Genomic DNA, 230686 nt, shown 5'->3' on the forward strand with positions numbered 1-230686 from the left:
ATCCGATGGCGATCCGCTGCCTTCGGGCGCGCGCCTCATGGCAACTCGCCGGGATCAGCGAAGAGGCGTGGCGAAACATCCTGAGCCGGGTGACGCGGTCGTTCGAACTTGCCGGGATCGATGTTGCCAGACGCCATCGCCGCAGCGGGCTCATCCCTGAATGGCAGAGCTTTCTGAATGCGCTTCCGACCGAGGACGCGGTCAAGCGGCTGAGGCGCTTTGCGGGCTGGTGCTCGTCGCAGGCGATAAACCCGCAGGCAGTCAGCGCGGAGACCTTCTCGGCGTTCCTCGTCTATCTCGAAACCCAGAGCATCCAGCGCAATGTGCGTCAGCGCTGGCATGAGGCGCGGTGCTGCTGGAACAAGGTCGTGGCAATACCCGGGTCGGCTTTCCCGAAGATGGCCAACACCGCCCCGCCGCGCTGGGCGAGCCGCTCGCTTGCTGACTTTCCGCAAGCGCTCCAGGATGACATCGCGGGATGGCTCGACGCTCTTGCCAATCCCCAATTCGACGACGAGCGCGATGCGCTTCGACCGGCGACGCTTCGGAACTATGAGGGTGCGGTCCGCCGCACTCTCTCGCGGCTCATTGATGCGGGCTTCGCGCCGGAGGATTTTCCAGACCTCGAATCCCTGTTCACGCCCGACCGCATTCGCCGCGCGGTCGATCAGGTTCGGGAGGGCCGCAACGCGGAGGAGGCGCACCCGACGCTTCACGCCATGGCGCAGGCACTGCTGAGCGCGTTCCGTCATATCGAGGTCGCCCCCGATCATCCGCGCTTTGTCGCGCAGCAGGCGGCGCTCGCCATCCTTCGCAAGCTCGCGAACAAGGTCCGTAACCGGCAGTGCTCGATGGTGAAGAAGAACCGCACGCGGCTTGCCGCGCTCAGCACGCCCGCAGCAGGCAGGCGCTTCAGGACGCTCCATCTCGAGGTGGCGCGACGCTACGCCAAGATCGCAAACCCGACTGTGGGACAGGCGCTCGACATGCAAATGGCGGCGATGCACATGCTGCTGCTCCATGTCCCGCTGCGCATCGCGAACCTTTCGACCATGGACCTCGACCGGCACACAACACGGCCGGCGGGCGGCAAGCCCGGTCCCTGGCGCATCGCCTTCGAGCCCTCCGAGATGAAGAACGGCAGGCCCTACGATGCGCTCCTCAGCGAGGAGGCCACCGCCTTCCTCGTCGACTATCTCGCGCGCTTCCATCCGCTGATCGCGAAGGGCAGAGGTGCCACCGTGTTCCCGAGCAGCCGTACCGGCAAGCCCAAGAGCACAGTGAGCCTGTCGAAACAGTATTCCGGCTTTCTGGCCCGCGAACTCGGCCTTCAGGTGAATCCGCATCTTCTTCGCCATTACGCAGGCATGGCGTGGCTCGACGCCATGCCGGGCGAGTATCAGGGGCTTGCCAAGCTTCTCGGGCATGCCTCCACGCGAACGACGGAAGCCTTCTATACCGGCGCGGAAGCAAAGACCGCGCAGAGCCGCTGGCAGCATCTCCTGGAAGGGATGATCGAAGAGGACAAAGCGGCCATGACGAAGACGAGGAGGGCGGCGTGATGTCGGGTAATCTCCGAGTGGCCTTCTCCTCGCTGAAGGTGCACGACTGGCCGCAGCGCGATCGCACGCTGTGGCAGAATGCGCGGACGAAGGGCGGCTTTCTCGATGATGCAGGCCTTGCCGCCGACTGGCGTCCGGCCACCATCGTCACCGCCGAATATCATTACGGCACGTTCTTGTGGTGGCTGAGGGAACGCGGCTCGCTGGATGCGAACGCCACGCCCGAGGCGCGCGCGACCCCGGAGACCATTCGCGCCTTCATCGAGGCCTATTCGCAGGGCCACGCAACGTCATCCGTTGCGGGCGTGGTCCAGCTCGTCGCCGACATGGTGCGCGTCACCACGCCGACAGCCGATGTGCAGTGGATTTACGAAGCGTCGCGACGGTTGAAGCGCAAGGCGACACCCGTCAAGCCTTTGAGCCATCGCATGTGCCCGACCACCGATCTTGCCACCGTCGCCGAAGCGCTCATGGAGCGAGGGTCCCCCCTGCTGGAGGAGGATGATCTTGTCAAGGCAGCGCTTTTCTTCCGCGACGGGCTGATGATCCTGGCCGAGACCAGCCTGCCGCTCCGCCGGAAGAACTGCGCCGGACTTCGGCTCGGCCACACGCTGGTGCGCGATGAGGATCGCTATCGCATCGCGCTTGCGCCCGAAGCCATGAAGAATGGCCAGCCCTTCGAAGGCTGGTATCCGGCCTGGCTCACACCGCGGCTCGACTTCTATTGCGAAAAGGTTCGGCCGATCCTCCTCGGCAGCGTGGAAGACCAGGGCTGGCTGTGGCTCGGGCGGCGCGGCGAACCGCTTCAGGGCGCGACCATATCAAGCCGGCTGCGCGAGGTGTTTCGCCAGACGCTCGGCGTGCCGCTGTCGCTCCATGCCTTCCGCCACAGCGCGACAACCGACATCGCCATCCATGCGCCCGCCGAAGTCGGCATCGTCAAGTCGGTGCTGGGGCACGCCTCGCCGCTGTCGGCGCGTTTCTATGATCTGTCGTCCAACATGGAAGCATCCGCGCGCTATCAGAAGGTGATGGAGAGCATGATCCGGGAAGATACCCCGACCGATCTCGGCGTGCCTGCCTTGCGCGAGAGGCATCATGGCGACACGATCGTCATTGCCGATATGCCGAACGCTTGCGCGACGAAAGAAGAGATCGGGCTCTTGCGCGCCTTTCTCCAGTCCGAGATCAATGCCATCCTGAATGACGACGACGGGGAGTGATCGATGAGTGGCAGGGCCGCAATCTACGCACGCGTTTCGACGGTCCGGCAGGCCGAAGCTGACCTCTCCATCCCCGACCAGATTCATCGATGCGAGGCCTGGTGCAAACAGAAGGGCTATGAGGTCGTCGAGGTGTTCTGTGAACCCGGTGCATCGGCGCTCGACGATGACCGTCCCGTGTTTCAGGAGCTGATCTACAAGGCGAAGCGCTCGGATCATCCCTTCGACCTCGTCATCGTGCACTCGCTCTCCCGCTTCAGTCGGGATTCCATGCATTCGGAATTCTACTTCCGCGCGCTTCGCAAGGCAGGCGTCGATCTCGTCTCCATCACCCAGGATATGGGCCGAGGCGGCAATGCCGAGGTCGCGCGCAAGATGCTGAACATCTTCGACGAGTATCAGTCGGGGAGACCGCCAAGCATGTGCATCGCGCCATGCTGGAGAACGCACGCCAGGGCTTCTGGAACGGATCGAAGCCGCCCTTCGGCTACAGTGTGGTCGCGAAGGAGGTTCGAGGCACGCGCGAGAAGAAGGTTCTCGTCATCAACGAAGCCTAGGCGCACACCGTGCGCGAGATCTTCGGTCTTGCGCTCGGCGAACGCGGTCACCCCATGGGCGTGAAGGCCATCGCGACGCGGCTCAACGAGCGCGGCAACACGCGGCGCGGCCAGCGCTTCTCGACAGGCAGCATCTACGACATCCTGACCAATACAACCTATCGCGGCCAGTACTTCTTCAATCGCTTCGACAGCCGGGGCGGCAAGGCGCGCCCGCCGTCCGAATGGATCGAGCTTGCCGCGCCCGTCATCATCGAGGAGGCGACCTTCAACGCCGCGCAGGGGCTCCTGAAAAGCCGCAACCCGCGATACACGCCGCCCCGCGTGGTGAACGGTCCGACGCTTCTCGCTGGCGTCGCGCGCTGTGGCTATTGCGGCGCCGCCATGATCCTCAACACAGGCAAGAACGGGGCCTATCGCTATTCCTGCTGCTCACGGAAGACAAAGGAAGGGCCGCTCTCCTGCCGGGGTATCCGCATCCCCATGGACCGGCTCGACGACATGGTCATCGGTGAGGTTCTGGAGCAGGTGCTCGATCCGGCCCGACTTCGTCACCTCCTCGATACCTGGCTCAGAAGCGCGAGCGAACGCGCCGAGAAGGAAAAGAAAGACATCACGAAGCTCCGGCAGAAGCATGCCGATGCGAAGGCCGCCCTTACGCGCCTCCTGCAACTTGTCGAGACCGGCACGATGGAAGCCGAAGACCCGGCGCTGAAGGAGCGCCTTCTTGGCCTCAAGCTTCAGCGCGACGAATGCGCCGCCGAGATCGCCGACCTTCAGCACCGCATGACCACAGGCGAACCCGCCGTGACACCGGCGAAGATCAACCGCCTCGCAAAGCTCCTGAAGGAGAAGCTCACGAGCGGCTCGCCCGAGTTCCGCCAGGCCTATGCACGGCTTCTCATGCGCGAAGTGCTTGTAAAGGATAAGGAAATCCGCATCACCGGCTCAAAGGCGATCCTCGCCAGAGCCGCATCGGGTGAGCCTGGACAAACTCCGCCCGCAGTTCTCTCTTTTGTTCGGGAATGGCGCACCCGACAGGACTCGAACCTGTGACCCCTAGATTCGGAATCTAGTACTCTATCCAGCTGAGCTACGGGTGCGTATGCAAAGCCATATCGGTACGCAAACCGATATGCAAGCATCTGGGGCCAGAGCATAGCCGAAGCGCCGGGCCGTCGCAATAAGTCATCTTTCGTTTCGCCCAGGCGACGTATCACCTGCGGAGAGCGTTGACAGCCCGTGCGCCGCCCACACGCGCCTGTCGATGCCCGCCGATTGGGGTTGGCCCAGCGCCCCGAACCCGCCTATATTCCGCGCATGACAGCCGCCCCATCGCTCGCCGAATCGCCCGTTTCCGCCCCCGCCGAAGCCGCCGTGCCGCCAGGCAGCCGCGTCTACCTCATCGACGGCTCGGGCTACATCTTCCGCGCGTTCCACGCGCTGCCGCCGCTGACGCGCCCCTCGGACGGGCTGCCGGTCGGCGCGGTCCACGGCTTCTGCAACATGCTGTGGAAGCTTCTGCGCGAGACGAAGGGCGCCAACGCCCCGACCCATCTCGCCGTGATCTTCGACCACAGCCGCGTCACGTTCCGATCCGCGATTTCCGCCACCTACAAGGCGCAGCGCCCCGAGCCGCCCGCCGAACTCGTGCCGCAGTTCGCGCTGATCCGCGACGCCGTGCGCGCTTTCAACGTCGCCTGCATCGAACAGGAAGGCTTCGAGGCGGACGACATCATCGCGGCGTACACCTGTCAGGCGGCGGATGCGGGCGCAGATGTGGTGATCGTCTCGTCCGACAAGGATCTGATGCAACTCGTCCGCCCCGGCGTGACCATGCTCGACACCATGAAGAACAAGGTGATCGGCGAGGCGGAGGTGATCGAGAAGTTCGGCGTGCCGCCGTCGAAGGTCGTGGACGTGCAGTCGCTCGCGGGCGATTCGGTCGATAACGTGCCGGGCGTGCCGGGCATCGGCATCAAGACGGCGGCCGAACTCATCCGAGAATATGGCGACCTTGAAAACCTGCTCGCCAATGCGGCGCTCATCAAGCAGAAGATGCGGCGCGAGCGGCTGATCGAGTTTGCCGATCAGGCGCGGCTTTCGCGGCGGCTCGTGGAGCTTTCCTGCGACATGCCGGTCGAGAAGCCGCTCGATCTCACCGCCGTCGAAGAGCCGGACCCGCACGCGCTGCTCGAATTCCTGCGAACAATGGAGTTCAACTCGCTGACGAAGCGGATTTCCGAGGCGTTCGGCGTCGAACCCTCTACGGGCGAGATGACACGGCCTTCGCCTGTCGATGGCGTCGAGGCCGAAGCGCCGGAGAAGTCGTCCGGCGGCGACACGCCCGCCGACGAAGTGCGCCGCGTGGAGGCGTGGCTCAAGGCGATCCCCTTCGACCGCTCGCTCTATGTGCAGGTTACGGACCTGCAAGCGCTCGAAGACTGGATCGCGGCGGCGACCGAACAGGGCTTCGTCGCCTTCGACACAGAGACGACCGCGCTCGATGCCATGTCCGCGAAGCTCTGCGGCGTAGCGCTCGCGCTCGAACCGGGCCGCGCCTGCTATATTCCGCTCGCCCATCGCGCGGGCGACGGGCTCGACTTCACGGGCGCGGGCGAGATCGCGCAGCTTCCGATGGAGAGCGCCCTGCCACGCCTGAAGGCGCTGCTCGAAGACGACAGCGTGCTGAAAATCGGGCAAAACATCAAATATGACGCGCTCATCATGCGACGCCACGGCGACATCCGCGTCGCTCCATATGACGATACGATGCTGATGGCCTACGCCTGCGATCAGGGACGCGGCGGGCTTGCGGGCTTCGGCATGGACGAATTGTCGAAGCGCCATCTCGGCCACACGCCCATTGCGTTCACCGATGTTGCGGGCAAGGGCAAGGCGCAATCCACGTTCGATTGCATCGCGGTGGACAAGGCGACGGAATATGCCGCCGAGGACGCTGACGTGACGCTGCGCCTGTGGCATCTGTTCCGCGCGCGCATCGCCGCGGAAGGGATGGCCGCCGTTTACGCAACGCTCGAACGCCCCATGCCCGCCGTGCTCGGCCAGATGGAATTCAACGGCATCGAGGTGGATCGCACGGTGCTCTCGCGCCTGTCCGGCGACTTCGCGCAGAGCCTCGCGCGCCTTGAGGACGAGATCTACGAACTCGCGGGTCAGCGTTTCAACATCGGCTCGCCCCAGCAAATCGCGGACCTGCTCTTCGGCAAATTCGGCCTGCCGGGCGCGAAGAAGACGTCGACCGGCAAGTGGAGCACGGGAGCGAAGGTGCTCGAAGACCTTGTGTCGAGCGAAGACCTCACCGAAGATCAGCGCCGTCTGCCCGCGAAGCTCCTCGAATGGCGGCAACTGGCGAAGCTCAAGAGCACCTACACGGACTCGCTGCCGCAGCACATCGACGCCGACACAGGCCGCATCCACACCTGCTATTCGCTCGCGTCCACCTCGACGGGGCGGCTGTCGTCGACCGAGCCGAACCTCCAGAACATCCCGATCCGCACGCGCGAAGGCCGCATGATCCGCTCGGCCTTCATCGCTGCGCCGGGGAAGAAGCTCATCTCCGCCGACTACAGTCAGATCGAGCTTCGCGTGCTGGCGCATATGGCGGATATCCCCGCGCTGAAACACGCGTTCGCCGAAGGGCTCGACATCCACGCCATGACGGCGAGCGAGATGTTCGGCGTGCCCGTGAAGGACATGCCGGGCGAGGTGCGCCGCCGCGCGAAGGCCATCAACTTCGGCATCATCTACGGCATTTCCGCCTTCGGCCTTTCGCAGCAACTCGGCATCCCGCGTCAGGAGGCGGGCGACTATATCGCGAAGTATTTCGAGCGTTTCCCCGGTATCCGCGCCTATATGGACGCGATGCGCTCGAAAGTGCATGAAGACGGCCATGTGGAAACGCTGTTCGGCCGCAAAATCCACTTCCCCGAGATCAAGACGCCGAAGTGGAACATGCGGCAATTCTTCGAGCGCGCGGCCATCAACGCGCCGATCCAGGGCACGGCCGCCGACATCATCCGCCGCGCGATGGTTCGCGTACCCGCCGCGCTGGAGCAGGCCGGCGTCCGCGCGCGCATGCTGCTTCAGGTGCACGACGAACTGGTGTTCGAGGCGGACGATTCCGAGGTGGAGGCGACGATCAAGGCCGTGACGCGCGTCATGGAGCGCGCCGCAGAACCCGCCGTGGCGTTTTCAGTGCCGCTGAAGGTGGACGCGCGCGCCGCGCAGAACTGGGACGAAGCGCATTAGCCGAGGCGAAAGGCGGCGCTCCCCTCAGCCCTCCCCATCATAAGCAGCGAGCGCAACCGGCAACGCCTCGATCACGATGTTGCCAACGGCAGGAAGCCCGATCAACACCGCGCTGATGATCTCCTCGCGGCTCGCGCCAGCCGCCTTGGCGGACTGCACATGAAACGGGATGCCGGAGGTGAGCCGCGCGGCGGCGAGCACCGCGAGATAGGCCAATTCCTCGGTCTTCTTGTCGAGTGCGCTTGCGCCGTCGAGCCCGAGGACGGCTCCCATCCACGCTTTCGCGTGCTCGGGCGCTTCGTTCAGGAATGTCTGAAATGCATTGGAAATCGTCATGGCGTCCCTCCGTTTCAGGATGCCATAGCACTCTGTCGATGCGGGCTAAAGCCCTTCGCGCGGCGCGTCAGGCAGCCGGGAACGCCAGCCGGATGCGCTCGATTTGCGGGCCGATGGGCGAGGCCATCTCGTTCGCGGCCACGGCGCCGTCCGAGAAGATGCGTTCGAGGCGCATGATGCGATCGTGCAGGCGCTGGCTTTCCGCGATGAGGAAGCGGAACGTCTTGGGCAATGCGTCGAAGCCTTCGGGCAGGGTGGTGCTTTGCGGCGACAGCGTCACGCGGTGGCGGTGATTATGCGCCTCGGCGGCGGTAATTTCGCCCGCGGCAATGGCGCGGCGCACGAGAAGCCATGACGCAAGCTGCGTAAGACGCGTGGTAAGCCGGATGCTCTCGGAGGAATACGCGAAGCTCGCGGGCGGCGTCAGCGTCTTCGACTCTGCTCTGCCCTGCCCGTCGAGATATTCTGCCGTGCGCTCCACAAGGTCCATCCCCTCGCGATAGAGCTTGGCGAACTGCGGGGATGTCGTAAACCGATCCCCGAACGACAGCAGCGCAGCTTTTGGTAGTTCATTTACAACGCCGAAGCTTTTCATGGAGTCCCTACGCACCACTTCCGACCCTCTACGGAGCGGATCCCTCACCTTACGCCAGCATAGCCGCAACAGCCTTTCAAAAGGTGAACGCACGGCCAAGCTTGGGCGACCTAGCCCAAAAAAAAGAGCCGCATCATGGCGGCTCTAAAAAAGTTTGTGGAGGTGTTTCAGGGTCGACCCAGCTTTACATTGGAAGAAGAATAACGCCTGCGTCTTAAGTTGGAGTAAAGATTCGCATTTGGCATCGGAAAAGCCGGAGGAAAATCATGAAAACAATCCTAATTCGCGAACCCGGCGGCCCGGACGTGCTGTCGCTCGAAGACGTGCCCGCGCCAGAACCGAAGGCGGACGAGGTGCTGATCGAGGTGGCCGCAGCGGGCGTCAACCGCCCGGATGTGCTCCAGCGGCAGGGGCTTTATCCACCGCCGCCCGGCGCGTCCAACATCCCGGGCCTCGAAGTTTCGGGCAAGATTGCGGCGGTTGGCGCGAGCGTGACGCGCTGGAAGGCGGGCGACACGGTGGCCGCGCTGACGTCGGGCGGCGGCTACGCGGAATATGCAGTCGCGCAGGAAGGCTCATGTCTTCGCGTGCCGAAGGGGCTTTCCATGGCGGAAGGGGCGTGTCTGCCTGAGACGTTCATGACCGTCTGGCACAATGTATTCGAGCGTGGCGCGCTGAAAGCAGGCGAGTGCTTCCTCGTGCATGGCGGATCGAGCGGTATCGGATCGACGGCGATCCAACTCGCCACCCATTTCGGGGCGCGCGTCTTCGCCACCGCTGGCAGCGACGAGAAATGTGCCTATTGCGAGAGCCTCGGCGCGGAGGCCGCGATCAACTACCGGACGAAGAATTTCGCGGAAGAAATAAAGACGCTCACCTGCGGCAAGGGCGTGAACGTCATCCTCGACATGGTTGGCGGCTCGTACATCCAGGACGACATTCGCTGCGCGGCGGAGGACGGCCGGATCGTGCAGATCGCGTTTCTGAAGGGCGCGAAAGTCGAGGTGAACCTCATGCCGATCATGCTTAAGCGGCTCACGCTCACCGGCTCTACGCTTCGCCCGCGCTCGGCGGCGTTCAAGGCGCAACTCGCGCGCACGCTGGAAGAGAAGGTGTGGCCGCTGATCGAATCGGGCGCAGTGCGCGTGGTGATCGACAAGTCGTTCCCGCTTGCCGAGGCGGCGCAAGCGCACCGCCACATGGAAACGAACGCGCATATGGGCAAGATCGTGCTGACGGTGTAGCGGCGGCCCGCGAGACGCCTCCGTTCGGCCAAAAGCCTTGCACCGCGAGCGCGTTTCGCCTATGTTTTTGTCAGCTCAATAAATCAGACTCTGAAGAAGAGTGGGCCGGCCGGTCCGCTCTTTTTCTTTATCTGGCGCATCGATAGCGCCGCGAACCGGACTTCATGGAAGAAGAAAACAACACGGCACCGACAGAACAAGCGGCACCTTCCGCACCGACAGAGCGCTTCACGCGCGAATTCGGCGCGGCGGCGGACCTCGCCGCCCTTATCGAGCCGGTGCTGGAAGACATGGGTTTTCGCCTCGTGCGCGTGACGATGTCGAAGCGCGACGGCGCCACGATCCAGATCATGGCCGACAAGGCGGACGGCGCGATCAATGTCGACGACTGCGCGCAGATCTCGCGCCGGATTTCGCCGCTGCTGGACGCGCACGATCCCATCAAGGACCGCTATTATCTTGAAGTTTCGTCGCCCGGCATCGACCGTATTCTCGTGCGCCCGTCCGATTTCGAGGACTGGGCCGGCTTCGAGACGAAGGTGGAACTGAAGGAGCTGATCGACGGTCGCAAGCGTTTTCGTGGCATCCTCGAAGGCTATGAAAACGGCGAGATGCTGCTTCAGGTGCAGCTCGACGAAAAGGGCGAGCCGCAAACCATCGGCCTACCGGTGGACCTCATTCACGACGCGAAGCTTGTGCTGACGGACGAACTGATCCGCGCCTCGCTCGCAAAAGCGAAAGCCGCTGGCAAGAACTGGGCCGAAGGCGGCGAAATTGAAGACGAACAGATCGAAGACGCGGAGTTGAACGATGGCGCAATCCGGAATTAGTGCGAACCGGCTGGAACTGTTGCAGATCGCGGACGCGGTCGCGCGCGAGAAGTCGATCGACCGCACGCTCGTGCTTTCCGCCATGGAAGACGCGATCCAGAAGGCCGCGAAGTCGCGCTACGGCAGCGAAAACGAGATCCGCGCCGAGATCGATCCGCGCACCGGCGAGATCCGCCTGTCGCGCCTTCTCGAAGTGGTGGAGCGCGTTACGCTCGACGCGACCGAGATCAGCCTCAAGGATGCGATGAAGCGCAACCCGGAAGCCGAGGTGGGTGATTTCATCGCAGAGCCACTGCCGCCTCTCGACTTCGGCCGCGTGGCGGCGCAGAACGCCAAGCAGGTCATCGTGCAAAAGGTGCGCGAAGCCGAGCGCGAGCGTCAGTTCGAGGAATACAAGGATCGCATGAGCGAGATCGTCAGCGGCGTCGTGAAACGTGCGGAGTATGGCAACGTCATGATCGACCTTGGCCGCGCCGAGGCGATCATCCGACGTGACGAAACGCTGCCGCGCGAAAATTACAAGCTCGGCGACCGCGTGCGCGCCTATGTTTATGACGTCCGCCGCGAAAACCGCGGTCCGCAGATCTTCCTGTCCCGCACGCGCCCCGAATTCATGGCGAAGCTGTTCGCGCAGGAAGTGCCGGAAATCTACGACGGCATTGTCGAAATCAAGTCCGTGGCGCGTGATCCGGGCAGTCGCGCGAAGATCGCGGTCGTCTCGAAGGAAACGAGCGTCGATCCGGTTGGCGCCTGCGTCGGCATGCGCGGCAGTCGCGTGCAGGCCGTCGTGAACGAGCTTCAGGGCGAAAAGATCGATATCATTCAGTGGTCGGGCGATCCCGCGACGTTCATCGTGAATGCGCTTGCGCCTGCCGAAGTGGCGAAGGTCGTGCTCGACGAGGAGTCGGAGCGCATAGAAGTCGTGGTGCCGGACGAGCAGTTGAGCCTCGCCATCGGCCGTAAGGGCCAGAATGTTCGCCTCGCCTCGCAGCTTACGGGCTGGGACATCGACATCCTGACGGAAGCCGAGGAATCGGAGCGCCGTCAGAAGGAATTTGCCGAACGCACGGCCGCCTTCGTCAATGCGCTCGATGTGGACGAGATGATCGCTCAGTTGCTCGTGTCGGAAGGTTTTGCCTCGGTGGAGGAACTGGCCTTTGTCGACTCGCATGAGGTCGCGATCATCGAAGGCTTCGACGAAAACACCGCGCTGGAAATCCAGGAGCGCGCCCGCGAATTTCTTGAGCGTCAAGAGGCCGAACTTAACGAGAAGCGCCGCGCGCTCGGCGTGGCGGACGAATTGGCCGAGGTGCCGGGCGTCACGACCGCGATGCTTGTCGCGTTCGGCGAAAACAACATCAAGACGGTCGAAGATCTCGCCGACTGCGCGACAGACGAGCTTGCGGGCTGGACGGAGCGCGCTCACGGCCAGACGAAGCAGAATCCCGGCATCCTTCAGGGGTTCGATCTTTCGAAGTCGGACATCGAGCATCTTATCATCGCCGCCCGCGTGAAGGCGGGCTGGATCGAGGCGCCAGAAGAACCCGAGGAAGAGCCTGCCGAGGCCGATAGCCTTGAGGATGGCTCGGCCCTGGAAGCTCATGAGGACGAGCCCACCGAGGCGGACAGCCACGAGGGCGCTGAGGCCGAAGCGCACGACAGCGCGGAAGCCGAAGCGCACGAGGAAGGGGGCGAGCATGCCCAAAGCCAAGAAAAAGCGCTCTGATCCGGAACCGATACTGGACTTTGACGAGGAAAAGGCACATCTAACAGAGGGCGAACAAGCCGACACGCACAATATCCCGATCAGAACCTGCGTCATGGAGCGATCGAGAAAGGAAAAGCCTTTCCTTCTCCGTTTCGTCGTCTCTCCCGAAGAAGAGGTCGTCCCTGACATCAAGGGGAATCTTCCGGGGCGGGGTGTGTGGGTTACAGCCGGTCAGAAGACTGTCGCCGACGCAATCAAGCGGCGCGCTTTTCAGAGGGCCTTTCGCAAGCCGGTTACCGTAAGCGAAAGCCTTCCCTCAGACGTTGAACGGCTTTTTAAGCAATCTGTGCTAGAACGCTTGTCGATTTGTAATAAGGCCGGGCTTGTTGTCACGGGATTTCAGAAGGTCGAGGACGCACTGAAGCGACGTGAAATTGTGGTTCTTCTCCATGCCGACAACGCGGCAGCCGACGGGAAGGACAAGCTCGACAGGAAGTTCAAGGCCTTATATTCAGGCGCGAATCACATCGAGCCGGAAAATTGCTTCACATCAGCCGAAATTAGCTTGGCGACGGGAAGCACGAATGTAATACATGCGGGACTTAAAGAAGGCGGGGCGACAACCGCGTTCTTGCAAGCTCTCGATCGGTTCAGCGGGTATTGCGCAAGCGAGGCGAAGCCGCATTCGCTGCGTCAGGATAGAGAATGAGCGAAACGAAAGAAACGGACTCGAAACCGGCGGCTGGCCGCAAGACGATGTCGCTGAATGTGAAGCGGACGGTCGAACAGGGCCACATCCGTCAGAATTTCAGCCATGGCCGGTCGAAATCCGTTCTGGTCGAGACGAAGCGCAAGCGCCCCGGCACGGGGCCTGGGGTGGCGGATGAGCCGCAGCAAGCCCAGAAGCCCGCGCCGCAGAAGCCCGAGCATCGCGCCTTCCAGAAGCCAGGTCCCGAGCAGGGTGGCGACAAGCGGCCGCAGAAGGTTCTGCGCCAGCTCTCCGCCGGTGAGGTTGACGCACGTGCCCGTGCGCTGGTCGAGTCCCGCAAGCGCGAGGAAATCCTGAAGCGCGAGCGCGAGGTCGAAGACGCACGTCGCCGCGAAGAAGAGGCTCTGCGCGCGGTCGAAGACAAGAAGCGCGCCGCCGAAGAAGAAGCGGTCGCCAAGAAGCTTGAGGAAGAGAACGCTCAGCTTCGCGCCAAAGAAGCGGCTGAGCCGAAACCGGAAGCTCCGAAAGAACCCGCGAGACAGGAAGCTGCTCCTGCGGCTCCCGCTCCGCGCCCCACAAGTCGTTCGGCCGAGCCGCCGCGCCGTGTCGGTCCCGACACCGTGCGCGTTATAGCTCGTCCGCAGGACGACCGACGCCCGCCACGCGCTCCCGCTCCCGATGCTCGCACAGCCGATGCACGGCCGACCGATGCACGTGGACCTGCCCGTGATGGAACGCGTCCCGCCGGGGCACGCCCGGATGGCGCCAGGCCTCAGGGTGGTGCCGGCGCTCGCGCTGGCGCTCCTGGTGCAAGGCCCGGCTTTAACGGTCCTCGCGGTGCCGCCGCCACGCCCGCGTCTTCGATCCCGGAAGTGGCCGCACGTCCCGATAGAACCCGCGATGTCGACGTCGGCGCTCGGGCCCGTGGTGCCGATACCGAGGAAGACGACCGTCGCGTGAAGCGCGGTCTGCCCGGCAAGGTCGCCACTCCCGCTCCCGTCAAGAAGACCGTTACGGAGCGGACAGGCCGCCAACGCCTCACGCTTTCGAACGCGCTCGACGATCAGCAGCGCGAACGCAGCCTCGCCTCCCTCAAACGCCAGCGCGAACGTCAGAAGCTTCAGGCGTCCGGCGCGCGGCAGGAGCGTGTCAAGATTCAACGCACTGTCATTCTGCCCGAAGCGATCACCATTCAGGAACTCGCGAACCGCATGGCGGAACGCGCGGTCGACATCATCAAGTTCCTGATGAAGCAGGGCCAGATGCTGAAGATCAACGACGTGATCGACGCCGATACCGCCGAACTCGTCGCCGAAGAATTCGGCCATAGCGTGAAGCGCGTCTCGGAAGAGGACGTCGAGGAAGGCTTCATCGGCGAGACCGACGATCCCGATACGCTTCAGTTCCGTGCGCCTGTCGTCACCATCATGGGTCACGTCGACCACGGTAAGACGTCGCTGCTCGACGCCATCCGCCACGCGAACGTGGTTTCTGGCGAGGCAGGCGGCATCACGCAGCACATCGGCGCCTATCAGGTGACGACGCCCAGCGGCGCGCCCGTGACCTTCATCGACACCCCTGGCCACGCGGCCTTCACCGCGATGCGTGCCCGTGGCGCCAAGGTGACGGACATCGTCGTGCTGGTCGTCGCGGCCGACGACGGCGTCATGCCGCAGACGATCGAAGCCATCAATCACGCCAAGGCGGCGGGTGTGCCGATCATCGTCGCCATCAACAAGATCGACAAGCCGGACGCGGATCCCCTGCGTGTGCGCACCGACCTCCTTTCCCACGATATCGTCGTGGAAAGCATGGGCGGCGACGTGCTCGAAGTGGAAGTCTCGGCGAAGCAGAAGCTCAATCTCGACAGGCTTCTCCAGGCGATCGCCCTTCAGGCCGAGGTTCTCGAACTCACGGCCAACCCGGATCGTCCGGCGGAAGGCATCGTCATCGAGGCAAAGCTGGAACGCGGTCGCGGGCCGGTCGGCACCGTGCTCGTGCAGCGTGGTACGCTGAAGGTTGGGCAGATCGTCGTCGCCGGTCGTGCATGGGGCCGCGTTCGCGCGCTCATCGACGATAAGGGCGCGAACGTGGTTGCGGCAGGGCCATCGACCCCGGTCGAGGTGCTCGGTTTCGACAGCGCGCCGGATGCGGGCGATCAGCTCGCCGTGGTGGAAACCGAAGCGCGCGCTCGCGAATTGACCGAACACCGCCAGCGCAAGCTGCGTGACGTGCGCTCGGTGGGCGCGGGTGCCCGCAGTTCGCTCGAACAGATGATGAAGCAAGCCGCCAAGGGCGGAAAGAAAGACTTCCTGCTCATCATCAAAGGCGACGTGCAAGGCTCGGTAGAGGCGATCAATTCCGCTCTCGAAAAGCTCGGCACGGACGAGGTCGAGGCGCGCATCATCCACTGGGGCGTGGGCGGCATCACGTCCTCGGACGTGGCGTTGGCCGAAGCCTCGGGCGCTGTCATCATCGCCTTCAACGTCCGCGCGGACGCGCAGGCGAAGCAGCAGGCCGAGCGCGACGGCATCGAAATCCGCTACTACAACATCATCTACGACCTCGTGGACGATGTGAAAAAGGCGATGTCGGGCCTGCTTGCGCCGATCACGCGCGAAGAGTTCCTCGGCAATGCCGAAATCCTCGAGGTGTTCAACATCTCGAAGGTTGGCAAGGTCGCGGGTTGCCGTGTCACGGAAGGCAAGGTCGAGCGCGGAGCGAGCGTGCGTCTGGTGCGCGACCACGTGGTTATCCACGAGGGCAAGCTTTCCACGCTCAAGCGCTTCAAGGACGAAGTCAAGGAAGTGGTCGTCGGGCAGGAATGCGGCATGGCCTTCGAGGGCAATCAAGACCTCAAGGCCGGCGACACGATCGAGTGCTTCCGCACCCATATCGAAACGCGGAGCCTGTAATACCGGGGCGCGGCGCGCCTCGGCAGATTTCGCAAGCGGCGCGCCGAGTTAGCGCGACATCGTTCGACATTAAGAAAGCGGCGAATATCGCCGCTTTTTTGCATCTTGGGCCGCGCTTAACGAACACAAGCGCATTCCATTGTTCGCGCATTTATCGCGAAAGCCGTCGTTTGTTTTGGGCACGCTACGGATTTCGCTCTGCCTTGACTGTGCGTCACACGTCGTTACACCGTAGCCAGAAATTACGCAGCCGTCAGCCCTTCGCGCGCTGGCGCTCAAGATGACGACGCAGCGAGGCCGCCGCGTTGATATACGGCTCCTGATACGCCACGCTCCAGTATTTCAGTTCTTCGATGCGGATCGGCTCGTCGGTCACGGCGCAACGCACATACGCGCCGTGCTTCAGCACCTGAAACTCGCCGTCGAGATAGCGGATTTTTGCTTCCTGCCCGAAAGCGAAGGGGCGCTCCATGCGATTCATCTCTGTCGATCCTTAAAGCAGCGTGCCCTGCCCGTCCTTGTCCTTGGAAGTCGCGCGCCGGGGTACTTGCGCAGCTGAGCGTCGGCGCGACGCCGAAGTGTCGGCTTCCGCGTCGGCGGCGGCCCTGTGAGCCTGAACGTGACCATCCGCGAATTCGATGTCAAGAGCGGCGGCGGCAGACACCGATGCGGCGCGGCGTATCACCCGGCCGTCCGCGTCTCGCACGAGCGCGAAGCCGCGTTCGAGCACGCTCTTGTGGCTAAGGCTCTGGAGAAGCTGGCCCAACGCGGCGAGCCGCTGCCTGTGGCGGTGCGCGAGGTTCGTCACGGCCTGATCGGCGCGGGCCGCGAGCATGAGAAGCCGCTCTATCCCGCGTTGCGTCGGCGTGGCGAGAAGGCCCGCGTTGAGGCGCTCGGCGCGGACGGTCCAGCGCTCGCGCTTGCGGACGATCACATCACGGAAGGCCCGGGCGTTGAAGGTGGCGGCGCGGCCGAGACGCTCGCGGGCCTCGACGATGGGCCGCGCGACGAGGCGCGGCGAGAGGCGCACGGCGGAGCGTTCGAAACGTCCGCGCGAGCGCTCCGTGAAATAGATGAGCGCCTGCCCGAGCCGCGCACCAGCCGTGTCGAGGCGCTGGCGCGGCACCTGAAGAAGCGTATGTGGGCGCGGCAGCCCGCGTTCCGCGCCGCGAAACTCCGCGCGCAACTGTTCGAGGTTGCGGCGGACGCAGCGCCGCGCGCGCTCGATGCACTCGCCGAGGCGGATTATGAGGTCGGCGTGCTTCGGCACGGCCCATTCTGCGGCCTTGGTGGGGGTCGGCGCGCGGGCGTCGGCGACGAGGTCGATCAGCGTCCAGTCGGTCTCATGGCCGACGGCGGAAATCAGCGGGATGGCGCTTTCGGCGGCGGCGCGCACCACGGCTTCCTCGTTGAAGCCCCACAGGTCTTCGAGGCTGCCCCCGCCGCGCGCAACGATGAGCAGATCGGGCCTCGGCAGCGGCCCAAAACCGTCGAGCGCGTTGAAGCCACGGATCGCGGCGGAAACCTCCGCGCCGCAAGTTTCGCCCTGCACGCGTACCGGCCACACGATGACGCGCGTCGGGCAGCGCTCGGTGAAGCCGTGCAGCATGTCGCGGATGACCGCGCCCGTCGGCGACGTCACGATGCCGACGACTTCGGGCCAGAACGGCAGCGGCCGCTTGCGGCTCTCGTCGAACAGCCCCTCGGCGGCGAGCTTCTTCTTGCGCTCTTCGAGCAGCGCCATGAGCGCGCCCGCGCCCGCCGGTTCGAGTTGCTCGATGACGATCTGATAGCTCGACTTGCCGGGGAAGGTGGTGATGCGGCCCGTGACGATCACCTCAAGCCCTTCCTCGGGCTTGAATTTGAGGTGGCTGAACGTGCCGCGCCAGATAACCGCGTCGATGCGCGCCTTGTCGTCCTTGAGACAAAGATAGGCGTGGCCGGAGCTGTGCTGCCCGCGATAGCCGGAGATTTCACCGCGCAGACGCACGAGGCCGTAAGCGTCCTCCACCGTGCGCTTGATGGCGAAGGAAAGCTCGGAGACTGTGAATTCCGCGATGTTCGAAAGAAGCTCCGCCTGCATGCGGCTAACATGGACGCGCCCGGGCGGGATGTCCAGAGTCGGGGTGGCGTGAGCTGTGGGTGGCGATGCCGTAAATCGTATGCCGAATCGAACTCGATTTGACGCAGGCCGATCTGGCGGGATGCCGCACGTGGGAACGGCCACCCGCGACGCCGCGCGGACGCATGGCGATGCGGGCGCGTGCCCGCATCGTGCCGTCGCAGGTTCACACGGAAACAAAAGACGGCGCCGCGAGGCGCCGCTTCCGAAGTCCGGATGGGGTACGGACTATTTCAGGGGCTCGTAGATGCTGCCGCCGAAGACCTTGTAGTCGACGGAGAGCTTCACAGTGTCCGTCTCGGTCTCGATCTTGGTCTTGGACGCCGGGAAGTATGCATAAGCGGCATAATCAGCGGTTTCGTCGGCCTTGTCGAAACGAAGATATTCCACACCAATCGAGAAGCGATTATCGATGGCATACTTTACACCGCCACCGTAAACGAGACCGCCGGTGGTCGCATCGAAACCAGACGTACGATTCGCAGAGGGGGTTGTGACGGGGCTCCAGGAAGGCTTCGTATTGCAGCCGCCGTAACCGCCCGTTATCAAAGCGTCAGGGCAGCCGAACTTGTAAGATAGGCTCGTCCATCCGTAACCGACGGTGGCGTAAGGAAGTACCTTGCCAAAGGAATAGCCAAGAATAGCACGGACCGTGCCGAATTTGTCGATACTGGTCGTCTCATTGAGGTAGTTGCCGTCGCGCTCGGTCTTCTCGAGATTGGCAGCTGAAATGTCGGCAACGACACCGACGACGATCTTATCGAACTGATAATTGTAGCCGATCTGACCACCGACGAAGCCGCCTTCAAGATCCGGGCGCGGCGCGCCGCCGTTAGCATGGGATGGCGTCCCAGGAAAATCGATGGAGTCCCAAGCGTACCCGCCATGCGCGCCAACATAGAGGCCGGTCCAGATCGCGGGCGCTTCATAAACCGGCGCGTCCTTCAGGCTGCCCTTGTAGAGATCGGCCGCGAAAGCCGACGACGAGAGCGCAACGAAGCTCGCTACACCCAACAAAATCTTTTTCATAAATCCCCCAAAAAGCCGAGACGGCCACGCACAGGCGTGAGCTATTCAAACGAGTAACCTCGGGAGAATCCGCTGGTTACTAACCGTGGGTTGTGGCCATCAGCGGGAAGGCTTCTACGTAAAATTGCAATCCAATATACCTGCTTGAATTATAGGGGCTTAGGCCGTCATGATAGGCCGTGCCTATGATGCAAATGAGCCACAGCTTCATTCCAATATTGAAGGTCTTTTGCATTCCAGCCCGCCGCCCGCTCAAGCCGCCCCATCCTGTTGATTCAGATCAAGAACTTCGACGCGCCGTCTTGGGCCGTGCCTGCAACAGGACCCCGCGTCAGAATCGACTTCCCATTCAGCCCGACATGGGGTTTTGTAGCGGCATGTTTTTCCTCTCGTCCGTCCGCCGGGCGAGGCAAGCTTGGCGCGCGAGAGCGCCTAACATCCGCGAAGAGCCCGAAATGTCCGACAAGAAAAGCATCAAGAAAGTCGTCCTCGCCTATTCCGGCGGCCTCGACACGTCGATCATCCTGAAATGGCTGCAAGTCACCTATGGCTGCGAAGTCGTGACCTTCACCGCCGATCTCGGGCAGGGCGAAGAGCTTGAGCCCGCGCGCAGAAAGGCCGAATTGCTCGGCATCCAGCAGATCTATATCGAGGATCTGCGCGAGGAGTTCGTGCGCGATTACGTGTTCCCGATGTTCCGCGCGAACGCCGTCTATGAAGGAATTTACCTGCTCGGCACGTCCATCGCGCGGCCGCTCATCGCCAAGCGCCAGATCGAGATCGCACATGAGACGGGCGCGGACGCGGTCTGTCACGGCGCGACCGGCAAGGGCAACGATCAGGTGCGCTTCGAGCTGTCTTATTACGCGCTCGACCCGAACATCACCGTCGTTGCGCCGTGGCGCGAGTGGGATTTCAAGTCTCGCACGGCGCTGATCGACTTCGCGGAGAAGAACCAGATCCTCGTGACGAAGGACAAGCGCGGCGACGCACCGTTCTCGGTGGACGCGAACCTGTTGCACACTTCGTCCGAGGGCAAGCTGCTCGAAGACCCCGCCGTCGAAGCGCCGGACTACGTCTATCAGCGCACGGTGTCGCCCGAGGACGCGCCGAACACGCCGGAAATCATCGAAGTCGGCTTCGAAAAGGGCGACGCGGTGTCGATCAACGGCGAGCGGCTTTCGCCCGCGACGCTGCTTACGACGCTCAACGAATATGGCCGCAAGCATGGCATCGGCCGGCTCGACCTCGTCGAGAACCGCTACGTCGGTATGAAATCGCGCGGCGTGTACGAGACGCCCGGCGGCACGATCCTGCTTCAGGCGCATCGCGGCATCGAAAGCATCACGCTCGACAGGGGCGCGGCGCATCTGAAGGACGAGTTGATGCCGAAATATGCCGAGCTGATCTACAACGGCTTCTGGTTCTCACCCGAGCGCGAGATGCTGCAAGCGGCCATCGACAAGAGCCAGGAATTCGTCACCGGCGCCGTGCGGCTGAAGCTCTACAAGGGAAGTGCGCATGTGGTCGGTCGCGAAAGCCCGTTCTCGCTTTACAATCAGGAGCTTGTGACGTTCGAGGAAGGCGCGGTCGCCTACGACCAGCACGACGCGGCGGGCTTCATCAAGCTGAACGCACTGCGCCTGCGGCTCACCGGCGCGCGCCGGAACAAGGGCACGCTCTGAGTTTTTGCATAGCTTGTCATGTCCGCAGGATCGGATATGACAAGCTTGCACGCAGTTCCATCGGGCCTAGGTCGCGCGCGAATGCCGAATTCAAGCCCTCGCGGCTAGAGCAAGTCGCGAGAGGTTTTTTCGTGGCTCTCGCGAATCGCCCCGGAATTAAAGCCGCAGGCTGACGAAAGCGCTCGACTTTTCGTGAGGTTGCGCCTCTGGCGTGCAGCATGCCTTAAATGTGACATGCAGGCGTCGGGAACGCGCAGGCATCCCCCGCATTGACGTGCGAAAAGCCGGGATTGCGCTCGCGATAATGTGCGATTGCACGCAAAGTGTGCAGTGCAAAATGTGCTAGCCAATTAGGCGATGGCGTGTCACCCTCACGACACCCTACGCGCCTCCCGCGCGCGGCATAACGTCACCAGGAGGCGAGCATGAGCTCGACCGATACCAACTCCGCACATCACAAGGGTGACGCCAAGCCTAACGGCTCGGCTACCTTGATCCTCCAGAACAAGCAGATCGAACTGCCGGTCTATTCCGGCTCCGTCGGCCCCGACGTGGTCGACATATCCAAACTCTACGGGCAATCCGGCGCCTTCACCTACGACCCGGGCTTCACCTCGACAGCGTCGTGCAAATCCGACATCACCTTCATCGACGGCGACAAGGGCGTTCTTCTCTATCGCGGCTATCCGATCGATCAGCTCGCGGAGAACGGCAACTTCCTTGAGACGTGCCATCTTCTTCTGTATGGGGAATTGCCGAACAAGCAGGAATATCTGCAATTCCGCAATCGTGTGACCTACCACACGATGATCCACGAGCAGATGAACAAGTTCTTCTCCGGCTTCCGCCGCGACGCGCACCCGATGGCCGTCATGGTGGGCACCGTCGGCGCGCTCGCCGCGTTCTATCACGACTCCATCGACATCAACGATCCGGTGCAGCGCGACCTCGCGGCCATCCGCATGATCGCGAAGATGCCGACCATCGCGGCGACGGCGTTCAAATACTCCATCGGCCAGCCGTTCATCTACCCGAACAACCAACTCGATTACGCGTCGAACTTCCTCTACATGATGTTCGCGGTGCCGTGCGAAGAGTACAAGGTCAATCCCGTGCTCAGCCGCGCGATGGACCGTATCTTCGTGCTCCACGCGGACCATGAGCAAAACGCGTCCACCTCCACGGTGCGGCTCGCGGGCTCGTCCGGCGCAAACCCATTCGCATGTATCGCAGCCGGCATCGCCTGCCTGTGGGGGCCGGCGCATGGCGGCGCAAACGAGGCGGCGCTGAAGATGCTGATGGAGATCGGCACGGTCGACCGCATCCCCGAGTTCATCAAGCGCGCGAAGGACAAGAACGACAATTTCCGTCTGTCGGGCTTCGGCCACCGCGTCTACAAGAACTACGATCCGCGCGCTCGCGTGATGCAGAAGACCTGCAAGGAAGTGCTCGACATCGTCGGCGTCAAGAACGACCCGCTGCTTCAGGTGGCGCTTGAGCTTGAACGCATCGCGCTTGAAGACGAATACTTCGTCGAGAAGAAGCTCTATCCGAATATCGACTTCTACTCCGGCATCACGCTTAAGGCGCTCGGCTTCCCGACCTCAATGTTCACCGTGCTCTTCGCGGTAGCGCGCACGGTCGGCTGGATCGCGCAGTGGAAAGAAATGATCGCCGACCCGGAGCAGAAGATCGGTCGCCCGCGTCAGCTTTACATCGGCGAGCCGCAGCGCGATTACGTGCCGCTGGATCTTCGCCCGTAAAAACGGAAGGGTGCGTTTCGCCTGAGGCGCACCTTTTTCTCCGCCGACGACGTCCGCGTTTTGCCACGCGACCGGCGGACAACAAAACGGCCAGAACCGATTCACGGTTCCGGCCGAGTTTTTACCCGATAGGCACAAGCGGTGCGCATACTCGCGAAGGTGCTTCGCTCCAAGACGCTACAGCATCGCGCACAAAATCAAGCGCAGCGCGACGCTGTAAGTCTGGGTATCGATCAGATTTCTCTGTGTCGAATCGGGCTCGATTTGACGCAGACTGATCTAGACGTCGAAGTGCAGGAGCGCCCAAAGCCCCAAAAGGACCGCGCCCGCGCCGCCGCCATAGGCAAGCGTCGTGTTCAGCTGTTCCGGCGCAAGATGAAGATACTGGACAGCGCCGAATCCAGCGCCCGCCCCGAGCAACGCACCAACCAGCGTCAGCACAACGAATTTCACCCACCCACGGAAGAAGCCCTTCTTGACCGGCTCGCCGTCAACCTTCTTGCGGCGACCCATGGGGGGAAGCGCGTTCCGATTGGGATTGCCCGCCTTCTTCGGCGCGGCGGTTTTCTCGACGGGCGCGGCCGGAGCAACCGGAGTCTCAACCGCCACAACCTCGGCCTCGACGGCTGGAGTCTGTATTTCCGCCGCCTGTTCGTTGCTTTCCGCCTGCCAATGCGGCGGAAGCGGCGGCTTGCGACCGGGCTCGAATGCGGGAGCTGCGGGTGCTTCCGCGACGGGTTCCGCAAAGGTCACTTCCGGCGCGAACGTCGCCACCGATTCGACCTGAGCCACGGCGGGAGCAGGTGACTCCTCGGCCGGTTTCGGCGCGGCTCCGCTGGCCACGCGTTGTGCTTCTTCCTGCTGACGCACGAGATCTGGATCCATAACGTATTCCCCCGGAAATAATCCTGTTTAGCGTCGGCTCTCGGCCGTCACGCGCTCAAGGTATGCGCTCACCCGTGCAATAGCATAGCACAGGCTCCAAAAGACAAGTGCTGCGAAAGCGTAGCCTGTTAAGGTTGTCGTCGATGCCGACCATGCCGGATCGGCGGCGGCGAGTTGTATCATGCCGAGGAAGTCAAATAATCCAATGACTAGGACGAGCGTCGTGTCTTTCAAAAGGCCGATGAACGTGCCCGCAATACCCGGCAGCGCGCTACGAATTGCCTGTGGAAGAATAACGAGCGCGAGGATTTGTGAATAGCGCAAACCCAGCGCTCGCCCTGCTGTCACCTGATTTTCGGGAACGCTCTGCAATCCGCCGCGAATCACCTCCGCCATATAGGCGCTCGCGAACACGGCAATGGCGAACAGGGCGCGCGCCGGCTTGTTGACGCTCGCTCCTTCGGGGAGAAAGAGCGGCAGCATCACAGCCGCCATGAACAACACGGTAACGAGCGGCACGCCGCGCCAGAATTCGATGAAGCAGATCGCCAGCCATCGCGGCACGGGCCAGCTCGACCGCCGCATCAGCGCGAGCACGATGCCGAGCGGCAGCGACGCCGCGATCCCGGTGTAGGAGACGAGCAGCGTCAGCGTCAAACCGCCCCACACGTCGGTCGAGACGGGGGCCAGCAGGACGCCATCGCCCGCGACGAGCAGGAACGCGAGCGGCAACCCGAGCACCACAGCGGCGGCGAAACCGGCCAGTCCGAAGCGGCGGCGCGCGAGGAAAGCCGCGAGTAACAGCGCGGGCGGAAGCAGCATCGCGGCGGCGGCGCGCCAAAGCTCATCATCGGGATAACGGCCGAACACGAACTGCTTCAGCTTCGCGGCGACGAACGGCCAGCATGCGCCTTCGGTAGCTCGGCAGGCCGAGACATCGCCGCTCCACGCCGCGCCGAATACCAGGAACGACAGCGCGCCATAAGCCACGAAGGCCAGCGCCACGCCGAGCGTGAGCGTCACGGCGGCGTTGACCGCGCGCCCGAGCAGTCGGCGAAACGCTGGCGTAGTGGCGGAGAAAGGCAGCGCGTCCGAAGTCGTCATGCGCGCACCCTCGCGTTCTGCCAGTTGAGAAGCGCGGCCGTGGCGAGCGACAGCGTGAGATAGACACCCATGGTCAACGCCATGATCTCCACCGCCTGCCCCGTCTGCGCGAGCGTCGTTCCAGCGAAGATAGACACGAGGTCGGGATAGGCGATGGCGACGGCGAGCGAGGAATTCTTGGTGAGGTTCAGATATTGGCTCGTGAGCGGCGGCACAACGAGGCGCAGCGCTTGCGGAAGGACGACGAAGCGCATCGCCTGCAAGCCGGTCAGCCCGAGCGCGGCGGCGGCTTGTCCCTGTCCGCGCGCGACCGATTGTATGCCTGCGCGCACGATCTCGGCGATATAGGCGGCCGTGTAAATCGCGAGCGCGGCGACGAGCGCGACGAATTCGGGGATGAGACGCAGGCCACCCGAGACCGAAAGCCCGCGCGCTTCTGGCCAGACGATGTGCGTCATCGCGAGCGCCGAGACCAGCGCGACCGCCGCGCCCACGCCCGCGAAAATCCGCCACCGCGATTTCAAAGCCAGCGCCGCAGCCAGGAGTGCAAGCGCCGCGAGTACGAGCCAGCCGCCGCCTGCTGGATCGGGCAAGAACAGCCCGCGATTGTTGAGGATCACGCCGCCAAGCTCGAAGCTCTGGCGCGGCGGAGGCAACTGGCGCAACACCCCGAAGTAAAAGAAGAACAAGAGCAGCAGCAGCGGCAGATTACGGAACAGCTCCACATATCCCGCCGCGACCGCGCGAAGCAGCCTGTTCGGTGCGAGCCGCGCAACGCCCACGCTGAAGCCGATGACCGTCGCAAGCGCGATCCCGATGGCCGCAACCAGCAGCGTATTGAGCAGGCCGACCATGAACGCGCGGCCATAGGTGGACTTTTCGTCGAACGGGATCAGCGTTTGCAGCACGCTGAAGCCCGCTGGCTCCGACAGGAAGCCGAGGCCGAAATGCACGGGCAGCCGCCCGATGTTCGTCCACGCGGTGAAGACGAGCCATCCGGCAAGCGCCGCCACCGCGGCAAGGAGCGCGGCCTGTATCCAGAAGCGTGCCGCGCGTCCCGTTTCTTCCATATGGCCTCGGATGGTTAGCGCACCGGCGGCGCGAACAGGATGCCGCCGTTGTTCCAGAGCTTGTTCAAGCCGCGCTCGATCTTGAGCGGGCTTTGCTGGCCGAGATTGCGGTCGAAAATCTCGCCGTAATTGCCGACCGCGCGGATGGCCTTCAGCGCCCAGTCCTTGTCGAGACCGAGCGCCCTGCCGTAATCGCTCTCCGCGCCGAGCAGCCGCCGCACGCCGGGAGCGGCGTCAGTGCGGGAAAGCTTGTCCGCATTGGCCTTCGTCACCGCGAGTTCTTCCGCATTGATGAGCGCGAACAGCGTCCAGCGCACGAGACTTTCCCATTGCGGGTCGTTCTGGCGCACAGCGGGGGCGAGCGGCTCCTTCGAAATGAGGTCCGGCAGAATTACGTGCTCGTCGGGCTGCGCGAGTTTGACACGCTGCGCCGACAGGCTCGACGCATCGGTGGAATACACGTCGCAGCGCTCTGCCTCATAGGCTTTGAGCGCCTCGTCCGACTTTTCGAACGCCACAATTCTGTAGGGCATGGAGCGCGAGCGGAAGAAATCCGCGATGTTGAGTTCGGTCGTCGTGCCCGTGTTGGTGCAGACCTCCGCGCCGGAGAGTTCGAGCGCGCTTTGCACTTCGAGCTTCTTGCGCACCATCAGGCCCTGACCGTCGTGATAGATCACGCCGACAAAACTGATGCCGAGCGCCGTGTCGTTCTGCATCGTCCAGGTGGAGACGCGCGACAGCACGTCAATCTCGCCCGACTGAAGTGCCGTGAAGCGCTGCTTCGAGGACAGCGGCACGAAATTCACCTTCGATGGGTCGTCGAAAATGGCGGCGGCGACCGCGCGGCAGAAATCGACATCGAGGCCCGCCCAGTTGCCGCTCGCGTCCGCCGACGAGAAGCCCGCGAGCCCCTGCGTGACGCCGCAATTCAGCTTGCCCCGCGCCTTGACGTCGTCGAGCGTGCCCGCGCGCGCGCCTGCGCAGAAAAGCATGAGGGCAAGAGCGCAATATAGAGTTCCGTAGCGCTTCATCCTGTCTCCTGGTTCGAGCTCCCTGCGGGGTTTCGGTCAGGCTGATGTCCTTGACTTGGCAGCATTAAGGCAAAACACGGGCGGTGCGTAACTTGACGCTCCATCGGAATGGTGTGAACAAAGGACTTTGGCGACGCGAGGCGACATGACAGGCGAACACGGAAGCGACGAGGATATTTCCGTCGAGACGCAGGCGACGCAGCTTGGCCGCGACCCGCAGCGCTATTTCGGCTTCGTGAACATGCCCGTCTATCGCGGCTCGACCGTGCTCTATCCGAACGCCGAAAGCCTCGAATTGCACGACATTCCCTATACTTACGGGCGTCCGTCGAACCCGACAACCCGCGCGCTCGAAGAGGCGCTGGCGAAGCTCGAAGGCGGCGCCAGAACCTTCCTCGCGCCGTCCGGCCTGTCCGCCGTGTCGACGCTGCTGCTCGCCTTCGCGGAAGCCGGCGGGCATATCCTCATCACCGACAGCGTCTATTTCCCGACGCGGCGCTTCGCGGGCAAGGTGCTGAAGCGGCTCGGCGTGGATGTGGAGTATTACGATCCGCTGATCGGCGGCGGGATCGCGTCGCTGATCCGGCCAAACACGAAGCTCGTCTTCACCGAATCGCCCGGCTCGCAGACCTTCGAGGTGCAGGACATCCCCGCCATCTGCGCCGCCGCGCGCGGGCGGAATGTGCCTGTCGCAATCGACAATACATGGGCGACGCCGATTTTTTTCCGCGCCTTCGACCACGGCGTGAACATCTCGGTGCAGGCGGCGACGAAATACATTGTCGGCCACGCGGACGCACTGCTCGGCTCGATTACATGCGACGCAGCGACGGCTCCGGTGGTGGCCGCCACGCATGAGGCGCTCGGACTCTGCGTGAACGGCGAGGACGCATTCCTCGCGCTGCGCGGGCTTCGCACGCTCCCGGTGCGGCTGAAGCAGCATCAAGCCTCCGCGCTCGCGATGGCCGAATGGCTGGCGGCGCGCCCCGAAGTTGCCCGCGTCATCCATCCGGCGCTGCCCGACTGTCCCGGCCACGACCTCTGGAAGCGCGACTTCCTCGGATCGAGCGGGCTGTTCACCATCGTCTTGAAGCCGCAGCCGAAGGAAGCCGTGCGGCGCTTCCTCAATGCGCTTCGCCTTTTCGGCATGGGCTATTCGTGGGGCGGCTACGAAAGCCTCATCGTGCCGTTCGACTGCACGCACTCGCGCACGGCGACGAAATGGCAAGAAGGCGGCCCGGCGCTGCGCCTTCACATCGGCCTTGAAGACGTGAGCGACCTTAAGCGCGACCTCGAACGCGGCTTCGCGGCGCTGGCGGGCTGATCGCTCTACAGCCTTGTGCCGCAAAATCGGACGCGGTCGATTAACGCAAGCTGATCTAAGAGAACAACCGTGGAAAACGGCCGCCGTTTTTGTTTCACGCCGGTTTCACGACGAACGAATCGGATACGCTCATGCTCCAAGTCAAGATGGAGCATTGCGAGTGCGTCCCCTGTCCCTGCCGTTACAGCAACCCCGCGCGCAATCGGCTTTCCTCGGCGTGGAGCGCTCGGCGCGCGGGCTGAAATGGATCGAGCGCCTCGCGCCACAGGACGCCCACATCGCGGCGGCGATTGCGCAGCGCCATAACCTGCCCGAAATCGTTGGCCGCATCCTGGCCGCGCGCGGCGTCTCGCTCGACGAGGTGGCCGACGTGCTCAACCCGACGTTGCGCGCGCTCTGCCCCGACCCGTCCACCTTCACCGACATGGACAAGGCCGCCGACCGCATCGCGCGCGCCATCGAAACTGGCGAGCGCATCGCCATCTTCGGCGACTACGACGTGGACGGCGCATCGTCCTCAGCGCTGCTGAAGCGTTTCCTCGCGTGGCACGGCCTCGACGCCCGCATCTATATTCCCGACCGCATCACCGAGGGCTACGGCCCCAACGGCCCCGCCATCGCGCAGCTCATCGAAGACGGCGCGCAGCTCATCGTCACGGTGGACTGCGGCTCCACCAGCTTCGAGGCGCTGGACGTCGCGGCGAAGCGCGGTGTCGAGGTGGTTGTGGTGGACCATCATCAGGTGAACGAGGAACTCCCGGTCGCGCATGCCGTGGTGAACCCGAACCGGCAGGATTGCTTGTCGGGGCAGGGGCACCTCTGCGCGGCGGGCGTGACCTTCCTTCTATGTGTCGCGGCCCAGCGGCGGCTTCGCGCGAAAGGCGCCTACGCGAAATCGCCCGCGCCGGACCTGCTCGGCTGGCTCGACATCGTTGCGCTGGCGACTGTGTGCGACGTGGTGCCGCTTTCTGGCGTGAACCGCGCCTTCGTGGTGCAGGGGCTCAAAGTGCTCCGCAATCGCCGCAATCCGGGCCTCCGCGCGCTCGCCGACGCGGCGGGCGTGAACAAGCCGCCGTCACCCTATACGCTCGGCTTCGTGCTCGGGCCGCGCATCAACGCAGGCGGCCGCATCGGCGACGCGAGCCTTGGCGCGCGGCTGCTGGCCTCCGAGGACGATATCGAGACGCGCCGCATCGCCGAGACGCTCGACCGGCTCAACCGCGAGCGCCGCGAGATCGAGATAAAGACGGTCGAGGAGGCCGCCGCATGGGCCGACCGCACGCTGATGGAAGACCCGTCCGCGCCGATCATCATCGCTGGTTCGCCCAGCTGGCATAAGGGGCTTGTCGGGCTTGCCGCGAGCCGCCTCACCGAACGGTTTCAGCGACCCTGCCTCATCTTCTCGCAGGACGACGACGCGGGCGAGTCCACCGGCTCCGCGCGTTCGGTGTCGGGCGTCGACATCGGCGCAGCCGTACGCGGTGCCGTGGAAGCGGGCGTCGCGAAGAAGGGCGGCGGCCACACCATGGCGGCGGGCATCACAGTTGACACGGCGCGGCTGCACGAACTGGCGGCCTTTCTGCGCGCGGCGCTCGACCCCGCCTATCGCGTCGCAAGCGCTGCTCCCGAGTTAGCCATCGACGGCGTGCTGAAGCCCCGCGCGGCGACGCTCGATTTCTGCGCGCAGCTTGAGGCGGCTGGGCCATACGGGCAGGGCAATCCCGCCCCGCGTTTCAGCCTCGCCTCCGTTCGGCCGACCATGATCAAGGAGATATCGGGCGGCCATCTGCGTCTTGCGCTTCAGGACGTCGACGGTAGCCAGATCAGCGCTGTCGCCTTCCGCGCGGCGCAAACGGAGATCGGCGCGGCGCTCGCCGCCGGTCGTGACCTCGCCTGCCACGTGGCGGGCCGCATCGAGCGCGACGAGTGGGGCGGCAAGAGCCGCATCGAGTTCCACATCGAGGACGTCGCGCCCGCGAACGCCCGATAGCGCATACTCCGATTGCATACCGCCGCAATCTGAGCGGCGCTTTCCTCCCATCGCGAGAAACCGCTTTCTCGCCGCGAGCCGGCTATCCGCTTCTTGAGCGGGCTGCGCCGCTCGTCGCGAGGTGATTCGATAACCCAAGCTTCCAACACTGCCGCGTTCGCCCATGCGCGGACTAAAAATCGCTTCGCCGGTACAATTTCAGATTGCGTAAAAATGATTATCACAAATCTATGGTAGTATTTCTCATTACGCTATGTTGCCCCCGTTTGTAATTTTGTTGCGATACTGCAACATAGGCTCCGCCTTTTATTTATAACCGTTCCAACGTCTAAAGAACGAGCGAAAGCCTTCTTGCGTATATGATTGCTCCTTCGTAATAATCTGACTTGCGCGCGCAATATACAAGCGACAACGGGCCGCTTCTCAATCCGGTCCGCGCGTGCAGAAATGGGCAAGGAGGGGGCGTAATGTTTTTCTCTATTTTGGCCGGCTCTTCGAGTGGAGAGCCGGAGCGGGGGCGTTTGCGCCTTCCACTGCGAGCGATCTGGACCCTGCCGACAATAGGCTTTCTGATCGCAATGACGGCCGGGCAGGCGACCGCCGGACAAACCGCTGCAATCGGTTCTGACGTCTTCGTGTATGCGATGCAGGCTCAAGCGGGCGAAAAGCCGCTTCCGGCCGGACACCCCGACGTTTCGAGCATGGAGTCTGCAGGTGGCGCTCACGGCGCAAAAAGCGCTCACAGCGGGAAGAGCGCTCACAGCGCAAAAAGCCCGCACGGGGGCATGGGCGCGAGCCCGCACGCAGGTCTGCCTTCGTCGAAGGCGAGCCCCGCGAAAGCGCTTCTCAATCATGCGCTGTTTACGCCGGAAGCCGGCCTCGTCGGTGGCTCTCAACGGTCCAGCAGCAACGCCGATGCCGAGACCGAGCATCTGATCATGGTTGCGGAATCTGTCCCGGCCGCCAAGGCGCCAGCGCCTGGGGGCAAGGCGAAGGCCGCTGATGCCGCCGCCGACAGCAAGGCGAAGGTGGTCCGCCCCGCGCCCGACGATCCGGAAGGCCGGTATTATGTCGGCTCCGAGCCTTGCAAGGTCTGCCACGCCTATCTGTTCGACGAGTTCAAATTCACGGTGATGGGCCGCAACTTCGAGGCGGGCAAGGACACGCCCAAAGGCAAGATGGACTGCGAAACCTGTCACGGCCCGGCCTCCGGTCACGTGAACGGTGGCGGCGGTCGTCTCGGCGGCGGCATCCGGTCGTTCCGGAAATCCGATCCGCGCACCTCAGTTGCCGACACAAACGGCGTCTGCTTGCAGTGCCACGAGAAGAACGACCGCACCTACTGGAAGGGCAGCACGCACGAGACGCGCGACGTCGCCTGCACCGACTGCCACACCGTCATGCGCAAGACCTCGCCGCGCTTCCAACTGGCGAAGGGCACCGTGCAGGACACTTGCTTCCAGTGCCACAAGGATCGCCGCGCGCAGAGCCTCCGCACCGCACACATGCCGATGATCGAGGGCAAGATCAGCTGCTCAAGCTGTCACAACCCGCACGGCAGCGCGTCGGAAACGGCGATGCTCAAGGAAGCAACCGTCAACGACACCTGCTACCAGTGCCACGCCGACAAGCGCGGTCCGTTCTTGTTCGAGCATCCGCCGGTTCGTGAGAACTGCATGAACTGCCACGAACCGCATGGCTCGATGCACAACAGCCTGCTCGTGGTGTCTCGTCCGCGGCTCTGCCAGCGCTGCCATACGGCACCGCATGACGTCGCCAGCCTCGGACAGACCACCGTAACCAACAACAACCGCCGTATCGTCAGTCAGGCTTGTCAGAACTGCCACACCAACATCCACGGTTCGAACGCGCCATCCGGATCGAGATGGCACCGGTAATACAAAAAACGACTTAAAAACAAGAACCTGGCCGGTCTTTGGGCGGACCGGCCGGGAAAGGGCGGAGAGACGGATCAGGAGAGGCGCCTTGGGCGGCGCGGGAGGGGATTATGGAGTTTCATGGCAGAATAGTGCTGACGAGTCTTCTGTCTATTGCAGTGGCATCTATCGCGTTGCAGTCGGCGCGAGCTGGCGACAAACCGGCCCCGGCGCCGGTTGCGCCAGCCGCCGACGAAAAAATCGAACTGGATACTTGGGGTGATATCGAGTTTGGCGGACGGTATTTTCCGAAAAAGCCAAGCGAACTAGGAAGCAACAAGTGGTCGACCACGACCATTCAACGTCCTGAGGCCGAAAGCATCGCGAAGTACGAGGAATACGGCAACGTGCCTCAGGGCTTCTATTTCGAGAAGCTAACGGTCGGTGGCCAAACCAAGAGCGGTGAATACGCGGCCGAGCTTCGCGCGACGGACATCGGTAACAACAACCAGCGCTATATCTTCGACTGGTTCGTGACGGGCGAGCTTTCCGGCACCGTCACATGGGACCAGACCCCCCACCTCTTCAGCACGACGGCTCTAAACATCTGGAATGGTGTCGGTACCGACCATCTGACACCCAAAGCGCAGGTTGGGGCGTATACGACGACCACCCCTGCTTATCTTGCTTCCATTCAGAGCCTCATCGCGCAGGGGAATACTATCAGGATCGGAATAGAGCGCGACCGCTTCGAAGCGGATCAGCGTTGGACGCCGACCCCGCACTGGGAGATTCGCGGCAACTATTTCTATGATCATCGTTATGGAACTCAGATTGCGGGCACCAACTGGGGTGGCGGCGCTGGTCCTGTTATGGTTCAGATGCCGCGGCCAGTTGACGACACCACCCAGAACGCCAAAGTGTCGGGTGAGCGATCCGGCGAGTGGGCCTACGGCAAATACAACGTGAAGATCACGGGCGGGTTATCGACTTTCGATAACTCTTTCTCCTCCTATACGGTCGAGAATCCCTTCGTAGCCACGGGGACAACCTGCGCTAGCGCCTACACTGGAACTGCAAACGCCCCTTGCTCGCTCATCAGCCTGATGCCCAGCAACGAGGCTTATTCGGGTAACGTCACCTCCGCCATCGATCTGCCGTTCAAGTCTCGTTTCATGAATACCGTGCAGTACACGAGCATGAGGCAGAACGATCCGTTCCAGGACCCCACGGGTTCTACGGGAAACACGTACTATATCCCGGGTTCGACCACGATTCAGGTCGCCAACGCCGCGACCAGCCTTAACGGCGAAGTCAACACGCTGCTCGTCAACAACGTGCTGACCACGAGAATAACCGACGACCTGAAGTCCACATTCCGTTACCGTTATTACGACAACGACAACCAGACTCCGGTCCTCACGTGGAACTGGGTCACGGAAGACGGCGCAACTTCAACAGCAACTCGTAGAAACTTCGGTTACTCCTACACAAAGCAGAATGCGTCCGGTGATCTGACCTATCACGTGCTGAAGAATGCTTCGGTCGGCGGCAGCGCCGGTTGGGAGCGCATCGACAGAGAGAAACGCGAGGCGCTTCAAACGAACGAGTATATCGGCAAGGTCTACGGCGACGCGCGGTGGGACGACATCGGGCAGCTTCGCGCCAGCTATCAGTATTCGGAACGGCGCTACGACCGTTACGATCCGAAAGCGTGGTATGATTATCTTTACCCTGCCTACCCTCAGGTGGTCGGCGGAATTACCTACACGCAGGGTGGCGGCGGCGGTGGAACGAACTGGGGCGTACGCAAGCTCGATCTGGCCGACCGCGACCGCGAGAAGGCGATGGTGCTCTTCACGTTCGATAATATTCCCCATGTCCCGAACCTGTCTCTTACACCGAGCTTCGGGCTGCGCAACGATAATTATCTGACCGACCCGAACAGGCTGGTCACCATCGCCGGTACGGGCTCAGCTGCCGGAAACACCTACTCCACGTACGAGATGGGCCTTTTGAAGGACAACAGTTGGAACGGCGGCCTCGAAGCATCCTATTCGTTTGGGCCGGGCCTGACCGTGTCTGCCGCCTATGTGCGCGAAGAATTCGACAAGGACCTGGCGGGAAGCACCAGCACCACGACCTCAGGCACTGGGGCTACCGGCACAGCTAATGCTCTTGACTCGATCAATCGTTGGTCAAGTAACATGAAGGAGAACGTAAATACCTTCATTCTCGGCTCCAACTTCATTTTCAACGATCGGTTCGATATCAGCGCCAGCTACTCCATCGCGCTCGGCAACGAGAACTGGAGCACGGAGGCGTTGGGTGCCACCAGCGTGTGTAACCCCGTAGGCGGAGCGGGCAGCAACATCACGGGCGCCTGTCAGCCGATCGACCCAGTCAAAACGACGCTCCAGCGGATCGACTTGCAATCCCGCTTCAAGCTCGATTCGGAACTCGTCTCCCAGCTCGGCTTTGAGGGCGATGTTTACTGGAAGCTTAAGTACAGTTTGGACCGGTCGCGCGTTAAGAATTGGCAGAACGACCTCGTTACGCCGTATATGTACCTTGTCGACAACACGGCGCGCGATATCGCCATGGCGGCGTACAACCCGAACTATGATGTTCACGTCGTCGCTACGTCGCTGAACTTCAAATGGTAAGCGCTGCGCCTCGCCCGTATTTAGGCGGGGCGCAACCGTGTTTCACCTTCCGTGCGCCGGGCCATGACGTCCCCACAGCGGCCCGGCGCACGGGAACGGGATTTGCGGCGACTGGAGTGCAAAGGCGGTGTCCGGGCTTACCGGGCGCCGCCCCTGGTCTCATCTTCTCCCGCTCGCCAATCCCGCGCAAAAAATCGACGCTTGCTACCTTGGAATTATTATCGTTCGCCTTGACGCCGAGCTTAAGCACACTATAAAGTTTATCTCCGTCAGGTTGGTCTGATTAGCGAAATTTCTACTGAAACGAAGGCTTTAACATGCGCCTGTTGCAAGTGCTAACAGGTAACCCGAGTCCTTTTGTCGGGATGTTTATTCCCTCGCTTCAGAGGCGATACATCGCTGATGCAGGGCCGATCATCGTAGCCAGCGCGAATTTACGGCGGCTGCCAATAGCGAAGAACCGGAAAACGGCGAACGATAACCAACAAAAGGGAAAAGGAACGCTCCCATGGAAGATACCAGCAACAAGGCCGGAAATACGCGGCGTGAAGTCCTGAAGTTCGGCGCTTACGCGCTCGGCGCGCTCGGCGCAGTCGGGCTCGTGGCGGGCAGCGCGGAAGCGCAGGTAGCGAAGAAGGCGGCGCAGTCGGCCGTCGGTTATCAGGGATCGCCGAATGGCGACAAGCAGTGTGGGAAGTGCCAGCACTTCCAAGCCCCCTCAAGCTGTCGCGTCGTGGATGGCACCGTCAGCGCGAACGGCTACTGCAAGATCTTTTCCAAGAAAGGCTAGCGCGGGTAGGCGTCGCGCTCCGATGACTCGACGGGACCGATTGCCGCGCCCGAGGGCGCGTCGCTCTAGCGGCGCGTCCTTTTCGGCGTTCGGGCGGGGGCCTGCGCTGTATGGGGCCGTTGGGCTTTCCCGGGGTGATGAGCCCTCCGCGCCTCTCGACCAGCCTGCCGTGAGCGGCTTCAAACGATGAGGGATGCGGCTTGAACAGCTTGATCTCGTCCCCATTAACTGGTCTTTCACGGCCTTGACACCCGAAGCTGTCGGAGTACTGTCGCGCGCGATGATCTGGATAATCTTTGCTTTATTAACGGCCGGCGTAATTTTGGCGGTGACGCGTTCGCTCCGGCGTGCGCCCGCCAATGCCCATGCGGCCGCGTCCGAGGTGGAAGTCTACAAGGCGCAACTTGCCGAACTCGACCGTGAGGCCGAACGCGGCACCGTTGGCCAAGAGGAGACGCGCCAGACGAGGCTCGAACTTTCCCGGCGCTTGTTGCGTTCCAGCCGTCAGGGCAGCCCTCAATCGCGCGGGCAGGGCGCGGGTCGGACCGGCGCGATTGCCGCTTCCGCCACGGCCGCGCTCCTCGCACTCGGCACCATCGCGACCTATGTCGCCTATGGACAACCAGGCTTGCGGGATATGCCGCTCGAAGCGCGCCTCAACGTCGCGCCGGACATGCAGACCCTCGACGTCTTCATTGCGAAGGCGGAGCGCGACCTGCGCCAGAATCCGAAAGACGTCGCCGCGTGGATGCGCATCGCGCCAGTCTATTTCCGCAACGGGCTTTTCGATAAAGCGGCGGAATCCTATGCTCGCGCGATTGAATATGGCGGCATGGACGAGGAAAAGCTCCTCGGCCTTGGCGAAGCGCTGACCTTCGCCAATGATGGCAGTATCAACGATCGCGCACGGCTCGCTTTCGAGGCCGCAGCCAAACTCGATGCGACATCACTTCGTGTCCGCCTCTGGACCGGCCTGATCGCCGAGCAGGACGGTCGGAGGGGTGAGGCCGAGAAAATCTATAAGGCCATGCTCGCGGGCGACCTCCATCCCACGCTCAGGCAGCTCGTCAGCCAGCGCCTCGCCGCGCTTTCCGCGCCCGCTCAATCGAACGATGTCGCTCAGGCGAGTCCTGATGAGCAGAGCAAGATGATCCGCGGCATGGTGGACGGCCTCGCCGCCCGCCTGAAGGAGAACAAGTCCGACCTCGAAGGGTGGCTCAGGCTGATCCGCTCCTACGCGGTGCTGAAGGAAAACGACAAGGCGAAGGACGCCGCCGCGACGGCGCGCCAGGCGTTCGCATCCGACGCGAAGGCGCTTCGAGACATCGAAGCCGCCGTAAATGAGGCGGGGCTTGGCGTTAACGGCCAGGGAGGGCAACCGAAGACATGACGAGAAAGAAACGCCGCGCGGTTTTGATCGTGATGGGCCTCGCGCTGATCGGCGTGGCCTCGACGCTCGTTCTGAGCGCGCTCCAGACTCAGGTCACGTTCTTCATGAGTCCCGCTGAAGTGGCTAAGGCCGCGCCCGATCCTGCGACGCGTTTCCGCCTCGGTGGGCTCGTGGCGGCAGGAAGCTTCAAGCGCGAAGCCGACGCACTGAACGTCTTCACCGTCACCGACAACGCGGCTTCGTTGCCGGTCAATTACAAGGGCATCCTGCCTGACCTGTTCCGCGAGGGGCAAGGTGTGGTCGCCGAAGGTCGCATGGTGAACGGCGTGTTCGTTGCCGATACCGTGCTTGCCAAGCACGACGAGAATTACATGCCGCCGGAGGTTGCCTCCGCGCTGAAAAAGAATGGCCATTGGCAGGAGCAAAGCGGCAAGCAACCGGCTTCAACGCCTGGCACTTGACCTTGGGCGGTGGCCAACGGGCCGCATGGTGCTCAATGGCACCGCGTCGCGAACCGAATGCGGACAGGCGCGAGGCCGAAGCGCTGCCGACCAATTATGCGAAGCGGCGCCCATAAACCGCTCGTGCAGTGAATTTGCATTTACGATTGCAGGTGCCCCCCTTCAGCAAAATGCAAAATTCGAAACTGCACGGAATCACTTGGTTGCTCGTGATCTTGAGGCGCAATTTGCTTGAGAGCATGCGGCAAGGTGGACCAAAAATATGCGCCATAGCACGATGCGCATGGGAGAAAGAAGACCGTGATCGTTGAACTGGGCCACTTCGCCCTCATCCTCGCTCTCTTCGTCGCCGTGGTTCAATTCGCGGCGCCCCTTGCCGGTTTGCGTACGCGCGACACCCGCCTCATGGCCATGGGCGACGCCGCCGCTCCGATCGCCTTCCTGCTGATCGCGGGCGCCTTTGCTGCGCTGCTGTGGGCGCATATCACATCCGATTTCTCGGTCGCGAATGTTTGGGAAAACTCCCATTCCGCGAAGCCGCTTCTTTACAAGATATCGGGCGTTTGGGGGAATCACGAAGGGTCGATGCTGCTTTGGGTGCTGATCCTCGCGCTGTTCGGTGCGGCGGTCTGGCTGTTCGGGCAGAACCTGCCGCTCGACCTGCGTTCGGCCGTGCTCTCCATTCAGGGGCTGATCCTTTTCACCTTCACCCTGTTCATTATCGCGACGTCGAGTCCGTTCGTACGCATCCCGAATGCGCTGTTCGAAGGGCAGGGGCTTAACCCGATCCTGCAAGATCCAGCGCTCGCGATCCATCCGCCGCTGCTCTACGCGGGTTATGTCGGCTTCTCGATGGCGTTCTCCTTCGCCGTCGCGGCGCTGCTTCTCGGGCGCGTCGACAGCGCGTGGGCGCGCTGGGTGCGGCCGTGGACGCTCGCTGCGTGGATCTTCCTCACAATCGGAATCGCCATTGGCTCATGGTGGGCTTATTACACGCTCGGCTGGGGCGGCTGGTGGTTCTGGGACCCGGTCGAAAACGCCTCGCTCATGCCATGGCTGACCGGTACGGCGCTCCTGCATTCCGCCATCGTGATGGAGAAGCGCGACAGCCTCAAAGCCTGGACGATCCTGCTCGCGATCCTCACCTTCAGCTTCAGCCTGCTCGGCACTTTCCTCGTGCGCTCGGGCGTCCTGACCTCGGTGCACTCCTTCGCGTCGGACCCGTCGCGCGGCGTCTTCATCCTCGCAATCGTAAGCCTGTTCACGGCGGGCGGACTGTTGCTTTTCTCGTGGCGCTCGAATGCGCTCGCCGCGAGCACGGCCTTTTCGGTGGTGTCGCGCGAATCGAGCCTCGTGCTGAACAACCTGTTCCTTGCGGTGTCTTGCGGCGTCGTCTTCGTCGGCACGCTCTACCCGCTCGCACTTGAAGCCGCCACCGGCGACAAGATCTCGGTCGGCGCGCCGTTTTTCAATTCGACGGTGGTCTGGATCTTCCTGCCGCTGCTCCTGCTTCTTCCGTTCGGCATTTTCATCGCGTGGAAGCGCGGCGACCTAGGCGAAGCAGCGCGGCGACTTATCCCGGCTGCCGTGGCGGCCATTCTGGTCGGCATCGCTGCCATCGTGGCGGGCGCAGGCTTCAAGACCGGCCTTGCGCTGACGCTCGGCGCGTGGGTGTTCGCGGGCGCGGTGTGGGAAGTTCTCTGGCGCGCGCGCTTTGCTCAAGTGTCCTTTGGCGAGACGGCGCGCCGCATCCTGAACATGCGGCGCGGGCAATGGGGCGCGACGCTTGGCCATATCGGCCTCGCCGTCAGCGTGATCGGCATCGCGGGTACGACCGCATGGAACGCCGAGCATCTCGCCGTGATGAAGCCCGGCGACAGCCTTGACGTCGGCAGCTACAGCATCACCTTCAAGAAGGTTTATGACGAGCCGGGGCCGAATTACACCGCGCAGGCGGGCGACTTCGAGCTGAAAAGCGGCGACAGCGTGATCGGCACCATCACCTCGGCGAAGAAGAAATACGACGCGCCGCCGCAATCCACCACAGCGGCGGGCATCGCGGTGCGTCCGTTCGCGGATGTCTATGTCGTGCTCGGCAATGAAGCACCGGGCGGCGCCTTTTCGATCCGCGCCTATTACCATCCGTTCGTGCGGTGGATCTGGGGCGGCTCGGTCCTCATGTTCATCGGCGGACTCTTGTCGCTGCTGGATCGGCGGCTGCGCATCGGTGTCGGCCAGCGGGCCGCGAAGCCGCCGGTTTCGCAAACGCCCAAGGTCAGCCCTGCGCTGCCAGCGGAGTAAAAGCCATGAACGCAAAACGCCAGCGCCCCATCCTCGCGCTCCTCGCCCTGATGTTCGCCGCAGCGGCCACGCCCGCGCTCGCCGTCGACCCGCAGGAGCAATTGAAAGACGCGGCGCTTGAAAAGCGCGCCCGCGAAATTTCGGGCGGGCTCCGCTGCCTCGTTTGTCAGAATCAGTCCATCGACGATTCCGACGCGCCGCTTGCGAAGGATCTACGCATCATCGTCCGCCAGCAGCTCGAAAAAGGGCAGACGAACGGGGAAGTGCTGGATTACGTCGTGGCGCGGTACGGTAACTTCGTGCTGCTGAAGCCGCCGTTCACATTCAACACATTTTTACTCTGGGCCGCACCGGTGCTGCTCATCGGTGGCGGGCTCTTGCTCGCCGCGCGACTCGTCCGACGCAAGCCCGTCGAAACGGTACGCGCAAAGCCGCTCACGCCGGAAGAGCAGGCCGAGTTGCAGGCGCTTCTCGACGGTGAAAGGCGCTCCTGAGGTTGGCTTACGTCTGAGGCGAGCTTGGCGGCGCGTCGGCACGAACATGGGTGCGGGAGGGCATCCGCCCCCTCCGCGCTAGAACCGCCGATGCAATTCGTTCGCCATCGTTCTTTGCGCGATTGAAGTTGCCGCCCGCCGGTTTTGCACCCGAATCGTGTTCAAGCAAAAAAGGGCCGCGCGCAATCGAAAGCGCGCTCTAAAGTATGTGGCAAACGACGGATGACCGTTGGTCGCTACGCGGTTTCACAGGGGAGTCCGCATGTGCGGGAGGTTCACGCAGCTTTTCTCCTGTCCCGAAATCCTCGCCTTCTACCGCATCGTTGGCGACATCTGCCCTGATCTTGCGGCCTCATGGAACGTCGCGCCGACGAATCAGGCGGTCGTCATCGCGGGAAGCTGCGGCGGGCTTGCGCTGACGCGTATGGCGTTCGGCCTCATTCCGCCCTGGGCGAAAGGTCCGGCCATCGGCTCGAAACTGATTAACGCGCGGGCCGAGACGCTGAGCGAGAAGCCGGCGTTCCGCCAGGCCTTGCAGACCCGGCGTTGCGTCATTCCCGTTTCGGGCTTCTATGAGTGGGGTCGCATGGGGATGCGCACGCGCAAAAGCCGGGGCGCATCCAAAGAGCCGGAGCGAGCTGCCGTGGCATCGGGGCAAGCGCCGCAGCAGTCCGGGCGACAGCCATATTACATCGCAAGCGCGGGAGGTACGCATTTATCGCTCGCCGGCTTGTGGGAGCAGTGGAACGACCGCCTGACTTTCGCGATCATCACCGTGCCGGCCAATCCCTTGCTCGCGACAATACACGAGCGCATGCCCGCCATTCTTGCCGCCGAGGATGCCCGCGCATGGATCGAGACGGGAGACGCGTCCTTGCTCAAGCCCTATCCGCCCGATCAATTGTCTATGTGGCCCGTCTCGCGGCGGGTCAACGCACCTGGCAACAACGATCCGAGCCTTGTCGAAGCTATTGCCGAGCCGCCCCATGAGCCGCGAGACCCGGCGCGTAACGGCGGGGAGAACCGCGTGGCGACCCAATTCAGCTTTCCGTTTTAGGGGTGTGTGAAAAAAGCTAGGCGGCAACGCGCTTGCCGACGCGGCCTCGCGCGAGGAGTTCGTCGAACAGCACGCGATATTGCGCCATGATGGCTGCCTCCGCATAGGTCGTCATCGCTTCGTTCTTGCCGGCAGCCGCGAGACGCACAGCGAAGTCGCGGTCTCCAAGCACGCTGCGGAAGGCAGCGGCCATGGCGGCCGGGTCTTCGTTCGGAACGAGGAGGCCTGTCTCGCCGTGGCGGATAAGGTGCTCCGGCCCCGGCGAACGCACCGCCACCACCGGCAGCCGGTGCGACCAGCCCTCCAGCACCACATTGCCGAAGACCTCGAAACGAGAAGCGCACACGAACACGTCCGCCGCCGCGAGGAAGGGATGCACATTGTCCTGCCAACCGAGGAAGCGGATGCGGTCATTCAGCTGAAGCTGGGTCGCAACCGCGCGAACCTCCGCCTCGAAGCGGCCCGTCCCCACCATCCAGAGATAGGCGCTGGGCACATCAGCCAGCGCCCGGATCACGAGATCCGGCCCCTTTTCGTGCTCCATCCGCCCGGTCCAAACGATCAGCGGCGCGTCGTCGGGCGTGCCGTAATCGGAGCGGCGAACCTTCTTGACGCCGAGTTCAAGCTCGGGCACGAAATTCGGGATGTAGAAAATGCGGTCATCGCTCCAGCCGCCGCTGCGGAAATAATCGAGGCAGCCCGGCGTGTTGCCGATGAGATAGTCGCAGCGCGCGTAATCCTCCAGGGCGTAATAGCCGCCGAGCCGGGCCACATGAACCCACGGTCCGCGCGGCGTGCGCTTGGTGGCGCGTTCGAGATGCGTCAGTACGAGGTTCGCGCGCGCTTCTTTCAGGATGCGCGGATATTTGACCGGCGTCATCAGGTCGAGCGCGCCGCCGAAGGGCAGGCTGTGCAGCTTGACCCTGGTCTTGCGCATTTGCTCCTCGGTCCAGCCGGATCGCTTGACCACAAAGCCGTGCTGAACGCCGTCGTCTTCCATGGCCTTCGCCAGCCGCATGGTAAAGCGCTGGGCGCCTCCCTTGTGGCGGCTTCCGATCGCTTGCACCAGCCGCAGGGGTTCCGTTTCGCTGCGTTGCCAGAACTGCATCATTCCCCGCATGCGCGTTTAGGTTGCGTAGCGGGTAGGATCCGCTTGACAAGCGGCAAATGCAATTAAAAGTTGCAGTACTCTGGCGCATGTGCCTGTTGATTGTAAGGCTCGTGCAAGTCAGGCTTCGAGCGCGTGGCGGAACGCGAAGTGGCCGCGTCGCATCACCACAAAATTGTGCAGAGCTGAGACGGAAAGCGTGATTCGCGCCACAGTGTGTGATTTAACCACCATGAGACTGGTCAGCCCCGGCTGACGGTAAGACATAGCGTGTTTGGTACATGACAAAGAAAAAACTGCTTCTTCTGCCCGGCGACGGCATCGGCCCCGAAGTGATGGCCGAGGTCGAACGGGTTCTTGCGTGGCTCAACCAGAGCGGACGCGCGCAATTCGAATATGAGACAGATCTGGTCGGCGGCTGCGCGTATGACGCGCATGGCGAGGCCATTTCCGATGCCGCGATGGACAAGGCGCACGCGGCCGACGCCGTGATCCTAGGCGCGGTCGGCGGCCCGAAATGGGCGAACGTGCCCTACGCCAAGCGTCCCGAGGCCGGCCTGCTCCGCCTCCGCAAGGACATGAAGCTGTTCGCCAATCTCCGTCCCGCGATCTGCTATCCCGCGCTGACCGAGGCGTCGAGTCTCAAGCGCGAAGTGGTCGAGGGGCTCGACCTCATGATCGTGCGCGAACTTACCGGTGGCGTCTATTTCGGCGAGCCGAAGGAAATCGTCACGCTCGAAAGCGGCGAGCGTCGCGCGGTGGACTCGCAGCTCTATTACGAGCACGAAATCGACCGGATCGCGCGCGTGGCGTTCGAACTGGCGCGGGCGCGCGGCAAGCGGCTCGCCTCCGTCGAGAAGCACAATGTCATGCGCACGGGTGTCCTCTGGAAGTCCGTCGTGACGCGCGTCCATGAAGATTACAAGGACATCGAGCTGACGCACGTGCTCGCGGACAACTGCGCGATGCAGCTTGTGAAGTGGCCGAAGCAGTTCGACACGATCGTGACCGACAACCTGTTCGGCGACGTGCTATCCGACCTTGCGGCCATGTCTACGGGCTCGCTTGGCATGCTTCCATCCGCCTCGCTCGGCGCGAAGGACGCGAACGGCAGGCGCCCGGCGCTTTATGAGCCTGTGCATGGCTCCGCGCCCGACATCGCGGGCAAGGGCATCGCCAACCCCATCGCCACAATCGGAAGCCTTGGCATGGCGTTGCGCTACTCCTTCGACCTTGGCAAGGAAGCGGATCTCGTCGATGCGGCCATCGCCGGCGTGCTCGCGAAGGGGCTTCGCACCCCTGACATCATGCAGGACGGCATGACGAAGGTTGGCACGGTGGAAATGGGCGAGGCCATCGTCGGGGAGCTGAAGCGGCTTGCGGCGTAGCGCCAGTGTGCACGAAGAAAGCGCTTGAAAAGAAATCTTGAGCATTTCCGCGCTTCACGGAATCGCGGAGAAGCTCAAGAGCCGTCTTACACTGCGGAAGTTCGCGTCCTTCGGCGCGGACTGCTTCCATGGGCAGCGGGAAGGAGATGAGGTGATGGCGGATCACTTCAGTCTTATCGGTTTCAAGGCGGCTTCGGCCGAAGATCTTTCGGCGCTTGTCAGCAGCTTGCTTGAACAGGGCGGCGACAAGGAGCCGTGCCCCGTCGGCTACTACCACAGGCTGCGGCTGCCCGTGGGCCCCGAACTCTGGGTTCACATGCAGAAGTCCGCAGAGAATGACCCCGATCCGTATATCGCTGTAGGCATTACGCCGTTTTTCGAGGGTGAAGGCCGCACGCCAATTCGCGTGCGCGCGTTGCGGCAGCGACCGGACGACAATCTGTTCGAAGGCGCTTTCTATGTGGAACTCGGGCCGACCATCGCGCTGATCGACGTGGTTGATTTCGCCCGCTTTGCCGGGAAGCGCGTGCCGTTCATGGCCATCGCGCAGGTCGTCGCTTTCCCGCACGAACTGGCCGTCTACGAGAGCGAAGCCGCCTTCGATGCCACACAGGCCGACAAGGCCGTGAAATTCACGCCGCGATCCTTCCTTGCTAGCGGGCTTTTCACGGGCGGCGGCGACAGCGAACTCGTGTTCCTCGATCCGGAGGCGGAAGATTTCCGCGCACCCGCCCGCGCCTTCCTCACGGGCGAAGTGCAGAAGGCGGAGCTTCGCCAGAACCCTGTCACCGGGCAGGAATTCACCTGGGCGGTGATCGGGACCGCAGGCGGCACCTTCGACCTCGTCGCCGACGCTGCGATGCTGAGGCAGCCGCTCGAACCCGGCATGATCGTCGAGGGCGAATTCTGGCTATGCGGCCGCCTGATCGAGATCTTCGGCGCCGCTTGATTTGCCTGAGGAATTAGCAAACCACTTCTTTTGTGTATGTGCAGGTGTACACTACACAAAGGCAAAGTGATTCGCGCGGCGGGGGCTCATGCGGACCAATATCGATCTTGACGACACGCTCATCGACGAGGTGATGCGGATCGCGAACGTGAAAACGAAGAAGGAAGCCGTGCATCTCGCGATGCGGGAATTCCTGAAGGCGAAGAAGAAGAAAAATCTTTTCGAACTGGCCGGAAAGATCGATTTCGACGCCCATTTCGACCACACCAGCTTCCGGCACACGCGCTACGATGCTGATTGACACCAGCACGCTCGTCGCTCTTTTCCGTGACCGTACGGGCAGGGTGGCGCGCGCGCTCCAGACTGTGCTCGAAGGCCGGGACTATTACCTGACGCGCTTCACGCAGACGGAGCTTCTCGCTGGCGCGCGCGACGAGGTGGAGTGGCTAAAGCTCGCCGACTATCTCGCCGATCAGGACTATGTGGAGGCCGGCGCGGAAAGCTGGTCTGCGGCTGCGCGCCTCGCCTTCGATCTCAGGCGCGAGGGGCTGCCCGTACCGGGCGCGCCCACATGCTGCATCGCCGCGATCGCCATCGAAAACGGCATGACGCTTCTGCACAACGACGCCGATTTCGCCACCATCGCGAAAGTCAGCGCGTTGAAACATCTGCCGTTCGAAACGCTTGGAGCGGTGCGCGTGATTTGACGCACCGCCCACCTTCTTGCTTTTCAGATCGCCCACAACCTCTCCCTATCGAGGGGTTCTGAGCCTAGTTTTAGATGTTTAGTCCCGGCATTTGATGGATTGGATCGATTTTGAATCTTTCCGGCTCATTCGTCCAGCATTTACAGATGAACTCATAAGGCGTGAGGCCTTTGAGGGTCTTTAGTCGGCGAGCAAAGTTATAGGCGTTGATGAAGTCCGATAGATGGGTTTCGAGCTGCTCGTGACGGTCGTAGTGATAGCGTTTGACCGTCGCCTCCTTGATCGTCCGGTTCATTCGCTCGACCTGGCCGTTTGTCCAGGGATGCTTGACCTTGGTGAGGCGGTGCTCAATGCCGTTCTCGCTGCATCGCATGTCAAACATGTGCGTCATGTATCTGGCCGTTGGTCCATCGGCATAACGCGGCGGAAACGTGAACTGGATGCCGTTGTCGGTGAGCACCGTGTGAATCTTGTAGGGAACTGCCTCTATCAGGGCGACGAGGAAGGCTGAAGCGGACGTCCTGCCGGTCTTTTTGACGAGTTGCACGAAGGCGAATTTGCTCGTGCGGTCAATGGCGACGTAGAGATAGAGCTTGCCTTCGGCCGTCTGCACTTCGGCTATGTCGACATGAAAATAGCCGATCGGATAGGACTTGAACTTCTTCTTGGCGGGCTTGTCGCCTTCGACGTCCGGCAGCCGAGAAATACCGTGGCGTTGAAGACAGCGATGCAGCGACGAGCGAGTCAGATGCGGTATCGTCGCCTGTAGCGCATAGAGGCAATCGTCGAGCGGCAAGAGCGTATGCTTGCGGAAGGCGACGATTATCGCCTCTTCCTCGACCGACAGAACCGTGGATTTCGGCTCTTTCGGTCCAGTCGGCACATCGGCGACGGATGAGCGCTTCTTCCATTTCGAGACCGTCTTCGTGTTGATGCCGTAGCGCTTGGCCAGGGCCCTCAAGCTCTCTTGACTATGCTGTATCGCTCGACGGACCGCCTCAGTCGTTGTGGCGCTCCCATGAAGAATTTGTCCCATAGCGCATCCTTCCAGCCGAGGGAGAATAATGCACCATCAAAATCTGGGATTAAACATTTAGACAGGGACTGAAAACCTGGTCCGTTCTCAAATGCAAACTTGATTCGCTAAGCGGCCTGATCGGCGATGCGCGCCAGAGCCTCGTCCCGGCCGAGTACGGCGAGCACGTCGAACACCGGCGGCGACACTGTGCGGCCTGTGGCGGCGGCACGGAGTGGCTGCGCGATGTTGCCGAGTTTTGCGCCGGTTTCCTCGGCATAGGTGCGCGTGGCGGCCTCTATTGAAGCGGCGTCCCATGTTTCGAGCGCGGCGAAGCGCTCCTTCAGCGCGGCGAGATGTTTCCGCGCTTCGGGCGAGAGAACTTTCGCGGCCTTTTCGTCCGGTTGGATAGGCACGCGATCAGCCACAATGGTCACACCGGAAATTGTCGAATTCGACGCATTTAGATCACCGCGAGCCTCAATTGGCGGAAGCGTTGCGACAAGATATTCGGCCGATTGAACAAGTTCCTTAATGGTTTTCGCCCTCTCCTTAAGACCGGGCATAGCGGCTTCGAGTTGGCGCCAAGTACCTTCGTTGGCTCTTGCTTGAAAATAATCAGCATCTTCCAGAGTTGGCAAAACCTGCCGAATGTAGCGCACCAGCTCCGCATCGGGCGTGTTGCGGATATAGACGCCATTCAGGTTTTCGAGCTTGGCGAAGTCGAAGCGCGAGGGCGAGCGCCCGATGGCGTCGAGGTCGAACCAGTCGGCGGCCTGCGCGGTGGTGAAGATCTCCTCGTCGCCATGTCCCCAGCCGAGCCGCGCGAGGTAGTTGCGCATCGCGTCGGGCAGATAGCCCATCGCGCGGTACGCATCGACACCGAGCGCGCCGTGCCGCTTCGACAGCTTCGCGCCGTCCGGCCCGTGGATCAGCGGGATATGCGCGAAGGTCGGAACGTCCCAACCCATGGCGTTGTAGATTTGCTTCTGGCGCGCGGCGTTGGTGAGGTGGTCGTCGCCGCGAATGACGTGGGTGATGCCCATATCGTGGTCGTCCACCACCACGGCCAGCATGTAGGTCGGCGTGCCGTCCGAGCGCAGCAGCACCATGTCGTCGAGGTCTTTGTTGGCCCACCGCACGCGGCCTTGCACCTCATCCTCGACCACCGTCTCACCCTCACGAGGCGCTTTAAGCCGGATGACGAACGGCGCATCAGCGGCAGGCGGCGTCTTGCCGTCGCGATAAGGCGAACTGAAAACCCTGGGCTTCGCCGCAAGCGCAGCCTCGAGTCGGGCGATTTCCTCGGCGGAAGCGCTGGCCTTTTTCGCGTCGGAGAGGGCCTTGCGGGCCGCGTCGGCCTCCGCGCGATAGGCTTCAAGCTCCTCGGGCGTCGAATAGCAGCGATAGGCGTTGCCGCTTTCGAGAAGCCGATACGCGACTTCCTTGTGCCGCTCAGCGCGTGCGAACTGGAACACCGGCTCGCCCTCCCAGTCGAGGCCGAGCCACTGCAACCCGTCGAGGATCGCCGCGATGGCCGCATCCGTCGAGCGCGCGCGGTCCGTATCCTCGATGCGCAGCAGGAATCGCCCGCCCGTGTGCTTCGCGTAAAGCCAGTTGAACAGCGCGGTTCGCGCGCCGCCGATATGCAGGAAGCCGGTGGGGGATGGGGCAAAGCGTGTCACCACGCCCGATGCGGACGCCATGGGAAGACCTTCCATTTCGCGGATTAGAGCGCCGGACTTTAGATGCGACCCACGGATGGGTCAGCGGCTTTGTCGCATCTAAAGTCCATAAGCGCTCTAAGGCTGTAAAAGTTTTAGCGAGCGATGTAGCACGATGTGCGACCGATTGGTAGGGCGGGCGACTGCCAAGGCGTGGCGGCTGGGGGCTGTCAACTAGCTTTGCCACGACCATTCCTGTGGACATTTTCGCCGCGCGGCGCTGTAAGATGTGCCGGATCGGCGAAAATGGGTGGCGGGGCGTGAGCATTGTCGTACCGGCGGAACTGCGCGAGCCGCGCGGCGGGCGGTTTTCGCGCGCGATGGCGACGGCGGAGCGTGCGCTGGCAACCGAACTCGACGCCGAGCAGGGGCGTTGGTTCCTCTGGATTCCGGTGTTCTTCGGCGCGGGCGTCGGCGCCTATTTCGCGCTTCCCGCCGAGCCGGACCTGTCGCTGTCGGGCGGGTTGCTGCTGCTTGCGTTGAGCCTTCGCATTCTCGCGCGGACGCAGCTTTTCGCCTTCCTGCTGACGACGATCATCCTTTGCGCGAGCGCGGGCTTCTTCGCAGCGAAAGTACGCACGGCTGTCGTGGCGGCTCCGGTGCTCGAACGGCACGGCGCCTACAGCATCGAAGGCGTTGTCGAGCAGTTCGACCGGCAGACGGAGAAGCGCGCCCGCGCGATCATTCGCCTGTCGAGCCTCAAATATGATGACGCCGAGATGCGGGCGCGGCCGTTTCGCGTGCGCGTGAGCCTTCGCGGCGATGTCGACCTTCGGCCCGGCGAAGCGATCCGGTTCCGCGCCATCCTCGGGCCGCCGCCCGAGCCCGTCATGCCGGGCGGCTACGATTTCGCGCGCGCGAGCTATTATCAGGCGGTCGGCGGCTCAGGCTATTCGCTGACGAAGCCGGAGAGGATCGAGGGCCGCGCGCTGCCGTGGGACATGGTGCCTCGCACATGGCTTGCTGATTTGCGCGGGCGCATTGGCGAGCGCATCAAGGCCGCTCTGCCGGGCCAGACGGGCGAGATTGCCGCAGCGCTGACGGTCGGCCAGACGGCGGGCCTCGACGAGAAGTCGATGGACGACCTGCGCGCGTCGGGCCTCGCGCACATCATATCGATATCCGGGATGCATATGTCGCTCGTCGCGGGCGGCATGTTCTGGTTCGTGCGATGGGTGCTCGCGCTGTTTCCGTCGATCGCGCTGCGCTACTCCACGCGCGGACTTGCGGCGATGGCCGCGCTTTTCGTGGTGACGGTCTACCTCGCGTTGTCGGGCGCGGCAGTCGGGGCGGTGCGCGCCTATCTCATGATTGCGGTGGTGTTCCTCGCGATCCTGTTGAACCGCCCTGCTCTCTCGCTTCGTAACGTCGCGCTGGCGGGCCTCGTCATCCTCGTCGTGCTGCCGGACAGCCTCATCGACATCAGCTTCCAGATGTCGTTCGCCGCCACCGCCGCGCTGATCGCGGGTTATGAGCGGTTCGGGCGGTATCTGCATTTCGAGGCGCGCAGCATCCGCGAGCGGCTCGCGTGGCAGCCTGTCTACCTCCTCGGCGGCGTTCTGGTGACGACGGCAACGGCGGGCCTCGCGGTCGAGCCGTTCTCCGCCTACCACTTCCATACGCTGACGACTTATGCCGCGCTCGGCAATCTCGTCGGCGGCCCACCCGTCGATTTCATCGCCATGCCCGCGATGATCGTTGCGCTCATCGCCATGCCGTTTGGGCTGGAGGACGCGCCGCTTGCCGTGATGGGTGTCGGCGTCGATGCCATGATGGCGGTTGCGCATTGGGTCGGCGGGTTGCCCGGCTCGACCGTTCCCGTGGCGGCGTTCCCCTTCGCGGCGCTGCTCTTGATTGTATCGGGCGGCCTCTGGCTGGTGATCTGGCGGCGGTCGTGGCGCGTGCTGGGCCTCGGCTTGATCGGCGTCGGTGTGGCGATGACGTCCATCCATGCGCGGCCCGACATCCTCGTCGACCGGGACGCGAAGCTCGTCGCCTTGCGCGACCGCGAGGGCCGCCTGCAAGCGCCGAAGACGCGCCGCGCGTCATACGCGCTCCAGCAATGGCTCAGGGCCGATGGCGATACGCGGAAGCCCAAGGAAGCGGCCACCGGCGCGGGTTGGCAATGCGACCGTACGAGTTGCGTTTCGATGGTGAAGGGGCGGCTCGTCAGCCTGATCGCGCGGCCCGACGCCATCGAGGAAGACTGCCGCCGCGCCGCCATCCTCGTCATGCCGATGGACCTGGCGCGCCCCTGTCCGGCGCCGAAGCTCGTGCTCGACCGCGGCGCGTTGTGGGAACGGGGCGCGACCGCGATTTCGCTTGGCGACGGCGCGCTGGCGGTAACGACGGCATCGGAGGGGCGCGGGGACAGGCCGTGGTCGCCCACTCGGCGAAAGCGCGAAAAGATCCGCGCGGAGGTTGAAGGCGACGAAACCGCCGAAGACTGACCGCCATTCCCGCGTGCGTTTCGCAACCGATCTCGACCGATATGGAAAAATACCTGTCGAAAACTGCGATACTCTCACGTCCATTTCATCGGCCAAGCCTTTGCAAAGGCGCGGCTTGTATGATTGTGTTCGCAAATGACTGGTGCGAACGGCAAATTTACCGCCAATCAACTTTTGTTACAATTTGATGAAGATTGTTACCTGTATGCGCGCTATATGATTCGATGTGGGCATCAAGATTCGCAAGTTCGCGAAACGGGGGTCGACATGCATCGAACCGAACGAGAGTTCGCGTTGCGTGCCGCGTCGGATTGTAATCGTCCTGTTCGCGCCGGTAGGGTGGGCGCAAGTCTTTTAGCGTTAGGTTTTTGTCTCAGTCTCGCAGCGTGCGCGGAGGATTTGTCTTATCCGAGCGTCGCGGGCATATCGGACATCGGTACGGTGCTCTCCAGAGAAGAGCGTCAGAAAACGGTGGAAGATCTGCAAAAACAGCAGAACCACGCGGCTTCCGGGCGTACCGAGGTAGCCGATACAAAGTCGAAGAGCGACTAGAGCCGGTTTCCGATCGGATGCGCGTAATTCTGATCGGACAAACGGTCTCTGCCCGATTTTCAGGGACCGGCATCCGCGCGGCCTAAACGCTCTGAATGATGTCCTGATGGGGGACTGGAACGGGGAAGGACGCGAGTTCTTCCCCGTTCCTTATTGCTTCGCCAGCATCTCGTGTCGTCGTCGCCGCTGGCGCTCCTCGCGCCTCGGGTCAGCGTCCGACACCCGCGCCCAGTTTCGGCCCGTACACGCACCGCAATCACTCTCGCACCCTTATTGGCGCAAAGCTCCATGGACAGGGGCGGCGCTCCGGCTTTATAGGTAGTCAGGCGCCGGGCAAGCACCCCGCGCTTTGCTATTCAGGAACATCCAACCATGACCGAAGAATTCCACCGCATCAAACGACTGCCGCCTTACGTGTTCGAGCAAGTGAACAAGCTCAAGGCAGCAGCACGAGCGCGTGGGGAAGACATCATCGATCTGGGGATGGGCAATCCGGACCTGCCGACGCCCGACCACATCACCGAAAAGCTGATCGAGACGGTCGGCAAGCCGCGCACGAACCGCTATTCTGCGTCGCGAGGCATTCCGGGACTGCGGCGCGCGCAGGCAGGGTATTATGACCGCCGCTTCGGCGTGAAGCTGAACCCCGACACGCAGGTTGTCGCCACGCTCGGCTCGAAGGAAGGCTTCGCCAATATGGCGCAGGCCATCACCGCGCCGGGCGATCTGGTCCTCGTGCCAAGCCCGACCTATCCGATCCACGAATTCGGCTTCATCATCTCGGGCGGCACCATCCGCCACGTGCCGGCGAGCGTGGACGACACGTTCCTTAGCGCGGTCGACAAGGCCGTGAAGCACAGCGTGCCGAAGCCGCTCGCGCTCATCATATCCTATCCGTCCAACCCGACGGCGCTGATGGCGAGCCTCGACTTCTACAAGGAAGTCATCGACTACGCGAAGAAGCACGATCTCATCGTTCTGTCCGATGTCGCCTATGCCGAGATCTACTTCGACGACAACCCGCCGCCGTCCATCCTTCAGGTGCCGGGCGCGTTCGATGTCGCGGTGGAGTTCACCTCGCTGTCGAAGACCTATTCCATGCCCGGCTGGCGTATGGGCTTCTGCGTCGGCAACGAGCGGCTTTGCGCTGCGCTCGCGCGCGTGAAGTCGTATCTCGACTACGGCGCGTTCACGCCGATCCAGGTCGCCGCGACCGCCGCACTGAACGGCCCGCAAGATTGCGTCGAGGAGATGCGCCAGATTTACAAGCGCCGCCGCGATTGCCTCGTGGAGACATTCGAGCGCGCGGGTTGGCCGATCCCGGCTCCGGGCGGCACGATGTTCGCCTGGGCGCCGCTGCCTCCCGGCTGGGAGAAGGTCGGCTCCCTCGAATTCTCGAAGCTGCTGCTTGAAAAGGCTGGCGTCGCCGTCTCGCCTGGCCTCGGCTTCGGTGAATATGGCGAAGGCTTCGTCCGTATCGCGCTTGTCGAGAACGAGCACCGCATTCGGCAGGCGGCCCGCGCGGTCAAGAAGTTTCTATCGTCGGGCGAGCAGACGCTGCACAACGTCATCCCGTTCGCCGAGGCTGGCGCGCGCTAGCAGCCCGCCAAGTCATAAAAAACCCTCCGCGTCGGAGCGCCGATCCGCCCTGCGCGGAGCGGCTCCGGCGTGACGGATGCGGCCGGAAATTCCGGCCCGCGCGGCCCTCTTGTCATCGTCAAGGATGCCGGCTCCACCGCGACCGGCGACATCTCGCGCGGGTGACGAATGAGTTTGAATTTGCTCCCCTTTCAAAAGAACGAGAAAAGTCGCCACTGCTTCGGCCACTTCGAGAGGGATGATCCATGGACGCGCAGGACTTCCGCCGCTTCGGGCACCAGTTGATCGATTGGGTCGCGGATTACCGGGAGGGCCTCGCCAGCCGCCCCGTCATGAGCGAGGCGCAGCCGGGCGACATCCGCGCGAAGTTTCCCGCGCACCCGCCGCAGAAGGGCGGGCGGCTTGACGAAGCCGTGGCCGCGCTCGACCGCGACGTGCTCCCAGGCATCACGCATTGGAACCACCCGAGCTTCTTCGCCTACTTCCCCAGCAATACGAGCTACGCGTCGATCCTCGCGGATTTGGTAATCGCCGGACTCGGCGCACAAGGCATGAGCTGGCAGACGAGCCCCGCCGCGACCGAGGTGGAGGAAGTCGTCATGGACTGGCTTCGGCAGATGGTGGGTCTTGGCGAGGCATTTACGGGCGTCATCCACGACACGGCCAGTACCGCGACCCTCACCGCCCTTCTCAGCGCCCGCGAGCGCGCCTCGAACTTCAGCCAGAACGGCCGGGGACTTCAGTCCGGCGACGCGCCGCTTGTAGTGTATGCCTCCGACCAGAGCCACAGCAGCATCGAGAAGGCGGCGCTGCTCGCCGGTTTCGGCCGCGATCATCTGCGCCTCATCGAGACCGACGACGACCACGCGATCCGGCTCGATCTGCTGGAAGCGGCCATCGCCGAGGATGTGCGCCGCGGCTTGCGCCCCTGCGCCGTCATCGCCTGCATCGGCACCACGGGCACCACCGCCGTCGATCCGCTGGCGAAAATCGCCGACATCGCTGCGCGCTTCGGCCCGTGGCTCCACGTCGACGCCGCAATGGCGGGCACCGCGATGGTGCTGCCCGAATGCCGCGACCACTGGACGGGTATCGAACGCGCCGACTCGCTGGTCTTCAATCCGCACAAGTGGATGGGCGTCGGCTTCGACTTCAGCGCCTATTACGTGCGCGACCCGGAGCATCTGATCCGCGTCATGAGCACCAATCCGAGCTATCTCCAGACGAAGCAGGACGGCGCGGTGAAGAATTACCGCGACTGGCATATCCAGCTCGGCCGACGCTTCCGCGCGCTCAAGCTCTGGTTCCATCTCATGGATGTGGGTGTCGAGGGCGTGCAGGCGCTCGTGCGGCGCGACCTTGGCAATGCGCAATGGTTCAAGGACCGGGTCGACGCCGCTGCCGATTGGGAACGCCTCGCGCCGGTGCCGTTTCAGACCATCTGCGTCCGCCATGTCCCCGCCGCGCTCAAGGGCGACGAGGCCGCGCTGAAGGCGCACAATCTGGAATTGGCGCGAAGGGTGAATGAAGGCGGCGAGGCCTACATCACGCCCGCCCTCCTCAAGGGGAAGCAGATCCTGCGAGTGAGCATCGGCGCAACCGCGACCGAGCGCGCGGAGGTGCAAGCGCTGTGGGTGCTGCTGAACGAGGCGGCCGCTCCTTAATTAGCCGGTGAGGTCGCGTCCTTGGCAAGGCGTTGTCGCTCGGGCAATCTGCGAGCGTTCAAGGTTGCGGCACGCCGTGCGGCGCGATTCCGCATAGGCCGTGCGTTCAAGGTGGCGCGGCTCGCGCCCCGGCGTCGTCAACCCCCGCAGCCGGGTGGTGGATCAGTTCACGCCGAGTTTCACCGTCGCCTCGATCTGCGGCTTCATCTCGCGAACGATGGCGACGTTTTGCGCTGGCGGCTCCTTCGCGAGTTCCTCGCCAGCCTTATCGAGGTTTTCCTTGAGCTTCGCCTTCTGCTTCTCGTTCAGGAGCCCAAGCTTCTCAAGCTCCTTCATGGCGTTGTCCTTGTGCTTGTCGAGCGTATCGCGCGCCACGCCACGCGATGGCCCCACGGTCAGATGCAAGTAAGCCTGAGCGATGGCGCGGCCCGTGTCGGCCCAGTCGGCCACATCGGTGAAGCCGTGCTTACCGGCGATGGCCTTCGCTTCGGTCTTGAGCCTGGATTTTTTCACCGCCTTGACGACGGCGCCGATGGGATTTTTCGAGGCATCCTGATCCGCGCTCGCCTGAAGTCCCTCGGTGATCGCGATGGCGCGCATCTCGGTGAAGGAATCGAGGAAACGCGTCACGCTCTCGCGCGTGAGGCCTCCATCCTTCGCGGCCGCTGATCCGATGGTCGGACTGACAGTTGCCGCAAGCGTCATTAAAATGACAGCCATCAGTTTTCGCAGGTCGATTTTCCGAAAGTCGTTCACGCCCAGATCCATATTTCCGCCCCCGGCTTGCCGCTCTTGCCCGTGATCCCCCGAAATCTTGGTGAAATAACGGAGATGCCATCTTGGACGCCCACGATAACGCGAAGCTGACCCCGCCGAAGATGACGGCCGCCGAGGTGAGCGCCTTTCTCGTGCAGGTTTTCCCGCAGTTCGCTATCGGGCGCTCCTACAAGATCGAGGAAACCCGCCACGGCTTCGCGCGCATGCACATGGTCTACGGCGATCACCTGCTGCGGCCCGGCGGCACGATTTCGGGCCCCGCGATGTTCACGCTCGCCGATGTGGCGATGTATGCGGCCGTGCTCGCCACCATCGGCCCGGTCGCGCTCGCGGTCACGACGAGCCTCACGATCAACTTTCTCCGCAAGCCCGAGCCGCGCGACATGATCGGCGAGGCGCGCATGCTGAAGCTCGGCAAGCGACTCGCGGTCGGCGAGATCGGGCTCGTCTCGGAGGGCGAGAGCGAGCTTGCGGCGCACGCAACGGCCACCTATTCGGTGCCGCCGCATTGAGGTATCAAGATACCGCGTCGTGCGGTATTATGATACCATTCTCGTAACGCGTTGTTTTTGCGTAGTTATTATTCGCCATGCGCCGCTCGTGTGCCGTTGACATGGCCCGCTGCGTCAACTACTTATTGTCCCCAATCGGGCCATGCGGCCCCCTTTTTTATTGGAGCCCGGCCCGTCCGGACATTCTCTCATGGCAACCTTTTCCGCTAAACCATCCGACATCGAGAAGAAGTGGATTCTGATCGATGCCGAGGGCCTCGTGGTCGGCCGCCTCGCGACGATCATCGCGAACCGACTGCGCGGCAAGCACAAGCCCACCTTTACCCCGCACATGGATGACGGCGACAACATCATCGTCATCAACGCCGCGAAAGTCGTCTTCACCGGCAACAAGTTGCACGACAAGATCTACTATCGCCACACCAACCATCCCGGCGGCATCAAGGAACGGCGTCCGTTCGAGGTGCTCGGCAGCAAGTTCCCCGGTCGCGTGCTTGAAAAGGCCGTTGAGCGCATGGTTCCGCGCGGTCCGCTCGGTCGTCAGCAGATGACGAACCTTCGCATCTATCCGGGTGCGGAGCATCCGCACGCTGCGCAAAATCCTGAGACGCTCGATGTCCGGGCTCTGAACTCCAAGAACGTGGCGAGGGCCCGCTGATGTCTGAGACAAGCGCAAAGACCTTTTCCGGTCTCGACAAGGGCGCCGCAACCGCCGCTCCCGTCGCCGAGGATCGCTCGCGTCCGGTTCACGTCCAGAAGCTCGACGCTCACGGCCGCGCTTACGCGACCGGCAAGCGCAAGAACGCCGTCGCCCGCGTCTGGGTGAAGCCCGGCGTCGGCAAGATCGTGGTCAACGACAAGGATCATGAGGCGTATTTCGCGCGCCCCGTGCTCCAGATGATCCTGAAGCAGCCGCTCGTGACCGCCAACCGCCTCAGCCAGTACGACATCTACGCGACTGTCGCCGGCGGCGGCCTCTCCGGTCAGGCGGGCGCGGTTCGCCATGGCCTGTCGAAGGCGCTCACCTATTACGAGCCGGAGCTTCGCACGATCCTCAAGAAGGAAGGCTTCCTCACCCGCGACAGCCGCGTGGTGGAACGCAAGAAGTACGGCAAGGCCAAAGCCCGCCGCAGCTTCCAGTTCTCGAAGCGCTAATGGCGAGGGCGCTTCGGGCGCTCTCATCGATTTCCTGTCGATCAACCCGCCTTCCGGTGTTACACCGAAAGGCGGGTTTTTTATTGCGATGCCAGCGTCCCCTCATCGGGCAATGGAGGTGAGCGGGGTCCGCAAAGAGGCTTGATATGCCAAATACCACGGGCGAAAAAATTAAAATCGGCGTGATCGGAGCGAGCGGCTATACGGGGGCGGATCTCATCCGCCTTGCCGCCTGCCATCCGGGCATGGAAATCTCGGCGCTCGCGGCGAACACGCACGCGGGCAAGCCGCTGGCGGACGTTTTCCCGCATCTCGGTTTCGTCGACGCGCCGCCGCTCGTCAAGGCGGAGGAGGTCGACTGGTCGAGCCTAGATGCCGTGTTCTGCGGGCTTCCGCACGGCACCGCGCAGGACATCATCGCCACGCTGCCTGAAAGCGTGAAGGTTATCGACATGTCCGCCGACTTCCGGCTGAAGGACACGTCCACCTACGCGAAATGGTACGGCCGCGAGCACGCGGCGACGCATCTCCTCGAAGGCGCGGCCTACGGGCTGACGGAGCATAATCGCGAGGCGATCCGGGCCGCGCGGCTCGTCGCATGCCCCGGCTGCTATCCGACCGCAACACTGCTCGCCCTGCTTCCGCTCGTCGCCGCGAAGCTGGTCGACGCGTCCGACATCATCGTCGACGCGAAGTCGGGCGTGTCCGGCGCGGGGCGCTCGCTGAAGCAGAACATCCTGTTCTCGGAGGCGGGCGAAGGGCTTTCGCCCTACGCCATCGCGGGCCACCGTCACGCACCCGAAATCGAGCAGGAAATCTCGAAGGCTGCGGGCGCGAACGTGTTCGTCAATTTCACGCCGCATCTCGTGCCGATGAGCCGGGGCGAACTCGTCACGTGCTATGTGAGGCTCGCTGGCGGCCACACCGCCGCCGATCTCGCCGCCGCGTTGGCCGAGCGCTACACGGGCGAGCCTTTCGTCAAGCTCGCGCCCAAGGGCACACTGCCCTCCACGCAGTTCGTACGCGGATCGAATTTCTGCATGATCGGGGTCTATGCCGACCGCATTCCCGGCCGCGCGATCGTCGTCTCCGCCATCGACAACCTCGTAAAGGGGTCTGCCGGACAGGCGGTGCAGAATTTCAACCTCATGTTCGGCTTCGAGGAAACGGCGGGCATCGCCCAGCAACCGCTGTTCCCCTGACCCTTCGGGGGCCTTGCATTGGAAACACAGCAGGGCAAAAAATCCGATCTATACCGAAATGACATAAACTCGTGCCGGCCGGTGTGATAAGAGCCGCTATCTCACGAATCATAGACTTTCGTTCGGCATCAGAGGACAACCATGGTCCGAAACGTTCTCATCGCCGTCTTGGCCGTCGCGCTGGCGGGCGTCGCCTATCAATACCAGCAGGTTGCTGCGTCGGTCGACCAGCAGGCGAAGCTTGTGATCGAAACGCGGGACAAGGCCGAGAAGGAATTGCAAGCCTTGCGTGACAAGCTCGCGTCGGAAGAACGCGCGCGGCAGGTTGTCGAAAAGGACTCGAAGGCCGTATCCGCAAAGCTGGCTGAGGAACAGACGGCGCGCGATGCCGCAGAGCACGCAGTGAAAGCTGCGCAAACGAAGCAGGCTGAGCTTCAGACCGCGCTTGATGTCGCGCAGCAGGAGGCCCGCCAGGCTCACGAGTCGCTCGACCGGGTTCAGCGCGAGAAGGAAAACGCCGAGCTTACCGCCAAGCAGGCGCTTGAAATGCTCGCCCGCGAGAAGAAGCCGGGGCAAGGGCCGCGAGGCTGAGACGCCGCTCGCAAAATTGCTTCGCCAGAAATGGGGATCTGGTCGGGTTAGCAGCCTGACCGGCGCATTCGTCTCAAACTATAAAGAGAGTGCTTTTTGCTATCGGATGGCCGACCATCCGAATTTAACTAGTTTCAGCGGGCTCTCGCGGGGATCGCGCCTGCCCGCCCCCCCCAAGCTATGGCAAAGCCTCCACTTACTCGCCGCCTTAAAAGCGGATGCCGAAGGGCAACCTCGCACGGCGGCGGATTGGCTTGCGGCGGCGTGTTTCGGCCGCCTTTTGCGCGCGCGGCTTTTCGACTGACTTCTCCGCTATGGCTTTCGGTATCGCTGCCTCGCGCACGGCGGGTGCAGCCGCTGGAACGGGAGCGGGCGCTACCGTCACCGGCTTCTCGCTTGGCGGTGCCTTGCCGCTGACGGGAACCGGTGGGAGCGGCGGCCCGTAGACAACCGGCGTTTCCTTCGACGGCAACGCGCCACTGACTGGGACGGGCGTCGCCGCCTGTTTCGCAGCCAGCGCTTCCGCCCTCCGTTGCGCTTCTCTCGCGCGTGCCTCCGCACCCGTGAAATCGCACAGGGGGCTTCGCCGCTCCGTCATGTCGAGATGGAGGTGGTTACTGTGCGCATCGTTCGCCTCCGGCCCAAGCGTGGTGCCGAATATGCGGCATGCGCCCGCGTGGATGGCACGCAGGAAGGCGGCGCGCTCGTCGCCCGCGTCCCAATGATCTTCGAGCACGATCTTTTCGCCGCGCGCAGTGACGAATGAGCCGATGTCGAGCGCATTCGCATAAGCATGCTGGCTGATCCGCTGGGAAAAGCCTCCGTTGCGCGAGCGGCAGTCGTAGCCGGACATCGCACCGACGCGAACGACGGTTGCGTTCAGATGCTCCTTCGCCTTCGGCTGCACGACCTCTGCGAACCAGCGCCGCATCGCTTCACCCAGCTTGCACGTGATCGTCGGAGCGGGCGCGAAGGTGACCGCGGGTCCGATCTTCTCTTCGAGCGCCTTCAGGCGGATGGGTGCAGGCGTGCCGCACGCGCCCTCGCGTAACGGGTCGAGGCGCTCATGGACAACGCCCAGCGCGGGCAGGCGCCAGTCGCAATCGCGTCGCGCGGCTTCGATTTCGGCCTGCGTCCAGACGATCGGCGGGGGTGGCGGGCCGAAGACTTCGGCGGGTTTCGATGGCGCTTCGGGCGTGGACACGGCAAGCGACGGCGGTTGAGCGGGCGTGGCGAGCCCTTGCGCTTCCGGCGCGGCCGTTTTCGGCGCAACCGCCGCCGTGGCCTCGGGCAGCGCCGGCGGCTGCGGGGGCTTCTGAGGCTCCGGCTCCGCGCTCGAAGTCGCCTCAGGCGGGGCAGTCGGAAAGGCAGGGAGCGGCAGCGGATCGCGCGCCTCACGCGGGGCGGCTTTGCTTCCTGCGGCGGGTGGCGCGGTCGAAACGTCGCTTCGCCCGCCCTGCGGCTGCGATTTCCGGGCTTGCGTTTCCTCCGCACCGTCCTTCGCCGGGCTGCGCCCGCGCCTGTGCCGATAGCCGCGATGTCTTCGGCGCGCTTCCACCGCCAGCGACGGCGGGGCCTTCACGATCTGAAACACCCCCGCTGGCGCGGCCGACGCGGGCTGCAGCAGCAAGCAAAGCGCAGCGAACGCCGAAGCGCCCGCGAGAACAGTCGGTCTGTAGCACCGCGCCGAAAAAAACATGCCGGATCATCCGAAGCGGTTGAGGAATGACTTAAGCGACTTTCAGATTTGCGCGTCAATCGCGAACTGCCCGCCACCTATTCAGATGCGTTTCCTACGCTCCGCAACCTTTTCGTGCCCGGGAGCCTATCACGTTTCACTGAATCGCGTTTGGTAATCCGCCCAGCTTCGCCCAAGCACCTTATGCAAGCGCGCCCTCCGCTTCGACGCTTTCACCCTCGCGCGGAAGCGGCCGGACGCGGCTTTCGAGATGCTTCAGCGGCTCGGGGCATGGCCCGCCATACGCCCAGTCCAGAAGCTCCACGGTATGCACGATGGGGAACGGCCCCGCGAGCTGGCTGATGCAGCCCACATTGCCGCTCGCCACGACATCGGGTTTCACGCTCGCGATGGCCTGAAGCTTGCGCTCCCTGAGTTCCTTCGCGAGATCCGGCTGAAGCATGTTGTAGGTGCCCGCCGAGCCGCAGCAAATGTGCCCTTCCGGGATTTCAACGACGGTAAAGCCCGCGTTGCGCAGAAGTTGACGCGGTTCCTCGATCACGCGCTGGCCATGCTGCATCGAGCACGACGATTGATAGGCGACGCGTATGTCGCTCCAGCCGACGGGTGCGTCGATCTTCTGCAAGGCCGCAAACTCGGAAACATCCTTCGCCAAGCTCGAAACATAGCGCGCCTTGTCCGCATAGGCCGGATCGTCGGCGAACAGATGCGCGTAATCTTTCACGGTCGAACCGCAGCCCGATGCGTTGATGACGATGGCGTCGATGGGACCATTCTTGCGGGCGTCGTGCCACACGTCGATGTTGACCTTCGCGAGCGCCTTCGCCTCGGCCTCCTTGCCCATGTGCAGCGTGAGCGAGCCGCAACAGCCCTCGCCTTCCGAAAGCACCACGTCATAACCGATGTGGTTCAGGAAGCGCACGGTCGAATCGTTGATGCCCGGCTTCAGCACGCGCTGCACGCAGCCACGCAGCAGCAAGACGCGGCCACGGCGCGGCTTCTCCGTCTTCACCGTCTCCGCATGGGTATAGACGCCGCTCCTGACGCGGCTTCGTGGGGCAAGGCTCAGCATCGCGCCGATGGTCTTGAAGCGGGAACGCATCAGCAGCCGCCGGAAGGGAAGCGCGAGGAAAACACCGGCGAGCGCGGTGCGGAACCGCTTCGGATAGGGCAGCACCGTGCGGATGAGCTTGCGGATCGCCTCGTCTCCCGGCGCGCGGGTGGAAGATGTCTCGATGATCTGGCGCGCATAATCGGACAGGTGCCGATAGTCCACGCCGCTCGGGCAAGTCGTCATGCACGAATAGCACGAGAGGCAGCGATCGATATGCGGGCGTATCTGCTTCGGCGTGGCCTTGCCTTCGAGCATCGTCTTGATGAGATAGATGCGCCCGCGCGGGCTGTCGCGCTCGTCGCCGAGCATCAGATAAGTCGGGCATGTCGCGATGCAGAACCCGCAATGCACGCATTTGCGAAGGATGGCGTCGGCCTCCTTCATGCGGGGATCGCGAAGCTGCGCGAGGGTGAAGTTCGTTTCCATGCGCTCAAACTCCCGCGTACATCCGCCCGGGGTTAAGAATTCCCGCAGGATCGAACGACTTCTTCAGCGCACGCACGAGGTTCATCTTGGCGACAGGCTGCGGGTGGAAAACCTCGATGCCGGAGCGCACCGAGCGGGGCGCGCGCATGAGCATCGAATCCGCGTCGTATTCGGCCAGCACGCGGCGCACGTCGGTCACGCTCGCGTCGGCGGAGGGCGGCAGTTCGAGCCAAAGCAGCCCGCCCGACCATTCATAGGCAGCGCGGACGTCGAGGAACGCGGACAGCGCCCGGACGACAGGCGCGGCCTTGGACGGCGCGACGGAAATTCGCCAGAGCGGCCGGTCGAATTGCGCGGAGAGAAAAGCCAGCGAGCGGACATCCGCCCAAAGGTAACGCGAACGCTCGTGGTCGAGTTCGTAGGATTCGCCGAAGGGCGACAACAGACGCCGCAGCCGCTCCACACGGTGCGCGAGGCTCTGCGGGCTCCCCTCAAGCCTGAGCGCGGTGAGTGCGGTCTTCGCGGGTGCTATCTCGGGATCGGTGAGCCGCGCGACGAGCGCGCCGTGAAGGTGGATCGTGCCGGAAACCTCGTAAGGCGTGCCCATGGCCGCGCTCATCACGCCGACGGCGGCTTCGTCCGCGAGACCGACGAAAAACACGGTGCGCGTCTCCGGCGCCTTGGGCAGCACCTTGAAGGTCAATTCCGTGATAACCGCAAGCGTCCCCCATGAGCCGCAAAGGCCGCGCGTGAGGTCTACTCCGGTCACATTCTTCATGACGCGTCCGCCTGCGTTGATGGTCTCGCCCTCTCCGTTGATGGCGCGAAGCCCCAGCAGGTAATCGCGGGCCGCACCTTTGAGAATGCGGCGAGGCCCGGAAATGTTCATCGCCGCCACCGAGCCGAGGCTCGCGGCCATCGAGTCCTTGCCGTAGATGCGGGAAAGGTCGGTCGGCTCGAAAGCCAGTTCCTGATTTTTCCGCGCCAGCGTGGCTTCGAGTTCGTGAAGCGGCGTGCCAGCACGCGCCCGCACGACGAGTTCCGATGGTTCGTAGAACACTATGCCGCCCAGCCGCGCGGTTGAGACCAGGGCGGCGCAGTTTGCCGGACGCCCGGCCTCGCGCTTGGAGCGGAAGCCGCACACTTCGATCGGCGTGCTCGAAGCTCGCGCGGCCTTGACGAAATCGGCGAGTTCCGCCTCGGTTGTCGGCATGGTTACGTCAGGCATGTGCGCGGGCCTCGGCGGCGAAGCGCTCCTGAAGATCGAGCGGGAAGACCTTGCCGTAATTCAGGAGCCATTGGGGATCGAAAGCCGCCTTGACGCGCATCTGCTGGAGAAGTTCGGCTTCGGAATACTGATAGCGCATCAGTTCGCGCTTTTCGATGCCGACGCCATGCTCGCCAGTAAGGCACCCGCCCGCGTCAACGCAGAGCTTCAGAATGTCGGAACCGCATTGCTCGGCGATCACTTTTTCGTGTTCGTCATTCGCGTTGTACATGATCATCGGGTGGAGATTTCCGTCGCCGGCGTGGAAGATATTCGCGACCCTGAGGCCGTGTCCGTTGCCGATGGCTTCCACCTCCTTCAGTACCTCGGCGAGTTTGCCGAGCGGGATGACGCCGTCCATACACAAATAGTCTGCGACGCGCCCGACCGCTCCGAACGCGGCCTTGCGGCCTTTCCAGATGGCTGCGGATTGGGCGTCGCTCTGGCTGACACGCAGCGTCTTCGGATTGAACCGGCTTGCGATCTCGCCGACGCGGCCGATCTGGTCCTCGATCTCGGCGGGCGAGCCTTCGACCTCCACGATCAGCATGGCTTCCACGTCGAGCGGATAATCCGCTTTCGCGAACTCCTCGCAGACGCGGATCGCTGGCTTGTCCATGAATTCAAGCGCCACCGGAATGAGACCATCGGCGATGATGGCGGCGACGCAATTGCCTGCGGCTTCAGCGGAATCGAAGCCGATGAGCATGGGTCGCGCGCCTTCCGACTGCGGTAGAATGCGAACGGTTGCCTCGGTCACGATGCCGAACTGCCCTTCGGAGCCGGTTGCAAGGCCAAGGAAATCGTAGCCCTGGCCGTCCAGGAAATCGCCGCCGAGTTCGACCACCTCGCCGTCCATCAGGACCATTTTCAGCTTGAGAAGATTATTGGTGGTCACGCCGTATTTCAGACAGTGCGCACCACCGGAATTCATCGCGATGTTGCCGCCGATCGTGCATGCAAGCTGGCTCGACGGGTCCGGCGCATAGAAGAAGCGCGCATGCGCAACGGCGTTGGAAATGGCAAGGTTGGTGATACCTGCCTCCACGGTGGCCGTACGGTCGAGAAAGTTTACGTCGAGCACCCGATTCATGCGGGACAGGCCGATCACAATTGCGTCACCGGTCGGTATCGCGCCGCCGGAAAGCGACGTACCCGCGCCGCGGGCGACCAATTTGACGCAGTTCTCGCTGCAAAACCTTGCGATAGAAACAACCTCGCTCGTCGATCTTGGCAAGACGACCGCTAGCGGCGGCTGTCTGTAGGCGGTAAGGGCATCCGTTTCAAAGGCCCGAAGCCCGGCTTCGTCGCTTATGAGCGTGCCGCTACCGACAGCTGCGGACAGCCCCGATATGATCGCTTGCCTTCGGCTCAAGGTGCGCAGATCCTCTTTTGGCATGATGACGGACATGGAATAACCCTTTGCGGACAAACCCCGCACGTCAATGCGGGTACAACCTCACTACCATTCCCAACAATGCCGGATTATCTACGCAATTGAACATTATCTTTTGTTACACGGCATCGAAGGGCTTGACAGGAGCCCAAGCTGGCCAATTATAACGACGCTATGTGTGTAACAAATAGACCAGATTGTATACAAAGTGACAGAGGAGGGGTTTTGTGACTTCGATTGCAGACCTCGAGATTTTTGCTCGAGTTGTGACCGCCGGAAGCATGTCAGCCGCCGGCCGCGAACTCGACCTTTCCCCCGCTGTCGTAAGCAAGCGCATTAGCCATCTCGAAACGCGACTTGGTACGAGACTTTTCCATCGTACCACCCGGCAGCTTCAGTTGACCGAGACGGGACGCGGTTTTTACGAGCGGGTTGTTCAAATTCTCGCGACGGTACAGGAAGCGGAGGCGTTCGTCTCCTCTGGCCACCAGCGCGCGGGCGGCTCGCTCAAGATCACCGCACCGACCGGATTCAGCAGGCTGCATATTGCGCCGTATCTCGGCCAGTTTCTCAAGCAGTATCCCGACCTCAGCATCGAGATCATCGCGACGGACATGATGCTCGACATCGTGCGCGAAGGCATCGACGTCGCCATCCGGATTTCCGAACTGGACGACTCGAGCCTCGTGGCGAAAAAGCTTGCGCCGTGCCGCAGGTTGTTCGTGGCGACGCCTGAATATCTGAAAGAGCACGGCACCCCGAAGACGCTCGCCGATCTTGCGAAGCACAAGATCCTCGTCGAAAACAACGTGACGTGGCGCGTCCAAGGCCCCGAAGGCGACGTCTCGCTCAAACTTTCTGGAGAGATCAAGACGAATTCGAGCGAGATCGTGCATCAGGCGCTCGTGACAAATTGTGGCATCGCGCTTCGGGCAACGTGGCAAATCCGCGAGGAGTTGCTTTCGAAAAAGCTCGTCCATGTGCTTCCCCAGTACCGCGAAGCACCGGGCGTCGCCGTGTATGCCGTCTACCCGGACAAGCAGTATATCCCGACACGCCTTCGCGTTTTCGTGGATTTTCTCGCGTCCATCTATGGGCCGGCGCCATATTGGGACGAAGGACTGGAACTGAGCGGACGTGCTACAAAGAAGCCCAACTCCGTGAACGCTCAGGCCGTCGCCGACGCTTGACCTTGGCAAGGCCGTCCGAGACTTGCAGCACCGCGCCGCTCAGGTGGCGTGCGTGGTCTCGGGCCGCGCTTCCCCGCGCATGGCGTTGAATGCCATCGCCTAAATTAGGCCGATGACGGCCCATTCTTTTTTAATTACAGCGGTTCTTCAAGAGCTTCTCTCGTCGCGGACGCAGCGCCTGTCCGCTACAGCGTGGTGCTTAAAACGAAGCACGACGCCTATCTTCGTCAATCGGGCGATTAACCAGGCTGTGCTACCGGACCATTCAATCATTATGAGGTAGGTAGTTGTAGCGTTCTACGCCGCTTCCTTTTCATCCCGTGAAGCTGCTTGCCCAGCTGCCAAGCTCGACAAGTCGTTGCAACGCGAAGCTGGCTCGCGCCCACGCCAGTCCTCGGCCGCCCGTGCGTTGTGTGTTTGGTCGCGGCACATGGATTAGTGTTTTCAATGCTCCGCATCAATTCTCTGCCAGGTATTGTGCTGACCGCTAGAGATCAACCCGCTCGCCGATTCCATTCGTAAATATTTAGTTAATTAACATTGGGCACAAACGTCGCACCGTAGCTCGAACCTCCTGCAAACCCTTAAGGACGCAGCGGCAAACTCGCGCAAAAAACGCAAACGAACGCCGCTACTTCTCCTAATTTGTGTTCAATTATTACTTTTTTGCATACGTTTAAGACCAAAGTATAAACCGGCAATGATTCCCTTCCCGCGACGGCCGGATGCTATAAGAAAGGCGCACGAACGACCCCTCCTGACAAAAATTGGAGAACGCCATGATTTCGAGACGGGCATTCATCGGCGGCGCCGCCCTTTCCATAGCAGCGCCTGGGCTTCTTCGGGCGCAAGGTGTCCGCACGCTGAAGATCTCTCATCAGTTCCCAGGCGGCACGATCGATCAGGGCGATTTCCGCGATCGGCTTGTGCGGCGGTTCGCTGCCGAGGTGGAGAAGCGCACGAACGGCGCGCTGAAGTTCGAAATCTATCCCGGCTCGTCTCTCATGAAGACGTTCGCGCAGTTTTCTGCGCTGCGCAAAGGCGCGCTCGATTTTTCGCTCTATCCGTTGCCCTATGCCGGCAGCGAGGTGCAGGCGCTGAACCTCGGCCTGATGCCGCTTCTCGTCACGTCCTATGAGCAAGGCGCGAAGTGGAAGGATGCGCCGATCGGCCAGTCCCTCTCCAAGATCGCCGAATCCAAGGGCGTGAAGTTCATCACTTGGGTCTGGCAGGCGGGCGGCGCGGCGTCTCTCAAGAAGCCGATCCGCGTCCCGGATGACGTGAAGGGCCTGAAAATCCGTGGCGGCAGCCGCGAGTTCGACCTCATGCTGACCGCTGCGGGCGCGCAGGTTTCGACCATGCCGTCCAACGAAATCTATCTCGGCATGCAGACGGGCGCGCTCGACGCCGCTCTGACCTCTTCGACGAGCCTTATGTCCTTCCGGGTTGAAGAACTCTGCAATTCCATCACGACCGCCCGCACGGGCGCCATCTGGTTTATGTGCGAGCCGCTCCTGATGTCGAAGGACATCTTCGACTCGTTGCCTGCCGACCAGCAGAAGATCATCCTCGATGTCGGCCAAGAAATGGAATGGTTTGGCACGGTCGAGGCGAAGAAGGACGACGAAGCCATCGCGAAGCTTTATGCGGGCCTCAACAAGACGGTCGTCGACCTCAAGCCGGAAGAACTTGCGGCGTGGAGCAAGCTCGCCGAAGAGACGGCGTGGAAAGACTTCGCGTCCAAGTCCACCGAAGCCGCTGAACTCCTTGCCAGCGCGCGCGCGGTTTCCTGATGTCGGCTGGCGAACTGCATTCCGACGCCATCCTAGCGGATGACCGGAACCTGAATCATGCTGGCGAGAGCATCCTTCGGGGTGCTTTTCGCCGGTTCGTCGACCTTCTCTTCAATCTCGCGTCTATTTCTCTCATCGTCGCTTCGGGCGTTCTGACGGTTGGCGTCCTTCTATCACACTTCACCGGCCAGGGCATGGTCTGGCAGGATGAGATGGAGGTGTTTCTTGTTGCCGGGGCGGTGTTCCTGTCGGCGGCCGCCGTTCAGGCGCGTCGCGGTCATATCGGCATCGAGCTACTGGCCTCCTTCCTGCCACGCCGCGCGAAAGTGGCGCGGGACGTGTTCATCGACACCGTCTCGCTCATTTTCATCGCGTTCGTAGCGTGGAAGGCGGGCGAGCTTTTCCACGAAGCTTGGGCTGAAGGGCAGATCTCGCAGTCTTCGTGGGGTGCTCCGCTCTGGATTCCCTATCTCGTGATGACGGTCGGTTTTGCGGTGCTCGCGCTGCAACTCGCGCTGCAGGTAGGCGAGCGCTCGATCATCATGCTCGTGTTGGGTCTTGCCGCATTCGCCGCGCTGGTCCTGTGGCAGCGTCCCGTGATGCCTTTGCTTCAGGGCTATTCTCCCGCGACCATCGGCATTGCCTACTGCTCGGCGACGCTTCTTATCATGTTCTCGGGCATTCCCATCGCGTTCGCGCTGGGTGTGGTCGCGACGATCTTCATGTTTCTTTTCATGCCGCGAGCGTCGGTCGATACCATCGCGCAGAACGTCTATGAGGAACTTGCTAACGTAATCCTGCTCGCCATCCCGCTGTTCATTCTGAAGGGCGCTGCGATCGGCCGGTCCGATGCAGGCAAAGACCTCTACTCCGCTCTGCACGCGTGGCTGCACAAGGTCCCCGGCGGTCTCGGCGTGGCGAACACACTCGCTTGCGGCCTCTTCGCGGCCATGGCGGGTTCCTCGCCCGCAACCTGCTCGGCAATCGGGTCGGCGGGTATCCCGGAGATGCGCAAGCGCGGCTACTCGCCCGGTCTTGCGGCGGGTATCATCGCAGCGGGCGGAACCCTCGGCATCCTGCTTCCGCCTTCGGTCACCATGCTTCTCTATGCCGTGGCTGCGGAAGTTTCGCTCGGGAAGCTGTTCTTGGCGGGTATTGGTCCCGGCCTGCTTCTGATCGTGCTCTTCGCACTCTACGCGTCGTGGAAGTTCAGCCGGGAAAAGCGGCAGGCGCTGGCGGCGGTGGAGCGCGGGCAAGCGGCACAAAACGCTGCGATCCTGCACGTTGATCATTACACGCTGCGCCAGAAGATCACGATGGTTGCCTGGGTGATGCCGTTCGTCACCATCCTGGCGGGCGTCATGGTCGTGCTCTACGCGGGCTATGCGACACCATCGGAAACCGCAGGCGTCGGCGCCATCCTTGCGCTGCTCGTCATCGGTGTGATGTACGGCGTATGGCGGCCGAAGCGACTGATGCCGATTCTTACGGGCACCATGCGCGAAAGCTCGATGCTCCTGCTCATTATCGGGTTCTCGCTCCTGTTCTCCTATGTGATGAGCTATCTGCATATTTCGCAAAGCGCAGCGATGTGGTTGACGTCGCTCGGGCTGTCGAGATGGGAACTCCTGGCGTCGATCCTCGTCTTCGTGGTGGTGCTGGGCTTCTTCCTGCCGCCGGTGTCGATCATTCTGATGACGGCCCCGATCATCCTGCCGCCGCTCAGAGCCGCTGGCTTCGATCTGATCTGGTTCGGCGTCGTGATGACCATCGTCATGGAAATGGGTCTCATTCATCCGCCCGTTGGCCTAAACCTGTTCGTCATCAAGAACATCGCGCCCGATATTCCGCTCTCGACGGTCATGTGGGGCGCACTTCCCTTCGTATTCCTGATGTTCGTCGGCGTCGTCCTGATCTGTTTCTTCCCGCAGATCGCGATGTTCCTGCCGAGCTTCGTCAGCTAAAACCTCGCCGTCGCCTGGCACGCCATTGGTGTTCCACGCGACGGCGAATCGCCTTGAAGCTGTCGCCGCACAAATCTGAAAGAGACAACTCTCGCGTTGTTATACCTTCGGTCTTTTGCTCGGCTCCCGGCACATTAATGATGCACGTCCTGACGTCGCATCCGGCATGAGCACAAGCGGAGACACGTCGGTCTCCGCTTTATGCATGTACAGAGCCCCTTGCCCCTAGTCGTCGTAGACCGACACGCGCCGGTGCTACTTCAGCGGAACGTATGCCGCGGGCGACGAGACGAAGCGATAGTTGAAGCCAAGCTTCACGGTATCGGCCGTCACGTCGTTTTTGAATATTTTCCAGTTGTTGCCTTCATCCCAACGCCAGTTGTTGTCGTCGAGGCTGAAGTCGAAGTGAAGATACTCGACTTTCATGGTCCAATTCGGGTTGAACTGGTATTCCAAGCCGCCGCCAGCCGTCCAACCGGTGAGCGTGTTGTCAAAGCTCCGGTTGTAGTAGTCCGTCTCGCCGTCGATATCTGTGATGGCCGCACGCACCTTCAGGTCGGTGGCAAGCCACGCAAAGCCGCCTTTCAAATAGAGCAACGTGTTGCCCCAGGCGTAGCCAAGGCGGCCCGTCACATCGCCGTAGATGCCGCCTTGCGATTTGACGTTAACGACCGCTATGTGGTCAATCGCATCCAGAGCAGGACCGTCATAGGTCGCGGCGGCGAAAGTGCGCTCGTTGTCGCCCTGAAGGCCGCCGACATCCACTTCGATGCCGAGCACGAAATTGCCGCCGGTCTGCCAGTTGTAGCCGAACTGACCACCGCCAAAGGCACCGGTTGTGCCCAGGCCATTTCCGCCGAAAGTGCTGTAATCGTATGGAGCAGCCGCGACACCGGTCGGAAGCGGGTCGCGGTCCCAGTAGGTATTCCGCCGGGTTTCGAGATTCGTCCACGCCGCGCCGAGATGGCCACCGACATAGAACCCGGTCCATGCGGGCGCTGCCACAATGATGGGCGCGTCCTTGTAACCGCCATAACCGCCGCCGCCATAAATATCCGCAGCACTCGCAGAACCGATGATCGCAAACACACCGGCTGCCAACGCACTCGCTCGCACAACACGAACAGACATAACCCTCACTCCTATCCCGCCTAGATTGCATGACATGATAACGCTACACTCAATGAGTGTTTACACGGCCGCCCGCTAAACTCAAGATAGCGGATGCTGCGGCAACACGTTTTGCGGGTACTCGTGAACACCGGGATAGATTGAGATCCATTGAATTCAAAGACTTATGGGATAGCAGGCCCTCCTGCCTGTTGATTCCCTGCAACAGCTCCAATCTGATTTGCCATCGAAACGCTTCCTTAGCACAAAAAAAGACCGGCGTTTTGGGCCGGTCTTTCCATTTGCGTCTCGCCGAAGCTACTTCAGAGGAACAGCAGCCACGGCGTAGTCGCCGCCGAAGTTCCAGTTGAGACGAGCTGTGACGGTCCAGAAGTCGAGGCTGTCCCTGTTGCCATAGCGCCAGTATTGACCATCGTCGTTATAGACGTCCCAGGTGCGGTTGTTTGCGTTCTCGAAGTTGTAATACAGGCCGAGGACGCCGAAGCTCACATTCGAGCCGAGCATGTTGAGCAGGCCGAAGCTGCCCGGCTTGAAGTCGATGCCGCCACCGACGACCCAGCCCGCGAAGTTCTTGTCGTTGTCGCGGCGAGAAACGGTGTAGGTGTGATCCACCACATTATCGCCCCAGCCGCTCGTCCAGCCGGTGTCGTCATAGCCGAACTTGTTATCGTTGTTCAGGCCGATCCACGCGCCGCCGCCCGTTGCATAGAGCAGCACGTTCTGGAAGCCGAAGCCGAGCTTGCCGCGTGCCGACACGAGATAATCGACGTTATCCGAGAAATCGGCGTCAACTTCGAAGCCCACCACGAGCGGTGAACCCACGCGCTGCCAGTTGAAACCGGCCTGCACACCGCCGATGAACTGGGAGTCGTTGTTGTTGCGGTTGCCCCAGAAGTGGTCCACATCGGAGACCGGCACTTCAGTCCACTTGTGGTCGACTTTCTCCCACACGTTATGCCAAGGGCCTTCGCCATCGTCCCAGCGATTTTTGTTGTTGTTGTCGACGAAGGCGCCGCCGACGTTGCCGCCGAGATAGAAGCCCGTCCAGGTTTGCACCGGGATGACTTCGGGAACGTCCTTCAGACCGCCGCCACGATAGATTTCCGCCGCTTGCGCCGAAAGGGCCAGTGCGCTCGTGAGCATAAGGCCCAGGAGCGGAGCGCTCAATTTTCTCATTATGAATCCCCGTCTTGGTTCAGGTTTCAGCTCCGCGCGATGATGGCCCTTGAAGCCTCATGACACGCGCACTCCAAACAACGAGACAGATGCATCCAACTCACAGTCAGCGAATCTCATGCTGTGCCTCGTAGTTAGGGCTTATAATCCGATGTAACTCAAGATTGTATCGATGATTTTTATCCACTATTGCGGGTTTGCAACAATCTTGACGTGTGCGAAAGCAATGAATGGCTCAAATTACAACTTATATTATCTTTGGGTTGCTTGGCTGACTGCGCGGGAGAGGTTGGACGGGGCGCGTCTCGTCGCGCGCGCATTCGCGCCTCGTTCTTGCTTTCGGCGCGACATCGGCTATATCAGGCGCTGAGCGGGCTCACCCATAATCAGCGGCGATCTGGCGTTGAAACGCGCTCATCCCTTTTTGTTCTCGCGCATGCGCCGCGGGTGCGTCAGACTTGAACCGGACCGGAATGATGAGCGTGAAAACCGAAGTGACCCAAGAGAAGGATAAGAAGGAGAGCAGTGCGTACGATCTCGCGGTCGTCCTTCTTCAGGCCATCGCCATCGCGATCGTGATCCGCATCTTCCTTTTCCAGCCGTTCAATATTCCATCCGGCTCCATGATCCCGACGCTGCTCGTCGGCGATTATCTGTTCGTCTCGAAATACAGCTACGGCTACAGCAAATACTCCTTCCCCTTCGGAGCGGGGATGTTCAACGGGCGGATCCTCGCGTCCGATCCCAACCGCGGCGATGTCATCGTCTTCAAGACGCCTCGCGACAATTCCACCGATTACATCAAGCGCCTTGTCGGGTTGCCCGGCGACCGCATCCAGATGATCGGCGGGCAACTCTATGTCAACGGCGAGGGCGTGAAGCGCGAGCGCGCGCCCGACGCGGTGATGGATACGAAATGCGGGCCGAATCAGACGGTGCACCAGTATCGCGAGACGCTGCCGAGCGGTCGCAGCTATCTGACGCAAAAGCTTTCGGAAACCTGCCGCCTCGGTCGGTTCGGCGCGGCTGACGACACGGAAGTGTTTGTCGTGCCGCCGCAGCACTACTTTTTCCTCGGCGACAACCGCGACGATTCCGCCGACAGCCGCTTCTTCGATGGAAACGGCATCGGCTATGTTCCCTCGGAGAACCTCGTGGGCCGCGCCCGCGTGCTGTTCTTCTCCCTTGACGAGTCTGCGACCTGGCTCGCCCCTTGGCGCTGGCCCCTGGAGATCCGCTGGTCGCGGATCGGAACCGTGATTCACTGAGTTGCCTATCAAGAAACCACGCGTCGAGGAGCTCGAAGCTTCGCTCGGCTATAAATTCCAGGAACGGGGCCTTCTCGCGGAGGCCCTTACCCATTCGAGTGCGCGCAGCGAAAAGGGCGGCCGCGACAACGAGCGGCTGGAGTTTCTGGGCGACCGGGTGCTCGGCCTTTCGATCGCCGCGCTGCTCTTCGAGCGCTTCCCCAAAGCGCGCGAGGTGGAGCTGGCCCGACATTTCAACGCGCTCGTCTGCAAGACGACGTGCGCCGAAGTGGCGTTGAAGCTTGAGCTTGGCCCGCATCTCGTCATGGCGCCGAGCGAGGCGCGGTCCGGCGGGCGGAAGAAGGACGTTATCCTCGCCGACGCCGTGGAAGCGCTGCTGGGAGCAATTTCGGTCGATGGCGGTTTTGCAGCGGCGGAAACCGTCGTGCATCGCCACTGGGAGCCGTTCATCGCCTCAAGCGAGCCGCCCGCCCCCGATGCCAAGACGGCGCTTCAGGAATTCGCGCAAAGCCAGAAGCGCGGCTTGCCTGATTATCATGAGGTCGAGCGTTCCGGAGCCGATCACGCGCCGAACTTTACGGTCGAGGTCAGGGTGCAGGGATTGAAGCCGGAGCGCGGCACGGGCTCGTCGCTCAAGAAGGCACAGCAGGCCGCGGCGGAAGCGCTCCTGAAGCGCGAAGGCGTCGGCCAACCGGAACGAGAACATGCCTGAGAACAAGAAGAACAAGACTGACGCTCTCGAAGACAACGAGCATGTCGAGGACGAAACCGCCGAAGCGACAGGCACCGCAGAGCAAGATCGCCCGCAAGTGCCCGTGTATGAGCGTCGGCGCCTGTCTGAAGAGGATGGCGGCCCGGTTCCCGCGCCAGGTGCGGAGAGCGGGGAACGGCCCTCAGCGGGCGCTGGAAGCCGCTGCGGCTTCGCGGCCGTGATCGGCGCGCCGAACGCGGGCAAATCCACGCTCGTCAATGCGCTAGTCGGCGCGAAAGTCTCCATCGTCACGCACAAGGCGCAGACGACGCGCACGCGCGTTCGCGGCATCGCGCTCGACGGCGAGGCGCAAATCGTGCTCGTCGACACGCCGGGCATCTTCGCGCCCAAGCGTCGGCTCGACCGCGCGATGGTGGAAACCGCCTGGACCGAGGCGCGCGAGGCGGATGTCGCCGTGCTCGTGGTGGACGCGGCGCGCGGCTTCGACGACACGGTCGATCCCATCGTGAACGAAGCGGCGAACCTCAAGATTCCGCTCATCCTGGCGCTGAACAAGGTGGACAAGATCCACAAGGAGAAGCTGCTGGCGCTCGCGGGCGAGGCGTCCGAGCGGCTCAAGCTTGAGAGTCTGTTCATGATCTCGGCGCTTTCGGGCGATGGCGTGGAAGATCTGCGAGGCTTTCTCGCCACGCGCATGCCCTATGGTCCGTGGCTCTTCCCGGAGGACCAGATCGCGGATGCGCCGCTGCGTCAGTGGGCTGCCGAAATCACACGCGAGAAGATGTTCATCCGGCTGCACGAGGAAATTCCGTATTCCTCCACCGTCGAAACGACGAGCTGGAAATCCGTTCGCAAGGGCGCCGTGCGCATCGAGCAGACGATTTTCGTGGAGCGCGAGAGCCAGCGGAAGATTGTGCTCGGGGCCAAAGGACAGGCGATCAAGCACATCTCCATGGAAGCGCGCAAGGAGATCGAAGAGGCCATCGAGACGCCGGTGCATCTCTTCCTGTTCGTGAAGGTGCGGGAAAACTGGGCCGACGATCCCGAACGCTATCGCGAGATGGGCCTCGATTTTCCCAAGAAATGACGCGCCGCGCGCCTTCGACGGACGCTCGCGAACGCCTCCCCGGCGATCCGCTGCTTTGCGAGCGGTTGACGGTCGACATCGGCGAAGCACCTTGGCCAGGAAACAGGTAGGCCATGAGATGGGCTGACGATGGCATCTTCCTCGCAGGGCGCCCGCACGGCGAAACGAGCGTCATCGCCGACATTTTCACGCGCGCCAACGGCCGAGCCAAGGGGCTGGTTAAGGGTGGCCGGTCCCGCCGTCTTCGGCCGCTCCTCCAGACGGGAAACACGCTCGGCGTCGAATGGCGCGCCCGTCTCGACGACCAGCTCGGCGTCTATACCGTCGAACTCGCGCGAGCCACCGCCGCGAACGCGCTCGACGATCCGTCCGCGCTCGCGGGCATGACGGCTCTGGCCGCGCTCCTGCAAGTTCTGGCCGAACGCGATCCGCACCCCGCCCTTTACGACGCGGCGCAGGACTGCCTCGCGCATGCATCCGACGCAAGTTTCCCCGCCGCCTTCATCCGCTTCGAACTGCGCTTTCTGAACGAACTCGGCTTCGGCCTCAATCTCGCGACATGCGCCGCGACGGGGCGCGCGGACGACCTCATCTACGTCTCGCCGAAATCCGGTCAGGCGGTCTGTCGCGAGGCGGGCGAACCTTATGCGGACCGCCTGCTTCCATTGCCCGCCTTTCTTGCGAACGCGGCCAGCGCCGCCGCGCCGTCAGACGCGGAGATCGAAGCGGGATTGCTACTCACCGGTCATTTTCTCGCTGTGCATGTCTTCGCTGAAAGCGGCAAGCCGCTGCCCACGGCGCGAGATGAATTCGCGCGCACGCTCCGGCGCAGGACATGAGGCCGCGCAATTCCAGGCAACCGCCGCTGCGCCTATGCGGCCATCGCATGACAGTCGGTCGCCAGCCGCGCAGCCGACGCTTAGACCTTCGAAGCACAACCTTAACGGTTTCCTCGTGTTATAGTGACGGTGCACAACCATTTTGAATTGCGGAAAGCGGCGCGTTTCGCCATTTAGTGTTTTGCACGCAGCGCAACGCTGGCCTATTCGTGGGCAGCGGGTGTTGGCCGCACCGGTTTCCGGGCGCCGCTCAAGAAACGGCGTACCCTGCGCCACAGACCAAATAAAGCCGCCCGGTCAGCCGCATAGAAAGGTTTTTCGTGGACGTCCTCGGAAGTATCCAGGAATTCATCCTCGTTAATAAGGATCTGGCTGGGCCAATTCTCGCCGTCATCGCGTTCGGCGAATCCCTGATCCTGGTCGGTCTTTTCTTTCCCGCCACGGCGATCATGCTTTTCACTGGCGGTCTTATCCAGAAGGGCATGCTCGATCCCACGACGGTCATCTTGTGGTCCATTGCGGGCGCGTGCCTCGGCGATGCCGTCACTTACTGGTTCGGCCGCTGGATCGGCCCCAGCGTGGTGCATCGATGGCCGCTCAACCGCGAAAAAGAAGGCGTCGCGCGGGCGCGGCTTTTCTTCCGCAAATACGGGTTTCTTTCGATCTTCATCGGCCGTTTTCTCGGCCCGGTCCGGTCCACGATTCCGCTGGTCGCGGGCATCATGCGGATGCGTCACCTCACCTTCCAGATCGCGAACGTCACGTCCGCGATCGCGTGGGTGCCGTTCATGCTGCTTCCGGGCTATTTCTTCGCCCGGGAGGTCGGCGACTTTACCGAGGTGAGCACGGGAGGCTGGGTCGTCATCGCCGCTATCGTGCTCGCGCTTACGGCGCTGTTCACGATCATCGCGGTCAAGGTTCAGGGGACGAGTGCGAAGGATCGTCGCAAGCGGCGCCCATCACCCGACGAAACCAGCGTCCCGGCCGAGTAGGCGCTCTGGCGCCAATCCCTTTCGAACTCAATTGGACGAGCACGCCTCCACCGAAGTCGGGATAGCACGCGCGCTCGCCATCCCCGGAGCGATTTCCCGGATCTTCTGATAATCGCGCAGGGCCTCGCCGCTTCTGCAAAGGCGTTCGTACGCCTTGGCGCGATTGTAATATCCCACGGGATTGCCGGGGCTAAGCCGGATGGCGGTCGAGTAGGCCTCCACGGCTTTTTCGGGGTTTTTCGTCTTGTCGAAATAAACGCCGAGGTTGTAGAAGGTCAGCGGATTTCCGTCGTCCAGCGCCGCTGACCGGGCTAGATCCTCATAGGCGCGCTCGAATTGCGCCAGAGCGAGAAATGCGCCGCCTCGGTGCGTCAGTGCCCGTGCATCGGCCGGGTTCGCGTCCACAGCCCGCGAGCAGAGCGCGACAGCTTCCGGCAACGCGGCTTTCCGAAGCGCGCTTTGGCACAGGTCTGAAGCCGTGCCTCCGTCAGCATGCGCAACAGTTCCGGCGAGTGCAAGAGCGCCGCAGACCACCGCAGTAAAACGCATCGAGAGGCTCCCTTTTTGTTGGCGGCGCACGCCAATCGCAAGCCGCGCTCGCCTTTCGGCAAGGAGCGTAGCCGGGGCCTTGGCTTCGGCCTCCAGCCAACTTAAGAAGATTGACTTGCCGCGAGCTTGCGCAACATGTCCAAAGGATTCACTTCTTGCGGCTCCGGGGTTGCATTGGCGCAAGAGATGCCGCGATTATTTGAGGTAATGCCCGTTTCGCAAAAAATTATTGGCGAAAAAACAATATTACATCGTTTAATTCGATTTATAATAGTTGTAATCAAGTGTATTTCTGCCACTAACGGCATAACGTAACTCTCTAACCTCCTTTTTCTTGCGTTTCGCCGATTGACCTTGCCCCGCCGACTCAGCCACTGGTTGCATCTATTGGCTGTGTTAATTCAGCGATGCATCAAAAATGCATCGCGGGAAGCCGTCGGATGCGGCGTTCTAAAATTGAAGCTGGAACTCTGCGGATCAGGAAAAGCGCCGTGAGACGACATCAACCAGGTTCAAGCGCCCTTTGCGGAGGCAGGCATTTCAAAGCCATCACGATCTGCACCGCATGCCTTGCAGGCGCCCTGCTGATCCCGGCTCTAAACGCGACCCCCGCACTTGCTGACGAAAAAGACGGCCTGCCCGAGCAATCCATCGCCACGAGCCTCGATGGCGGACCCGACAAGGATGCGCGCGCCGCGTTGGCAGCGAAAGGCGTCACATACGGCATTAACTACATCGGTGAAGTCTGGACCAATTCCGGCGGCCGGGAAGACGTCACCACCTACCTCGGCCGACTTGAAATCCTCGTCGATGCCGATCTCGAAAAGCTGTGGGGGCCCAAGGGGCTGACATTCCACGTGAACGGCTATCAGATCCACGGAGCGGGACTCGAAAAATATCTCGGCTACCCGCTCGATTTCATCAGCTCCATTGAGGCGCTGCCTTCCTCACGGCTTTTCGAACTCTGGCTCGAACAGAAGTTCGGAGAGCGCGTGTCGGTGCGCGCCGGTCAACTCGCGGTCGACAGCGAGTTTATGACCTCCGAAACCGCCGGCAAGTTCTTGAACTCCTCATTCGGCTGGCCCGCTATCTGGTCGACCGACCTGCCGAATGGCGGAAACGCGTATCCTCTGGCGACGCCCGGCGCGCGTGTGAAAGTCGAGATGACGGACAAGCTGACCTTTCTCGGGGCGATCTACAATGGCAATCCGGCTGGCTGTCTAGACGGGCAGCGCTGCAACCGCAATGGCATCGACTTCCGCACGCAAGACCCGCCCTTCGTCATTGAGGAAGTACAGTACAAATATAATCAGCGCGCGAAAGGCGTGGAAAAGGACGGCGGCAATAAGGGTAAGGAAAATGCCTCAACCGATCTTCTGAGCCTCCCCGGTATCATAAAGTTCGGGGCGTGGCAGCACTTCGACAATTTCCGGGATGTATATTCGGGAACGCTCATCGATGCCGATATCAATGTGTCGCCGAGGGGGTTTTGGGGAAATTACGGCTTTTACGCGCTGGTCGATCAGCAGATTTATCGGCTGGCCAACGATCCAGAGAACGGTGTCTTCGTTTTTACGCGCATCGCGGCTGCGCCCTCGGAACGCAACATCGTGAGTTTCTACATCGACGGCGGCGTCTTCTTCCGAGGTTTTGTTCCAGGCCGTTCGGAAGACACCTTTGGCGCGGCGCAGACATATGTCCAGGTCTCGGGCGATGCAAGCGATGCGGATCGTTACATCGCGGATTATACAGACCCCTCCTATCGTGTGCGCAATTTCGAAGCCGTGGCGGAAGTCTTCTACAAGTTTCAGATCGCGCCAGGCTTCGCAGTCCAGCCGGATCTGCAATATATGTGGAATCCGGGCGGCGGCATCGCGGAGAACAAGGACGCGGTCTACGGCGGCGTTCGTGTCAGCATCGCCTATTGATACGACGACCCGGCTGCCCGCGCAGCACTTCAGATGGCGCGAAAGTGCTTCGACAGCTTCAGCGACTGCGCCTGATAGTGCGATCCGATGTCGTGCCCGTAGAGGCGCGCGGGCGGCTCCGAGAGCGGTTCGTAGCTCAGCCGCCCGATCAGCTGACCGTCTTCGAGGATGAACGGCACCTTGTGGCTGCGCACTTCCAGCACCGCGCGGCTGCCATGACCGCCAGCCTCCGCCATGCCGAAGCCGGGATCGAAGAACCCCGCATAATGCACGCGAAATTCGCCCATCAGCGCATTGAATGGCTCCATCTCGGCGGCGTGGGTGGCAGGCACGCGCACCGCCTCCTTCGAGGCGAGGATGTAGAACTCGTCCGGGTCGAGGATCAGGCGGTGGTGATGGGTAGCCGCGATCGGCTCCCAGAACTCCTCGATGTCGTAGGCGCCCGCGCGGTCCACGTCGATGACGCCGGTGTGGCGCTTGGCTCGATAGCCGATCAGCGCGCCCGGCTCGCCGCCCAGCTCGACGGACAATGCGACATCGCGCGGCTGGCCGCCTGCCTCGGCGGATGCCGCGGCACCGCCGCCGTTCGCGTCACGGAACCGGATTTGCGAGAGGCGCGATCCCGTCCGCACGAGGATCGGGAAGGTCTGCGGGCAGATTTCGAGCCAGAGCCGCCCCTTGTAGCCCGCGCCGGTCTGATCGAAGCCGGGACCGTGGTCGGCGATGACGCGCGTGAATACATCGAGGCGCCCGGTCGAGCTTTTCGGGTTGGCGATGCCGGAAAGGAACAGCGGCAGCGCGAGCGACTCGTCGATTTCCGCTACATACACGCAACCGACTTCGAGCACCGCGCCGGGGCCGAGGTCGATGGTGTGCAGCTTGAAGCGCTCGATCTGGTCTTCCGTCTTCGTCCCCGGCCCCGGAATGAAGCTGGCGCGCACGCGAAATGCGCGGCGGCCAAGCCGAAGATCGAGGCTCGCGGGCTGGATCTGCCCCTCGCCGATGGGGGCGGAAGCCGCAATCGCGCCCTCGGCGACGAGCTTCGCAATGGCCTGTGAGGGTAGAATGCCGGACGCTTTCACGCTCAGGGAAGAGGTCATTTCAGGTGCAATCATCTCTATTGTTGCGCTGGCTCCACCGTCTGTTGTCAAGCAGCATCGAGGCCATCGGCGCGAAGACAAGCATTATCGGAAAAGTTGCGTCTGCGCGAGTGGGCTGAACGGCCGCAGCGCCACGCGCCGCGAGCCTGCCCCCGCGCGATGACAATATTCAAAAATTTGTGGAAAAGCCTTTTACCGAGCGGAAGCAAAGGTGCGCTTCAATGCTGGAATATCCCCTCAGCTTTGACTAAGCGTATTGATGCGGAGGTCTATGTCCGCACTCTCCCGAGTGTTGCCGAGCGGAAGCGAAAGCGCATCTTCAAGCCCCGATTTGCACAACATGGCGGTTAAGCGGCGCGGTCTCAAACCTGACAGGCGGGGGCGCATCCGGCGTTCGGGCGCCAAACTCAGGCTCGCGGTCGCGATCTCCGCATGCGGCGCGGTGATCGGCACCGTTCTTTTCTTCTGCGCTGTCGTCAACGAGGCGCGCTCTTACGCGGAAAGCCGCGCCTGGAACCATGTCTCCACCCTTTCGGCCGCGTTCGAAGAGCAGGCGCGCGCAAACCTTGAGATGGTCGCGAGCGCGATTCAGTTTCTCAAGCCACAATTCGCGGAGCACGGAACGAGCGTGAGCCTGATCGACTGGCGGACCTATCTCCCAGCCCTGGCCTCATCCTCAACCACGGTGCAGATCGCCTTCGTCGGGTCGGACGGAAAGCTGCTTGCATCGTCTCTTACCCAAGACCCGCCGCCAATAGACCTCTCGGATCGCGAACACATCCGGGTGCAATTGGAGGGGCGACCCGGCCTCTATGTCGGCAAGCCGGTGATCGGCCGCATCTCGCGGCAATGGACGATCCAGATCACGGACCGGGTGGAAGGCTCGGACGGGAAGCTTGCGGGCATCATCGTCTTTTCGCTTTCGCCGGACTCGCTGACGACGCTTCAGCGATCGATCAACCTCGGCAAAAGCGGCAGCCTGATGCTTGTGGGGACGGACGGCGTCATCCGTACATCCTTCGCCAACTGGCAGAAGACCGACGTCGCCCTCGTGGGAACGACATACCCGAACCTGCAGGCACTCACCGGCGGCCAACTCGCCGGGCAAAGACGCGTCCATGATCCGCTGAATGGTTCCCAAACCTTTTTCCGCTGGCGCAAGGTCGGCGATTATCCGCTTCTGGTCTTGTCCGGGATCGCGGAGCCGGAGGTTTACGCCGCCGTCAACAGAGCAGCCGCCAAACTGGGAGCGCTATGCGCGAGCGTCCTGGCGCTTCTTCTCAGCCTGAGCTGGGTTCTAGCGCGTGAGATCGCGCGGCGCGTGGAACGGGAGGTCGCGCTTTACGATGGAAGTCGCAGGCTCGCGCTGGCGAATGACAGCCTGCGCCGCCGTCACCGCCAACTTGGCAGAACGAGCGCGGCTCTGGCAGCAGAGCGCGAGCGGCTTCAGCACATCAACGTGGAACTGAAAACCGCCAAGGAGCAGGCCGACGAAGCCAATCGGCTGAAGACCGCCTTTCTCATGAATATGAGCCATGAATTCAGGACGCCGATGCACGCGATCCTGAACTATGCCGCGTTCGGGTTGAAGGCTGCGCGCGGAAGCGACGAAGCGCGGCTGGAGAGGTGTCTTACGAACATACAAACGGCGGGCGACCGCCTTCTCGGCATGCTGAATGCGCTGCTCGATCTGTCCAAGCTCGAGTCGGCCTGGTCCGATCTGGACAAGGAGCGCGGAAACCTCATGGACGTTGCGCATAGCGCCGGAGTCGAACTCGGCTCGCTTGTCGAGGAGAAGGCTCTGCGCCTGCGATTTGAGGCACAAACCAGCGACCTTGAAGCCGTATTCGACGCGCGGCGCATGATGCAGGTTTTCGTCAATCTGTTCTCGAACGCGATCAAGTTTTCTCCGAAAGGCGGAACCATCACCGTCACGATGAGCGATGACGCGATGCCCGACGGCGGCGAGGCCATCCACTGTCATATCGAAGACCATGGTCTCGGTATCCCGGAAGACGAACTCGAACGCGTATTCGACAAATTCACCCAGAGCAGCAAGACGGACACCGGAGCGGGGGGCTCGGGGCTTGGCCTGACGATCTGCCGTGAAATCGTTCGACTGCACGGCGGCCGCATATGGGCAGCCCCTTCGGCAAACGGGGCATCGATCCATTTCATCATTCCCAGAGCCGGACCCGATCAGATTAAACCGACCCGATCCTGACGGCCTCTATCGGAGAACCCGCCCAGATGGGTTGTATTATCGCGACTAAGACCCGGTTCTATATTGTTAAATATTGAAAGCTTATCCTTCCGAAAACTTTCCATTTCCCGCCTAAGCTGATGGAAATGACTGATCCGACGCAGCCGGAAGCTTTGCGGGATTTTGCCGCCGTTGCCGCGGAGGAGGAGCGTTTGCGTGCGCTCTACGAGCTCGACCTTCTCGATACGAGGCGAGAACGTGCTTTCGATCAACTCGTCGCCTTCGCCTCCAGTCTGTTCGAAACCCCCATCGCCCTGATCTCGCTCATCGACAGCCATCGTCAGTGGTTCAAGGGCAGGCTCGGCTTCCCTTACGCGGAAACGCCGAGAAGCGTGGCCTTTTGCGATCACACCATCCGGGGGAGCGGAGTCTTCGTCGTTGAAGATGCAACGCGAAACCCGATCTTCTGTCGAAACCCCCTTGTGACGGGCGAACCCCACATTCGCTTCTATGCGGGAGCGCCGCTCACACGGCGGGGTGGCCAGAACATCGGTTCGCTCTGCGTGATCGACCGGCGCGCGAGGACGTTTTCCAATCACGACGCCGAACTCCTTGCGAGCCTCGCGGATATGGTGGTGACGCTCGCCGAGGGCCGCGTCAGGAAGCGACGGCTCTTGAGGCGCGTCGCGCGCTTGCAGATCTTGGGGCGCAGCGAGCGGCTCAGGTCGGATTTCCTTTCCCACGTCTCCCACGAATTGCGCACGCCGATGCACGTAATTTTGAGCCACGTTCATAGCGGGCTGAAGATAACGTCGAAGGGCGGCACGTGGAATGCAGAGAAGCATCTCGCGAGCATTCACACAGCGGGAAAAAGGCTGCTCAACCTTCTCAACGACCTGCTCGACCTCCAGAAGCTGGAATCGGGCAAGGCGGCTTTTTGCTTCGAGCGCGGCGATCTCGCCGAAGTCTGCGAAACGGCGCAGTCGGAACTTTCCCCGCTTCTCTCGTTCAAGAACCTGTCCCTCGCGCTCGTCGTAGAGACCGATAACGCCCAAACCCTCTTCGACCGCAACGGACTTTTACAGGTGATCGTGAACCTTCTCGCGAACGCTATCAAATACTCGCCCCAGAGCGGCGTAATCACCATCGTGCTTTCCGACGCGACCGCACCCCACCATTGCGCCCCCGGTATCATGTGCGCGATCTCGGATGAGGGCATCGGCATTCCGAATGACGAACTCGAGTCCATATTCGACAAATATGCGCAAGGCACGAATGCCAAGACCCTCGGCGGAACGGGGCTCGGCCTGTCGATCTGCCGGACCATCGTTTCCGCGCACGGCGGGAGAATCTGGGCGGAGAACGGCCGCGGACGGGGCGCTGTCATCAAATTCGTGCTTCCCCGCGCCGTCTGAGTGCCCCGCCCTGATCGTCCGCCCTTTCCTCGACGGAACCCTTCATTGCGTTTTCAGGTTTTTCTAGTTCCTTAGGTCAAAGGCAATTTGTCGCTCCCTCCGCCGTGCCGGTGGTTTTTCGCGGGTTCCGTATGCGCAAGATCCTTTATGTCGATGACGATGCGCTGAACCGCGATATCCTGCGCGAGCTTCTGTGCGAAGGGGGCTACGATGTTGTGGAGGCGGACGATGGCGACACCGCGCTTCAGCGCCTCCACGATACGTCCGGCATCGATGCAATCCTCCTCGACCGGATGATGCCGCGCATGGGCGGCATTGAGGTGCTGAAAGCGGTGAAGGCGGATGCGCGTTTTGCCGACATTCCCGTCATCATGCAGACTGCGGCAACTTCCCGCGACCAGATCCTTCAGGGCATCAAGGCGGGCGTCTATTACTACCTCACGAAGCCGTATGAAGATCAGATGCTGCTCGCCATCGTCGGCGCCGCGCTTCAGGACGCTGCGCAAAAGCAACGGCTTCGCGAGGAGGTGGCGCAACATCGCAGCCTCATGGGGCTTCTCGAACAGGCTCGCTTCCGCTTCCGCACCCCGCAAGAGGCGCGCAGCCTCGCCTTCCTCATCGCCAACTGTTTTCCCGAGCCGGAAGCGGCAATCTACGGTCTGCACGAAATGCTCTCCAATGCGATCGAGCACGGCAATCTCGGCATCACCTATGATGAGAAGACGCGCCTCATTCTCGAAGGGCGGCTGCGGGAGGAAATAGAGTGTCGCCTCGCTCTCCCCGCCAACCGCGAGAAATGGGCGTGGCTGAGCTTCGAAACGGACGGCAAGACGCTTCGGGCGCGCATTCGCGACCAGGGCAATGGGTTTGACTGGCGGCCTTTTCTTGACATCAGCCCCGAGCGGGCAATGCATCCCCATGGGCGCGGCATCGCGACGGCGCTAAGGATGTCGTTCAGTTCGCTTGACTATGTCGGCTGCGGCAACGAGGTGGTCTGCACATTCGTCGTCGACGAAGCGTAGCCTTTCCGATCAGGCTTTTAACCTGATCGGTGATCGGTGATCGGTGATCGGCGCTGAGGCGCAGGCGACGAATCAGAGGTCCGCGAGAAGACGGTCAGCGCTGCTCGCCTCCGCGACGGAGGGATTTTCCTCCACGTGGAGCGCTTTCACCACGCCGTCTTCGAGCAGCATCGCATAACGCTTCGAGCGGAGGCCGAGGCCGAACCCGCCCGCATCGAGATCGAGCCCGATTGCCTTGGCGAAATCGCCGCTGCCATCGGCGAGGAACACGATCTTGTCGCCCGCTCCCGTCGATTTAGCCCAAGCGTCCAGCACAAACACATCGTTGACGGCGGTGCAGGCCACCACATCGACGCCCTTCGCCTTGAAGTCGTCCGCATGCTCGATGAAGCCGGGCAAGTGCGCGAGGCTGCATGTCGGCGTAAACGCGCCGGGAACCGCGAAGAGCACGGCTTTCTTGCCGCCGAAAAGCTCGTCCGTGGAAACATCGGCCGGGCCGTTCGCGGTCATGATCTTGAATTTCGCATTGGGAAGGTGAGTGCCGGGTGCGATGGTCATGTTCTCTCCCTGGACGCTTGAATTGGCCGATGCCCCGCGTCGCCTGGATCGGACCACGCGCGGAAGCCTGAGGATCGCTCGCCGTCGACGTGCGCCCTCCAAGTCTCGCCACGTATGAAGCGGCGCAATTCCTGACAATCCACCGGACGGCTTTTCACGATGACTTGAATGCCCCATCGGACACGCGAGCGAGCGCTGGGTTCCCGCCAGCAGTGATCTTTCATCCAACTTTTGGCAGGTGGCGGGTGAAAGCCTCGCTTTGGTCCAAAAGATGTTGCCGCGTACGGTGGAGGTTCATAATTTCGCTCCGATGCCGGTGCGAGAACCGGACGCGCCATCACGGCTGCGATTTTTCTGGGGGAAGCGATTGGCGCGGCGATCTTTCGTTCTGTTCGTCTCTATGGGCGTCTTTCTGGCGTTTTCGCCCGAGGCTGCCCGCGCCGCCGACGATCTCATCAGCAACATTTTCGGATCGGGCGACGCCGAGAAGGCGACGGGCGCAGCCTCCCCTTCGCAGCGCTCGCCGGGGCAGAGCGCGCCCAGAGTCCGCGCCTCCAAGCCCCTCAGCAAGGGCATCGAGAACCGCATCAAGCCCAGCCGTCGCTCCGGCAAGGAGGGCACGGCCGAGGCGAAGCTCGATAATGAGCAGGCGCGGGAGCTTTACATCCGGCGGAAGGCGCGGCTTGAAGAGATCAAGGCACGCCAGGGCGAGCTATCGAGGGACAAACGCACGCTGGCGAATAATCGCGCGCGGCTTCAGGCGCGTCTGGTGGAGACGGCGCGCTCGCTCAGGCTGTCCGAGAAGCGCCTCTCGGAGATCGAGACGCGGCTCGCCGAAACGCGCGAAAAGATGAAGGAGCAGCAGACGAAGCTCGACTCCAAGAGCCAGCAGCTTTCAGCGCTGTTCTCTCTCATGCAGGGGCTTTCGCGCCAGCCGCCGCCGCTTCTCATCACGCACACGCGCGACGCGTTGAAGATGATCCGCAGCGGCATGGTGCTCGCGACTTTTTACGCCGATGTCGAAAAACTCGCGACACAGTTAACGGCCGACGTCGATGCGCTGGAAGCGATCGAGAAAGACGCCGCGCTTCAGGAGCAGCGCCGCAGGATCGAGCAGGCGCAGAGCTTTCGGATCAAGGCGCAACTCGACCTCCTTATTGCCGAAAACCGGGAGCAGATACAGGCCAACGCGGCCACGCTGGAAAGTCTCGGCAGCGCATCGAAGATCAACGTAGCCAGCATCAAGAGCCTTGAGGACATGCTTCCCGCAATCAGCGCAAGCAAGGCAGAAGCGGATAACAAGGCGAACGAATTCAAGCCAGATGCCACGCGGGTTGCACTTCAGGCCGGCCGGATGAAGCCGTCGATACCTTTCGCTGCGGCGCAAGGTCTTCTGCCCGTGCCAGTACAGGGAAAAGCTCTTGTCAATTTTGGACAAACAACCGAAGATGGCAGTCCATCGAAGGGTATTCACCTAGAGTCGCGGCCCGGAGCACAGGTTATATCGCCCTGCGACGGTCAGGTTTTGTTCGCTGGCCCGTTCCGCTCATATGGTCAACTCTTGATTATCGATGCCGGTGGGGGCTATCATGTTGTAATAGCAGGCATGGAGCGGATCGAGGTCGACCAAGGTCAATTCGTTCTGGCCGGTGAGCCTCTGGCGGCGATGGGGTCTGAAACCCGCGCCGATGGAACGACGCCGAAACGCCCATCACTCTACGTCGAATTTCGTAGAGAGCAACAGTCTGTCGATCCCGCACCGTGGTGGTCTGCGGGAGGAAAAGGTTGAATATACATGCGCAAATCCGAACTCGCGCTCGGTGCTCTTCTTATTGCGCTGGTTTGCACAGCCAGCTTTTTCATTTTGCAATCCACGCGCCGGGATCAGGCCATTGCTGCGAATGCGGAAATCTACCGCCAGCTTGACCTTTTCGGAGAAGTGCTTGAGCGCGTCCGCGCGGAGTATGTGGAAAAGCCGGACGACACCAAGCTGATCGAAAACGCGATCAACGGCATGCTGCAAGGGCTCGATCCGCATTCGAGCTACCTCACGGCGAAAGAATTTCAGGACATGCAGGTGCAGACGCGCGGCGAGTTCGGCGGGCTAGGCATCGAAGTCACGATGGAAGACGGCGTCGTGAAGGTGATTTCGCCCATCGACAATACGCCGGCCGATCGCGCGGGCGTGATGTCGGGCGACTACATCACCCATCTCGACGGCGAGTCGATCCAGGGCCTCTCGCTGAACGAAGCGGTGGAGAAGATGCGCGGACCGGTGGATTCGCCGATCATGCTCACCATCATGCGCAAGGGCGCGAATGCCCCGATCCAGACGCGCGTCGTGCGTGACATCGTGCGCATCAATCCGGTGAAGTACAGCGCCGAGGACGATATCGGCTGGATCAAGGTCAAGACGTTCCAGAGCGAACACACCTACGAATATATGAAGCAGGGCATCGAAGACCTGAAGAAGACCATCGGTCCGAAGCTCAAGGGCTACGTCCTTGACCTCCGCAACAATCCCGGCGGTCTTCTCGATCAAGCCATCGCTGTCTCCGACGCATTCCTCGACAAGGGCGCGATCGTGCTGACAAAGGGCCGTAACGCCAGCGAGTCGAGCCGCGCGAGTGCAAAATCCGGCGACGTCACCGAGGGCAAGCCCGTTGTCGTTCTGATCAACGGCGGTTCGGCCTCGGCTTCGGAAATCGTGGCGGGCGCTTTGCAGGATCACAAGCGCGCCGAGGTGATCGGTACGCGCTCGTTCGGTAAAGGCTCCGTCCAGACCATGATCCCGCTCGGCGCGAATGGCGGCCTCCGTCTGACGACGGCGCGCTATTATACGCCGTCCGGGCGCTCGATCCAGGCGACGGGCATCTCGCCGAACTATCAGGTGGAGCCCGAGCTTCCCGACGACCTCAAGCAGCAGATGGCATCGTTTACGCCGAAGGGCGAAGCGAGCCTGCGCGGACATCTGAAGAACGAGGGCGCGCAAGAGGCTTCCGGCAGCATCTCCTATGTTCCCAAGGAGAAAGAAAAGGACGTGCAGTTGAAGGCGGCTATCGACCTTCTGCACGGCAAGAAGATCGAAGTCGCGAAGAAGGTCGAAAACGCGGCGGCTCCCGCAGCGGCCGCGACTGCGGAAGTTCCGAATTAAACTTTCGCATCCGCAAATGCGATCCTATAGTGAAAAGGTTCATGCGAGAGCGTGAGCCTTTTTGCTTTTTGTCGAAGCACAGGGGTGCTCAATGAAAACGCTTTTGATCGTCGCCGGGCTCTTTTTTACGCTTTTCGGAGGGGCCATCGCCTGGTTCGCCTCATCCGATCCCGGACATGAATACGATCTCAGTCTGGTGATTCCGATCGATACGCGTCACATGCCGCGCGCGGTCAATTTGCCTAAGGTCGAGTCCACGTCGAGCGCGGAAGTCGACTCGCCGCCCGCTGTGGACGGGCGCGCGGAAGCGGGAAACGCACCCGTATTTCCCGAGCGTCCTCCTGTCCAACTAAACTATGCGACCGGCGCTGCATCGGAAGCCCCTCGATAAGCGCTTCCAATGTCGAACGCCGCCGCATCCAGCTAAAAATGAACTCGTGTGAAGCGGGATATCGGTCTCATCGCCGCCGCGATGCATTGTTTATCGCTCGCCCTCGTCTGATGAGAGCTCCGTAACGGTTAAGCGCTATGGAGCGAACCGGAAATCGCTCGCGTGCCGAAACAGGAGCCGGCTCGCATTCGAGCCAACGCAAAAAGTCCCGCAGCATCATAAGGAAACAACCGCGATGCTCATCCAACCATCCACCCTCCCTTACCGGCTCTGCGCCGGGATCGTGCTTCTGAACGCCGAACGCCGCATCTGGATCGGCCACCGCACAAAAGACTTCGCTTCAGGTGAGGCGAATCGGCGCTGGCAAATGCCGCAGGGTGGGATCGACAAGGGCGAAGACCCAAGGGCAGCCGCTCTCCGCGAACTTCACGAGGAGACAGGCGTGACGAGCGTGTCGATTCTCGCGGAGGCACGGGCTTGGATCTACTACGACCTGCCGCCCGAATCCGTCGGCCGGGCCTTGAAGGGTAAGTATCGGGGACAACAGCAGAAATGGTACGCGATGCAGTTCACCGGCGATGAGTCTGAAATGAATCTCAAGCTCGACGGCCACAAGCCGGAGTTCGACTCCTGGCGTTGGGCCACTCCGGCAGAGGTCGTCGATGAGATCGTGGGCTTCAAGCGCGCTGCCTACGAGGCCGTTTTCGCTGAATTTGCTGACCTTCTCGTTCCATGAGGAACGATCTTTCGCAAAGGCGAAAAACGATCATTCAATTCGCTGCACCGGGTTGCAATGCGTGAAGGGTCTATGCTAGAAGCGCCTCAGGCATAAGCCGGGCTTCAAATCCGGACATTTATCACCGATTTCAGAGCACGCTTCGACGCTCCACGCGTTTGGCGGCTCTTTGACTGTTGGAGAGCACGTCTTGGCGCGGACCATCGCAGGATCGACGGTAGCTGAACGTTACGCTGGAGCGCTTTTCGATCTGGCCCGCGCGGACAACGCGGTAGGCAGCGTCGAAGCTTCTCTCGAAATCTTCCAGAAATCGCTGCGCGAAAGCGACGATCTCCGTCGCCTCGTGCTGAACCCGACGTTCTCCATCGCCGAACAGGAAAAGGGCCTCTCGGCCGTCCTGAAGGCGGCCGGAATCGAAGGCCTTGCGCGCGATTTTCTTATCGTTCTCGCAAAGAACAGGCGGCTTTTCGCCGTAGAGAACGTGATCGCGGCTTTCCGCTCGCTTGCCGCCAAGGACCGCGGCGAGGTCGAGGCAGAAGTCATTTCCGCCGTGCCGCTTAGCGAAGCCCAGACCCAGGATCTGGTCGACACGCTTCGGCAGAAGCTCGGCAAGACGCCGAAGCTTACGGCGATTGTGGATTCGAAGCTGCTCGGCGGGCTTGTCGTCCGCGTCGGCAGCCAGATGATCGATACGTCCTTACGTACGAAATTGAAAAACCTCGAAAAGGTGATGAAAGAGGCCAGCTGATGGAGCTAACGGAAATCCGCCCGTCCGAGATTTCTTCGATCCTGAAGGAACAGATCAAGAATTTCGGTCAGGAAGCAGAAGTCTCCGAGATTGGGCAAGTGCTCTCCGTGGGCGATGGTATCGCTCGCGTTTACGGTCTCGATAACGTCCAAGCCGGCGAAATGGTCGAGTTTCCGGGTGGCGTCCGTGGGATGGCGCTGAACCTCGAAGCCGATAACGTCGGTGTGGTTATTTTCGGCCTCGACACGAACATCAAGGAAGGCGACACCGTCAAGCGTACGGGCGCCATCGTGGAAACGCCGGTCGGCAAGGGGCTGCTCGGCCGTGTGGTGGACGGTCTCGGTAACCCGATCGACGGCAAGGGTCCGATCCAGTACACCGAAAAGCGCCGCGTGGACGTCAAGGCGCCCGGCATTCTTCCGCGTCAAAGCGTGAAAGAGCCGATGCAGACGGGCATCAAGGCCATCGACGCGCTGATCCCGATCGGCCGCGGCCAGCGCGAACTGATCATCGGGGACCGCCAGACCGGCAAGACCGCTGTGGCGCTCGACGCGATCCTGAACCAGAAGTCCGTGAACGCTACGGGCGACGAAAGCCAGAAGCTTTATTGTATCTACGTGGCGGTCGGCCAGAAGCGCTCGACGGTTGCGCAGTTCGTCAAGGTTCTGGAAGAGCAAGGCGCGCTGGAATACTCCATCGTCGTCGCCGCTACCGCGTCCGACCCGGCTCCGATGCAGTTCATCGCGCCCTACACGGGCTGCACGATGGGCGAATACTTCCGCGACAACGGCATGCACGCGCTCATCATCTATGATGATCTGTCGAAGCAGGCCGTGGCCTACCGCCAGATGTCGCTGCTGCTCCGCCGTCCGCCCGGACGTGAAGCCTATCCCGGCGACGTGTTCTATCTGCATTCTCGTCTTCTGGAACGCGCGGCGAAGCTCAACCCCGATCACGGCTCGGGCTCTCTGACCGCCCTTCCCGTCGTCGAGACGCAGGCGAACGACGTTTCCGCCTACATTCCGACGAACGTGATTTCGATCACCGACGGCCAGATCTTCCTTGAGACGGACCTGTTCTATCAGGGTATCCGTCCGGCCGTGAACGTCGGCATCTCGGTGTCGCGCGTGGGTTCGGCAGCGCAGATCAAGGCCATGAAGCAGGTTGCGGGCGCCATCAAGGGTGAGCTTGCGCAGTACCGCGAAATGGCGGCGTTCGCGCAGTTCGGCTCCGATCTCGACGCAGCAACGCAGCGGCTTCTCGCTCGCGGCTCGCGCCTCACTGAGCTTCTGAAGCAGCCCCAGTTCTCGCCGCTCAAGGTCGAAGAGCAGGTTGTCGTGATCTATGCTGGCACGCGCGGCTTCCTTGATCCGATCCCGGTTTCGTCGGTCGGCGAGTTTGAGCGCGAGTTCCTGACGCTGCTCCGCAACGAGCACAGGGATTTGCTGGATGCGATCCGCGACTCGAAAGCTCTTTCTCCTGAGTCGGAGCAGAAGTTGAAGGGCATCCTTACCGATTTCTCGAAGCGCTTTTCGGCGTAATCGGGCTTAGCGGAGACACCAATGGCGAGCCTGAAAGACCTAAGAGGCCGCATCGCGTCGGTTAAGGCCACACGCAAGATCACGAAGGCCATGCAAATGGTGGCCGCCGCGAAATTGCGCCGTGCGCAGGACCAGGCCGAAGCGGCTCGCCCCTACGCCGAGGGTCTGGACAAGATCCTCGGAAAGTTCGCGGGCAAGGCGATGCCCACCGGTCCGCTTCAGCTGCTGTTGCAGGGCACCGGCAAGACGCAAACGCATCTGCTCGTGGTCGCCACTGGCGAGCGCGGGCTCGCGGGCGCGTTCAACTCGAACATCGCGCGACTCGCGCGCGATCACGTTCGCGTGCTCCTCGCCGAAGGCAAGTCGGTCAAGATCATCACCATCGGCCGAAAGGGCGCTGACGTGCTCCGGCGCGATTTCGGCAAGCTGATGATCGACCATGTCGACCTGCGCGGCGTGCGACAGCTTGGCTACGTTCATGCGATCGATATCGCGCAGCGCGTCGTCAAGCGGTTCGAGGCGGGCGAATTCGACGTCGCCACTCTCTTCTTCTCGAAGTTCCAGAATATCATCACCCAGAAGCCCACAGCGGGCCAGCTTCTTCCGGTAGAACTCCCTGCCTCCGAAGGCGACTACGAGTTCGAGCCGGACGAAGCCGAAATCTTGCTCGATCTCGTGCCGCGTGCGCTCGCAACCAAGATCTTCAGCGCGCTTCTGGAGAACAATGCGGGCTTCTACGCGTCTCAGATGACCGCGATGGACAATGCAACGCGCAACGCAGGCGATATGGTGAGCCGCTACACGCTTGAGTATAACCGCGCGCGTCAGGCGATGATCACGAAGGAACTGATCGAAATCATCTCGGGAGCTGAGGCAGTCTAGCCTTCGGTTCCGAAGGCGCGTGCGGATACGCTCGCGCCGCTCTGCCGAGCAACGTGTTTGTTTCGGCTGTTGTTTTTGGGCGGTTTCCGTCTTATTCAGATGGGATCGCCTGTCGCGACGCAGAATTTTCGGCCCCCGGCGCGGCGTCCGTCGCGAGGGGTGCTCTTCAGGCCGGTCGCGCGACCGATGAGAGATGCAGCCGAAGCAAGGCAACCCGCAAGGATTGCGCGGCGGTGAAATGAATTGAGTACGGCGACATCGGACGAGTCGGAGATGGTCGTCGTATCGGACAAAGATGGACCGGTTTTGGGGAAGACAAGATGAGCGATAGACGAGTTGGCCGTATCAGGCAGGTCACGGGCGCCGTGGTTGACGTGCAGTTCGATGGGCCGCTGCCGTCGATCCTGAACGCGCTTGAGACACAGAACCACGGCAGCCGCCTCGTGCTTGAGGTTGCCCAGCATCTCGGTGAGAGCACGGTCCGCACCATCGCCATGGACTCGACCGAAGGTCTCGTTCGCGGTCAGGAAGTCACCGACACCGGCGAAGCGATCTCCGTCCCCGTCGGCGAAGAGACGCTCGGCCGCATCATGAACGTCATCGGCGAGCCGATCGACGAAGCAGGCCCGATCAAGTCGAACCAGCGTCGCCCGATCCATGCGCAGGCGCCGTCCTTTGTCGATCAGTCGACCGAAGTCGAAGTGCTTGTCACCGGCATCAAGGTTGTCGATCTGCTGGCGCCTTATTCCAAGGGCGGCAAGGTCGGCCTGTTCGGCGGCGCGGGCGTCGGCAAGACGGTGCTCATCCAGGAACTCATCAACAACATCGCGAAGGGTCACGGCGGCTACTCCGTGTTCGCAGGCGTTGGCGAGCGTACACGTGAAGGCAACGACCTTTACTGGGAAATGATCGAGTCCAAGGTGAACGTCGACCCGCATGAGAGCGGATCCTCGCAGGGCTCGAAGTGCTCGCTGGTTTTCGGCCAAATGAACGAGCCCCCCGGAGCGCGTGCCCGCGTTGCGCTGACCGGTCTCACGGTCGCTGAATATTTCCGCGATCAGGGCCAGGACGTGCTGTTCTTCGTGGACAACATCTTCCGCTTCACGCAGGCTGGCTCGGAAGTGTCCGCGCTTCTCGGTCGCATCCCTTCGGCGGTGGGCTATCAGCCGACGCTCGCCACCGACATGGGCGCCCTTCAGGAACGCATCACATCCACGTCGAAGGGGTCGATCACGTCCGTGCAGGCCATTTACGTGCCCGCCGACGACTTGACCGACCCTGCGCCTGCGGCTTCGTTCGCTCACTTGGACGCCACGACCGTGCTTTCGCGTTCCATCGCCGAAAAGGGTATCTACCCGGCGGTGGATCCGCTCGACTCCACCAGCCGCGCGCTTGAGCCGCGCATCGTCGGCGAAGAGCACTACAAGGTCGCCCGGCAGGTGCAGGTGATCCTCCAGCGCTACAAGGCTCTTCAGGACATCATCGCGATCCTCGGCATGGACGAGCTCTCCGAAGAGGACAAGCGCACGGTCGCCCGCGCCCGCAAGATCGAGCGCTTCCTGTCGCAGCCATTCCACGTCGCTGAAGCGTTCACCGGCAAGCCGGGTGTGCTCGTCGACGTGAAGGACACGGTGAAGGGCTTCAAGGGACTTTGCGAAGGCGATTACGATCACCTGCCCGAGCAGGCGTTCTACATGGTCGGCACCATCGACGAGGCCATTGCAAAGGCCGAAGAGATGGCGGCGGCAGCCTAGGAAACGATATCGGCCGCTTTCGCCCGCGCTGGAACATGTGCGATGGTGAGAGCGGCCTTCGGATTTTCACGGTTTAGCGCCGGAGAACGGACCCGAGATGGCCGATACTATTTACTTTGAACTTATCGCCCCGGATAAACGGCTGCTCTCCGCAGACGTCTCGGAGGCCGTGCTTCCGGGTCAGGAGGGCGACCTTTCCGCCCAAGCCGGACGTGGTTTTCTTATTCTCAAGTTGCGCCCGGGCATTCTTACAACGCGAGCGAAGGACGGCGAGAAGCAGTTCTTCCTGCGCGGCGGCTTCGCCGATGTAGGACCAGACAAGGCGACGGTGCTGGCTGAATTCGCCATACCGCTCGAAGACCTGACGGGCGCTATCCTGGCGGATGAAATCGCGCAGGCAGAGCAATCTCTGGATGAAGCGAAAGACGACGCTCGCAAGATCTCGTCGTGGGATCGGCTGGAGCGCTTGCAGACCCTGAAAGCTCGGCTCGCTCTTTAGCGGGTCGGGGAAACCGCGGAAGCCTATGAGTTTCGGCTGGTCCTGACGGCGGTTTGACGCGCGTGGGGCAAAAGCTAAGCGTTCTGTTGTACTCGCTTCCGAACCTCCGATTCTCAACAGCTTGCTAGGCCCGCGATGCCCCGCAACTCCGGGCGCGTACGCTCGGATCGTGTTCTGGTCGCGCTTGAACGACGCCGAGCGCTTATTCCTGTTGGCGGAATCAAAACGCCCTATGATGTTTAATCCCAGATTTTGATGGTGCATTATTCTCCCTCGGCTGGAAGGATGCGCTATGGGACAAATTCTTCATGGGAGCGCCACAACGACTGAGGCGGTCCGTCGAGCGATACAGCATAGTCAAGAGAGCTTGAGGGCCCTGGCCAAGCGCTACGGCATCAACACGAAGACGGTCTCGAAATGGAAGAAGCGCTCATCCGTCGCCGATGTGCCGACTGGACCGAAAGAGCCGAAATCCACGGTTCTGTCGGTCGAGGAAGAGGCGATAATCGTCGCCTTCCGCAAGCATACGCTCTTGCCGCTCGACGATTGCCTCTATGCGCTACAGGCGACGATACCGCATCTGACTCGCTCGTCGCTGCATCGCTGTCTTCAACGCCACGGTATTTCTCGGCTGCCGGACGTCGAAGGCGACAAGCCCGCCAAGAAGAAGTTCAAGTCCTATCCGATCGGCTATTTTCATGTCGACATAGCCGAAGTGCAGACGGCCGAAGGCAAGCTCTATCTCTACGTCGCCATTGACCGCACGAGCAAATTCGCCTTCGTGCAACTCGTCAAAAAGACCGGCAGGACGTCCGCTTCAGCCTTCCTCGTCGCCCTGATAGAGGCAGTTCCCTACAAGATTCACACGGTGCTCACCGACAACGGCATCCAGTTCACGTTTCCGCCGCGTTATGCCGATGGACCAACGGCCAGATACATGACGCACATGTTTGACATGCGATGCAGCGAGAACGGCATTGAGCACCGCCTCACCAAGGTCAAGCATCCCTGGACAAACGGCCAGGTCGAGCGAATGAACCGGACGATCAAGGAGGCGACGGTCAAACGCTATCACTACGACCGTCACGAGCAGCTCGAAACCCATCTATCGGACTTCATCAACGCCTATAACTTTGCTCGCCGACTAAAGACCCTCAAAGGCCTCACGCCTTATGAGTTCATCTGTAAATGCTGGACGAATGAGCCGGAAAGATTCAAAATCGATCCAATCCATCAAATGCCGGGACTAAACATCTAAGCGGGGCACCGTTGAAGGAAATGTCGCTTGGCGGAACGTGTCATTCACACCTGCCGTGGCGCTTCTTCAGACGGCTTTGTAGCAATTTTTGCGCTTTGAGTTAGAAGTGGGGGCGCTGGGAGATAGAAAAACGAACCCAGCCGCCTCTGAGCCTTCTGATTGCCAAGCGATCTCGCTATCGGAACGTCTATCGTCTTGCCGAGCGGTCGCCAACGGATTTCCAAGCCCATCATTTTTGACAGGCCCTGTGAATGTTCTGAAATGTTCTGTTATAATGAGGGCGCCACCAATTCTGCGTAAACCCGCCACCGATTCAGCGTGAAGTAAGAGAATTTCGCCACCGATTCTGCACGGGCGAAACCTCCGCCGAACTGGGTCGATAGGGCGTTCCAAGAGAGCGTCGTTGGTGCCCTCATAGAATGCAGTCGGTAATTCAGCCAGAAATACATGTCGAGCTTGCGGGAGGACCCAGCAAATGCGCGGACAGCTTCGGCCCGGATCGGCAGGGCGTGCTTCACCAGGGTCTCGTAGAAATCCAGGCTGAAGGTTAGGGTTGAATGCCACAGCATCAGCTGGTCTGGGTTGACCGGTAGCCAGACTTCGATCCGGGAAAAGGGCATACCCTGGAAGTCGACGGCACGTTGGCCATCCGGCCGTAGCCATAATTGACAAGATCCGTGGACAGAACGTCGTATCCGGCCGCAATCAATTCCTCTGAGATCCAGCCGGTTCCGCAGGCGGGCTCCCAGATGGGGCCATCGAAGCGCTCGACCGAGAGAAGGGCGCGTGTCGCCTCCGGTGGCGTCGGGTAGAACTCGTAGGCGGCCCGGTTGGGATGGAGCCGTGGCCCGAACCTGAAGGCGCGGGCGGTTTCAGTCACGACACGGCGCGTGCGCAGCTCATGGGGTAGGAGGAGGCGAGGGGCGTTCATTGGGCGGCCTCCTCGATGTCCAGTTCAACGCCGCCCTGTTCACCGGAGATGTATCGGGCGCGGTCGGCTTCCGACCACCCGTAGTAGGTTTCCAGGGCAACATCTTCGGCAACGTCCCCGTCTTCGGCCCTGACCGTGAACTGAAACACGTTCCGTTCGTACAGGATGATGGTGAAGTCCTTGCAGGAGGGATTGACGATGCTCATTCGTCGGCCTCCTGTTCGTCGATGATCTCGAAACCGTCAACGCCGCTGGCCTGGCAGGAGAATTCCTCACGGCCGTGCCTTTCGTAAGAGGCGCGGGCTTGTGCCTTGGCTTCATCCTCCGAGGCGGCATCGACGCAGATGTTCCAGGTTTCCCACATGATCATCGCGACGGTGTAGCTCTTGAGCTGGTTCATTGGGCACACTCCTCATCATCGTTCCAGCTGTAGGCGGGGTTGTCGCCGAAGTGGTCGTCGGCAAACCAGGCATCAAGCAGGTCATCCAGTTCCTGGTCGGTCCTTGCCCGGAGCCAGAACTCCGGGAACTGGTCGGCGAGGAAGGCGTAGTCGCTGCGGCTCATCGGGCGGCCTCCCCTTGGGCTTGCGAGTCGGCTTTGTTGGCGCGGATGACTAGGCGTCCCGTGCTGTCGGTGGGGATGAAGTCGAGGCTCAGGTTCAGGCCCTCGCCGTCCTCGTGGATCCAGGCCGCGCCGATTTTGGTCCAGTAGGCGCTCTTGCCTTCGCCCCGGATGTGGAAGACGCCGTGGGTGGGCTTTCTTCCGGGTTGCTGCTTCTTGCTCATGATGGGTTTCTCCTTTTGGTTCGAGACCGCACCCTTTGCGGCCTGTCGGGTAAGGAGAGGGACCTCGGCCATGAGCGGGGCTTGCCAACGGGGAGGGGCATCTCCCGGCTGCACAAGCGCCGCCACTCCGCGCGCGCGGAAGCTGGGGAACCCCCTTGGCCGGTACGCGCCGGGGTCCAGACCACCCGACATTTCAAGGCCGCTTGGGGAAGATTTCCTTGCCAAAGGGGAACCCGTCAGGGCATCGGCGTCCAACCGGAATCCCACCCCGCTCTTGCACGGGGCTGGTTGAGCCTTCTCTGGAACCTTTACGGCGCGTTTTGGCGGACTTATGTAGCAAACGCAGGGAAGAAAATCCATTAGAGTCAGTGAGTTATCCTCTAAAACAAGAGGATGGCCGAACCTCACATCATCTCAGGATTGAAGGCGAAGCAGGAAGAGCTTCGCCGCCGCATCTCCGATCTCGAAAAGAGGATCAAGGAGACGCGAAGCGACCTTGCCACCATCACAGAAGCCTTGCGCATTTGCGGCGACACAGCGCCAACGTCGAAGCCGGGGAACCTGTTCAAGCCGGGAGAACTCTCCCGCATCATCCTTGACGCTCTGAGAACTTCCGATGGCATGGACGCCAACGAGCTTACAGCGCGTGTCATGGAAGAGCTTGCACTGGATCGGTCGAACGCCGCGCTTGTTAAGAAGGTGCGTGATCGCGTCGGCGTCGCTCTTCTCCGCTACCACGCTCGCGGATATCTCAAGCAAGGCCAATTACGGAATAGGATGAGGGTGTGGCGGGTGGCTTGATCGTCCTGCTTTATAAATCTTCCCACAAAGCCGTTATGAACCGGCAAGCATTCTCAATATTTGCCGCCTTCATCTTGAAGTTTTTTGGAGCCACATGAACTTCACCGCTCTGTACGTCTGCGGACCAACAAAGCTTATAAGATGGCGTCCTGTTTCCTGCCAGATTGGCGGCGACCTGCATATGGACTAGCGTTGCGGCATATACTCCCATTTCTTTTCTTTTTGAAGCTGCTGAATCAGATTCACCTTCATCAGGCTTGGTAAATCTGAACATCATAGCTCCAATTTCCTCGACGCCACGATATTCTCTATGTATAATTACATCGCAGTTTATCGCAATTTCGACGCCATTTACTATTATCCTTGGCTGCGATCTAGATGGCAACTTGTAATCATAGCCAGCGAGTTGGTTGCGTATTCTGCTAAAGGCGTCAAGAACGTCGAGAGATTTGGAAGCGTCATCTTGAGCGAAGTCTGAAGATGACGGATCGTCCGCTTTTTGCTCAAACGCGCTACGAGCTGCCGCGAGAATGCGTTTTTCGCTTGCGGGATCGCACAAAGCAGAACGAAGTGCGATCCTAACATCCGAGTACCGGATACGTTTTGGAGGCGTACTGTATTTGGCGTCAGTTAGGATACCAATTTTTGCTGTCTCGCTCGAAATCATGTATCTGGCGAGATCGTTGGCGGTAATGCGTGGCTTTGTGCGAGCGCGTAAATCAATGGCGCGGGCTTCTGACATGGCTGAAGAACTTCTTCTGATAGAGCGAATCAACGACACCACGAGCTTGTGTGTTTCGTCCATATCGCGCAATACCTTCGCCTCTGCTGAATTGGAAAACCTTGGGGATGACAGGGGATATTTCATCTATGAAGTCGATGAACGTCCTTATGTTGGTGGCATGCAGATATTGGGGAAGGCGGCTTCAATAGAGGCCGTTTATCGTTTGGCTGAGATTTGGAAGCTCGCAATTTCGCCGACCAAATCTAAGCGGCGCGCTGCCAATAGCCCTTCCACTCCCGGCTCACGGGGTGCGCCATCGCAAGAGCCAGCTTCTTAGTCGCAATCTCGCCATTCGAGAGGCGGCGGTGATCTTCCTTCCAAGCCGCCTCATTGGCGAACTGGTGGAGGTATTGACCGCTCACGTGGTGATGTTGGCCCATCACCATGCGGCGAAGGCGGGCTAAAAAGCTCTCGGCTTGGTTCGTGCAAGCGCCATTGAGCGAGTAGGCTTCCTGATGGTTGATGCGGAAGGTCTTGTACTTCGCATGAAGCGCGTTCCAGTGGCCCGCTTCGTCAGCATGAAGGACAGAGCCGGGAGCCACAATCGTTTCAACGAAGGCGACGCCATCGGCTTCGCTCTTGGTAACGGTGGTGATAGTGCGGCCGTCGCGCTGGCGAGCCACGACAACCACGCGACGCTTGCCGGTCTGGTTCTCGGCAAGGCGGCGGTCGATCCGGTTCGCCTTGAGGTTTGAAGGCTTCACGTGGCCGCCGAAGTAAGCGCCGTCAACTTCGACCGTGCCGGAAAGCGTTTCGCCCTTGACCTCGGAAGCGATGGCTTCACGAAGCTTGTGAGCGAGAACGAAGGCCGTCTTGTACTGGCAATCGATATCGCGGGAAAGCTGGAGCATCGAAACGCCCTTGGAGGCGTTGGCGAGGATCACGATGGCGGCGAGAAGGTCAACGAAGGCCATCTTGCGGCTGGCGAAGATCGTGCCGCTCGTGACGCTGAACTGGTGGCCGCACGCCTTGCATTCAAACTTGCGACGCGATTTGATCGCGTAAGCCTCGACGCCGCCGCAACGCGGGCAGATCGGCTTGCCTTCTGTTTCGGCCCAGCGCATCCGGCAAAACGTCTCGTATGCCTTGTCTTCGCCGCCCTGATAAACAGAGCGCAAGGACAAGGTCCGAGCTGCTGCCGAAAGGAGAAAGTGCTGAGCCATGGTCATCGTTTCCGCTACTATGGTAACGAATATGATGACGTAAGGTAGCCTTGTCAAGGACAAAGGTATCGAATATGATGACTTTTGACATTTGATTCGAGGCTATCATGGATGAAACCGTTTGGTCGGATTACGTAAAGGGTCTGTTGAAGGCTGAGTTGAAGCGGAAGAACGTCACGTACAAGCAGCTCGTTGATAAGCTCGCGGCGCTTGGCGTTTCCGAAACGGAAGCCAACATCAAGAACAAGGTGAGCCGAGGCGGCTTCAGCGCTGTGTTCCTGGTTCAATGCCTTGCCGCCATAGGCGTCCAGTCCGTAAGGCTGGACGATCTTCCGGCGTCCCAATAGGCAGAAGCGCGCGCCTAGCGCGCTTCCATCTCTTAAGATCGGCATATAGCCGAAAGCGTGTGCTGGTCAGAACCCGCAGCAACGCCAGTATCCGCATACATGCTCAATCCGCCCAAGGCGGTGGCGCACGTAAGAGGACACCCAATGACATACGCGAGCGCAAGCCATTGTGTTCTCCCTTTCGTCAAAAAGGAGTTGCAGTTGAGCGCCCAACGTGGGATTCTAGACTTGCTTGGAGTCGAAGGAATCTCGCGTTGAACGCCGGTTGCTTCGCTACCACATAGGCCGATTTTCCGCTGCTAACGGGAAATCGGCCTTTTTCATTAGTCTCCCCGTAGACGCCGGTAGCTTGAGCGGCGGGGCTGATCAGGTAAGATCTTCACCATTTGGATTTTCTCGTTTGAAATCAGGCCGGATTACTCCCGCCAGATGAAGCACGGTCGTGGCTTTCGCCTTCGCCGGTTTCATTCGTTTCGGGGAAACGGAAAACGCCGTCATCCCCTTTGATCAACCGGCCATTTTTTGCCAATTGATACATTGTCGGCATGATCTGCGGGGCCTGGACGCCGGGCCAGTATCTGCGCCCGATCTCATCGACCAGTTCAGCAGCGGTAAGACCGGCCTTCCCTTCTTTTTGAGCGGACAGAAGGACAAGGCGCGCCATCTCGAAATTCGTCGGCGCTCCGCTTGGGCGGGGCGGGCCTAGTTTTGTCTGAGTGTCGGATTGATTAGAGCCTTGGTCTTCCAATAGGCCGAGAACGGCTTCCATGGCTGCGATGGCGTCGCGATATTTAACGGCGCGCTCTTGCAAGACGGAGATATCCCTTTCCGTCTCGGCTAGACGCGCCCGCAAGCCAACAATAATTTCCCGCTCACTGACCATAGACGGCATATGAGGGGATTCGCCGCAACGAGTCAACGCCCATACGTATGCCGCATAGTTCATACCGTGAACTTGGCGCCAAGAAAGACTGGATGTGATATGCGGTTCTAAACCTAATCGTCCGGAAGCTCAATTATATCATGGACATGGGCAATCCGATAGGCGACTGGCTTACCCCCCAACCGCTCCACATAGACATCGACATAGAATCCAAGTTGATACAGGTTGCGCTCCCCCGCCATCATCTCGTGCTTGATCCGTTCCTTGGCGATCTCGCTGGCATACACGATAGCGAGAGGTTTCTTTGAAACCGCTTCGATGATGGCCTTTTCTGATGTCTGCTTAAGTATATCTGGATTTCTTAGGTTTGACTGGTAGAATACCATAAGCACATTCTCAGCCACTTCATAGGCTTTCAGGTCTATTTCTCGCTTGTGCTCGTCAATTATTTTCTCTGCGCGCCTAGCTTGTTGCGTGTCAAACTCAAGAACGGCTTTGCTTGTTGAAGACGTTCCGTGAAATACAGCTGAGGAAAGCGTAGCCTTTGCATTTGGATCGGTAGCTATTATTGCCACCTGATTCATGAAGTCCTTTAGGTCACTTTTGGTCGCATTCTCATGCTTTTTCCCTTCGAATAGATTCGACAGCCAGCCACCATACCGCGATGCGAATCCATCAACGATCAATGCCGAATCCATCGTGGCAATTGCATTTTGGACTAACGGAATAAGCTGAAGCACAATATCGCTAGCATGGATATGCTGGACGTACAGTTTCGCACGCCCTTCCAAGGGTGGGTGCTCCCGTTTTATGAATTGCTCGAATTGATTTGCCAACGCGCTGAACGCCCCCACCAAAGAGAGCAATTCCGCTGGCTGCGATAGATTTAGCCGAAGCTCAATGTAATGTGTCCCTTCGCTCATAGCATCGCTATAGCTGAGCCTGCCACATCGTGAAAAGTAGAAAGTCATTGCTTAGCGCCTAAATTCAGCGAATTGGCATCGATGGCTTCCCTGCGCTTGCTACATAAGTCCGCGTTTTGGATAATGTGGGGAACGGCAAAGGAGTAAAGTCATGCCAAAGTCCCTCAAACCCGGCGACAGGGTCTCCTGGCAGACCTCGCAAGGCAAGACCGAAGGCACCGTCAAGGAGAAGGTCACATCGCCTACCCGCGTCAAAGGACATACCGCCAAGGCCAGCCCGGACAACCCGGAATACGTGGTGAAGAGCGCGAAGTCCGGGAAAGAGGGCGTTCATAAGCCGGGTTCGCTCAAAGACGCCCGACGCCTGAGCATTGAACACGAGGTTGCTCAGGACCACGGGCCAGGCAGTGTTCCCGCACCGGCTCTGGTTTCTTGCCGGAGGGTCGGCCACACTGCGGCATGCCCCGTCAACGTCGCTCCGCGCCTCCGCCGCCCGGCAACGGGGGAACGCATCCGGCTGTTCGCGAGCTGCGCAAGATTGAGGGGCGGTTTTTCCAGAAGTTCGACGACTGGCTCGATCTCATGCTGTCAGCGTTTTCCCGCGATGAAGATCGCTACATGGCAACCATGAGCCGGTACGGGCCGCGCGTGCCGGGCACAGATCACCCTGGGGATCATTTCGCGCATGCGCTTCCGCCATGATGTGGCGATGCATCAGGACAATGCCGACGGCGTCATCCGCGATCACCTTGGCGACATCTACGAAGCCGAGCGCGCCGCCGAACGCGAAATGGCGCAATTCTTCACGCCGATGCCGCTGTGCGAGCTCATGGCGCGCATCACCATCGACGAGAATGCGCCCGAAGATGCCCGTATCGCCGATCCGGCCTGTGGCAGTGGCCGCTTGCTTCTGGCCTGCGGGTCTCTATGGCGAAATTGACCCATTGGAGAATACAGCCGACGTGATCACGATGCTTCTCGCAGGGTCGCTTCCGCGCCGATTGCCGTCTCCCCTCGAGTTCCCTTTGATGAAAGGTCTCAGCCTTATCGTCGAAGGCCTTCGAATTCAGTTCCGAAGGATCATCACTGGCGTTTCGAGGTCGTCTAGCTTGACGGACGCCGTGCCGCCAAGGTAGTGACCCTGGCACAGCCGCGAAGCCGGCTTACTACTTCAAACGATAGCCGACGCCGGTTTCTGTAATGATGTGCTGAGGGCTCTCGGAGTGCGCTTCGATCTTCGCGCGAAGCTGGCGCACATAGATGCGCAAATACTGCACATCGGCGTTGGCGCCCCAAAGCTCGGCCATAATGAATTTGTGCGTCAGAACTTTCCCGGCATGCAGCGCGAGAAGGCGCAGGATGTCGTATTCCTTTGGCGACAGCTTCACGTCGCTGCCTGAACGCGTCACGCGGCGATGCACGAGGTCGATGCGTAGGTCGCCGCTTTCGAACACCGGCTCGCCGCCCTCAGCCTGAACGCGATGGCGCAGCGACGTGCGCAGCCGCGCGATCAGCTCGGCCACGCCGAACGGCTTCGTGACGTAGTCGTCAGCGCCGAGATCCAGCGCTTCGACCTTGGTTGCTTCCTCGCCGCGGCTCGAAAGAACCACGATCGGCGTTTTGTCGCCCGAGCTTCGCAGCGTTTCGATGATCGCAAGGCCGTCCATGTCGGGCAGTCCGAGGTCGAGGAGGATGACTTCGGGCCGCTCGCGCGTGATCGCCTCAAACGCCGCCTTGCCGTTGATCGCTTCAACGACGGCAAATCCGTTGGCTCCCAGACTCGTGCGCAGGAGCCGCCTGATTTGAGGCTCGTCCTCCACAACAAGCACGAGAGTGCGATCGGCAACCGTCATGTGACGCTCCGCTCATGAGGAAGCCGCACGGTAGAGGATGCCGGAAAGGAAATCGCGAGGATTGCGCCCGTCCGGTCCGACCGGTTCGCGGCCGAGATCGCGCCGCCCATGGCTTCCACGAAGCCGCGACAGATCGCAAGGCCGAGGCCGGTGCCCGCGCGCTGCCGGTCTCCGTTATCCGCGCGGTGGAATTTTTCGAAGACCAGCGACAGCTTGTCCTCGGGAATGCCCGGCCCCTCGTCCATCACGCAAATGCGGACCGAGGAACCTACCGTCCGCGCTCTCAGCGTGATGGTTGATCCGGGCGGCGCGTATTTTCCGGCGTTGTCGAGGAGATTGACGAACACCTGTTCCATGAGGACGGGGTCGAGGTTCAGGAGCGGCAAATCCCGCTCGATGTCGAACTCGACGGTGCAATGCTTCAGGAGCGGAGCCGTTCGCCGCACGGCCGCGCCCAGGATTTCCGTCACGTCAACCGGCTCGCGTCTGAGTTTGACCGCACCGGATTCGAGCCTCATCATGTCGAGCAGATTGGCCACGAACCGCGACATCCGCTGAGCCTCCTCCTCGATGGTAAGGACGAGATCGGATTTCGCCTGCGCGTCGAACAACTCATCATATTCCCGCAGCGAGTTCGCAGCGCCGAGGATGGAGGCGAGCGGCGTGCGAAGGTCGTGCGAAAGCGATGTCAGGAGCGCGCCCCGCAGCCGCTCCGCCTCGGCGGCGACGCGAGCGTCGTCCATTTCCTTCGCGAGTTTTATACGTTCTATGGCAACCGCCGTCTGATCCATCAGCGCGTCGAGCAACCGCCTTTCGTCCGGCGTCAGGAGAATATCGGATCGCAAACCGGGTCCAAGCCCCACCACGCCAATGACTCCGCGCCCGGTTCTCAGCGGCAGAAACAAGCGCCGCGCGCCCGGCAGGGTGTCCGCTCCTCTGCCAGCCGCGAAGCCGTTATCGAGAGACCATTTGGCGGCGCCAACATCCGAATCCTCGATCATGTCGCCCGGAGGAAAGGCCGCAGCAACGTTCAATTGTCCGCTCGTCTCAGGCAGGAGGATCACGACATCTGCTTTCAGCGACGTCGCGATTTGCGAAACGGCAGCCCAGAGAAGATCGTCGAAAGTGGCGTTGCTCGCGAGGTTCTTGGAAAAGGCGTAGAGCGCGCTCGTGATCGCGGCCCTGTTCCGCGCCAGTTCAGCCTGTCGCCGGACGCGCGCGGTCAGATTGCTGACGGCAAGCGCGGTGAAGAGAAAGAAGAAGAGGGCGGAGATATTGATCGGGTCTGCTATGGTGAAGGTGTAAAGCGGCGGAATGAAGAAGAAATTGTACGAGAGCATCGCCGCAATGGCTGCGAACAGAGAAGCCCCCAGCCCGAAATAGTAGGCAATGCCGAGCACGCCCATCAGGAACATGAGCGGGATCGTTTCCGCGCCGAGGTAGGGTTGCGCGAGGCGCGCCGCGAGGACGGCACCGGCGGTCGCCACAATCGCGGCGACGTAGCCGAGAGCGCTGGCATCGCTTGAGGTCGCTGTCCGCACCGTCTTGCGCGGGATCGTCTCCTTGTTCAGCGCATCGCCTGCGATCACGTGTACGCTGATGTTGGCGGACCGGCGAACGAGGTCGTGAACCACCGATCCGTACAGCGCTTCAAACCAGCGCGAGCGCTCCGATTTTCCGATGACGATCTGCGTGACGTTGTTCGAGCGCGCGAAGTCCATCACGTCATCGGCAACGCGACCGCGCCCCGGCAGCGTGGCCGCGACGCCGCCAAGCCGCTCTGCCAGCCGAAGCGTATCCGCGATGCGGTCGCGCTCGGCGATAGAGAGGTCCTGGCTGCGAAGCGTCTCGATGTAAAGCGCCGTCCACGGTGCGCGCAGGCGATCCGCGAGCCGCTTCGTATAGCGCACCAGCCCCGCCGAGCGAGGGTCTTCGCTGATGCACACGAGAACGCGGTCACCGGCGGCCCAAGGCCCCTCGATCGCATGCGCCTTCATGTGTGTGAGCAGTTGCTCGTCAACTCTTTGCGCCGTGCGCCGGAGAGCCAGTTCGCGCAGCGCCGTCAGGTTTCCAGGCGAGAAGTAGTGCTGAAGCGCGCGCCGCGCCTGCTCCGGCACGTAGACCTTGCCCTCGCGAAGCCGCTGGATCAATTCGTCCGGTGCGAGGTCGATAACCTCGATGTCATCGGCCTTGTCGAGCACGGAGTCGGGCACCGTCTCCTGCACGCGGATGCGGGTGATCTGCGCGACGACGTCGTTCAGGCTGTCCACGTGCTGGATGTTCAGTGTGGTGTAAACGTCGATGCCCGCCGCGAGCAGTTCTTCCACGTCCATGTAACGCTTCGGGTGTCGGCTGCCCGGCGCATTCGTGTGAGCGAGTTCATCGACGAGCGCCACCTGCGGACGACGCGCGAGAACGGCGTCGAGGTCCATTTCCTCGATGATGCGGCCCTTGTAGGTCACGGGCCTGCGCGGGACGATCTCGTAACCAGCGAGAAGCGCCGCCGTCTCGGGGCGGCCGTGCGTTTCCACGACGCCGACGACGACATCCGCCCCTTCGGTGCACTTTGCGCGCGCCGACAGGAGCATCTCGTATGTCTTGCCGACGCCGGGGGCCGCGCCGAGGAAAATCTTCAACCGCCCGCGATTTTCATTGCGGGCCAGTTCGAGCAGCGCGTCCGGCGAAGGCCGGTTCGTTTCCCTGGCGTCGGCCATCGGTTTCACTCAGCGGCGGAAGCCTGCTGCGCTCCCTTCAACTCATCATCGAGAGCCAGATTGAGCAGCAACACATTAACGCGCCGCTCTCCGAGGAAGCCAAGCGTTCTTTCTTCCGTGGCGGCTGCGACAAACTCCCGAACGCGAGCGGGCGAAAGATTGCGAGCCGTGGCCACACGCGCCACTTGCGCGGCGGCATTCGCGGGCGAGATGTGCGGGTCGAGGCCACTCGCCGATGTGGTGGCCGCATCCGCTGGAACCGGCCCCGCGCTGCCGTTGGCTTGCCGGTAGTCCGCCACGCCTGCCTGAACGCGGTCGATGAGCGATTTCGACGTTGGCCCCGCATTGGAGCCGGCGGAATTCGCGGCATTATAAGGAGCGGGCACCGTTCTCGACGGGTCGGCCGGGTCTGGCGCGACCGTAGCCGACGGGCGCCCCTGGAAATAACGCTCCGAGGTGAAGGTCTGGCCGATCAGCGCCGATCCGACGACATGGCCGTCGCGTATGATGAGGCTGCCGTTCGCGCGATCGAGGAACGCGGTTTGAGAGAGCCAGGTCACGGCGAGAGGATAGGCGATCCCGGTCAGCGCGGCCATGAGAAGGATCATGACAAGGGCGGGGCGGAATGTTGCAAGCATGGCGAGCCTCTAGACCAGTCCGATGGATGTGATGGCGATGTCGATAAGTTTGATGCCGACGAACGGCGCGACGATCCCGCCGAGGCCATAAATCAGCAGATTGCGCTGAAGGAGTTGCGCGGCTGGCCGGGGACGGTAGCGCACGCCGCGAAGCGCCAGCGGGATCAGCGCGACGATAATCAGCGCGTTGAAGATGATCGCCGAAAGGATCGCGCTTTGCGGCGTCGCAAGGCCGAGCACATTCAGCGCCTCCAGCTGCGGATAGAAGGCGATGAACATCGCGGGGATGATCGCGAAGTATTTCGCCACGTCGTTCGCGATGGAGAACGTGGTGAGTGCGCCTCGCGTCATGAGCAGTTGCTTGCCGATGCCCACGATCTCTATGAGCTTTGTGGGGTCGCTGTCGAGGTCGACCATGTTGCCCGCCTCGCGCGCGGCGACCGTGCCCGTGTTCATCGCGACGCCGACATCGGCTTGCGCAAGCGCGGGCGCGTCGTTCGTGCCGTCGCCGCACATGGCGACGAGCTTGCCATCGGCCTGCTCCTTGCGGATAAGGCGGAGCTTCGCCTCGGGTGTCGCTTCGGCAAGGAAGTCATCGACGCCCGCTTCAGCCGCGATGGCTGCCGCCGTCAACGCATTGTCGCCGGTTATCATGACGGTGCGGATGCCCATCTGCCGCAACTCGGCGAAGCGCTCCCGGATGCCGCCCTTCACGATGTCCTTGAGATGGACGACGCCGAGAACCCGGCCCGCCTGTGAGACGGCAAGCGGCGTTCCTCCAGTTCGGGCAATCCCTTCGACGATCTGCCGCAGATCGGGTGCGGCCGCCATGTTCGGATTGACCGTGACCTGTCGAACATGCGCCAGAACGGCATCGACAGCGCCCTTGCGGATCGACTCGCCATCGACATCGACGCCGCTGATGCGGGTGTGCGCGCTGAAAGGGATGAACTGCACGGAATGTCCGGCAAGGTCGCGCCCTCGCAGGCCGTATTTCTCCTTCGCAAGGACGACGATAGAACGCCCCTCCGGGGTCTCGTCCGATAGCGAGGAAAGCTGCGCCGCATCCGCGAGTCCGAGTTCGCTCACGCCCTCAAGCGGGATAAACGCGGTTGCCTGCCGGTCGCCGAGCGTGATCGTGCCCGTCTTGTCGAGCAGCAGCGTGTCAACGTCGCCCGCCGCCTCGACCGCGCGGCCCGACATGGCGAGCACGTTGAAGCGCACGAGCCGATCCATGCCAGCGATGCCGATTGCCGACAAAAGCGCGCCGATGGTGGTCGGGATCAGCGTCACGAACAGCGCGACGAGCACGAGCACCGAGATTTGCCCGCCCGCATAGGCTGCGAAGCTCGGAATGCTCGCCACGGCCAGCACGAAGATGAGCGACATGCCCGCGAGGAGGATATTCAGCGCGATCTCGTTGGGCGTCTTCTGACGCTGTGCCCCTTCGACGAGCGAAATCATGCGGTCGAGGAAGGTGGAACCTTGCGCGGCGGTGATGCGTACGACGAGCCAGTCGGAAATGACCTGCGTGCCGCCAGTCACCGCCGAGCGGTCGCCGCCCGACTCGCGGATAACCGGCGCGGATTCGCCCGTGATCGCGGCTTCGTTCACCGAAGCGATGCCCTCAATCACCTCGCCATCGGACGGGATGATGTCGCCCGCCTCGACGAGAACGATATCGCCGGGCTTGAGTGACAGCGCGGGCACGCTCTCGATATCGCTATCGCGGGCCGCGCTTTTCAGCTGTTTTGCAATGACATCGGCACGGGTTGCGCGGAGGCTCGCGGCCTGCGCCTTGCCGCGCCCCTCGGCCACAGCCTCGGCGAAGTTCGCGAACAGCACGGTGAACCAGAGCCAGGGGATGATTTGAAGCGGAAAGCCGAGGTCATCCGTCCCCGCAACCGCATCGCGGATAAACAACACGGTGACGAGCGCCGCGAGCACCTCGACGAGAAACATGACCGGGTTACGGATCATGTGCTGTGGCGCGAGCTTCCTGAAGGCGCCTGCAAGCGCGGGAGCGAGGATGCCGGGATGAAGCGCGGACGACCGCGCGGTAAGGGTCGACGTTTTCATGGGTGCCTCAGAAAGTTTGTCCGGCGATCATGGCGAGATGTTCGACGATGGGACCGAGTGCCAACGCGGGCAGGAAGGTCAGCCCGCCGACGAGGACAACGACGCCGATGAGGAGGCCCGCGAACAGCGGTCCGTTCGTCGGGAATGTCCCGCTCGACGGCGGCACGATCTTTTTCGCGGCGAGCGAGCCCGCGATGGCGAGCATCGGGATGATCACGAAGAAACGCCCGACCAGCATGGCGATGGCGAGCGTGGTGTTATAGAAAACCGTGTTGCCCGACAGCCCTGCGAAGGCCGAGCCGTTGTTGCCGGCGGCTGAGGTGTAGGCGTAAAGCACTTCCGAAAAGCCGTGCGGACCAGCCGAAGAGATGCTCGAAAGGCCGTTCGGAACGACAACAGCGAGCGCCGTGAAGCCCAGCATCATCAGCGGCAGGCAAAGGAGCGCCAGCATGGTGAGCTTCACCTCGCGCGCCTCGATCTTCTTGCCGAGATATTCCGGCGTGCGCCCGACCATCAGCCCGGCGACGAACACCGAGAGGATGGCGAACAGCAGCATGCCGTAGAGCCCCGCGCCGACACCGCCTATGACGACTTCGCCAAGCTCCATGTTGACGAGCGGCACGAGGCCGCCGAGCGGGGTCAGCGAGGCGTGCATGGCGTTAACCGCGCCGCAGGATGCCGCCGTTGTGATCGTGGCGAAGAGGGCCGACGCCGCGATGCCGAAGCGCGTCTCCTTGCCTTCGATGTTGCCGGGCGCGCCATCCAGACCGAGCGCGGTTAACAGAGGATTGCCGTTTGCCTCGGCCCAATAGGCGAGCGAGACGCCCACCAGGAACAGCGCGCCCATCGCGCCGAAAATCGCCCAGCCCTGCCGCTGATCGCCCGCCAAACGCCCGAAGACGTTCGTAAGTCCCGCGCTGAGCGCGAAGATCGCGATCATCTGGATCATGTTCGAAAGCGGCGTGGGGTTCTCGTAAGGATGCGCGGCGTTCGCGTTGAAAAAGCCGCCGCCATTGGTGCCGAGCATCTTGATCGCCACCTGGCTCGCGACGGGGCCTTGCGCGATCACCTGCTTGCCGCCTTCGAGCGTCGTCGTCTCTACATATGGATTCAGATTTTGCGGCATGCCCTGCCACACAAGCGTCAGCGCGATCACGAGCGAAAGCGGCAACAGGATGTAGAGCGTGCAGCGCGTGAGGTCGGCCCAGAAATTGCCGATGCCCGCCGCCGAGCGCCGCGTAAAGCCGCGAATGAGCGCGACCGCAAGCGCGATCCCGGTGGCGGCGGAGACGAAGTTTTGCACCGTCAGCCCCGCCATCTGCGCGAAATAGCCGAGCGTGCTTTCGCCACCGTAATTCTGCCAGTTGGTGTTGGTGACGAAGCTTGCAGCGGTGTTGAGCGCGAGGTCGGGCGGCATGCCCCCCATGCCTTGCGGGTTGAGCGGGAGCAGATCCTGAAGCCTCAGGATTGCGTAAAGCAGCAGGAAGCCCGCAAAGTTGAAAGCGAGCATCGAGAGCGCATAAGCGCTCCAGCGCTGCTCGGCCTTCGGATCGACACCGGCCAGCGCGTAGAATATGCGCTCGACCGGCGACAAGATGAACGAAAGAAAAGTGCGCTCGCCCGCAAACACATGGGTCATGTAAGCCCCGAGCGGTTTTGCGGACGCCACAACGATCGCGCAGAACACAAGGATCTGCGCCCAGCCAGCGAGAGTCATGACTGCCTCAGAATTTTTCGGGTTTTATGAGCGCGTAGACGAGATAGACGAGCAGGAAGACCGACACGGCTCCTGCAAGCGCATAGTCGAACAGCATGGCCGCCTCACAATCGCTCGCAGCCAGCAACGTAAAGCCCGGCTGCCGCGAAGAACGCGACGCCGATGCAGAGCATGAGAACTTCGAACATGGGACTCCTCACCCGATGCGTTATTCACCCGGCGAAGGATAGGTCAGGGTGGCATATAGGTTCGACGGAGGAGAAAGCGCGAAAAAATAGGGTTCTCATATACAAACAGCGCAAGGGCGTTCGCACTTTGCCGTTTCAGCTTAGTAATCCAAGACCTGCCATCTGGGACAGATCGCAAGCGGCGATATTTGGGGTCCGTTGTTGGTCCATCTCGACGGAAGCCTTCCTTCCGGTTACAGACCGCTTCCGCCGTTCACGATGATGGAACCGACGAGGATGACCCCGAGCGGACGTGGACATCGGGCAATTTCCGCATTGCGCCAACACCCACCAATGGAAGAGATTAACAGGCCGGATGAGAGCAGCGATATCAGGAATGCTCTGAACGGGACATTCGGATGTCGCTTGTCTCGTTCAATTTACGCTTGCCGAGGGGGCCAGTCGCTCTGCTGGCTGGCGTCAGCCAACCCGCACGGTGAATTCGTTGCCGCGGCCTTCGTCGATGTCGAGCGAGCGGGAGAAATAACCATTGGCGGGAGTGCGGACGTAATCGAGATAGTCCTCGGCAAAGGCGTTTTCCCCGAGGATCACAGCGCCGGGCGTTAACCGCGGCTCGATCAGTTTGAGCACCGGCAGGTACAGCGAAAACGCGCCATCGATCGAAAGAACATCAACCTCGCCGCCGACGTCCTTGAGCGTGTCAAGCGCATCGCCCTCGATGAATATATCGAGGCTCGGTTGTCTGGTTCTCTTGATGTGAACGAAGTCGCTCGAAGCATCGGTCTCTCATCAGGCTTTTTCAATCGCGCTTTCAGGGCCGCCATCGGCAAGACGCCACATGACTACATCGTGGATTGTCGAATCGCGGCGGCGCGCTGCTCGATCGTCGGCACTGACACGCATTTGGCCGATATTGCAGTTGCATGCGGGTTCTCGTCGCAAGCGCACATGACCACAATCTTCCGAAAACGCCTTGGCATCACACCGGCACTTTTGCGCAAGCATCGGAGCCACATCGGTGTGCTCGCCGTAATCCAGAACGCGTCCCGTTGCGATGCGAGGACCGATCCATAGCATGGGCGTCGACCACGCCCCCTCGGAGAGCGGCGCGTGCCAGCCCTGATCGGCCTGCCCGTGGTCGGAGATGACAAGAAGCACCGTGCCCTCCCACTTTCCGATGGCCCTCAGCGCCGCAACGAACCGCGCAAGTTGGCGGTCGGCTTCAAGTGCCGCGATGCGATAAGGCGAGCCGTCGGCCCAGATGTTTTGACGCCACGGCACATCCTTGGTCTCATCGCCGCTGCCGACGCGCCCCGCCTCGCCGGTATTTTGAAGATGGATACGCATGAAGCGCACATCCGTTCGCCGAAGGAGATCGACCGCCCAGTCGACCACATCCTTGTCAGGGCCACGCTGCATATAGGTATGATGAAAGCCGCGGTTGAGCGAGGCGTAGGCGGTGCTGTTCTTGGCATGTGCCGTGATCCCCGCCGGCGCGCCGCGCGTCGGTCGGCGCGGCAGCCACGCTTCCTGTATAAATTGAGTGTCGGGCGTGATGAACAGCGTCCCCGCAAGCTGAACCACGTTCGGATAGGACGTGGAGTGGAGGTTGCCCCACGGGCCGGTTGTCGGATGCCACGGCGGCGCAACGAAGGCCTTCTTGATCCAGGTTCCCTCGCTGACAAGGGCGAGGAAGGTCGGCATGCCGATCTTTCGGGCGCGGTGGCGGCGAGACCGTCAACGCCGAAGAGGATCACGCGCTCGACCGGACGCTCGGCTGCTTCGGTCGCGCAGGCTGTCGCCAGAGCGAGCGCAAGCCACGACAATGCGACACGCTTCAGCAAGGACATTGTGATTTTTCTCACGGCTTCTCGCTCCGTATCGAAGGCGCGGTGGACTCAAGAACGGCATCGAGAAACTTGCGCCGTTCAGCGCTCGGCAGGAGGTGAACGTAATGCGACGCGCCCGGAAGTTCGACCAGCCTGGCTGAAGCGGCGTTCGTCAGATGCGAGAGCAGGGTTTGCGCATCTGTCGGCCGCGCCCAGAAGTCGTTCTGCGATCTCAGGATCAGCACGTGGGAGCGGATGAACGAGGCGTCGAAGAGCTGGCGACCGTTCACCATCTTTAGCGTGTCGTCGACCGGTCCGGTGGGAAAACGAAAGCTCGGAGGCGTGCGAAGCGAAGCCTTAGTGTCGCCCTTCATGGCCAGGGCGACATAACGGTCGAGAAAGGCGGGGTCGACACCCTCGTTCCGCCAGCGCCCGACGAGATCATCCGCCGTTGCCAGTCGCCAGGCACCGTGTCGGCTGTAGTCGAGGTCCGCAGGCCGTTTCGGATCGGCGAAGTCCGCTTGCAGCCTCCAACCTCCCGCCGGGCCGCCATAGGCTGCGTTGTAGTAAATGAGCCGATCAATGCTCGTGGGATGCAGCGAGGCGTAATGGCCAAGCCATTGCGAGCCAGTGGCCCAGCCCATGGCGGCGAGGCGCCCATCGCCGGGATTGCGCCGCCGGATCTCGCGTATGACGGCGTCGATGTCGCGGACGGCCTCATCGGACCGCACCGCGACCGGCGCTTCGAACCGCCCGCGTTCCATCTCCGATGGGAAATCGGAAAGGCCGAAGCCTCGCACATCCATCAGGTAGAGCCGGTGTCCAGCCTTCGCCAATTCTTCGGCCGTAGAGGGGAGCGACGCATCGACGTCCCAACTTGCGAGAGCGCCTGGACGCCCGCCATTGACGAGCAGCATCGGCCCGCGATCAGGGCGGCCTTCCGTGTCACGAAGTTCACGAACGAAAAGCCGCATGCCCTCCTCGTTCACGACCGTAAAATCCTCGCGGAGGATCTCGGCGCGCGCCGTCTGGGCAGTCATTTGCATCCCCATGCCGATTATCGCCAGCACGCCGATCAAAGCGGCTCTCGCGCTGCGCCCCATAATTTCTTCCTCGACCCATTTCCAGGCACGACATAGCCGGATGAGTTCGATATGGTAAGGCGTGAAAAAGCTATCCTTTGATACCTCTGATATATCGACCGTCGAGCTTCGCCAGTTCAGGCAATTCGTCGCTGTCGCCGAGGAACTGCATTTCCGACGCGCCGCGGCGCGGCTCGGCATGGCTCAGCCGCCGCTCTCACAAGCGATCCGCAAGCTCGAACGCGATATCGGCGTGGACCTTTTCGACCGCAGCGCCCGGCAAGTGCGCCTGACCGACGCTGGCGCCGCGTTCCTCGAAGAGGCTCGCCGCGCCATAGGCCAAGCTGATCGCGCAGTGAGGGCCGCGCAACGTGCCGCGCGCGGCGCATTAGCCGCTTCCATTTGGTCCGTTTGTCGGCCCAACCCAGACTAAGTCTCTGATGCAAAGTTGAATGCCGCTCAACCCTTGATTGCGGACGAGGCCAATTCCGACGGGAAATGTCTCTTGTCGACCCATCACGCCCGGCGAGGTGACGCGCAGTGCAGCGTGAGCGCGGCCATCTGCGCCATCCCCGCGGCACTCAAGGTTCTCGACGAGGATTTTCCCGATGCCGATGAAGGGCTGCTGGCGCTCAGGGACGCCGATCTTTGAGAGCGCCACGCTACCTGCTGGATACCAATATCGTTTCCGATCTTGGTCGAAACCCGCAAGGCACGGTCGCGTTGGAAGCGAAGGCATCGCGCTAAGCGTCATAACACGGAACTTCGGCTTGGCTGCGCAAAGAAAGGATCATCGCGCTGGCGGAGCTTGAGGCCGAGTGTGTGCCGATCGGGCCGAAGGACATGCTCATCGCGGCTCACACGCTCTCAGTGGGCGTCCCCGCTGGTTGCCGCCAACGATTGCGAGTTTCGTCGCGTGAAAGGGCTTCTGGTCGAGAATTGGCCCTTACGATCTGGGGCATGACAGATCACCACAGCAGAAACGGTGCGATTGTTACCCCGAGTGTTACCCTGATGTTGAGATTATCCGCACTGTATGGGCTAAGCCCTTGATCGCGTTGGTGGGCGCACAAGGATTCGAACCTTGGACCCGCTGATTAAGAGTCAGCTGCTCTACCAACTGAGCTATGCGCCCGCTCCGTCGCGGTTCGTGTTCTATAATGCGTTGGAAGCCGGATGTCTACGCCTGCTTTTCGTCATTTTCGCATTTCCTTCACACGTGCTCCGGCTTGGTGATGGGCGCTGGCGGCGGTGTGCCCGGCCCCGGCAACGCCGCGACCGCGCGGCGCGGATCGCTGCTCTGGTAAAGCACTTCGGGCGCGAGCGCACCAAGCGAAACGTAAATCTTGAGAAGGTCGTCCACCTTCATGTCAGGCACGGGCGTGATGGCGCTATCGGACATGAAAACGAGGCCGCCTGACATGGGAATCGGTGCGGCGGGCAGGTAGACGAGCCTGCGACGCTCCCCGGCGATGGTGAAAAGTTGCTGGCTGGCAAGCAGCGCGAGAATGTCGACGCCCTGCGCTCCGTCGCCGAAAAACCGGCACGACACCACGCTCATGCTCGACAGGTCCCCCGGCGCGCCGGTCCTGTCGGTTGCGAGCCGCACCACGCGTGAAACCGGGCTGTAGATCGAACGGATAAGCGGCACCCGCGAAAACAGGCTGTCCAGATAATTCTGGATGATGCTTTTCGCGCGCGTTTTCACGATCAAGCCGAGAAGCCAGATGCCGATGAGCGCTATGCCGATGCCAAGCCAGAACGCGAGCGTGTCCTGGCTGCCGCCGATCAGATAATTGCCGCCGCGCGTGAAGAGATCGCCGAGCACGGTGCCGGGACCGATGGCGCCGCGCACGAAATTGATGATCCACGCGACAATGAAGACCGTGAGGACAATCGGGAGTAGAAACAGCAGGCCCGCGAGAAACGAACCGATCACGCTGGTTCTCCAGACTTGGGAGATCCAGTTCAGCATGCGCGACACTCCTTCGTCCAACGGGCTGTTCATGCGGTATCATTGGTTTCGGTGCGGCCTCAGTATACCGCGAACACATAAACCATGCGTACCGTTTGTTGGTCGCAAAATATAGAGGTGCGTTGCAATGCGCTGAAAGGCGCGGGGGGATGCGGGTTCGTTTGTTTGCAGCGCAGCACGGGAACGCGCCGAACAAGTTCGGCGGCGCCCTCTCGTGCGCGTCTGTGAAAAAGCTGCGCGGCGTTCCTTTGCCCCGCCTCCGCGCGTGCGGCCTTAGTTCTTCCGGATCTCCGCGATGCGGCCGAGTATCGCCGCGTGGCTCAAAATACCGTTCTTGAGGCATTTCAGCTCGAATTTCTCGTTCGGGCTGTGAATGCGGTCATCCGATAGACCGAAGCCGACGAGGATCGAGTCGAGGCCGAGCCCCTTTTGCAGGAGCCCCACCACCGGGATCGACCCGCCGCCGCCGACCATCGCCGCCGGCTTGCCGAACACATCCTGAAGACCGGCGCGCGCTGCCTGCATATACGGCCCGTCGGCTGGCACGAGGATGCCTTCCGACGCGCCGAACTGCCGGATGGTCCATTTCGAGTCGGGCGGAGTGCGCGCGTCGAGGAATGCCTTCAGCCCGTCGAGGATTTTCTGCGGGTTCTGGTTCGGCACGGTGCGGAAGCTGACCTTCACGGAGGCTCGGGCGGCGATCACCGTCTTCGAGCCTTCACCGGTATAGCCGCCCCAGATGCCGTTGATGTCGGCGGTCGGGCGTGCCCAGATGCGTTCGAGCGTGGTGAAGCCCGCCTCGCCCGTCGACTGCGTGAGGCCGATTTCGCCGAGGAAGCCCTTCTCATCGAACGGCAGAGCGGCCCACTCGCGGCGCTCTGCCTCGGACAAGTCCGCCACGCCGTCGTAAAAGCCCGGAAGTTGCACGCGGCCGTTGGCGTCATGGAGCTGGCCGAGCACTTCAGTCAGCGCGTTGATCGGGTTCACCACCGCGCCGCCATACAGACCGGAATGCAAATCGTGCGATGGGCCGTCGAGCGTGATCTCGACATAGACGTTCCCGCGCAGCCGGTAGGTGATGGCGGGCGTATCGATATCCCAGGCGTTCGTGTCGCTTATGAGCACGGCGTCGGCGCGGCGGAGCATCTCTGCGTGCGCGGCGAGGAAGCCCGGAAGCGAGACGCTGCCGCTTTCCTCCTCGCCTTCAAGCAGCACGGTGACTTCGGCGGGCAGCGCGCCATGCACCGTCTTCCATGCGCGGAGAGCCTCAAGGATGGTCACCACCTGCCCCTTGTCGTCCACCGCGCCCCGCGCGACCACGCGCTTGCCGTGCGGGCCGTCGACAATGGCGGGCTCGAACGGCGGCGATGTCCACTCTTCCAGCGGTTCGACCGGCTGAACGTCGTAATGGCCGTAATAGAGGAGATGCGGCGCGGCGGCGCTTGCGCCCGCGTGGTGCGCGACGAGGATCGGATGGCCGGGCGTGTCGTGCAGCGTCGCCTCGAACCCGAGCGCGCGAAACTCGGCGGCGAGCCACTCGCCCGCGCGGCGCACGTCCTTCGCGTAGCCCGGATCGGTCGAGATCGAGGGGATGCGCAGAAAATCGAGATAGCGCCCGACGGCGTTGTCGAAATCGGCTTCGACTCGCGCGAGCACGGGTTGAACGTCGAATGTCGTTGGCACTTTCGCCTCTCTTTCCCGGTTCGTTGCGGCGATTGTCGCGGCCGCCGCGTTCTCGGCGACCGAAACACCGGCTCGCGAGCTTGCAGACATCTGGGGCGACGTTTCAGCGCCGATCCCAAGGGAGAGCCAAGCCGCCAGCGCGGCTGTCAGCATCGCCGCCGCCAGCCTCATCCGCCGCGTCGCCGGAGCCAACAGACCGCGCCGAAACATCTCGCCGCTTACCTAAAACCATGAACCTTTGCTTGAGCTTATAGCAGAGAGGCGCGCCCAAAAAGCAAAATGGCCGCCCGAAGGCGGCCATCTCAGCAGGTATTCAGAGGATACTTTGCGCAGCGGGCAAGAGGCGCCGTCACCCGCCTAAGTCGACGGCTGAGGTTCCATGCCGCCAAGATCGTCCTTGCGCGGCGCGCGTCCGCCCGTGGTCGGCACTGCCGAGCGACGCTTCGGCTGGTCTTCCTTCATGGTGAACTCGCGAACCGGCGGCTTGCCATTGAGCAGGTCGCGGACTTCCTGGCCCGAAAGCGTCTCGTATTCCAGCAGACCCTTGGCAAGCGTGTGCAAATCTTCGAGGTGCTCGGTCAGGATGTTCCGCGCGTGTTGCTCGCCTTCGTCGATCAGGCGGCGGATCTCGGAGTCGATGAGCTGCGCCGTCTCTTGCGACATGTTCTGCGAGCGCGCCACCGAATGCCCGAGGAACACTTCTTCCTGATTGTCGCGGTATCGGATGCGGCCCAGCTTATCGCTCATGCCGTATTCCGTCACCATCGCGCGCGCCATGTTGGTGGCCTGCTTGATGTCGTTGGTCGCGCCCGTCGTCACATTCTCGGGGCCGAAGACCAGATCTTCCGCGATACGGCCGCCGAAGACCATCGCAAGATAGGCCTCCATCTCGTGCTTCTTCATGCTGTAACGGTCGCGTTCCGGCAGGTTGAACGTCACGCCGAGCGCACGACCGCGCGGAATGATTGTCACCTTATGAAGCGGATCGTTGCCCGCGGCGAAGATCGAAACGAGCGCATGGCCTGCTTCGTGATACGCGGTGAGGCGCTTTTCCTCTTCCGTCATGGCCATCGAGCGGCGCTCGGCACCCATCATCACGCGATCCTTTGCATCCTCGAACTCGTGCTGGGTGACGACCCGCTTTGAGCGGCGCGCCGCGAGCAGCGCGGCTTCGTTGACGAGGTTGGCGAGGTCCGCGCCCGAAAAGCCCGGTGTGCCGCGCGCGATAACCTTGAGATCGACGTCGGGAGCCAGCGGCACCTTGCGCACGTGAACCTTCAAAACCTTCTCGCGTCCAACGATATCGGGCGCAGCAACCACCACCTGGCGGTCAAAACGGCCCGGACGCAGCAGCGCGGGATCGAGCACGTCCGGTCGGTTCGTGGCGGCGACGAGAATGATGCCCTCGTTCGCCTCGAAGCCGTCCATCTCGACGAGAAGCTGGTTCAATGTCTGCTCGCGCTCGTCATTGCCACCGCCAAGGCCCGCGCCGCGATGGCGACCGACCGCGTCGATTTCGTCGATGAAGATGATGCAGGGCGCGTTTTTCTTCGCCTGCTCGAACATGTCGCGCACTCGGCTAGCGCCAACGCCGACGAACATTTCAACGAAGTCCGATCCCGAAATTGTGAAGAACGGCACATTCGCCTCGCCAGCGATGGCTCGCGCAAGCAGCGTTTTGCCGGTGCCGGGAGGGCCGACGAGCAGCGCGCCGCGCGGGATGCGACCGCCGAGCCGCTGGAACTTCTGCGGATCGCGCAGGAACTCCACGATTTCCTCAAGCTCTTCCTTGGCTTCGTCCACGCCCGCCACGTCATCGAACGTAACGCGGCCCTGCTTCTCGGTTAGAAGCTTCGCCTTGGACTTGCCGAAGCCAAGCGCGCGGCCTCCGCCCGATTGCATCTGCCGCATGAAAAAGACCCACACCGCAATCAGAAGCAGCATCGGGAACCAGTTCAAAAGCACCCCGAGAAGTGACGGCACGTCTTCGGTTGCCGGCTTCACGTTGATGGCGACGCCCTTCGAGTAGAGACGATCGACGAGTTGGGGATCGTTCGGAGCAATAGTGACGAAGGTCTGACCGCTGTTCAGCGTACCGGCAATCTGATTGCCGGCCAGCGTCACGGCCCGCACGTTCTTGTTCTCGACGTCGTTCAGGAACTGGGAATAGTTCATCTCATTCGCGCGAGTGCTGCGCGGATTGTTCTGAACAAGGTTGAAAAGCGCCACGAGAAGCAGCGCGATGATGACCCAGATTGCCAGATTGCGGAAGTTCGAGTTCATGGAGGCGTTGGTTTCCTCTGGTGCCGTCTGCGCGGCGTGAAGGCGCGACTTGACGACCGGCCTCAGTCTTCAAGCCACAGAGCGAGGCGGTGCGCGCCAAGCCTTTCAAAGATAGGGTATGGGTGTGTCTTTGCCAAGCGCACTTGAGGTCGTGTTTGGCAAGCGGGTTAAAAACCGTGCAAGAGGGGGGGCAAGCTTTGCTGTGACGGACGGAACGGCGGACGCGTAACCTTCGCCCGAGATCACGGGAGCGGCCAGAAGTTTGTCTACGCGCCAGAGCGCGGGCGTGGCGAGCGCGGCGAGCCGGTTGGCCTCGGCGGACAGACCGAGTTGCTTGCGTTCCTTGCGCCACGCCGTCCAGCCGGGCTCTCCGAGCGGCCGGACTTGCCCCTCACAGGCGGCAGCGGTCGGTGCCGAGACCAGAAATCGGCGATCCCATAGAACCGCGACGCGGGGTTCCAGAAATAGAGGTTCAGGCTTCATGCGGCCCGGCTCGCGGTAGAAGGAGAGGCGGCCCGCCGCCGCGATCATGAGCGAACCGCCCAGCGTCGCCTCGCTGTTCCTTGACCTCAAATTTTCGAGAAGTCGCTCAAGGCGCATCATGCGCGGTGGTTCGGCCCTTCCGCCGACGAGCGGCAGCACGCGGGCCAGCACCCGGAGCGCGATTTCGTCGGGCAGCGCGTCGAAAGCTTCGCGGTCGATCTCGCCATGCGCGAGCGGCGACACCCGGAAAAACCCGTCGAGGAAACGCTCGGCCGCTTCGTCTAGCGCGGCGCGGCTACGTCCGAGGCGAGCGGCACTGAGCGCGAGCGCGGCTTTCGAGACGCCGGCATTCGCCAGCGCCTTCATGGCGAGGCGAAGGCGTACGCGCTCGAAAGCGGTATTCTCGTTGCTTGGGTCGCGGACAAACGGCACGTGGCGCGCGCGCAGATAGGCGGTAAGCCGCGTCTTCGAAAACCCAAGGAGCGGGCGGACAAGTCGCACGCCATCCCGCCCCGATACCGGTGCGATGGCGGACAACCCGTCGACGCCACTGCCGCGCGAAAGTCGCATGATGAGCGTCTCCGCCTGATCGTCGCGGGTGTGCGCCGTGAGAAGGCTCGCGCCGTTAACCCGCGCCTGCGCCGTGAGCAAGGCGTATCGGGCGCGTCGCGCCGCTGCCTGAAGACCGGCGGAAGGCTTCTCGCCGCTCCACACGAGCGTGACGTGCTCGAAGCCGAGAGCGCGCGCGTGCGCCTTGACGAAGGTCGCTTCCTCCGCGCTTTCGGGACGCAAGCCATGATCGACGGTCGCGACCGTGATGGTGGCGGCCTGCCGACTCGCGAGCGTCGCCCAGCGCCGCGCGAGATGCATCAGCGCCATGCTGTCAGGGCCGCCGGATACCGCAAGCACGAGGGCGGGGGATGCCTCCACCGAGGCGAAGGCTTTCCTGATTTCGCTATCGTTTATAACAGTCGGCACTGTCCTACCGTCGTTTTGTGGTCGCCGTTCCGCCCCTCTTGCGTCATCGAAGTGGATCGGCGTCGCCACACTTCGGCAATAAGCGATTTGATCCCCCATCAAGCCACAGCCGCCTGGAATGCGCGGCACGGCAGGGCGCCCGGCTAATCAGGAGAAAGCAAACCTGATCAGATCGGAACGCGCTCTAATTGGCAATATCTATGCTTATAAAAAAATCGGAGGCGGCTTCAAAGGGGGGAAAGTCTGGCCCACCGGGCAGAGATCGCCGCCTTCACGCAGCGACGGATGTCCCTCAAGCCGCCACTTCCGTCGGGTGGCGCTAACTGCATTCCGCCCGCTTTTTCTCGACCTCCGCGCGCTGAAGCACGGCTTTGGGTCCCTGAGGATAGCGCCGCTGCAATTCCGCGAAGGAGTCACAGGCGGCGGCTTTCTCGCCCAGCCTGCGAAGCGAGATGGCCAGCTTCAGAAGCGCTTCCGGTGCTCGCTCGGTGTTGGGATAGGCGGTGAACGTCTTCAGAAAACGGTCGGCCGCCGTGCGATATTCGCCGCTGACGAATGCGGTTTCGCCGAGCCAATAATAGGCGGGCCCGGCAACCGGATCGCTCGGATATTGGTCGACCACCTGCTGGAAATAGGTCTCGGCGGCCGAATATTCGCGCCGGTTGAGCGCGCCCGTGCCCTGCTCGAACAGCGCGCGCGCGCCGCCCGAAGCGGGAAGCGCGGCGGGCGTTGCGTCTGTGCCGATGCGCGGCGCGACCGGGGAGGCCGCTTGTCCGGCGCTGGCGGTCTGGCGGCGCGGGAAGGCGTCGGCCGGTTGCGAAGGTTGCGCCGCGCCGTATCGATCGGGCGTGGGTGCCGGTTCGCCGAGAGGCTTCAACGGCTCCTTCGCCTCGAAGCCAGCCGCTGGCGTGAAGGTATTATTATAAGCTGCGTCGGTTCGGGGCTGCGTCGGGTCAGCGCCCGGCGAAGCGGACGCGAGGCGCGCTTCGAGACGCTGGATGCGCTGTGTCAGATCCGCGATCTGCGCTGAAAGGCGGCTGAGATCGGCCGAATTCGCGCCACCGCCCGCGCCGCCACCACTTTTCGCGAGCGATTCGACGGCCGTGACGACGCTCTGCAAGTTATTGATCTGTTCTTCGAGGCGATCGACGCGCTGTGCCGTGTTATCGCGCGCCTGAGCCTGGGCGTCTGCGAGCGGCGCGGCTAAGGCAAGAGAGAGAACGGATGCAGCAATAATGCGTCTCATGGTGGCGCTCTCGCTGGTTCGCTTGGCGGCGGTTGCATCCTTCTGGGACGGTGCGGCCGTGCTGTCAACCGCTTTGACTTAAGCAATTTTTAACGATTTGTTTCACACGCGAGAAGCAAGTCGACGCGGCGCGCTCCCTTTGTCCAGAAGCGCGACGTGCCGCCTCGTTAATATGATGCCACCGAGCCGCCCCCTTCGAGCACCGTCACCGTGCGGCGGTTCTGGGACCAGCAGGAGATGTCGTCACAAACGGCGACCGGTCGTTCCTTGCCATAGGAGATGGTGCGGATGCGCTGCGGACTGATGCCCTGCGCGATGAGGAAGTTCTTCGTCGTCTCGGCACGCTTGGCGCCGAGCGCAATGTTATATTCGCGAGTGCCGCGCTCGTCCGCGTGGCCTTCGATGGTGATGGGGAAGTTCGTGTATTGCCTGAGCCAGACAGCCTGAGCGTTCAGGATCTGCTGGCCGTCCGGCGAGAGTTCAGCACTGTCTGTGAGGTAGCGGACCGTGTCACCGATCTTGCCATTGAACTCCTGCTTGCTGCCCGGCGGATAGTTTCCGCCACCAGCGCCAAGGCCGAGGCCCGCACCGGGTGCGTTCTTGTCGCAGCCGGAGAGAGAGACCGCGGCGGCGATCATGAAAAGGACGGCGAACAGGGAACCGAGACGCGGTCGCATTCAGATTTTTCTCCAATCGAGCACAACTTGAGCGCGAGTTTGCCCGGGAAATCGTAACGGAATGCTTACCAAACAAACTGTTTCTCGGGCCGTTTTGTGACCTGCAACAAAATTCGGCACAAAAAAGAGAAAAAAGCGAAATGTGCCGTGATCGCGGAGCCCGCTCACGGCGTCTGGCATGCCGAACGTCCTGTCTTGGAGCGTTTCGAGTGAGCGAAACCGCTTCAGGGAGAAAACGCGCCGAATCACTCGGCTCTGGCTAGCGGTATTTAGCGGCCGGGCTTCTCGACGGTCACGTCGCCCGCGCCAAACTTCAGCGGCGGCTCGTCGATCTGCTTTTCGCAAGCACTGAGAACAGCGGCGGCCGCGACGAGCGTCGTTACGACCATGATCCCCTTCAAGCCCTTCATTTGTCACTCCTCGATAGCGGCCCCAAAGCCGTTACATAAGCATTACCTTTCGTCGCCATTTGCGATCAAGGAGCAGCCAGGCGAGCGCCTTTGATTGCGTCGTGTCTGGTGCGAAAAAGGCACGTGTACTGCTGAGCCGGAGCGCAACCCGGATGCTACCTGTGGAAAAATTGTGCTCCAAGCGGATGCGGCCGGAAACCGGGCCTCATTTCAAAAGCGGAGACCAAGCCGGGTCGGAGCCGAAAGAGGGCGTCGGCATCTGGCGCTCGTTGTAGCCGGTCAGGTCGATGCTGAAGAGCTTCGCGCCGCCATTCGCGCCGCCGCTTTCGCGGAAGAACAAGATCACGCGGCCGTTCGGCGACCAGGTCGGCCCCTCATTGTGGTAACCCTCGGTCAGGACGCGCTCTCCCGACCCATCGGGGCGTATGACACCGATTGCGAAACCGCCCGGCACCTGCTTCGTAAAAGCGATGAGGTCGCCACGCGGGGACCAGACCGGCGTCGAATATCGTCCGTCGCCGAAGGTGATCCGCCTTTGGCCGGAGCCATCCGCGTTCATCACATAGAGTTGCTGCTTTCCCTCCCGATCGGACTCGAAGACGATCTGGCGGCCGTCCGGCGAATAGCACGGCGCGGTGTCGATGGCGTTCGTCTGCGTGAGCCGCATCATGCGCCGGGAACGCACGTCCAACTCAAAGATGTTGGAACTGCCGCCCTCCTGAAGGCTCATCACCACGCGGTCGCCCTGCGGCGAGAAGCGCGGCGCGAACGACATGTTCGGGAAATCGCCCAGCACCTCCTCCTGCCCGGTCATGATGTTGCGCAGCATGACGCGTGGCTCGCCGTTGCGATAGGCGGTGTAGGTAATCTCCTGCGAGAGCGGATGGAAACGCGGCGTCAGCACAAGTTCGCGCCCTTGCGTCAGTAGGCGGAGATTCGCCCCGTCCTGATCCATGATGGCGAGGCGCTTCACGCGCTGATTTTTCGGGCCAGATTCATCCACGAACACGACGCGGCTGTCGAAATAGCCGCGCTCGCCCGTGAGGCGTTCGTAAACCGCGTCGGCGATGATATGCGCGAGGCGGCGCGATGCGTTACGCGGAATGAAGAACTGCTCGCCCGCAATGTGGCGGCCCGTCACCACATCCCAGAGCCGATATTCGCCCCTGAGTCGCCCGTCGCCCGCATCGGTGACGCGGCCGACGACCAGCGCCTGAATGTTGAGAACCTTCCAGTCCTGAAAGCGCGGGGGCGTATCGACATTCGCGCCGCGCTCAATGAACGCGGAGTTCGGAACCGGGCGGAAAAGGCCGGAACGCTGGAGGTCGGCGGTCACGACCTGCGCCGTTTCAGCGGCGACCGGATCGCCCGTGAAGTCGGCCACGGCGATCGGGATCGCACGCACCTGCCCGCGCCGGATTTCAACCTCCACCTGTGCGGAGGCGAGCGAGGGCGCGAAAATGGCAGCCGCGAAGAAGGCTGCGAGAAACGTCGTCAATCTGCGGGAAATCATATCAGCCGCCATACATGTCGCGGGGATTGAAACGAAGAACCATGTCGCGGCAGCGGTCATACTGCGCGGGAGGGATGGAGTACGGCGCGCCGCGCATCGCCGCGCGAATGGCGGCGTCGGCCATGGCCTGCCCGGTCGGCGATGTCGGCGCGTCCATCACCATGGGCGGGCGGATCAACGTGCCGTCGCGGTTCAGCTCGATGTGAAGACGCACGAGGCCCATCTCCCCCAGCGCGGCGCCGAGCGGCAGATCCCAGTTCTGTTCGATGCGGCTTTGCACGAGGTCAGCGCAACTGCCCGCATTCATCGCGCCATGCGCCTGCGGCACACCCATGGCCTGATCCTGAAGCGAACTTGCGGGGCGCCACGGCCTTCCCGGTTCATAATTGCCCGAGGGTGCGCCCGCGTTCGGATCGCGGTTGAGAACGGCCGTCTGCCGGTCGGAATATGTCTTCGCGGGCTGCGTATCCATGGTCGAGCGCGACGTCTGCGAACGCGTCTCCGCCGGCTGATCCTTCTTGATGAGCGACGCGATGTGGCTTGGATCGAAATTGCGCTCCGGCTGCTTCTCGGCGGCGGGCTTGGGGCGATCCTCGCTCTTCGCCGCGACCTCGGCCTTTGGCTTCGGCGGCGGCTCCTTCTTCACGACCGGCTTCGGCTTTTCGACCGGCTTTTCGGGCGCGGGAGCGGGCTGCGCCTTCGCCTGTTCGACGGGCTTCGGCTGAGGCGCGGGCGTCGGCTCGGCCTTCGGAGGCGGCGGCGCGAGCGCTTCCTTCTCCGTCACCTTCGGCGACGGCTTCTGCTCGACTTCCTTTTTCGCGGTTGCGGGTGCTTCGGGCGCTTTCAGTTCTGCGAGCGGCGCGGACGTTTGCGCTTTCGCGTCGACCTTGCCCTGCTGCCGTTCGCTGAAATCTTTCGGCGACATGATCTCAACCGAAATCGGCGGTGGCGGCGGCACATCTTTCTCCCCGCTGCTGGCGAAGTTGAAGATCACCAGCCCGAAGACCAAAAGGTGGAAGATGACGGAGCCGATCAGGCCGTACCGCACGATATCCTCTCGTCAGCGTTTGTCGTCGAGTTCAGTAACCAGCGACAGCTTCTTGTAACCCGCCGCCGCGATTCGTCCCATGACGCGCATCAACTCGCCGTAGTTCGTCGTCTTGTCGCCGCGCACATAGATCGCTTCGTCCATGCCCTTGCGCGCTTCCGTGATGGCCTGAAGCTTGGCCTGCAAACCCTCGAACGGAATTTCCGTCTCCTGAATGAAGATGCGGCCCTGCGGATCTACGGTGAGCGTCAGCGGCTCCGAGTCGCTCTGAAGCGCCGCGCCCTCGCTTTTCGGCAGGTCCACCGGCACGCCGGCCGTCAGGAGCGGCGCGGCCACCATGAAGATAATCAGGAGCACGAGCATCACGTCGACGAACGGCGTCACGTTGATCTCGGCCATGGGCTTATGCTTCCGCCCCCTGCGCCGCCTCGCGCCGGACGGACCGCTCGCTCCCGCCTGCAATGACATACCCATGTACAGCCCCTCGTCGTCCCGCCCTTACGTTTTCAGATCAAGCTGGCGCGAGACTATCGCGGAAAATTCGTCGGCGAAGCCTTCGAGCCGCTGCGCGAGCCGCGAGGCCGATTGCTGGAAGGCGTTGTAGAAAATCACGGCCGGAATGGCGGCGAGAAGCCCGAGCGCGGTAGCAAACAAAGCTTCCGCGATGCCCGGCGCGACCACCGCGAGATTGGTGTTCTTGCTCGCGGCAATGCCCTGAAACGCCGTCATGATGCCCCATACCGTGCCGAACAGGCCGATGAAGGGCGCCACCGCACCGACGGTCGCAAGGAACAGAAGCCGCGCTTCGAGCCGCTCCATCTCGCGCGTGATCGTCACTTCCATGACGCGCTCGATCCGCATCTGTACGCCCGGCAGCGGCTTCGCCGTGCCGTCGATGGAGCGTCGCCATTCGCGCATTGCCGCCTGAAACAGCGCCGCCATGGCGCTTGTGGGCTTCTGTGGCATGGCGAGATAAAGCTCGTCGAGCGACTGGCCGGACCAGAATACGCGCTCGAATTCTTCGGTCTGTTTTTTCGCGCGTCGGAAGGCGATGGTCTTTTCGATCACGATCGACCAGCACCAGACCGACGCGAGAATGAGCCCGATCATGACGAATTTCACGACGGGGTGAGCCTGAAGGAACAGGCCGAGGAATGAGAAATCGCTTGCTGGCGTCATATCCGCTGAAATTCTATGGCCGCGTTCAAGGCTGACGTGGAGGCTTCAATCTCACGCTGCAACCTTGCTTGTGGGGTTTATCGAAGGGTTTAGCGCGAAGATTGTCCAAAGTGAGGATTCCTCGCCACAAAGCTGGTGACAATTTTTCGAACTGTTACGGCGCGGTATCGGGCGGTTTCAGAGCGGCGGCTGAGGTATTTTGAGGTCCGAGCGCTTCAGCTTGCCGTTCGGCGTCTTCGGCAAGCGCTCGACGAACACGTAATGGCGGGGGCGCTTGTAGGCGGCGAGGCTGGCTTCCGCGCGGGCGGCAAGTTCGGCGGAAAGGTCCGCGCCGCCTTCGCGCGCGACGACGAACGCGGTGATCGCGGTTCCGCCATGCGGTTGCGGCACGTCGATGACGCCCGCTTCGGCCACAAGCGGATGCTCGCGCAGGACGGCCTCCACCTCGACGGGCGAGACGCGATAACCGCCCGCGTTCATGAGATCGGACGCGCGGCCGAGATGGGCGATAGCGCCGTCCTCGTCGATGCACCCCAGATCCCCGCCCGTGAACCACTCGCCGCGAAACATCTCGCGCTCTTCGTCCGGGCGCTGCCAATAGCCAAGCATCAGGCCGGGGTCGCTCCGGTGAACGGCGATCATGCCAGCCTCGCCCGGCGGCAGGGATGTGTCGCCGCCGTCTTCCGGCAAGATCGCGACGCACCGCCCCGGCTGAGCACGCCCCACCGTGCCCGGCTTTCGCGGAAAGTCCGGCGCGCTGGAAAGATAGGTCGAAAGCTCCGTCTGGCCGAACCCCTCGTAAAGCCTTGTGCCGGTGCGCTCGCTCCACTCCGCTTCGAGCGCGTCGGGAAGCGTGTCGCCCGCCGTCAACCCGTGACGCAGCCGCGCGAGGTCGAGGCGGTCGCCGCTCGCCTGCCTCATGATCTGATGATAGAGCCCCGGCACGCCCGCGAAGATGGTCACGTCGAAAGCGCGGATCAGCCCCGGCCAGATCGAGGGATGTCGCTCGCCCGTGTAGAGCAGCGCGGTAGCACCGTTCGCCAGCGGATCGGAAAGCCCAGTCCCCATGGCGTAGGTCCAGTTAATGACGCCGGAATGCATCAGCCGATCCGCCGCCGTGATGCCGTACCAGCCGCGATACATCGGGCGACGGCCCCAGACGCTGCGATGCGCGTGCAGCACGCCCTTCGGGTTGGCGGTGGTGCCCGAGGTGTAGATCAGGAACGCCGGATCGTCGGCGGCGGTGTCTGCGAAAGCGCCTTCCGGGCCGCTGTCGATGGCGGCGATGAGCGCCGCTTCCGTGACCACCGCGAGGCCCGGCGCAAAATCTCCATGCGGAAGCGTGTCGTCAAGCACGATGGCCGCCGCGTCGCTGTCGTCGAGCAGGAAGCCGAGTTCGCGCGCGGTGAGGTCGGGCGAGGCCGGGATCGGCACGAGGCCGCCCGCGATCGCGCCGAAGAACGCAAGCGCATAAGCCGTGCGGTTCCTGAGCCGGATCAGCACACGAGTACGCGGCGCGAGGCTCCGATTCGACCGAAGCTCGAACGCCACGCGAAGCGCGGCGCTTTCGAGAGCGCGATAAGTCCACGTCTCGGCCTCGCGCCCCGCCGGATCGTGGATCACCACAAGCGCGGTCTTGTCTCCGGCCGCAGCGCCCGCGCGGAGCACATGCTTCGCCATGTTGAGGTTGCGCGGCGGAAGCTCGCCACGATAGCCGTTAGTGCTCACCTTCCGCTGTCCCCGCGCCCTTTGCCGCGCTTTTCGATGGCTCGGCCCACCAGGTTTCGAGCCGCGCGCCATAGAGCGTCGAAACCGGCGGCTGGCGCAACTGCGCCCACGCGGCGATCCACTGTTTCGGCGCGTAGTAAAGCGGGATGGCGTAATGGCCCGAGAGCAGCACGCGGTCGAGCGCGCGCACGGCGGCCACGAACTCAGCGCGCGTCTTCGCCGAAAGCATCGCCGCGATCATCGCATCGGCGCCTTTGCTCTCGACGCCCGCATAGTTGAAGCTGCCGTCCTGCTTTGCCGATGCGCTCGACCAGCGGAAGCTCTGCTCGTTGCCCGGCGAGAGCGACGACGCCCATGTCGTTTGCATCAGGTCGAAGTCGAAGGAAGTCGCGCGGCGCTGGAACTGCGCGGAGTCGATCATGCGGACGCGGCCTTCCACGCCGATTTGCGCCAGCGCGTGCGAATAGGCGAGAAGCAGCCGCTCCTGCTCGCGGCTCACGCAGAGCATCTCAAAAGAGAGCGGCGCCCCCGTCGCCTTCGACACCATGCGACCGTCGCGAAGCTCGTAGCCCGCCTCGTCCAGCAGCTGGATCGCACGCTTGCGGCCCTCACGGTTCGTACCCGAGGCATCGGTCTGGGGCTGGCTGAAGGTGCCGTCGAGGATGCCAGGCGCAAGCTCGGCCGCGTAGGGCGCGAGCAGCGCACGCTCCGCATCCGTCGCGCGCCGGCCATGCGACGACAGCTCCGACCGGTCGAAGAAGCTCTCGGTGCGCGCGTACAGGCCGCGATAAAGCATCTTGTTGAGCCACTCGAAGTCGAAGACCTCCGTCAGCGCCTCGCGGACGCGGCGATCCGCGAACACCTCGCGGCGCGTGTTGAACGCGAGCGCCGACATGGGCGCGGGCACGTTCACATCGAAGGCAAGCTTCTTGACGAGGCCATTTTCCACGGCGGGGAAATCGAACGAATCCGCCCAGCGCACCGCGTCGATGGGATCGCTGTCGCCCAGCACGTCGAACAGGCCCTTGCGGAACGCCTCCATCATGGTCGTGCGGTCGCGGTAATAATCGATGCGGATGCGGTCGAAATTATACTGCCCGCGGCTGACAGCCAGATCGCGGCCCCACCAGCTGGGATTCTTGCGGTAGGTGATGCTCGCGCCCGGCTCGATCTCCTCGACGACGTAAGGACCGCTCGCAATCGGCTTGTCGAAGCTGGTCTTCTCGAAGCTCTCCGGCGTCAGCGCGTGGCTCGGAAGCACCGGCATCAGGCCCATGATGAGCGGCATCTCGCGGTCGGCGCCGTCGAAGGTGAACTTCACGCCGCGTTCGCCGATCTTCTCGGCCTTGACCACCTTCGAATAATAGCCGCGATGGTTGGGGCGGCCCTTCTCCTTCAGCAGCTTCCACGAGAACAGCACGTCGTCGGGCGTAATCGGCTTTCCGTCGGCGAAGCGCGCCTCCGGGCGCAGCTGAAACGTCACCGAACTGCGGTCTTCGGGCGTGTCCACGCTTGCGGCGATCAAACCATAGAGCGAGAATGGCTCGTCATAGGTTCGCGCGAGCAGCGTCTCATAGACATATTCGCGCGCGCCCGCCACCGGCGCGCCCTTGATGATGAACGGGTTCACGCTGTCGAAGGAGCCGAGCACCGCGAGCCGAAGCGTGCCGCCCTTCGGCGCGGCTGGGTTCACATAGCCGAGGCTCGTAAAGCCATCCGCATATTTCGGCGCATCGTGCATGGCGATGCCGCCGCGCGGTTCGGCAGCGGCCGAAACGGTCATCAGCGCAGCCGCGAAAAGAGCCGCGACCACCCTTGCGCCGCTGTGTCTTTTCGGTCGCGGTGCGCGAGCGAAACAATCAGGTTTTCCACTTTGCAAGGCGTTCGGTTCCTTCGGTTACGTCTGCTTGCCCACCCCCCTCAAGTGCCGAAACTCCCAGAAAGAAAGCGTTTGGGCAACCCTTTCCCGGAAAAGAGCAACTCTTGCCGCCGCTCCCCATCCCATCGCGGTACCTGTCACGGAGATGCCTCAATTTCGAGTATGCAAGCAACAGTCGGTCCGGGAGAGGGGCCAGCGGAATTCGGAACAGCCAACACGATTTAGTGAAAGGTTCGGGTTAATGGTTTTCACAAAGCTCGCGAGAGCGGCGGTGATCGGGGCCGTCGCAGCGTCGGCGCTCACGCTCGGCGTGACCGGCGTCATGGCGCAGGACAAGGGCAAGGCCAAGCCTGCCGCCACGGAACAGAAGCAGGCCGCTGGCGACCAGAAGCCTGCGGATATCTGGTACAAGCTCTGCATCGACGTCCCGGTGGCCGAAGCCACGAAGCCGGGCGAACAGCCGAAGCAGCAGAAGCCGGAAGACCTGAAGAAGGTCAACGTCTGCCTTACGCAGGTTGACGTGCGCGACAACGCGACCGCCATCCTCATCGGCAAGATCGCGGTTCGTCAGGTCGCCGGGCAGGAGAAGCCGCAGATGCTCGCCATGCTGCCGCTCGGTTCGGCCCTGCCCCCCGGAGCCCTCGTCAAGGTTGACGACAAGGAGCCGATCAAGCTCGCCTACACGACTTGCGATCAGGCCGGCTGCTACGCTGAAGCCAACATCGAGCCCGCCCTCATCGACGACATGAAGAAGGGCAAGCAGATCGCGTATCTCGGCATCGACGTGACAGGCCGCGCGCTCAGCATTCCGCTGCCGCTCGAAGGCTTCGCCAAGGCTATCGAAGGTCAGCCTGTGCCGGTCGACAAGTACAACGCCGACCAGCAGAAGATCGCGGAAGTCATCAAGCAGCGCCTCGCCACGCTTCGCGCTCAGCAGGAAGCTGCCGCGAAGAACCCGCAGGGTGCGGCGGCTCCCGCAGCTCCGAAGAAGTAACACGCCCTTCACACGCGCCGCCATCGCGGCGCGTGACGCGAGCCCCGCCTTGGCGGGGCTTTTTTTATTCGCCTCAGGGAAACGAGGTTCGGCCCGATAGAGAGGATGTCGAAATCGGGAGCCCGTACCGAAGCCAAGCTGGCTGCAAAGCGCGCCCGACTGCCGGCGCGGATTGCCCTTTCCGCAACGGAAGTCGCGCGCAATAAAAAAAAGCGACGCCAAAAGGCGCCGCCTCCAAGATCGCAAGCTGACAATTTACTTCATGGGCTCATAGGTTGAGCCGACGTGATAGTTCAGACCGAAGCGAACGGTGTGGAACGCGTCGTCCTTCGCCGTCGAACCGGCCGAGGCAAGCGTATCGTCGCCACCGAGAACCGGAACGTTTCTGCCGAAGTTCAGATATTGATATTCGGCCTTGAGCGAAAGCTTCGAGGTGAACTTGTATTCGACGCCGCCACCGAGGACGTAGCCGGTGGCCGTGTCGACATACTTGTAGATCTCGTCGCCATCCCGCGCGCCGCCCGTAAGGCTGCCATAGGCGAAGCCGCCCGTGAATTACGCGAGCGTGTTGCCCGCCGCGTAGCCAATACGGCCGCGAACTTGCCGACCATCCTGCGGGAAACGAACTCCGGCTTGACTGCATGTGTTCCCGACGCTGCAACTGAGCTGCGGGATGGCGTCGCGTCTCGATCGCTGCAGACAAAAAAAGCGACGCCCAAAGGCGCCGCTCTCGTAATTCCAGAAGAAGCCGAAGCCTACTTCAGGGGCTCGTAGCCCGTAGCGCCGAAGTGGTAGTTCAGGCCGACGCGGACGGTGTTGAAGTCGGCGTTGTCGGAATCGTTGTCACCGAGATCGGTGTACAGGTATTCAGCCTTGACCGACAGGTTCGGCGTGAACTTGTGCTCAACGCCGCCGCCAACGGTATAACCGGTCGAGGTCTTGTCTGCACCGTCAAACTCGCCATAAGCGAAACCGCCCGTAGCATAAACAAGCGAGTTGCCGAGCGCATAACCGAGGCGACCGCGAACCGTGCCGAAGTAATTCAGCTTGTCGTCGTTGTCGTTCTTGATGTCCGAACCCTGGATGTCGGTTTCGACACCAAGAACCAGCGGGCTCGTGCCGAACGCGCCCTGCCAATTGTAGCCGATCTGGCCACCACCGATGATGCCGTCGGCGTCAGCGTCGTCGTTCCAGCCGTAGCCGACGTTGAGACCAGCGTAGAAGCCGGTCCAGGTCGCAACAGGAGCAACGATCGGGCCGTCCTTGTAACCGCCAGCCTGGCCACGATAAAGGTCAGCCGAATTTGCAGAAGCGATAGCCACGACGCTAGCAAGCGTCAGGCCCGCGATGCCGGAAAGAAGTTTCATCTCAAGTTCCCCATCTAGTCTTCTGTGTTGTCAACGTATGAACCACACGTGACACCACCAGCCCTAGGCAGTGCCTGCGTTTCATTCGATAGGGGGATACTAGTCGCCGAGGCAGTGCGGTGCAACAAGCTACGGGCAAGCGGCACCACGCCTGGTATGCCAGAATTTTTGCCAAGTAAAATCTATATTTTTACATTATAACAATGCGTTATTAGTCCGTATGCTTGCATTTCGCGCATGGGTTTGGGTGGCATATAGGCAACAGGAGCGGGCAAAGCGCCCCGCTCATCAGCGCCGAAGCACCTATCACTGCGGGAAGCCGCATCGAAACGCAGCTCTTTGGTGTGGCGCGCGACTCAATGAAATAGACCGACGGTGGAAAATTGTCGCCGCACCATGCCAGAGCCGGATCAGGCTGAATCAACTATGGGCTTTTGCGGTGGACCGTAGGCCGCCCGGCCCCGCAGGACTGGCGAGACATCCCTTTTCCGGTCGCCCGCCCAAGCCAAATAGATTATTCTCGCTCGAAACTTAGACAGAACGTCAGCAGGGACCGGTTGATGGAACGGCGATATGCAGTGTGGGACGTGTTCACCGCCTCGGCGCTTTCGGGCAACCCGCTGGCCGTAGTCCTCGACTCGGGTGAACTTTCGGGCGAGCAGATGCAGGCCATCGCGCGCGAATTCAATCTCTCGGAAACCGTGTTCGTGCTGCCGCCGCGATTGCCCGCCCATACGGCCCATGTGCGCATTTTCACCCCGGCGGCCGAGTTGCCTTTTGCCGGTCACCCAACCGTCGGCGTGGCGATCCAGCTCGCGGATGACCGGATATCCGGCGCCGCCGCCGATTGCGACTGCCTGATCGTTCTGGAAGAGGAGATCGGCAGCATCCGCGTCGGCGTCGTCGGCAGGCGCGGCCGTGCGCCTTACGCGGAATTCGATGTGCCGAAGTTGCCCGAGCTTTCCGGCGCACCCGCGCATGATGATCGCATCGCGGCAGCGCTGGGCCTCGCGCCGGGGGAAATCGGCTTCGCCAATCACAAGCCATCGCAATACGACGCAGGAACTCCCTTCACCTTCGTTCCCGTGCGCGACCTAGAAGCGATGGGCCGCGCGCATATCGTGGCGCAGCATTGGGAAGAGGCCTTCCACGGCTCCGGCGGCAAGGTGTATCTCTATTGCCGCGAAACCATCCAGCATAACGCATCGTTTCACGCCCGCATGTTTTCGCCCTCACTGGGCGTGGCGGAAGACCCTGCGACCGGCTCGGCGGCCGCTGCATTTTCGGCTGTGATCCATCGCTTCGACATTCTGCCCGAGGGCACGTCTGACTTTGCCATCGAGCAAGGCATCGAGATGGGACGCCCGAGCGAAATCAAACTCGAAATCGAAATATCGTCGCGCAAGCTGAGACGCGTCCGCATTGGCGGATTCGCCCGCCTCGTCATGCGCGGAAAGCTGTCCGTGTAGGCAGTGGTGTCGTTCGCGGCACCTCGTGAGCAAATGTCGGAATCACAAGATCTCGCTGCAACCGGGACTCAAATGTCAGATTCGCTCCACTAGTCTGATCGCGCGGCGACCGAACAGGCGGTTCGGCGAAGCTCGACCTTCAACGCAAAAAGGCCGGGCAAACGCCCGGCCTTTTTCGTCTTGTATTCGCTGCGGCGTCTTACGAGACCGCCGAAAGCTCGCGCAAACCGTCGTCGTCATTTGTCGAGAACAGAAGTCGCACGTCCATATAGCGGATGCGTCCAGCAACTTTCGCCTTCTGCACGCCGAGATCGCTGAAACGGCGCGTGAAGATCGGCAGGCCAAGCGGCTGCTTGCCCTTCGCCTCGCACCACTGGCAGTAATCGTCATACAGCGCGAGCGCCGTGACGCTGGAACCGTTTTCGCGACCGACGCGCTCATCAAAATAAAGCTCCGCATCCGTCTTCGGTTGCGCGGGCTTCAGGTCGATATCCTCTTCGAACGCCAACGCGGGAAGGCGCTGGGCGGGCGCGAAGGCCGGCACCGGCATGGCAACACGAACGGGTTCAGACACGGGCAGGCCCTTCACGTCGAAGATGCGCCAGTAAGAAAACGCCGTGTAGAAGCCGAGGCTTGCGCCCAGTTCGACGAGAAGCGCGATCAGAACGGTCAGCGCCGTCTGCACGTCTTCGGTCTTGTATCCGGTCAGGCCCGCAAGCATCTGGCTCTGCGGATCGCTGGCCTTGGTCGCCGCCTCGGAGGTCAGATCGCCGAGTTCCGTGCGCAATTGCGTAACCTTCGCGTCGAGCTTGTCGGCCTGCTCCGCAACCGCAAGCTCGGCCTTTAATTTGAAGTAGCTCTCGCAATAGGTCATGCTTTTCGTGGCTGTGGCGTTCGCGCATTCACCGCTCGAAAGCCAGCGGCCGTTTTGCTTGAACGCCTCGATTTCGCCTGCGACCGTCCCGGACGGGCGGTGCTCAGGCAAAGCGGTCAAAGCTGTGCGGGCGCGCTCCAGATCGGAGCGAAGATCCGCATGCGTCTCAACCTTCAGCACGCGCTGGCTCGTCGTGTCCGCGCGATTGAGCGCCGCAAAGCCCAGCGAGGACGAGAGCGAATAGGAAAAGCACACGACGAAGAGAAGCGCGCCGCCGAGCGCCTGGCTGTAACTACGATTGCGCAGCGCCGCGAAGATGAAGAACGGCAGCAACGCCTTGAAACAGTCAGCCGCAGCGCTCGCTCCGCCGTAGAGCTGCGACTCGAACTCGGACTTGCCGAGCGTATATCCGAATTTCCAGTTCATAGCGGCAGAGACGATGAGAAGAATCGCCGCCGCCATAACGCCTGCTACACCGAGTACGTGTCTCATGCCTTGCCCCCATATGGGGCGCCGCTCCGCTGGCGGCGCCATCGCAAAGGGGGCCAGCGAATTCTGTCGGTCTGACGTGATACAAAATCCCGGGCGGCACGCCCCGCAAAGACGCGCCGATAAGCCCGGCAGAAGTCACATTTTCGTGCGCGCTTGCCTGCTCCGAGACGGGATTTCTCCCGTAAGGCTGCGATCCGCCGCTGGTCCGCAGTCTTTTCGGCACAAGATCAAGCGCTTAATTAGGCCCCCGCACTCAGGTTTAATGATTCGTGAAGTGTTAAGCGAGGATTAATTTCGCTCCACAAGATCTGGTGGGTTTGTTACTATCATTGACCTCTATATTGATTTCCACGCGCTATTCACCGAATTTTTCCGTCGTCTGGCAAAAACGGGTTGCGATTTCGCCAGCTGCAACCGAAGATTAAATTGGGCGTATCAGGATCGAATTCCGGAGGGGCCCGTTGAACTGGTGTCGGTCCTGAACTCGCATCGAGGAGTTTTATGGAATGCGCCCCCTTGTCTTACTCTTTTGCAGCGTAGCGGCATTGATCGGGTTGCCTATGCTGGCGGATCAGTTCCGCGCCGGGCCGCCGCGACCGCTCAGAACGGCCGCCTTGTCACCGAATTCGCAGGGAAAGCCGACTGCGCCGCAGCCTGCTACAAAGGACACGCCGACAGCGGGCCAGGAAGCGAAGGCGCGCGTGGACCAGCAGCCGCCCGGCGCTACACAGCCCCCCGTTCGGTCGGGCCCGGTGCTCGTGAAATCCGAGGCGAGCGCTGCCCCCGTTCCGACGACGCGACCTGAACTGATTCAGGCGATCGGCAAGGAGCTTGCGCGGCTTGGGCTGTATGAAGGGCCAGTCACGAAGGCGTGGACGAAGGACATTCGCTCGGCGGCGCAGCGCTTCAGCCGAGCGAAGAAGCCGCAACCGACGCAGGCCCTGCTCGCATCCTTGCGAGCCGCGAAGCGCGACGAGAAGTCGGCCAATGCACAGCCATCGCTCAACATGCAAACGGTAACGATCTCATTAGCGACGGTCGCCAACACCCGCCCGACCGAGAGCGTCAATGCAACGACGCATGCCCCGACCGAAGGCTATCTGCCACCTTGGGCAAGCCTCGGCGGTCAAGCGGATCAAGCGCCGCGCACCAATGCGGTTGCGCCTCGCGGTCGCGCATCGAAGAAAGCGCCGCGTGCAAGCGCGGGCAAGGCAAAGCGACTCCCGGCATCGCGCGGGTCGAAGCGCCCGTCAAAAACGAAAAGCATGTTCGCGAATTCGGGTTTCGCGTGGCCCGGGCAGTGAGGGCATCGCGCACGCCCCGCCCATTGAAGACTTAGCGGGCGCCATTCGATGCGGCATTAGCGGCGATCAGATGTCCAGCGCTTCCGGCTCGGCGAATGCGGCGCGCTCCTGAATGAACCGGAAGCGCGCTTCCGGCTTGTTCCCCATCAGTTGCTCTACGACCTCGGCCGCCGCCGTCTCTTCGGACTTTGTATCGACGCCGTTCAGGTCGCCGCCGCGCCCCGCGATCTCCACGCGGAGCATCATGCGCTTCTTTCGGTCCATCGTCGTTTCTTTCAACTGCGCGGGCATCATCTCGCCTAGGCCCTTGAAGCGGCTGACTTCGAGCTTGCCGCGTCCGTTGAAGACGGTGCGTTTCAACTCCGCGAGGTGCGCATCGTCGCGGGCATAGGCCGTCTTGCCACCTTGGCTGAGACGGTAGAGAGGCGGCACAGCGAGGAAGAGGTGGCCGTTGCGGATCAGATCTGGCATCTGGCGATAGAAAAACGTGATCAGCAGTGACGCGATATGCGCGCCGTCCACATCCGCGTCGGTCATGATGATGACGCGGTCATAGCGGAGGTCGGTGTCAATGTAATGCTTGCCTGTGCCGCAGCCGAGCGCGAGCGTCAGGTCTGACAGAAGCTGGTTCTGCGCAAGCTTGTCGCGGGAGGCGCTGGCGACGTTCAGGATCTTGCCGCGCAACGGCAGAATGGCCTGCGTAGCGCGGTCGCGCGCCTGCTTCGCCGAGCCGCCGGCCGAGTCGCCCTCGACGATGAAGATTTCGGTGTCGTCCTTCGCGTTCTTCGAGCAGTCCGCGAGCTTGCCGGGCAACCTGAGCCTGCGCGTCGCCTTTTGGCGCTGGGTTTCCTTCTCTCGCCGCTTCCGAAGGCGCTCTTCCGCGCGCTCGATGACGAATTCCAGAAGGCCGTTTGCCTGCTGCGGCGACGCGGTCAGCCAGTGATCGAACGCATCCTTGACCGTGTTCTCGACGATACGCGCGGCCTCCGCCGAGGACAGCCTGTCCTTCGTCTGCCCCTGAAATTCCGGCTCACGGAAGAAGACGGAGAGCATCGCACCGGAGGCGACGAAAACGTCGTCCGCCGTGACCTGCGCGGCGCGTTTGTTGTTCGTCAGTTCGCCGTAAGCGCGTAGCGACTTGGTGAGCGCCGCGCGCAAGCCCGCCTCGTGCGTGCCGCCTTCCGGGGTCGGGACGGTATTACAGTACGACTGCATGAAGCCGTCGTCGTCCGCGATCCAGGCGATGGCCCATTCGACGCTGCCGTGCCCGCCCTCCTTCTGAACGCGCCCCGAGAACACGTCCTTCGTGACGGTCGTCAGCTTCTCAATGCGCGAGGAAAGGAAGTCGCGAAGGCCGCCGGGGAAATGAAAGACGGCCTTCTCGGGAACGTCGGCGTCGCCCTTCAGAAGCTCCGGCGCGCAGGTCCAGCGGATTTCCACGCCGCCGAAGAGATAAGCCTTCGCGCGCGCCATCTTGAAGATGCGGACGGGGCGGAACGTGGCGCGTTCCTTGAAAATCTCGGGGTCGGGATGGAAGCGCACGGTCGTGCCGCGCCTGTTGCGGACAACGCCAACGTCTTCCAGCTTGGAAGTTGGCAAACCGCGCGCGAAAGTCTGGCGGTAAAGCTTGCCGTTTCGCGCAACCTCGACTTCGAGCTTCTCCGCAAGCGCATTCACCACCGAGATACCGACGCCGTGCAAGCCGCCGCTGGTGGAGTAAACCTTCGAGTTGAACTTGCCGCCCGAGTGCAGCGTGGTCATGATGACTTCGAGCGCGGATTTGCCGGGATATTTCGGATGCGGGTCGATCGGAATGCCGCGCCCGTTATCCGCGACGGAAAGCGTGCCGTCGGCGTCGAGCGCGACTTCGATGAAGCTCGCATATCCGGCCACGGCCTCGTCCATGGCGTTGTCGATCACCTCCGCGAAGAGGTGATGCATCGCCTTTTCGTCCGTGCCGCCGATATACATGCCGGGGCGCCGACGAACCGGCTCCAGCCCCTCCAGCACCTCGATGTCGGCTGCGGTGTAGCTTTCGGCAGGCGACGCGCCACGCGCCGCGCTACCACCCGCCTTCGGCTTTTCGGGCTCGCTGCCTTCGCCGAAAAGATCGCGTGTCACCGCTGCGCTGTGCTTGGTCATCCATCTTCCCCTTCCGCCACGCCCGCAAGGCGCAGCGAATCCAACCGGATGCGAGGAGGGAAGGTTGCAAGACGCGACCGATTTGGCAAGGGGCAGCCGTACCGAGCCGTATCAAAGCCACATGAAGTTGCCGATTATTCGAAACCCCGCGAAGACGCGTCGAAGGTAACGGGCTGCTCGCGACGGGCCGAGCCCGCTTGCGGTTCGGGCTCGCGCGCGTTTATCGTTTCTTAGCTATATCGGCTTTCTCCGCAATGCCGGCAAAATGCTGTTCTTGCGTCGCGACGGTGACTTCCCCTATCAATCAATATAGTAGCAGAACGCTTGCAGATGAAGTCAAGAGCAAATGGGACGGATACAATATATCGTCCCAATGATATCTGCTCATCCCCGAAATAATTCCCGCCATATCCTACGAGGTCTTATGGGCACCGATCTCGAAGTCTTGCGACCGCGAGGTCGCGGACGTCCGACGCTTTACGACGCGGCCTATTGCGATCGCGTGCTGGAACTCGCCGCCGAGGGCTGCTGCAAGGCCGAAATCGCCGCCGCGCTCCATGTCAGCGTGAAGACGCTCACCGCCTGGACCAAGGCACATGAGGAATTTCGCGATGCGATGACCCGCGCCAAGGAACTCGAATATGCGTGGTGGCTCGCGGCAGGCCGCAAGGGCCAGTTCATGCGCACGTGGAATGCCAGCGGCTGGGCACTTCAGATGCGAAACCGCTTCCGCAAGCGCTTCCGCGACAAACTTCCGCCGCTGCGCGAGGAAAACCCGGAGGACAGCGTGAATGCCGAGCAACTCCGCGACGAAATGGAACGCAAGCTTTCTCGCATCGCTGACGCCGGAGCGACGGGCGGAATTCCTCTCGCAACTGACGCCAAGGGAGCTGAAAAGTCTGCGGTTTGATTGGGCGTTCTGGTCGAGACCCGAGCAACTCGAACCGCCGGGCGGCTGGCATACATGGCTGATCCTGGCGGGACGCGGCGCGGGCAAGACACGCACCGGCGCGGAGTGGGTGCGCGCGTGCGTCTGCGGGCCGACGCCGCTCTCGGCCGGGCGTTATTCGCGTTTCGCGCTCGTGGCGGAGACGGCGGCGGATGCGCGCGACGTGATCGTGGAGGGGCCGAGCGGCCTTCTCGCCATCCATCCGCGCGGCTTTCGGCCGAAATTCGAGCCATCGAAGCGTCGTCTCACCTGGCCGAACGGCGCGGTTGCGATGCTCTATAATGCGACGGAGCCGGATCAATTGCGCGGCCCGCAGCATGACGCGGCATGGTGCGACGAACTCGCGAAGTGGCGCTATGCACGCGAAACCTGGGACATGTTGCAATTCGGCCTCCGGCTCGGCCATGACCCCCGTCAGATTGTGACCACAACGCCACGCCCTATTGCGATTATTCGCGAATTCCTCGGCAAAGAGGGCCATGGCGTCGTCTTGACGCGCGGCAGCACGTATGACAATCGCGCCAACTTAGCGCAAAATTACTTTAATACGATCGTGAGAAGTTACGAAGGAACAAGACTTGGGAGGCAGGAAATCAATGCAGAACTCTTGGACGACGTTGCTGGCGCTCTTTGGACGCGATCTCTGCTGGATCAGCACCGCATTGCTCGGGGAACTCCGCTTCCCCGGTTTGACCGTGTTGTGGTGGGGATCGACCCCGCGGCGCGCCCAAGCGGGGCGGGTGATAAGACTTCAGAAACTGGGATTGTCGTCTGTGGCCTCGGCGAAGACGGCCGCGGCTACGTCCTTGACGATCTCTCCAACCGACAAGGGCCAATGGGCTGGGCTCAGAAAGCGGTCGCAGGCTTCGACCTGTACGAAGCAGACGCACTGGTGGTTGAAATAAATCAGGGCGGCGCGATGGTCGAAACGGTCCTGCGCGCGGTGCGTGGTGGGCTCCCGATCCGGGCCGTTCGCGCAACCCGTGGCAAGACCGTGCGCGCGGAGCCTATCGCCGCGCTCTATGCGCAGGGCCGCGTGAGCCATGTCGGCGCGCTCCCGACGCTCGAAGACCAGATGGTGCAGTTCACGCCCTTCGGCATCGAGGGCGACGGCGCGGCCGACCGCGTCGATGCGCTCGTTTGGGCGCTGGCCGACCTGTTCCCGCGCATGATCCGCCCGGTTCCCGACGCCGCGATGTGGGACGATGAGCGCGACGGCGCCCCCAGCGGTTGGCTGGGGTAGCTTAACCCGTCTTGAAACAACTTTCCGGCCTCGAATTCCGCACCGTTCGCCATGGAGCGAGCGCCGTGACCCTATGTCCAAGTCCATAGCCCGAAGCGCGCTCGCCAGCGCCAAAGAGGTTCCCTTGCCCCAAATCGATATCGTTCGGGAGGCGCGGGAGCGCCTCGAAGCCGCATGGCTGCAGGATCGCGAGAACCGCGAAGATGCGTTCACCGATCTGAAGTTCCTCGCGGGCGACCAGTGGCCCGCCGCCGTGCGCCAGCAGCGCGAGGCGCAGAGCCGCCCATGCCTCACCATCAACCGCCTGCCGCAATTCGTGCATCAGGTGGCGAACAGCGTGCGCATGAACCCGCCGCAGATCAAGGCGATCCCGGCGGGCGGCGAGGCGACGGAAGCGCTGGCGGAGATCTATTCCGGCCTGTTCCGGCACATCCAGTATCGCTCGAACGCGACGCATGTTTTCGCGCATGCTGTGCATTACGCGGTCGCATGTGGCATCGGCCATTTCCGCCTCGCCACCGACTATATAGACGACAACGCTTTCGAGCAGGAAATCCTGATCCGGCGCATCCAGCATCCGCTTTCGGTGTTCTGGGACCCGGCGGCCATCGAGCCGAGCCGCGCCGATGCCGATTACTGCCTCGTGTCTGAGATGATCGGGAAGAAGGAATTCGAGGCGCGCTTCCCCCATGCGGCGGCGACCGATTTCGACACGCCGTCCGACGGCAACGCGGAAAGCGGCTTGTTCTGGGCGAGCCGCGATGCCGTGCGCGTGTGCGAATACTGGGTGAAGCGCCCGGTCGTGCGCACCATCGCGCGGCTCGCGAGGGGCGAAACGGTGGACATCACCGGGGTCGACCCGGCGGAACTGCCGCGCCTTGGCATCGTGGCGACGCGTAAGGTCCGCTCGCACAAGGTGGAACGCTATCTGCTTTCTGGTAGCGAAGTGCTGGAAGGCCCGAACGCCTGGGCGGGGCGCTACATCCCGATTTTCCCGGTGATCGGTGCTGAAACGGCGCTGGAGACGAAGACCGTCCGCAGCGGCCTCATCCGCGCCGCGCGCGACCCGCAGCAGCTCTATAATTTCTGGCGCTCGGCGGCGGTCGAAGCCATCGCGCTGGCACCGCGCTCACCTTTCCTCGCGACGCCCGCCATGATCGCCAAGTTCAAGGCGCAGTGGGACACGCAAAACACGGTCGCGCGCCCCTATCTCCTGTATGAGCCGGACCCGGATGCACCGGGCAGCCGTCCGACGCGCGAGCCGCCGCCGGGCGTGCCGACCGCGCTGACGCAGGAAAGCGCCATCGCCGCCGATGAGATGAAAGCCACCACCGGCATCTATGACGCCGCGCTCGGCGCGCGCTCGAACGAGATTTCGGGCGTGGCGATACGCGCGCGCGAAAGCCAGGGTGGCAACGCGGCGCTGCATTATCAGGATAATCTGATGGCGACGCTGCATCACCTCGGCAAGGCGCTGATCGACCTCGTGCCTAAGATCTACGATAGCGAGCGCACGCTTCGCATCATGCGCGAGGACGACAGCCACGATCCCGTGCGCATCAACGCCGCCGTGATGGGCGTGGACGGCAAGCCCATGCTGCTGAACGACCTTAGCCAAGGCATTTACGACGTGCGCGTGAAGATCGGGCCGGCTTACGCCACGCGCCGCTCGGAAGCCGCCGACGCGATGCTCCAGTTCATCCGCGCCGTACCGCAGGCGGCGGGCATCGCGGGCGACCTCGTCGCGAAGAACATGGACTGGCCGGGTGCGGACGAAATCGCTGCGCGGCTGAAGCGCACGTTGCCGCCGCAGGTCACGGGCGAGACGCTATCGGCCGAGGCTCAGGCCGCGCAGGCACGTCAGCAGGCGCTCGCCGAAGCCGAACTCGCACGTGCGCAGAGCATGGCCGCGAAGTCCGGGGCGGACGCCGCCAAGGCCGAGGCCGCCGCTCAGCAGGCCGCGCTTGATGCGGCGAAAGCCGAAGCCGAGCTGCGGGCGACGGCCGTTGCAGCCGAAAGCCCCGCCGCCGCCATCTAGTTTTCTTCCATCAGCAAAAGGACCGCAAATGACCACCCCCGACGACACCCCGTCGGCGGATGAAGCCGCTTTGGCTTTTTCCGCCCTTCAGGACGATGCGAGCGAGGCCGCAGACCGAGGCGGCTCCGCACAGCGCAAAGGCGCGCCCCGCAAGGCACGCGTCGACCGCCTCATACGCGACAAGGAGGTTGCGGACACCCTGGCGCAGACGAGCGCGGCACAGGCGCAGCAGCTTCGCCAGCGGTTGCAGAGCGCGGGCCGCCCGCAGGATTATCGCACGCCCGAAGACTACACCCGGGCCGTCGCCGAGCAGGCCGTGCGCGAGGTCGGCGCGGAAATCCTCGCCCGGCAGGCCGAGCAGGCCCGCGAGATCGCGGCCCGCGCCGCTTACGACGCGTGGGGCGAAGCGACCGCCGCGTTTCGCGAAAAGGTGCCGGACTTGTGGACCTGCGCTTCCCGACGAAAGACCTCACGCTCTCCATCGACCGCTTCGCCGAGCGCTACCTCAAGCATCCGATGATCGCGCTGGCGAACCAGGTCGATCTCGACGTGCTGTCGCTTTACAAGTCGGTGTGGAACTGGGTCGGCACGCCGGGGCAGACGCTCGACGGCTACAAGTCGTTCATCGCCGCGCCGCAGCGCCTCGACGAAATGGCGGTGCCGAGCCCGCGCACAGCCTGTCTCTCGCCCGCCGACTTCTACGGCATGGCGTCGAGCTTCACGAGCCTGCACGTGCCGGATGTGGCGAAGACCGCGCTTGAAAAGTCGCGCCTTCCGCTCGTCGGCAACACCGATTGTTACGCCTCGCAGAACGTCGTCAACTACACCGTGGGCGATCACGCAGGCACGCCCGTGATCTCGGCCACGGCGTCGGCGAACGGCGTCACGAACACCGGCGTAACGACCTGGCTCGCCACGAAGGACACGGACGAGACGGCGATCCTCGTGGACGGGCTGACGGAAGGCGCGACGCTCAATGCCGGCGACGTCTTCACCATCGCGGGCGTCCATGCCGTGAACCCCGTCACGAAGCAGGTGCTGCCCTATCTCCAGCAGTTCGTCGTGAAGGCGCCCGTTACGGCGACCGGCTGCGCGGACGCGGTCAAGGTGTCGCCCGCGATCATTGTTTCGAGCCAGCATCAGACCGTGAGCGCGGCCCCTGCCGCCAACGCGGCGCTCACATTCGCGGGCGCTGCGGGCGCGAACTATCCGCAGAACCTCGTCTTCCATGAGAACGCGTTCGCGCTCTGCATGGTGCCGATGGAACTGCCGGAGGGCGCGGCCAAGAAGGCGCGGCAGAGCTACAACGGCCTCTCGATCCGCGTCATCTGCGACTACGACATCGTCAACGACATCAACATGTGGCGGCTCGACATCCTCTACGGCGTGAAGCCGATCTACCCCGACCTCGCCACGCGCCTTTCCGGTTCGGCCGCGTAAGCCACGAGGGCCGGGCTTCGGCCCGGCCACTTCTCCGCCGCCAATCGCTTCACATCAGGAGACCATCCATGCCCGTTCGCCATCTCTCCGACGGCAACCCCGACGGCACCGTGCTCGGCCAGAGCCCAAGCGACCTCATCTCGTTCTACAACGCCACGCCCTCGCCGCAGCGCTCCGGCTCCGCGCAGGCTGCCGTTCCCGATGCCGCACCTACCAACGCCGCGCCCTACGGCTTCAGCGAAGCGCAGGCGCAGTCGATCGTCACGCTCCTGAACGAGATCCGCGCGACGCTCGTCGGCCTGGGCCTGATGAAAGGCGCGTGATGCACCTCGACACACGGCTCTGGATGTACCGGAGGGGCGAAGCTCGCCTTTTCGGTCATCCCGGCGACGTGCCGCACGGGGAAGGCTGGCAGCGCTTTCCGGTCTTCTTCGATGACGGCGCGGCGGCGGATTCCCCGGAAGCGGCCTCACCCGACGTCGAGCCCCTCGAAACCATGTCGCGCCGAGGGCTTCTCCAACTCGCGGCAGAGTGCGGCCTGAAGGTCAATCCCGGCTGGACGAAAGCGCGGCTTCGGCAGGCGCTCGGCGAGGTTCTGCATGACTACGGCGCGTGACGTCATCACCGGCGCGTATCGGCGGCTGGGTGTCCTGCCGCTCGGCGCGAACCTCGATCCGGCACGCGCCATCGCCGGGCTGCAAGCCTACGGCGGCATGCTGTCGGCATGGGCCGCCGATGGCATCGTCGCGGGCAGCGTGACGCCCGAGACCGCCGACCTCGACGACGATTTCCCTCTTCCGCCTCGTTTCGTGGAAGGGGCGAAAGCGCTGCTCGCGGTCGAACTGGCGAGCGAAAGCGGCATCGAGGCGCAAACGTCGATCCAGAGCCGCGCGAAGAAAGCCTACGCGGCAATGCTCGCCGCCTTTGTCTGCGCGCCGGGCGCCGCGCAGGACCGGGCGCTCACCGCGCTACCGAGCCAGCGCCGATAGAAGCACGGGGCGGCGCCTGCCGCCGCCCCTCGCTCGAAAACACACTCAACCCGTCAACCGCCGTGGCGGTCAAGCTTCCGAGGCATGTCATGGTTTCCGTCGAATTCGGTCACACGTCGAACAAGGACAAAAGCGGCTTCGTGTCGAACCAGCGCCTGCTGAACGGCTATGCCGAGGCCATGGGACGGGCGGCGAAGTCCTCGCTTCCGGTTTACGCCGTACCGGGCACGAGCCGTTTCGATCAGGGCGAGACCGGCCTCGACGGTCCATGCCGAGGCATGCTTTATGTCTATGGCAAGGGGCTTTACGTGGTCGCCGGCACCCGCGCCGCGCTGTTCGACGATGCGGGCAACGCCACAGATGTTACGGGCGAAATCGCGGGCAGCGGCATGGTCATCATGGCCGCGAACCAGGAGACGGACCCGAAGGTCGGCATCATCGCCGACAGCGTCTATTACGCGCTCGACACCGCGACGAACGCCATCGCCGCGCCCGCGATCACGACGCTTCCCGCGCCGAACAGCGTGACCTTCGTAGACGGCTATCTCGTGTTCTCCATCGCGGACGGGCGCATCTTTCACACCGCGCTGAACGACGCGGAAACAGTGAACGCACTCTCCTTCGCCACGGCCACCAGTCGCTCGGACGGGCTACGCCGCATCGTCACCCATCGCGGCGCGCTGATCGCGCTCGGCGAGGCGAGCCTCGAAATCTGGGAAAACGCAGGCACTACGCCGTTCGCCTTCGCGCCGATCCGCGCCGACATCGACATCGGCTGCATCGCGGAGCACACCGTCGCGAGCGTGGCGGATTCGCTGCTCTTCGTGGACCACAACGGCGTCGTCCGGCAACTCACCGGCTCGGAACCGCAGCGCATCTCCACGCATGCCATCGAGCGCGCCATCGCAGCGCTGTCATGGGACGAGCGGCGCTCGCTCTATGCCGTCTATACGCATTTCAACGGCCACGATTTCTACGCCATCACAAGCGCGTACTGGACGTTCGAGTTCGACGTCGCGACGGGGCTCTGGCATGAGCGGGCGAGCGGCGACCTCGAATATTGGACGGCGCGCGGGCATGCCTCCTTCAACGGCAAGGTGGTGATCGGTTCGAGCCTCGACGCGAGTCTGCACGTGCTCGACGACGCGTCTTACACGGAGAGCGGGCAGCCTTACTTGTTCGTCGCCCAGTCCGCGCCGCTGCACGCCTTCCCGAACGGCCTCATTGTCGATCAGCTCGACGTCGACATCATACCCGGCGTCGGCATCACGAGCGACGACGACGAGGCGGCCGACCCGAAGCTCATGCTCGACTGGTCAGACGATGGCGGCGCGACATGGGTTGGGGGGCGCGTCGCCGCGCTCGGCCGCGTGGGCGAGCGCTTCACTGTGGCGAGCTTCCATCAACTCGGCGCGGCGCCACGCGGCGGGCGCACGTTCCGCCTCGCCTCGTCGTCGCCGGTGATGCGCGGGATCCTGTCGGCCAAAGCGCGCGTTCGCGCCATCGCACCGTGAGGGGCGCGTCATGAGCGGAAAGGACAATCTCTTCAGCCCGTTCGGCTTTTCGGTCGACGGCAAGGGCCGCGTGGACAACAACACGCGCGCCTTCCTCACCAAGTTCAAGGGCCGCAAAGGCCCCGCCATCCCTAACCTGGCAAGCGACGCGTCGTGGACTGAGGTGGCCGCCACGACGAACGCGCTCATCCGCGAGTTTGCAGCGCAAGGCTGCATCGACAAGGGCTTCGACGCAAACGAGACGGCCTACGCCAGCGCCATTCGCGCCGTGACCATGATCCCCGCCGCGACCGAGTTCGCCTATGCGCCCTATGAGGTCGTGCGCGACCAGATCGTGACCGGCGCGGAATATGTCGCGACCGAAAACGGCTTCAGCATCTACGACCGCGAGGCGTGGCTCATCGCCTATGCCGCCGCGAAAAAGGCCGGACGCATCGGCAATACCGCGTGTGATTGGCGCACCTCGCTGGACCTGATGCAAAGCCAGTTGCCGAATGTCGGCCTCGTGAACCTGTTCGTGTCGTGGTACGGCACCGACCTTCGCGCGGGCGAGTGCAAGCTCATGCCGGGCGTCACGCGCGCGAGCTTCGAGACCATGCCGCACCCCTGGAGTTGCGCGGGCAAGTCACGCGGCGAGGTGCATGTCGTCTCGCAGGTGGACGACAACGCAGCATTCGGCGGCACACCCGACGACACGTCGCTGATCGACTGCATCAAGGACATGAAGGCGCGCAAGCTCGAAGTTGCCTTCACGCCGTTCATCCTGATGGACATTCCGACGGGGAACACGCTGCCGGACCCATATTGGGGCGGGACCGGACAATCGGTCTATCCCTGGCGCGGGCGCATCACCAAGGCTTACGCCACGGCGGACAAGTCGGCCGGGGTCGAGGCGGAAGTCGCGACGTTCGTGGAGCAGTATCGCGTGTTCGTGCTGCATTATGCGCAGCTTTGCGCCGACGCGGGTGGGGTTGATGTCTTCCTGCTCGGCACGGAGCTTCGCGGCCTCACATGGTTGCGCGGCGTGGGCGGCAGCTATCCGTTCGTGGCGGCGCTGAAGCAACTGGCGGCGGACGTGAAGGCGATCCTGCCGGGCGCGAAGCTATCATACGCGGCCGACTGGTCCGAATGGTTCGGCCACCAGCCACCGGACGGTTCGGGCGACGCAATCTTTCACCTCGACCCACTGTGGTCGGATGAAAACATCGACGCCATTGCCTTCGACAATTACTGGCCGCTGTCGGACTGGCGCGACACACCGCCCAACATCGACTGCGCGCTCAAAGACGACGGCACGCTGACCGCCCTCACCGATTACGACTTTCTGATGGGCAACATCAGGGGCGGCGAGGGCTACGACTGGTATTACGCCAGCACCGCCGACCGCGACGCGCAGGTGCGTTCGCCTATCACCGACGGCGGCTACAACAAGCCGTGGATCTACCGCTACAAGGACATCTGGGGCTGGTGGTCGAACCCGCATTACAGCCGCCACGGCGGCGTCGAGGCGGCGGAGCCAACGGCGTGGGTGCCATGCTCGAAGCCGTTCTGGTTCACCGAACTCGGCTGCCCATCCATCGACAAGGGTTCGAACCAGCCGAACGTGTTCTACGACCCGAAATCGGCGGAAAGCGCCGTTCCATATTACTCGACCGGCCTGCCCGACAACCTCATCCAGCGCCGCCACCTGCATTCCGTGCTGCGCTTCTTCGACGAGGCGGACGGCGCTTTCGAGGAAGAGAACAACCCGCAGAGCACCGTCTATGACGGCCGCATGGTCGATGTGTCCCGCATCATGATCTACACGTGGGACGCGCGGCCCTACCCGTACTTTCCGCTATTCTGGTGGGTCTGGAGCGACGCCGCGAACTGGGCTTACGGCCACTGGATCGCGGGTAAGCTATCGACCTACGCCTTGCCGACGGAGCTTGACAGCATGGCCAAGACGACGACCTACGCCCCCCGCCACCCCTATATCGTGGACCCGGCGACGGGCAAGCTCGACAAGCAGTATGCGGATTTCTTCGAGAGCATCGAGTTCGTGCGTGGCAGCCCGATCGCCAACGTGCCGCTCGAACCAACAACCTCGGAGGCGTCGGCTGCGATCAATTCGCTGCTTGCGGTGCTCCGCGCACAGAACAAGCTCGCCACATGAGCAGCGTCGTGCGCCAGGCGAGCGAGGCCGACGTCGCCCGGTTCGTGGAACTGGCCTTGCGGTTCTACGCAGAGGAAGGCGGACGCCGCGCCGATCCGCGCGCGCTCGCCCGCTTCGCCTTCGCGCAAGCTACCGAGCCGAACCGCGTGCTGCTGGCGGCGAAAGAGCCGGCGGTCGCGGTCCTCGCGGGTATGATCGCGCCGCATTACCTCACGGGCGAGCCGACCGCGTTCAAGACGGCGTGGTACGCGCTGCCCGGCGCGCGCGGGCACGGTGCAACTCTCCTCCGCGCCTTCGAGGCGTGGGCGAGGGAAAAGGGCGCCACGCGGCTCATCGTTGCCGGGCGCGCGCCGCGCACGCTCACGCTGCTCGAACGGCTTCAGTTCCAGCCCCTCGAAACAGTCTACGCAAAGGATCTTCCATGGCAGAAGCAGCAGTAACGGCCCTCCTCGGCGGCGCAACTTCGGCGGCGGCCTCCTATCTCGGCGCGCAGACGACGGCGAAGGCCGCGAAGGAGGCGTCCGCCCTTCAGCAGAAGCGTTACGATCAGGCGGTGAGCTATCAGGAGCCCTATCTCACGGCGGGCACGAACGCGCTCACGCTCTACAACAACGCGACCGGCACCAACGGATCGGACGCGCAAACGTCCTATTACGGGGGTTTCCAGACCGATCCCGGCTTCACCGCGAGCGTGAATTACGGGCTGAGCAAGATCGAGGCGTCGGCGGCGGCGAGCGGGATGGGGCTGTCGGGCAATACGCTCGCCGCGCTTCAGGACTACTCGCAGACGTCGCTTTCGGATGCCTACCAGACCCGGCTGAACAATCTCTACAAGACGGCGACACTCGGCGCGAACGCGGCGAACTCGCTCACGAGCGCAGCCACATCGAGCGCCTCATCGACGAGCAGCACGCTCCTTTCGGCCGCTTCGACCGAGGCGTCGGCCCTGACAAGCGCGGTCAACTCGCTCACCGGCTCAGCCAAAAGCCTCGCCTCCTATTATTACGGCTCCTGATCTCGGCAGATCCCGCGATCCGCTGCCGCCCGGGCCATCGGTCCGACGCGCAGCATAAGCGACAAGGGGCATCGCATGTGATCGGCGGGCGCGCCCCTCACCCTGCCCCTCTTCCGGTGAAGCCGGAGAGGGAACGGTCACATCGCGAACGATCCGAACCAGATGAGAAGCGAGGCGAAGCCCGCGAGGCCGAGCCCGACATGCGAATAGAGCAGCGCGATGCCGCCCTGCTTCGACCGCTGGGCGACAATCGGCGCGACGAACCCCGAGAAGAGCGAAAGCGCGAATAATGCTGCTGCAGCCGTGCCGAATTGTCCGGCGGCTGCCGCGCCACTTGGTCCGGCTCCCCGGATCAGGACCGCGACCTGCTCCAGCCCCGCCATGCCCAGAAGAATATGCACGCCGAGAATGAGATTCGCGGGGCGCCTTCGTTTCAGAAACAGGGCGAACAGATAGAGCCCGAGCGCGGCGGCTGTGGTGGTAATCGTGAGGATGACGAAAGGAATAAGCTCCGGCGACATCAACTCCCCTCCCTGATGCGAGGCTGATCGCGACTTAGGCGAATTCCAGTTTCTTTGGAACCGCTCTGGCTCGAACGTGTCTTTACACATCGAACGCGGCGCTCGTTCGTCCGTCAACCCGAACATTGTCCTGAATCGGGAAAACGGACGTCGTCCTTGGCGGGTGCGGACGGCTGCGTTCATCGCTCCCGCTTCAGGAAGAAACGAACTGGAGCAAGCAATGAATTTTCGTTACGGGCCGTGGGCCCGCACCTTCCATTGGACCATCGCACTCCTTGTTTTCTTCATGCTCGCGCTTGGCGCTTACATGACAAAGGGCATCGCCCCTGACGACCCGATACGCGGCCAGCTTTACAACCTTCACAAGGCGACCGGCGCGCTCATCCTGTTTCTGGTGCTGATCCGCCTGCTTGTGCGCTTCAACAACGAACCTCCCGTGCTCGACGATCAGCCCGCGCTGATCCGGGTCGGCTCCCGGCTGAACCATTACGCGCTGTATCTCATGCTCATCGCACAACCGCTGATCGGCATTTCCCTCTCCCAGGCTGCGGACCGGCCAGTAAGCTTCTACGGGCTATTTACGCTTCCAAAACTCATCGGCCCGCAGCCAAAGCCCGTGGTGGAAAATCTCGCCGCCGCGCACCAGATCGGCGCCGGCATCCTCGTTTTGCTGATCGCGCTCCACATCGCCGGCGCGCTGTATCACTGGCTGATCAAGCAGGACACTGTGATGCGCCGCATGGCCTGGTGGTGAGCCTCCCCCGGCGATGATTATCGGGTCGTACTTTCGTCACCGCATCGCGGGGGGTCGTGACAGGGAAGCTGATATCCGTCAAGGTGATGCCGCGAATGCGAGATTCGCGAGCATCACGGACATGAGCGAGACGGCATGACAACCGAATCCCCGGATCAAACCCTGCTTCTTACGGTTGAGGACGGCATCGCGCGCATCACGATCAACCGTCCCGAGGCCCGCAACGCTTTCACGTTCGAAATGTATGAGAAACTCGCGGAAGCTTGCGAGACCGCGAACGCGGATTCGTCGGTGCGAGCGCTCATCATCACGGGCGCAGGCGACAGGGCGTTTTCCGCCGGAACCGACATCTCGCTGTTTCGCGCGTTCCAGAAGCCGGAAGACGCCATCGGCTACGAAAGCTTCATGGAGCGCGTGCTTTCGGCCATCGAAACCTGCCGCGTCCCGACGATAGCCGCCATCGCTGGCGCGTGCACCGGGGGCGGCGGCGCGATCGCGGCGTGCTGCGACCTGCGCATCGGCACGGCGAACGCGAAGTTCGGCATACCCATCGCGCGCACGCTCGGAAATTGCCTATCGGTGGCGAACCTCGCGCGGCTTTCGGCGCTGATCGGCGTCGCGCGGGTCAAGCATATGATCCTGACCGCGCGGCTGATCGAGGCGGATGAAGCGCTCGCCATCGGCCTTCTGAACGAGGTCGTTTCCGACCGCGCCGCCCTCGATGCACGCGCCACGGAACTCGCCGCCGAGATCGCGAGCTTTGCGCCGCTAACGCTTCGCGCCACCAAGGAAGGCTTGCGGCGCGTTCTGGCGGCGAAACGACAGGCCGACGATCAGGATCTGATCCTCATGTGCTACATGAGCGAGGACTTCCGCGAGGGCATGGCGGCGTTTCTCGCGAAACGCAAACCGGACTGGAGCGGCCGTTAATCATCTCCCGGCCTGACAACGCGCAGGCCGGGTTGAATGATCCTACTGGCAGGCTTTTCCCGCCTCGGTTTCCTGAAGCAGCGAAAGCATGCAGTTTCGCGTCTTCACGTTGTGCGCTGAATAGATTTGCCCGTCGAGGAACGCCTGAAGCGGCGGCGACACCCACCAACTGAGCGACACGCTCTTATACTGCGCCTGCTCCTTTGTTTTCTCGCGGATGCGCATTGCGCGCGTTTGTTGCTTCGTGACCTCGTCCTTGTTCGAGAACTTGAGAAATTCCTTCAGAAAGAAATTCTCCCTCGGTTGCGGGCAGATGCTGATCTGCGCCACCGAGCGGACGCCGCCGTTGAGCTGCTTCACCCGGTCCGGCAGTTCGACGATGGTTCCGTAGCCGCGCGCAATGCGCGTTGAATTCAGCGTCAGGATGTCCGAGATCGCGGCGCCGGGACGGAAGTCGGCCTGATCGGGAATGCGCGGGCTGGTGCCCGGATCGCTCCCGAGGCCGCACACGCTCGTATCCTTGAACCAGTCGGGTTCGCTCGATACTTGCAGAATGAAGGGCTTCAGCCTGCTGTCCTCCGCCTTGAGCGCAGCGGCGATTTCGAGCGCGGTCACGGCACCCGAATTGTCGAAGTAGCCGCCATCGACAACGCTGTCGACGATCTGCGCGCGCCGGTCTCGGATGCCGGCATGCGGCGACACGAAGGGCGAGCGTGAACTCACGCCAGCGGCGGAACTGAGCCGTACGTCGATCGAAACGGGCTTCCTGTCCTTGCAGCGTGCGCCCGCGACCGGGCTGAAAAACGACGGCAGCGCGCGGGCGATCTCGTCGAGCGTGCCGACATCGGGAAAGGCGTTCGTGTTCGGATCGCGATAGGGCGAGCACAGAAGTTCGTGCAGGTCATAGGCGTCGATGAAGAGCGCGTCGCCGGATTTGGTCGGCTCGGTCATCCTGACGGGCGTCACGATCACGCGGCGGCCAGTTTCGTTAGACGCGGCGTTGAGGAACAGGAGCGGCGTCCAACTCGCGGGCGTCGGCGCCATGGCCAGAAGCGGCCCCGACAAGGGCGATGTCGCGCGCGTCGTCCCGTAGATGCCGTTGAAGGCGTCCTCCCAGGCCGTTTCGAGCACGCCCGCCCGGTCGAGCACGAACGGCAGCCGCGACAGGGTCAGCACGTCGCGGGCGAGAAAGCCGATGGAAACCGGCGAAATGAAATCGTTGGAGAGCGCAGCCTGAAGCGCGTCCTTGTATCCCACGAAATCGGTGAGGAAGGTGCGCGTCAGCGCTTCGCCGCCGTTGGCGCGGACAGCGTTCGCGGCCCCAAGGTTGGCCGTTGCGACATTCGGAAACCAGAGCCGCTGGCGAAACAGCGCGGCCTTGAGATCCGCGGTGCTCGTCGCCTGATGCGTCTTGAGCGCGCTTGTGTAGAAGGCCGCGCCGACAGAGCTACCCGACACGCTCGAAATTGCGAACAGCTGAAGATGGAAAGGCCGTCCTGCGTTAGTCTTCGACCGTTCGAGGCTGTCATCCTCCAATGAGCCGAGCACGCTTGCGAGGAGGAAAGCCGCACGGCTCCCGCCGCCTTCGCCCGACACGATGATGGGGCGCGGGCAATCGACGAGTTCTTTTGCGTCGGGCGCGAGCCATTCGCAGCCGCGCGCGTCCCAGCCGCTGGCAGTCTTCCAGCCTTTGACCGCGTCGGTGAAACGGGTGGGCCGGAGCGTGGGCCGCTGGTCCTCCGCTATCGTGGCGACACGAACGTCGTGCCCGTCGCCGATGAAGAACGTGAGGCCGATGGCGACGACGACGAGCGCCGCGATGAACGGAAACTGGAAGCGGTTCGAAAGCAGCGCGAGGAACGCGATGAATGGCAACCACGCGCCGAATACCACGAACAGGAACGACGCCCGCTTCAGGTAGAGCGTGTCGCCGATGAAATCGAGCACCTGCTGGACACCGGGGCTGGATGTCAGATCCGGGAACGAAAACAGCTGCTGCACCGTCTCCGAGTAGGACATGAAGTGGATCGCGACGAGGATCAGCAGGAACACCGTGAGGCGGATCATGTACCGCCACATGAATTCCTTTACGCGCTGCGCGGCGATCCATGTCTCCATGCTGAGCCACGTCGGTTTCAACCCGGACAGGTGCATGTCCATGGCGTCGAGGTCGAGCGTGGTTTTCCGCGTCCAGCGTTCGATGCGGATCAGCGAGCGCTTGAAGCCTTCGGCATCCTTGATCTCGCGGCGGGCCATCGCGCGCCCGTAGCCGCGCAGGAACACATCGCGGAAGATCACCAGCAGCAGCACCACGGCCGTGGCGATCAGAAGCGTGATGAGATGCGCTTCAAGCAGACGGCGGATCGGCGCTTCGTATTTGTTGCCACCGTCCTGCAAGGGCACGGGCAGGTTGTTCGCGGCGGCGACGATGCCGACCAGCACGGCGATGAAGGAGAAGACCACGAACAGGCTCGGCAGCCGGAAGATGTAGAACTTGAACCGCGCCTCGTTGTCTATGCCGATGACATCGTAATTCTGCTGGAGCAGGAGCCGCGACGTGAAGACGAGCGGCAGCGCCCAGATGAAGATGCCGATGGCGTAGAAGCCCGCCCAGTAGACGATCTCCTGCGCCCAGTATGGCCGCGCGTCGAATAGCAGATCCTGCACCTGCGGCAGGCTCGAAAACGCGAATAGCGCGATGACGAGGCTCAGCACGCTGAAGAAAGAGATGCCAACAGTCGCGCGAGTGAAAAGCCTGATGCGCGAGACGCGCCGGGGGGCGTGGCCGGTGGGAGCCGGCTGGCCCGTGGGTGGGGAAGCTGTCTCGGTTTCCAACATACGGCCCGCGCTCCTGGCTGAAACGGCTTAAGGAATGCGCGAGGCTTGACGCATGCATTCGGCCCGATCATGGCGAGCGGCACACGGATCGATCAATTTTGAGGGATTTGGCCAGATTGTCGCGAACTGTATCTTCGCGGTTTCGGTCCGGCCGACTGTTAGCGCGTGCGCATCGGCGCGATCGCGAGGCCGAAGAACGCAGGGTCTTCCTTCAGCATGAGGGCGACGGGCACAGCCTTCAGCCGGTCCGACATTGGCCCCTTGTTCTCGAACGCGGCACGCATCGCGCGCGGATCGGTGGCGGCGCAGCCCTTGGCGACGCTGCCGACGAGGAACACACCGTCCCACGCCGTATAGGCGAGCGTCAGGTCGCCGAGTACGCTTCCGGTGATTTCGGCGAAGAGACGGATTGTAGCCGCCGCTGCGGGATCGTACGCGGCATTGGCGCAGATGTCGCGCGCGGACAGCCCGTCATCGCGTCCGCTGAGCGCCGCGTGAAGGTCGACAAGGCCGCGCCCGGAAAGTGCATGCTCCACGGAGGGAAAAGCCGACCGCAAACCAGCAGGGGCATCGTCTGGCAGGCGCAGCGACATATGCCCCGCCTCGCTCGGACACGAAACCCACACGTTCGCCACCTTGAACAGCGCCGCCGCGCCGAAGCCGGTGCCGATATTCGCGATGAGGAGGCGCATTGCCCGGCTCAGGTCCGGTGCCGGGCCACTCAACAGCGCGTAATCCGGCTCCGTCAGTGTGAGCGCACCATAGGCCGCCGCCTCGACATCGTTGAGCAGTGTGCAGGGGGCGCCCGCCTCCGCCTCGACCTCCGCCTCGCGGATCGTCCAGGCGATGTTGGTCAGGTGAATTTCGCCCGCCGCGACAGGCCCAGCCGCACCGATGGCGACCGAAGCGCAGCCCGCAAGACCGCCGGTCTCGGCCGCATAAGCGCGCATCGCATGAATGAAGCTTTCGAAGCGCGCACCCTGATAAGCGCGGCGCTCAGCAACGACAAGGCCATCGAACACGCGCGCGAACCGCACATTCGTGCCGCCCACGTCGGCGATGAGACGCCACGGCGTCACGCCACGACCTCCGGCGCACCTTCGGCCAGCACCTTGAGGAAGCTCTTGCGCCAGAACGCGACGTCATGCGCGCGAATACGCGATATGAGAGCGGAGTGGCGCTCGACGCGTTCTTCTAGCGGCATGCGAAGCGCGGTCTGCATCGCGTTCGCCATGTCATCGATGTCGTAAGGGTTCACGATCAGCGCCTCTTCGAGTTCTTCCGCCGCGCCCGCGAATTTCGACAGCACGAGCACGCCCGGATCTTCCTCATCCTGCGCGGCCACGTATTCCTTGGCAACAAGGTTCATGCCGTCGCGCAGCGGCGTGACAAGGCCGACCTCGCTGCCCCTGAACAGAGCCGCCAGCGTATCGCGCGGCATTGCCCGGTGAACATAGCGCAAGGGCGTCCAGTCGAAATCGCCGAACTCGCCGTTGATCGCGCCGGACAGGCCCTCCAACTCCTCGCGGATGTTGGCGTAGGCTTCCACCTCGATGCGGGTCGGCGGAGCGATCTGCATCAGCGTCACGGCCTTCCAGTGCTCGGGATGCATTTCGAGGAACTTGCGAAACGCCTTGAAGCGCTCGGGCAGGCCCTTCGTGTAATCGAGGCGGTCCACGCCGATGATGTGCGAGCGCACGACCGTGCGGCGGTTGAGCCGCTCGATCTGCGAATCCGCCTCCGGCGTTTGTGCGGCGTTGGCGAATTCGTCGACATCGATGCCGATCGGAAAGGCGCGCGCGATCACGGTGCGGCCGTAAGCGCGAACCCTGTCATCGTCCAGGATTTCGCCGTTCGCGTGGTTCTCGATGAAACGATGGAAATTGCTGACGTCGTTTTCGGTCTGAAAGCCGATCACGTCGAACTGAAACAGCGCTTCGACAAGCCATTCATGCGTCGGGATGGCTTGCAGAAGTTCCGGCGGTGGAAACGGGATATGCAGGAAAAAGCCGAGCCGCTGCTTCGCGCCGAGCGCACGCAATTCGCTGGCAAAGGAAATCAGGTGATAGTCGTGCGCCCAGACGATGTCTGTGGGCCGAAGAAGCGGAGCCAGCGCCGTCGCGAAGTTGCGATTGACGCGCTTGTAGCCTTCGAAATAGGCGGGTTCGAACTGCACGAGGTCGAGCCGATAGTGGCAGACAGGCCAGAGCACCTTGTTCGCGAAGCCGAGATAATATTCTTCGTAGTCCCGCTCGGTCATCGGGATGGTGGCGGTTGTGACCGCACCGTTCTCGTTCGTCGACACCGCAGCGGGCTCGCCTTCTTCGACGAGCTTTCCGTCCCAGCCGAACCAGATGCCGCCGACCGTTCGCAACGCATCTCCCAGCGCGACCGCAAGGCCGCCTGACTGCACCTGGGCTTCGAGATCCGCGACGCGGTTCGAAACGATGACGAGACGGCTCAAACGAAAGCCTCCCATGGCTTGGACAGGCGCGTTGCCCCGTTGATGATGCCGACCATCGAATAGGTTTGAGGGAAGTTGCCCCAGGCCGCGCCCGTGACCGGATCGGTATCCTCAGACATAAGTCCCAAATGGTTACGGGCGTTCAAAAGCGACTGGAAAATTTCCCGCGCCTGCTCGCTTTTTCCAACGCGGGCCAGTGCATCGAGCCGCCAGAACGCGCAAATGTTGAAGGCTGTTTCGGGAACGCCGAAATCGTCGGCCGCTTCGTAACGCATCATGAACGGCCCGCGCCCCAGCACTTTTTCGAGCTGGGTGACGGTGGAAAGAAAGCGCGGGTCTTGCCCATCGATGAAACCGAGTTCGCCCATCAGAAGCACGCTTGCGTCCAGATGCTCGCCGCCAAAGCTCTCGACGAAAGCCTTGCGCTTATCTGACCATGCGCAGGTAACAATCTTATGCCGGATAAGTTCGGCGCGCTCACGCCAGAAAGCGACACGGTTGTGCTCGCCGACATAAGACGCGAGCTTCGCCAGACGGTCGCACGCGGCCCAGCACATGACGCTTGACGAGGTGTGCACGCGGGCGCGGTTGCGAAGCTCCCAGATGCCCGCGTCCGGTACGTCGTGCAGCTTGAACGCCTGCTCGCCGACATGTTCGAGCCGGCGGAAATCTTCCACGCCCGCGCGCGTCAGGAGGCGCTTGTCGATGAAGGCCTGCGCCGCGCCGAGGATCAGATTGCCGTAGGTGTCGTGCTGGAAATGTTCGTAGGCCTGATTGCCGATGCGCACCGGGCCGTTATCCACGCCGCTTTCGCTCTGGAAACCAGGCAGCGCCGCCGCCGTGCTCTCGAACAGCTCTTTATCGAGCGCGATCCCATAGACGGGCTGGATATGCCCATCCGAAGACGCGACGATGTTCATGATCCAGCGGTAATAATTCTCCAGCGTGCGGCCCGCCGAGAGGCTCGTCAGCGCGCGGATGACGAAATAGGCGTCGCGCACCCAGCAATAGCGATAGTCCCAGTTACGGCCCGTGCCCGGCGCTTCAGGAATGCTGGTCGTCATCGCGGCCACGATGGCGCCCGTCGGCTCGTAGGAGCAGAGCTTCAGCGTGACGGCCGCGCGGATCACCGCTTCCTGCCACTCCGGCTGAAGCGCCAGTCTGCCGCTCCAGTTCTGCCAATAGACGGTTGTCTGCTCTTCGAAATCGCGGGCAATGTTGAAGGGGCTGTCCGTCAGGGTCTCGTCCGGGCCCATCACGAAATGGATCGGTTCGGTGAGATTGAAGACGGTCTCCTCCAAAACGTAGTCGACAGGCGCGTCGATCGTCACGCGCACCGTCATGTCGGGGCCGATGAAGCGGATGTGGTTCGACCCGGATGTGATCTGCGGCTCCACCGCGCCGTAGCGGAAGCGAGGCCTGATGCGGACGCGGATGCGCGGCGACCCGTCCTTGACGGTAACGGTTCTGATCAGCGTCTTCGGGCGGAACGGGCGATTGCGCTTATAGAAGCGTGGGATGAAGTCCGTAATCTCCACGGAGCCGCTTTCCGCATGCAGCACGGTTTTCAGAATGGCCGTGTTGGGAACGTAGAACTGCTCGGTCGATTTCAGCCCCGGCATCTCGATCGTGAAAGCGCCATCGTCGGGATTGCGGTTCTTGCAGCCGAGAAGCTGATGAAACACCGGATCGCCATCGAAACGCGGAAGGCAGCACCACACGATGCGCGCGCTTGTGTCGACGAGGGCGCTGATATTGCAGTTTCCGATGAGGCCCAGATCGAGATTAGCCATTAAACTCAACGTCCTTCAAGTGTGCCGACGGTGGCGTAGAGCCAGGAGAGGAAAGTGGGGACGTCCGGGACGCGATATTGCGCTGCGCTTTCGCCCGGACCGACCTTCGCGGTGATGCCACCCAAAGCGTTCACGACGAGGATCGCGTCTTCATCGGTTGCGTCGTCGCCCGCGAAGAACGGGATGCGTCCCTCAAACGGCGGTTGTTGCATCAAGAGGGCGATGGCCGTGCCTTTCGTCGCGCGATGCAGCCGAAGCTCGATGACCATCTTGCCATGCGTGAGAACGAAGCTGGACAGGGGGGCCGCCAATACCTCCACGAGCGCAAGGCAAAGCGTTTCAAGCTCGGGGCGCAACCGATAATGGATCGCGAGCGCGCCGCGCTTTCTTTCGAGAAGAAGGCCGGGATTTTGAGCGGCGAAGTCGGCAAGCACCGCTTCTATGCGCGCGCCTGCGGCATCGTCCGACGCCTCGGTGAGCCGGAAGCCGCGCACATCCCTCAGTTCGTAACCGTGGACGCCCGCGACCGGCAGTCTGAGCGGCGCGAGGAACCTGTCGATGGTGTCGATCTCTCGACCCGTCACGATAGCGAGTGCCCCGTCCGTGCTGGCGTAGAGGCTTTCGAGGGCAGCGGGCGTGCGCGGATCGACGACGACCGCCGTGGGCGTGTCCGCGATCTCGGTCAACGTGCCGTCGAAATCGAGAAAGAATGCGTAGGCGCCGACGTTACTCAGGCTCGGCAGAAAATCCATGGGCAACGTCCGGGGAGCTCGACCGCTCGGCCTATCAACTGGGAACGAGCGGGCGGGAGTGTCAAGTGAAGGCACAGTCAATTTCTCGCGGGTAACAAAAACGAAAGCGGGCTCGGGAAACGGCCTGCCGTCGAGATATGCGGTAGCTGGAGATAAGCCGCAATAGAAGAATAAAGTGCTGATTTTATGGCATTATTTGTGAAGCCCAAGCTTCGGACGAACAATGTGCCAAGCATCGCACACCGGCTTGAAACCCAGTTTTGCGTAACAGCGGTTGGATGCCGGATTGCTTTTGTCGACATAAAGGCAGGCAAACGCGCGACCTTCGGAAAAGATCTGCCGCGCAACGACTGCGGTGATTGCGCCTGCATACCCCCGCCCGCGAAACCCTGGCAGCGTATAGACGGAATTGATCGCGCCCGCCGTGCGGTTGCGCCGTCCGATCGCCGCCATGGAGACGGGCACGCCGCCCGCGATCCACACCCAGTGACGGTGTTCTCCAAGAGCCGCGAGAAGCCGCTCATCCGACGGGCAGTCGTCGCGCGGAACCGCCTCGCGAATGAAGCCCGCGATCCAATCCCGGAAAAGCGGCAGCTCCGGCGTCGCAACAATCGAGAGAATCCTTCGACGCTCGGCGCCGTTGGCGCCTCATCGAGCGAAAGGATCGCTTGCGGAATTTCCTCGTCAAACACGATCCCGTGCTCGCGGGCGCGTTCTGGGAACTGAAGCGCGGTGTCGCCGGTGCCGACGACGTCCGCAAAATCGAGATCGGCGGTCAGATCCGCGAAGCGGCGGCATTCGTCCCGCGAAAGATTGCATAGAAGCAACGGAAAGCCCGGCGTCTGAAGCGCGCAGGCGCCCGGATCTCCAAGCGTCCAGTATTTGATGCCGCCCGCCTCGCCTTGGGTGCGCAGCCGCTCGATGATGCTCAGCGGCAGATTGTGCCTGACGGCGTCGCCCTCAAGCGCAGCCTGATGGAAATCGGCAAAGTCGATCGGATTCATCGCCGCCCCCTCTGACATCGCGATGTCCATGCGCCGCCCCGAGCCAAACGGGTGCGCTCGCGCAAACCGCTTGTGCGCGCCGGTCCAAACGGTCCGCACCGCATGCCCCCAGAGACCTTAACACAACAATGGAGCCTACGCATGGTTACGCGACTGCGTTACCCCAAGGGGTATCAGTTCTTCGACAAGAACGGCGATCCGCTTTCGCTGGGCAATCTGTACTACTATCAGGCGGGGACCACGACACTGCAAGATACGTACTTGGACGATGAAGGCACCATTGCCAACACCAATCCGCTCGTTCTCGACGGTTCGGGCCGCCTCACGACTGACGTCTATCTCGGCTCGATTGCAGACTACAAGGAAGTGCTGACGTCGTCGTCCACCACGGTTTCGCCCTGGCCCGCCGACGACATTCCGCATGCTTCTGCTTCGGAAAGCGGCGGCGGCGGTACGCCGGGCGGCTCTTCCGGTCAGATCCAATACAACAGCGCGGATGCCTTCGCCGGCGTTACCAACTCGGCGTTCGATGGCACCACACTCTCGCTCCCCTACCTGAGGAGCAATAACACGCCCACCATCACGGGCAGCGGCGCCAGCCGTGTCGGCCTTTACGCCGACCCGCTCTGGACTGTCGATGTCTCGACGCTCGACAACTACACATCGGCGTCCTACGACCTCGCCATCCGCTGCGGCGGCAATGCGAGCAACACGGATGCCTCAGCCGCCACACGCAGTGATGTGACGATGCATCTGGGCTTCAACGTCGCGCCGAACGGATACAAGAAGAACACGTCTGACGCCTCTCTCATGCTGTCGTGGGAGTCCTGTTACTGGCAGGGTGGAACGGCGTCGGACTCGATCTTCGAGTTCCACTTGCAGGAATACACGATCCAGGGGACGAGCAAGCGCCCCCTGAGCTTCATGCTGCCGCGGAACGATACGTATACCGACACGCCGCCGTGGTGCGCGATCATGGTGGACCGGCTATATCTGAACGACTGGAATGCGAACAGCCGGATCGTTTATAACCATGGAACCGGCTATACGAGCATTACGCATTTCCTCCAGACGAACTACTACTTCAACGTCAACAACGCGCCACAGCTCTGGCAGGCGAATTCCACGGCAACGCAGTTTCTCGGCCTGCCTTATATCGACTCCGGCAACTGCACCCGCGTGAATACGACGCCCCTCTATGTCAGCCCAAGCACAGTTGAATCGACCTATTCAAGCGCGTTCCTGCTGGCACCGACAACCCTCTCCGGCAATCAGAAATGCATGCACATCACCTGGAACGGGTCGGTTTCCGGCAGTGTCTACGCTCAATACGTATCGGGCAATGCAACGGGCGTCGTCTATGACTACGTCTATAACTCCGGAACTGGGCCAGTGGTGTCGCAACTGGCCGCGCAGAACTCCAACGCGAACCTCCTCTTTTCCCGCCTCAGCACGAGCAGACACTGGAACATGGGTCTTCATGCCAGTGCATCCGACTCCTTCAAGATCGCGGGATCGGCGACACTCGGCACGAATGACTATCTGACCATCGACACGAGCGGCAACGTGGTTTTCGGCAATGCCGCGCTTGCGACGACCGCGACGGCGGGGTTCATTCACGTACCGTCGAGCGCGGGCGCGCCAACCGGAACGCCCACGAGCTACACCGGCCGCGTGCCGCTGGAAATCGATACGACGAACGGGCGCCTCTACGCCTATTACGGCGGCGCCTGGCATTATGTGAGCCTCACCTAGTGCAGTGAATTTTACATTTGATTCACACCCGCTGATGGCACCGTCATCAAATGTAAAATTCGAAACTACACTAGAATCAACCGTTTGCTAGTGCTCTTGAGGCGCATGCGTTTGTTTGAGAGCGTGCAGCAATGTGTACCAAACGTATGCGCCAGAGCACTGGGCAAAAACGCGCGTTCAGCACTCCCTGAACGCGGATCAACCAATCGGTAACGATATTTCAACATCGCCGATCTCCGGCGGAGCCGGAGCGTCATTCCCGTTGCGTGGAAATGGCGCTCTGGCCTTTGTTTTAATTGCGCTTCTCGCGAAAACGCGGCCAGCGCCACCCGATGTCCTCGCGTCCTCTCTCCCACGGGAACCACCATGAAAGCCATCACCCTCACGCTCGACGAAAAAGAACTTCAGGCATTCCAGGGCCTGCTGGACGTGGCGTTACGTCAGGCGGGCCTCAACGCCCTGCCCGCCGTTTCACATTTCTCGATGCGTCTCGCGGACGCCCAGAACCAGGCGGAACCGGCCGGACTGACCGCAGCCTCGTCGGCGAAGTAGATCCGCGAACGGGCGAACCGATCTCTTTGTCCTTTGGAAGCCGGTCACGACCGGCTTTCTTCATTTATGGGAGGTGCACCATGGCGGCTGGCAATTTCGAGCGCTGCCTTGCCATCACGCTCAAATGGGAGGGGGGCTACTCCAATCACCCGGACGATCCGGGCGGCCCAACCATGCGCGGCGTGATCCAGCGCGAATACGACGCCTGGCGAAAAAGGCAGGGCAAGCGGCAAAGGCCCGTGCGGCAGATCGAAGACGCCGAGCTTCGCGCGATTTACCGTGAGAATTACTGGGACACGATGAACTGCGACGCCCTGCCGGCCGGGCTCGACCTCTGCGTTTTCGACGCGGCGGTGAACTCGGGCCCCGGCCGCGCGCGTCAATGGCTCGAACAGGCGCACTACATCAAGGCCTATTGCGATGCGCGGCTCGCCTTCCTCCAACGCCTCGGGCGACTGTGGCGCGTTTTCGGAACCGGATGGGCCCGCCGCGTCGCCGGGATCAGGATCGACGCGCGGACCATGGCGGGCCAGCCGGAAGTGCAATTGCCGTTCGACGAAACGCTCCATGCCGGGATGCGCGGTCGCGAGGTTAGCAGCCTTCAGGCCCGGCTTCGTGCCCTCGGTTATCCGGCCGGAGCGGTGGACGGGATCTTCGGCGAGCAGACCCATCGCGCGGTGATGCTGTTCCAGCACGATAACGCCCTCGACGGCGAGGCGGGCATCTGGCAGCCGAACTACGCCAAGGCGCTCGCGGAAGCGACGCCGATGCTGCCGAGGCGACGCGAAGTCTCGCGCCGCGATCTCGAAGCGGCTGGCGACAAGCCGCTGCGTCAGATGAATGTGCTGCAACGCGTCTTTGCGTGGCTTTTCGGCGCCGCGGCGGCCACCGAAACCTTCTCCAGCGACAGCGTTCTCGACAGCATCGGTGGCGCCCGCGCGGCACTCGAACCGCTTCAGGGTGTGATTGCGTGGGCCTCCACCAATCGCTGGCTGCTTCTCTGCGCCGTTCTCGTGGCGGCCATCGCAATGATCCGGCTCATTCGAAGCGAGCACGTCAAGGCCTACCGCAACTTCGACTATCAGGGCACCTCCGCCCCTACCACCTCAAACGATTGACGGGAGCCAGACACATGAACGCGCTTCTTGCTTTCATTTCATCGTCTTGGGGAACCCTTGCGGCCGTGGCGGGGAAGCTCGGCCTTTCTGTCGGCGCGCTTGCCTTTCTCGGGCCGCTGGCCCCGGCTGTCAGCGGCGTGGCGCAGTTCGTCGGCGCGCTTGTGGCCGCCATCGGGGAAATCCTCGCGGCGCTCTCGAAAAGCGCCGAGGGCCGGGTTGTGCTAGCCATCCTCGCCGCGACGCTCGGGCTTCTATATTTGCGATACTACTATATCGAAGAGGGGCGAACCATCGAGCGGGCCAGGATAGTGGCCTCCCAGAAACCATGTCCGGCGGTGAAGGCGGAGAGGCGCACGCGATGACCCTCCCCGATGACGGGCGGCTCTCGGCCATGTCGTCGGTTGCCACGGCTACCGTCAACGGTCATCACGGTGCCATACCGCTGAGCCGAATTTATCTGCCGTTCGCGATGGTGCTGACGTTCGGCGGCTTTCTGGTCGTCGCCGGATACACCGTCGGCGGCGTGATGTCGGGAATTGCGCGCGACAAGACGGAGACGGACACCCGCCTCAGCGCGATCGAAAAGGAAATGACCGCCATAAAGAATATTCTCGTCGACCGCTCGCTTTGCGTGCGGCCCAAATAACAAGACTTGCCGCGACGAAACGATGTCTGTTAGCCGCACCGTTTCGTCGCTGGCCGAACTCGACTGCTTTGAAGCGAAAGCCCTAGATGGACTCGCTCAGATCTTTGGCTGCGCGGAAAGCAACTTTCTTGCTGGCCTTGATTTCAATCGCCTCGCCCGTCGCCGGGTTGCGGCCCGTGCGGGCGGCGCGCTTGCGCACTTCGAGCGTGCCAAGTCCGGCGATACGGATACGCGCGCCCTTCTTCAGATGCTTGCCGATGCTGGAAACAGCCTCCGACAGAACCTCGTTCGCCTGCTTCTGCGAAAGGCCGTGCGCCTCGGCAACTTCCGTGGCGAGCTGACGAAGCGTCACGATCTCTGCCTTTTCCGCTTTCGCGGGTGCAGCCGCCTTTGCCGCAGCCTTGGGTTTCGCCGCCTCAGATTTCGCAGCCTTGGCCGCAGGCGCCGCTTGCGTTTTCGACATCTCGAGTTCCTTCTTGATCCATGCCTTAGAAAGAGAAATCCGGGCGTCCGTTACCGATGGCTGATCAAACCAACCCATCCCTTGAGTGCAATCGATGTTGTACGTTCGATCCACCGGGTCAAGAGCACCGATTGCGATTTAGGCCAACAGAATCAGGTCTAAATGGCCGTTTGACGCTACGCAACCTTCGAGCCGTGTAGCGCCGCGCGTCAACAACCTTTTCGAGCGGGAAACGCGCCATATGCTGGTTGGACGGCAATTTTGTAACAAAGTGTGGTTTTTTGGCCCGAAAAATCCTTATTTTACGGGCTGTTTTCCGCAGCGCTGTTAACAAACCGTCTCGGCGCCGACGGTGCTTGACACGAACGCCGGGCGCAACTAGAACATAAAGTGAACGTATTTTCTTATACCCATCCCGTGTGGAAAAGCGGATCGTGTGGGTACAGTTGTGTTTTGGGCGCTGACGCTTCATGTAAACTCGGCTGCGACTCAATGTTTGATGAAAGGAGCTCTCATGGCGGGCTCGGTGAATAAGGTCATTCTCATCGGCAATCTCGGGGCCGATCCCGAAGTGCGCCACACGCAGGATGGCCGTTCGATTTGCAATCTTCGGCTTGCGACGACGGATTCGTGGCGCGACAAACAGTCGGGAGAACGCCGCGAAAAGACGGAGTGGCACAGCATCGTCATCTTCAACGAGCAACTCGGCAAGGTCGCACAGCAATACCTCCGCAAAGGCGCGAAGGTTTATATCGAAGGCCAGTTGCAGACGCGGAAATGGCAGGACAATGCGGGTAACGACCGCTACACGACCGAGGTCGTCCTGCAAAACTACAACGGCCAGCTCACCATGCTTGACGGACGCGCAGGCGGCGGAGCGGGCGGTTACGGCGAAGGCGGCAGCGGCTTCAATGAAGGCGGCGCCAGCAGTTTCGACCGGGGCGACAGCGGCCGTAGTGGCGGAAGCGGCTTCCGGAGTGGTGGCGGTTCGGCCGCGAAGCCGCGCGACGCGGGTCAGCCGAAGCCCTTCGACAAGGATCTCGACGACGAGATCCCATTTTAACGTATGCGGGTGAATGCTTTCTGCGGCAGGATCAACGCCCGAAGCGCAAAAACAAAACAGGCGTCTCCCAAGGGGTAGATGGACAGCGTCCTTGTGCTCGCGGGGTGCAGCCTGTAAATTCCGGCCAGGTTCGACGGCAGTTTCTGGCCGTTCTTTTCATTTCACGAGACCAAGGGTCAGGTTTTGGCAGATCCGTCAGACGGCAACAAGGGCGATCGCGGAGCGGGGGACATTCGTCCCATCCTCATCACCGACGAGATGAAGCGCTCCTATCTCGATTACGCGATGAGCGTGATCGTGTCTCGCGCGCTGCCCGACGTGCGCGACGGGCTGAAACCCGTCCATCGCCGCATCCTCTTCTCGATGAGCGAGAACGGCTACTCCTGGAACAAGCCCTACCGTAAATCCGCGCGCATCGTCGGCGATGTCATCGGTAAATATCATCCTCACGGGGATCAGTCTGTTTACGACGCGCTCGTCCGCATGGTGCAGGACTTTTCCATGCGCGTGCCCCTGATCGATGGTCAGGGCAATTTCGGCTCGGTCGATGGCGATCCACCGGCGGCCATGCGTTACACCGAGGTACGCCTCCAGAAGATCTCCGACTCCCTGCTCAACGACCTTGAGAACGACACGGTCGATTTTCAGGACAACTACGACAATTCAGAGCGCGAGCCAACAGTGCTGCCCGCGCGCTTCCCGAACCTCCTCGTCAACGGCGCGGGCGGCATCGCCGTCGGCATGGCGACGAACATCCCGCCGCACAATCTCGGCGAAGTCATCGACGCCTGCCTCGCCTTTCTCGAAAATCCCGCGCTCAGCATCGAGCAGCTCATGGAGCACATTCCCGGGCCGGACTTCCCGACCGGCGGCGTGATCATGGGCCGCGCAGGCATCCGCGCCGCCTATCTCAAAGGTCGCGGCTCCGTCGTCGTGCGCGGCAAGGTGCATGTCGAAACGATCCGCAAGGATCGCGATGCGCTGATCGTTACCGAAATCCCCTATCAGGTGAACAAGGCGACGCTTCAGGAGCGCATCGCCGAACTCGTGCGCGAAAAGCGCGTCGAAGGCATTTCCGACGTGCGCGACGAGAGCGACCGCTCGGGCTATCGCGTCGTCATCGAGCTGAAGCGCGACGCCATGCCGGACGTGGTGCTGAACCAGCTTTACCGCTTCACATCGCTGCAATCGGTGTTCGCCGCCAACATGGTGGCGCTCAACAGCGGCCGCCCGGAACAGCACACCCTCCTCGACTTCATCCAGGCTTTCACGCAGTTCCGCGAAACCGTCATCACGCGGCGCACGAAATTCCTGCTCGGCAAGGCGCGTGATCGTGCGCATGTGCTTGTCGGCCTCGCCACCGCCGTCGCCAATATCGACGAGGTTATCAAGCTCATCCGCTCCGCGCCGGACCCCGCGAGCGCGCGCGAGGCGCTCATGTCGCGCGACTGGCCCGCGGACGATATCGCGCCATTGCTGCTCCTCATCGAAGATCCGCGCTCGCGCATCCACGAGGGCAACGTCTACCGTCTGTCCATCGATCAGGCGAAGGCGATCCTCGAACTGCGCCTGCAGCGCCTGACCGCGCTAGGCCGCGACGAAATCGCCGATGAACTTAAGGCGCTTGCCGACAAGATCCGCGACTATCTCAATATCCTCTCTTCGCGCGCCCGCGTGATCTCCATCGTCCGCGACGAACTCACCGCCATCAAGGAAGAGTTCGCCACGCCACGCCGCACCGAAATCCTCGATGTCGAGGGCGAGGTCGACGACGAAGACCTGATCCAGAAAGAGGATATGGTCGTCACCGTCAGCCATCGCGGCTACATCAAGCGCGTGCCGCTGTCGACCTATCGGGCGCAACGTCGCGGCGGCAAGGGCCGCTCCGGCATGACGACGCGCGATGAGGATTTCGTCACGCGCCTGTTCGTCGCGAATACCCACACGCCCGTGCTGTTCCTCTCCTCGCGCGGCATGGCTTACAAGATGAAGGTCTGGCGGCTGCCGCTGTCCGCCCCGCAGGCGCGCGGCAAGGCGCTCATCAACCTGCTGCCGCTTCAGCAGGACGAGACGATCACCTCCATCCTGCCGCTGCCCGAGGAGCGCGATGAGTCCGGCGTCTTCATTCTATTCGCGACGCGCTCCGGCAATGTGCGGCGCAACGAACTCGCCGACTTCGCGGAGGTCCGCCAAAACGGCAAGATCGCGATGAAGCTCGATCCGGGCGACGATATCGCCGGCGCGCAGCTCTGCCGCGAGACCGACGACATTCTCCTCACGACAGCCAACGGTCAGGCGATCCGCTTCCCGGTGACGGACGTGCGCATCTTCAAGGGCCGCGAGTCGACCGGCGTCCGCGGCGTTCGCCTTGATGAGGACGACACCGTTATTTCGCTCGCCATCCTCCGGCATATGAACGCGACGCCCGCCGAGCGCGCCGCCTATCTCAAGCAGGCGAACGCCATGCGCCGCGCCGCCGCCGGTGAACGCGCCGCTACCGAGGGCGACATCGTCGAGCAGGAGGCCGCAGCGGCCGCCGAGGCGGTGGAAGCCCTCGACGACGGCGAGGCGATTGAAAGCACCGACATCGCCGATCTCACGCCCGCGCGTTATGGCGAAATGGGCGCGGCCGAGCAATATGTGCTGACCATGTCGGAGCGGGGCTTCGGCAAACGCACATCGTCCTACGAGTACCGGACGTCGGGTCGCGGCGGCAAAGGCATCATCGCCATGGCCGTCAACGAGCGAAACGGCCGCCTCATCGCGTCCTTCCCCGTGGAAGACACGGACCAGATCATGCTCGTGACGAATGGCGGCAAGCTGATCCGCTGCCCCATCGAAGGCATCTCGATCACCGGCCGGTCCGCGCAGGGCGTCACAATCTTCCGCACCGATCAGGACGAACGCGTCGTCTCGGCCGAACTCATCAGCGATGACGGAACCGGCAACGGCAATGGCGACGGCCCGGATGCCGGCGGCGATGCCGAGGGCGAGGAACCAACCGAATGATCGCGAGGTAACGCCGCATGCGTTCCGGTTTCTACGCTGGCAGCTTTGACCCGCCGACACTCGGCCACAGGGACATCATGGCTCGCGGTCTGGCCCTGTTCGACCGGCTGGTCGTCGGCGTGGGGGTGCACCCGTCGAAAGCGCCGCTTTTCACGGCCGAAGAGCGCGCGGAGATGCTGTGCGACGAACTTTCGAGCCTCGGCGCGGGCGAACGCGGCGGGGTGGCTTTCTTCGACCGCCTGACGGTTGACGCGGCGCGCGCGCACGGAGCGGCCTTCATGCTGCGGGGCGTGCGCGATGCTGCGGACCTCGGCTACGAGACGCAACTTTTCGGCATGAATCGGGCCATGGCGCCGGGCATCGACACCGTGTTTCTTGCCGCCACACCCGGCTTCGCACATATTACCGCGACACTCGTCCGCCAGATTGCTCAGCTCGGCGGCGATGTTTCGCCATTCGTTTCTCCTGGCGTGCTCCAGCGCATCGTTGCAAAGGTCGGCAGGACAGCTAACGGCCCCAATGCCGCCCCTATGGCGCGCTAGTGGAGCGAATTTGACATTTGAGTTCCGGTTGCCGCTAGCTCAGATGTTAAATCCAAAAGCTCTTCTAGAAACAAAGAGTTACTAATGGTCCTCCGGATTCCAACATTGCTCGCGAGCGTACTGCAAACGGACGCAAATGTCGGGATCAGACCATTAGGCCCTCGAAATCGCATACGAAATCGATAAGCAAAGGGTTTCCATGTTCCGTTCCCTGATGTTAGTAGCGCTGCTTGCCGTCGCCACTCTCGGCCTTTTCGCTCGGCCAGCCAGCGCAGCGAGCCCCGAGAACACGCTCTACCTCGACCTGAAGGATGGCCGCGTGGTCATCGAGCTTCTCCCCAACGTCGCGCCAAAGCACATCGAGCGCGTCAAGAAACTCGTTCGCGAGGGCTTCTACAACGGCCTGCCGTTCCATCGCGTCATCACGGGCTTCATGGCCCAGACGGGTGACCCCAAAGGCGACGGCACCGGCGGTTCGAAATATGCCGACCTTCCGGCGGAGTTCAATTCCACGCCATTCAAGCGCGGCACCATCGGCGCGGCGCGCACGGGCAACCCCAATTCGGCGAACAGCCAGTTTTTCATTTGTCTTGAGGACACACCGCATCTCAACGGGCAATACACCGTCTGGGGCCGCGTGACCGAAGGCATGCAGTTCGTCGACCGGATCAAAAAGGGAGCAGGCGGCGACGGACGCGTGTTCAATCCGGACAAGATCATCAAGATGCAGCTTGCGTCCGACGCCCGCTGATCACCACATTCCTGATGAGATAATAATGTCGCCGCACCTCAGGTTGGCGTAGATCCGGTCAAGGCGGCGCGAGGAAAGAGCTTGAACATGACATCTTCCGATAAAGAAAATCTGGTTCTGGAAACAACCAAGGGGCGCGTCGTAATTGAACTGCGCCCCGATCTTGCGCCGAACCATGTCGCGCGCATCAAGGAGCTTGCCGACGAGAAGTTTTACGACGGCGTTGTTTTCCACCGCGTCATAGACGGCTTCATGGCGCAGACGGGAGACCCAACGGGAACCGGGCGCGGCGGTTCGGGCAAGAACCTCAAGGCCGAATTCAGCCGGGAAAGCCATCAGCGTGGCGTCGTTTCCATGGCGCGCGCGAACCACCCCGATAGCGCCGACAGCCAGTTCTTCATCTGCTTCGACGATGCATCGTTCCTCGACGGGAAATATACCGTGTGGGGCAAGGTAATCGAGGGCATGGATAACGTCGACAAGATCGAGCGCGGCGAGCCGGTGAAAAACCCCGACAAGATCGTGACCGCTCGCGTTGAAAAGGCCGCCTAGCCCGAAATCGCGAACAATTCCTCGAGAACCGAGCGCTAGTGTCCGGCAGGACGCGGGCGCTCATCTTTTATTTTGGCACCTGCCCACCCCTGGGCTTGCCGTTTCTTCGGCGACGCATTGTGCACCTCACGGACTTCGACTTCGAGCTTCCCAAATCGGCGATCGCGCTCCGGCCCGCGAGCCCGCGCGACGCCGCGCGGTTGCTACGCGTCGATCCCGCCGCGCCGCAGCCGCTCTCCGAAGCCACGATCCGCGACCTTCCCGCCTTTTTCCGTCCCGGCGACATCATGGTGTTCAACGACACCCGCGTCCTGTCCGCCGAGCTGTCAGGCACCCGCCCGCCGCGCGATGCGGATGCGCCCGCGGTGGACGTCTCCCTGAACCTGATCGAACGTGAAGCGTCCGGCTCGTGGAAAGCCTTTGCGCGGCCCGCGCGGCGGCTACGGCCGGGCGACGCGATCCACTTCGAGACAGGCGGACACGCGTCCCGGCTGATCGTTGTCGCCAAGTCCGACGAGGGCGAAATCACCCTCGCCGCGCCAGACGGCGACAGCGTCGAGGCCATCATGCAGCGCCACGGCGCGATGCCGCTCCCGCCCTATATCGCCCGCCAGCGCCCCGCCGACGAACGCGACCGCTCGGACTATCAAACCGTTTTCGCGCGCAACGAAGGAGCCGTCGCCGCGCCTACGGCCGGGCTCCACTTCACGCCGGAGCTTCTCGCGCGGCTTGCCGAACGCGGCATAGAGACCGCCTTCGTCACGCTCCACGTGGGCGCGGGCACCTTCCTGCCGGTGAAGTCGGAGACGGTCGAGGATCACGAAATCCATGCAGAGTGGTTCGAGATCGGCGACGCAACGGCGCGCGCCATCAACGCGGCGCGCGAGCGCGGCGGCCGCATTATTGCCGCCGGCACGACCTCGCTACGTGTACTTGAGACGGCCACGCGCGAAGACGGCTTTATTGAGCCCGCCAAAGGCTTTACAAGGATCTTCATCAAGCCCGGCCACTGTTTCAGAAGCGCGGACCTCCTCGTGACGAATTTCCATCTGCCGAAATCGACGCTGTTCATGCTCGTCTGCGCCTTCTCCGGCACCGACCTCATGAAGCGCGCCTACGCCCACGCCGTCGAAGCGGGCTTCCGCTTCTATTCCTACGGCGACGCGTGCCTTCTCGCGCGTGCGGACGCGCAGCCCTCGACGGCCCGCCCATGACGCAGCCCTTCTCCTACAAGCTCCTCGCGCAGGACGGCGCGGCCCGCCTCGGCGAAATCGCGACACCGCGCGGCGTCATCCGCACCCCCGCCTTCATGCCGGTCGGCACCACCGCGTCAGTGAAGGCCGTCTTCCTCGACGATGTGAAGGCGGCGGGCTCGGACATCATCCTCGGCAACACCTATCACCTGATGCTGCGCCCCGGCGCGGAGCGCATCGCGAAACTCGGCGGCCTTCACAGCTTCATGCGCTGGGATGGGCCGATCCTCACCGATTCCGGCGGCTTTCAGGTGATGTCGCTCGCGCAGCTTCGGAAGCTGACCGAGAAGGGCGTCACCTTCCGCTCGCATATCGACGGCGCGATGTATGAATTGACGCCCGAGCGCTCCATCGAGGTGCAAAACCTTCTCGGCTCCGACATCCAGATGCAGTTCGACGAATGCACGCCGTTCCCGGCGACCTTCGATGAGGCGGAAAGCTCGATGCGGCTGTCGCTCAGGTGGGCGGAGCGCTCGCTCGCGGCGTTCGCGCAGTACGGTCGGCCGGGGCGTGCACTGTTCGGCATCGTCCAGGGCAGCACCTTCCCCGAGCTTCGCAGAGAGTCGGCGGCGAAGCTTACGTCAATGGATTTTCACGGCTACTCGGTCGGCGGGCTCGCGGTCGGCGAAGGCCAGCGCGCCATGTTCGATACGCTGGATTTCACCACGCCGCTGTTGCCCACGAACAAGCCGCGCTACCTCATGGGCGTCGGCACGCCGGCGGACATCGTGGGCGCTGTCGAGCGCGGCATAGACATGTTCGACTGCGTGATGCCAACGCGATCGGGCCGCCACGGGCAGGCGTTCACATGGGCGGGCAAGCTCAACATCAAGAACGCGGCGCATATCGAGGATTTGCGCCCGCTCGACGAGACGAGCACCTGCCCCGCCTCGCGCGATTATTCCCGCGCCTATATCCACCACCTGTTCCGCTCGGGCGAGTATCTTGCGCCGATGATCCTGTCATGGGCGAACATCGGCTTCTATCAGGAGCTTATGGCCGCGATCCGCAAATCCATCGCGGAAGGCACTTTCGCAGATGTCGCCGCTCGCGTGCGCGCCGTCTACCCGTCCACCGTGGAAGACGACGCGGGCGCGGACGCCGAAGCAGCCCGCTCCCTGAAGAGCAAATAGATCCCCGACGCCACGATGATTGCCGCCCCGACGAGCGTCCAGATGTCCGGCACATCGCCGAACACGAGGTAGCCGAGGCACGTCACGAGCAGCAGGTTGATGTAGGTGAATGGCGCGATCACGGGCGCGGGCGCACGGTCATGCGCGAGGATCAGGAACCAGTGCCCCATCCCGCCGAGAAGCCCCATGCTCAGCAAAATGCCCCAGGCGAGCGCGTTCGGCGGCATCTGCCAATTCCAAAGCGCGACCGGCGCCATGATGACCGCTCCCGCGAGCGGCGTATAGACGAGCGTCGTTCGCGGCGCGTCGAAGCGGGCGAGATAGCGCGTCCACAGGCTGTAGAGCGAGTGGCAGAACACCGAGCCGAGCGCGAGCGCCACCGCCCAGTGGATGCCGCCGAAGCCCGGCTTCGTCACGAAGATGATGCCGGTAAAGCCCACGCAGATCGCCGCGAGCCGATGCCAGCCCACCCATTCGCCGAGCAGCGGACCGGCAAGCGCAGCCACGAAGAACGGCGCGAGGAAGTAGATCGTCGATGTCTGATCGAGCTGGAGAAACTGAAGCGCCGCGAAATTGAACGCCGTCGTCGCGAGGAGCAACGCGCTCCGCAGGATCTGCTGACCGGGCCTTTTCGACGGCGCGGCGCGCATCACTCCCCGAGGCCGGAGCATCACGACGATAAGCACCGCGTTCATCAGAAAGCGCACCCAGATGATCTCGACCACGGGGATGTGTTCGATGGTGCCGAGAAACTTCGCGCTCGTGTCGAGGAAGGCAAAGAAGCTCACCGCCGTCAGCATGAAGCCGATGCCGACGAGGCGGCGGTCGGAAGAAGGACGCTGGGCGGCGGAAGCCGGTGCCGTCGCGGCGGGCTTCGTGAGGAGATCGGTCATGAGAGGGTAGGCAAGGGCCAGGTTGGTTGCGAGGCGGAACGCTGCCGTTTCCCTGCAAGGCGACGGTGCGACATTTCAACATAGCATTGATGAGCGCAGAATGTGACCAGCCGATGATGGCGTCGTAGGCTTGCCCGCATAGCGAATTTGCAACGCCGGGCAAAACTTCGGCGTGTCGGGGTTGGCACGAAGCTATTCACCTTCCTATATCGTCAGTATGAAAATCATTGTCTTTGGAGCGACGGGCGGCACGGGCCGCGCAACCGTCGAAAAACTTCTCGCCGACGGGCACCAGGTGACGGCACTCGTGCGCGATCCGTCGAAATTGCCATCCGACAACGCGCTCACCGTCGTCAAGGGCGATGCGTTGTCCGCCGAGGATGTCGCGCGCGTGCTTCCGGGCCACGACGTCTGCGTCATCAGCCTCGGAAATTCCCGCAGCACGCAGGGAAGAAAACGCACGATCAACCCGCACATCTGCGAATATGGAACGCGCAATATTCTCGCGGCCGCCGACCCCGGCTTGCGGCTGATCGCGGTGACAGCCTTCGGCATCGGCGACACGCGGGACAAAAAATCGTTCCTGTTTTCCATCGCCGCGGCGCTGTTCATGCGGGCAATCCTCGCCGACAAGGAAAAGCAGGAAGCCGCGATCAAGGCAGCGCCGAACGATTTCGTTCTGGTTCAGCCCGTGGGACTGACGAATGGCCCAGCGACCGGAGATTATCTCGCGAGCACGGACCGAAAGGCGCGCAAGATGACCGTCTCGCGCGCGGACGTCGCCGACTTCATCGCGAAGGAAATCGCCTCGCCCGAGCATCACCGGCAGACGGTGGCCCTATCCGGCTAGGCGCGCGGCCTGGGTCGATCAAACGTCGAGGATCTTTCTGAAACCGCCGAAAATCATGCGCATTCCATCGAAAGGCATCTCGCCGATCTGCTGCATGCGCGGATCGGTCCTCATTTTCTCATTTGCGGCATCGCGCGCTTCTTTGGAGGGATATTCGATCCAGCTGAAGACGATGGCTTCGCCCGGCTCAGCCTTCACCGCCATGCGAAAATCGGTCACCTTGCCGTCCTTGATGTCGTCCTCCCAGCATTCCACCATCCGCGTTGCGCCGAATTCCTTGAACAGGGGCACGGCGGCCTCCGCCATGGCGAGGTAGGCATCCTTTTTCGACGCCGGAACGGCGAGAAGAAAGCCTTCGACATAGGTCATCTTGTTTCCTCCTGGTGGTCCGATTCCGACATTTGCATCCCTTGCGGCACCCCTCGCGAGCAAATGTCGGAATCGCAAGGACCAGTCGTTACTTTTTGATCAGGTGGAGCTTTTGAATTTGGTATTCGAGCGCGACCTCACGGCGACCGGATCTCAAGTGTCAAATTCGCTCCACTTGGTGACGTTCGGCCGCGTTGGCCAAATCTTGTTGTCTGATACGTTGATATCAACATAATGACCCGACCATGTCAAATCACCTCGCCACGCAACACTCGGTCCCTTACGACATTACGCTTCTGGTGCGTGACACTTGCCTGTGCCTGCATGCACAGCGCGCGGCGCGCGCGCTTGCCCGGCGGTTCGATGCGGAGCTGAAAGATACTGGCATCACCAGCGGTCAGTTTTCGCTTCTCATGGCGTTGAACCGTCCCGCGCCGCCGAGGCTCGGCAGTGTCGCGGCGCTGCTCGCGATGGACCGCACGACGCTCACGGCCAACCTCAAGCCTCTTGAGCGCTCCGGCATGATCGAGGTCTTCCCCGATAATCGCGACCGCCGCACCCGCCTTCTGCGCATCACGCCGATGGGGCTGGAAGTGCTCGCTCGGGCCGTGCCCGTCTGGCAAAGAACGCATGCGGCGATCGATGCCGAATTGGGCACGCAGCGTGCGGATCGCCTTCGCATGGATCTCGACGCGCTATGCGCCCGTGACGTCAGCGAGGGCGGCACGGCAGGATATAAGTGAACCCCTTGAAACCGGAATAGTCGGCATCGTCGAAGAAGGGAGCGATCTCAACGCGTTTGTCGGCGTGGATTCCTCGATGTCGCCCGAGCATATATAGCGGGTCGATCAACTCGGCCGTCTTGTTGAGGAAGTATTTCAAGCCGTTCGATTTCTCGACCCACTCGATCTCATCGGGATCGTCCACCTCGTAGATCTCCCAATGGACTTCCGGCAGATAGATCCTGTTGCTTCCCGGTGTGGTCACGCGGCCGATCACCTGCCCGCGCTCGATCCTGTCTCCCTCCTGAAGCCGTTTGACTTCATTCCAGCGAAGATGGTCGAACTCGGAATAATAGTAGGGAGCGCCGCCGGACATGTTCAGATCCTCGCGGCTATGCAAAATGAGGAGCGACGCTTCCTGACCCCAACCGAAATTGGTCTTCCAGGCAGCCACGACCCGACCGGGCCCGGGAGCATGAATTGTATCGCCGAGCTTGCCGCCATCGACGCCCGAATGCGCCTCGGAGCGGCGCGTCCCGTCGACATCGATCCAGCTCGCGTAGAGCGAGGTAAGCTGCGAGCAAACGAAGCCGCCCGGGTAGGCGGGCTTTAGCCCGGTCGGCTTTAGGCCGATCCCTTTGATAGTCGCCTCTTCTGTATCCGCTGTCGCTGCCATGATTGGCGTTATAACAAGGGCGAGCAAAAAAAGCGTTGCCTTGCAGATCGATAGCCGTTCTGGCGTGCTCGGCCGGAACTGATCATTTGCTTTCCCGATGTTCAGCATGTTTCGGTCAGTCCAGATGCTTGCAGGCCACCTTACCGCTAGGCCGCCCGGCAGCTAAGGCGGCGAACTGGATAATGCCTCACGCCCCTTTCAAAATTGTCGCCCGTAGCAGCATTCGCATTTCATTACCGGACGCCCCCCGTATGCGCAGTCTCAAAGCGAGATATTGACAATTTTACAACTATGCCGGGTTATCATGAGGATAATAACTACCTTTGATTGTGGATTGCGGGCGAATCGCGGCTTTCTTTCCTTGCAAAGCAAACGGTGGGAACGGGGATATTTGCATGAAGAACTTTTCGCCGGCGGCTGTCTTTGCCCTGCCGCTTATTCTCTCCCTCAACCCGGCGATAGCGCAGGGTACAGATGATGAGGCTCCGCCAATATCTGCTGCGCTGTGGCAAGGTACAGACATCGCCAACCGTTCGACTGCTGTCTGGGCAGGTGGCGCATACGCCGTCAACAACGATTTGACGACACACGGCTTCATGCTGCGCGCCGATGCCGAATACAATGAATACAGCTATTTCACCAATGACCTCGGGAAGGTCAACGGCAAGGAATGGCAAGGCGACGTGATGCTCGGCTATCAGCTGGTCTACACGACTTTTTCGGCGGGACTGTATCTCGGTGTCGATTTCCGTGACGATCACCTCAGTCCGCGCGACCTCTCGAACAGCGTGAGAGGCAATGAGGTCGGCTTCAAGGTCGACGCCGATTTCGAGACGGAAACGGAACTTCCGTATTATTTCGGCGCGGACGGTTACTACTCCACCGCCTTCTATAGTTACCTCGCGCGCGGTCGCGTCGGCGTCAAGGTGATTGAGGAACTTGATGCCAACTTCAAGCAGATCTTCGTCGGCGCCGAAGGGTACGCGCTCGGCAACGAGGAAAGCGACGCCCAGCGTGCAGGCGGCTTCCTGAAGTTCGAGCTTTCCAATCTCCTCGTTCGAACTGCGTCGATCACGCTGTCCGGCGGCTACCAATTCGTGAATGGCAACGACAACGGGACGGGAACCACGTCCACCTCAACGGCCGGTGGCGAAGGCGGCTACGGAATGATCGAATTCAAATATCTCTTCCGTCCGTAAGCGACAGGGTGCGTCGCTTCAACCGGAATCCCCAGCGCGGAACGACGTTCCCCGACTATCGAAGGCAAGCATCCAGATTGCGGGCGACATTTCATCTTGACGGATGAAGAGTGCGTCGCGTTGAACAGAAGGCAAGCTCATGCGCTTATCCGTCAAAGCACTCCTTTTATCCTCATTTCTCGTCGCGCCGAGTAGCGCATTGCTGGCCCAGACCGCCGATTACGATCTCTGCCGGGACGATGAGTCCGAGGCTGGGCTTAGAATTGCCGCCTGCTCCCGTGTGATAGACGATACCAAGATGCCACAGGATTTTCGCGCCGATGCGTATCTCAATCGCGGCGAAGCCTTGGCCGATAAGGGCGATTTCGACGCCGCCATCGCCGACGAGACTATCGCGCTGAAGATCAAGCCCAACTTCGCCGAGGCGCATAATCTGCGCGCCTGGATCTACTTCAAGGCCGGCAAGTCACGCGAAGGGCTGCCGGACGCGGAGCGAGCCGTCACTTTGGCACCGTTGGACGCCCATGCGCTCGACACGCGCGCCCATATCTACGAGGCGCTCGGCCGAAAGGAAGAGGCGCTGGCCGATTATCGCAGGGCGCTGTCGATCGATGCGGACTTGACCGAAAGCAAGGACGGCGTAGCGCGCTTGCTGGCAGCTCGCCCCGCACTTTGACAACGATGGACGGCTTTTCGCAGTCGTCCGAGCCGATGGACGCCTCTCACGATCTGGCCGGGATAAGCGCGCCGCTTGGCGCGTTTTTCATTTCGCTTCAGTCGGGCCGGATCGTTTCGGAACAGCCGGTTGAAGCGGCAGGCAGCCCCCGGCGCATTATTTGCGTTCTGATACCGCAAGACGCGCGTCATGGTCTCGCTGCGTCTCTCTCATCCTGCCTCGACGCGAAAGACCTTCGCGACATCGGACGCTACAAGAAGCGCGAGCGGCAACTCGGCATGGCGGCCGCACGCGTCGCGCTCAAGGCTTCTCTCCATGATCTGGCACGTCAGCGCCTTCCCGCCGATGTCGCGCTCGGAAAGACCGGGCACGGAAGGCCGGTGGTTGCGCGCCCCCAAGGCTTTTATATAAGCATCTCTCACACCGAAGGCATCGATGCGGTTGCTCTTGCCAAGGGGATCAACCTTGGCCTCGACGTAGAGGCCGCCAACATCGCTCCCGCAGAGACCATGCTTGCGGCCTTTCTTCCGCGAAGCGAAATCCTGACGCTTCGAGAAGTCGGCGCCGATCTGAGGCATGATCGCTTTCTCAAGCTGTGGACCGTGAAGGAGGCGCTTGCCAAGCTCACCGGCGAAGGGCTGAGCGAAACCGTTTCCGGCTGCGAAGTGCCGGATCACGACGGGGCGTTTCTTCATGCCGAGGCTGACGGCCACCGTTGCGTCGTCTACTCCGCGCGTATCGCCGATCTGACAGGCGGGCGCGAGCGTGGCCGTCTGGCGCTGGCCATCGACGCGCGTTGCCGCGACGGAGAGGACATCGTCCGGCTTGAATTTCGCATGGCGCTTCGCACCGCCGGGCGAACTGCGGAGGATAGCCTGAACCAGCGCATTCAATCTGCGGCTGAGATGAAGCCCGCCCTTTGAGGTGAAGGCGGCCTCCCGATCCTTTCCAATGCGGTAAGCCGTCAAGCGGCGTTCGCATGCTCAAGGCTACGCTCGGCCGACACGCCACCGCCTTTCGTCTCAAGAACCGGCAGGCGTTTCAGCGCGTCCGCCCGAGCGACTGGTGAGGCCGGAATGCCAACCGAATACGATCCCGGCGCCAGCGTTTCGCCCTTCATCAGCACCGACAGTGGCCCAAGCACCGCGCCCCGTTCCATGGACGTGCTGTAGAGCACAACGGCCATGTTCCCGACGGTGCACCCTTCGCCGATCACGAGTTTATCAGCCTTCATCACGCGATCTTCGAAAAGGTGGGTCTGGACGGTCGCGCCCAGGTTGAGGGCAGCATGGTCGCGGATCTCCACGAGGTCGAATTCGGAGAAGAGGGTTGTGTCCACGAACACCCAGCGGCCCACCTTGCAGCCGAACAGCCCGAGGCATGGCCCCGCATACGGCGTCCCGAGAACCGGCTCCATGATGTTGGCCGCAAGCGTCTCGAATACGCCGTTTATCACCTCCGTGAACCACACGTAGCTCGACCACAGCGGCTTGATCACGGGATGGAACGTCCCGCGCAGCGCCACCTTCACTGCGGCGGCTGCGAACAGCAACCCCAGCGCCGACGCGAAGGAAAGCAGCGGACTGAACAGGACTGTTTCTTCGAGGGAGTGCGAGTTGCGGATGGCAATCAGCGCATAGCAGAATGCGACAAGGGCCGCGCCGGAGAGCCATCCCGGCAGGCAGATGCGTAGGAAGTCGACGCAAGCGCGCGCGAACACCATCGAACGCGACGGCTTGTAGGTTTTCGAGTCCGCGAAAGCGCAGCTTGGCTGGACCACGGGCGAGGGCAATTCGAAACCCGGCGAGCCAAGCCAGCGGCTGTTGGCCTCCAGCGGCTCTTTCGTCTGCGGCGGTGTCGACAGGACGCCGACGAGGCTGTCGTCGCCGATCGTTGCGCCGCCGGGGACGAAGGCGCTGTTGCCGACGAAGGTCCGCGCGCCGATGTTCACCGCCTCGATCGACAGCGCACCGCGATGGATGCGAGCGCCTCCCACGATGCAGGCATCCGCCAGAAAGCTTCCGCCCTTCACTGTTAGGAGGTCGGGCGTAAACTGCATTACCGTCGATACCTCGACGCCCTTGCCGATCTTCGCGCCCAGCAGCCGCAGGACGGCCGGAAAGAACAGCGTTGAATAGAGCGGCTGAAGGATTTCGCGCGTGTTGTTCAGGAGATAGCTCAGGAACCAGTGCCGCAGATAGGTCAGGCTGCGCACCGAATATGTTCCGGGCCGTATCCTCCTCAGCACGACACGCTTCATCAGCACGGCGCAGGCGATGTACCACGCGACCGCGAGCGGCACCGCCACGAGAAGCGCGACAGCGCCGGCATAAACCCCGTAGTTGATGAGGACGAGGGCCACGAGAGCGATCGGCGGAAGCAGCGCGACGATCAGGAAATAGCCCATGACATAGACGAGGGCGAGATGGATCAGTCCCCACACCGCCTCGCCGCCACGGCGCGCCGTATTGGCCGGCGGCAGGTCGAAGTCGGCCGAAGCCGCAGGCACGCCGCGCAACTTCATGTCGGGCTGAAGGCGCGCGCCATCAGTGAGGAGGGACATGTCGTCGAGCGCGGAACCCGCCGCCATCTCGACATTGAGGCCAAGCGCGCAGTGCTGACCGATGAAGCAGTTTTCCCCGATGGTGATAGGCGCGATGACGAGCATTCCGTCTTCAACGCGGCAACCAAGGAACTGGGTTTCCGCGCCAATGCAAGCGCCGTCGCCGATGGAGACGAGATCGAAGGCCGAGCAATGCGCCGTCCCGATGACGCAGTTCTTGCCGACGCGCGCTCCCATCGCGCGAAAATAGAGGCTCATCAGCGGCGAGCCGACGAACATGGACGACCAACTCAGGCTCTGGAACTTGCCCACGAACCACCAGCGGAAATAATACAGGCCCCATAGCGGGTAGCGGCCCGGCTTGTATCGGCCAATCACGAGCCATTTCAACACGATGCTCAACGACAGCATGGTCGGCCAGATCAGGAAACCGGCCGCGGTCAGGATCAGCGCCGCATCCTCGGTTGTGGTCGCGCCTTCATAGGCCGATTTGAGAACGAGCACGGTCAGCGTCACAGGCGCGCTCAGGACGAGGTAGTAAAGCGCGATCGAAAGCGTTTGCAGCCCCACGCAGAGCCAACGCTCCCAGGGCGAAACGAGTTTGAACGCAAGCAGGCTCGGCAGTTCCTCTTGCGGACCTTCCCGGGATCGTTCATCGCGCGCTGGTTGCACATGGTCGCCGAGCGCCGCCGCGAGGGCGCGGATCGTGCGGTGCTGGTAGAGGTGGCGCACCGACACCGACGGCAGTCCGAGGCGCTCGCGCATTTCGGTGGCGACGCGCGCCGCCAGCAGCGAATGACCGCCGAGATCGAGAAAGAAGTCGTCCTCGACCGACACCGACGTGACGCCGAGGCACGTCCCCCAGACCTCGGCGATCCCGCGCTCTAGGTCGGTTTCCGGGGCCACGATCTGTTGTTCGCCCTTCAGCAACGTCTGGGGGAGCGGAAGCTGCCTGCGGTCCACCTTGCCGCTCGTCATCAACGGCAGCGCGTCGATCACATCGAGATACTTCGGAACCATGTATTCCGGCACGCGACGGCGAAGCAGGTCCGCAAGCTCGACACGGATTTCGCTGGTGATTTCCGCATTCGGCACGATGAATGCGCCAAGCTCCTTGGAGCCGTTCACGTCGAAGACATTAACCGAAGAGGCCGCGACCTGCGGATGGTCGAGAAGAACGGCTTCGATCTCCGGCAACTCGATCCTGAAGCCGCGAAGCTTGATCTGCCCGTCGATGCGTCCGAGGAAGTACAGTTCTCCATCGTACCCGAGCCGCACCAGATCGGACGTGCGGTAGAGCCGCCCGCGCGTGCCGGAGATGCGATCGGGCAGGAAGCGCTCGGCTGTCTGGCTCGCACGGTTGATGTAACCGGGCGATACGGCCGCGCCACCGATGTAAAGCTCGCCCTCCTCGCCGGGGCGCACCGGGTTGCCTCGTTCGTCGAGGACGTGGATCGCGTAGCCGGGAATGGCGGTTCCGATGCTGACGGGCTGGCCCGCCACGCATTCCGCGAGCGTTGCCACCACCGTCGCCTCGGTCGGGCCGTAAGTGTTCAGCATGCGACGGCCGGGCTTCGCCCAGCGGTTGACGAGATCGGGCGGGCAAGCTTCGCCGCCGAGTACGAGAAGCCGCACGTTCGGCAGATCGCGCGGAATCATCGCGAGAAACGACGGCACGGTCGAGAAATAGGAGACGCCCTCCTGCTCGATGAAGTCGGCCGCATCGGACGGGGAGCGGCCGATGTCCTCCGTCGGGATGACGAGCGTCGCACCGGTTGAAAAGGCCGCCCAGATTTCTTCGACCGACGCATCGAACGCCACCGAAAATCCCTGATAGATTCGGTCGCTTTTCTTGACGCCGTAGCAGGCTTTCATCGCCTTGACGAAGGCCAGCGCATTCTTGTGCGTGATCTTGACGCCCTTCGGCCGCCCGGTCGAGCCCGAGGTGTAGATGGCATAGGCCGCGCTTGTCGGCCGCACCGCGAGCGGGGCGAAGCGAACGGCCCGGATGCGTCGGCGCGCGGCGCGTTCTTCATCGGCGTCGAGGAGCAACCACTCGACGCTGTCGATCGTCTCCGCGATCTCACGCCCCAAGGTACCTTCGGACAGCACCAGCGACACGCGCGCGTCATCGCAGATATCGATAATCCTTTCCGCGGGGAATTTCGGGTCCAACGGAACGTAACCGGCGCCTGCTTTCAAAACGCCGAGGATCGCAGCGAAGAGATTCACCGACTTTTGGAAGTATATCCCTACGAGGCTGCCCGGCTTCACGCCCTTGTCGATGCAGCGGCGGGCGATTTTCGACGAAAGTCGGTCAAGCTGTGAATATGTAAGCGAAAAGCCGTCGCATTTTACCGCAACGCTGTGGGGCCACCTCTTCGCCTGCTGTTCGAACACGTGATGCAAAAGCATCGGTCTGCGCATTCTATCGTAAAGCAAATGTCTTCTCGCCATCGTTCGGCTCCCGCGTACGCGCAACGCTGCGCCCCGGTTCAGGTCGAGCTTTAAGGTTCTATGAAAATGTCTCGTTGGCCGGCGAGCCGGGCGGTGTCCGCCTCGTCAAGCGAGGCTTGCCTTTTCAGATGCAGAGCGCCGGACAGGTTTCCCGCCTGATGGCAAGGCAGGTTCCGTTGCGAAAGCCCGGGACGGAGCTTCTAATACTAACTCGGAAATTAACGATCCGGTTTTCTTTTGGCGATGTACATTTCATGGGATTCGTGTTCACTCATCAACTTTAATAATCCGACTTATAGTGCAAATATATAAACGCACGTCTAAGATGATGCTTTTTCATTATGTGAATTGCTTGTAGAGAATTATGAATTGCATTAGCGCTTCGATTATTTGTATGAAGAACCCTTCAGACTGACGCCGCAGCCGGTCGCGATCTGTGCCGCGCGTTTTGTCCGGTTTTCCGCAATCGTCGCGCGGGTGCCTTGCTTTCCGCGTTTGCGCTTCCTAAAACCATTCAAGAGAACAAGCGCGCTCGCCAGCCCGAGCGGAACGGACCGATCATGGCAAAGACACTTTACGATAAAATCTGGGACGACCACGTCGTTGAAACGCAAGCGGACGGCACGAGCCTTCTCTATATAGACCGCCATCTCGTGCATGAGGTGACGAGCCCGCAGGCGTTCGAGGGGCTTCGCACTGCCGGCCGCCGCGTTCGCGCGCCGCAGAAGACGCTGGCGGTTGTGGATCACAATGTGCCGACGACCGACCGCAGCCACGGCATCGACGACCCGGAAGCAGCCCTTCAGGTGCAGACGCTCGGCGAGAACTGCGCCGAATTCGGCATCGAATATTATAATGAACTCGACAAGCGCCAGGGCGTCGTCCACATCGTCGGCCCGGAACAGGGCTTCACGCTCCCCGGCACGACCATCGTATGCGGCGACAGCCATACCTCGACGCATGGCGCTTTCGGCTCGCTCGCGCATGGCATCGGCACGTCCGAAGTCGAGCATGTGCTCGCCACGCAGACGCTGATCCAGAAAAAGGCGAAGAACATGCGCGTGACGGTCGACGGCATTTTGCCGGACGGCGTGACCGCGAAGGACATCATCCTCGCCATCATCGGCGAGATCGGCACGGCGGGCGGCACGGGCTATGTCATCGAATATGCGGGCGAGGCCATCCGCGCGCTGTCGATGGAAGGCCGCATGACGGTCTGCAACATGTCGATCGAGGCGGGCGCGCGCGCTGGCCTCGTCGCGCCGGACGAGAAGACGTTCGCCTATATCGCGGGCCGTCCGCGCGCACCGAAAGGCGCCGCCTGGGAACTCGCGCGGAAATACTGGGAGACGCTGCCCTCCGATGAAGGCGCGCATTTCGACCGCGAAGTGAAGCTCGACGCCGCCGCGCTGCCGCCCATCGTAACCTGGGGCACGAGCCCGGAAGACGTGGTGGCGATCACCGGCACCGTGCCCGATCCGGCGAAGGTCGCCGACGACGGCAAGCGTGCCGCCGTATCCCGCGCCCTCGCCTATATGGGCCTTGAGCCGGGCGTGAAGATGACGGACATCGCCATCGATCGCGTGTTCATCGGCTCATGCACGAACGGCCGCATCGAGGATCTGCGCGCAGCCGCCGCGATCGTCGAAGGCCGTCGCGTTGCCGAAACGGTGAACGCCATGGTCGTGCCGGGCTCCGGCCTCGTGAAGGAGCAGGCCGAGGCGGAAGGGCTCGACGAGATTTTCCTCGCGGCGGGCTTCGAGTGGCGCGAACCGGGCTGCTCGATGTGCCTCGCAATGAACGCCGACAAGCTCAGCCCCGGTGAGCGCTGCGCCTCAACCTCGAACCGAAATTTCGAGGGACGGCAAGGCTTCAAGGGCCGCACGCATCTCGTCTCGCCAGCGATGGCAGCGGCGGCGGCGGTCGCTGGCCACTTTGTGGACGTGCGCGAGTTCGGCAAGAGCTGAGCACGCTTCAACGAAGCCGATCCCGCGTGTGTCGATGCTGCGCGGGATCGCAAAACCGTCAGGCGGATGGCGCTGGACGATAAAAGGCCGCTGGCCACCTCGGTTCGGCGGCCGATGAGTGGGTGGCCCGCGCCCCGGCTGCTCGCTCAGCAGCAATCTGAGTCGGCGGTTTGCGCGCCGGAGTTCGCCTTCAGCGGTACGGGATAGGCGGCCGGCACCGAAGCAATCGCGCTCACGGCTTCGACGTAATCGGCCGGCAGCCCGCAGGCCTTCGCGCCTTCCACGACATAGGCGAGATATTCCGTGCTCGGCGCGCGCTCGTCGCGAAGCGCGGCCTTGCGGTACATGACGGCGGTATGAACCGCCCCTTCCGCGTCGATGACTTCGACGGGATAGTGAAAGTAGGTGCCGGTGCCGTTGAGGCGAACGCCCTGAGCGGCGTCGAGCCGGTCTACATCCAGCCCCGAAACCTTGTAGATCACCCCCCAAAGGGCCTGTCCCGGCGCGGGCAAGGCGGCTTCTTCGGCGCCGTCCCAAACCTGCGTATAGCCGTGGAACGACAGCCTGTGGTCGGGCAGGCGCGCCAGCGTTACCCGCTCCGCGCGTATGCCGCGCTCGGCGAGCCAGGCGGGGTTCATGGCAGCGCCATAGATGAACGCGAGGACGGGCACTCTTCGCGGCGAGGGTTTGGCGTGCTTCGAGGAAGACGGCGGCCTTGCCGATAGAAGGGTTACGGACGATGTCATGTCATTCTCTCCTTATGCGCAGCCGCCGGACAGGCTGGCAGGCGCGCGGCGGCGCGACGTATCGCAGCCGGGGCGCCTTGTGACGGTGGCTTTCACGCCATGGGCGGGCGGCTCAAGCGTGACGATGGCGGCGTCAAGGTCGAGTTCTGCGACGCGCTGCATGAACCAGCGCGGGACGTGATCGCAGATGATTTCGAGCGTTTCGAACGGCGTCTGCGACAGAATCGGGATCAGAGCCTGACGCGAGTTGAGAAGCGGGTTCTTCTTGAGTTCTGAAGCGAGGTCGAAGCGGAAATGCCCCTCGCCGAGATCTTCGGCCGGGATGAGCGGCTCGGCGGCAGTGACGGGCTGCAACTGCACGAGCTTCTTCCCTTTGGAACCGCATCCGCCGGTATTGCACCCCTCGTGCGCGCTCGCGCAGTTGGCTGCGGCTTCGGCCTTTGCGCGCTCGCCCTTCTCGACGGTCGGCAGCGCATCGAGCACCGTCTCGCCCGACTTCCAGCTCGCGACGCCAAGCTCAGCGAAATAGGAATAAAAGAAGCCGCGCGCTTCGCTTGAGAGGATCACCTTGCACTCGCCGAACGATGTGGCGGCGGTCTCGATGGTTTCGCGCACGTTGGGCAGCGAGGCGTCCGCGCTCATCTCGAAGGGGATGTCGCCGATGGTCCGCCAGGTCTTCGCCTCGCCCTCGTAGAGCCGGAACCGGCCCTTTTTGTAAAGGCTGGTCAGTTCGCCGTCGTCGTTGACATAAGCTGCGATCTTCATCTCTGGCCTCGTTCCCGGTCTCGCGGCACTTGCACGAGCGCTTCGGGCTTCAGTCGGTCGTCATGAATTCGAGAATGCCGCCCGGACCCTCCCGAGGAAGCGGAGGGTCCGGTGGCGTTCGCGCCGCTCCGAAGGAGGAAGAAGCCGGCGCGTGAGAGGAGGCGGGGCTGGCGCTACCAGACGTTCAGCACCCACTCCTTGTTCTTCTTGTTTTCCATGTCCTGGAACAGCGTGTTGGCCATCTGCTCTGCAAGCCACGCCGCGCCGTTGTAGCCGACGACGGGATAGCGATAGAGGCCCGCGCGGTCGTAGGTCGGGAAGCCGACGCGCACCATCGGGATGCCGTAGTCGATGGAAATGAAGCGGCCCTTCGAGTGACCGAGGATGAGGTCGAGTTCGAGGCCCTTGTTCTTGATGCGGTCCTCAAGTTCCCAGAAGTCGGCGTTGGTCACGATTTCCATCTCGTGATCGACGTTCTCCTGAAGCGCCTTGATGCGCGGATCGTCGACATACTTCGAGTTGTCGTCGCCGAGCAGCAGGAGCTTCGGGCGCATTTCGAGGTCGAGGCAGAACTCGGCGAGGCCGATCACGAGGTCCGGCGCGCCGTAGATCGCGACCTTTTTTTCGGCGAGGAACATGTGGCTGATGTCGGCGATGGCGTCGAGCGCAACGCCGCGTTCGTGGACGAGCTTCTTCGGGATCGGCTTGCCCGTCACGTCTGACAATTGCTTCAGGAACGTGTCGGTGTTGCGGATGCCGATCGGCGTCGGCCCGATCACGGACGGCACCTTGTGCTTCTTCTTCAGGAAGTCGGCCGCCTTCCCGCCTTCGTAGCGGTTCAGCACGAAGGTTGCCTTTGCATTCGCCGTGTCGCGCAGGTCTTCGACCGTGGTATTGCCGTGGTTGACGTTGTCCTTCGACGGCAGGAGCGGCGAGTCGAAGCTTTCGATCTCGAAGAGAACGTTCGCCTCGATCTCCATCTCCTTGAGGAGATGCTTCAGCTCCTTCACGTCGCCGGGGTTCACCCAGCCCGTGATGAGGGTGATCTTCTCGGACGGCTCGCCTTTCTCCGCGAACTTCTTCACGAAGTCACGCACGGCGAGGTCGTAGCCGGAGATCATGGAACCGACGAAGCTCGGCTGATGCATCGCAAGCAGATGAACTTCGCGGCCTGCGAACTTCTCGGCCAGAAGCCCCTCTTCTAGCTTCGTGATGACGCCGTCCACGTCGTCGCCGATAACTTCGGTCGAGCAGGTGGTGATGATCGGCACCACCTTCACATGCGGATAGCGCGAGAGCAGCACGTCCACGGCTTCCTCGACGCGGTTCAGCGCGCCGAACACCGCGCCGTCTTCGTGCAGAGACGACGACGCGATTTCAAAGCTTTCCTTCAGATGCTGCGAGATAAGGAGCCGCACGAACATCACGCAGCCCTGGCCGCCGTGCACGATCCCGATGCAATCCTTCACGCCGATGGACGCGAACTGCGCGCCCGCCGGCTGGCAGGTGAAGATCGGGTTGACGACGCCGGCCCTTTCCTTCGGCACTACATGGCAAGTCATTGTCTGTGGTCCTTTTCTAGTAGTGCTGAACGGTCAGTTCTTCGTTGAGCGAGCCGTCGATGGTGAGGAAGTCGAGGCGCTCATGCAGAGCCTTGATCAGCGCCTTGATTTCGTCGTGCGACAGTTCGTTGATCCAGGGGAAGCGCGCGCGATACTCGCGGGCGAGGAGCACGGCATCCACCCAGTAGCATTTGTCGTTCGCCGTCTCGTGCACCGGTGTCTCGCCGCACAGAAGCTGCGCCGTCTGCCCCAGAATGCCCGCGTTCTGCTTGCGGCGGTCCCAAGCTCGTGAGTTGAACTGCCAGAGACACTTCTTCATGATGTAGTTGAGAAGTTGCTCGACGCGGTCTTTTGTCAGATCGTCCATTGGTCCTTGTCTCTCTGTTACTCGGCCGCAACCGGAGCGGGTTCTTTCTTTGGGAAGACCGGGTAAGTCTTCGCGCGAAGGTCCGGGATGGGGTCCAGCTTGCCGTCGTATTGCTTGAGGATCGGATCGTTGACGACTTCCGGCGGCAGGGTCGCGTCGGAGATCATCTTGCGGGTGAGGAAGCCCTTGTCGGTCGGGATCTCGTCCTTCGAGATGTCGAGGTTCGACAACTGGTGCATCGGCGAGTAGATCGCGTTGTAGATGTCGCGCGCGAAGCGGACCCACCCCTCGTAACCCTTGTAAGGGCCGTTGTGATAGCCGTGCGCGTTGAGGTACGGAACGCCCGCCTTCTTCGCGACTTCGCCCGGACGCTTGCCGGTGAAGATGACGTCCGGCTTCAGCATCTCGATAGCTTCGAGACCTTCAAGCTCGTTCGGGTCGTCGATGGCGAGAGCGCCCTCGGAGCAACGCGAGATGCCCTTTTCCATGTCGCCCTGATGGCCGAACTTCGTGTAGACCGAGACGACCTTGAGGCCCATTTCCTCTTCGATGACGTGCGCCCAGTGCCAGAGCTTCGAGCCGCCCGGCCACAGGCAAACGCGCTTGCCCTTGAGGCGCTCCTTGTACCAGTCGAGCTGCGGCTTCCACTTCGCGGTTTCTTCCGCGATGATAGCTTCCGCGCGGTCTTCGATGCCGAAGAACAGGCCGATCTTGCGCAGCGAGCCGGAGAGCGGCTCGAAGCCGAAGCCGTCGATGTCGAGGCGCGGGATGCCGTAGCGGGCGCGCAGCTCGTCGCAGATATATTCGGCGGAGCGGGCGCATTCGAGCACGTTCAGATGAGCGCGATGCATGGCGCGCAGGCCGTCATAGCTGCCGTTGCCGGTGAACGTCGACAGCACCTGGATGCCCATGCGATTGAAGAAGTCGAGCATCACTTCCTGGTCGCCCTGGATGTTATACTCGCCGACGTAGTTGATCACATAGTCGCTCGTGATCTCCGGCTCGACGGTGCCGACCTTCTGGTTGATCCACGCGATGTTGATCTTGTGGTGACCGCCCGACTGGGACGGACCGGCAAAGCCCGGCGAGTTGCAGACGAAGATGTCCACGTCGGGCCGCTCTTCCATCACTTCCTGTGCGATGGCGTCGATGTCGTCGCCGATCAGCGCGGTGGCGCAGGTTTGATAGATCGTCATGCGCTTGATTTCGGGGAACGCGTCGAAAGCTTCGTGAATGTTCTTCTTCAGAAGCGGCTCCGCGCCGAACACGATGTGCTTTTCCTTCACGTCGGTCGCGAAGGTATATTTGAGCTGGAAGTTGTTGTTGTCCGAGATGTAGCGCTTCGTCTGCCACGTGTCGTAGGTGCAGCCGACGGGGCCGTGACTGATATGGATCACGTCCTTCATCGGCGTGCCGATCACGTGCTTCGCGCCGCAATAGGCGCAGCCGCGTTCGGAAATCGAACCCGGAATGGTGTTGAGATATCCCTTCGGCAGCGCATGGCTCAGGTCTTCGCCCGGGCCCTTGATGACCGCATGCTGCTTCCGCTCGGGAATGCACTTGCTGGCTTCAAATTCATGATACGGCATGGTTCGGTTCCGTCCGGTGTCTTGGGTCGCGTTTTGTGTGGACGAGCCGCTTGAGAGGCGCGCCCGACCCGCGAGGCGGCATGAGTCGCCCGTGCCCCCCGGACGTGTCCGGATTGCCCGTATTCTCGCGATGTCGGTGCGTTCTCTTTCGCGGCTCGTCCGCGAAGGACGTCAGTCGAGCAGGCCGTACTTCACGACCATCGATTCCAGTTCGTCCATGTTGAGCGGCTTCGGAATGACGAAGTCCTTGTTCTCAAGGATTTCCTTGCCAAGCTGCTTGTATTCCTGCGCCTGCTTGGCCTCGGGATCGAATTCCGTCACCGTCTTCTTGTTGAATTCGGCCTTCTGCACGATGTTGTCGCGCGGAACGAAATGGATCATCTTCGTGCCGATGGCGGCGGTGAATTCGTTCAGGAATTCCTTTTCCCCGTCGACCATGCGGCTGTTGCAGATGATGCCGCCGAGGCGCACGCCGGATTGCTTGGCGTATTTCACGAGGCCCTTCGCGATGTTGTTCGCCGCGTAGATCGCCATCATCTCGCCGGAGGCGACAATGTAGACTTCCTGCGCCTTGCCATCACGGATCGGCATCGCGAAGCCGCCGCAAACCACGTCGCCCAGCACGTCGAAGAACACGAAGTCGAGGTCTTCGGTGTAGGCATCGTTCTCTTCCATCAGGTCGATGGCGGTGATGACGCCGCGGCCTGCGCAACCAACTCCCGGCTCCGGGCCGCCCGATTCCACGCAGCGGATTTCCTTGAACCCGGTCTTCACGACCTTATCGAGCGTGACCTTCTCCGCGCCGTGAATGCGCAGCGTATCCATCACGGTTTCCTGCATCTGGCCGCCAAGGATGAGACGCGTCGAGTCTGCCTTGGGGTCGCAGCCGTGGATGAAGATGTGCTTGTCATGGAAAAAGGCGAGCGCGGCCGCGGTGTTCTGCGTCGTGGTAGATTTACCGATGCCGCCCTTGCCATAAATGGCAACCTTGCGAGTCATAAAGGGGTGCTCCTGAGAGTGATCTTGCGTTGGCGGCCATCTCGCCGCCTTCACACCCCTACAATAGCAACCTGCGTGCCAATACTGTCGATGCGGGCGAAAAAATAAGAATGACACCAAAAAATATTTCAAAGATCGGCTGAAGTGCCATTTATACTCACAATAATAACAGGAATGAAAAAATAGAACGCCTTTTTACATCCGTGTAAATTCTCGACTCGCTGCCTTCCTCTTCCTTCCGGCCTGGCAAAGCCCTAACGGTAAATCTCGCCCGGCTTTCGACCAAAATTGTAAATTCCCCTATCGGTCACGTTTGGGGCACGGTTTCACGAATGTCCGAGGGTGCTTAAAAAAAGCCGAGCATGTGATGGGCTTCGTCCGGGCGACAAAATCCGCAAGCGGCCGATGCGCCTTTCGCGGCCGCCGTGGAGCGATCGGGAATTTCGATGGTGGGGAGTGCGCTCGCCTGAGCTTTGCGGCAGCGACGTTTTGTCGGCTTTGCGATGCACCGGAACGTGACGCGGCGGAGGGGCATGCGGCCGAAGCGCGGCGCTAAAGCATGGTCGCCGTTTTTCACGCCCAACAATGAGAGGGCGCTTTTGATTTCATCAAAGCGATAACGCCTAACGTATGCCCGCGTTCACCTTGTCGGAGCGCTCGCTCCCGCTTCCATTCTGCGGCTTGTACGCGCCCGAGCGGAAGTTCTTGTAATTGATGCCGTATTTCTCCATCCGCACGCCGAGCATCCGGCGCGTAAGCCCAAGCTCCTGCGCGGCCGTGCCGATGTTACCGTTGGAGCTTTTCAGCGCCTCGACGATCATCTCGTATTCGACCGCTCGCACCTTTTCTTCAAGCCCGACACCGAAGCCCGTGCCGCTTTCCTTCGGCGTCTGCAGCGAGGGCGGCAAATTGTAGGCGTGGATCACCTCGTCATCGGAGAGGATGACCGCGCGCTCGATGACATTTTCCAATTCGCGCACATTTCCAGGCCAATGATACGCCATCAGCATATTCAGCGCGGGCGTCGAGATACGCTTCACGCTGCGCCCGTTGGCCTCGCAGGACTTCGCGACGAAATAATCGGCGAGCAGGATCACGTCCGAGCCGCGCTCACGAAGCGGCGGCACGGTGATCGGCACAACGTTGAGGCGATAGAACAGGTCTTCGCGGAACAGGCCGTTTTCCACCATCTCGGGAAGATTGCGGTTCGTCGCGGCGATGATGCGCAGATCGACCTTGATGGATTTGCCGCTGCCGACGCGCTCGACGGTGCGATCCTGAAGCACGCGCAAGAGTTTTGCCTGCACGGTGAGGCTCAGTTCGCCGACCTCGTCGAGAAAGATCGAGCCGCCGTCCGCTTGCTCGAAACTGCCCTTGTGCGTCTGAAGCGCGCCGGTGAACGAGCCCTTCTCGTGGCCGAACAACTCGCTCTCGGCGAGCGCTTCGGGGATCGCGGCGCAGTTGAACTTCACGAACGGGCCGTCGGCGCTTGCGCTATTATAGTGAATGGCGTTCGCCACCAACTCCTTGCCGACACCGCTTTCGCCGAGGATCAAGATTGTCGCGCGCGTCGAGGCAACCTTGCCGATGAGGTTATAGACCTCCTCCACCATCGGCTTGGAATTGCCGATGATGTTCTTTGGCTTGTAACGCTCCTTCAGCGCGTTCTTGAGGCGGCGATTCTCGTTTTCGAGCCGCACCTTGTCGTTATTCGCGATGAGATAAAGCTCGACGGCCGGCGCGATCATGAGCGCGATGGCCGCGAGAAATTCCGCGTCCTGCTTGAAAAGATGGGGGTTCAGATAGACGCGTTCCGCGCCGATGGCTCCGAGAACGCGCTGGCCGAGCAGGATCGGCACGCAGAAAAATGTCGCCTTCGGGTGTTTGCGGTCCTCGTGCGCCTTCGTGCGGTCGAGGAAATCGGTGCTGTCATGCAGGCGCGGCACAACGATGAGCTTGCCGCTTTCCACCACCTTTCCGGTGACGCCTTCGCCAAGCGAATAGATGCCGCGCTGCTTCTGCTCATCGGTGAGGCCAAAGCTGTCGTGGATGAAGATCGTCTCGGACTGGCGGTCGTAAAGCGTGATCGCGCCGCGATGCATGCGCAGCGTCTCGCGCATGACGTCGAGGATGATGCGCAGCGGCTCGGTCAGATCCTGCGCGGAAGAAATCGCGCGGTTCAGCCTGTAGAGGATCGGCAAGACGTTCGCGCGGCACTCGCCGGTGAAGCAATGCGTGAAGTCATCGACGGGCGAACCCATGTCGAGGTCGAGTACCAGTGTGTCGTCCATTTATCCTGCCTTCAGAGCTCCTGCGATCACGGCCGACCCGCCAAGGCGGCATTCCCGGGGGGCCGGCCGATTCCGTCGAGCTGAGCCACGTGTCGCCGCGTGTTGAAGACGCGGACCGCTCGGTGACGCAGGCATGCAAACTATACGCCAAGCTGTATCGATAAGGGAATAGCTTTATTCGTTCCAAATCCAATTTTCAGCGCCTGCCGAAAAACGGGTTACGCGTTCGTGGGGGAGATCAGCGCCATCAGATTGTCGTCAAGCCGACGCGCGGCTTCGTTGAAGGCTGGTAGCCGCGCTTCCGTCTCGCCTTCCAGCACCGATCCGGGATGTCGCGCCATTCGGGCACCGCTTCGGGCGTGCGATACTGGAAACCGTAGGCGTGGCGGCCGATGCGGATCGCCTGGGTTCGGACGATACGACCATCACAAACTTTTATCGGTCGCCTATCAGCCCTCTTCAACTGCTCAGTTGCAGCCGGCTCTCCGCGCGCGGACGGCTATCGCCTCACGGTCTCGCGCGCAGACGGCTGCTCGTCTCTCGCCCTCGAACTGAAAAGCGACGACAGCGGCGCGCTCTGGCTGACCCCGCCCGTGTAGGCCTGCAAAACCTTCACCTTGGTCCCGACCTTCGCGATTGAGGCCAAATGCACGACATGCTCGTTCTTCAGGCGAAAGCAGCCCGACGAGTTCGCCTGTCCGACGGTGCGCTCGTTGTTGGTGCCGTGGATGCGATAGACGGTATTGCCGAGGTAAAGCGCTCGCGCTCCTTGCGGATTGCGCAGGCCTCCTGACACCGTAATCGGCAGACCGGGCTGGCGCTTGTGCATCTCCTGCGGCGGCGTCCAGGACGGCCACTCCGCGATGCGCGTGATACGTTCCGTCCCCGACCAGGTAAACCCATCGCGGCCGACCGAAATCGGATACTCATAGGCTCTTTTGCCGGGCAGCACGAAATAGAGTTTGCGGCTCTGCGTATCGACGATGATGGAGCCGACTTCCTCGTTCTGGTTGAAGTAGATGATCGATGGCTCGGCAGGCGCAATGTCGGGACGAGCGCCGCCATCCATGTACTTCGGGTAGACGACCGGTTTGCGCCGCTCGACACGCTGCGCCTCATCCTGTTCCGCCTGCCTTCGGATGTCGCTCTCGAAAACCGGGCGGCCGTCGGTCCAATTCTCCAGCGCGAGTGCCGAAACCTGCCCTGCCACGAGCCCGGCCACAAGCGCCGATAGAAACGCGCTCCAACGTCTCATACCTTCCCCCCGTACTTGCCCAGACGCCGCCATGCCCAGTTGCGTCGATATGCCGACAATCCAATACCGAGCCTGGCTCGCAGCAACAAGTCCGTGCCGACTTTCGCGGTCCATTGCCACCCGAGACTGTGGCTATTTCGCAATGAAAATTGTCATCAATCGATGCCGCGGCCCAGCGCTGGCAATGTGGCGAGCAGAAGATTGAGCGCTGGCGAAAGCCACGTCGATTCATACGAGGTCTGACTATCGTTGAGCCACAGCGCAATCACTGCAAACAATAATAGCGGCAGAGGAAACCACGCAAATACCGGCCGCGCCTCCTGACTCACGAAGCGCGCTTTGCTCTTGGAGTAATCATTCATGGGCCATACGCAGGCCGATAGCTCATTCCTTTCTGGGGAGCGTACAACCTCGCGATGGCATGTCCAACTCCCGGCGCAGGCGACCCGCGCTTTCAACCGCTGTTTTGCAAAAGCCATAAGCCCGGATTGCATCCGCCGCGCGAGGCTGTAGTGTCGCGCTCCCCAGGAGCGGCGCCAGCGCCACGTTTGAAAAGCGCGATGATGAGTTCTTCGATCGGTATCGATTTCGGCACCACCAATACTGTGCTTGCCGCGAAGACGGCGGATGGGATCGTGCAGCCCGTGACATTCCAGCATGCCGATGCGGAGTTCTCGTCCTTTCGATCCGTGCTTGCCTTCTGGCGGGAGGAAGGCGAATGGCTGCCGGAAACGCTTTGCGAAGCGGGGCCGTGGGCCATTGACGCCTTCATCGCCTACCCGACTGAAACGCGCTTTTTCCAGTCCTTCAAGACTTACGCCGCGAACAGAGGTTTTCAGCACACCCAAGTCTATGGAAAGCGCTATCGTTTCGAGGACATCCTCGCCGCATTCTTCGAACAGGTGAACGCGCGCGCGGGCGGGGCCGCGCCTCTGCCGCGTCGTCTTGTGCTCGGGCGGCCCGTGAAATTCGCTGGCCCGAAGCCGGATGCCGCGCTCGCCCAGCAGCGCTATGAGGCTGCGTTCAGGCGCTTCGGCTTCGAGGAAATCCATCACGTCATGGAGCCCATTGCGGCCGCCTACTACTATGCCCACAAGCAGACGCGGGCCTCGACTGTGCTGGTTGGCGATTTCGGCGGCGGCACCAGCGACTTTTCCATCGTCTCATTCGAGCCGACGCCAAGCGGCATGCATGCCCGGCCCGTCGCGTTCTCCGGCGTCGGCATAGCGGGCGACACGTTCGATTTCCGCATCATCGAGCATGTCGTCGCGCCAGTACTCGGCAAGGGCTCGAAATACAGAAGCTTCGAGAAGTTGCTCGACATGCCGCAAAGCTACTATCACAGCTTCGCGCGCTGGAGCGATCTCTGCCTCATGCGCTCGTCCGGCGCGGTCGCGGAGTTGAAGAGGCTGGCTGCGGCGAGCGTCGAGCCGGAGAAGATCGAGCGCTTCATCGCGCTCATCGAGGGCAACGTCGCCTATTCGCTTTACAAGGCAGTGTCGGAGGCCAAGACGCAGCTGTCTCGCGACGAGAGCGCGAGGCTGACGTTTGCCGCCGCTGGCGTAGAGCTTGATGCGCAAATCGCGCGCGCGGATTTCGAGCGCTGGATCGCGAGAGACCTCGCCCACATCTCCGCCAGCATCGACGACGCGCTCGCAAAGGCCGGACTTGCGGCGGACGCCATCGATCGAGTGTTTCTCACCGGCGGCACGTCCTTCGTGCCCGCCGTGCGACGGCTGTTTACCAAGCGCTTCGGCGTGGAGAAGGTCGATTCCGGCGACGAGTTCGTGTCGATTGCCAACGGGTTGGCGCTGATCGGCGAGGAAGAGGATATTGCGCGCTGGACCGTCGACGAATGCGCCACCGGGAATGGCGTGGCTTGACCGCCAGTTTCACAAGATGAGTTGCGGTATCGACGGACGTCAGAAATCGGGGACGTGGGCGGATCGATGGCTCATCGATCCGGTGCGGCGGGGCTATGACGGCATCGGGTTCTATCCCGATCCCGCTGACACGGGAGCCCCAGAGGGCCATTACAATCTCTGGAAAGGCTTCGATTTCGAGGCACGGCAGAAGGTCAAGCGCTACTCCGTTTTCCGCGACCATCTTAGTCGATGTAGGTGAACCCTCGCCATGCACCGCGCCCGTCGAGACGCATCCGGCGCCGGACCCGCTCGCTGCGGATGCAGACGGCGCCTGGAAGATTCACATGCGCTATCGATAGATTTACCGGCCAGTTTTCATCTCGACTGCGATTCGTCCAAGGCTGCGGATCGCGGCGTCAACATCTGGCGTAAGGCACCGCCCAACGCTGAGACGAAAGGCGTTGTCAAACCGCCCCGATGCCGAAAAGATAGGGCCGGGTGCGATCGAAATGCCTTCGGCAATCGCGAGTTCGCTGAAGCGCATTGCGTCGAATGGTGCGGGAATTTCCACCCAGAAGACAAATCCACCGCCCGGCTCACTTATCAGGGTTCCGATGGGGAAGCTTTCCAGCACGAGCGTACGGATCGCAGATGCCTGCGACCCGAATAATCGGCGCAGCCCGTCGAGGTGCCGACGATAAGCGCGCCCGTCAAGATAAACGGCAAGGGCTCTCTGCGTGAGCGTGGTGACGCCTGCGTTGCAGGGGGCTCGCACACGTTCGAAACTTTCGGCAAAACGCCCCGGCACACACCATCCGATGCGGAAACCAGGCGCGAGCGTCTTCGAGAATGAAGAGCAATAAAAAACCCACCCTTCCCGGTCGAAGCTCTTCATCGGCAGCCTGCCACGCCCGGCATGATGGAGTTCGCCATAGACGTCGTCTTCGATCACCGGCAGTCGGTGGCGCTCAACAACTGACATGAGACGCGCCATCGCTTCTGGCGGCATGGCAAAGCCGAAAGGATTATGAAATGTCGGGTTAAGCGCAAGCGCCGCGAGTGGCATGGCTTCTGCGATACGCTCCAACTCGTCGATGTCTATGCCGCGATGCGGATCGGTTGCGATCTCGACAGCGCGGAGGCCCAGCGTCTCGATCCATTGCAGGATGCCAAAAAAGCATGGGGATTCGACCGCGACCGCAGCGCCGGGAGAGGTCAGCGCCATCAAAGCCAGTCCGAGCGCCTCGCTCTCTCCCGTGGTCACAACGATGTCGTCCGGGACGAGCGACACCCCACGCAATCCAAGAATATGGACGATGCGCCGGCGCAGATCAGGATCGCCGTTTCGATGCCCGTAGGCGAGAAGCGATGCACCGCCTTCTCTAACCGCTCTTGCAACGGCAACGGCAAGTTCCTTGTGAGGCAGCAGTGCTTCGTCCAATTCAGCCGCGCCGAGAGGCATGACGCGGCCAGCCGCGCCTGCGCTGATCGTGGCCCTGAAAATCCGGCCGATCAGCGCATTGACATTGGCCGAAGCGGGTATCGGCGCTGTCCGCGTTGCGGAAGGTGTGTTTCGCTGCCGCGTCCTGCTGCAGACATAAAACCCCGAACGGGCGCGCGCTTCAACGAAGCCGTTCTGTTCGAGTTCAATGAGCACGCGCGCCGCCGTCGTGGCGCTGACCTGGTGCGTTTTCGCCAGCGTCCTGACTGAGGGAAGCCGCTCACCTTCGCGATAGAGACCGGCCTCAATCTGGGCTCCGATCTGCTCGGCAATTTCGCGGTAAAGAAGTTGGGAGTTACTGCTCATGAAGGCGGCCATCGCAAACTGTGCCGCTCAGTTTTCACGAAACTGCTCCTGCCGCAAGCCGCGGCCGCACGCTAAACCGGCCTCATCAGAGGGGGAGCAAAGCCACAATGTGGAAGGATTTCTCGTTTTCGGCGACAGTTGCCGGGTTCATCGCGGTTGTCGTCTCGTACGCGGGGCCGTCGCTCATCATCTTTCAGGCGGCGAGCGCGGCCCATCTCAGCCACACGGAGCTATCTTCCTGGATATGGGCGATCTCCATCGGGGCGGGCATCTCGGCTATCGGGCTATCGCTGTTTTTTCGCGCACCGGTCATCACGGCATGGTCGACGCCGGGCGCGGCGCTGCTCGTTACCTCATTGCCAGCCTATTCCTATCCAGAGGCTATCGGAGCCTTCGTCTTCGCCGCCGCGCTCATCATGGTGATCGGCATCTCGGGGCTGTTCGATGCGGTGATGGCACGCATTCCGAAATCCATCGCGGCCGCCATGCTCGCGGGCATCCTGTTTCGGTTCGGCACGGATGTCTTCACGAATTTCCCGGCTTCGCCCGTCCTGGTCGGCACGCTCTTCGCCGCTTATATCGTGCTGAAACGTCTTCTGCCCCGCTATGCCATCGCGCTGGTGTTGGTTCTGGGCGTCGGGCTTTCCGCGATCGGTGGCGAACTTCATTTCGACGCCTTCCATCTTGAACTGGCGCGACCCGTCTGGACCACGCCGGAATTCTCGCTGGCCGCCATCATCGGGCTCGGTGTTCCGCTGGCCCTCGTGACGCTGACAGGACAGTTCCTTACAGGCGTCGCGGTGTTGCGCGCCTTCGGATACGGCACACCGTCGGGGCCGCTCGTCTGGAGCACATCGGCGCTCTCGGTCGTGATGGCGCCGTTCGGTTCGCATGGAGTCAATCTCGCGGCGATCACGGCGGCGATCTGTTCCGGCACCGAAGCCAATCACGATGCTGGCAAGCGCTACATCGCGGGCGTCGCCCTCGGCGTCATTTATATCATCGTTGGCTTGTTTGGAGCGACGCTCGCCTCTCTTTTCGCGTCGTTGCCGAAAGAACTGGTGGCGGCCGTGGCGGGCCTCGCTCTGCTCGGCGCGATCATGAACGGCCTTGCTGGCGCGATGGACGTCGAACGGGAGCGCGAACCCGCTCTTCTCACCTTTCTGGTGACGGCCTCCGGCATGTCCTTCCTTGGGATCGGTTCTGCTTTCTGGGGGCTCGCGGTCGGCGTCATGGCAGCGCTTGTTCTTCTACCGCGTGTGACGACCCGAACCGAACATTCAGGAAAGGTCGTCGTGACATCGGCCACGCGATGACCTCGGTGGCTAGTGGTCCGATCACGCGCTCAGCCGTGACCTCCGCAGATTCCGCGACCCTCGTGCGTCCTCCCCGACGATCGCCTGAATACGAGGATCGCCAAGAAGGCGCGAAGCCGTTGTGGCTGCACTCTTTTCCGCATATCCCGCTCGCTTGACGCTCAATGTTTGTGGATATGCGGATTGCGTAACGCAAGCGAATAGTGCGTAACAAAATACTACGCACTATCGGGAAAAATTAGGAAGAGGGCGGAGCTACAAGGCTCTGATTTTCCTAGGGCTTTGGTAGCGGAGGAGGGACTCGAACCCCCGACACGCGGATTATGATTCCGCTGCTCTAACCAACTGAGCTACTCCGCCAAAACGGCCATTGCCAACGCATCACTGCGCCGCGTCGAACCTGTATAAGGAGACACGCTCGCGCCGTCAATATTCCGAACGCCTACGCTATCCGACTTTCTTCAGCCTGAGAAGGGTGAAGACCCCGAGCGGCGCGGCGTCGGTGGCGTCGATGAGTTCGAAGCCAGGCGCTTCGGTCACGTTCTGAATCGGGAAGATCGGATGCCAGCCGAGGCTGCGCGAATATTTCGCAAGCCACTTCTCCACCCCGGCTCGCGCACCCTTCTCGCGGCTGAAGTGGTTGACGATGATGGCGGTTCCGCCGGGCTTCAGCACGCGCCGCAGTTCGGCCATCACGGCGGCGGGTTCCGGCACCACGGTCATCACATACATGACCGCAGCGGCGTCGAAGCTTTCGTCGGCGAAGGACAGGCGGCTTGCGTCCATCACAAGCAGCGTCTTGCGGCGAAGGCCGAGCCGGTTCACGCGCTGCGCCGCCTTCGACAGCATTTCCGGCGACAGGTCGATGCCGGTCACGTCGAGATCGGTGCGATAGCGCGGCAGCGAGAGCCCCGTTCCAACGCCCACTTCGAGAATGCGCCCGTGCTCTTCGTTCAGCTTGTCCACCGCGAGCCGGCGTCCCGGCCCCGCGATCACGCCGAAGCTGTAATCGTAGATGGGCGCCCACCAGCGATAGGCTTCACGCACCGCATTGTCGTCAAGCGACGGCTGATTGACCGTCTTCGTTTCCGTGCTCACGCCGCAACCCTTTCGATAAATCCGCCGCCCAGCACACGTGCCGCGCCACCCGCGCGGTCATAAAAGACACAAGCCTGACCTGCCGCGACGCCAAATTCGCCGCCTGCCAGGTCCACCCCGACACCACCACGCTCCGCGAAAAGGCGTGCCTCGCGCGGGGGCTGCGTCGAGCGCACCTTCACGAACAGCGACCGCCCACCGGCCACGGCCTCATCGAGCGAGCCGCCGCCGATCCAGTTCACGTCGCGCAGGGAAAGACGCGCGGTCCGCAGCATCTCGCGCGGGCCTACGATCACACGTCTTGCCGATGGCTCGATCCGAATCACGAACAGCGGTTCTCCCGTTGCAATGCCGAGGCCCTTGCGTTGGCCCACAGTAAAATTGATAATGCCAGGGTGCTGGCCCAGCACACGCCCGTCCGCATGGACGATCTCGCCCGGCTCGCCGCTTTCCGGCCTGAGCTTCCGTATGATCGACGCGTAGTCGCCGGAGGGCACGAAGCAGATATCCTGACTATCGGGCTTCGATGCAACAGGCAAATGGAGGGCTGCGGCCATCTCTCGCGTCTCGGTCTTCGTCATGCCGCCGAGCGGAAATCGAAGAAAGTCAAGCTGCGCCTGCGTGGTAGCGAAGAGAAAGTAGCTCTGATCGCGGTCCGGGTCGGCTGCCTGATGCATCTCTATGCCGCGCGGCCCCGGCACGCTTCGCACATAATGGCCCGTGACAAGTGCCGATGCGCCAAGCTCACGCGCCGCGCCGAGGAGATCGCGAAACTTGACCGTCTGGTTGCAGCGCACGCACGGAACGGGCGTCTCGCCCGCGAGGTAGCTGTCGGCGAAATCGTCGATCACGGACTGGCGGAAACGATCCTCGTAGTCGAGGACGTAATGCGGAACGCCGAGCCTGTCCGCCACGCCGCGCGCGTCCATGATGTCCTGCCCGGCGCAGCACGCGCCCTTTCGCGCCATCGCCTCGCCGTGGTCGTAAAGCTGGAGCGTGATGCCGACGGTGTCATAGCCCGCGCGCTTCACAAGTGCGGCCGTCAGCGACGAGTCCACGCCGCCCGACATGGCCACGACGATGCGATGGCTCGACGGCGATCCCGTGAGCCCGAGTGCGGCGGGAGAAATGTCCGGGTCGCGTCCCGCGAGCGGTGCGGGCGCGTCGGCGATGGTTGTCGGCATGTCGGAGCTTTTTGGTTCTCGTTACGAAGCAACATATAAGGTAGAGGCGACGCCTCGCCAAATGCCCCGATGCAATCTGTCGCTGGCGACCGGCGCGACACGTCACCGAAGCCACCGCTGCGGGCGCCGCCGGCACGGGTTGCGCAATTTCGCTCTCGGACGTGGCAAGCGGCGCAGCGCTGTTGCTTAACCTTGGTCCGGCGTTCTACATTGCTATTCCAGTTCCGCATGGCTGACACGCGTCAGCTTTAATCCAGCTTGAGCACGAGAGAAAAATGATCGACGGCTGGGTCATCATAGGGTGTTCCTTCTTCTACATCGGAGCGCTCTTTGCAATTGCATGGTACGGAGACCGCGCCGGCAAGAAATACCGCACCCTGTACGGGCGCCCCTATGTCTACGCGCTCGCCCTCGCGGTTTATTGCACGTCATGGACGTTTTTCGGCAGTATCGGGTCCGCCTCCGAGAAAGGCTTCGACTTCATCGCGGTCTATCTCGGGCCGATCATCGCCTTCACAGCGGCAATGCCGCTGTTGCGACGGCTCATCGTACTTTCGAAATCGCAGAACATCACTTCGATCGCCGACTTCATCGCCGCGCGATACGGCAAGAACCCCGCCGTCGCCGCTGTCGTGACGATTGTCGCGGTGGTGGGAATGCTCCCTTACATCGCGCTGCAACTGAAGGCGATCTCGCAAGCCATCGCGGTGCTTCTCGCAAACTCATCCTCGACCGCGGCCGGGTTGCCTTCCGCCCCCTCGCCGAACACCGATTTCGCGGTCGCGCTCGTGCTCGCGGCGTTCACGATCCTGTTCGGCGCGCGCGACAGCGACGCGACCGAGCATCAGCGCGGCCTGATGCTCGCCGTGGCCGTGGAATCGCTCGTCAAACTCGCGGCCTTTCTCGCGGTCGGCATGTTCATCGTCTACGGCATGTTCGACGGCATAGGCCCGCTCGTCACCAAGGCCATGGCCGATCCGCACATCAGCCAGATCTTCAGCACCGGCCTTCACGGCGGTACGCTGCTCACCGTGGCATGGCTCAGCTTCGTCTGCATTTTCCTGTTGCCGCGCCAATTCCATGTAACGGTCGTCGAGAACGTCTCCGACGAAGAGCTGAAGCGCGCATCGTGGCTGTTCCCGCTCTATCTCGTGGCGATCAACCTCTTCGTCGTGCCGGTGGCGATGGCGGGAACGCTCATCTTTCAGGGCCAGAACGTCCCGCATGACATGTATCTGCTCGCGCTGCCGCTGAGCGCCGGAAGCCAGTTCTTCACGTTCATCGCGTTTCTCGGCGGCCTGTCGGCGGCGACCGCGATGGTGGTGGTGGAAACGGTCGCGCTGTCGGTGATGGTCTGCAACGACCTCCTGATGCCGCTGATCCTAAAGCGCCGCGCCAACGTGGTGCAGAACCGGCGCGACATGAGCGGTGTGCTGCTCGACATTCGCCGCGTGGCGATGCTGGCGGTCATCCTGCTCGCCTACCTGCTCTACGATCATATCGGCAACGCGTCGCTCGCGGAAATCGGGCTGTTGTCCTTCTCCGCCATTGCGCAGTTCTCGCCCGCGTTCTTCCTCGGGTTGGTATGGCGCAGGGCGACGGCGCGCGGCGCGGTCGCGGGCATCCTCGCGGGCTTCGCGGTGTGGGCTTACACGCTCCTGCTGCCGAAGCTCATCGGTTCCTCAGTGGAAGGCGCTGCCTTCCTGAAGGACGGCCCCTTCGGCATCGCGTTTTTACGCCCCGAAATGCTGTTCTACATGAACTTCGACCAGCTGACGCATGGCGTCGTCTGGAGCCTCGCGGTCAACCTCTTCGCCTTCGTCACCGTCTCGCTGCTGCGACCGCTCGAGCCCATCGAGCGCCTTCAGACGAACGTCTTCATCGAAGACCCGAACCCGCAGCCCTCCAGCGGCCCCGCTTTCAAGCCCTGGCGCACGACGGTATCCTTCGAGGAACTCATCGGCACGGTATCGCGCTATCTCGGCGAGGAGCGAACGCAGCGCTCCTTTTCGGACTATATGGAGAGCCGGGGCATCGACAGGACCGGCCATCCACAGGGTGACGTTCACGCGCTGCGCTTCACCGAGAACCTGCTCGCGAGCGCCATCGGCGCGCCGTCCTCGCGGCTTGTCATGTCGCTGATGCTGAGGCGTCTCAATGTCGGGCGCGAATCTGCGCTGCGGCTCCTCGACGAGGCGTCCGAGGCGGTCCAATACAACCGCGACCTTTTGCAATTGGCGCTCGATCACGTGCGTCAGGGCATCGCCGTGTTCGACAAGAACATGCAGCTCATCTGCTGGAACCGGCAATTTCGCGAGATCCTCATTCTGCCGCAGCAATTCGGCCGCGTCGGCGCGCCGCTCGATGAAATTCTGCGCTACATGGCCCAGCGCGTGCATCAAAACCCGACGGCGGCCGAGGAACTCGTCACGGACCGCATCGCGAAGTATCAGCTTACCATGGAGAGCTTCCACGAGCGGTCCATCGAAGGGCGCGTGCTTCAGGTGCGAACCAACGCCATGCCGCAGGGTGGCATCGTGGTGACCTACACCGACATTACCGAGCGCGAAACGGCCGCCGAAGCGTTGGCGCGGGCGAACGAGACGCTCGAAAGGCGTGTCGAAGCGCGCACGCAGGAACTCGCCATCGCGAAGGCCAAGGCGGACGAGGCGAACCTCTCGAAGACGCGCTTCCTCGCGGCGGCGAGCCATGACGTGCTCCAGCCGCTGAACGCCGCACGGCTCTACGCTGCGAGCCTGATCGAACGGTCGCCACCCGCCGAACTAGGCCGCCTTGCCCGCAACATCGATGCCTCGCTCGACGGCGTGGAAGAAATCCTGAACGCGCTGCTCGACATTTCGCGGCTCGACTCGGGCGCGATGAAGCCGGAGTTCACCGTTTTCCCGATCAAGGATCTGCTCGAACAGATCCGCATCGACTTTGAGCCGATCGCGAAGGCGCGCGGCATCTCGTTCAAGATCCTCGATTCCGGCGCGCTCGTTCGCTCGGACCGGAAACTCTTGCGGCGCATCCTGCAAAACCTGATCTCGAACGCGCTGAAATACAACCGCGAGAAGGGCCGCGCGGTGCTCGGCTGCCGCCGTCATGGCCGCGACCTCGTCATTGAGGTGCACGACAGCGGCCCCGGCATCCCGGAGCACCAGCGCGACCTCATCTTCAAGGAATTCCAGCGGCTCGACCATCACATTCACGCGCCGGGCCTTGGCCTTGGCCTGTCCATCGTGGAGCGTATGTGCCGCGTGCTCGGTCACGAACTCGCCCTGCGCTCGAAGCTCGAACACGGCTCGACGTTCACCGTCAATGTACCGCTCGCGCGCTGGGTAGACATGGAGCAGCCACGCGTCTTCCCCGCCCGCCCTGCATCCTATGGCGACCTACGCGGCACGATCGTTCTCTGCATCGACAACGAGCGCAGCATCATCGACGGCATGAGCACGCTGCTTTCGGGCTGGCAATGCCAGGTCATGACGGCGCTCAACGCGGAAGACGCGATCAGCCAGCTTCAGAAAGCGATGATCGTGCCGCATATCATCGTGTCGGACTACCACCTGGACCGGGCGGATGGCTGCACGGCGATCAAGAATATCTGCGCCGCCTGCGAGACGGAGTTGCCCGGCATCATCGTCACGGCGGACGGCTCCTACGAGGTGCGGCGCATCGTCAGCGAAGCGAGTTATGCCTTCCTGCAGAAGCCCGTGAAACCGGCGGCGCTGCGCGCGCTCATAACGTCGATGGTGATGCAGCGCCACGCGGCGGAGTAGGCGGCGGGATGCGCAGCTAAAGGCTCAGCGTTTCCAGCACGAGCGCGTTGACGGCGTTCATGTCATAGAAGCGGAGCGCGAGGCGGCGCGAGTCCTCCGCCATCAACGGCATGAGATCCGGCCTCTGCAAGATCTGGATCATCGCGCGGACGAGCGCCTCGGGGTCGCGGACGGGTACCTTGTAGCCGTTCAGCCCCTGTTGGACGAAGTCGCGGCAGCTTCTCGTGTCCGTGGTGATGACCGGCCGCCCGAGGGCCAGCGCCTGAAACAGCGAACGCGGCGCGCCGTTGCCCCACGAGGGCGCGACCAGCACGTGACATTTCGAGATGAGCGAACCCGCATCGTCGATCGGGCCGATATACTGCACGAACTCGCGATACTGCTTCAGGATGGCGGTGCCGACCGGCGCGATAGCCTCGCCCGGCGTGGACGCGAGGAAGAACCGCGCGCGGCGCGCCTTTAGGCGCATCGTTTTCGCAGCCTCACAATATTCGAGAATGCCCTGAAGCTGGTCGAGCGGCGCGGCCATCAGGAACAGCACACCGCGATCGAGCGGCGGCAGGGACCGCTGCACGTGGCGGTGCAAATCCTCGCCCCAGCCGCCAACCGCGACCGCTGACTTCGACGGCGGCAGAAGCTTCGTGTCGTCCGCGAATTTCATGTCGTGCGCGCTGTGGAACACCACCGCGTCGCTCCACGAGAAAACCGTGCGGAAGACGGTCTTCATCGCCTGCCGGTGGCTCCACGCGGACGCACCCGCCGCGCCCTCCATGAAGGCCGGGCCAAAGCTCGGCACCACCGTCACGACGTGCGGGATTTTCGCGATCTTCGCTGCCGCGACAGTCACCATGCCGTTTCGGGCGGACTCGACGAGAAGCACGTCCGGCGCTAGGTCGCCGAACAGGTTCGAGAGTTCGCGCATGCGCCGGTACTTGTCCCAGAGCGCGAGCTGCGTCGGCAGGGAGTAGGCCTCCGCGCCGATGTGCGAGAGGATGCGCAAGTCGCTGTTCGACAGTTCGGGTGCGAACGCGAAGACGCGGTGGCCACGATTGACCATGTCGAGGATCAGGCCATGGCAGAAATTGATGAGCGCGCCAGCCGAGGACGCCGTCACCGCCACCCGCTTCCGATGCGAGGGCAGCGGCAGATAAGGCTGCGATGGATAGGGCGCGTATTCGATGACGGAGAATTCGGTCGGAGGGATGTTTTCAGAAGCGAAACGCATCACGAGCAACGCACCGGGTCAAAAGGCCTGCGCCGCCGATCATGCGGCATGAAGCGTTGAATTTTAGTATGTTTGCGCCGTTGCGTCAAAGTCTCCGGCTGCCTGGAACCGGGGCATCGCGGCGCGGGTAGAGCCGTTGAGGCCGTCTACCGCGCTGTCACGCGTTGCCGGTTCCCGGCGATCACGCTGCTGAGGAACGCGACGCCGCGACCGTGTTTTGATAATAATAATCTATTTCGCGTTCGAAATAAGCCTATGCAAGCTAATGCACAGCCGCCGAGGTTTCCGCGCTGGATGCGGCGAGCGCATCGCGCTTGATACGCTGCACCATCGACGCAAGCCCGTTCGAGCGTTGCGGCGTCAGATGATCGTTGAGCCCAAGCTTCATGAAGACGGCCTTCTCGTCCGTCGAAAGGATTTCGCGCGCCGTCCGACCCGAGAACAGCGTCAGCACCACCGCGATCAGCCCCTTGACCAGATGCGCGTCGCTGTCGCCGCGCAACTCGATCACCGTGTCGGGACCGGCGCCTGTCGCCTTGCTGACAACCCAGACCTGGCTCGCGCAGCCGCGCACCTTGGTGACATCGTTGCGCTCGGTGTCATCGAGCGGGGCAAGCGCGCGGCCAAGCTCGATCAGATAGCGGTAACGGTCCTCCCAATCATCGAGGAAACCGAAATTCTCGACGAGTTCGTCGATGTTTGCTGAGCCGGTCATAATCTTTCCTGTCTGAGCGCGTTCCGCCCAAAAATTCGTTTGTGCTCCCTGATGCAAATATCTTGCCGCCACTGCGATTTCGCAAGGCGCCGAGCCTCAATAGGGCTTGATCAGGCGTTCGAGGTAATCGAGTTCCAGCATGGGCCGCGTCGGCTCGCCGAGCCGCTTGCGAAGCTCGTCCATGATGGCGCGCGCACGCTGACCGCTCGACTCGTCCGGGATTTTCACATCGTCGCCCGCGTTGTCGAGCGGGCCGTTCTGCTTGCGCCCCATAGGATCGCGATTGGCTTGATTGCCCGTTCCCGTCCCGCCAGCCGAGCGCATCATCTGCTCGGCGAGCGCGCGTGTGCCTTGCCTCAGGCTTTCGACCGCGCGCCCTTCCTCTTCGCCCGCGTCGCCAAGCTGCTTCTGACGGAGCGAGTCGACAGCGTCGCCCATCGCCTCATCCGCCTCGCGAAGCTTCTGTTGCACCGGGTCTTTCCCGTCGGCGTTCATGCCGGAGAGAAGCTCCTGCAACTGTTTCTGCAAGTCTTCCTGACGCCGGTCGAGTTCGGCCGAGCTTTTCGGGCTGGCTTGTCCCTGCTTCTGGCCACGCTGTCCCTGTCCCTGCCGCGGCTGAGCGCCCTTCTCGTCGTCGGCGTTCTCGTCCTGATTTTGCTGCTCGCGGAATGTGTCATCGAGAAGCTGTTGTTGCTTGCGCAGGAGATCGGTCATCTCGTCAAGCTTCTGAAGGCTCTCCGCGTCCTCTTCCTGGCTTTGGCCGCTGCCCTGCGCATTTTGCAGCGATTCGAGGATGTCGCGGAGCTGGTTCAGCATTTGTGCCGCGGCATCGGCGGAGCCCGATTTCGCGAGGTTCTCGATCTTGTCAAGCATCTGCGCGAGGTCTTGCGGCGAGATCGTCTTCGCGTTCGGCGAGGCGGCCGCGCGGTCGGCGTTCTTGTTCTGCTGCTGCCTGAGCGCCTGCAAATAGCTGTTCAGCGCCTGCCGAAGCTCGGCCATGAGCTTCTGGATTTCCTCACGCGGCGCGCCCCGTTCCAAGGCGTCCTTCAGACGCTCCTGCGCGGCGCGAAGCTCCCGCTCCGCCGCCGACAAATTGCCGTCCTCGATACGGATGGCCACATCCCAAAGCTGTTCGACCACATCCTCAATGTCGGCGATTGTTGGCTCGTTCTTCAGCCGCCAGAAGGCCGAGCGCAGGCCCAGATAGATCGGCGCGGCGGTGCCTTCATCCTGTGCGGCAGCGGCGAGCGCGTCGAGATTTTGGGCGACGCGGGCCGTGTCAGCCGGGTTCTGCACGAGCGAACGGCGCTGGTCGATGGTGCCGCGTGCGAGCGTCTTCGTGAATTTCCGCTCGGGGAGGATCATGCCGCGTGGCGCGCTCAACCCTTCATGTCCGGCCTCGTCCTTCGCCGCGAGCGAGATCACTACGGGCAAACCCGCCCACGGATGCGATGTCAGATCCTTGTAGGTCTTCGCGTCGGCGGCCTTGACCGGCGCATGCGGGAGCGAGAGCGGGAACACAGGCGGCTTGCCGATCTGCGGAAGGGCCGGCGGGGGCGCTTCCACGGCCTCGCTGTCCCTCTCGCTGACCGACGGGATGATGACGCGCTCCACGCGCGCTTCCGCGCTCGCGACGCCATAATCGTCGTCCACCTTGTATTTGAGGAGCATCACCGCGCGAGGCGATACCTCGATCGGGCCGTGAAATGCGATCCGCGGCGCGCTGTCCGGCACGACGCTCAGGCGCCAGGTCCGCTCCGAGCCGAGCGTCCAGCCGATGGAAAGCGTCACGTCTTCATCGATGGCACTCGTGTATTCGGCATAGGTGTCGGTTGACTGCGCTGTCGGCGTAATCGGCTGCTTGCCGCCGGGCGACGCCAGCGCAACGCTGTAGCCCTTCGCGTCGGCTCCGTTGATCTTGACGGTGAGCGTGGAGCCCTGCGGCACGGGCACGGCCTCTGTGGCCGAAGCGTTCGCCGAAAGCACGAAGGGTTCCTTGCGCGTGTAAGTGGGCGGGGAAACCCACGCGTCGATGCGGAGGCCATTGCCGATGAGGGGAAGATCGGGCACCGCGAAAGCGGCGCGGATGCGGTTCGGCAGGTCGGCTTGAGTCGATGCGAGCGCGGCGACGAGCAGAAGCACGAGAAGCGCGCGAAGTGCGAACGGGTCGTAACGGTCGACACGCGGCCGCGCTTCGCCCGTCTTGAGCTTCGCGAGCGACCGGGCCGCGCGTGCCCGATGCGCCTCCCATAGCGCGCGCGTGGCGGGCGAAGCATCCTGCGAAAGCGTATCCTGAAAGGCGGTCAGCGGGCGATGATCGAGGGCAGAGGCGCGTTCGATCCGGTCAAGCGCATCCTGCCGCGACGGAGGCCGCCAGAACACGAGTGGCACCAGCGAGAAGACGAACCCCGCGCCGAATCCCCAAAGCAGCCCGAAATGCGCGGCGGGCGGCAGCATCTGCCACACCTCGAACGCCGAGAGCAGCACGAAAACGCCGACCACCGCGAGCGGCAGCCAGACGCGCGGCCACAGCTTCTCGAAAAGCATCGCGCGGTTTGCGGTGCGCACCTTCCGCCTCAGAAGAAGTTCCTCGTGAGACGGCGATGCCTCGACGCCGTTCCTGGCCCCGGCCTCGTTTTCGGACTTGCTACTCTGCGTCGTCATTCCAACACGTTACCACAGGAAAGAGAGCGACCGTAAGGCGAGTGCTGCGCGCGCAGCGTGTGCGAATCAGATCGGCTGACGAAGCTTGATCGCGGCAGCGAGCGTTCCTTCGTCGAGATAGTCCAATTCGCCGCCGATGGGCACGCCGCGCGCAAGACGCGTCACCTTCAGCGGCAAGCCTTCCAGCTCTGCCGCAATGTAATGCGCCGTCGATTGACCTTCCACCGTGGCGTTGAGCGCGAGGATGATTTCGTTAACGCCGGGCTGGCGCGCGCGCTCCATCAGCTTGACGAGGAAGAGGTCGTCCGGCCCGCGCCCGTCGAGCGGCGACAGCGTGCCGCCGAGCACGTGATAGCGCGAGCGCACGATGGCCGCCCGCTCCAGCGCCCACAGGTCGCCCACCTCCTCAACCACGCAGATCGTGGAGGCGTCGCGGCTCGCGTCCGCGCAAATCGCGCAGGGCTGCTGCGTGTCGATGTTGCCGCATTCCTTGCAGATCGCGATCTTGTCGGCGGCGACGCCCAACGCGCGGGCGAGCGGCAGGAGAAGCTGCTCGCGCTTCTTGATGAGGTGGAGCGCCGCGCGGCGTGCGGAGCGTGGTCCGAGCCCCGGCAGCTTTGCGAGCAGCGCGATCAGCTCTTCGATTTCGGCGCCAGAGGATTTCTTTTGCGGTGGCAGCATGGCGATTTACGTAACGAAGTGGCGCACGATCCGCAACCGCGCCGCGCCTACTTCTCCGTGAGCTTCAGTTCGATGCGGCGGTTGCGGCGCAGGTCGGCGTCGGTGTAGCCGCTCGTGAGCGGTTGATATTCGCCGAAGCCCGCCGCGACGAGCCGGTTCGGCGGCACGCCCTTCGACACGAGATATTTCACGACCGAAATGGCGCGCTGCGAGGAAAGCTCCCAGTTCGAGCGGAACGCCGCCGTCGCGATCGGGCGCACATCGGTGTGGCCGTCGATGCGAAGAACCCAGTTGATATCGCGCGGGATCTTGTTTTCGAGGTCTCTCAGCGCGGTGCCGAGCTTGTCGAGTTCGGCGTAACCGAGCGGCGAGAGGTCCGCCGAGCCGCTATCGAAGAAGATTTCGGACTGGAACACGAAGCGGTCGCCGACGACCTGAATGTCGTCGCGGTCGCCGAGCGATTTCTTGAGTTCGCCGAAGAACGTCGAACGGTATTGCGAAAGCTCCTGCACGCGTTTCGCGAGCGCCACATTCAGCCGCTGGCCGAGATCGGAGATTTGCGCCTGAGCCTGCTTGTCGCGCTTGTCCGAGTCGCCGAGCGAATTTTCGAGCGCGGCGAGCTGTTTCCTGAGCGCGAGGATCTGCTGGTTCAGAAGCTCCACCTGCGCGAGCGCCTGCGCGGTGATGCTTTTCTGCTCATCGAGTTGCGTCGTGACCGCCGCGACGCGGGCGTCGCCGCTCTTCGCCGAATCGACCGACAGGAGGCTTGTGAGCCGCTTGTTCTCGGCGCTGGAGGCGGCAAGCGTCTCGCGAAGCCCGCTCGTTTCTTCCATCGCGGTCTTCTTCTGCGAGCGTTCGAGCGAAAGGAGGTCGGCCATTTGCGCGATCTGGCGCTGAAGCTTGGCGAGCGCCGTGTCCTTGCCGCTCGCGTCCTGCGCCGCGAAATATTGCGCGACCATGAACAGGACCATGAGAAACGTCACGACGAGGAGCAGCGTCGACAGCGCGTCGACAAAGCCCGGCCAGTAATCGACGGCGTGCGGGCGGCGGCGCTTCGAAAGGGCCATCGGTGATCCTCCGGGGCTACCGGTCCACGGGGTCGCGGCGGGCGCGCGCGGCGATCTCGCGAAGCGCACCGGCGAGGCGGTTTTGCTCTCTCAACACGGAGGCAAGCTCGCCCTGATTGTGCGACTGCTCATCCACCCACTCGCGCAAGACCTTTTGCTCCGCGCGCATCTGTTGCACGAGCTTGTCGATGCCATCAGAAAGCTTGGCGAGGTGTTCGCTGTTCGCGCCGCCCCCGCGTATGAACCCGTGCTCGATCTTTTCGGCGAGGTCGGAGATGCTGCGCTGCATGTCGAGGAGTGCGAACCTGAGCTGAGCCTGCGAGCCGGGCGCGTCGGCCGGGCCTTCGGAGCGAAGTTCGGTGATGGTCGAGAGCCACTCTTCGAGTTCGTTGTAGAAGCGGGCCTGTGCCTGTCCGGCCTGAAGGTCGAGGAAGCCGAGGATGAGCGAGCCCGCAAGGCCGAACAGCGAGGCCGAGAACGCCGTGCCCATGCCGCGCAACGGCGCTTCAAGGCCGGTCTTCAGTTCCTGAAAGACTTCCGCCGTTTCCTTGCCTTCGGTGTTCAGCGCGGAAATGGTCTGGCCCACCGATCCCGTCGTTTCGAGCAGGCCCCAGAATGTGCCGAGCAGGCCGAGGAAGATGAGCAGACCGACGAGATAGCGCGTGGTTTCGCGGCTTTCGTCGAGCCGGGAGGCGATGGAATCGAGGATCGAGCGCATCGCGAAGGGCGAAATCGTGCCCTGCCCCTGCCGCCGCTGCAACAGCGTCGCCATCGGTGCGAGCATGGCCGGCGAGCGATCCGTCGCCACGGGATCCGAGAGGCGGAAATTGTTCACCCAGCGCACTTCGGGGAAGAGGCGGAACACCTGCTGGAAGGTGTAGAGGATGCCGAATATCAGCACGCCCACGATCAGCGTGTTCAACGGGCGGTTGTGGTCGAAATTCTCGATGATTGGTTTGTGGATGATGAAACCGACCAAACCGGCGAGGATCAGGAACAGGAGCATGCGGCCGACGAACCGTCCGGGGCCGGATAACGTCTTGTAGTAGGGCGATTTACTCATGATCAGCGTGTCCCGCGGTCGCGTCGATCCGTGCAAAACTCAAGCTTTGGGACGCCCTATACACCATTTGTGGAAAGCGCGGAATACAACTTCACCCTGAAAAACGCAACCTTGCTAAGCTTTAATGGCGATGCGTTTCAAAATCGCCGCATGAATCGACTCATTTCCGCAGACTATGGTGCCGGACTTCAGCATGTTGGAGCGGCCTTCTGCGTCGGACACGTAGCCGCCCGCCTCGCGAACGATGACGATGCCCGCAGCCATGTCCCACGACTGGATGTTGCGCTCCCAATAGCCATCGAAGCGCCCCTGCGCCACCCACGCCAGATCGACCGACGCCGCGCCCGTGCGACGGATACCGGCTGCATCCACCATGACGTTGTAAATCTCGTGCAGGTTCTGCTCCTGCCCCGGCTTGCCGCGATGCGCGATGCCAGTGGCGATTACAGCCGCGTCGAGGTTATCGCGCGCGGCCACCCGCAGGCGGCGCGAGTCGTTGAAAAACGCGCCCTTGCCCTTCTCGGCGGTGTAAAGATCGCCCGTCGCCGGATTGTAAATGAGGCCCGCCACGAGTTCGCCCTCGCGTTCGAGCGCGATGGAGATGGAGAACAGCGGGATGCCATGCAGGAAGTTCGTCGTGCCGTCGAGCGGATCGATGATCCAGACGTGCGACTTGTCCGGTCCTTCGACGAGGCCGCGCTCTTCCATCAGGAAGCAATAGCCGTGGCGCGCCTTCGACAGTTCCTCATAGAGGATCGTTTCGGCGCGGTGATCGGCGGCGGAGACGAAATTCGCCGGGCCTTTCACGCTGACCTGAAGGTGTTCGACCTCGCCGAAGTCGCGCGCGAGGCTGCGTCCCGCTTTCCGGGCTGCGTTGATCATGATCGTCATCAGCGCTGATGCGGGCATGGCGGGGCACTCCACGATGTCGGCGGCGGCTTGGGCCGGCCGAAAAAATCTGAAAACGACGTGTTCGCGGGAGCGTAACACTTCCGCGTTGCGTCTTCGCGACAATGCCGGACGCCAGCTCAAGGCCGGTTCCGGCATGCGAAAACCGCGCTCCGATTGCATCGCGTCGAAGAGTGCGATGCTGACAAGGAAGCGCGTTATGAGGGTAGTCTACTCCGCGCGGCGGATATAGGCGATCTCGTTCGTATCGACGACGATCTTCTCGCCCGAGGAGATAAAGGGCGGGACCATGACACGCACGCCGTTTTCGAGCAATGCGGGCTTGTAGGACGAGGCCGCCGTCTGGCCCTTCACGACCGGATCGGCTTCCACGATGGTCAGCGTCACCTGATCGGGAAGTTCGATGCCGATAGCGCGGCCCTCATGCATCTCCACGATGACCTTCATGCCGTCCTGAAGGAAAGCCGAGCGCTCGCCGACGAAATCCTTCGCAAGCTCGATCTGCTCGTAGGATTCGGTATCCATGAAAACCAGCATGTCTTCCTGATTATACAGGAACTGGAAGTCTTTCTGTTCGAGGCGAACCTTTTCCACCGTCTCGGACGACCGGAAGCGCTCATTGAGCTTCGAGCCGTTGATGAGGTTTTTCAACTCGACCTGATTGTAAGCCGGACCCTTGCCGGGCTTCACGGCCTGCGTCTTAACCGCAACCCAAAGGCTGTTGTTGTGCTCGATGACGTTGCCGGGACGGATTTCGTTGCCGTTGATTTTCATGGAAGCGCTCGCGCGTAAGAATTCATTGCGCAAGGTGTGGCGGATGCGCCGGGGTTGTGTCAAGGGCAAGCGGACGAAACACCGCAGCGAACCTTGCAGGCAGCCGCCGAGTTATTCGCTTTCCTCCGCCGTTTCCCGGTTCGCGGCCGCCTTCGTGAAATAGTCGGGCGAGCGCATCTCGATGAGGCGCGATGCTGTGCGCTCGAAAAGCTCCGAGCCGTCGCCCGCCTTGTAGAGATCGTCCGGCTGCGCATCGGCCGAGGCGACGAAGCCGGTCCGCGCATCGTAAAGCGTATCGATGAAGGTGATGAAGCGGCGCGCGGCGTTGCGGTCTGCGGGTGTCAGGACCGGAATGCCATCCACGAAAATCGTGTGGTAGTGCCGGACGAGCGCCAGATAATCGGAGGCGGCGGTCGGCTGCTGGAAAAGCTCCGCGAAGGTGAAGCGCGCGGCGCCGAGGCATGCGCGCGGAACGTGAAGCTCGCGGCCGAGCACCGGGATGGCTTCGGGCGCACAAGGTTCGCCAAAGGTGAGCTTCTTCCAAAGCTCGTCCATGGCGACTTTCGCGGCCGAGTCGGCGGGCGTGAAATACAGCGCGCCGTGGGTGAGGTGCTGAAGGCGATAATCCTGCGCGGATTCCAGTTGCAGAACCTCCATCGTGTTCTCGATCAGATGGATGAAGGGCACGAACTGGTCGCGGTTGCGCCCGTTCTTGTAAAGCTGCATCGGGTGCGCGTTCGAGGTGAAGACGACGACCGTCCCCGCATCGAACAGCGTGGCGAACAGGCGGCTGACGATGGTGGCGTCGGCGATGTCGGTCACGAACAGCTCATCGAGGCACAGAAGCCGCGCCTCCGCCGCGATGGACTTCGCCACGGACACGATCGGATCGTCCTTCGCCGCGCGCCGCGCCACCGTCAGCGCGGCATGGACATCGGCCATGAACTCGTGGAAGTGCGCGCGGCGCTTCTTCTCGACCTGCGCTTCCTGATAGAAAAGGTCCATCAGCATCGTCTTGCCGCGCCCGACCGCGCCGTAGACGTAAAGCCCTTTCGGCACCTCGCCGCGCTTCCGCGTGAAGAAGGAGAAGAAGTCCGTCTTCGTCGGCGCGACATAGAGCGCGAGCCGGTTTGTGAGGATTTGCAGTTTCTCGACGGCGAGCGCCTGCGCGGGGTCAGGTGAGATCTTACCGTCAGCCAGAAGGCGGCGGTAGCGTTCCAGGAGACCGGCTGTCATTATCGGTTAACGGACTTTCTTGAGCGCGAGTTCGATGGAAGACAATGTCGGACTTGGCGAGACCAGTTCAATATCGAAATCTTCGCGCTGCCTCGACCTTATCTTGGTTGTTCCACTGCGAAGCGCGGCGGAGTATTCGCGGTCGAGCGCGGGATCGCGATCCTTGATGGTGATCGTGAAGTCCGGCATTTTGACCTTGCGCTTTGACGTGTTGTAAATGGCCCCGCTGACGAGAAGCGTCGGTTTGCCGTCCGTAAGCGTCCATTTGTATGTGACGGCATCGAATGAGAGCGGCTGAACCGTGACGGGCATTCCGAACGCGCTATAGAGCGGCGCAAGGCCCGGCGCTGAGTCGGCGACGATATCGCGAAAAGCGAAAAGGCCAACCACGAGCCCGGCGGCGACGGTCACGAAAAGCCCCCACGCCGCAGCGACCGCGAGGCTCCCGAAGCCACGGCGCGCCACGCCAGACGTTTCCTGTGTTTCCTCGATTTCGCGCGCGAGGCGAGGATCGAAACTCGCTTCCTCCGCTTCCTCGGCGGCCGGATAAGCATCCTCGGCCGGTGCGATCGGCGCGCGTACCTGCGGGCGTTTCCAGATCGCCGCGAGATCGCCTTGAAGATCGTCTTCGGCGCGCACTTCCTCGCGTGGCCCAGCCGCAGCGCGGAGATGGCTCTCCAGCTCCTCGGCCAGTTCCTTGTCGTCCGAAGCTTCGGAAAATTGCGACTGCATCGCTTTCCGCAGCTCGGCCTCGGGATCGGCGGACGAGACTGCGTGCTCTTGCGCGGGCGTCCAGCGAGGGGCGGCGGAAGCGGCGCTGCCGGTAGCCGCCGAGCCTGCGCTTTCTTCCCTGCGCTCGTCTTCGGGAGCCCGCCAGGCGTTGCGATCATACTTGCCTTCGCGCCACTCACCCAAGCCTTGGGTTACGGGCGCGCCTGCATCCTTACCGCTCGCGGACAAATCGCTGTTGCGCGCCGCCTCGCTGACTGGCGCTGTCATGGGCGAGGAAAAGGAATGGCCCGCAAGGGACGGGCGGCCGTCGCCGAGGCTCGAAAACACGCCGCGAACGGCTGCGCGTGCTTCCTCCAGCGTGCGAAGATCGGGTTCGGCAGGCTCAGCCGTGTCGGCTCCAGCAACGTGCGGCTGGCGCGGAAAGGGGATCGTTTCGGCGATTTGGGGCGAAGCGGCCGCTTCCTTGGCTAATGTGGAAGCTTCGGCGTCTTTCTGCTTGCGGCGACGGCGGAAGCTGCCAAACCAGCTCACCTTGCCGTCCTCAGGCGGAGCATCCTGCCCGCTCACGTCCTCGGCATCTGGAGCCTGCGGCTTGGCAGAAGACACCGCCTCCTCGGCGGGCACATCCTCTGCGGGCTCTCGCGCCGCCTGCGGCTCATGCTGAGCAACCTCCGGCGCGTCGCGCTCGTCGTCCGACGAAGGCGCGACACTGGCGGCCGCCTCCGTCTCGGCTTCCGGGCGAACATCGGGTTCGTCGGGCAAATCGGCGTCGTCGCGGCGCCAACCTTCACCGAAAGAGGCGTAACGCGTTTCCGGCACGGTGTCGTCTTGCGCGGGCTCCTCGGCGAGATGCTGCTGCACCGCTGCTTCGATATCCGCATCGGCATGAGCATCCGGCGCGGCCTCCTCGCGCTTCGGCTGGGGAGCGGCTTCCGCGGCCCATTGCCGCCGCAGTTCTGCGGCGAGATCGCGCTTCTGACGCTCCACCTCGGGAACGGAGGGCTCTTCCTCGGCAACACGCTGCGTTCCGGCGCCTTGAAACTCCAGCGGCTCCGCCACCGCGTCAGGCAGCGCGCGCCAGACCGTGCCGCATTTGGCACAACGGACGGAGCGGCCTTCCGGCGGCAGTGTGGCCTTGATGTCATAGCGCGTCGTGCAGGCCGGGCATTCGATGATCATCGGATCAACTCTGTTCTTCGTTTTCCGCTACCGCCGTCTCGGCTTTGTCGAAATCAATTGCTAGATCGACCCGGGCTTATCATAAATCGGCTCGGGAGCGAACAGCAGGGTTGAGGTTGTGAATACCGGTCATGCTCTTATTCGATTCGAGAACGTCGGTCTCCGTTATGGGGCCGGCCAGGAAGTCCTGCGCGACGTAAATTTTCATCTGCATCCTGGCTCGTTTCACTTCCTGACCGGAGCGTCCGGCGCCGGGAAGACAACGCTCCTCCGCATGCTTTTCATGTCGCTCAGGCCAACGCGCGGCCTCGTCTATCTTTTCGGACGAAATATCGCCAAGAATACGACCAGTCAGCGCGCGGATCTCCGGCGACGCATCGGCATCGTCTTTCAGGATTTTCGCCTGCTCGACCATCTCACGACATGGGAGAACGTGGCGCTTCCGCTCCGCGTGATGGGCCGCAAGCAGAGCGACTATCAGGACGATGTGACGGAACTTCTGCGCTGGGTCGGTCTCGGCGACCGCATGCACGCCTTCCCGGCAGTGCTTTCGGGCGGTGAGAAGCAACGCGCCGCCATCGCGCGGGCCGTGATCGCGAAGCCCGAACTGCTCCTCGCCGACGAACCGACCGGCAACGTCGACCCGCAAATGGCGCGCCGCCTTCTCCGTCTTTTCATCGAGTTGAATCGGCTCGGCACGTCGATCATCATCGCGACCCACGATTATCAGCTCATGTCGCAATTCCCGGCAGCGCGCATGCAGCTTGAAAGCGGCCGGCTGGAAATGCACGAGTAGCGATGTGGCCATGAGTACCGTCGAATCATGAGTACCGTCCAACCCGCGTCCTCGCTTCCCGTCCCCTACAAGACGCGCAAGCAGTCGCAGCCCAAATATGCGCGGTCGAACGCTCCCATCGTGCCGCCGGGATCGGTCACGGGCCACTCGCTCGCGCTCGTGATCGCGATCATGGGCTTTTTGGCCTCGATCACGGCGTGCGGTGTGTATGTCGTCTTCAACGCCGCGAATGTCTGGACAAATCGCATCTCGGCCGAGATCACCATCCAGGTCCAGCCACGTGCCGACTCTTCCAGCGACGACAGAACCGCCGAGATCGTGCAGTTCCTGAAGGGCCAGAACGGCATCGCTCGCGTCACGCCATTTACACAGGAACAGTCGCTGAAGCTGGTCGAACCGTGGATCGGCCGCTCCGAGGTGCTCAAGAGCTTCGCGATTCCAAAGCTCATCGCGGTGCAGATCGATATGTCGAGCCCGCCCGACATCGCCACGCTCAAGACAGTGCTCGAATCGAAGTTTCCGGGTGCGCTGCTCGACGACCATGGGCTATGGCGCAACGAAATTCGGCGTCTCACGCGGCTCCTCGAAATCGGCGGCATCGGCATGCTGTTCCTGATGGCGATGGCGACGGCGGCGGTGATCGTGGCCGCCGCTACGAGTGCTCTCGCTTCGAACCGCGAGATCGTGTCTGTGCTGAACCTTGTGGGCGCCGAGGAAAAATTCATCGCGCGACAGTTCGAGACGCACTTCGTCAAGGTTGGTGTGCGGGCCGGGATTTTCGGCGCGGGGCTGGCTGGCCTACTCTTCTTCTGCCTCCCATACATCACCGAGGGCATCAGCACATCCGCGACATCGGCGGCCGAGATTCGCCGCCTCGTTGGCGCGGGCACGCTCGACATCGGCGGATACGCCGTGCTGGTGGTGGTGGTGGTAGCCGTCGCCCTCATCTGCAAACTTACCTCGCGCTACGGTGTGCGGAGGATCCTCAACAACCAGAACATTTAAGGTTAATGAGAGAGGAACGCGATCCAAAAATAATAGGCAATTCCGCAGCCCGGCGCTATACTGCCGGAGCAATGAGCACCGACGGCGACAGGAATTGCCCGCGTAATCTGCTCTCTCCCAGAGCGATCTTCCGTCGCGCCGTGCGTATAACCGCACTTTTTTCTTTTGCCATCATGTGCGGCTTTTTCATCTTCGCATATTCCGTCAGCATCATGCCGTCGACGAGGCTGAAGGACGCCGACGCCATCGTCGCGCTCACGGGTGACGAGGAGCGCATCGCCGCCGCCGTGCGCCTTCTGTCGGAGGGCAAGGCGCGTCGGCTTCTGATTTCGGGCGTGCACAAGACGACACGCGCACCGCAGATCATGAGCCTCACCACATCTCGCGGGTCGCGAAGCTGGTCGCTGTTTTCCTGCTGCGTCGATCTCGACAACGCGCACAACACCGAAGCCAACGCGGCCGAGACCACGAACTGGGTGCGAAAACGCGGCTACCGATCGATCATCGTCGTCACGTCCACCTATCATATGCCGCGCGCGCTGATCGAACTTCATCAGGCGATGCGGGATGTGGAGCTTGTTCCGTATCCTGTCAGGGCGCCGCGTCTCGACGAGCGCTGGTGGCGCGATTCGCGCACTGCGTGGGTTCTCTGGAAGGAGTATATGAAGTACATCACGGCGATGGCGCGTTACGGCGCGAACTCCATCTCCAACGCCTCCGCCAGAGTCGAACACGAGCCACAGTTGATCAATGCGCGCGCCAGCTAAAGCCCTCCTCTATTTCCGATCCGCGCTGTTCATTCCGATCCTCTACATTAGCTGGGCGATATTTCTGATCCTCGGAAGCTGGCTGCTGCTGCCTTTCGTGCCGCGCAGTTGGGCGATGGCGGCGCTGAAATTGCACGGCGACGTCTCGCAATGGCTGTTGCGCGTGATCTGCGGCACGAAAATGGAGGTTCGCGGGCGAGAGAAGCTTCTGCCGGGCCCGTGCATCGTCGCAGCGAAACATCAGGCCACGTGGGACACCTTCGCGCCGCTCTCGCTCATGCGCGACCCGGCGCTTGTGATGAAGGCGGAACTGCTGTCGATCCCGCTCTACGGCCGGTTCTGCAAGAAATTCGAGCTCATCCCGATCCAGCGCGAGCTTGGCCCGGCAGCGCTGCGCCAGATGATGCGCGAGGCGCGCGGCCGCGTCGCGCAAGGCCGCGAGATCGTGATTTTTCCCGAGGGCACGCGAGCCGCGCCGGGCGCTGCCCCCAATTACAAGCCGGGCATCATCGTCCTCTATCAGGATCTGAAAGTGCCCGTGTGCCCGATGGCGCTCAACTCCGGCATGTTCTGGCGGCGCAATTCTTTCCTGCGCTATCCCGGCACCATCGTGGTGGAATTCCTCGACCCGATCCCGCCGGGGCTGCCGAAGCAGGAGTTCATGCAGCGGCTCGAAAGCGAGATCGAAACGGCATCGGAGCGCCTACGCCTCGAAGCGCGCCGCGAGCTTGAGGCGCGTGGCCTCGCGCAGCCCGCGACTGCGCATCCGTCATTTGTCGACAAGGAAAGCCGCGCCGTGCGCGAGTGATCGCGGCGTGCGTGAGGGGGTCGATTTTCTTCGCGGCCGTCATCGCGCGGGCATTCTTGTCATCATTCGGGTGATGCGCAAAACGGCATCGCGGAAATCTGGCGCGACGCAAAAATTCGCGAGAATCCTCGTCATTTCAATGGCTTTGCACTAAAGTAGCGCCATCAGAAATTCATCAGCGCGGCTCGCACTTACCATGACCGAGGGATTGAAACAGGCAACGCTTGCTCTTCGCGGCGGCATCACCGCGCGGCAGCCCGGCGTCTCGGTAACACCGGACATCGTGCCCGGATCGAGCTTTTACGCCGATGCGGAAGGTGTGGGCTTCTCTGCGAACGAACTCACCGGCTCGCCGCCGCCCTTTTACACGCGCTGGGGCAACCCCACGCTGACGCTGCTCGAAGACCGCCTCACCGCGCTTGAAGGCGGCGCGGGCTCCGTCGTTTTCGGCAGCGGCATGGGCGCGATTTCGGCGCTGTTCCTGTCGCGGCTGAAGTCGGGCGACCATCTCGTGCTGTCGAACGTGTGTTATGCAGGAGCCGCCGAACTCGCGCTGGACATCCTGCCCGGATACGGCATTGAGGTGACGCGCGTCGATACCTCTAAAACCGAGTCCGTTGCCGCCGCGATCCGTCCCGGAAAGACGCGGCTCGTGCATATCGAGACGCCCGCGAATCCGATCCTGCGGGTCAGCGACATCGCCGCCATCGCGGAGATCGCACATCGCGCAGGGGCGGAATTTTCCGTCGACTCGACCATTGCCACGCCCGTCGCCACGCAGCCGCTGTTGCTCGGCGCGGATTATGTCGTGCATTCGCTCACGAAATATCTGGTCGGGCATGGCGACGCGCTTGGCGGGTCGATCACCGCGCGAGACATTGAAAATGCGACCGCCTTGCGCGCCGGTCCGCTCATCCATTTCGGTGCCGTGCTCTCGCCTTTCGCGGCATGGCTGATCCTGCGCGGGATTGAAACGCTGCCAGCGCGCATGCGCATCCACGAGGAAAACGCGCGCTCCGTCGCCCGCTACCTCGAAGGCCATCCTGCTGTTGCGAGCGTGCTTTGGCCGGGGCTCGAAAGCCATCCGCAGGCCGAGATCGCGCGGCGGCAGATGAAGAACTTCTCGAGCTTGCTTTCGTTCACGGTGAAGGGCGACGCCAAGGCGCTCGCCTCCCGTTTTGCCCGCGAGCTTCAGGTGATCTCCTACGCTGTGTCGCTTGGCAAGACGGTGAGCCTGCTGTTCTACATCCCGACCGACGACCTGCTGCGCTCCGCCTTCCGGCTGGAAGGAGAAGCCCAGGCCGATTATCGGGCAGCGGCTGGCGAAGGCGTGTTCCGCCTGTCGGTTGGGCTGGAAGACGCGGACGATTTGATCGCCGACCTCGCGCGGGTGCTTGATTGACGTACTGCTAGGAGGTCATGGAAAAAGCGCGGGCTTAGCGAGTGAAAACCGCGCCGGATGAGAAGCGACGGTAGCTTAATCCGCGCCCGTCGCGCGCCGGGACCGATGCTTTTGATCAACGAGGGGCGACGCGCGCGCCTCGCACACCGCAGGTGCGCCCGCCCAAGGCCGTCTAGGGAAGCGGCTTCGTCAGCGTGAACGCCCCTCGGATGTCGCCCGCACTGTAGCCCGTCGCCTTGTCGTCGGGATAGAGCTCCGCGAGTTTCGCCTTGACGGGTTCGGCCAGGTTCGTCCCGTGACACGCCAGGCATGGTTCGGCCGCCGTTGGGATCGCCTTCATGTAGCGGAAGTTGCGCTGGCCACCGCTTTCCACGACTTCGGCCCTTTCGAGTTTCGTCGGGTCCGCGCCGCCCGCTTTCGCCGCGTCGAAACGAGCGAGCGTCTCCGCCTCCCACGCGTCGGGTGCGGTCGCGGGATTGCGAAGCTTTAGCGATGTACGCCGGACAATCCAACCGCCGGTCGACGCTTCGGAAGCGATCGCGGGTGCCGCAGTGTTGCACACGCTAATGGCGGCGACCGGGCCGCCCTCTTTCATCGCGCCGACGAGTTCACCCTTCAGCTTGTCGGCGAAACGACCGACGATACCGCGCGCTTCGACCGCAAGAGCCTCGGGGCTCGCTGCTTCCTCCGCCTCCGCCGCCGCGACGCCCAGAATCGCCATGGCGATCGCGATCCCGCCCGTTCGAAAAGCCATTTCAACGCTCCCTGTTTTGTTGCGCTGCCCCGGCGGGCCTGCGCCTTCGTATTCATGATGGCGCATATATAGCACGGGCGCGAACGCCGGAAGACCGCAAAAAGTAAGGGCTTACACAGGCGTCATGGTGGCGGGGATATGCGCATTTGAGAATATGCCCGGTTCGTCCGACACCGGCCCGCCACGTGGCACGAGCCTTTCCCGCAACGCGACGACCGTGCCGAGGATCACAAGCGCCGGGCCGACAATCCCCTCGCTCGCTGCCGCTCCGGCGATGGTCTCGACCGTGCCCGTCACGACGCGCTGATTCGGTCGCGTACCGTTTTCCACGATGGCGGCGGGAAGCGCCGGGTTGCCGCCATGCGCCACGAATTGATGCATAAGCGACTCGAGCTGCCCAAGCCCCATGAAAATCACGACCGTCTGATGCGGCTGCACGAGCGCCTCCCAGCCGAGGCTCAGGCCACCGCCGCTTCGCGCGTGTCCTGTGACGAAAACGCAGGCCTGCGCGTGATCGCGATGCGTCAGCGGAATGCCCGCATAGGCCGAGCAGCCCGCCGCCGAGGTCACGCCAGGCACGACCTGCACCGAAATACCCGCAGCGGCCAACGCCTCGATCTCTTCGCCGCCGCGCCCGAACATGAACGGATCGCCGCCCTTGAGGCGCAGCACGCGCTTTCCCTCTTTCGCAAGCCGCACGAGCTTCGCGGAAATTTCCTCCTGCGGGACGGCGTGCCTATCCGGCTCCTTGCCGACATAGATGTGCTCGGCTTCACGGCGCACGAGGTTCAGGATGCCGGGCGGCAGGAGGCGATCATAGAGCACGACATCGGCGCGTTGCATGAGGCGGAGCGCGCGAAAGGTCAGAAGGTCCGGGTCGCCCGGCCCTGCGCCGACGAGATAGACCTCGCCCTGAGCAAGCTCGGTATCGTCCGCCGCGTCGAGCGCGCGTTCGAGTTCGGCCCGCGCCTCGTCCTCGCGCCCCGCGAGAAAGCGATCCGCGACGCGGCCTTCGAGCGCCCTCTCCCAGAAGCGGCGGCGCTGCGAAAGATCCGAAAGCCGCTGGCCCAGTCGCTCGCGATATGAGCCGACCAGCGCGACGAGGCGGCCATAGGCGGTGGGAATCGTGCTTTCGAGGCGGGCGCGGATCATGCGGGCGAAGATGGGCGACGCGCCGCCGGTCGAGATGGCGATCACGAGCGGATCGCGGTCTACGATGGCGGGCATGATAAAGTCGCAAAGCTCGGGCGTGTCGGCGACGTTGATGGGCACGCGCGCCTCGCGGGCAAGCGCGGCCATCGCCTCGTCGGACGCGCGGTCGCCGGTCGCGGCGAAGGCAAGCGCGAGACCTGCCATGTCGGCAGCCGACGGGGCACGCGTTTCATGCACGAAATGCGGATCGTCAACGATTGCGCGAAAGTCGTCGCCGAGATGGGTGGCGAAGACGCTGACGCGCGCGCCCGCGCGAAGGGCAAGCTCGGCGCGACGAGCGGCGGGCGCGCCGCCACCGGCTACGGCGACGGTTTTGCCCTTGAGTTGAAAGAAGATGGGAAGCTGTTCCACGGGTCGGCTCACTTTTTGGGCTGTAGGGCTAACCCATCGCGCGCGGTTTTGCGCGAGAAAAATGCGAAGTGGAGATTCCACCGCCCGTCAAACACCCCCTCCGCTGCCCGAACACGAAAAAGGCCCGCGGTGAGGCGAGCCTTTTTGTGCGGCTTGAGCCGCGCGAACATCGAAATTAGTGAAGCGAGCGATGCCACTCGTCAACCTGACGCTCCGCTTCCTCTTTCGAAACGCCGTAGCGTTCCTGAATTTTGCCCGCGAGTACTTGCGCATCGCCTTTGGCTTCGGTCAAGTCGTCGTGGGTCAGCTTGCCCCATTGCTGTTGCACCTTGCCCTCGAACTGCTTCCAGTTTCCCGAAATCTGATCCCAATTCATGGATTGTCCTCCAATTGACTGTTGGGTGAACGATTGCCACCTGCAAATGTTCCCCAAGGCACGCTCCCGAACCTTTGGCAAAGCTTAAGTTTGTTGGCGATTGCTCACCTAGAGAAGGGAACGAGACCGCCCAAGCTTTGTTTCGCGCGAAGGAGGACTGCAACATGCAAACAGACCGAACGGATGCGATAACTCCCGGCCGCAAGCTGATATCGAGCGATGATGTCGAAGGTGCTTACGTCTATGGCGCCGGCGACGAGCGGATCGGGACCATCGAGGAAATCATGATCGATTGCGTGGGCGGGCGTGTCGCTTACGCCGTAGTCGACTTTGGCGGCTTTCTGGGAATCGGCCGTAGCGAGCGCCCGATCCCGTGGTCGGCGCTCCGCTATGACGAGGATCTCGACGCTTTCCGCACCAACATAACCAAGGAGCAGCTTGAGAACTCGCCGCCGCTCGACGACGAGGCCTTCGCGAGCACGGACTGGGAAAGCCGCACGCACGAGCATTATACCGTCCAGCCCTATTGGTCGAACCCATCGATCAATCGCTGAGGCCCTGATCGCATACCGGAGCGCCAGCGCTCCGGTATGGCTCTTGCGCCGTCAAACCTTGGTGAGCGCCTGCGCGATGTCGGTGATGAGATCGTCCGCGTGCTCAAGCCCCACCGAGAGCCTGAGCGTTCCCGCCGTGATACCAAGCTCCGCCTTCGCTTCGTCTGACAATTTCTGATGCGTGGTCGTGGCCGGATGCGCGATCAGCGATTTCGCATCGCCGAGATTGTTGGAGATCTTGATGACCCGCAGCGCGTCCAGAAACCGGAACGTGGCGTCCTTGTCTCCGTCGAGCGAGAAAGCCACGAGCGGCCCGCCTGACGCCATCTGCCGTTTCGCGAGCGCCGCCTGTGGGTGATCGGCGCGGCCCGGATACATCACGCGCGCGATGCCGCGTTGTTCGCTCAGAAAGTCCGCGATCTTCGCCGCGCTGGCGCTTTCGCGCTCGACACGCACGGTCAGCGTTTCGAGGCCCTTCAGCATCACCCAGGCGTTGAAAGCCGAGAGCGTCGGGCCGGTCTGGCGCAGGAAGCCCTGCACGTGCTCCTCGATGAATTTCGTCGTCGATAGAATGACGCCACCGAGACATCGCCCCTGCCCGTCGATGTGCTTCGTCGCCGAGTAGATGACGACATCGGCGCCGAACTTGAGAGGCCGTTGCAGAAGCGGCGTCGCGAAGACGTTGTCCACCATCAGGATCGCGCCCGCGTCATGCGCGATGCCAGCGACGCCTTCGATGTCGACGATGTCGAGCGTGGGGTTGGCGGGGCTTTCGCAGAACAGCACGCGCGTGTTCGGGCGAATGGCCGCGCGCCAGGCGTCGAGGTCGCGACCGTCGACAACGGTGGATTCGATGCCGAAGCGCGGGAGGATTTCCTCGATGATGGCGCGGCTTGCACCGAACACGGCCTTCGCGCCGATCACATGATCGCCAGCCCGGAGATACGAGGCGAGCGAGGCGAACACTGCCGCCATGCCCGACGCCGTACCGCGCGCCGCCTCTGCGCCCTCAAGCGCGGCGATGCGCGTCTCGAACATGGTGACGGTCGGGTTGCCGTAGCGGCTGTAGACGTAGCCTTCGGCTTCGCCCTTGAAGCGGGCTTCGGCCTCGGCGGCGCTCTCATAGGTAAAGCCTGAGTTCAGATACAACGCTTCGGACGTCTCGCCGTGGGGCGAGCGCAACGTGCCGGAATGGACGAGAAGCGTATCGGGATGAAGGCCGTCAAGCCCCGTATGATCGGACATTATAACCCCTCATGGGCGCTAAAATGCCGTAAGCCTTCAAGAGAGAGGGCGAGCGGCCTTTTAGCAATTTGTTTAGCGTGGCTGCAAGCCGGCCGGCAAAGGGACCACGTTCGAAGGCCAGCTAACACCCGCGTGCACTTTCCCGTCAAGGGCAACCGCCGAAGAAATATGCCCGCCCTATGAAACCGCGCACCGAAAAAAGATCGACGCGCGTATCCCATCGGGTCGGGCATGAGATTTCGTGTCACGCAGCGAGCGAGGCGGCGCGCTCCGCCGCTATCGGCCGTGCGCAGGCCCACTTCGCCACCTGCTGGATGTCGT

General features: G+C 62.5%; 204 protein-coding genes, 3 tRNA genes, 5 pseudogenes and 1 riboswitch (2 of these 213 only partly in view). Of the genes and pseudogenes, 111 read left to right on the forward strand and 101 right to left on the reverse strand.

Features of this window, described 5'->3' with window-relative positions; genetic code table 11:
- The 4 genes in view from RVAN_RS15990 to RVAN_RS19800 are tightly spaced (at most 3 nt apart) and all read left to right on the forward strand, a layout consistent with a single transcriptional unit that may run on beyond the window.
- Positions 1–1562: the 3' portion of a site-specific integrase gene (locus RVAN_RS15990; protein ID WP_013420746.1), read on the forward strand. Its footprint begins 157 nt before the window's first position; the window shows 1562 of its 1719 coding nt (coding positions 158–1719); its start codon lies off the left edge, out of view; the stop codon is at positions 1560–1562.
- Positions 1562–2785, forward strand: coding sequence for a tyrosine-type recombinase/integrase (locus RVAN_RS15995; RefSeq protein ID WP_013420747.1), 1224 nt, complete (start codon positions 1562–1564; stop codon positions 2783–2785). Before RVAN_RS15990 ends, RVAN_RS15995 begins: the two co-directional genes overlap by 1 nt.
- Before the next feature lie 3 nt (positions 2786–2788).
- Complete coding sequence (locus RVAN_RS16000) at positions 2789–3406, forward strand: recombinase family protein (RefSeq protein ID WP_041787768.1); 618 nt, start codon at positions 2789–2791, stop codon at positions 3404–3406.
- Entirely contained in the window at positions 3352–4398 is a 1047-nt protein-coding gene (locus RVAN_RS19800; protein WP_081449503.1) for a recombinase family protein, read from the forward strand. Before RVAN_RS16000 ends, RVAN_RS19800 begins: the two co-directional genes overlap by 55 nt.
- On the opposite strand, the gene RVAN_RS16010 is transcribed toward RVAN_RS19800, so the two are convergent.
- Positions 4369–4445, reverse strand: a tRNA-Arg gene (locus tag RVAN_RS16010). The genes RVAN_RS19800 and RVAN_RS16010 overlap by 30 nt on opposite strands.
- A 217-nt stretch (positions 4446–4662) precedes the next feature.
- Between RVAN_RS16010 and polA the strand changes: the two genes are divergently transcribed.
- Positions 4663–7614 carry a DNA polymerase I gene (gene polA, locus RVAN_RS16015; protein ID WP_041789395.1) on the forward strand — a complete coding sequence of 984 codons (2952 nt, stop codon included), beginning with the start codon at positions 4663–4665 and terminating at the stop codon, positions 7612–7614.
- Positions 7615–7638: 24 nt separating this feature from the next.
- Here polA and RVAN_RS16020 read toward each other — a convergent pair whose 3' ends face one another.
- Together RVAN_RS16020 and RVAN_RS16025 are read right to left on the reverse strand one after the other, a co-directional pair.
- The gene (locus RVAN_RS16020; protein WP_013420749.1) at positions 7639–7950 is read right to left on the reverse strand and encodes a carboxymuconolactone decarboxylase family protein; all 312 of its coding nucleotides are present in this window, start codon (positions 7948–7950) and stop codon (positions 7639–7641) included.
- A gap of 67 nt (positions 7951–8017) precedes the next feature.
- Positions 8018–8545 (reverse strand): DUF1465 family protein, encoded by a 528-nt coding sequence (locus tag RVAN_RS16025; RefSeq protein ID WP_013420750.1) that lies wholly within the window; start codon positions 8543–8545, stop codon positions 8018–8020.
- A gap of 266 nt (positions 8546–8811) precedes the next feature.
- Between RVAN_RS16025 and RVAN_RS16030 the strand changes: the two genes are divergently transcribed.
- The 5 genes from RVAN_RS16030 (at position 8812) to infB (ending at position 15951) form a co-directional block, all read left to right on the forward strand.
- The gene (locus tag RVAN_RS16030) at positions 8812–9789 is read left to right on the forward strand and encodes an NAD(P)H-quinone oxidoreductase (RefSeq protein ID WP_013420751.1); all 978 of its coding nucleotides are present in this window, start codon (positions 8812–8814) and stop codon (positions 9787–9789) included.
- A gap of 164 nt (positions 9790–9953) precedes the next feature.
- Positions 9954–10619 carry a ribosome maturation factor RimP gene (rimP, locus tag RVAN_RS16035; RefSeq protein ID WP_013420752.1) on the forward strand — a complete coding sequence of 222 codons (666 nt, stop codon included), beginning with the start codon at positions 9954–9956 and terminating at the stop codon, positions 10617–10619.
- Entirely contained in the window at positions 10600–12345 is a 1746-nt protein-coding gene (gene nusA, locus RVAN_RS16040) for a transcription termination factor NusA (protein WP_013420753.1), read from the forward strand. Before rimP ends, nusA begins: the two co-directional genes overlap by 20 nt.
- Entirely contained in the window at positions 12317–13036 is a 720-nt protein-coding gene (locus tag RVAN_RS16045) for an RNA-binding protein (protein WP_013420754.1), read from the forward strand. The genes nusA and RVAN_RS16045 overlap by 29 nt, the downstream gene beginning before the upstream one ends.
- Positions 13033–15951 carry a translation initiation factor IF-2 gene (gene infB, locus RVAN_RS16050; RefSeq protein ID WP_013420755.1) on the forward strand — a complete coding sequence of 973 codons (2919 nt, stop codon included), beginning with the start codon at positions 13033–13035 and terminating at the stop codon, positions 15949–15951. Before RVAN_RS16045 ends, infB begins: the two co-directional genes overlap by 4 nt.
- Before the next feature lie 253 nt (positions 15952–16204).
- Here infB and RVAN_RS16055 read toward each other — a convergent pair whose 3' ends face one another.
- From RVAN_RS16055 to RVAN_RS16065, 3 genes are all read right to left on the reverse strand, one after another.
- Entirely contained in the window at positions 16205–16432 is a 228-nt protein-coding gene (locus RVAN_RS16055) for a DUF2093 domain-containing protein (protein ID WP_013420756.1), read from the reverse strand.
- Between the two features lie 12 nt (positions 16433–16444).
- The gene (gene xseA, locus RVAN_RS16060; protein WP_013420757.1) at positions 16445–18034 is read right to left on the reverse strand and encodes an exodeoxyribonuclease VII large subunit; all 1590 of its coding nucleotides are present in this window, start codon (positions 18032–18034) and stop codon (positions 16445–16447) included.
- 267 nt (positions 18035–18301) lie between these two features.
- Positions 18302–19102 carry an outer membrane protein gene (locus RVAN_RS16065; protein WP_013420758.1) on the reverse strand — a complete coding sequence of 267 codons (801 nt, stop codon included), beginning with the start codon at positions 19100–19102 and terminating at the stop codon, positions 18302–18304.
- A 455-nt stretch (positions 19103–19557) separates the two neighbouring features.
- Between RVAN_RS16065 and RVAN_RS16070 the strand changes: the two genes are divergently transcribed.
- Complete coding sequence (locus RVAN_RS16070) at positions 19558–20787, forward strand: argininosuccinate synthase (RefSeq protein ID WP_013420760.1); 1230 nt, start codon at positions 19558–19560, stop codon at positions 20785–20787.
- A gap of 425 nt (positions 20788–21212) precedes the next feature.
- Positions 21213–22550: a citrate synthase gene (gene gltA, locus RVAN_RS16075; protein ID WP_013420761.1), complete on the forward strand. Its 1338-nt coding sequence runs from the start codon at positions 21213–21215 to the stop codon at positions 22548–22550.
- A 279-nt stretch (positions 22551–22829) separates the two neighbouring features.
- Here the strand turns inward: gltA and RVAN_RS16080 are convergent, their stop codons facing one another.
- From RVAN_RS16080 to RVAN_RS16095, 4 genes are read right to left on the reverse strand one after another with little or no spacing between them, the layout of a single operon-like run.
- A complete protein-coding gene (locus RVAN_RS16080; RefSeq protein ID WP_013420762.1) occupies positions 22830–23435 on the reverse strand; it encodes a hypothetical protein in 606 nt (201 codons plus the stop codon).
- Positions 23436–23462: 27 nt separating this feature from the next.
- Positions 23463–24539, reverse strand: a complete 1077-nt coding sequence (locus tag RVAN_RS16085; protein WP_013420763.1) for an amino acid ABC transporter permease — start codon at positions 24537–24539, stop codon at positions 23463–23465.
- Complete coding sequence (locus RVAN_RS16090) at positions 24536–25609, reverse strand: amino acid ABC transporter permease (protein ID WP_013420764.1); 1074 nt, start codon at positions 25607–25609, stop codon at positions 24536–24538. Before RVAN_RS16090 ends, RVAN_RS16085 begins: the two co-directional genes overlap by 4 nt.
- A gap of 14 nt (positions 25610–25623) precedes the next feature.
- A complete protein-coding gene (locus RVAN_RS16095; RefSeq protein WP_013420765.1) occupies positions 25624–26640 on the reverse strand; it encodes an amino acid ABC transporter substrate-binding protein in 1017 nt (338 codons plus the stop codon).
- Positions 26641–26785: 145 nt separating this feature from the next.
- Between RVAN_RS16095 and metC the strand changes: the two genes are divergently transcribed.
- From metC to RVAN_RS16145, 10 genes are all read left to right on the forward strand, one after another.
- Positions 26786–27964, forward strand: coding sequence for a cystathionine beta-lyase (metC, locus tag RVAN_RS16100; protein WP_013420766.1), 1179 nt, complete (start codon positions 26786–26788; stop codon positions 27962–27964).
- 160 nt (positions 27965–28124) lie between these two features.
- A complete protein-coding gene (recJ, locus tag RVAN_RS16105; RefSeq protein WP_013420767.1) occupies positions 28125–29954 on the forward strand; it encodes a single-stranded-DNA-specific exonuclease RecJ in 1830 nt (609 codons plus the stop codon).
- A 467-nt stretch (positions 29955–30421) separates the two neighbouring features.
- A complete protein-coding gene (locus tag RVAN_RS19300; protein WP_013420768.1) occupies positions 30422–31852 on the forward strand; it encodes a DmsE family decaheme c-type cytochrome in 1431 nt (476 codons plus the stop codon).
- A 110-nt stretch (positions 31853–31962) separates the two neighbouring features.
- Positions 31963–34497, forward strand: coding sequence for an MtrB/PioB family decaheme-associated outer membrane protein (locus RVAN_RS16115; protein WP_013420769.1), 2535 nt, complete (start codon positions 31963–31965; stop codon positions 34495–34497).
- Positions 34498–35005: 508 nt separating this feature from the next.
- Positions 35006–35287 (forward strand): hypothetical protein, encoded by a 282-nt coding sequence (locus tag RVAN_RS16120; protein WP_013420770.1) that lies wholly within the window; start codon positions 35006–35008, stop codon positions 35285–35287.
- A gap of 280 nt (positions 35288–35567) precedes the next feature.
- Positions 35568–36677, forward strand: a complete 1110-nt coding sequence (gene ccmI / locus RVAN_RS16125) for a c-type cytochrome biogenesis protein CcmI (protein WP_169309570.1) — start codon at positions 35568–35570, stop codon at positions 36675–36677.
- Positions 36674–37138: a cytochrome c maturation protein CcmE gene (gene ccmE, locus RVAN_RS16130; protein WP_013420772.1), complete on the forward strand. Its 465-nt coding sequence runs from the start codon at positions 36674–36676 to the stop codon at positions 37136–37138. The genes ccmI and ccmE overlap by 4 nt, the downstream gene beginning before the upstream one ends.
- 300 nt (positions 37139–37438) lie before the next feature.
- On the forward strand, positions 37439–39439 hold the full coding sequence (locus RVAN_RS16135) for a heme lyase CcmF/NrfE family subunit (RefSeq protein WP_013420773.1): 2001 nt from the start codon (positions 37439–37441) through the stop codon (positions 39437–39439).
- Between the two features lie 5 nt (positions 39440–39444).
- Positions 39445–39933: a cytochrome c-type biogenesis protein gene (locus RVAN_RS16140; protein ID WP_013420774.1), complete on the forward strand. Its 489-nt coding sequence runs from the start codon at positions 39445–39447 to the stop codon at positions 39931–39933.
- 262 nt (positions 39934–40195) lie between these two features.
- On the forward strand, positions 40196–40990 hold the full coding sequence (locus RVAN_RS16145; RefSeq protein WP_013420775.1) for an SOS response-associated peptidase: 795 nt from the start codon (positions 40196–40198) through the stop codon (positions 40988–40990).
- Between the two features lie 16 nt (positions 40991–41006).
- Here the strand turns inward: RVAN_RS16145 and RVAN_RS16150 are convergent, their stop codons facing one another.
- On the reverse strand, positions 41007–42110 hold the full coding sequence (locus RVAN_RS16150; RefSeq protein WP_081449504.1) for a glycosyltransferase: 1104 nt from the start codon (positions 42108–42110) through the stop codon (positions 41007–41009).
- 269 nt (positions 42111–42379) lie between these two features.
- Here RVAN_RS16150 and leuB point away from each other — a divergent pair, with 269 nt between their 5' ends.
- The 4 genes from leuB (at position 42380) to vapC (ending at position 45142) form a co-directional block, all read left to right on the forward strand.
- On the forward strand, positions 42380–43486 hold the full coding sequence (leuB, locus tag RVAN_RS16155) for a 3-isopropylmalate dehydrogenase (protein ID WP_013420777.1): 1107 nt from the start codon (positions 42380–42382) through the stop codon (positions 43484–43486).
- A gap of 37 nt (positions 43487–43523) precedes the next feature.
- Positions 43524–44435, forward strand: a complete 912-nt coding sequence (locus tag RVAN_RS16160; protein ID WP_041787772.1) for a hypothetical protein — start codon at positions 43524–43526, stop codon at positions 44433–44435.
- An 88-nt stretch (positions 44436–44523) separates the two neighbouring features.
- On the forward strand, positions 44524–44736 hold the full coding sequence (locus RVAN_RS16165; protein WP_013420779.1) for a type II toxin-antitoxin system VapB family antitoxin: 213 nt from the start codon (positions 44524–44526) through the stop codon (positions 44734–44736).
- Positions 44726–45142 (forward strand): type II toxin-antitoxin system VapC family toxin, encoded by a 417-nt coding sequence (gene vapC / locus RVAN_RS16170; protein WP_013420780.1) that lies wholly within the window; start codon positions 44726–44728, stop codon positions 45140–45142. The genes RVAN_RS16165 and vapC overlap by 11 nt, the downstream gene beginning before the upstream one ends.
- A gap of 70 nt (positions 45143–45212) precedes the next feature.
- Here the strand turns inward: vapC and RVAN_RS16175 are convergent, their stop codons facing one another.
- The gene (locus RVAN_RS16175; RefSeq protein ID WP_013420400.1) at positions 45213–46178 is read right to left on the reverse strand and encodes an IS481 family transposase; all 966 of its coding nucleotides are present in this window, start codon (positions 46176–46178) and stop codon (positions 45213–45215) included.
- Positions 46179–46285: 107 nt separating this feature from the next.
- Positions 46286–47863 (reverse strand): glutamate--tRNA ligase, encoded by a 1578-nt coding sequence (gene gltX / locus RVAN_RS16180; protein ID WP_013420781.1) that lies wholly within the window; start codon positions 47861–47863, stop codon positions 46286–46288.
- Positions 47864–48141: 278 nt separating this feature from the next.
- Between gltX and RVAN_RS16185 the strand changes: the two genes are divergently transcribed.
- The 4 genes from RVAN_RS16185 to RVAN_RS16200 all read left to right on the forward strand — a co-directional run bounded on the left by RVAN_RS16185 (position 48142) and on the right by RVAN_RS16200 (position 54146).
- Complete coding sequence (locus RVAN_RS16185; RefSeq protein WP_013420782.1) at positions 48142–50331, forward strand: ComEC/Rec2 family competence protein; 2190 nt, start codon at positions 48142–48144, stop codon at positions 50329–50331.
- A gap of 135 nt (positions 50332–50466) precedes the next feature.
- Complete coding sequence (locus RVAN_RS16190) at positions 50467–50883, forward strand: hypothetical protein (protein WP_041787773.1); 417 nt, start codon at positions 50467–50469, stop codon at positions 50881–50883.
- Positions 50884–51255: 372 nt separating this feature from the next.
- Positions 51256–52482, forward strand: coding sequence for an LL-diaminopimelate aminotransferase (locus RVAN_RS16195; RefSeq protein WP_013420784.1), 1227 nt, complete (start codon positions 51256–51258; stop codon positions 52480–52482).
- A 245-nt stretch (positions 52483–52727) separates the two neighbouring features.
- Positions 52728–54146, forward strand: coding sequence for a pyridoxal phosphate-dependent decarboxylase family protein (locus tag RVAN_RS16200; protein WP_013420785.1), 1419 nt, complete (start codon positions 52728–52730; stop codon positions 54144–54146).
- 162 nt (positions 54147–54308) lie between these two features.
- Here the strand turns inward: RVAN_RS16200 and RVAN_RS16205 are convergent, their stop codons facing one another.
- Positions 54309–54866: a hypothetical protein gene (locus RVAN_RS16205; protein WP_155942493.1), complete on the reverse strand. Its 558-nt coding sequence runs from the start codon at positions 54864–54866 to the stop codon at positions 54309–54311.
- 143 nt (positions 54867–55009) lie between these two features.
- On the opposite strand from RVAN_RS16205, the gene RVAN_RS16210 reads away from it, so the two are divergent.
- The 5 genes from RVAN_RS16210 (at position 55010) to RVAN_RS16230 (ending at position 58383) form a co-directional block, all read left to right on the forward strand.
- A complete protein-coding gene (locus RVAN_RS16210; RefSeq protein ID WP_425337407.1) occupies positions 55010–55435 on the forward strand; it encodes a PaaI family thioesterase in 426 nt (141 codons plus the stop codon).
- Positions 55436–55625: 190 nt separating this feature from the next.
- On the forward strand, positions 55626–56093 hold the full coding sequence (gene rplM / locus RVAN_RS16215; protein WP_013420788.1) for a 50S ribosomal protein L13: 468 nt from the start codon (positions 55626–55628) through the stop codon (positions 56091–56093).
- On the forward strand, positions 56093–56590 hold the full coding sequence (gene rpsI / locus RVAN_RS16220; RefSeq protein ID WP_013420789.1) for a 30S ribosomal protein S9: 498 nt from the start codon (positions 56093–56095) through the stop codon (positions 56588–56590). The genes rplM and rpsI overlap by 1 nt, the downstream gene beginning before the upstream one ends.
- A 146-nt stretch (positions 56591–56736) precedes the next feature.
- Complete coding sequence (argC, locus tag RVAN_RS16225) at positions 56737–57792, forward strand: N-acetyl-gamma-glutamyl-phosphate reductase (protein WP_013420790.1); 1056 nt, start codon at positions 56737–56739, stop codon at positions 57790–57792.
- Between the two features lie 141 nt (positions 57793–57933).
- Positions 57934–58383: a hypothetical protein gene (locus tag RVAN_RS16230; RefSeq protein ID WP_013420791.1), complete on the forward strand. Its 450-nt coding sequence runs from the start codon at positions 57934–57936 to the stop codon at positions 58381–58383.
- Between the two features lie 208 nt (positions 58384–58591).
- Here the strand turns inward: RVAN_RS16230 and RVAN_RS16235 are convergent, their stop codons facing one another.
- The 4 genes from RVAN_RS16235 to RVAN_RS16250 form a co-directional block, all read right to left on the reverse strand.
- Complete coding sequence (locus RVAN_RS16235; RefSeq protein ID WP_013420792.1) at positions 58592–60082, reverse strand: extensin family protein; 1491 nt, start codon at positions 60080–60082, stop codon at positions 58592–58594.
- Positions 60083–60263: 181 nt separating this feature from the next.
- Positions 60264–61622: a glycolate oxidase subunit GlcF gene (gene glcF, locus RVAN_RS16240; RefSeq protein WP_013420793.1), complete on the reverse strand. Its 1359-nt coding sequence runs from the start codon at positions 61620–61622 to the stop codon at positions 60264–60266.
- Between the two features lie 4 nt (positions 61623–61626).
- Positions 61627–62850 (reverse strand): FAD-binding protein, encoded by a 1224-nt coding sequence (locus tag RVAN_RS16245; protein WP_013420794.1) that lies wholly within the window; start codon positions 62848–62850, stop codon positions 61627–61629.
- On the reverse strand, positions 62843–64300 hold the full coding sequence (locus RVAN_RS16250; RefSeq protein ID WP_013420795.1) for an FAD-binding oxidoreductase: 1458 nt from the start codon (positions 64298–64300) through the stop codon (positions 62843–62845). The genes RVAN_RS16245 and RVAN_RS16250 overlap by 8 nt, the downstream gene beginning before the upstream one ends.
- Positions 64301–64512: 212 nt before the next feature.
- Between RVAN_RS16250 and RVAN_RS16255 the strand changes: the two genes are divergently transcribed.
- From RVAN_RS16255 to RVAN_RS16265, 4 genes and pseudogenes are all read left to right on the forward strand, one after another.
- Positions 64513–65475: a LysR family transcriptional regulator gene (locus tag RVAN_RS16255; RefSeq protein WP_013420796.1), complete on the forward strand. Its 963-nt coding sequence runs from the start codon at positions 64513–64515 to the stop codon at positions 65473–65475.
- Between the two features lie 779 nt (positions 65476–66254).
- On the forward strand, positions 66255–67268 hold the full coding sequence (dctP, locus tag RVAN_RS16260) for a TRAP transporter substrate-binding protein DctP (RefSeq protein ID WP_013420797.1): 1014 nt from the start codon (positions 66255–66257) through the stop codon (positions 67266–67268).
- Positions 67268–67780, forward strand: a pseudogene (locus tag RVAN_RS21055) (TRAP transporter small permease); the annotation flags it as partial. The gene dctP and the pseudogene RVAN_RS21055, both read left to right, overlap by 1 nt.
- Before the next feature lie 87 nt (positions 67781–67867).
- Positions 67868–69232, forward strand: a complete 1365-nt coding sequence (locus tag RVAN_RS16265; protein WP_041789409.1) for a TRAP transporter large permease — start codon at positions 67868–67870, stop codon at positions 69230–69232.
- 255 nt (positions 69233–69487) lie between these two features.
- On the opposite strand, the gene RVAN_RS16270 is transcribed toward RVAN_RS16265, so the two are convergent.
- Both RVAN_RS16270 and RVAN_RS16275 read right to left on the reverse strand, forming a co-directional pair.
- Entirely contained in the window at positions 69488–70363 is an 876-nt protein-coding gene (locus tag RVAN_RS16270) for an outer membrane protein (RefSeq protein ID WP_013420799.1), read from the reverse strand.
- 297 nt (positions 70364–70660) lie between these two features.
- Positions 70661–71539, reverse strand: coding sequence for an outer membrane protein (locus tag RVAN_RS16275; protein WP_013420800.1), 879 nt, complete (start codon positions 71537–71539; stop codon positions 70661–70663).
- 473 nt (positions 71540–72012) lie between these two features.
- On the opposite strand from RVAN_RS16275, the gene lepB reads away from it, so the two are divergent.
- The 5 genes from lepB to RVAN_RS16300 all read left to right on the forward strand — a co-directional run bounded on the left by lepB (position 72013) and on the right by RVAN_RS16300 (position 76437).
- Entirely contained in the window at positions 72013–72807 is a 795-nt protein-coding gene (gene lepB, locus RVAN_RS16280) for a signal peptidase I (RefSeq protein WP_013420801.1), read from the forward strand.
- Position 72808: 1 nt separating this feature from the next.
- Positions 72809–73519, forward strand: coding sequence for a ribonuclease III (gene rnc / locus RVAN_RS16285; RefSeq protein ID WP_013420802.1), 711 nt, complete (start codon positions 72809–72811; stop codon positions 73517–73519).
- A complete protein-coding gene (era, locus tag RVAN_RS16290; protein ID WP_013420803.1) occupies positions 73512–74606 on the forward strand; it encodes a GTPase Era in 1095 nt (364 codons plus the stop codon). The genes rnc and era overlap by 8 nt, the downstream gene beginning before the upstream one ends.
- Before the next feature lie 113 nt (positions 74607–74719).
- The gene (gene recO, locus RVAN_RS16295) at positions 74720–75445 is read left to right on the forward strand and encodes a DNA repair protein RecO (protein WP_013420804.1); all 726 of its coding nucleotides are present in this window, start codon (positions 74720–74722) and stop codon (positions 75443–75445) included.
- 320 nt (positions 75446–75765) lie between these two features.
- Positions 75766–76437: a DedA family protein gene (locus RVAN_RS16300; protein ID WP_013420805.1), complete on the forward strand. Its 672-nt coding sequence runs from the start codon at positions 75766–75768 to the stop codon at positions 76435–76437.
- A 27-nt stretch (positions 76438–76464) separates the two neighbouring features.
- Here RVAN_RS16300 and RVAN_RS16305 read toward each other — a convergent pair whose 3' ends face one another.
- Positions 76465–76986: a tetratricopeptide repeat protein gene (locus RVAN_RS16305; protein ID WP_013420806.1), complete on the reverse strand. Its 522-nt coding sequence runs from the start codon at positions 76984–76986 to the stop codon at positions 76465–76467.
- 491 nt (positions 76987–77477) lie between these two features.
- On the opposite strand from RVAN_RS16305, the gene RVAN_RS16310 reads away from it, so the two are divergent.
- Positions 77478–78914 carry a carbohydrate porin gene (locus RVAN_RS16310; RefSeq protein WP_013420807.1) on the forward strand — a complete coding sequence of 479 codons (1437 nt, stop codon included), beginning with the start codon at positions 77478–77480 and terminating at the stop codon, positions 78912–78914.
- Positions 78915–78943: 29 nt separating this feature from the next.
- Here the strand turns inward: RVAN_RS16310 and RVAN_RS16315 are convergent, their stop codons facing one another.
- Complete coding sequence (locus tag RVAN_RS16315) at positions 78944–80014, reverse strand: 2'-deoxycytidine 5'-triphosphate deaminase (protein WP_013420808.1); 1071 nt, start codon at positions 80012–80014, stop codon at positions 78944–78946.
- Between the two features lie 340 nt (positions 80015–80354).
- Here RVAN_RS16315 and RVAN_RS19305 point away from each other — a divergent pair, with 340 nt between their 5' ends.
- The 3 genes from RVAN_RS19305 (at position 80355) to RVAN_RS16330 (ending at position 84654) form a co-directional block, all read left to right on the forward strand.
- On the forward strand, positions 80355–82238 hold the full coding sequence (locus tag RVAN_RS19305) for a sensor histidine kinase (protein WP_049779496.1): 1884 nt from the start codon (positions 80355–80357) through the stop codon (positions 82236–82238).
- Between the two features lie 125 nt (positions 82239–82363).
- The gene (locus RVAN_RS16325; protein ID WP_169309572.1) at positions 82364–83632 is read left to right on the forward strand and encodes a GAF domain-containing sensor histidine kinase; all 1269 of its coding nucleotides are present in this window, start codon (positions 82364–82366) and stop codon (positions 83630–83632) included.
- 131 nt (positions 83633–83763) lie between these two features.
- Entirely contained in the window at positions 83764–84654 is an 891-nt protein-coding gene (locus tag RVAN_RS16330; RefSeq protein WP_013420811.1) for a response regulator, read from the forward strand.
- A gap of 72 nt (positions 84655–84726) precedes the next feature.
- On the opposite strand, the gene RVAN_RS16335 is transcribed toward RVAN_RS16330, so the two are convergent.
- Positions 84727–85212 (reverse strand): peroxiredoxin, encoded by a 486-nt coding sequence (locus tag RVAN_RS16335; protein ID WP_013420812.1) that lies wholly within the window; start codon positions 85210–85212, stop codon positions 84727–84729.
- A 367-nt stretch (positions 85213–85579) separates the two neighbouring features.
- Between RVAN_RS16335 and RVAN_RS16340 the strand changes: the two genes are divergently transcribed.
- The 10 genes from RVAN_RS16340 (at position 85580) to RVAN_RS16390 (ending at position 96175) form a co-directional block, all read left to right on the forward strand.
- On the forward strand, positions 85580–87001 hold the full coding sequence (locus tag RVAN_RS16340) for a murein hydrolase activator EnvC family protein (RefSeq protein ID WP_155942496.1): 1422 nt from the start codon (positions 85580–85582) through the stop codon (positions 86999–87001).
- 6 nt (positions 87002–87007) lie between these two features.
- Positions 87008–88366: a S41 family peptidase gene (locus RVAN_RS16345; protein WP_013420814.1), complete on the forward strand. Its 1359-nt coding sequence runs from the start codon at positions 87008–87010 to the stop codon at positions 88364–88366.
- A 91-nt stretch (positions 88367–88457) separates the two neighbouring features.
- Positions 88458–88757 (forward strand): hypothetical protein, encoded by a 300-nt coding sequence (locus RVAN_RS16350; RefSeq protein ID WP_013420815.1) that lies wholly within the window; start codon positions 88458–88460, stop codon positions 88755–88757.
- Between the two features lie 235 nt (positions 88758–88992).
- Positions 88993–89493 carry an RNA pyrophosphohydrolase gene (locus RVAN_RS16355; RefSeq protein ID WP_013420816.1) on the forward strand — a complete coding sequence of 167 codons (501 nt, stop codon included), beginning with the start codon at positions 88993–88995 and terminating at the stop codon, positions 89491–89493.
- Positions 89494–89683: 190 nt separating this feature from the next.
- Positions 89684–90241, forward strand: a complete 558-nt coding sequence (locus RVAN_RS16360; protein WP_013420817.1) for a F0F1 ATP synthase subunit delta — start codon at positions 89684–89686, stop codon at positions 90239–90241.
- Positions 90241–91782, forward strand: coding sequence for a F0F1 ATP synthase subunit alpha (atpA, locus tag RVAN_RS16365; RefSeq protein ID WP_013420818.1), 1542 nt, complete (start codon positions 90241–90243; stop codon positions 91780–91782). Before RVAN_RS16360 ends, atpA begins: the two co-directional genes overlap by 1 nt.
- A 21-nt stretch (positions 91783–91803) precedes the next feature.
- Positions 91804–92664: a F0F1 ATP synthase subunit gamma gene (locus RVAN_RS16370; protein ID WP_013420819.1), complete on the forward strand. Its 861-nt coding sequence runs from the start codon at positions 91804–91806 to the stop codon at positions 92662–92664.
- A 320-nt stretch (positions 92665–92984) separates the two neighbouring features.
- Entirely contained in the window at positions 92985–94418 is a 1434-nt protein-coding gene (gene atpD, locus RVAN_RS16380) for a F0F1 ATP synthase subunit beta (protein WP_013420820.1), read from the forward strand.
- Positions 94419–94515: 97 nt separating this feature from the next.
- Positions 94516–94917, forward strand: a complete 402-nt coding sequence (atpC, locus tag RVAN_RS16385; RefSeq protein WP_013420821.1) for an ATP synthase F1 subunit epsilon — start codon at positions 94516–94518, stop codon at positions 94915–94917.
- A 292-nt stretch (positions 94918–95209) separates the two neighbouring features.
- On the forward strand, positions 95210–96175 hold the full coding sequence (locus RVAN_RS16390) for an IS481 family transposase (RefSeq protein ID WP_013420400.1): 966 nt from the start codon (positions 95210–95212) through the stop codon (positions 96173–96175).
- Positions 96176–96444: 269 nt separating this feature from the next.
- Here the strand turns inward: RVAN_RS16390 and RVAN_RS16395 are convergent, their stop codons facing one another.
- The 6 genes from RVAN_RS16395 to RVAN_RS16415 are packed head-to-tail and all read right to left on the reverse strand — an operon-like array spanning position 96445 to position 97891.
- Complete coding sequence (locus RVAN_RS16395) at positions 96445–96744, reverse strand: replication protein RepA (RefSeq protein ID WP_041787781.1); 300 nt, start codon at positions 96742–96744, stop codon at positions 96445–96447.
- The gene (locus tag RVAN_RS20550) at positions 96744–97106 is read right to left on the reverse strand and encodes a hypothetical protein (RefSeq protein ID WP_041787782.1); all 363 of its coding nucleotides are present in this window, start codon (positions 97104–97106) and stop codon (positions 96744–96746) included. Before RVAN_RS20550 ends, RVAN_RS16395 begins: the two co-directional genes overlap by 1 nt.
- Positions 97103–97312 carry a hypothetical protein gene (locus RVAN_RS16405; protein ID WP_013420822.1) on the reverse strand — a complete coding sequence of 70 codons (210 nt, stop codon included), beginning with the start codon at positions 97310–97312 and terminating at the stop codon, positions 97103–97105. The genes RVAN_RS20550 and RVAN_RS16405 overlap by 4 nt, the downstream gene beginning before the upstream one ends.
- Positions 97309–97506: a hypothetical protein gene (locus RVAN_RS16410; protein ID WP_013420823.1), complete on the reverse strand. Its 198-nt coding sequence runs from the start codon at positions 97504–97506 to the stop codon at positions 97309–97311. The genes RVAN_RS16405 and RVAN_RS16410 overlap by 4 nt, the downstream gene beginning before the upstream one ends.
- Entirely contained in the window at positions 97503–97670 is a 168-nt protein-coding gene (locus tag RVAN_RS20555; RefSeq protein WP_013420824.1) for a hypothetical protein, read from the reverse strand. The genes RVAN_RS16410 and RVAN_RS20555 overlap by 4 nt, the downstream gene beginning before the upstream one ends.
- Positions 97667–97891: a hypothetical protein gene (locus RVAN_RS16415; protein ID WP_013420825.1), complete on the reverse strand. Its 225-nt coding sequence runs from the start codon at positions 97889–97891 to the stop codon at positions 97667–97669. The genes RVAN_RS20555 and RVAN_RS16415 overlap by 4 nt, the downstream gene beginning before the upstream one ends.
- 393 nt (positions 97892–98284) lie before the next feature.
- Between RVAN_RS16415 and RVAN_RS16420 the strand changes: the two genes are divergently transcribed.
- Positions 98285–98692: a hypothetical protein gene (locus RVAN_RS16420; protein WP_013420826.1), complete on the forward strand. Its 408-nt coding sequence runs from the start codon at positions 98285–98287 to the stop codon at positions 98690–98692.
- Positions 98693–98702: 10 nt separating this feature from the next.
- Here the strand turns inward: RVAN_RS16420 and RVAN_RS20360 are convergent, their stop codons facing one another.
- On the reverse strand, positions 98703–99497 hold the full coding sequence (locus RVAN_RS20360; RefSeq protein ID WP_155942497.1) for a hypothetical protein: 795 nt from the start codon (positions 99495–99497) through the stop codon (positions 98703–98705).
- A 182-nt stretch (positions 99498–99679) separates the two neighbouring features.
- Positions 99680–100639 (reverse strand): IS1595 family transposase, encoded by a 960-nt coding sequence (locus RVAN_RS16425; protein ID WP_013420828.1) that lies wholly within the window; start codon positions 100637–100639, stop codon positions 99680–99682.
- A gap of 107 nt (positions 100640–100746) precedes the next feature.
- On the opposite strand from RVAN_RS16425, the gene RVAN_RS16430 reads away from it, so the two are divergent.
- On the forward strand, positions 100747–100986 hold the full coding sequence (locus RVAN_RS16430; RefSeq protein ID WP_013420829.1) for a DUF6471 domain-containing protein: 240 nt from the start codon (positions 100747–100749) through the stop codon (positions 100984–100986).
- A gap of 406 nt (positions 100987–101392) precedes the next feature.
- On the opposite strand, the gene RVAN_RS16435 is transcribed toward RVAN_RS16430, so the two are convergent.
- On the reverse strand, positions 101393–101878 hold the full coding sequence (locus tag RVAN_RS16435) for a hypothetical protein (protein ID WP_169309573.1): 486 nt from the start codon (positions 101876–101878) through the stop codon (positions 101393–101395).
- 104 nt (positions 101879–101982) lie between these two features.
- Positions 101983–102840, reverse strand: coding sequence for a hypothetical protein (locus RVAN_RS16440; RefSeq protein ID WP_013420831.1), 858 nt, complete (start codon positions 102838–102840; stop codon positions 101983–101985).
- Between the two features lie 103 nt (positions 102841–102943).
- On the opposite strand from RVAN_RS16440, the pseudogene RVAN_RS20905 reads away from it, so the two are divergent.
- The 3 genes and pseudogenes from RVAN_RS20905 to RVAN_RS16450 all read left to right on the forward strand — a co-directional run.
- Positions 102944–103129 (forward strand): annotated as a pseudogene (locus tag RVAN_RS20905) (DUF2945 domain-containing protein); the annotation flags it as partial.
- A 122-nt stretch (positions 103130–103251) separates the two neighbouring features.
- Positions 103252–103494 (forward strand): hypothetical protein, encoded by a 243-nt coding sequence (locus RVAN_RS20910; RefSeq protein WP_041787788.1) that lies wholly within the window; start codon positions 103252–103254, stop codon positions 103492–103494.
- Positions 103495–103501: 7 nt separating this feature from the next.
- Positions 103502–103732 carry an N-6 DNA methylase gene (locus RVAN_RS16450; protein ID WP_169309574.1) on the forward strand — a complete coding sequence of 77 codons (231 nt, stop codon included), beginning with the start codon at positions 103502–103504 and terminating at the stop codon, positions 103730–103732.
- A 226-nt stretch (positions 103733–103958) separates the two neighbouring features.
- On the opposite strand, the gene RVAN_RS16455 is transcribed toward RVAN_RS16450, so the two are convergent.
- The 7 genes and pseudogenes from RVAN_RS16455 to RVAN_RS16480 all read right to left on the reverse strand — a co-directional run.
- Positions 103959–104645: a response regulator transcription factor gene (locus tag RVAN_RS16455; RefSeq protein ID WP_013420832.1), complete on the reverse strand. Its 687-nt coding sequence runs from the start codon at positions 104643–104645 to the stop codon at positions 103959–103961.
- Positions 104642–107359, reverse strand: a complete 2718-nt coding sequence (locus tag RVAN_RS16460) for a sensor histidine kinase (RefSeq protein WP_013420833.1) — start codon at positions 107357–107359, stop codon at positions 104642–104644. Before RVAN_RS16460 ends, RVAN_RS16455 begins: the two co-directional genes overlap by 4 nt.
- Positions 107360–107364: 5 nt before the next feature.
- The gene (gene kdpC, locus RVAN_RS16465) at positions 107365–107997 is read right to left on the reverse strand and encodes a potassium-transporting ATPase subunit KdpC (RefSeq protein WP_013420834.1); all 633 of its coding nucleotides are present in this window, start codon (positions 107995–107997) and stop codon (positions 107365–107367) included.
- A gap of 9 nt (positions 107998–108006) precedes the next feature.
- Positions 108007–110076 carry a potassium-transporting ATPase subunit KdpB gene (gene kdpB / locus RVAN_RS16470; protein ID WP_013420835.1) on the reverse strand — a complete coding sequence of 690 codons (2070 nt, stop codon included), beginning with the start codon at positions 110074–110076 and terminating at the stop codon, positions 108007–108009.
- A gap of 7 nt (positions 110077–110083) precedes the next feature.
- Positions 110084–111793: a potassium-transporting ATPase subunit KdpA gene (kdpA, locus tag RVAN_RS16475; RefSeq protein WP_013420836.1), complete on the reverse strand. Its 1710-nt coding sequence runs from the start codon at positions 111791–111793 to the stop codon at positions 110084–110086.
- A gap of 7 nt (positions 111794–111800) precedes the next feature.
- Positions 111801–111890, reverse strand: a complete 90-nt coding sequence (gene kdpF, locus RVAN_RS19810) for a K(+)-transporting ATPase subunit F (RefSeq protein WP_081449509.1) — start codon at positions 111888–111890, stop codon at positions 111801–111803.
- Positions 111891–112440: 550 nt separating this feature from the next.
- Positions 112441–112698 (reverse strand): annotated as a pseudogene (locus tag RVAN_RS16480) (methyltransferase); the annotation flags it as partial.
- A 39-nt stretch (positions 112699–112737) separates the two neighbouring features.
- On the opposite strand from RVAN_RS16480, the gene RVAN_RS21210 reads away from it, so the two are divergent.
- Positions 112738–113055 (forward strand): helix-turn-helix transcriptional regulator, encoded by a 318-nt coding sequence (locus tag RVAN_RS21210; RefSeq protein WP_425337408.1) that lies wholly within the window; start codon positions 112738–112740, stop codon positions 113053–113055.
- Here the strand turns inward: RVAN_RS21210 and RVAN_RS20620 are convergent.
- Together RVAN_RS20620 and RVAN_RS16490 are read right to left on the reverse strand one after the other, a co-directional pair.
- Positions 112993–113685: pseudogene (locus RVAN_RS20620) on the reverse strand (sulfatase-like hydrolase/transferase); the annotation flags it as partial. The gene RVAN_RS21210 and the pseudogene RVAN_RS20620 overlap by 63 nt on opposite strands.
- Positions 113686–113842: 157 nt before the next feature.
- Complete coding sequence (locus RVAN_RS16490; protein ID WP_210160442.1) at positions 113843–114850, reverse strand: alpha/beta hydrolase; 1008 nt, start codon at positions 114848–114850, stop codon at positions 113843–113845.
- Between the two features lie 154 nt (positions 114851–115004).
- On the opposite strand from RVAN_RS16490, the pseudogene RVAN_RS19820 reads away from it, so the two are divergent.
- A pseudogene (locus tag RVAN_RS19820) lies at positions 115005–115277 on the forward strand (LysR family transcriptional regulator); the annotation flags it as partial.
- A 120-nt stretch (positions 115278–115397) separates the two neighbouring features.
- The gene (locus tag RVAN_RS16495) at positions 115398–115544 is read left to right on the forward strand and encodes a hypothetical protein (RefSeq protein ID WP_155942498.1); all 147 of its coding nucleotides are present in this window, start codon (positions 115398–115400) and stop codon (positions 115542–115544) included.
- A gap of 407 nt (positions 115545–115951) precedes the next feature.
- Here RVAN_RS16495 and RVAN_RS16500 read toward each other — a convergent pair.
- From RVAN_RS16500 to RVAN_RS16560, 14 genes are all read right to left on the reverse strand, one after another.
- A tRNA-Lys gene (locus RVAN_RS16500) sits at positions 115952–116027 on the reverse strand.
- A 78-nt stretch (positions 116028–116105) separates the two neighbouring features.
- Positions 116106–116867, reverse strand: a complete 762-nt coding sequence (locus tag RVAN_RS16505; protein WP_013420839.1) for a DUF502 domain-containing protein — start codon at positions 116865–116867, stop codon at positions 116106–116108.
- Between the two features lie 273 nt (positions 116868–117140).
- Complete coding sequence (locus RVAN_RS16510; protein ID WP_245258003.1) at positions 117141–118721, reverse strand: dipeptidase; 1581 nt, start codon at positions 118719–118721, stop codon at positions 117141–117143.
- A gap of 186 nt (positions 118722–118907) precedes the next feature.
- A complete protein-coding gene (ftsH, locus tag RVAN_RS16515) occupies positions 118908–120833 on the reverse strand; it encodes an ATP-dependent zinc metalloprotease FtsH (RefSeq protein ID WP_013420841.1) in 1926 nt (641 codons plus the stop codon).
- Between the two features lie 105 nt (positions 120834–120938).
- A complete protein-coding gene (tilS, locus tag RVAN_RS16520; RefSeq protein ID WP_245258004.1) occupies positions 120939–122294 on the reverse strand; it encodes a tRNA lysidine(34) synthetase TilS in 1356 nt (451 codons plus the stop codon).
- A gap of 319 nt (positions 122295–122613) precedes the next feature.
- Entirely contained in the window at positions 122614–123540 is a 927-nt protein-coding gene (ybgF, locus tag RVAN_RS19310) for a tol-pal system protein YbgF (protein WP_013420843.1), read from the reverse strand.
- Between the two features lie 167 nt (positions 123541–123707).
- Complete coding sequence (gene pal, locus RVAN_RS16530; RefSeq protein WP_013420844.1) at positions 123708–124217, reverse strand: peptidoglycan-associated lipoprotein Pal; 510 nt, start codon at positions 124215–124217, stop codon at positions 123708–123710.
- Between the two features lie 269 nt (positions 124218–124486).
- Positions 124487–124627, reverse strand: coding sequence for a hypothetical protein (locus RVAN_RS20370; protein ID WP_013420845.1), 141 nt, complete (start codon positions 124625–124627; stop codon positions 124487–124489).
- 205 nt (positions 124628–124832) lie between these two features.
- A complete protein-coding gene (gene tolB / locus RVAN_RS16535) occupies positions 124833–126140 on the reverse strand; it encodes a Tol-Pal system beta propeller repeat protein TolB (RefSeq protein WP_013420846.1) in 1308 nt (435 codons plus the stop codon).
- 1 nt (position 126141) lies between these two features.
- A complete protein-coding gene (locus RVAN_RS16540; RefSeq protein ID WP_013420847.1) occupies positions 126142–127188 on the reverse strand; it encodes a cell envelope integrity protein TolA in 1047 nt (348 codons plus the stop codon).
- Between the two features lie 12 nt (positions 127189–127200).
- Positions 127201–127662 (reverse strand): protein TolR, encoded by a 462-nt coding sequence (gene tolR / locus RVAN_RS16545; RefSeq protein WP_013420848.1) that lies wholly within the window; start codon positions 127660–127662, stop codon positions 127201–127203.
- A 24-nt stretch (positions 127663–127686) separates the two neighbouring features.
- Positions 127687–128367, reverse strand: a complete 681-nt coding sequence (gene tolQ / locus RVAN_RS16550) for a protein TolQ (protein WP_013420849.1) — start codon at positions 128365–128367, stop codon at positions 127687–127689.
- 177 nt (positions 128368–128544) lie between these two features.
- On the reverse strand, positions 128545–130095 hold the full coding sequence (locus RVAN_RS16555) for a class I adenylate-forming enzyme family protein (RefSeq protein ID WP_013420850.1): 1551 nt from the start codon (positions 130093–130095) through the stop codon (positions 128545–128547).
- Positions 130085–131878, reverse strand: coding sequence for an extracellular solute-binding protein (locus RVAN_RS16560; protein WP_049779668.1), 1794 nt, complete (start codon positions 131876–131878; stop codon positions 130085–130087). Before RVAN_RS16560 ends, RVAN_RS16555 begins: the two co-directional genes overlap by 11 nt.
- Before the next feature lie 337 nt (positions 131879–132215).
- Between RVAN_RS16560 and RVAN_RS16565 the strand changes: the two genes are divergently transcribed.
- Complete coding sequence (locus RVAN_RS16565; protein ID WP_013420852.1) at positions 132216–132968, forward strand: invasion associated locus B family protein; 753 nt, start codon at positions 132216–132218, stop codon at positions 132966–132968.
- Positions 132969–133223: 255 nt separating this feature from the next.
- Here RVAN_RS16565 and RVAN_RS21215 read toward each other — a convergent pair whose 3' ends face one another.
- Both RVAN_RS21215 and RVAN_RS16575 read right to left on the reverse strand, forming a co-directional pair.
- Positions 133224–133466 (reverse strand): outer membrane protein, encoded by a 243-nt coding sequence (locus RVAN_RS21215; protein WP_425337409.1) that lies wholly within the window; start codon positions 133464–133466, stop codon positions 133224–133226.
- A gap of 257 nt (positions 133467–133723) precedes the next feature.
- Positions 133724–134335, reverse strand: a complete 612-nt coding sequence (locus RVAN_RS16575) for an outer membrane protein (RefSeq protein ID WP_013420853.1) — start codon at positions 134333–134335, stop codon at positions 133724–133726.
- 560 nt (positions 134336–134895) lie between these two features.
- Between RVAN_RS16575 and RVAN_RS16580 the strand changes: the two genes are divergently transcribed.
- Positions 134896–135804 (forward strand): PhzF family phenazine biosynthesis protein, encoded by a 909-nt coding sequence (locus RVAN_RS16580; RefSeq protein WP_013420854.1) that lies wholly within the window; start codon positions 134896–134898, stop codon positions 135802–135804.
- Between the two features lie 199 nt (positions 135805–136003).
- Here RVAN_RS16580 and RVAN_RS16585 read toward each other — a convergent pair whose 3' ends face one another.
- Positions 136004–137170, reverse strand: a complete 1167-nt coding sequence (locus RVAN_RS16585; RefSeq protein WP_041789422.1) for a hypothetical protein — start codon at positions 137168–137170, stop codon at positions 136004–136006.
- A gap of 614 nt (positions 137171–137784) precedes the next feature.
- Here RVAN_RS16585 and RVAN_RS16590 point away from each other — a divergent pair.
- On the forward strand, positions 137785–138474 hold the full coding sequence (locus RVAN_RS16590; RefSeq protein WP_169309575.1) for a hypothetical protein: 690 nt from the start codon (positions 137785–137787) through the stop codon (positions 138472–138474).
- 66 nt (positions 138475–138540) lie between these two features.
- Here RVAN_RS16590 and parE read toward each other — a convergent pair whose 3' ends face one another.
- Positions 138541–140616: a DNA topoisomerase IV subunit B gene (parE, locus tag RVAN_RS16595; protein WP_013420857.1), complete on the reverse strand. Its 2076-nt coding sequence runs from the start codon at positions 140614–140616 to the stop codon at positions 138541–138543.
- A gap of 424 nt (positions 140617–141040) precedes the next feature.
- Here parE and RVAN_RS20375 point away from each other — a divergent pair, with 424 nt between their 5' ends.
- The 12 genes from RVAN_RS20375 (at position 141041) to RVAN_RS16655 (ending at position 151959) form a co-directional block, all read left to right on the forward strand.
- The gene (locus RVAN_RS20375) at positions 141041–141526 is read left to right on the forward strand and encodes a hypothetical protein (protein WP_155942501.1); all 486 of its coding nucleotides are present in this window, start codon (positions 141041–141043) and stop codon (positions 141524–141526) included.
- Positions 141408–142808 (forward strand): DNA-packaging protein, encoded by a 1401-nt coding sequence (locus RVAN_RS16605; RefSeq protein WP_013420858.1) that lies wholly within the window; start codon positions 141408–141410, stop codon positions 142806–142808. The genes RVAN_RS20375 and RVAN_RS16605 overlap by 119 nt, the downstream gene beginning before the upstream one ends.
- 124 nt (positions 142809–142932) lie before the next feature.
- Positions 142933–144846 (forward strand): portal protein, encoded by a 1914-nt coding sequence (locus tag RVAN_RS16610; protein WP_169309576.1) that lies wholly within the window; start codon positions 142933–142935, stop codon positions 144844–144846.
- A gap of 28 nt (positions 144847–144874) precedes the next feature.
- Complete coding sequence (locus RVAN_RS20560; RefSeq protein ID WP_013420860.1) at positions 144875–145366, forward strand: hypothetical protein; 492 nt, start codon at positions 144875–144877, stop codon at positions 145364–145366.
- A complete protein-coding gene (locus RVAN_RS16620) occupies positions 145288–146286 on the forward strand; it encodes a P22 phage major capsid protein family protein (RefSeq protein WP_013420861.1) in 999 nt (332 codons plus the stop codon). The genes RVAN_RS20560 and RVAN_RS16620 overlap by 79 nt, the downstream gene beginning before the upstream one ends.
- 68 nt (positions 146287–146354) lie before the next feature.
- Complete coding sequence (locus RVAN_RS16625; protein WP_013420862.1) at positions 146355–146609, forward strand: hypothetical protein; 255 nt, start codon at positions 146355–146357, stop codon at positions 146607–146609.
- A complete protein-coding gene (locus tag RVAN_RS16630) occupies positions 146609–146902 on the forward strand; it encodes a hypothetical protein (protein ID WP_013420863.1) in 294 nt (97 codons plus the stop codon). Before RVAN_RS16625 ends, RVAN_RS16630 begins: the two co-directional genes overlap by 1 nt.
- The gene (locus tag RVAN_RS16635; protein ID WP_013420864.1) at positions 146886–147275 is read left to right on the forward strand and encodes a hypothetical protein; all 390 of its coding nucleotides are present in this window, start codon (positions 146886–146888) and stop codon (positions 147273–147275) included. Before RVAN_RS16630 ends, RVAN_RS16635 begins: the two co-directional genes overlap by 17 nt.
- Before the next feature lie 89 nt (positions 147276–147364).
- On the forward strand, positions 147365–148789 hold the full coding sequence (locus RVAN_RS16640; RefSeq protein WP_013420865.1) for a hypothetical protein: 1425 nt from the start codon (positions 147365–147367) through the stop codon (positions 148787–148789).
- Between the two features lie 10 nt (positions 148790–148799).
- Complete coding sequence (locus RVAN_RS16645) at positions 148800–150944, forward strand: baseplate megatron protein TIM-barrel domain-containing protein (protein ID WP_013420866.1); 2145 nt, start codon at positions 148800–148802, stop codon at positions 150942–150944.
- Entirely contained in the window at positions 150941–151384 is a 444-nt protein-coding gene (locus RVAN_RS16650; RefSeq protein WP_013420867.1) for a GNAT family N-acetyltransferase, read from the forward strand. Before RVAN_RS16645 ends, RVAN_RS16650 begins: the two co-directional genes overlap by 4 nt.
- Entirely contained in the window at positions 151366–151959 is a 594-nt protein-coding gene (locus tag RVAN_RS16655; RefSeq protein ID WP_013420868.1) for a hypothetical protein, read from the forward strand. Before RVAN_RS16650 ends, RVAN_RS16655 begins: the two co-directional genes overlap by 19 nt.
- 137 nt (positions 151960–152096) lie before the next feature.
- On the opposite strand, the gene RVAN_RS16660 is transcribed toward RVAN_RS16655, so the two are convergent.
- Positions 152097–152480: a hypothetical protein gene (locus RVAN_RS16660; RefSeq protein WP_013420869.1), complete on the reverse strand. Its 384-nt coding sequence runs from the start codon at positions 152478–152480 to the stop codon at positions 152097–152099.
- Positions 152481–152700: 220 nt separating this feature from the next.
- Between RVAN_RS16660 and RVAN_RS16665 the strand changes: the two genes are divergently transcribed.
- The gene (locus RVAN_RS16665) at positions 152701–153234 is read left to right on the forward strand and encodes a cytochrome b (RefSeq protein ID WP_013420870.1); all 534 of its coding nucleotides are present in this window, start codon (positions 152701–152703) and stop codon (positions 153232–153234) included.
- Between the two features lie 135 nt (positions 153235–153369).
- A complete protein-coding gene (locus tag RVAN_RS16670) occupies positions 153370–154164 on the forward strand; it encodes an enoyl-CoA hydratase/isomerase family protein (protein ID WP_013420871.1) in 795 nt (264 codons plus the stop codon).
- Positions 154165–154206: 42 nt separating this feature from the next.
- On the opposite strand, the gene RVAN_RS16675 is transcribed toward RVAN_RS16670, so the two are convergent.
- The 6 genes from RVAN_RS16675 to RVAN_RS21220 all read right to left on the reverse strand — a co-directional run bounded on the left by RVAN_RS16675 (position 154207) and on the right by RVAN_RS21220 (position 162632).
- The gene (locus tag RVAN_RS16675) at positions 154207–157002 is read right to left on the reverse strand and encodes a hypothetical protein (protein WP_013420872.1); all 2796 of its coding nucleotides are present in this window, start codon (positions 157000–157002) and stop codon (positions 154207–154209) included.
- A 158-nt stretch (positions 157003–157160) separates the two neighbouring features.
- Positions 157161–158081, reverse strand: a complete 921-nt coding sequence (locus tag RVAN_RS16680; RefSeq protein WP_013420873.1) for an ROK family protein — start codon at positions 158079–158081, stop codon at positions 157161–157163.
- The gene (otsA, locus tag RVAN_RS16685; protein WP_013420874.1) at positions 158078–159466 is read right to left on the reverse strand and encodes an alpha,alpha-trehalose-phosphate synthase (UDP-forming); all 1389 of its coding nucleotides are present in this window, start codon (positions 159464–159466) and stop codon (positions 158078–158080) included. The genes RVAN_RS16680 and otsA overlap by 4 nt, the downstream gene beginning before the upstream one ends.
- Positions 159463–161259 carry a glycoside hydrolase family 15 protein gene (locus RVAN_RS16690; protein WP_013420875.1) on the reverse strand — a complete coding sequence of 599 codons (1797 nt, stop codon included), beginning with the start codon at positions 161257–161259 and terminating at the stop codon, positions 159463–159465. The genes otsA and RVAN_RS16690 overlap by 4 nt, the downstream gene beginning before the upstream one ends.
- 5 nt (positions 161260–161264) lie before the next feature.
- On the reverse strand, positions 161265–162011 hold the full coding sequence (gene otsB, locus RVAN_RS16695) for a trehalose-phosphatase (RefSeq protein ID WP_013420876.1): 747 nt from the start codon (positions 162009–162011) through the stop codon (positions 161265–161267).
- Positions 162012–162203: 192 nt separating this feature from the next.
- Entirely contained in the window at positions 162204–162632 is a 429-nt protein-coding gene (locus RVAN_RS21220; protein ID WP_081449516.1) for a GNAT family N-acetyltransferase, read from the reverse strand.
- Between the two features lie 524 nt (positions 162633–163156).
- Here RVAN_RS21220 and RVAN_RS16705 point away from each other — a divergent pair.
- From RVAN_RS16705 to RVAN_RS16725, 5 genes are all read left to right on the forward strand, one after another.
- Positions 163157–164770: a hypothetical protein gene (locus RVAN_RS16705; RefSeq protein WP_013420878.1), complete on the forward strand. Its 1614-nt coding sequence runs from the start codon at positions 163157–163159 to the stop codon at positions 164768–164770.
- Positions 164771–165136: 366 nt separating this feature from the next.
- On the forward strand, positions 165137–165322 hold the full coding sequence (locus tag RVAN_RS20565; protein ID WP_013420879.1) for a hypothetical protein: 186 nt from the start codon (positions 165137–165139) through the stop codon (positions 165320–165322).
- A gap of 80 nt (positions 165323–165402) precedes the next feature.
- A complete protein-coding gene (locus tag RVAN_RS19320; RefSeq protein WP_013420880.1) occupies positions 165403–166440 on the forward strand; it encodes a glycosyl hydrolase 108 family protein in 1038 nt (345 codons plus the stop codon).
- 14 nt (positions 166441–166454) lie between these two features.
- Positions 166455–166802, forward strand: a complete 348-nt coding sequence (locus RVAN_RS16720) for a hypothetical protein (RefSeq protein ID WP_013420881.1) — start codon at positions 166455–166457, stop codon at positions 166800–166802.
- Positions 166799–167086, forward strand: coding sequence for a hypothetical protein (locus tag RVAN_RS16725; protein ID WP_013420882.1), 288 nt, complete (start codon positions 166799–166801; stop codon positions 167084–167086). The genes RVAN_RS16720 and RVAN_RS16725 overlap by 4 nt, the downstream gene beginning before the upstream one ends.
- Positions 167087–167168: 82 nt before the next feature.
- Here RVAN_RS16725 and RVAN_RS16730 read toward each other — a convergent pair whose 3' ends face one another.
- Positions 167169–167549 (reverse strand): HU family DNA-binding protein, encoded by a 381-nt coding sequence (locus RVAN_RS16730; protein ID WP_013420883.1) that lies wholly within the window; start codon positions 167547–167549, stop codon positions 167169–167171.
- Positions 167550–168063: 514 nt separating this feature from the next.
- Here RVAN_RS16730 and ssb point away from each other — a divergent pair.
- The 7 genes from ssb (at position 168064) to tgt (ending at position 175852) form a co-directional block, all read left to right on the forward strand.
- Entirely contained in the window at positions 168064–168612 is a 549-nt protein-coding gene (gene ssb / locus RVAN_RS16735; protein WP_013420884.1) for a single-stranded DNA-binding protein, read from the forward strand.
- A 183-nt stretch (positions 168613–168795) separates the two neighbouring features.
- Positions 168796–171621, forward strand: a complete 2826-nt coding sequence (gene gyrA, locus RVAN_RS16740) for a DNA gyrase subunit A (RefSeq protein WP_013420885.1) — start codon at positions 168796–168798, stop codon at positions 171619–171621.
- Between the two features lie 17 nt (positions 171622–171638).
- Positions 171639–172163, forward strand: coding sequence for a pantetheine-phosphate adenylyltransferase (gene coaD, locus RVAN_RS16745; RefSeq protein WP_013420886.1), 525 nt, complete (start codon positions 171639–171641; stop codon positions 172161–172163).
- Positions 172164–172362: 199 nt separating this feature from the next.
- Positions 172363–172914, forward strand: a complete 552-nt coding sequence (locus tag RVAN_RS16750; RefSeq protein WP_013420887.1) for a peptidylprolyl isomerase — start codon at positions 172363–172365, stop codon at positions 172912–172914.
- Positions 172915–173001: 87 nt separating this feature from the next.
- Positions 173002–173466: a peptidylprolyl isomerase gene (locus RVAN_RS16755; RefSeq protein WP_013420888.1), complete on the forward strand. Its 465-nt coding sequence runs from the start codon at positions 173002–173004 to the stop codon at positions 173464–173466.
- 119 nt (positions 173467–173585) lie between these two features.
- A complete protein-coding gene (queA, locus tag RVAN_RS16760) occupies positions 173586–174680 on the forward strand; it encodes a tRNA preQ1(34) S-adenosylmethionine ribosyltransferase-isomerase QueA (RefSeq protein ID WP_041789430.1) in 1095 nt (364 codons plus the stop codon).
- Entirely contained in the window at positions 174677–175852 is a 1176-nt protein-coding gene (gene tgt / locus RVAN_RS16765) for a tRNA guanosine(34) transglycosylase Tgt (protein WP_013420890.1), read from the forward strand. Before queA ends, tgt begins: the two co-directional genes overlap by 4 nt.
- Here tgt and RVAN_RS16770 read toward each other — a convergent pair.
- On the reverse strand, positions 175783–176745 hold the full coding sequence (locus RVAN_RS16770; RefSeq protein WP_013420891.1) for a DMT family transporter: 963 nt from the start codon (positions 176743–176745) through the stop codon (positions 175783–175785). The two genes, tgt and RVAN_RS16770, sit on opposite strands and share 70 nt — an antisense overlap.
- 217 nt (positions 176746–176962) lie before the next feature.
- Here RVAN_RS16770 and RVAN_RS16775 point away from each other — a divergent pair, with 217 nt between their 5' ends.
- Positions 176963–177595 carry an NAD(P)-dependent oxidoreductase gene (locus tag RVAN_RS16775; RefSeq protein ID WP_013420892.1) on the forward strand — a complete coding sequence of 211 codons (633 nt, stop codon included), beginning with the start codon at positions 176963–176965 and terminating at the stop codon, positions 177593–177595.
- 18 nt (positions 177596–177613) lie between these two features.
- On the opposite strand, the gene RVAN_RS16780 is transcribed toward RVAN_RS16775, so the two are convergent.
- Positions 177614–177964 carry a DUF1428 domain-containing protein gene (locus tag RVAN_RS16780; RefSeq protein ID WP_013420893.1) on the reverse strand — a complete coding sequence of 117 codons (351 nt, stop codon included), beginning with the start codon at positions 177962–177964 and terminating at the stop codon, positions 177614–177616.
- A gap of 245 nt (positions 177965–178209) precedes the next feature.
- Between RVAN_RS16780 and RVAN_RS16785 the strand changes: the two genes are divergently transcribed.
- Positions 178210–178707 (forward strand): MarR family winged helix-turn-helix transcriptional regulator, encoded by a 498-nt coding sequence (locus RVAN_RS16785; RefSeq protein WP_013420894.1) that lies wholly within the window; start codon positions 178210–178212, stop codon positions 178705–178707.
- Here RVAN_RS16785 and RVAN_RS16790 read toward each other — a convergent pair.
- Positions 178676–179362 (reverse strand): M23 family metallopeptidase, encoded by a 687-nt coding sequence (locus RVAN_RS16790; RefSeq protein WP_169309577.1) that lies wholly within the window; start codon positions 179360–179362, stop codon positions 178676–178678. The genes RVAN_RS16785 and RVAN_RS16790 overlap by 32 nt on opposite strands.
- A gap of 329 nt (positions 179363–179691) precedes the next feature.
- Here RVAN_RS16790 and bcsS point away from each other — a divergent pair, with 329 nt between their 5' ends.
- The 3 genes from bcsS (at position 179692) to RVAN_RS19325 (ending at position 182160) form a co-directional block, all read left to right on the forward strand.
- Positions 179692–180561, forward strand: a complete 870-nt coding sequence (bcsS, locus tag RVAN_RS16795) for a cellulose biosynthesis protein BcsS (RefSeq protein WP_245258080.1) — start codon at positions 179692–179694, stop codon at positions 180559–180561.
- 139 nt (positions 180562–180700) lie between these two features.
- A complete protein-coding gene (locus RVAN_RS16800) occupies positions 180701–181237 on the forward strand; it encodes a tetratricopeptide repeat protein (protein WP_013420897.1) in 537 nt (178 codons plus the stop codon).
- A gap of 5 nt (positions 181238–181242) precedes the next feature.
- On the forward strand, positions 181243–182160 hold the full coding sequence (locus tag RVAN_RS19325; RefSeq protein ID WP_013420898.1) for a 4'-phosphopantetheinyl transferase family protein: 918 nt from the start codon (positions 181243–181245) through the stop codon (positions 182158–182160).
- A gap of 41 nt (positions 182161–182201) precedes the next feature.
- Here the strand turns inward: RVAN_RS19325 and RVAN_RS16810 are convergent, their stop codons facing one another.
- Positions 182202–186215 carry a Pls/PosA family non-ribosomal peptide synthetase gene (locus RVAN_RS16810; RefSeq protein ID WP_169309578.1) on the reverse strand — a complete coding sequence of 1338 codons (4014 nt, stop codon included), beginning with the start codon at positions 186213–186215 and terminating at the stop codon, positions 182202–182204.
- A 602-nt stretch (positions 186216–186817) separates the two neighbouring features.
- On the opposite strand from RVAN_RS16810, the gene leuC reads away from it, so the two are divergent.
- Positions 186818–188224 (forward strand): 3-isopropylmalate dehydratase large subunit, encoded by a 1407-nt coding sequence (gene leuC / locus RVAN_RS16815; RefSeq protein ID WP_013420900.1) that lies wholly within the window; start codon positions 186818–186820, stop codon positions 188222–188224.
- A 146-nt stretch (positions 188225–188370) separates the two neighbouring features.
- Here the strand turns inward: leuC and RVAN_RS16820 are convergent, their stop codons facing one another.
- The 10 genes from RVAN_RS16820 to RVAN_RS20385 form a co-directional block, all read right to left on the reverse strand.
- Positions 188371–188970, reverse strand: coding sequence for a gamma-glutamylcyclotransferase family protein (locus RVAN_RS16820; protein WP_013420901.1), 600 nt, complete (start codon positions 188968–188970; stop codon positions 188371–188373).
- Positions 188971–188982: 12 nt separating this feature from the next.
- Positions 188983–189735: a Fe-only nitrogenase accessory protein AnfO gene (anfO, locus tag RVAN_RS16825; protein WP_013420902.1), complete on the reverse strand. Its 753-nt coding sequence runs from the start codon at positions 189733–189735 to the stop codon at positions 188983–188985.
- Positions 189736–189908: 173 nt separating this feature from the next.
- A complete protein-coding gene (gene anfK / locus RVAN_RS16830) occupies positions 189909–191297 on the reverse strand; it encodes a Fe-only nitrogenase subunit beta (RefSeq protein ID WP_013420903.1) in 1389 nt (462 codons plus the stop codon).
- A gap of 16 nt (positions 191298–191313) precedes the next feature.
- Complete coding sequence (anfG, locus tag RVAN_RS16835) at positions 191314–191664, reverse strand: Fe-only nitrogenase subunit delta (RefSeq protein ID WP_013420904.1); 351 nt, start codon at positions 191662–191664, stop codon at positions 191314–191316.
- A gap of 17 nt (positions 191665–191681) precedes the next feature.
- Positions 191682–193253 carry a nitrogenase iron-iron protein, alpha chain gene (gene anfD / locus RVAN_RS16840; protein ID WP_013420905.1) on the reverse strand — a complete coding sequence of 524 codons (1572 nt, stop codon included), beginning with the start codon at positions 193251–193253 and terminating at the stop codon, positions 191682–191684.
- Positions 193254–193424: 171 nt separating this feature from the next.
- Positions 193425–194252, reverse strand: coding sequence for a nitrogenase iron protein (gene nifH, locus RVAN_RS16845; protein ID WP_013420906.1), 828 nt, complete (start codon positions 194250–194252; stop codon positions 193425–193427).
- Between the two features lie 623 nt (positions 194253–194875).
- Complete coding sequence (locus RVAN_RS16855; protein ID WP_013420907.1) at positions 194876–196543, reverse strand: sigma-54-dependent Fis family transcriptional regulator; 1668 nt, start codon at positions 196541–196543, stop codon at positions 194876–194878.
- Positions 196544–196761: 218 nt separating this feature from the next.
- On the reverse strand, positions 196762–196884 hold the full coding sequence (locus RVAN_RS21060) for a hypothetical protein (RefSeq protein ID WP_280642113.1): 123 nt from the start codon (positions 196882–196884) through the stop codon (positions 196762–196764).
- Between the two features lie 158 nt (positions 196885–197042).
- On the reverse strand, positions 197043–197798 hold the full coding sequence (locus tag RVAN_RS16860) for a L,D-transpeptidase (protein WP_013420908.1): 756 nt from the start codon (positions 197796–197798) through the stop codon (positions 197043–197045).
- A 155-nt stretch (positions 197799–197953) separates the two neighbouring features.
- Positions 197954–198160, reverse strand: a complete 207-nt coding sequence (locus RVAN_RS20385; RefSeq protein ID WP_013420909.1) for a hypothetical protein — start codon at positions 198158–198160, stop codon at positions 197954–197956.
- Positions 198161–198361: 201 nt separating this feature from the next.
- Here RVAN_RS20385 and RVAN_RS16865 point away from each other — a divergent pair, with 201 nt between their 5' ends.
- Positions 198362–199681: an Hsp70 family protein gene (locus RVAN_RS16865; protein ID WP_210160484.1), complete on the forward strand. Its 1320-nt coding sequence runs from the start codon at positions 198362–198364 to the stop codon at positions 199679–199681.
- Positions 199668–199922, forward strand: coding sequence for a hypothetical protein (locus RVAN_RS16870; protein ID WP_041787813.1), 255 nt, complete (start codon positions 199668–199670; stop codon positions 199920–199922). The genes RVAN_RS16865 and RVAN_RS16870 overlap by 14 nt, the downstream gene beginning before the upstream one ends.
- Before the next feature lie 102 nt (positions 199923–200024).
- On the opposite strand, the gene RVAN_RS16875 is transcribed toward RVAN_RS16870, so the two are convergent.
- Positions 200025–201470 (reverse strand): PLP-dependent aminotransferase family protein, encoded by a 1446-nt coding sequence (locus RVAN_RS16875; RefSeq protein ID WP_169309579.1) that lies wholly within the window; start codon positions 201468–201470, stop codon positions 200025–200027.
- A 107-nt stretch (positions 201471–201577) separates the two neighbouring features.
- On the opposite strand from RVAN_RS16875, the gene RVAN_RS16880 reads away from it, so the two are divergent.
- Complete coding sequence (locus RVAN_RS16880) at positions 201578–202786, forward strand: benzoate/H(+) symporter BenE family transporter (RefSeq protein WP_013420912.1); 1209 nt, start codon at positions 201578–201580, stop codon at positions 202784–202786.
- A gap of 283 nt (positions 202787–203069) precedes the next feature.
- Here the strand turns inward: RVAN_RS16880 and RVAN_RS16885 are convergent.
- The 3 genes from RVAN_RS16885 to mnmA all read right to left on the reverse strand — a co-directional run bounded on the left by RVAN_RS16885 (position 203070) and on the right by mnmA (position 205068).
- Positions 203070–203146: transfer RNA gene (locus RVAN_RS16885), tRNA-Met, on the reverse strand.
- A gap of 87 nt (positions 203147–203233) precedes the next feature.
- Positions 203234–203884 carry a class I SAM-dependent methyltransferase gene (locus RVAN_RS16890; protein WP_013420913.1) on the reverse strand — a complete coding sequence of 217 codons (651 nt, stop codon included), beginning with the start codon at positions 203882–203884 and terminating at the stop codon, positions 203234–203236.
- Complete coding sequence (gene mnmA / locus RVAN_RS16895) at positions 203881–205068, reverse strand: tRNA 2-thiouridine(34) synthase MnmA (RefSeq protein ID WP_013420914.1); 1188 nt, start codon at positions 205066–205068, stop codon at positions 203881–203883. The genes RVAN_RS16890 and mnmA overlap by 4 nt, the downstream gene beginning before the upstream one ends.
- Before the next feature lie 275 nt (positions 205069–205343).
- Here mnmA and RVAN_RS16900 point away from each other — a divergent pair, with 275 nt between their 5' ends.
- Positions 205344–208850 carry a PAS domain-containing hybrid sensor histidine kinase/response regulator gene (locus tag RVAN_RS16900; RefSeq protein WP_013420915.1) on the forward strand — a complete coding sequence of 1169 codons (3507 nt, stop codon included), beginning with the start codon at positions 205344–205346 and terminating at the stop codon, positions 208848–208850.
- Between the two features lie 16 nt (positions 208851–208866).
- Here RVAN_RS16900 and RVAN_RS16905 read toward each other — a convergent pair whose 3' ends face one another.
- The 10 genes from RVAN_RS16905 to RVAN_RS16955 form a co-directional block, all read right to left on the reverse strand.
- On the reverse strand, positions 208867–210075 hold the full coding sequence (locus tag RVAN_RS16905; protein ID WP_013420916.1) for a glycosyltransferase: 1209 nt from the start codon (positions 210073–210075) through the stop codon (positions 208867–208869).
- Positions 210076–210337: 262 nt separating this feature from the next.
- Complete coding sequence (locus RVAN_RS16910) at positions 210338–210790, reverse strand: SufE family protein (protein WP_013420917.1); 453 nt, start codon at positions 210788–210790, stop codon at positions 210338–210340.
- Positions 210791–210886: 96 nt separating this feature from the next.
- Positions 210887–213454: a TIGR02302 family protein gene (locus RVAN_RS16915; protein WP_013420918.1), complete on the reverse strand. Its 2568-nt coding sequence runs from the start codon at positions 213452–213454 to the stop codon at positions 210887–210889.
- Positions 213455–213520: 66 nt separating this feature from the next.
- Positions 213521–214135 (reverse strand): recombination mediator RecR, encoded by a 615-nt coding sequence (gene recR, locus RVAN_RS16925; protein WP_013420919.1) that lies wholly within the window; start codon positions 214133–214135, stop codon positions 213521–213523.
- A 47-nt stretch (positions 214136–214182) separates the two neighbouring features.
- Positions 214183–215202, reverse strand: a complete 1020-nt coding sequence (locus RVAN_RS16930) for a peptidoglycan -binding protein (protein ID WP_013420920.1) — start codon at positions 215200–215202, stop codon at positions 214183–214185.
- A 16-nt stretch (positions 215203–215218) separates the two neighbouring features.
- Positions 215219–216265 carry a hypothetical protein gene (locus tag RVAN_RS16935; protein ID WP_013420921.1) on the reverse strand — a complete coding sequence of 349 codons (1047 nt, stop codon included), beginning with the start codon at positions 216263–216265 and terminating at the stop codon, positions 215219–215221.
- A gap of 114 nt (positions 216266–216379) precedes the next feature.
- Complete coding sequence (locus tag RVAN_RS16940; RefSeq protein WP_013420922.1) at positions 216380–217174, reverse strand: inositol monophosphatase family protein; 795 nt, start codon at positions 217172–217174, stop codon at positions 216380–216382.
- A 210-nt stretch (positions 217175–217384) separates the two neighbouring features.
- Complete coding sequence (gene efp, locus RVAN_RS16945; RefSeq protein ID WP_013420923.1) at positions 217385–217948, reverse strand: elongation factor P; 564 nt, start codon at positions 217946–217948, stop codon at positions 217385–217387.
- A 111-nt stretch (positions 217949–218059) separates the two neighbouring features.
- Entirely contained in the window at positions 218060–219184 is a 1125-nt protein-coding gene (gene zapE, locus RVAN_RS16950; protein ID WP_013420924.1) for a cell division protein ZapE, read from the reverse strand.
- Positions 219185–219190: 6 nt separating this feature from the next.
- On the reverse strand, positions 219191–221095 hold the full coding sequence (locus RVAN_RS16955) for a zinc-ribbon domain-containing protein (RefSeq protein ID WP_013420925.1): 1905 nt from the start codon (positions 221093–221095) through the stop codon (positions 219191–219193).
- 118 nt (positions 221096–221213) lie between these two features.
- On the opposite strand from RVAN_RS16955, the gene ftsE reads away from it, so the two are divergent.
- The 5 genes from ftsE to RVAN_RS16980 all read left to right on the forward strand — a co-directional run bounded on the left by ftsE (position 221214) and on the right by RVAN_RS16980 (position 225873).
- Positions 221214–221891 carry a cell division ATP-binding protein FtsE gene (gene ftsE, locus RVAN_RS16960; RefSeq protein WP_013420926.1) on the forward strand — a complete coding sequence of 226 codons (678 nt, stop codon included), beginning with the start codon at positions 221214–221216 and terminating at the stop codon, positions 221889–221891.
- 27 nt (positions 221892–221918) lie between these two features.
- The gene (locus tag RVAN_RS20570) at positions 221919–222896 is read left to right on the forward strand and encodes a cell division protein FtsX (protein WP_013420927.1); all 978 of its coding nucleotides are present in this window, start codon (positions 221919–221921) and stop codon (positions 222894–222896) included.
- A gap of 71 nt (positions 222897–222967) precedes the next feature.
- Positions 222968–223663: a YdcF family protein gene (locus tag RVAN_RS20575; RefSeq protein WP_169309580.1), complete on the forward strand. Its 696-nt coding sequence runs from the start codon at positions 222968–222970 to the stop codon at positions 223661–223663.
- A complete protein-coding gene (locus RVAN_RS16975) occupies positions 223647–224471 on the forward strand; it encodes a lysophospholipid acyltransferase family protein (RefSeq protein ID WP_013420929.1) in 825 nt (274 codons plus the stop codon). Before RVAN_RS20575 ends, RVAN_RS16975 begins: the two co-directional genes overlap by 17 nt.
- A gap of 196 nt (positions 224472–224667) precedes the next feature.
- Positions 224668–225873: a trans-sulfuration enzyme family protein gene (locus RVAN_RS16980; RefSeq protein WP_013420930.1), complete on the forward strand. Its 1206-nt coding sequence runs from the start codon at positions 224668–224670 to the stop codon at positions 225871–225873.
- 172 nt (positions 225874–226045) lie between these two features.
- Here RVAN_RS16980 and RVAN_RS16985 read toward each other — a convergent pair whose 3' ends face one another.
- The 3 genes from RVAN_RS16985 to RVAN_RS16995 form a co-directional block, all read right to left on the reverse strand.
- Positions 226046–226627 carry a Tll0287-like domain-containing protein gene (locus RVAN_RS16985; RefSeq protein ID WP_013420931.1) on the reverse strand — a complete coding sequence of 194 codons (582 nt, stop codon included), beginning with the start codon at positions 226625–226627 and terminating at the stop codon, positions 226046–226048.
- Between the two features lie 111 nt (positions 226628–226738).
- A complete protein-coding gene (gene cysG / locus RVAN_RS16990; RefSeq protein WP_013420932.1) occupies positions 226739–228190 on the reverse strand; it encodes a siroheme synthase CysG in 1452 nt (483 codons plus the stop codon).
- 175 nt (positions 228191–228365) lie between these two features.
- Positions 228366–228566, reverse strand: a complete 201-nt coding sequence (locus RVAN_RS16995) for a CsbD family protein (protein WP_013420933.1) — start codon at positions 228564–228566, stop codon at positions 228366–228368.
- A gap of 164 nt (positions 228567–228730) precedes the next feature.
- On the opposite strand from RVAN_RS16995, the gene RVAN_RS17000 reads away from it, so the two are divergent.
- A complete protein-coding gene (locus RVAN_RS17000) occupies positions 228731–229120 on the forward strand; it encodes a PRC-barrel domain-containing protein (RefSeq protein ID WP_013420934.1) in 390 nt (129 codons plus the stop codon).
- A gap of 51 nt (positions 229121–229171) precedes the next feature.
- On the opposite strand, the gene metZ is transcribed toward RVAN_RS17000, so the two are convergent.
- Together metZ and RVAN_RS17010 are read right to left on the reverse strand one after the other, a co-directional pair.
- Positions 229172–230365 carry an O-succinylhomoserine sulfhydrylase gene (gene metZ, locus RVAN_RS17005; RefSeq protein WP_013420935.1) on the reverse strand — a complete coding sequence of 398 codons (1194 nt, stop codon included), beginning with the start codon at positions 230363–230365 and terminating at the stop codon, positions 229172–229174.
- Between the two features lie 40 nt (positions 230366–230405).
- Positions 230406–230483, reverse strand: a riboswitch (SAM riboswitch).
- 126 nt (positions 230484–230609) lie between these two features.
- Positions 230610–230686 carry the 3' portion of an amidohydrolase family protein gene (locus RVAN_RS17010; protein ID WP_013420936.1) on the reverse strand. It continues 1369 nt past the right edge of the window, so 77 of the gene's 1446 nt are visible here — the last part of the coding sequence; the start codon falls outside the window, past its right edge; it ends in the stop codon at positions 230610–230612.

This window comes from Rhodomicrobium vannielii ATCC 17100, assembly GCF_000166055.1.
GTDB lineage: Bacteria > Pseudomonadota > Alphaproteobacteria > Rhizobiales > Rhodomicrobiaceae > Rhodomicrobium > Rhodomicrobium vannielii.

Coding starts and splice junctions, on each gene's coding strand:
- RVAN_RS16205 (WP_155942493.1), bottom strand. CDS start 54,866: ATGGCTGTCATTTTAATGACGCTTGCGGCAACTGTCAGTCCGACCATC.
- RVAN_RS16870 (WP_041787813.1), top strand. CDS start 199,668: ATGGCGTGGCTTGACCGCCAGTTTCACAAGATGAGTTGCGGTATCGAC.
- RVAN_RS20370 (WP_013420845.1), bottom strand. CDS start 124,627: ATGAAGGGCTTGAAGGGGATCATGGTCGTAACGACGCTCGTCGCGGCC.
- tolQ (WP_013420849.1), bottom strand. CDS start 128,367: ATGACGCCAGCAAGCGATTTCTCATTCCTCGGCCTGTTCCTTCAGGCT.
- RVAN_RS16635 (WP_013420864.1), top strand. CDS start 146,886: ATGACTACGGCGCGTGACGTCATCACCGGCGCGTATCGGCGGCTGGGT.
- RVAN_RS16420 (WP_013420826.1), top strand. CDS start 98,285: ATGGCCGAACCTCACATCATCTCAGGATTGAAGGCGAAGCAGGAAGAG.
- RVAN_RS19320 (WP_013420880.1), top strand. CDS start 165,403: ATGGCGGCTGGCAATTTCGAGCGCTGCCTTGCCATCACGCTCAAATGG.
- RVAN_RS16415 (WP_013420825.1), bottom strand. CDS start 97,891: ATGAGCAAGAAGCAGCAACCCGGAAGAAAGCCCACCCACGGCGTCTTC.
- RVAN_RS16030 (WP_013420751.1), top strand. CDS start 8,812: ATGAAAACAATCCTAATTCGCGAACCCGGCGGCCCGGACGTGCTGTCG.
- RVAN_RS16780 (WP_013420893.1), bottom strand. CDS start 177,964: ATGACCTATGTCGAAGGCTTTCTTCTCGCCGTTCCGGCGTCGAAAAAG.
- RVAN_RS16810 (WP_169309578.1), bottom strand. CDS start 186,215: ATGCTTTTGCATCACGTGTTCGAACAGCAGGCGAAGAGGTGGCCCCAC.
- lepB (WP_013420801.1), top strand. CDS start 72,013: ATGATGAGCGTGAAAACCGAAGTGACCCAAGAGAAGGATAAGAAGGAG.
- RVAN_RS16755 (WP_013420888.1), top strand. CDS start 173,002: ATGACATCTTCCGATAAAGAAAATCTGGTTCTGGAAACAACCAAGGGG.
- RVAN_RS16140 (WP_013420774.1), top strand. CDS start 39,445: ATGAACGCAAAACGCCAGCGCCCCATCCTCGCGCTCCTCGCCCTGATG.
- RVAN_RS16875 (WP_169309579.1), bottom strand. CDS start 201,470: ATGAGCAGTAACTCCCAACTTCTTTACCGCGAAATTGCCGAGCAGATC.
- zapE (WP_013420924.1), bottom strand. CDS start 219,184: ATGACAGCCGGTCTCCTGGAACGCTACCGCCGCCTTCTGGCTGACGGT.
- RVAN_RS16450 (WP_169309574.1), top strand. CDS start 103,502: ATGCATCAGGACAATGCCGACGGCGTCATCCGCGATCACCTTGGCGAC.
- RVAN_RS16165 (WP_013420779.1), top strand. CDS start 44,524: ATGCGGACCAATATCGATCTTGACGACACGCTCATCGACGAGGTGATG.
- recR (WP_013420919.1), bottom strand. CDS start 214,135: ATGCTGCCACCGCAAAAGAAATCCTCTGGCGCCGAAATCGAAGAGCTG.
- RVAN_RS16655 (WP_013420868.1), top strand. CDS start 151,366: ATGGCAGAAGCAGCAGTAACGGCCCTCCTCGGCGGCGCAACTTCGGCG.
- parE (WP_013420857.1), bottom strand. CDS start 140,616: ATGACCAAGCACAGCGCAGCGGTGACACGCGATCTTTTCGGCGAAGGC.
- RVAN_RS16605 (WP_013420858.1), top strand. CDS start 141,408: ATGCCGAGCAACTCCGCGACGAAATGGAACGCAAGCTTTCTCGCATCG.
- RVAN_RS16455 (WP_013420832.1), bottom strand. CDS start 104,645: ATGACGGTTGCCGATCGCACTCTCGTGCTTGTTGTGGAGGACGAGCCT.
- RVAN_RS16070 (WP_013420760.1), top strand. CDS start 19,558: ATGTCCGACAAGAAAAGCATCAAGAAAGTCGTCCTCGCCTATTCCGGC.
- xseA (WP_013420757.1), bottom strand. CDS start 18,034: ATGCAGGCGGAGCTTCTTTCGAACATCGCGGAATTCACAGTCTCCGAG.
- RVAN_RS16915 (WP_013420918.1), bottom strand. CDS start 213,454: ATGACGACGCAGAGTAGCAAGTCCGAAAACGAGGCCGGGGCCAGGAAC.
- RVAN_RS19305 (WP_049779496.1), top strand. CDS start 80,355: ATGGCGGTTAAGCGGCGCGGTCTCAAACCTGACAGGCGGGGGCGCATC.
- RVAN_RS16905 (WP_013420916.1), bottom strand. CDS start 210,075: ATGCGTTTCGCTTCTGAAAACATCCCTCCGACCGAATTCTCCGTCATC.
- RVAN_RS16935 (WP_013420921.1), bottom strand. CDS start 216,265: ATGAGTAAATCGCCCTACTACAAGACGTTATCCGGCCCCGGACGGTTC.
- RVAN_RS16230 (WP_013420791.1), top strand. CDS start 57,934: ATGGTCCGAAACGTTCTCATCGCCGTCTTGGCCGTCGCGCTGGCGGGC.
- RVAN_RS20570 (WP_013420927.1), top strand. CDS start 221,919: ATGAGTACCGTCCAACCCGCGTCCTCGCTTCCCGTCCCCTACAAGACG.
- rimP (WP_013420752.1), top strand. CDS start 9,954: ATGGAAGAAGAAAACAACACGGCACCGACAGAACAAGCGGCACCTTCC.
- leuB (WP_013420777.1), top strand. CDS start 42,380: ATGACAAAGAAAAAACTGCTTCTTCTGCCCGGCGACGGCATCGGCCCC.
- RVAN_RS16150 (WP_081449504.1), bottom strand. CDS start 42,110: ATGCGGGGAATGATGCAGTTCTGGCAACGCAGCGAAACGGAACCCCTG.
- RVAN_RS16055 (WP_013420756.1), bottom strand. CDS start 16,432: ATGAATCGCATGGAGCGCCCCTTCGCTTTCGGGCAGGAAGCAAAAATC.
- ybgF (WP_013420843.1), bottom strand. CDS start 123,540: ATGAGACGCATTATTGCTGCATCCGTTCTCTCTCTTGCCTTAGCCGCG.
- RVAN_RS16265 (WP_041789409.1), top strand. CDS start 67,868: ATGCCTTTGCTTCAGGGCTATTCTCCCGCGACCATCGGCATTGCCTAC.
- atpA (WP_013420818.1), top strand. CDS start 90,241: ATGGAGCTAACGGAAATCCGCCCGTCCGAGATTTCTTCGATCCTGAAG.
- RVAN_RS16725 (WP_013420882.1), top strand. CDS start 166,799: ATGACCCTCCCCGATGACGGGCGGCTCTCGGCCATGTCGTCGGTTGCC.
- RVAN_RS20560 (WP_013420860.1), top strand. CDS start 144,875: ATGACCACCCCCGACGACACCCCGTCGGCGGATGAAGCCGCTTTGGCT.
- ftsH (WP_013420841.1), bottom strand. CDS start 120,833: ATGAACTCGAACTTCCGCAATCTGGCAATCTGGGTCATCATCGCGCTG.
- RVAN_RS16120 (WP_013420770.1), top strand. CDS start 35,006: ATGGAAGATACCAGCAACAAGGCCGGAAATACGCGGCGTGAAGTCCTG.
- RVAN_RS16085 (WP_013420763.1), bottom strand. CDS start 24,539: ATGACGACTTCGGACGCGCTGCCTTTCTCCGCCACTACGCCAGCGTTT.
- tgt (WP_013420890.1), top strand. CDS start 174,677: ATGACGCAGCCCTTCTCCTACAAGCTCCTCGCGCAGGACGGCGCGGCC.
- RVAN_RS16000 (WP_041787768.1), top strand. CDS start 2,789: ATGAGTGGCAGGGCCGCAATCTACGCACGCGTTTCGACGGTCCGGCAG.
- ssb (WP_013420884.1), top strand. CDS start 168,064: ATGGCGGGCTCGGTGAATAAGGTCATTCTCATCGGCAATCTCGGGGCC.
- RVAN_RS16660 (WP_013420869.1), bottom strand. CDS start 152,480: ATGTCGCCGGAGCTTATTCCTTTCGTCATCCTCACGATTACCACCACA.
- RVAN_RS16175 (WP_013420400.1), bottom strand. CDS start 46,178: ATGGGACAAATTCTTCATGGGAGCGCCACAACGACTGAGGCGGTCCGT.
- RVAN_RS16730 (WP_013420883.1), bottom strand. CDS start 167,549: ATGTCGAAAACGCAAGCGGCGCCTGCGGCCAAGGCTGCGAAATCTGAG.
- RVAN_RS20375 (WP_155942501.1), top strand. CDS start 141,041: ATGGGCACCGATCTCGAAGTCTTGCGACCGCGAGGTCGCGGACGTCCG.
- RVAN_RS16900 (WP_013420915.1), top strand. CDS start 205,344: ATGATCGACGGCTGGGTCATCATAGGGTGTTCCTTCTTCTACATCGGA.
- argC (WP_013420790.1), top strand. CDS start 56,737: ATGCCAAATACCACGGGCGAAAAAATTAAAATCGGCGTGATCGGAGCG.
- RVAN_RS16790 (WP_169309577.1), bottom strand. CDS start 179,362: ATGGCAGCGACAGCGGATACAGAAGAGGCGACTATCAAAGGGATCGGC.
- RVAN_RS16980 (WP_013420930.1), top strand. CDS start 224,668: ATGACCGAGGGATTGAAACAGGCAACGCTTGCTCTTCGCGGCGGCATC.
- kdpC (WP_013420834.1), bottom strand. CDS start 107,997: ATGCTTGCAACATTCCGCCCCGCCCTTGTCATGATCCTTCTCATGGCC.
- RVAN_RS16440 (WP_013420831.1), bottom strand. CDS start 102,840: ATGACTTTCTACTTTTCACGATGTGGCAGGCTCAGCTATAGCGATGCT.
- RVAN_RS16115 (WP_013420769.1), top strand. CDS start 31,963: ATGGAGTTTCATGGCAGAATAGTGCTGACGAGTCTTCTGTCTATTGCA.
- mnmA (WP_013420914.1), bottom strand. CDS start 205,068: ATGCCGACAACCATCGCCGACGCGCCCGCACCGCTCGCGGGACGCGAC.
- RVAN_RS16565 (WP_013420852.1), top strand. CDS start 132,216: ATGGTTTTCACAAAGCTCGCGAGAGCGGCGGTGATCGGGGCCGTCGCA.
- RVAN_RS20555 (WP_013420824.1), bottom strand. CDS start 97,670: ATGAGCCGCAGCGACTACGCCTTCCTCGCCGACCAGTTCCCGGAGTTC.
- RVAN_RS16625 (WP_013420862.1), top strand. CDS start 146,355: ATGCCCGTTCGCCATCTCTCCGACGGCAACCCCGACGGCACCGTGCTC.
- infB (WP_013420755.1), top strand. CDS start 13,033: ATGAGCGAAACGAAAGAAACGGACTCGAAACCGGCGGCTGGCCGCAAG.
- RVAN_RS16770 (WP_013420891.1), bottom strand. CDS start 176,745: ATGACCGATCTCCTCACGAAGCCCGCCGCGACGGCACCGGCTTCCGCC.
- RVAN_RS16630 (WP_013420863.1), top strand. CDS start 146,609: ATGCACCTCGACACACGGCTCTGGATGTACCGGAGGGGCGAAGCTCGC.
- era (WP_013420803.1), top strand. CDS start 73,512: ATGCCTGAGAACAAGAAGAACAAGACTGACGCTCTCGAAGACAACGAG.
- RVAN_RS16325 (WP_169309572.1), top strand. CDS start 82,364: ATGACTGATCCGACGCAGCCGGAAGCTTTGCGGGATTTTGCCGCCGTT.
- gltA (WP_013420761.1), top strand. CDS start 21,213: ATGAGCTCGACCGATACCAACTCCGCACATCACAAGGGTGACGCCAAG.
- RVAN_RS15995 (WP_013420747.1), top strand. CDS start 1,562: ATGTCGGGTAATCTCCGAGTGGCCTTCTCCTCGCTGAAGGTGCACGAC.
- kdpB (WP_013420835.1), bottom strand. CDS start 110,076: ATGAAAACGTCGACCCTTACCGCGCGGTCGTCCGCGCTTCATCCCGGC.
- atpD (WP_013420820.1), top strand. CDS start 92,985: ATGAGCGATAGACGAGTTGGCCGTATCAGGCAGGTCACGGGCGCCGTG.
- RVAN_RS16275 (WP_013420800.1), bottom strand. CDS start 71,539: ATGAGAAAATTGAGCGCTCCGCTCCTGGGCCTTATGCTCACGAGCGCA.
- RVAN_RS16270 (WP_013420799.1), bottom strand. CDS start 70,363: ATGTCTGTTCGTGTTGTGCGAGCGAGTGCGTTGGCAGCCGGTGTGTTT.
- anfO (WP_013420902.1), bottom strand. CDS start 189,735: ATGAAGATCGCAGCTTATGTCAACGACGACGGCGAACTGACCAGCCTT.
- RVAN_RS16350 (WP_013420815.1), top strand. CDS start 88,458: ATGAAAACGCTTTTGATCGTCGCCGGGCTCTTTTTTACGCTTTTCGGA.
- RVAN_RS19325 (WP_013420898.1), top strand. CDS start 181,243: ATGGACGGCTTTTCGCAGTCGTCCGAGCCGATGGACGCCTCTCACGAT.
- RVAN_RS16490 (WP_210160442.1), bottom strand. CDS start 114,850: ATGACTGCCCAGACGGCGCGCGCCGAGATCCTCCGCGAGGATTTTACG.
- RVAN_RS16245 (WP_013420794.1), bottom strand. CDS start 62,850: ATGCCTGACGTAACCATGCCGACAACCGAGGCGGAACTCGCCGATTTC.
- RVAN_RS16665 (WP_013420870.1), top strand. CDS start 152,701: ATGAATTTTCGTTACGGGCCGTGGGCCCGCACCTTCCATTGGACCATC.
- dctP (WP_013420797.1), top strand. CDS start 66,255: ATGATTTCGAGACGGGCATTCATCGGCGGCGCCGCCCTTTCCATAGCA.
- RVAN_RS16460 (WP_013420833.1), bottom strand. CDS start 107,359: ATGGCCGACGCCAGGGAAACGAACCGGCCTTCGCCGGACGCGCTGCTC.
- RVAN_RS16975 (WP_013420929.1), top strand. CDS start 223,647: ATGCGCGCGCCAGCTAAAGCCCTCCTCTATTTCCGATCCGCGCTGTTC.
- rplM (WP_013420788.1), top strand. CDS start 55,626: ATGGCAACCTTTTCCGCTAAACCATCCGACATCGAGAAGAAGTGGATT.
- vapC (WP_013420780.1), top strand. CDS start 44,726: ATGCTGATTGACACCAGCACGCTCGTCGCTCTTTTCCGTGACCGTACG.
- recO (WP_013420804.1), top strand. CDS start 74,720: ATGAGATGGGCTGACGATGGCATCTTCCTCGCAGGGCGCCCGCACGGC.
- RVAN_RS20910 (WP_041787788.1), top strand. CDS start 103,252: ATGCCCCGTCAACGTCGCTCCGCGCCTCCGCCGCCCGGCAACGGGGGA.
- RVAN_RS16200 (WP_013420785.1), top strand. CDS start 52,728: ATGGACGCGCAGGACTTCCGCCGCTTCGGGCACCAGTTGATCGATTGG.
- RVAN_RS16910 (WP_013420917.1), bottom strand. CDS start 210,790: ATGACCGGCTCAGCAAACATCGACGAACTCGTCGAGAATTTCGGTTTC.
- RVAN_RS16820 (WP_013420901.1), bottom strand. CDS start 188,970: ATGACATCGTCCGTAACCCTTCTATCGGCAAGGCCGCCGTCTTCCTCG.
- RVAN_RS16425 (WP_013420828.1), bottom strand. CDS start 100,639: ATGGCTCAGCACTTTCTCCTTTCGGCAGCAGCTCGGACCTTGTCCTTG.
- RVAN_RS19300 (WP_013420768.1), top strand. CDS start 30,422: ATGTTTTTCTCTATTTTGGCCGGCTCTTCGAGTGGAGAGCCGGAGCGG.
- RVAN_RS16675 (WP_013420872.1), bottom strand. CDS start 157,002: ATGTTGGAAACCGAGACAGCTTCCCCACCCACGGGCCAGCCGGCTCCC.
- RVAN_RS16650 (WP_013420867.1), top strand. CDS start 150,941: ATGAGCAGCGTCGTGCGCCAGGCGAGCGAGGCCGACGTCGCCCGGTTC.
- RVAN_RS16335 (WP_013420812.1), bottom strand. CDS start 85,212: ATGACCATCGCACCCGGCACTCACCTTCCCAATGCGAAATTCAAGATC.
- gltX (WP_013420781.1), bottom strand. CDS start 47,863: ATGGCGTCCGCATCGGGCGTGGTGACACGCTTTGCCCCATCCCCCACC.
- RVAN_RS16145 (WP_013420775.1), top strand. CDS start 40,196: ATGTGCGGGAGGTTCACGCAGCTTTTCTCCTGTCCCGAAATCCTCGCC.
- RVAN_RS16355 (WP_013420816.1), top strand. CDS start 88,993: ATGCTCATCCAACCATCCACCCTCCCTTACCGGCTCTGCGCCGGGATC.
- RVAN_RS16090 (WP_013420764.1), bottom strand. CDS start 25,609: ATGGAAGAAACGGGACGCGCGGCACGCTTCTGGATACAGGCCGCGCTC.
- ccmI (WP_169309570.1), top strand. CDS start 35,568: ATGATCTGGATAATCTTTGCTTTATTAACGGCCGGCGTAATTTTGGCG.
- RVAN_RS16195 (WP_013420784.1), top strand. CDS start 51,256: ATGACCGAAGAATTCCACCGCATCAAACGACTGCCGCCTTACGTGTTC.
- glcF (WP_013420793.1), bottom strand. CDS start 61,622: ATGGAAACGAACTTCACCCTCGCGCAGCTTCGCGATCCCCGCATGAAG.
- ccmE (WP_013420772.1), top strand. CDS start 36,674: ATGACGAGAAAGAAACGCCGCGCGGTTTTGATCGTGATGGGCCTCGCG.
- RVAN_RS16410 (WP_013420823.1), bottom strand. CDS start 97,506: ATGAACCAGCTCAAGAGCTACACCGTCGCGATGATCATGTGGGAAACC.
- polA (WP_041789395.1), top strand. CDS start 4,663: ATGACAGCCGCCCCATCGCTCGCCGAATCGCCCGTTTCCGCCCCCGCC.
- metC (WP_013420766.1), top strand. CDS start 26,786: ATGACAGGCGAACACGGAAGCGACGAGGATATTTCCGTCGAGACGCAG.
- RVAN_RS16855 (WP_013420907.1), bottom strand. CDS start 196,543: ATGGACGACACACTGGTACTCGACCTCGACATGGGTTCGCCCGTCGAT.
- RVAN_RS16095 (WP_013420765.1), bottom strand. CDS start 26,640: ATGAAGCGCTACGGAACTCTATATTGCGCTCTTGCCCTCATGCTTTTC.
- RVAN_RS16065 (WP_013420758.1), bottom strand. CDS start 19,102: ATGAAAAAGATTTTGTTGGGTGTAGCGAGCTTCGTTGCGCTCTCGTCG.
- RVAN_RS16345 (WP_013420814.1), top strand. CDS start 87,008: ATGCGCAAATCCGAACTCGCGCTCGGTGCTCTTCTTATTGCGCTGGTT.
- RVAN_RS16775 (WP_013420892.1), top strand. CDS start 176,963: ATGAAAATCATTGTCTTTGGAGCGACGGGCGGCACGGGCCGCGCAACC.
- RVAN_RS16750 (WP_013420887.1), top strand. CDS start 172,363: ATGTTCCGTTCCCTGATGTTAGTAGCGCTGCTTGCCGTCGCCACTCTC.
- rpsI (WP_013420789.1), top strand. CDS start 56,093: ATGTCTGAGACAAGCGCAAAGACCTTTTCCGGTCTCGACAAGGGCGCC.
- RVAN_RS16585 (WP_041789422.1), bottom strand. CDS start 137,170: ATGAGACACGTACTCGGTGTAGCAGGCGTTATGGCGGCGGCGATTCTT.
- otsB (WP_013420876.1), bottom strand. CDS start 162,011: ATGGATTTTCTGCCGAGCCTGAGTAACGTCGGCGCCTACGCATTCTTT.
- RVAN_RS16405 (WP_013420822.1), bottom strand. CDS start 97,312: ATGAGCATCGTCAATCCCTCCTGCAAGGACTTCACCATCATCCTGTAC.
- RVAN_RS16435 (WP_169309573.1), bottom strand. CDS start 101,878: ATGCCGTCTATGGTCAGTGAGCGGGAAATTATTGTTGGCTTGCGGGCG.
- RVAN_RS16645 (WP_013420866.1), top strand. CDS start 148,800: ATGAGCGGAAAGGACAATCTCTTCAGCCCGTTCGGCTTTTCGGTCGAC.
- RVAN_RS16305 (WP_013420806.1), bottom strand. CDS start 76,986: ATGCGTTTTACTGCGGTGGTCTGCGGCGCTCTTGCACTCGCCGGAACT.
- RVAN_RS16640 (WP_013420865.1), top strand. CDS start 147,365: ATGGTTTCCGTCGAATTCGGTCACACGTCGAACAAGGACAAAAGCGGC.
- atpC (WP_013420821.1), top strand. CDS start 94,516: ATGGCCGATACTATTTACTTTGAACTTATCGCCCCGGATAAACGGCTG.
- tolB (WP_013420846.1), bottom strand. CDS start 126,140: ATGATTTCCCGCAGATTGACGACGTTTCTCGCAGCCTTCTTCGCGGCT.
- nifH (WP_013420906.1), bottom strand. CDS start 194,252: ATGACTCGCAAGGTTGCCATTTATGGCAAGGGCGGCATCGGTAAATCT.
- anfG (WP_013420904.1), bottom strand. CDS start 191,664: ATGGACGATCTGACAAAAGACCGCGTCGAGCAACTTCTCAACTACATC.
- RVAN_RS16670 (WP_013420871.1), top strand. CDS start 153,370: ATGACAACCGAATCCCCGGATCAAACCCTGCTTCTTACGGTTGAGGAC.
- RVAN_RS16080 (WP_013420762.1), bottom strand. CDS start 23,435: ATGGATCCAGATCTCGTGCGTCAGCAGGAAGAAGCACAACGCGTGGCC.
- RVAN_RS17000 (WP_013420934.1), top strand. CDS start 228,731: ATGCAAACAGACCGAACGGATGCGATAACTCCCGGCCGCAAGCTGATA.
- RVAN_RS16370 (WP_013420819.1), top strand. CDS start 91,804: ATGGCGAGCCTGAAAGACCTAAGAGGCCGCATCGCGTCGGTTAAGGCC.
- RVAN_RS16045 (WP_013420754.1), top strand. CDS start 12,317: ATGCCCAAAGCCAAGAAAAAGCGCTCTGATCCGGAACCGATACTGGAC.
- anfD (WP_013420905.1), bottom strand. CDS start 193,253: ATGCCGTATCATGAATTTGAAGCCAGCAAGTGCATTCCCGAGCGGAAG.
- RVAN_RS16690 (WP_013420875.1), bottom strand. CDS start 161,259: ATGGCTAATCTCGATCTGGGCCTCATCGGAAACTGCAATATCAGCGCC.
- RVAN_RS16430 (WP_013420829.1), top strand. CDS start 100,747: ATGGATGAAACCGTTTGGTCGGATTACGTAAAGGGTCTGTTGAAGGCT.
- RVAN_RS16880 (WP_013420912.1), top strand. CDS start 201,578: ATGTGGAAGGATTTCTCGTTTTCGGCGACAGTTGCCGGGTTCATCGCG.
- RVAN_RS16020 (WP_013420749.1), bottom strand. CDS start 7,950: ATGACGATTTCCAATGCATTTCAGACATTCCTGAACGAAGCGCCCGAG.
- RVAN_RS16250 (WP_013420795.1), bottom strand. CDS start 64,300: ATGTCCGTCATCATGCCAAAAGAGGATCTGCGCACCTTGAGCCGAAGG.
- RVAN_RS16720 (WP_013420881.1), top strand. CDS start 166,455: ATGAACGCGCTTCTTGCTTTCATTTCATCGTCTTGGGGAACCCTTGCG.
- RVAN_RS16390 (WP_013420400.1), top strand. CDS start 95,210: ATGGGACAAATTCTTCATGGGAGCGCCACAACGACTGAGGCGGTCCGT.
- RVAN_RS20385 (WP_013420909.1), bottom strand. CDS start 198,160: ATGAATGATTACTCCAAGAGCAAAGCGCGCTTCGTGAGTCAGGAGGCG.
- RVAN_RS20360 (WP_155942497.1), bottom strand. CDS start 99,497: ATGGACGAAACACACAAGCTCGTGGTGTCGTTGATTCGCTCTATCAGA.
- RVAN_RS16995 (WP_013420933.1), bottom strand. CDS start 228,566: ATGAATTGGGATCAGATTTCGGGAAACTGGAAGCAGTTCGAGGGCAAG.
- RVAN_RS16190 (WP_041787773.1), top strand. CDS start 50,467: ATGACTGGTGCGAACGGCAAATTTACCGCCAATCAACTTTTGTTACAA.
- RVAN_RS16330 (WP_013420811.1), top strand. CDS start 83,764: ATGCGCAAGATCCTTTATGTCGATGACGATGCGCTGAACCGCGATATC.
- RVAN_RS20565 (WP_013420879.1), top strand. CDS start 165,137: ATGAAAGCCATCACCCTCACGCTCGACGAAAAAGAACTTCAGGCATTC.
- RVAN_RS16580 (WP_013420854.1), top strand. CDS start 134,896: ATGGAACGGCGATATGCAGTGTGGGACGTGTTCACCGCCTCGGCGCTT.
- RVAN_RS16860 (WP_013420908.1), bottom strand. CDS start 197,798: ATGAGACGTTGGAGCGCGTTTCTATCGGCGCTTGTGGCCGGGCTCGTG.
- RVAN_RS21060 (WP_280642113.1), bottom strand. CDS start 196,884: ATGGCGCGACATCCCGGATCGGTGCTGGAAGGCGAGACGGAAGCGCGG.
- RVAN_RS16505 (WP_013420839.1), bottom strand. CDS start 116,867: ATGCTGAACTGGATCTCCCAAGTCTGGAGAACCAGCGTGATCGGTTCG.
- RVAN_RS16395 (WP_041787781.1), bottom strand. CDS start 96,744: ATGCTGTGGCATTCAACCCTAACCTTCAGCCTGGATTTCTACGAGACC.
- RVAN_RS20575 (WP_169309580.1), top strand. CDS start 222,968: ATGAGCACCGACGGCGACAGGAATTGCCCGCGTAATCTGCTCTCTCCC.
- metZ (WP_013420935.1), bottom strand. CDS start 230,365: ATGTCCGATCATACGGGGCTTGACGGCCTTCATCCCGATACGCTTCTC.
- RVAN_RS16985 (WP_013420931.1), bottom strand. CDS start 226,627: ATGGCTTTTCGAACGGGCGGGATCGCGATCGCCATGGCGATTCTGGGC.
- RVAN_RS16940 (WP_013420922.1), bottom strand. CDS start 217,174: ATGCCCGCATCAGCGCTGATGACGATCATGATCAACGCAGCCCGGAAA.
- RVAN_RS16315 (WP_013420808.1), bottom strand. CDS start 80,014: ATGACCTCTTCCCTGAGCGTGAAAGCGTCCGGCATTCTACCCTCACAG.
- kdpA (WP_013420836.1), bottom strand. CDS start 111,793: ATGACTCTCGCTGGCTGGGCGCAGATCCTTGTGTTCTGCGCGATCGTT.
- RVAN_RS16510 (WP_245258003.1), bottom strand. CDS start 118,721: ATGAGGCTGGCGGCGGCGATGCTGACAGCCGCGCTGGCGGCTTGGCTC.
- kdpF (WP_081449509.1), bottom strand. CDS start 111,890: ATGCTGTTCGACTATGCGCTTGCAGGAGCCGTGTCGGTCTTCCTGCTC.
- leuC (WP_013420900.1), top strand. CDS start 186,818: ATGGCAAAGACACTTTACGATAAAATCTGGGACGACCACGTCGTTGAA.
- RVAN_RS16930 (WP_013420920.1), bottom strand. CDS start 215,202: ATGGCCCTTTCGAAGCGCCGCCGCCCGCACGCCGTCGATTACTGGCCG.
- RVAN_RS16800 (WP_013420897.1), top strand. CDS start 180,701: ATGCGCTTATCCGTCAAAGCACTCCTTTTATCCTCATTTCTCGTCGCG.
- nusA (WP_013420753.1), top strand. CDS start 10,600: ATGGCGCAATCCGGAATTAGTGCGAACCGGCTGGAACTGTTGCAGATC.
- coaD (WP_013420886.1), top strand. CDS start 171,639: ATGCGTTCCGGTTTCTACGCTGGCAGCTTTGACCCGCCGACACTCGGC.
- efp (WP_013420923.1), bottom strand. CDS start 217,948: ATGAAAATCAACGGCAACGAAATCCGTCCCGGCAACGTCATCGAGCAC.
- RVAN_RS16560 (WP_049779668.1), bottom strand. CDS start 131,878: ATGACCGTTTCGGCCGCTGCCGAACCGCGCGGCGGCATCGCCATGCAC.
- RVAN_RS16705 (WP_013420878.1), top strand. CDS start 163,157: ATGGTTACGCGACTGCGTTACCCCAAGGGGTATCAGTTCTTCGACAAG.
- pal (WP_013420844.1), bottom strand. CDS start 124,217: ATGCGACCGCGTCTCGGTTCCCTGTTCGCCGTCCTTTTCATGATCGCC.
- RVAN_RS16865 (WP_210160484.1), top strand. CDS start 198,362: ATGAGTTCTTCGATCGGTATCGATTTCGGCACCACCAATACTGTGCTT.
- RVAN_RS16955 (WP_013420925.1), bottom strand. CDS start 221,095: ATGATCATCGAATGCCCGGCCTGCACGACGCGCTATGACATCAAGGCC.
- RVAN_RS16235 (WP_013420792.1), bottom strand. CDS start 60,082: ATGTTTTTTTCGGCGCGGTGCTACAGACCGACTGTTCTCGCGGGCGCT.
- RVAN_RS20550 (WP_041787782.1), bottom strand. CDS start 97,106: ATGAACGCCCCTCGCCTCCTCCTACCCCATGAGCTGCGCACGCGCCGT.
- RVAN_RS16025 (WP_013420750.1), bottom strand. CDS start 8,545: ATGAAAAGCTTCGGCGTTGTAAATGAACTACCAAAAGCTGCGCTGCTG.
- tolR (WP_013420848.1), bottom strand. CDS start 127,662: ATGGGTATGTCATTGCAGGCGGGAGCGAGCGGTCCGTCCGGCGCGAGG.
- RVAN_RS16575 (WP_013420853.1), bottom strand. CDS start 134,335: ATGAAACTTCTTTCCGGCATCGCGGGCCTGACGCTTGCTAGCGTCGTG.
- anfK (WP_013420903.1), bottom strand. CDS start 191,297: ATGACTTGCCATGTAGTGCCGAAGGAAAGGGCCGGCGTCGTCAACCCG.
- RVAN_RS16785 (WP_013420894.1), top strand. CDS start 178,210: ATGTCAAATCACCTCGCCACGCAACACTCGGTCCCTTACGACATTACG.